At 56.5% G+C, this 230,686-nt stretch carries 190 protein-coding genes, 10 tRNA genes, 6 rRNA genes and 1 riboswitch (1 of these 207 cut by a window edge); of the genes, 67 read left to right on the top strand and 139 right to left on the bottom strand.

What is annotated here, in order from left to right; translation table 11 throughout:
• Positions 1-101, top strand: the final stretch of a protein-coding gene (gene tsgA / locus CWR52_RS14180; RefSeq protein ID WP_021242206.1) for an MFS transporter TsgA. The gene continues 1,084 nt to the left of window position 1, outside the view; 101 of the gene's 1,185 nt are visible here — the last part of the coding sequence; the start codon falls outside the window, past its left edge; the stop codon is at positions 99-101.
• Positions 102-119: 18 nt separating this feature from the next.
• Here tsgA and CWR52_RS14175 read toward each other — a convergent pair whose 3' ends face one another.
• Positions 120-1,421 (bottom strand): cytosine deaminase, encoded by a 1,302-nt coding sequence (locus CWR52_RS14175; protein ID WP_104950923.1) that lies wholly within the window; start codon positions 1,419-1,421, stop codon positions 120-122.
• 239 nt (positions 1,422-1,660) lie between these two features.
• On the opposite strand from CWR52_RS14175, the gene nirB reads away from it, so the two are divergent.
• From nirB to CWR52_RS14155, 4 genes are all read left to right on the top strand, one after another.
• Positions 1,661-4,204 (top strand): nitrite reductase large subunit NirB, encoded by a 2,544-nt coding sequence (nirB, locus tag CWR52_RS14170; RefSeq protein WP_104949967.1) that lies wholly within the window; start codon positions 1,661-1,663, stop codon positions 4,202-4,204.
• Positions 4,201-4,527, top strand: a complete 327-nt coding sequence (gene nirD, locus CWR52_RS14165) for a nitrite reductase small subunit NirD (RefSeq protein WP_045259347.1) — start codon at positions 4,201-4,203, stop codon at positions 4,525-4,527. Before nirB ends, nirD begins: the two co-directional genes overlap by 4 nt.
• A gap of 134 nt (positions 4,528-4,661) precedes the next feature.
• The gene (gene cysG, locus CWR52_RS14160) at positions 4,662-6,035 is read left to right on the top strand and encodes a siroheme synthase CysG (RefSeq protein ID WP_104949966.1); all 1,374 of its coding nucleotides are present in this window, start codon (positions 4,662-4,664) and stop codon (positions 6,033-6,035) included.
• A 137-nt stretch (positions 6,036-6,172) separates the two neighbouring features.
• Entirely contained in the window at positions 6,173-6,343 is a 171-nt protein-coding gene (locus CWR52_RS14155; protein WP_008503029.1) for a YhfL family protein, read from the top strand.
• A gap of 143 nt (positions 6,344-6,486) precedes the next feature.
• Here CWR52_RS14155 and trpS read toward each other — a convergent pair whose 3' ends face one another.
• The 12 genes from trpS to pilM form a co-directional block, all read right to left on the bottom strand.
• Entirely contained in the window at positions 6,487-7,491 is a 1,005-nt protein-coding gene (gene trpS, locus CWR52_RS14150) for a tryptophan--tRNA ligase (RefSeq protein ID WP_024907925.1), read from the bottom strand.
• Positions 7,484-8,245 (bottom strand): phosphoglycolate phosphatase, encoded by a 762-nt coding sequence (gene gph / locus CWR52_RS14145; RefSeq protein ID WP_104949965.1) that lies wholly within the window; start codon positions 8,243-8,245, stop codon positions 7,484-7,486. The genes trpS and gph overlap by 8 nt, the downstream gene beginning before the upstream one ends.
• On the bottom strand, positions 8,238-8,915 hold the full coding sequence (gene rpe, locus CWR52_RS14140; RefSeq protein WP_008503032.1) for a ribulose-phosphate 3-epimerase: 678 nt from the start codon (positions 8,913-8,915) through the stop codon (positions 8,238-8,240). The genes gph and rpe overlap by 8 nt, the downstream gene beginning before the upstream one ends.
• Before the next feature lie 41 nt (positions 8,916-8,956).
• The gene (gene dam / locus CWR52_RS14135; RefSeq protein ID WP_008503033.1) at positions 8,957-9,769 is read right to left on the bottom strand and encodes an adenine-specific DNA-methyltransferase; all 813 of its coding nucleotides are present in this window, start codon (positions 9,767-9,769) and stop codon (positions 8,957-8,959) included.
• A gap of 67 nt (positions 9,770-9,836) precedes the next feature.
• On the bottom strand, positions 9,837-11,138 hold the full coding sequence (gene damX, locus CWR52_RS14130; RefSeq protein ID WP_104949964.1) for a cell division protein DamX: 1,302 nt from the start codon (positions 11,136-11,138) through the stop codon (positions 9,837-9,839).
• A gap of 92 nt (positions 11,139-11,230) precedes the next feature.
• Positions 11,231-12,319 carry a 3-dehydroquinate synthase gene (aroB, locus tag CWR52_RS14125; protein ID WP_023326225.1) on the bottom strand — a complete coding sequence of 363 codons (1,089 nt, stop codon included), beginning with the start codon at positions 12,317-12,319 and terminating at the stop codon, positions 11,231-11,233.
• 57 nt (positions 12,320-12,376) lie between these two features.
• Positions 12,377-12,898: a shikimate kinase AroK gene (gene aroK / locus CWR52_RS14120; RefSeq protein ID WP_003861630.1), complete on the bottom strand. Its 522-nt coding sequence runs from the start codon at positions 12,896-12,898 to the stop codon at positions 12,377-12,379.
• A gap of 286 nt (positions 12,899-13,184) precedes the next feature.
• Positions 13,185-14,423 carry a DNA uptake porin HofQ gene (gene hofQ, locus CWR52_RS14110; RefSeq protein WP_104949962.1) on the bottom strand — a complete coding sequence of 413 codons (1,239 nt, stop codon included), beginning with the start codon at positions 14,421-14,423 and terminating at the stop codon, positions 13,185-13,187.
• Positions 14,335-14,739, bottom strand: coding sequence for a HofP DNA utilization family protein (locus CWR52_RS14105; RefSeq protein ID WP_104949961.1), 405 nt, complete (start codon positions 14,737-14,739; stop codon positions 14,335-14,337). Before CWR52_RS14105 ends, hofQ begins: the two co-directional genes overlap by 89 nt.
• Positions 14,729-15,184 carry a HofO gene (locus CWR52_RS14100; protein ID WP_104949960.1) on the bottom strand — a complete coding sequence of 152 codons (456 nt, stop codon included), beginning with the start codon at positions 15,182-15,184 and terminating at the stop codon, positions 14,729-14,731. The genes CWR52_RS14105 and CWR52_RS14100 overlap by 11 nt, the downstream gene beginning before the upstream one ends.
• A 3-nt stretch (positions 15,185-15,187) precedes the next feature.
• Positions 15,188-15,682: a PilN domain-containing protein gene (locus tag CWR52_RS14095; RefSeq protein ID WP_104949959.1), complete on the bottom strand. Its 495-nt coding sequence runs from the start codon at positions 15,680-15,682 to the stop codon at positions 15,188-15,190.
• Positions 15,679-16,455 (bottom strand): pilus assembly protein PilM, encoded by a 777-nt coding sequence (gene pilM / locus CWR52_RS14090; protein ID WP_104949958.1) that lies wholly within the window; start codon positions 16,453-16,455, stop codon positions 15,679-15,681. The genes CWR52_RS14095 and pilM overlap by 4 nt, the downstream gene beginning before the upstream one ends.
• A 120-nt stretch (positions 16,456-16,575) precedes the next feature.
• Here pilM and mrcA point away from each other — a divergent pair, with 120 nt between their 5' ends.
• Entirely contained in the window at positions 16,576-19,128 is a 2,553-nt protein-coding gene (gene mrcA / locus CWR52_RS14085) for a peptidoglycan glycosyltransferase/peptidoglycan DD-transpeptidase MrcA (RefSeq protein WP_104949957.1), read from the top strand.
• Between the two features lie 80 nt (positions 19,129-19,208).
• On the opposite strand, the gene nudE is transcribed toward mrcA, so the two are convergent.
• Positions 19,209-19,769, bottom strand: a complete 561-nt coding sequence (nudE, locus tag CWR52_RS14080; RefSeq protein ID WP_008503041.1) for an ADP compounds hydrolase NudE — start codon at positions 19,767-19,769, stop codon at positions 19,209-19,211.
• A gap of 324 nt (positions 19,770-20,093) precedes the next feature.
• On the opposite strand from nudE, the gene CWR52_RS14070 reads away from it, so the two are divergent.
• The 5 genes from CWR52_RS14070 (at position 20,094) to pckA (ending at position 26,260) form a co-directional block, all read left to right on the top strand.
• The gene (locus CWR52_RS14070) at positions 20,094-22,229 is read left to right on the top strand and encodes an intracellular growth attenuator family protein (protein ID WP_104949956.1); all 2,136 of its coding nucleotides are present in this window, start codon (positions 20,094-20,096) and stop codon (positions 22,227-22,229) included.
• Positions 22,230-22,295: 66 nt separating this feature from the next.
• Positions 22,296-22,979 (top strand): GMP/IMP nucleotidase, encoded by a 684-nt coding sequence (yrfG, locus tag CWR52_RS14065; protein ID WP_048027692.1) that lies wholly within the window; start codon positions 22,296-22,298, stop codon positions 22,977-22,979.
• On the top strand, positions 22,976-23,377 hold the full coding sequence (gene hslR, locus CWR52_RS14060) for a ribosome-associated heat shock protein Hsp15 (RefSeq protein WP_104949955.1): 402 nt from the start codon (positions 22,976-22,978) through the stop codon (positions 23,375-23,377). Before yrfG ends, hslR begins: the two co-directional genes overlap by 4 nt.
• Positions 23,378-23,395: 18 nt before the next feature.
• On the top strand, positions 23,396-24,280 hold the full coding sequence (gene hslO / locus CWR52_RS14055) for an Hsp33 family molecular chaperone HslO (RefSeq protein ID WP_161495995.1): 885 nt from the start codon (positions 23,396-23,398) through the stop codon (positions 24,278-24,280).
• Positions 24,281-24,640: 360 nt separating this feature from the next.
• Complete coding sequence (pckA, locus tag CWR52_RS14050; RefSeq protein ID WP_104949954.1) at positions 24,641-26,260, top strand: phosphoenolpyruvate carboxykinase (ATP); 1,620 nt, start codon at positions 24,641-24,643, stop codon at positions 26,258-26,260.
• A 66-nt stretch (positions 26,261-26,326) separates the two neighbouring features.
• Here the strand turns inward: pckA and envZ are convergent, their stop codons facing one another.
• Both envZ and ompR read right to left on the bottom strand, forming a co-directional pair.
• On the bottom strand, positions 26,327-27,673 hold the full coding sequence (envZ, locus tag CWR52_RS14045) for a two-component system sensor histidine kinase EnvZ (protein ID WP_008503047.1): 1,347 nt from the start codon (positions 27,671-27,673) through the stop codon (positions 26,327-26,329).
• A complete protein-coding gene (ompR, locus tag CWR52_RS14040; protein ID WP_001157751.1) occupies positions 27,670-28,389 on the bottom strand; it encodes a two-component system response regulator OmpR in 720 nt (239 codons plus the stop codon). The genes envZ and ompR overlap by 4 nt, the downstream gene beginning before the upstream one ends.
• Before the next feature lie 228 nt (positions 28,390-28,617).
• Between ompR and greB the strand changes: the two genes are divergently transcribed.
• The 5 genes from greB to feoC all read left to right on the top strand — a co-directional run bounded on the left by greB (position 28,618) and on the right by feoC (position 34,657).
• Positions 28,618-29,091, top strand: coding sequence for a transcription elongation factor GreB (gene greB, locus CWR52_RS14035; protein ID WP_008503048.1), 474 nt, complete (start codon positions 28,618-28,620; stop codon positions 29,089-29,091).
• An 88-nt stretch (positions 29,092-29,179) separates the two neighbouring features.
• Entirely contained in the window at positions 29,180-31,510 is a 2,331-nt protein-coding gene (locus CWR52_RS14030; protein ID WP_025910299.1) for a Tex family protein, read from the top strand.
• Positions 31,511-31,828: 318 nt separating this feature from the next.
• Positions 31,829-32,056, top strand: coding sequence for a ferrous iron transporter A (feoA, locus tag CWR52_RS14025; protein WP_008503050.1), 228 nt, complete (start codon positions 31,829-31,831; stop codon positions 32,054-32,056).
• A 30-nt stretch (positions 32,057-32,086) separates the two neighbouring features.
• Entirely contained in the window at positions 32,087-34,405 is a 2,319-nt protein-coding gene (gene feoB, locus CWR52_RS14020) for a Fe(2+) transporter permease subunit FeoB (protein WP_104949953.1), read from the top strand.
• Between the two features lie 12 nt (positions 34,406-34,417).
• Positions 34,418-34,657 (top strand): [Fe-S]-dependent transcriptional repressor FeoC, encoded by a 240-nt coding sequence (gene feoC / locus CWR52_RS14015; RefSeq protein ID WP_104949952.1) that lies wholly within the window; start codon positions 34,418-34,420, stop codon positions 34,655-34,657.
• Here feoC and bioH read toward each other — a convergent pair.
• The gene (gene bioH, locus CWR52_RS14010; RefSeq protein ID WP_104949951.1) at positions 34,629-35,411 is read right to left on the bottom strand and encodes a pimeloyl-ACP methyl ester esterase BioH; all 783 of its coding nucleotides are present in this window, start codon (positions 35,409-35,411) and stop codon (positions 34,629-34,631) included. The two genes, feoC and bioH, sit on opposite strands and share 29 nt — an antisense overlap.
• Before the next feature lie 36 nt (positions 35,412-35,447).
• Here bioH and gntX point away from each other — a divergent pair, with 36 nt between their 5' ends.
• The 3 genes from gntX (at position 35,448) to gntT (ending at position 38,401) form a co-directional block, all read left to right on the top strand.
• Positions 35,448-36,131, top strand: a complete 684-nt coding sequence (gene gntX / locus CWR52_RS14005) for a DNA utilization protein GntX (RefSeq protein WP_104949950.1) — start codon at positions 35,448-35,450, stop codon at positions 36,129-36,131.
• Positions 36,132-36,192: 61 nt separating this feature from the next.
• Positions 36,193-36,768: a Fe-S biogenesis protein NfuA gene (gene nfuA / locus CWR52_RS14000; RefSeq protein ID WP_008503055.1), complete on the top strand. Its 576-nt coding sequence runs from the start codon at positions 36,193-36,195 to the stop codon at positions 36,766-36,768.
• 316 nt (positions 36,769-37,084) lie between these two features.
• Entirely contained in the window at positions 37,085-38,401 is a 1,317-nt protein-coding gene (gntT, locus tag CWR52_RS13995) for a gluconate transporter (protein WP_024907902.1), read from the top strand.
• Positions 38,402-38,487: 86 nt separating this feature from the next.
• On the opposite strand, the gene malQ is transcribed toward gntT, so the two are convergent.
• Positions 38,488-40,569, bottom strand: a complete 2,082-nt coding sequence (gene malQ, locus CWR52_RS13990; protein ID WP_104949949.1) for a 4-alpha-glucanotransferase — start codon at positions 40,567-40,569, stop codon at positions 38,488-38,490.
• Between the two features lie 9 nt (positions 40,570-40,578).
• Positions 40,579-42,972, bottom strand: a complete 2,394-nt coding sequence (gene malP, locus CWR52_RS13985) for a maltodextrin phosphorylase (RefSeq protein WP_104949948.1) — start codon at positions 42,970-42,972, stop codon at positions 40,579-40,581.
• A 585-nt stretch (positions 42,973-43,557) separates the two neighbouring features.
• Here malP and malT point away from each other — a divergent pair.
• Positions 43,558-46,263 carry an HTH-type transcriptional regulator MalT gene (gene malT / locus CWR52_RS13980; RefSeq protein WP_104949947.1) on the top strand — a complete coding sequence of 902 codons (2,706 nt, stop codon included), beginning with the start codon at positions 43,558-43,560 and terminating at the stop codon, positions 46,261-46,263.
• Positions 46,264-46,344: 81 nt separating this feature from the next.
• Here malT and CWR52_RS13975 read toward each other — a convergent pair whose 3' ends face one another.
• Genes CWR52_RS13975 through glpE form a run of 3 tightly spaced genes read right to left on the bottom strand, consistent with a single transcriptional unit; the run spans position 46,345 to position 48,330 of the window.
• Positions 46,345-47,103 (bottom strand): DeoR/GlpR family transcriptional regulator, encoded by a 759-nt coding sequence (locus tag CWR52_RS13975; RefSeq protein ID WP_008503060.1) that lies wholly within the window; start codon positions 47,101-47,103, stop codon positions 46,345-46,347.
• 16 nt (positions 47,104-47,119) lie between these two features.
• Positions 47,120-47,950 carry a rhomboid family intramembrane serine protease GlpG gene (gene glpG / locus CWR52_RS13970; RefSeq protein ID WP_028015659.1) on the bottom strand — a complete coding sequence of 277 codons (831 nt, stop codon included), beginning with the start codon at positions 47,948-47,950 and terminating at the stop codon, positions 47,120-47,122.
• Positions 47,951-47,997: 47 nt separating this feature from the next.
• Positions 47,998-48,330 (bottom strand): thiosulfate sulfurtransferase GlpE, encoded by a 333-nt coding sequence (gene glpE, locus CWR52_RS13965; protein WP_008503062.1) that lies wholly within the window; start codon positions 48,328-48,330, stop codon positions 47,998-48,000.
• Between the two features lie 239 nt (positions 48,331-48,569).
• Here glpE and glpD point away from each other — a divergent pair, with 239 nt between their 5' ends.
• Positions 48,570-50,078, top strand: coding sequence for a glycerol-3-phosphate dehydrogenase (glpD, locus tag CWR52_RS13960; protein WP_104949946.1), 1,509 nt, complete (start codon positions 48,570-48,572; stop codon positions 50,076-50,078).
• Between the two features lie 86 nt (positions 50,079-50,164).
• On the opposite strand, the gene glgP is transcribed toward glpD, so the two are convergent.
• The 6 genes from glgP to asd all read right to left on the bottom strand — a co-directional run bounded on the left by glgP (position 50,165) and on the right by asd (position 60,876).
• Positions 50,165-52,612, bottom strand: a complete 2,448-nt coding sequence (gene glgP, locus CWR52_RS13955; RefSeq protein WP_025910282.1) for a glycogen phosphorylase — start codon at positions 52,610-52,612, stop codon at positions 50,165-50,167.
• Between the two features lie 18 nt (positions 52,613-52,630).
• Positions 52,631-54,064: a glycogen synthase GlgA gene (glgA, locus tag CWR52_RS13950; protein ID WP_008503065.1), complete on the bottom strand. Its 1,434-nt coding sequence runs from the start codon at positions 54,062-54,064 to the stop codon at positions 52,631-52,633.
• Positions 54,064-55,359 carry a glucose-1-phosphate adenylyltransferase gene (gene glgC, locus CWR52_RS13945; RefSeq protein ID WP_008503066.1) on the bottom strand — a complete coding sequence of 432 codons (1,296 nt, stop codon included), beginning with the start codon at positions 55,357-55,359 and terminating at the stop codon, positions 54,064-54,066. Before glgC ends, glgA begins: the two co-directional genes overlap by 1 nt.
• A 17-nt stretch (positions 55,360-55,376) precedes the next feature.
• Positions 55,377-57,350 (bottom strand): glycogen debranching protein GlgX, encoded by a 1,974-nt coding sequence (gene glgX / locus CWR52_RS13940; protein WP_104949945.1) that lies wholly within the window; start codon positions 57,348-57,350, stop codon positions 55,377-55,379.
• On the bottom strand, positions 57,347-59,533 hold the full coding sequence (gene glgB / locus CWR52_RS13935; protein ID WP_104949944.1) for a 1,4-alpha-glucan branching enzyme: 2,187 nt from the start codon (positions 59,531-59,533) through the stop codon (positions 57,347-57,349). The genes glgX and glgB overlap by 4 nt, the downstream gene beginning before the upstream one ends.
• Before the next feature lie 239 nt (positions 59,534-59,772).
• Positions 59,773-60,876 (bottom strand): aspartate-semialdehyde dehydrogenase, encoded by a 1,104-nt coding sequence (gene asd / locus CWR52_RS13930; RefSeq protein ID WP_104949943.1) that lies wholly within the window; start codon positions 60,874-60,876, stop codon positions 59,773-59,775.
• A gap of 177 nt (positions 60,877-61,053) precedes the next feature.
• Here asd and yhgN point away from each other — a divergent pair, with 177 nt between their 5' ends.
• Positions 61,054-61,647 carry an NAAT family transporter YhgN gene (gene yhgN / locus CWR52_RS13925; RefSeq protein WP_003861574.1) on the top strand — a complete coding sequence of 198 codons (594 nt, stop codon included), beginning with the start codon at positions 61,054-61,056 and terminating at the stop codon, positions 61,645-61,647.
• A gap of 522 nt (positions 61,648-62,169) precedes the next feature.
• Here the strand turns inward: yhgN and tusA are convergent.
• Positions 62,170-62,412 (bottom strand): sulfurtransferase TusA, encoded by a 243-nt coding sequence (gene tusA, locus CWR52_RS13920; protein ID WP_104949942.1) that lies wholly within the window; start codon positions 62,410-62,412, stop codon positions 62,170-62,172.
• Positions 62,413-62,579: 167 nt separating this feature from the next.
• Between tusA and CWR52_RS13915 the strand changes: the two genes are divergently transcribed.
• Both CWR52_RS13915 and CWR52_RS13910 read left to right on the top strand, forming a co-directional pair.
• Complete coding sequence (locus CWR52_RS13915; RefSeq protein ID WP_008503072.1) at positions 62,580-63,245, top strand: 7-cyano-7-deazaguanine/7-aminomethyl-7-deazaguanine transporter; 666 nt, start codon at positions 62,580-62,582, stop codon at positions 63,243-63,245.
• A gap of 72 nt (positions 63,246-63,317) precedes the next feature.
• A complete protein-coding gene (locus CWR52_RS13910; RefSeq protein WP_008503073.1) occupies positions 63,318-63,875 on the top strand; it encodes a DcrB family lipoprotein in 558 nt (185 codons plus the stop codon).
• 4 nt (positions 63,876-63,879) lie between these two features.
• On the opposite strand, the gene CWR52_RS13905 is transcribed toward CWR52_RS13910, so the two are convergent.
• A complete protein-coding gene (locus tag CWR52_RS13905) occupies positions 63,880-65,097 on the bottom strand; it encodes an MFS transporter (protein ID WP_063622752.1) in 1,218 nt (405 codons plus the stop codon).
• A 145-nt stretch (positions 65,098-65,242) separates the two neighbouring features.
• On the opposite strand from CWR52_RS13905, the gene CWR52_RS13900 reads away from it, so the two are divergent.
• Both CWR52_RS13900 and acpT read left to right on the top strand, forming a co-directional pair.
• On the top strand, positions 65,243-66,292 hold the full coding sequence (locus tag CWR52_RS13900; protein ID WP_045909021.1) for an AI-2E family transporter: 1,050 nt from the start codon (positions 65,243-65,245) through the stop codon (positions 66,290-66,292).
• A gap of 104 nt (positions 66,293-66,396) precedes the next feature.
• The gene (acpT, locus tag CWR52_RS13895; RefSeq protein WP_069720558.1) at positions 66,397-67,017 is read left to right on the top strand and encodes a 4'-phosphopantetheinyl transferase AcpT; all 621 of its coding nucleotides are present in this window, start codon (positions 66,397-66,399) and stop codon (positions 67,015-67,017) included.
• Here acpT and arnF read toward each other — a convergent pair.
• The 8 genes from arnF to CWR52_RS13855 form a co-directional block, all read right to left on the bottom strand.
• Positions 66,950-67,354, bottom strand: a complete 405-nt coding sequence (gene arnF, locus CWR52_RS13890) for a 4-amino-4-deoxy-L-arabinose-phosphoundecaprenol flippase subunit ArnF (protein WP_104949941.1) — start codon at positions 67,352-67,354, stop codon at positions 66,950-66,952. The genes acpT and arnF overlap by 68 nt on opposite strands.
• The gene (gene arnE, locus CWR52_RS13885; protein WP_023326251.1) at positions 67,351-67,686 is read right to left on the bottom strand and encodes a 4-amino-4-deoxy-L-arabinose-phosphoundecaprenol flippase subunit ArnE; all 336 of its coding nucleotides are present in this window, start codon (positions 67,684-67,686) and stop codon (positions 67,351-67,353) included. Before arnE ends, arnF begins: the two co-directional genes overlap by 4 nt.
• A complete protein-coding gene (gene arnT, locus CWR52_RS13880; RefSeq protein WP_104949940.1) occupies positions 67,686-69,341 on the bottom strand; it encodes a lipid IV(A) 4-amino-4-deoxy-L-arabinosyltransferase in 1,656 nt (551 codons plus the stop codon). Before arnT ends, arnE begins: the two co-directional genes overlap by 1 nt.
• Positions 69,338-70,240: a 4-deoxy-4-formamido-L-arabinose-phosphoundecaprenol deformylase gene (gene arnD, locus CWR52_RS13875; RefSeq protein WP_048226324.1), complete on the bottom strand. Its 903-nt coding sequence runs from the start codon at positions 70,238-70,240 to the stop codon at positions 69,338-69,340. Before arnD ends, arnT begins: the two co-directional genes overlap by 4 nt.
• Entirely contained in the window at positions 70,237-72,219 is a 1,983-nt protein-coding gene (arnA, locus tag CWR52_RS13870; RefSeq protein WP_104949939.1) for a bifunctional UDP-4-amino-4-deoxy-L-arabinose formyltransferase/UDP-glucuronic acid oxidase ArnA, read from the bottom strand. The genes arnD and arnA overlap by 4 nt, the downstream gene beginning before the upstream one ends.
• Entirely contained in the window at positions 72,216-73,199 is a 984-nt protein-coding gene (gene arnC / locus CWR52_RS13865) for an undecaprenyl-phosphate 4-deoxy-4-formamido-L-arabinose transferase (RefSeq protein WP_032644605.1), read from the bottom strand. Before arnC ends, arnA begins: the two co-directional genes overlap by 4 nt.
• Position 73,200: 1 nt before the next feature.
• Positions 73,201-74,340, bottom strand: coding sequence for a UDP-4-amino-4-deoxy-L-arabinose aminotransferase (gene arnB / locus CWR52_RS13860; RefSeq protein ID WP_104949938.1), 1,140 nt, complete (start codon positions 74,338-74,340; stop codon positions 73,201-73,203).
• A 326-nt stretch (positions 74,341-74,666) separates the two neighbouring features.
• On the bottom strand, positions 74,667-75,170 hold the full coding sequence (locus tag CWR52_RS13855; RefSeq protein ID WP_008503103.1) for a phenolic acid decarboxylase: 504 nt from the start codon (positions 75,168-75,170) through the stop codon (positions 74,667-74,669).
• Between the two features lie 99 nt (positions 75,171-75,269).
• Between CWR52_RS13855 and CWR52_RS13850 the strand changes: the two genes are divergently transcribed.
• Both CWR52_RS13850 and CWR52_RS13845 read left to right on the top strand, forming a co-directional pair.
• Positions 75,270-76,151: a LysR family transcriptional regulator gene (locus CWR52_RS13850; RefSeq protein WP_104949937.1), complete on the top strand. Its 882-nt coding sequence runs from the start codon at positions 75,270-75,272 to the stop codon at positions 76,149-76,151.
• Between the two features lie 32 nt (positions 76,152-76,183).
• The gene (locus CWR52_RS13845) at positions 76,184-76,978 is read left to right on the top strand and encodes an SDR family NAD(P)-dependent oxidoreductase (protein WP_104949936.1); all 795 of its coding nucleotides are present in this window, start codon (positions 76,184-76,186) and stop codon (positions 76,976-76,978) included.
• Positions 76,979-76,983: 5 nt separating this feature from the next.
• Here the strand turns inward: CWR52_RS13845 and CWR52_RS13840 are convergent, their stop codons facing one another.
• Positions 76,984-77,430, bottom strand: coding sequence for an NlpC/P60 family protein (locus CWR52_RS13840; RefSeq protein WP_175481451.1), 447 nt, complete (start codon positions 77,428-77,430; stop codon positions 76,984-76,986).
• Between the two features lie 321 nt (positions 77,431-77,751).
• Between CWR52_RS13840 and CWR52_RS13835 the strand changes: the two genes are divergently transcribed.
• Positions 77,752-78,414 carry an HAD family hydrolase gene (locus CWR52_RS13835; RefSeq protein ID WP_074180434.1) on the top strand — a complete coding sequence of 221 codons (663 nt, stop codon included), beginning with the start codon at positions 77,752-77,754 and terminating at the stop codon, positions 78,412-78,414.
• Positions 78,415-78,508: 94 nt separating this feature from the next.
• Here CWR52_RS13835 and CWR52_RS13830 read toward each other — a convergent pair whose 3' ends face one another.
• The 3 genes from CWR52_RS13830 to CWR52_RS13820 form a co-directional block, all read right to left on the bottom strand.
• Positions 78,509-79,534 carry a TerC/Alx family metal homeostasis membrane protein gene (locus tag CWR52_RS13830; protein ID WP_023616134.1) on the bottom strand — a complete coding sequence of 342 codons (1,026 nt, stop codon included), beginning with the start codon at positions 79,532-79,534 and terminating at the stop codon, positions 78,509-78,511.
• A 163-nt stretch (positions 79,535-79,697) separates the two neighbouring features.
• Positions 79,698-80,096 carry a potassium channel family protein gene (locus CWR52_RS13825; RefSeq protein ID WP_023309546.1) on the bottom strand — a complete coding sequence of 133 codons (399 nt, stop codon included), beginning with the start codon at positions 80,094-80,096 and terminating at the stop codon, positions 79,698-79,700.
• Positions 80,097-80,205: 109 nt separating this feature from the next.
• The gene (locus CWR52_RS13820; RefSeq protein WP_104950922.1) at positions 80,206-81,399 is read right to left on the bottom strand and encodes an NAD(P)/FAD-dependent oxidoreductase; all 1,194 of its coding nucleotides are present in this window, start codon (positions 81,397-81,399) and stop codon (positions 80,206-80,208) included.
• Positions 81,400-81,627: 228 nt separating this feature from the next.
• Between CWR52_RS13820 and pitA the strand changes: the two genes are divergently transcribed.
• The 3 genes from pitA to CWR52_RS13805 all read left to right on the top strand — a co-directional run bounded on the left by pitA (position 81,628) and on the right by CWR52_RS13805 (position 84,077).
• Complete coding sequence (gene pitA / locus CWR52_RS13815) at positions 81,628-83,127, top strand: inorganic phosphate transporter PitA (protein ID WP_008503116.1); 1,500 nt, start codon at positions 81,628-81,630, stop codon at positions 83,125-83,127.
• 94 nt (positions 83,128-83,221) lie between these two features.
• A complete protein-coding gene (locus CWR52_RS13810) occupies positions 83,222-83,692 on the top strand; it encodes a polymorphic toxin type 44 domain-containing protein (RefSeq protein ID WP_252152158.1) in 471 nt (156 codons plus the stop codon).
• Positions 83,670-84,077: a hypothetical protein gene (locus CWR52_RS13805; protein ID WP_104949935.1), complete on the top strand. Its 408-nt coding sequence runs from the start codon at positions 83,670-83,672 to the stop codon at positions 84,075-84,077. The genes CWR52_RS13810 and CWR52_RS13805 overlap by 23 nt, the downstream gene beginning before the upstream one ends.
• 43 nt (positions 84,078-84,120) lie before the next feature.
• On the opposite strand, the gene uspB is transcribed toward CWR52_RS13805, so the two are convergent.
• The gene (gene uspB, locus CWR52_RS13800; RefSeq protein WP_003861224.1) at positions 84,121-84,456 is read right to left on the bottom strand and encodes a universal stress protein UspB; all 336 of its coding nucleotides are present in this window, start codon (positions 84,454-84,456) and stop codon (positions 84,121-84,123) included.
• Between the two features lie 283 nt (positions 84,457-84,739).
• Between uspB and uspA the strand changes: the two genes are divergently transcribed.
• Positions 84,740-85,177: a universal stress protein UspA gene (uspA, locus tag CWR52_RS13795; protein ID WP_003861223.1), complete on the top strand. Its 438-nt coding sequence runs from the start codon at positions 84,740-84,742 to the stop codon at positions 85,175-85,177.
• Positions 85,178-85,274: 97 nt separating this feature from the next.
• Here uspA and rsmJ read toward each other — a convergent pair whose 3' ends face one another.
• Together rsmJ and prlC are read right to left on the bottom strand one after the other, a co-directional pair.
• Positions 85,275-86,027: a 16S rRNA (guanine(1516)-N(2))-methyltransferase RsmJ gene (gene rsmJ / locus CWR52_RS13790; RefSeq protein WP_104949934.1), complete on the bottom strand. Its 753-nt coding sequence runs from the start codon at positions 86,025-86,027 to the stop codon at positions 85,275-85,277.
• A 7-nt stretch (positions 86,028-86,034) separates the two neighbouring features.
• Positions 86,035-88,077: an oligopeptidase A gene (gene prlC, locus CWR52_RS13785; protein ID WP_032653923.1), complete on the bottom strand. Its 2,043-nt coding sequence runs from the start codon at positions 88,075-88,077 to the stop codon at positions 86,035-86,037.
• A 207-nt stretch (positions 88,078-88,284) separates the two neighbouring features.
• Between prlC and CWR52_RS13780 the strand changes: the two genes are divergently transcribed.
• The 3 genes from CWR52_RS13780 to CWR52_RS13770 all read left to right on the top strand — a co-directional run bounded on the left by CWR52_RS13780 (position 88,285) and on the right by CWR52_RS13770 (position 92,384).
• Positions 88,285-89,127 carry a 23S rRNA (adenine(2030)-N(6))-methyltransferase RlmJ gene (locus CWR52_RS13780; protein ID WP_021242151.1) on the top strand — a complete coding sequence of 281 codons (843 nt, stop codon included), beginning with the start codon at positions 88,285-88,287 and terminating at the stop codon, positions 89,125-89,127.
• Between the two features lie 71 nt (positions 89,128-89,198).
• On the top strand, positions 89,199-90,551 hold the full coding sequence (gene gorA, locus CWR52_RS13775) for a glutathione-disulfide reductase (protein WP_104949933.1): 1,353 nt from the start codon (positions 89,199-89,201) through the stop codon (positions 90,549-90,551).
• A 183-nt stretch (positions 90,552-90,734) separates the two neighbouring features.
• Positions 90,735-92,384, top strand: coding sequence for an alpha,alpha-trehalase (locus tag CWR52_RS13770; protein ID WP_008503121.1), 1,650 nt, complete (start codon positions 90,735-90,737; stop codon positions 92,382-92,384).
• A gap of 49 nt (positions 92,385-92,433) precedes the next feature.
• On the opposite strand, the gene CWR52_RS13765 is transcribed toward CWR52_RS13770, so the two are convergent.
• Positions 92,434-94,023: an STY4199 family HEPN domain-containing protein gene (locus tag CWR52_RS13765; protein WP_104949932.1), complete on the bottom strand. Its 1,590-nt coding sequence runs from the start codon at positions 94,021-94,023 to the stop codon at positions 92,434-92,436.
• Between the two features lie 148 nt (positions 94,024-94,171).
• Here CWR52_RS13765 and CWR52_RS13760 point away from each other — a divergent pair, with 148 nt between their 5' ends.
• A complete protein-coding gene (locus CWR52_RS13760) occupies positions 94,172-94,711 on the top strand; it encodes a GNAT family N-acetyltransferase (protein ID WP_104949931.1) in 540 nt (179 codons plus the stop codon).
• A 71-nt stretch (positions 94,712-94,782) separates the two neighbouring features.
• Positions 94,783-95,121, top strand: a complete 339-nt coding sequence (locus CWR52_RS13755; RefSeq protein ID WP_104949930.1) for a lysozyme — start codon at positions 94,783-94,785, stop codon at positions 95,119-95,121.
• Here the strand turns inward: CWR52_RS13755 and CWR52_RS13750 are convergent.
• Together CWR52_RS13750 and CWR52_RS13745 are read right to left on the bottom strand one after the other, a co-directional pair.
• Positions 95,100-95,702, bottom strand: coding sequence for a response regulator transcription factor (locus tag CWR52_RS13750; protein ID WP_104949929.1), 603 nt, complete (start codon positions 95,700-95,702; stop codon positions 95,100-95,102). The genes CWR52_RS13755 and CWR52_RS13750 overlap by 22 nt on opposite strands.
• A 154-nt stretch (positions 95,703-95,856) precedes the next feature.
• Positions 95,857-96,615 carry an SDR family NAD(P)-dependent oxidoreductase gene (locus CWR52_RS13745; RefSeq protein WP_104949928.1) on the bottom strand — a complete coding sequence of 253 codons (759 nt, stop codon included), beginning with the start codon at positions 96,613-96,615 and terminating at the stop codon, positions 95,857-95,859.
• Positions 96,616-96,734: 119 nt separating this feature from the next.
• Here CWR52_RS13745 and CWR52_RS13740 point away from each other — a divergent pair, with 119 nt between their 5' ends.
• The 3 genes from CWR52_RS13740 to CWR52_RS13730 all read left to right on the top strand — a co-directional run bounded on the left by CWR52_RS13740 (position 96,735) and on the right by CWR52_RS13730 (position 100,293).
• The gene (locus CWR52_RS13740; RefSeq protein ID WP_104949927.1) at positions 96,735-97,634 is read left to right on the top strand and encodes a LysR family transcriptional regulator; all 900 of its coding nucleotides are present in this window, start codon (positions 96,735-96,737) and stop codon (positions 97,632-97,634) included.
• A gap of 50 nt (positions 97,635-97,684) precedes the next feature.
• Positions 97,685-98,710, top strand: coding sequence for an inner membrane protein YhjD (gene yhjD, locus CWR52_RS13735; RefSeq protein WP_104949926.1), 1,026 nt, complete (start codon positions 97,685-97,687; stop codon positions 98,708-98,710).
• Positions 98,711-98,970: 260 nt separating this feature from the next.
• The gene (locus CWR52_RS13730) at positions 98,971-100,293 is read left to right on the top strand and encodes an MFS transporter (protein ID WP_104949925.1); all 1,323 of its coding nucleotides are present in this window, start codon (positions 98,971-98,973) and stop codon (positions 100,291-100,293) included.
• Between the two features lie 59 nt (positions 100,294-100,352).
• Here CWR52_RS13730 and CWR52_RS13725 read toward each other — a convergent pair whose 3' ends face one another.
• Together CWR52_RS13725 and pdeH are read right to left on the bottom strand one after the other, a co-directional pair.
• Positions 100,353-102,395, bottom strand: a complete 2,043-nt coding sequence (locus CWR52_RS13725) for an AsmA family protein (protein ID WP_104949924.1) — start codon at positions 102,393-102,395, stop codon at positions 100,353-100,355.
• Positions 102,396-102,460: 65 nt separating this feature from the next.
• Entirely contained in the window at positions 102,461-103,234 is a 774-nt protein-coding gene (pdeH, locus tag CWR52_RS13720) for a cyclic-guanylate-specific phosphodiesterase (RefSeq protein ID WP_104949923.1), read from the bottom strand.
• A 229-nt stretch (positions 103,235-103,463) separates the two neighbouring features.
• Between pdeH and CWR52_RS13715 the strand changes: the two genes are divergently transcribed.
• A complete protein-coding gene (locus tag CWR52_RS13715; protein WP_104949922.1) occupies positions 103,464-104,393 on the top strand; it encodes a sugar kinase in 930 nt (309 codons plus the stop codon).
• A 295-nt stretch (positions 104,394-104,688) separates the two neighbouring features.
• Here CWR52_RS13715 and CWR52_RS13710 read toward each other — a convergent pair whose 3' ends face one another.
• The 9 genes from CWR52_RS13710 to bcsR all read right to left on the bottom strand — a co-directional run bounded on the left by CWR52_RS13710 (position 104,689) and on the right by bcsR (position 120,554).
• Positions 104,689-106,182 (bottom strand): M16 family metallopeptidase, encoded by a 1,494-nt coding sequence (locus CWR52_RS13710; RefSeq protein ID WP_104949921.1) that lies wholly within the window; start codon positions 106,180-106,182, stop codon positions 104,689-104,691.
• A 227-nt stretch (positions 106,183-106,409) separates the two neighbouring features.
• Positions 106,410-107,696 carry a dicarboxylate/amino acid:cation symporter gene (locus CWR52_RS13705; protein ID WP_045909063.1) on the bottom strand — a complete coding sequence of 429 codons (1,287 nt, stop codon included), beginning with the start codon at positions 107,694-107,696 and terminating at the stop codon, positions 106,410-106,412.
• 159 nt (positions 107,697-107,855) lie between these two features.
• Positions 107,856-109,862: a biofilm formation regulator HmsP gene (hmsP, locus tag CWR52_RS13700; RefSeq protein WP_104949920.1), complete on the bottom strand. Its 2,007-nt coding sequence runs from the start codon at positions 109,860-109,862 to the stop codon at positions 107,856-107,858.
• A gap of 119 nt (positions 109,863-109,981) precedes the next feature.
• Positions 109,982-113,464 carry a cellulose synthase complex outer membrane protein BcsC gene (gene bcsC, locus CWR52_RS13695; protein ID WP_104949919.1) on the bottom strand — a complete coding sequence of 1,161 codons (3,483 nt, stop codon included), beginning with the start codon at positions 113,462-113,464 and terminating at the stop codon, positions 109,982-109,984.
• On the bottom strand, positions 113,446-114,552 hold the full coding sequence (gene bcsZ / locus CWR52_RS13690) for a cellulose synthase complex periplasmic endoglucanase BcsZ (RefSeq protein WP_104949918.1): 1,107 nt from the start codon (positions 114,550-114,552) through the stop codon (positions 113,446-113,448). The genes bcsC and bcsZ overlap by 19 nt, the downstream gene beginning before the upstream one ends.
• A 6-nt stretch (positions 114,553-114,558) precedes the next feature.
• Complete coding sequence (gene bcsB, locus CWR52_RS13685; RefSeq protein ID WP_104949917.1) at positions 114,559-116,979, bottom strand: cellulose biosynthesis cyclic di-GMP-binding regulatory protein BcsB; 2,421 nt, start codon at positions 116,977-116,979, stop codon at positions 114,559-114,561.
• Between the two features lie 10 nt (positions 116,980-116,989).
• Positions 116,990-119,605 (bottom strand): UDP-forming cellulose synthase catalytic subunit, encoded by a 2,616-nt coding sequence (gene bcsA / locus CWR52_RS13680; RefSeq protein WP_104949916.1) that lies wholly within the window; start codon positions 119,603-119,605, stop codon positions 116,990-116,992.
• Positions 119,602-120,354: a cellulose biosynthesis protein BcsQ gene (bcsQ, locus tag CWR52_RS13675; RefSeq protein WP_104949915.1), complete on the bottom strand. Its 753-nt coding sequence runs from the start codon at positions 120,352-120,354 to the stop codon at positions 119,602-119,604. Before bcsQ ends, bcsA begins: the two co-directional genes overlap by 4 nt.
• Before the next feature lie 11 nt (positions 120,355-120,365).
• Complete coding sequence (bcsR, locus tag CWR52_RS13670) at positions 120,366-120,554, bottom strand: cellulose biosynthesis protein BcsR (protein ID WP_008503237.1); 189 nt, start codon at positions 120,552-120,554, stop codon at positions 120,366-120,368.
• 175 nt (positions 120,555-120,729) lie between these two features.
• On the opposite strand from bcsR, the gene bcsE reads away from it, so the two are divergent.
• From bcsE to bcsG, 3 genes are read left to right on the top strand one after another with little or no spacing between them, the layout of a single operon-like run.
• A complete protein-coding gene (bcsE, locus tag CWR52_RS13665) occupies positions 120,730-122,292 on the top strand; it encodes a cellulose biosynthesis c-di-GMP-binding protein BcsE (RefSeq protein WP_104949914.1) in 1,563 nt (520 codons plus the stop codon).
• The gene (gene bcsF / locus CWR52_RS13660; protein ID WP_045909071.1) at positions 122,289-122,483 is read left to right on the top strand and encodes a cellulose biosynthesis protein BcsF; all 195 of its coding nucleotides are present in this window, start codon (positions 122,289-122,291) and stop codon (positions 122,481-122,483) included. Before bcsE ends, bcsF begins: the two co-directional genes overlap by 4 nt.
• Positions 122,476-124,155 carry a cellulose biosynthesis protein BcsG gene (gene bcsG, locus CWR52_RS13655; RefSeq protein WP_104949913.1) on the top strand — a complete coding sequence of 560 codons (1,680 nt, stop codon included), beginning with the start codon at positions 122,476-122,478 and terminating at the stop codon, positions 124,153-124,155. The genes bcsF and bcsG overlap by 8 nt, the downstream gene beginning before the upstream one ends.
• Before the next feature lie 48 nt (positions 124,156-124,203).
• On the opposite strand, the gene CWR52_RS13650 is transcribed toward bcsG, so the two are convergent.
• The 12 genes from CWR52_RS13650 to pepQ form a co-directional block, all read right to left on the bottom strand.
• On the bottom strand, positions 124,204-125,196 hold the full coding sequence (locus CWR52_RS13650) for a glycosyl hydrolase family 8 (RefSeq protein WP_104949912.1): 993 nt from the start codon (positions 125,194-125,196) through the stop codon (positions 124,204-124,206).
• A gap of 16 nt (positions 125,197-125,212) precedes the next feature.
• Positions 125,213-126,175, bottom strand: a complete 963-nt coding sequence (gene birA / locus CWR52_RS13645; RefSeq protein ID WP_104949911.1) for a bifunctional biotin--[acetyl-CoA-carboxylase] ligase/biotin operon repressor BirA — start codon at positions 126,173-126,175, stop codon at positions 125,213-125,215.
• Positions 126,172-127,200, bottom strand: a complete 1,029-nt coding sequence (murB, locus tag CWR52_RS13640) for a UDP-N-acetylmuramate dehydrogenase (protein WP_104949910.1) — start codon at positions 127,198-127,200, stop codon at positions 126,172-126,174. The genes birA and murB overlap by 4 nt, the downstream gene beginning before the upstream one ends.
• A 124-nt stretch (positions 127,201-127,324) precedes the next feature.
• A 5S ribosomal RNA gene (gene rrf / locus CWR52_RS13635) occupies positions 127,325-127,440 on the bottom strand.
• A gap of 70 nt (positions 127,441-127,510) precedes the next feature.
• A 23S ribosomal RNA gene (locus tag CWR52_RS13630) occupies positions 127,511-130,415 on the bottom strand.
• 171 nt (positions 130,416-130,586) lie between these two features.
• Positions 130,587-130,662: transfer RNA gene (locus tag CWR52_RS13625), tRNA-Ala, on the bottom strand.
• Between the two features lie 107 nt (positions 130,663-130,769).
• A tRNA-Ile gene (locus CWR52_RS13620) sits at positions 130,770-130,846 on the bottom strand.
• Positions 130,847-130,916: 70 nt separating this feature from the next.
• A 16S ribosomal RNA gene (locus CWR52_RS13615) occupies positions 130,917-132,458 on the bottom strand.
• The 16S, 23S and 5S rRNA genes sit together here with 2 tRNA genes alongside, the layout of an rRNA operon.
• 353 nt (positions 132,459-132,811) lie before the next feature.
• Positions 132,812-133,357, bottom strand: a complete 546-nt coding sequence (gene hemG / locus CWR52_RS13610) for a menaquinone-dependent protoporphyrinogen IX dehydrogenase (RefSeq protein ID WP_104949908.1) — start codon at positions 133,355-133,357, stop codon at positions 132,812-132,814.
• Between the two features lie 10 nt (positions 133,358-133,367).
• Complete coding sequence (trkH, locus tag CWR52_RS13605) at positions 133,368-134,819, bottom strand: Trk system potassium transporter TrkH (RefSeq protein ID WP_013099227.1); 1,452 nt, start codon at positions 134,817-134,819, stop codon at positions 133,368-133,370.
• A gap of 39 nt (positions 134,820-134,858) precedes the next feature.
• Entirely contained in the window at positions 134,859-135,473 is a 615-nt protein-coding gene (locus CWR52_RS13600; RefSeq protein ID WP_024908007.1) for an IMPACT family protein, read from the bottom strand.
• The gene (gene pepQ / locus CWR52_RS13595; RefSeq protein WP_104949907.1) at positions 135,473-136,804 is read right to left on the bottom strand and encodes a Xaa-Pro dipeptidase; all 1,332 of its coding nucleotides are present in this window, start codon (positions 136,802-136,804) and stop codon (positions 135,473-135,475) included. The genes CWR52_RS13600 and pepQ overlap by 1 nt, the downstream gene beginning before the upstream one ends.
• 189 nt (positions 136,805-136,993) lie before the next feature.
• Here pepQ and fadB point away from each other — a divergent pair, with 189 nt between their 5' ends.
• Together fadB and fadA are read left to right on the top strand one after the other, a co-directional pair.
• Complete coding sequence (fadB, locus tag CWR52_RS13585; RefSeq protein ID WP_104949906.1) at positions 136,994-139,183, top strand: fatty acid oxidation complex subunit alpha FadB; 2,190 nt, start codon at positions 136,994-136,996, stop codon at positions 139,181-139,183.
• A 9-nt stretch (positions 139,184-139,192) separates the two neighbouring features.
• Positions 139,193-140,356: an acetyl-CoA C-acyltransferase FadA gene (fadA, locus tag CWR52_RS13580; RefSeq protein ID WP_008501515.1), complete on the top strand. Its 1,164-nt coding sequence runs from the start codon at positions 139,193-139,195 to the stop codon at positions 140,354-140,356.
• Positions 140,357-140,538: 182 nt separating this feature from the next.
• On the opposite strand, the gene fre is transcribed toward fadA, so the two are convergent.
• Together fre and ubiD are read right to left on the bottom strand one after the other, a co-directional pair.
• A complete protein-coding gene (gene fre / locus CWR52_RS13575) occupies positions 140,539-141,240 on the bottom strand; it encodes an NAD(P)H-flavin reductase (RefSeq protein ID WP_008501516.1) in 702 nt (233 codons plus the stop codon).
• Between the two features lie 42 nt (positions 141,241-141,282).
• Positions 141,283-142,776 carry a 4-hydroxy-3-polyprenylbenzoate decarboxylase gene (ubiD, locus tag CWR52_RS13570; RefSeq protein ID WP_104949905.1) on the bottom strand — a complete coding sequence of 498 codons (1,494 nt, stop codon included), beginning with the start codon at positions 142,774-142,776 and terminating at the stop codon, positions 141,283-141,285.
• Between the two features lie 170 nt (positions 142,777-142,946).
• On the opposite strand from ubiD, the gene rfaH reads away from it, so the two are divergent.
• On the top strand, positions 142,947-143,438 hold the full coding sequence (gene rfaH, locus CWR52_RS13565) for a transcription/translation regulatory transformer protein RfaH (RefSeq protein ID WP_028015881.1): 492 nt from the start codon (positions 142,947-142,949) through the stop codon (positions 143,436-143,438).
• Here the strand turns inward: rfaH and tatD are convergent.
• The 10 genes from tatD to udp form a co-directional block, all read right to left on the bottom strand.
• On the bottom strand, positions 143,435-144,217 hold the full coding sequence (gene tatD / locus CWR52_RS13560; protein ID WP_104949904.1) for a 3'-5' ssDNA/RNA exonuclease TatD: 783 nt from the start codon (positions 144,215-144,217) through the stop codon (positions 143,435-143,437). The two genes, rfaH and tatD, sit on opposite strands and share 4 nt — an antisense overlap.
• 41 nt (positions 144,218-144,258) lie before the next feature.
• Complete coding sequence (gene tatC, locus CWR52_RS13555; protein WP_045909218.1) at positions 144,259-145,029, bottom strand: Sec-independent protein translocase subunit TatC; 771 nt, start codon at positions 145,027-145,029, stop codon at positions 144,259-144,261.
• Positions 145,030-145,031: 2 nt separating this feature from the next.
• Complete coding sequence (gene tatB, locus CWR52_RS13550; RefSeq protein WP_008501521.1) at positions 145,032-145,574, bottom strand: Sec-independent protein translocase protein TatB; 543 nt, start codon at positions 145,572-145,574, stop codon at positions 145,032-145,034.
• Positions 145,575-145,577: 3 nt separating this feature from the next.
• Positions 145,578-145,832, bottom strand: a complete 255-nt coding sequence (gene tatA / locus CWR52_RS13545) for a Sec-independent protein translocase subunit TatA (RefSeq protein ID WP_020882874.1) — start codon at positions 145,830-145,832, stop codon at positions 145,578-145,580.
• 76 nt (positions 145,833-145,908) lie between these two features.
• Entirely contained in the window at positions 145,909-147,549 is a 1,641-nt protein-coding gene (ubiB, locus tag CWR52_RS13540) for a ubiquinone biosynthesis regulatory protein kinase UbiB (protein ID WP_104949903.1), read from the bottom strand.
• Complete coding sequence (gene ubiJ / locus CWR52_RS13535; protein WP_045403845.1) at positions 147,546-148,151, bottom strand: ubiquinone biosynthesis protein UbiJ; 606 nt, start codon at positions 148,149-148,151, stop codon at positions 147,546-147,548. The genes ubiB and ubiJ overlap by 4 nt, the downstream gene beginning before the upstream one ends.
• A gap of 13 nt (positions 148,152-148,164) precedes the next feature.
• Positions 148,165-148,920, bottom strand: a complete 756-nt coding sequence (gene ubiE / locus CWR52_RS13530) for a bifunctional demethylmenaquinone methyltransferase/2-methoxy-6-polyprenyl-1,4-benzoquinol methylase UbiE (RefSeq protein WP_023309612.1) — start codon at positions 148,918-148,920, stop codon at positions 148,165-148,167.
• A 66-nt stretch (positions 148,921-148,986) separates the two neighbouring features.
• Positions 148,987-150,444, bottom strand: coding sequence for a DNA recombination protein RmuC (gene rmuC / locus CWR52_RS13525; RefSeq protein WP_104949902.1), 1,458 nt, complete (start codon positions 150,442-150,444; stop codon positions 148,987-148,989).
• A 92-nt stretch (positions 150,445-150,536) separates the two neighbouring features.
• Entirely contained in the window at positions 150,537-151,745 is a 1,209-nt protein-coding gene (locus CWR52_RS13520; protein WP_104949901.1) for an RNA-guided endonuclease InsQ/TnpB family protein, read from the bottom strand.
• Positions 151,746-152,437: 692 nt separating this feature from the next.
• On the bottom strand, positions 152,438-153,199 hold the full coding sequence (udp, locus tag CWR52_RS13515) for a uridine phosphorylase (protein ID WP_003860792.1): 762 nt from the start codon (positions 153,197-153,199) through the stop codon (positions 152,438-152,440).
• 255 nt (positions 153,200-153,454) lie between these two features.
• Here udp and CWR52_RS13510 point away from each other — a divergent pair, with 255 nt between their 5' ends.
• Positions 153,455-154,261 carry a dienelactone hydrolase family protein gene (locus CWR52_RS13510; protein WP_104949900.1) on the top strand — a complete coding sequence of 269 codons (807 nt, stop codon included), beginning with the start codon at positions 153,455-153,457 and terminating at the stop codon, positions 154,259-154,261.
• A gap of 43 nt (positions 154,262-154,304) precedes the next feature.
• On the opposite strand, the gene metE is transcribed toward CWR52_RS13510, so the two are convergent.
• Positions 154,305-156,566 (bottom strand): 5-methyltetrahydropteroyltriglutamate--homocysteine S-methyltransferase, encoded by a 2,262-nt coding sequence (gene metE, locus CWR52_RS13505; protein ID WP_104949899.1) that lies wholly within the window; start codon positions 156,564-156,566, stop codon positions 154,305-154,307.
• A 115-nt stretch (positions 156,567-156,681) separates the two neighbouring features.
• Between metE and metR the strand changes: the two genes are divergently transcribed.
• A complete protein-coding gene (gene metR, locus CWR52_RS13500; RefSeq protein ID WP_024907993.1) occupies positions 156,682-157,635 on the top strand; it encodes an HTH-type transcriptional regulator MetR in 954 nt (317 codons plus the stop codon).
• Here metR and CWR52_RS13495 read toward each other — a convergent pair.
• The 3 genes from CWR52_RS13495 to pldB form a co-directional block, all read right to left on the bottom strand.
• Positions 157,523-158,422 carry a carboxylate/amino acid/amine transporter gene (locus CWR52_RS13495; RefSeq protein WP_104949898.1) on the bottom strand — a complete coding sequence of 300 codons (900 nt, stop codon included), beginning with the start codon at positions 158,420-158,422 and terminating at the stop codon, positions 157,523-157,525. The two genes, metR and CWR52_RS13495, sit on opposite strands and share 113 nt — an antisense overlap.
• Positions 158,423-158,504: 82 nt before the next feature.
• Positions 158,505-159,305 (bottom strand): sugar/pyridoxal phosphate phosphatase YigL, encoded by an 801-nt coding sequence (gene yigL, locus CWR52_RS13490; RefSeq protein ID WP_021242854.1) that lies wholly within the window; start codon positions 159,303-159,305, stop codon positions 158,505-158,507.
• 31 nt (positions 159,306-159,336) lie between these two features.
• Positions 159,337-160,329 (bottom strand): lysophospholipase L2, encoded by a 993-nt coding sequence (pldB, locus tag CWR52_RS13485; protein WP_045417641.1) that lies wholly within the window; start codon positions 160,327-160,329, stop codon positions 159,337-159,339.
• A 110-nt stretch (positions 160,330-160,439) separates the two neighbouring features.
• Between pldB and rhtB the strand changes: the two genes are divergently transcribed.
• Positions 160,440-161,060 (top strand): homoserine/homoserine lactone efflux protein, encoded by a 621-nt coding sequence (rhtB, locus tag CWR52_RS13480; protein ID WP_104949897.1) that lies wholly within the window; start codon positions 160,440-160,442, stop codon positions 161,058-161,060.
• Here the strand turns inward: rhtB and rhtC are convergent.
• From rhtC to pldA, 3 genes are all read right to left on the bottom strand, one after another.
• On the bottom strand, positions 161,057-161,677 hold the full coding sequence (gene rhtC, locus CWR52_RS13475) for a threonine export protein RhtC (RefSeq protein WP_010426287.1): 621 nt from the start codon (positions 161,675-161,677) through the stop codon (positions 161,057-161,059). The genes rhtB and rhtC overlap by 4 nt on opposite strands.
• Before the next feature lie 61 nt (positions 161,678-161,738).
• Positions 161,739-163,568: an ATP-dependent DNA helicase RecQ gene (gene recQ, locus CWR52_RS13470; RefSeq protein WP_023326281.1), complete on the bottom strand. Its 1,830-nt coding sequence runs from the start codon at positions 163,566-163,568 to the stop codon at positions 161,739-161,741.
• A gap of 90 nt (positions 163,569-163,658) precedes the next feature.
• The gene (gene pldA, locus CWR52_RS13465; RefSeq protein ID WP_023615553.1) at positions 163,659-164,528 is read right to left on the bottom strand and encodes a phospholipase A; all 870 of its coding nucleotides are present in this window, start codon (positions 164,526-164,528) and stop codon (positions 163,659-163,661) included.
• Between the two features lie 163 nt (positions 164,529-164,691).
• Between pldA and yigI the strand changes: the two genes are divergently transcribed.
• Positions 164,692-165,159 (top strand): acyl-CoA thioesterase YigI, encoded by a 468-nt coding sequence (gene yigI / locus CWR52_RS13460; protein WP_008501538.1) that lies wholly within the window; start codon positions 164,692-164,694, stop codon positions 165,157-165,159.
• A gap of 51 nt (positions 165,160-165,210) precedes the next feature.
• Positions 165,211-166,107 (top strand): EamA family transporter RarD, encoded by an 897-nt coding sequence (gene rarD / locus CWR52_RS13455; RefSeq protein WP_023309622.1) that lies wholly within the window; start codon positions 165,211-165,213, stop codon positions 166,105-166,107.
• Between the two features lie 82 nt (positions 166,108-166,189).
• Here rarD and corA read toward each other — a convergent pair whose 3' ends face one another.
• From corA to lptM, 8 genes are all read right to left on the bottom strand, one after another.
• Entirely contained in the window at positions 166,190-167,140 is a 951-nt protein-coding gene (gene corA / locus CWR52_RS13450; protein ID WP_008501540.1) for a magnesium/cobalt transporter CorA, read from the bottom strand.
• A gap of 150 nt (positions 167,141-167,290) precedes the next feature.
• Positions 167,291-167,347 carry a YsgD/CorL family protein gene (gene ysgD, locus CWR52_RS23335; RefSeq protein WP_212743980.1) on the bottom strand — a complete coding sequence of 19 codons (57 nt, stop codon included), beginning with the start codon at positions 167,345-167,347 and terminating at the stop codon, positions 167,291-167,293.
• Between the two features lie 149 nt (positions 167,348-167,496).
• Entirely contained in the window at positions 167,497-169,659 is a 2,163-nt protein-coding gene (uvrD, locus tag CWR52_RS13440; protein WP_041911833.1) for a DNA helicase II, read from the bottom strand.
• Between the two features lie 107 nt (positions 169,660-169,766).
• Complete coding sequence (gene yigB, locus CWR52_RS13435) at positions 169,767-170,483, bottom strand: 5-amino-6-(5-phospho-D-ribitylamino)uracil phosphatase YigB (RefSeq protein WP_045909227.1); 717 nt, start codon at positions 170,481-170,483, stop codon at positions 169,767-169,769.
• Positions 170,483-171,385 (bottom strand): tyrosine recombinase XerC, encoded by a 903-nt coding sequence (xerC, locus tag CWR52_RS13430; protein ID WP_024907983.1) that lies wholly within the window; start codon positions 171,383-171,385, stop codon positions 170,483-170,485. The genes yigB and xerC overlap by 1 nt, the downstream gene beginning before the upstream one ends.
• Positions 171,382-172,089, bottom strand: coding sequence for a DUF484 domain-containing protein (locus tag CWR52_RS13425; RefSeq protein ID WP_032646075.1), 708 nt, complete (start codon positions 172,087-172,089; stop codon positions 171,382-171,384). Before CWR52_RS13425 ends, xerC begins: the two co-directional genes overlap by 4 nt.
• A complete protein-coding gene (gene dapF / locus CWR52_RS13420; RefSeq protein WP_008501545.1) occupies positions 172,086-172,910 on the bottom strand; it encodes a diaminopimelate epimerase in 825 nt (274 codons plus the stop codon). Before dapF ends, CWR52_RS13425 begins: the two co-directional genes overlap by 4 nt.
• Positions 172,911-172,945: 35 nt before the next feature.
• Positions 172,946-173,149, bottom strand: a complete 204-nt coding sequence (gene lptM, locus CWR52_RS13415; protein WP_032646076.1) for an LPS translocon maturation chaperone LptM — start codon at positions 173,147-173,149, stop codon at positions 172,946-172,948.
• A 135-nt stretch (positions 173,150-173,284) separates the two neighbouring features.
• Between lptM and cyaY the strand changes: the two genes are divergently transcribed.
• Positions 173,285-173,605 carry an iron donor protein CyaY gene (cyaY, locus tag CWR52_RS13410; protein WP_045909228.1) on the top strand — a complete coding sequence of 107 codons (321 nt, stop codon included), beginning with the start codon at positions 173,285-173,287 and terminating at the stop codon, positions 173,603-173,605.
• 91 nt (positions 173,606-173,696) lie between these two features.
• Here the strand turns inward: cyaY and cyaA are convergent, their stop codons facing one another.
• Entirely contained in the window at positions 173,697-176,240 is a 2,544-nt protein-coding gene (gene cyaA, locus CWR52_RS13405; RefSeq protein WP_104949895.1) for a class I adenylate cyclase, read from the bottom strand.
• Positions 176,241-176,589: 349 nt separating this feature from the next.
• Here cyaA and hemC point away from each other — a divergent pair, with 349 nt between their 5' ends.
• The 5 genes from hemC (at position 176,590) to CWR52_RS13380 (ending at position 182,071) form a co-directional block, all read left to right on the top strand.
• Positions 176,590-177,531, top strand: coding sequence for a hydroxymethylbilane synthase (gene hemC, locus CWR52_RS13400; protein ID WP_021242846.1), 942 nt, complete (start codon positions 176,590-176,592; stop codon positions 177,529-177,531).
• The gene (gene hemD / locus CWR52_RS13395; RefSeq protein ID WP_065102838.1) at positions 177,528-178,268 is read left to right on the top strand and encodes a uroporphyrinogen-III synthase; all 741 of its coding nucleotides are present in this window, start codon (positions 177,528-177,530) and stop codon (positions 178,266-178,268) included. The genes hemC and hemD overlap by 4 nt, the downstream gene beginning before the upstream one ends.
• Before the next feature lie 20 nt (positions 178,269-178,288).
• Positions 178,289-179,485 carry a uroporphyrinogen-III C-methyltransferase gene (hemX, locus tag CWR52_RS13390; RefSeq protein WP_104949894.1) on the top strand — a complete coding sequence of 399 codons (1,197 nt, stop codon included), beginning with the start codon at positions 178,289-178,291 and terminating at the stop codon, positions 179,483-179,485.
• 2 nt (positions 179,486-179,487) lie between these two features.
• On the top strand, positions 179,488-180,687 hold the full coding sequence (hemY, locus tag CWR52_RS13385; RefSeq protein WP_008501551.1) for a protoheme IX biogenesis protein HemY: 1,200 nt from the start codon (positions 179,488-179,490) through the stop codon (positions 180,685-180,687).
• 172 nt (positions 180,688-180,859) lie between these two features.
• Positions 180,860-182,071 (top strand): MFS transporter, encoded by a 1,212-nt coding sequence (locus CWR52_RS13380; protein WP_104949893.1) that lies wholly within the window; start codon positions 180,860-180,862, stop codon positions 182,069-182,071.
• A gap of 507 nt (positions 182,072-182,578) precedes the next feature.
• Here the strand turns inward: CWR52_RS13380 and CWR52_RS13375 are convergent.
• The 17 genes from CWR52_RS13375 to trxA form a co-directional block, all read right to left on the bottom strand.
• Positions 182,579-182,655 (bottom strand) — tRNA-Pro (locus CWR52_RS13375).
• 45 nt (positions 182,656-182,700) lie between these two features.
• Positions 182,701-182,786: transfer RNA gene (locus CWR52_RS13370), tRNA-Leu, on the bottom strand.
• 22 nt (positions 182,787-182,808) lie between these two features.
• A tRNA-His gene (locus CWR52_RS13365) sits at positions 182,809-182,884 on the bottom strand.
• A 67-nt stretch (positions 182,885-182,951) separates the two neighbouring features.
• Positions 182,952-183,028, bottom strand: a tRNA-Arg gene (locus CWR52_RS13360).
• Between the two features lie 102 nt (positions 183,029-183,130).
• Positions 183,131-184,516, bottom strand: a complete 1,386-nt coding sequence (gene thrP / locus CWR52_RS13355) for a bifunctional threonine/serine APC transporter ThrP (RefSeq protein ID WP_104949892.1) — start codon at positions 184,514-184,516, stop codon at positions 183,131-183,133.
• A 197-nt stretch (positions 184,517-184,713) separates the two neighbouring features.
• Positions 184,714-185,454 (bottom strand): lipopolysaccharide N-acetylmannosaminouronosyltransferase, encoded by a 741-nt coding sequence (wecG, locus tag CWR52_RS13350; RefSeq protein ID WP_104949891.1) that lies wholly within the window; start codon positions 185,452-185,454, stop codon positions 184,714-184,716.
• A 12-nt stretch (positions 185,455-185,466) separates the two neighbouring features.
• Entirely contained in the window at positions 185,467-186,819 is a 1,353-nt protein-coding gene (wzyE, locus tag CWR52_RS13345; RefSeq protein ID WP_104949890.1) for an ECA oligosaccharide polymerase, read from the bottom strand.
• Positions 186,816-187,895, bottom strand: coding sequence for a TDP-N-acetylfucosamine:lipid II N-acetylfucosaminyltransferase (locus CWR52_RS13340; protein ID WP_104949889.1), 1,080 nt, complete (start codon positions 187,893-187,895; stop codon positions 186,816-186,818). The genes wzyE and CWR52_RS13340 overlap by 4 nt, the downstream gene beginning before the upstream one ends.
• A complete protein-coding gene (gene wzxE / locus CWR52_RS13335; RefSeq protein ID WP_104949888.1) occupies positions 187,892-189,142 on the bottom strand; it encodes a lipid III flippase WzxE in 1,251 nt (416 codons plus the stop codon). The genes CWR52_RS13340 and wzxE overlap by 4 nt, the downstream gene beginning before the upstream one ends.
• A 1-nt stretch (position 189,143) precedes the next feature.
• On the bottom strand, positions 189,144-190,274 hold the full coding sequence (gene rffA / locus CWR52_RS13330) for a dTDP-4-amino-4,6-dideoxygalactose transaminase (protein WP_104949887.1): 1,131 nt from the start codon (positions 190,272-190,274) through the stop codon (positions 189,144-189,146).
• A gap of 4 nt (positions 190,275-190,278) precedes the next feature.
• Positions 190,279-190,956 carry a dTDP-4-amino-4,6-dideoxy-D-galactose acyltransferase gene (rffC, locus tag CWR52_RS13325; RefSeq protein ID WP_104949886.1) on the bottom strand — a complete coding sequence of 226 codons (678 nt, stop codon included), beginning with the start codon at positions 190,954-190,956 and terminating at the stop codon, positions 190,279-190,281.
• A complete protein-coding gene (wecC, locus tag CWR52_RS13320; protein WP_104949885.1) occupies positions 190,953-192,215 on the bottom strand; it encodes a UDP-N-acetyl-D-mannosamine dehydrogenase in 1,263 nt (420 codons plus the stop codon). The genes rffC and wecC overlap by 4 nt, the downstream gene beginning before the upstream one ends.
• On the bottom strand, positions 192,212-193,342 hold the full coding sequence (gene wecB / locus CWR52_RS13315) for a non-hydrolyzing UDP-N-acetylglucosamine 2-epimerase (protein ID WP_104949884.1): 1,131 nt from the start codon (positions 193,340-193,342) through the stop codon (positions 192,212-192,214). Before wecB ends, wecC begins: the two co-directional genes overlap by 4 nt.
• 56 nt (positions 193,343-193,398) lie before the next feature.
• On the bottom strand, positions 193,399-194,445 hold the full coding sequence (gene wzzE, locus CWR52_RS13310; protein ID WP_104949883.1) for an ECA polysaccharide chain length modulation protein: 1,047 nt from the start codon (positions 194,443-194,445) through the stop codon (positions 193,399-193,401).
• Positions 194,446-194,458: 13 nt separating this feature from the next.
• Positions 194,459-195,562 (bottom strand): UDP-N-acetylglucosamine--undecaprenyl-phosphate N-acetylglucosaminephosphotransferase, encoded by a 1,104-nt coding sequence (gene wecA / locus CWR52_RS13305; RefSeq protein WP_029739567.1) that lies wholly within the window; start codon positions 195,560-195,562, stop codon positions 194,459-194,461.
• Positions 195,563-195,803: 241 nt separating this feature from the next.
• Positions 195,804-197,063, bottom strand: coding sequence for a transcription termination factor Rho (gene rho, locus CWR52_RS13300; protein WP_008501566.1), 1,260 nt, complete (start codon positions 197,061-197,063; stop codon positions 195,804-195,806).
• Positions 197,064-197,408: 345 nt separating this feature from the next.
• On the bottom strand, positions 197,409-197,738 hold the full coding sequence (gene trxA, locus CWR52_RS13295; protein ID WP_006179218.1) for a thioredoxin TrxA: 330 nt from the start codon (positions 197,736-197,738) through the stop codon (positions 197,409-197,411).
• 144 nt (positions 197,739-197,882) lie between these two features.
• Here trxA and rhlB point away from each other — a divergent pair, with 144 nt between their 5' ends.
• Positions 197,883-199,151 carry an ATP-dependent RNA helicase RhlB gene (gene rhlB / locus CWR52_RS13290; protein WP_021242834.1) on the top strand — a complete coding sequence of 423 codons (1,269 nt, stop codon included), beginning with the start codon at positions 197,883-197,885 and terminating at the stop codon, positions 199,149-199,151.
• A 5-nt stretch (positions 199,152-199,156) separates the two neighbouring features.
• Positions 199,157-200,641, top strand: coding sequence for a guanosine-5'-triphosphate,3'-diphosphate diphosphatase (gppA, locus tag CWR52_RS13285; RefSeq protein WP_063622989.1), 1,485 nt, complete (start codon positions 199,157-199,159; stop codon positions 200,639-200,641).
• 51 nt (positions 200,642-200,692) lie between these two features.
• Here the strand turns inward: gppA and rep are convergent, their stop codons facing one another.
• Positions 200,693-202,717, bottom strand: coding sequence for a DNA helicase Rep (gene rep / locus CWR52_RS13280; protein ID WP_021242832.1), 2,025 nt, complete (start codon positions 202,715-202,717; stop codon positions 200,693-200,695).
• Between the two features lie 85 nt (positions 202,718-202,802).
• On the opposite strand from rep, the gene ppiC reads away from it, so the two are divergent.
• Positions 202,803-203,084 carry a peptidylprolyl isomerase PpiC gene (ppiC, locus tag CWR52_RS13275; protein WP_008501570.1) on the top strand — a complete coding sequence of 94 codons (282 nt, stop codon included), beginning with the start codon at positions 202,803-202,805 and terminating at the stop codon, positions 203,082-203,084.
• Between the two features lie 86 nt (positions 203,085-203,170).
• On the opposite strand, the gene ilvC is transcribed toward ppiC, so the two are convergent.
• Complete coding sequence (gene ilvC / locus CWR52_RS13270) at positions 203,171-204,646, bottom strand: ketol-acid reductoisomerase (RefSeq protein WP_008501571.1); 1,476 nt, start codon at positions 204,644-204,646, stop codon at positions 203,171-203,173.
• 152 nt (positions 204,647-204,798) lie between these two features.
• Between ilvC and ilvY the strand changes: the two genes are divergently transcribed.
• The gene (gene ilvY, locus CWR52_RS13265) at positions 204,799-205,689 is read left to right on the top strand and encodes an HTH-type transcriptional activator IlvY (protein ID WP_104949882.1); all 891 of its coding nucleotides are present in this window, start codon (positions 204,799-204,801) and stop codon (positions 205,687-205,689) included.
• A 45-nt stretch (positions 205,690-205,734) separates the two neighbouring features.
• Here ilvY and ilvA read toward each other — a convergent pair whose 3' ends face one another.
• The 7 genes from ilvA to ilvL form a co-directional block, all read right to left on the bottom strand.
• Complete coding sequence (gene ilvA / locus CWR52_RS13260) at positions 205,735-207,279, bottom strand: threonine ammonia-lyase, biosynthetic (protein WP_045909247.1); 1,545 nt, start codon at positions 207,277-207,279, stop codon at positions 205,735-205,737.
• Positions 207,280-207,281: 2 nt separating this feature from the next.
• The gene (gene ilvD / locus CWR52_RS13255) at positions 207,282-209,132 is read right to left on the bottom strand and encodes a dihydroxy-acid dehydratase (protein WP_104949881.1); all 1,851 of its coding nucleotides are present in this window, start codon (positions 209,130-209,132) and stop codon (positions 207,282-207,284) included.
• A 60-nt stretch (positions 209,133-209,192) separates the two neighbouring features.
• The gene (gene ilvE, locus CWR52_RS13250; protein ID WP_023309654.1) at positions 209,193-210,122 is read right to left on the bottom strand and encodes a branched-chain-amino-acid transaminase; all 930 of its coding nucleotides are present in this window, start codon (positions 210,120-210,122) and stop codon (positions 209,193-209,195) included.
• An 18-nt stretch (positions 210,123-210,140) separates the two neighbouring features.
• Complete coding sequence (gene ilvM, locus CWR52_RS13245) at positions 210,141-210,404, bottom strand: acetolactate synthase 2 small subunit (RefSeq protein WP_006179206.1); 264 nt, start codon at positions 210,402-210,404, stop codon at positions 210,141-210,143.
• Positions 210,401-212,047 carry an acetolactate synthase 2 catalytic subunit gene (ilvG, locus tag CWR52_RS13240; RefSeq protein ID WP_104949880.1) on the bottom strand — a complete coding sequence of 549 codons (1,647 nt, stop codon included), beginning with the start codon at positions 212,045-212,047 and terminating at the stop codon, positions 210,401-210,403. Before ilvG ends, ilvM begins: the two co-directional genes overlap by 4 nt.
• 2 nt (positions 212,048-212,049) lie before the next feature.
• Positions 212,050-212,100, bottom strand: a complete 51-nt coding sequence (ilvX, locus tag CWR52_RS23310; protein WP_166792073.1) for a peptide IlvX — start codon at positions 212,098-212,100, stop codon at positions 212,050-212,052.
• A gap of 86 nt (positions 212,101-212,186) precedes the next feature.
• A complete protein-coding gene (ilvL, locus tag CWR52_RS13235) occupies positions 212,187-212,285 on the bottom strand; it encodes an ilv operon leader peptide (RefSeq protein ID WP_001311244.1) in 99 nt (32 codons plus the stop codon).
• A gap of 341 nt (positions 212,286-212,626) precedes the next feature.
• Here ilvL and CWR52_RS13230 point away from each other — a divergent pair, with 341 nt between their 5' ends.
• Entirely contained in the window at positions 212,627-214,147 is a 1,521-nt protein-coding gene (locus CWR52_RS13230; RefSeq protein ID WP_104949879.1) for a YifB family Mg chelatase-like AAA ATPase, read from the top strand.
• 31 nt (positions 214,148-214,178) lie between these two features.
• Here the strand turns inward: CWR52_RS13230 and CWR52_RS13225 are convergent, their stop codons facing one another.
• Positions 214,179-214,517 carry a DUF413 domain-containing protein gene (locus tag CWR52_RS13225; protein WP_008501577.1) on the bottom strand — a complete coding sequence of 113 codons (339 nt, stop codon included), beginning with the start codon at positions 214,515-214,517 and terminating at the stop codon, positions 214,179-214,181.
• A gap of 118 nt (positions 214,518-214,635) precedes the next feature.
• Between CWR52_RS13225 and hdfR the strand changes: the two genes are divergently transcribed.
• On the top strand, positions 214,636-215,457 hold the full coding sequence (gene hdfR / locus CWR52_RS13220; protein WP_024907953.1) for an HTH-type transcriptional regulator HdfR: 822 nt from the start codon (positions 214,636-214,638) through the stop codon (positions 215,455-215,457).
• Positions 215,458-215,554: 97 nt separating this feature from the next.
• On the opposite strand, the gene CWR52_RS13215 is transcribed toward hdfR, so the two are convergent.
• The 9 genes from CWR52_RS13215 to btuB all read right to left on the bottom strand — a co-directional run bounded on the left by CWR52_RS13215 (position 215,555) and on the right by btuB (position 223,914).
• Positions 215,555-215,630, bottom strand: a tRNA-Trp gene (locus tag CWR52_RS13215).
• A gap of 53 nt (positions 215,631-215,683) precedes the next feature.
• Positions 215,684-215,760, bottom strand: a tRNA-Asp gene (locus tag CWR52_RS13210).
• A gap of 56 nt (positions 215,761-215,816) precedes the next feature.
• Positions 215,817-215,932, bottom strand: a 5S ribosomal RNA gene (gene rrf, locus CWR52_RS13205).
• Between the two features lie 73 nt (positions 215,933-216,005).
• A 23S ribosomal RNA gene (locus tag CWR52_RS13200) occupies positions 216,006-218,910 on the bottom strand.
• 171 nt (positions 218,911-219,081) lie between these two features.
• Positions 219,082-219,157, bottom strand: a tRNA-Ala gene (locus CWR52_RS13195).
• 43 nt (positions 219,158-219,200) lie between these two features.
• Positions 219,201-219,277, bottom strand: a tRNA-Ile gene (locus CWR52_RS13190).
• A gap of 70 nt (positions 219,278-219,347) precedes the next feature.
• Positions 219,348-220,889, bottom strand: a 16S ribosomal RNA gene (locus CWR52_RS13185).
• Positions 220,890-221,270: 381 nt separating this feature from the next.
• On the bottom strand, positions 221,271-222,122 hold the full coding sequence (murI, locus tag CWR52_RS13180) for a glutamate racemase (protein ID WP_104949878.1): 852 nt from the start codon (positions 222,120-222,122) through the stop codon (positions 221,271-221,273).
• Positions 222,067-223,914, bottom strand: coding sequence for a TonB-dependent vitamin B12 receptor BtuB (btuB, locus tag CWR52_RS13175; RefSeq protein WP_104949877.1), 1,848 nt, complete (start codon positions 223,912-223,914; stop codon positions 222,067-222,069). The genes murI and btuB overlap by 56 nt, the downstream gene beginning before the upstream one ends.
• Positions 223,915-223,980: 66 nt before the next feature.
• Positions 223,981-224,156, bottom strand: a riboswitch (cobalamin riboswitch).
• 104 nt (positions 224,157-224,260) lie between these two features.
• On the opposite strand from btuB, the gene trmA reads away from it, so the two are divergent.
• Positions 224,261-225,361, top strand: a complete 1,101-nt coding sequence (trmA, locus tag CWR52_RS13170; protein WP_039264231.1) for a tRNA (uridine(54)-C5)-methyltransferase TrmA — start codon at positions 224,261-224,263, stop codon at positions 225,359-225,361.
• Between the two features lie 79 nt (positions 225,362-225,440).
• On the opposite strand, the gene CWR52_RS13165 is transcribed toward trmA, so the two are convergent.
• The gene (locus tag CWR52_RS13165; RefSeq protein ID WP_104949876.1) at positions 225,441-225,800 is read right to left on the bottom strand and encodes a YijD family membrane protein; all 360 of its coding nucleotides are present in this window, start codon (positions 225,798-225,800) and stop codon (positions 225,441-225,443) included.
• A 9-nt stretch (positions 225,801-225,809) separates the two neighbouring features.
• On the bottom strand, positions 225,810-226,448 hold the full coding sequence (fabR, locus tag CWR52_RS13160) for an HTH-type transcriptional repressor FabR (protein ID WP_008501784.1): 639 nt from the start codon (positions 226,446-226,448) through the stop codon (positions 225,810-225,812).
• 196 nt (positions 226,449-226,644) lie between these two features.
• Between fabR and sthA the strand changes: the two genes are divergently transcribed.
• Entirely contained in the window at positions 226,645-228,045 is a 1,401-nt protein-coding gene (gene sthA, locus CWR52_RS13155) for a Si-specific NAD(P)(+) transhydrogenase (RefSeq protein ID WP_008501785.1), read from the top strand.
• On the opposite strand, the gene oxyR is transcribed toward sthA, so the two are convergent.
• Positions 228,028-228,945 carry a DNA-binding transcriptional regulator OxyR gene (oxyR, locus tag CWR52_RS13150; RefSeq protein ID WP_008501786.1) on the bottom strand — a complete coding sequence of 306 codons (918 nt, stop codon included), beginning with the start codon at positions 228,943-228,945 and terminating at the stop codon, positions 228,028-228,030. The genes sthA and oxyR overlap by 18 nt on opposite strands.
• 335 nt (positions 228,946-229,280) lie before the next feature.
• Positions 229,281-230,654, bottom strand: a complete 1,374-nt coding sequence (gene argH, locus CWR52_RS13145) for an argininosuccinate lyase (RefSeq protein WP_104949875.1) — start codon at positions 230,652-230,654, stop codon at positions 229,281-229,283.
• Between the last annotated feature and the right edge of the window lie 32 nt (positions 230,655-230,686).

Here is a 230,686-nt window from a genome sequence, read left to right as displayed (position 1 = left end):
ACACCGCGAACGGTCTGTACGCCGTGGTGTTCATCATGTGCTTCATCCTGGGCTTTGTGACCCGCCACCGCCAGCACAACGCGGCAGCGGCATCGCACTAAACCCTGCGCCCCTTTGCATTATGCAGAGGGGCTGTTTCTGGCGAAACTGACCTCTTCTCCTCCGGTATCCATCTGGATCCAGGTCTGCGCCAGCTGCGTGGTGGCGATAATCCGCCCCTGACGAATCGACCAGCGCACCGGCACCTGACAGCGCACCGCTTCAAACCCGCTCTCCGCAGGCAAAATAATCAGATTTGCCGGATTTCCCGTTTCAATACCGTAATCGCTCAGGCCGAAGGTACGGGCGCTGTTATGGGTGATCAGGTTCAGGCCATTATCGATTTGCGGATAGCCCATCATCTGGCAGACGTGAAGCCCCATATGCAGCACCTGCAGCATATTGCCCGTGCCGAGCGGGTACCACGGGTCGAAGACATCGTCGTGACCAAAGCAGACGTTAATGCCCGCCTCCTGCAGTTCTTTCACGCGGGTGATACCGCGACGCTTCGGATAGTCATCAAAGCGCCCCTGCAGGTGGATGTTGACCAGCGGGTTAGCAACGAAGTTAATCCCCGACATCTTCAGCAGACGGAAGAGCCGCGAGGTGTAAGCGCCATTGTAGGCGTGCATGGCGGTGGTGTGGCTGGCCGTCACGCGCGGGCCGATGCCAGCCTCATACGCCAGCGTGGCCACCGTCTCGACAAACCGCGACTGTTCATCGTCAATTTCATCGCAGTGGATATCCAGCGGTCGGTCATACTTCTTCGCCAGTTCAAAAGCGATGTGCAGCGACTGGACGCCATATTCCCGGGTAAATTCGAAGTGCGGGATCGCCCCCACCACGTCGGCCCCCAGTTTTAACGCCTCTTCCAGCAGCGCCGCGCCGTTCGGGTAAGAGAGAATACCTTCCTGCGGGAACGCGACGATTTGCAGCGTTACCCACGGCGCCACCTCCTGCTTCACCTCCAGCATCGCCTTCAGGGCGGTGAGCGTCGGGTCAGAGACATCCACATGGGTACGAACAAACTGGATGCCGTTAGCGATTTGCCACTTCAGCGTTTTCCAGGCGCGTGCTTTCACATCCTCATGGCTGAGCAGCGCCTTGCGCTCCGCCCAGCGTTCAATGCCTTCGAACAGCGTGCCGGACTGGTTCCAGTTCGGCTCCCCCGCCGTCTGGGTGGTATCAAGATGAATATGCGGCTCGATGAACGGCGGGAGAGCCAGCCCACCGCGCGCGTTCAGTACCTCATAACTTTCGGCGTGGGTATCGTCCATGGGGGTGATGTCACCAAATCGCCCGTTCTCGATGGCAAGTTGCCACAGCCCATCCCGACCCGGTAAACGCACATTCTGAACAAGCCATAACGGTGATGTAGACATACCTTTCCCCTCATAAACGCAGCTGATATTCAGGCGTATCGATTTTTGCAAAACCGCCCCTGAGTTGTACACAAATTCAACGAACACGAAAAGCCTGCGATTTCCGCCACTTATAAAAATCCTGACAAATCAGTCATATACCACCTAAGGAGTAGGCGAAGACGTATTTGATTTGCATCAATAAGCGCCCCTGCTGAATCGTTAAGGTAGGCAATAATAGAAAAGAAATCGAGGCAATAATGAGCAAAGTCAGACTCGCTATCATCGGTAACGGTATGGTCGGCCACCGCTTTATTGAGGATCTTCTCGATAAGGCCGATGCTGAGCAGTTCGATATTACCGTGTTCTGTGAAGAACCCCGCAAGGCGTACGATCGTGTGCACTTGTCTTCCTACTTCTCCCATCATACCGCCGAAGAGCTCTCTCTGGTGCGCGAAGGTTTCTACGAGAAGCATGGCGTAAAAGTGCTGGTGGGCGAACGCGCTATCACCATCAACCGTCAGGAAAAAGTGATCCACTCCAGTGCTGGCCGTACGGTTTTTTACGACAAGCTGATCATGGCGACGGGCTCGTACCCGTGGATCCCGCCAATTAAAGGCTCGGAAACACAGGATTGCTTCGTTTACCGTACCATTGAAGATCTCAACGCTATCGAATCCTGTGCGCGTCGAAGCAAACGCGGCGCGGTTGTCGGCGGCGGCCTGCTGGGTCTGGAAGCGGCAGGCGCGCTGAAAAACCTCGGCGTTGAAACCCACGTCATCGAATTTGCCCCGATGCTGATGGCCGAACAGCTGGACCACATGGGTGGTGACCAGCTGCGTCGTAAAATCGAAAGCATGGGCGTGAAGGTTCACACCAGCAAGAACACCAAAGAGATCGTTCAGGAAGGGACTGAAGCACGCAAAACCATGCGCTTTGCCGACGGCAGCGAGCTGGAGGTGGACTTCATCGTCTTCTCCACCGGTATTCGTCCGCGCGACAAGCTGGCGACCCAGTGCGGGCTGGCCGTGGCGCAGCGCGGCGGGATCATGATTAACGACACCTGCCAGACCTCCGATCCGGATATTTACGCCATCGGCGAATGCGCCAGCTGGAACAACCGCGTATACGGTCTGGTGGCGCCGGGCTACAAAATGGCGCAGGTCGCCGTGGATCATATCCTCGGTAACGAAAACGCCTTCACCGGCGCAGACATGAGCGCCAAGCTGAAGCTGCTGGGCGTGGATGTAGGCGGTATTGGCGATGCGCACGGCCGCACCCCGAATTCCCGCAGCTACGTCTATCTGGACGAAAGCAAAGAGGTCTACAAACGACTCATCGTCAGCCAGGACAACAAAACCCTGCTCGGCGCGGTGCTGGTGGGCGACACCAGCGACTTCGGTAACCTGCTCCAGCTGGTGCTCAATGCCATCGAGCTGCCGGAAAACCCGGACGCGCTGATCCTCCCGGCACACGCCTCCAGCGGCAAGCCGTCCATCGGCGTGGATAAACTGCCGGACAGCGCGCAGATTTGCTCCTGCTTCGACGTGACCAAAGGCATGCTGATCTCCGCGATCAACAAAGGGTGCCACACCGTTGCGGCGCTGAAAGCGGAAACCAAAGCCGGTACTGGCTGCGGCGGCTGTATTCCGCTGGTCACTCAGGTGCTAAACGCCGAACTGGCGAAACAGGGCATCGAAGTGAACAACAACCTGTGCGAGCACTTCGCGTATTCTCGCCAGGAGCTGTACCACCTGATCCGCGTGGAAGGCATCAAATCCTTCGACGAACTGCTGGCGAAGCACGGCCAGGGCTACGGCTGTGAAGTGTGTAAACCGACCGTCGGCTCCCTGCTGGCCTCCTGCTGGAACGAGTACGTGCTCAAGCCCGAGCATACGCCGCTGCAGGACACCAACGACAACTTCCTGGCTAACATCCAGAAAGACGGCACCTACTCCGTGATTCCACGCTCGGCGGGTGGTGAAATCACGCCGGAAGGGCTGGTCGCGGTGGGCCGTATCGCGCGTGAATTTAACCTCTACACCAAAATTACCGGCTCCCAGCGTATCGGCCTGTTTGGCGCGCAGAAGGACGACCTGCCGGAAATCTGGCGTCGGCTGATTGAAGCGGGCTTCGAAACCGGCCACGCGTATGCTAAAGCGCTGCGCATGGCGAAAACCTGTGTGGGCAGCACCTGGTGTCGCTACGGCGTCGGCGACAGCGTGGGCTTCGGCGTTGAGCTGGAAAACCGCTACAAAGGCATCCGTACCCCGCACAAAATGAAGTTCGGCGTCTCCGGCTGTACCCGCGAATGTGCGGAAGCGCAGGGTAAAGACGTGGGTATTATTGCCACCGAGAAAGGCTGGAACCTGTATGTGTGCGGCAACGGCGGGATGAAACCGCGCCATGCGGACCTGCTGGCGGCGGATCTCGATCGTGACACGCTGATTCAGTATCTCGATCGCTTCATGATGTTCTACATCCGTACCGCCGATAAGCTGACCCGTACCGCCTCCTGGCTCGATAACCTCGAGGGCGGCATCGACTACCTGAAATCGGTCATTATCGACGACAAGCTGGGCCTGAACGAACATCTGGAAGCGGAGATGGCGCGCCTGCGCGAGGCGGTGATCTGCGAGTGGACGGAAACCGTCAACACCCCGGCGGCGCAGACGCGCTTCAAACACTTTATCAACAGCACCCAGCGCGACCCGAACGTACAGGTTGTGCCGGAGCGCGAACAGCATCGTCCGGCGACGCCGTATGAACGTATTCCGGTCACGCTGGTGGAGGAAAACGCATGAGCCAGTGGGTAAACATCTGCAATATTAACGACATTCTCCCCGCCACCGGCGTCTGTGCGCTGCTGGGCAACGAGCAGGTCGCGATTTTCCGGCCTCGCCACGATGAACAGGTCTTTGCCATCAGCAATATCGACCCGTTCTTCGAGGCCAGCGTGCTCTCCCGCGGCCTGATTGCCGAGCACCAGGGTGAACTGTGGGTCGCCAGCCCGTTGAAAAAGCAGCGTTTCCGCTTAACCGACGGGCACTGCATGGAAGATGAAAGCTTCTCCGTGAAGCACTACGACGCCCGCGTAAAGGACGGCAAGGTGCAGCTCAAAGCGTAACCCTCCGCCTTTCCAATAGGAAAGGCTTATGACCCCTTATGGGTAACGGCAGGAAAAACCGTATGTTCTGTACGATTCCTGCTGTTATCCTGACGTCAATTCTTCCCCCGCCATGAATGCTGTGAGGTAACGTCGTGGATCACCTGCCGATTTTTTGTCAATTACGCAACCGCGACTGCCTGCTCGTGGGCGGCGGCGACGTGGCCGAGCGCAAAGCGCGCCTGCTGTTAGAGGCTGGCGCCCGCCTGACCGTTAACGCTCTTACCTTCGCTCCCCAGTTTGAGGTTTGGGCTCAGGAAGGGATGCTCACGCTGGAACAGGGCGCGTTTAATGAATCCCTGCTGGATACCTGCTGGCTAACCATTGCCGCGACGGATGACGATGAAGTGAACCAGCGCGTGAGTGACGCCTGCGAGGTACGTCGTATCTTCTGCAACGTGGTGGATGCGCCGAAAGAGGCCAGCTTTATCATGCCGTCGATTATCGACCGCTCGCCGCTGATGATTGCAGTCTCGTCCGGGGGACGTTCGCCGGTTCTCGCGCGTCTGCTGCGGGAAAAACTGGAAGCCCTGTTGCCCCAGCATCTTGGCCAGATTGCGCATTATGCCGGGCAGCTGCGTTCACGCGTGAAGCAAACCTTCGCGACCGTGGGCGAGCGCCGTCGCTTCTGGGAAAAATTCTTTGTGAACGACAGGCTGGCGCAGTCGCTGGCGAATCAGGACACCAAAGCCGTTGAAGAGACGACCGAACAGCTGCTGAGCGAACCGCTGGACCATCGCGGTGAAGTGGTGCTGGTGGGCGCAGGCCCCGGTGATGCGGGTTTGCTGACGCTGAAAGGGCTACAGCAGATCCAGCAGGCCGATATTGTGGTGTACGACCGTCTGGTGTCCGATGACATCATGAATCTGGTCCGTCGCGATGCCGACCGCGTCTTCGTGGGCAAACGGGCGGGCTACCACTGCGTGCCGCAGGAGGAGATCAACCAGATCCTGTTGCGCGAGGCGCAGAAAGGTAAGCGCGTGGTGCGCCTGAAGGGGGGCGATCCGTTTATCTTTGGTCGCGGCGGCGAGGAGCTGGAAACCCTGTGCGACGCGGGCATTCCGTTTTCTGTCGTGCCGGGCATTACGGCGGCATCCGGCTGTTCAGCGTACTCTGGCATTCCGCTGACCCACCGCGACTATGCTCAGAGCGTGCGTCTGGTGACGGGCCACCTGAAGACCGGCAGCGAGATGGACTGGCATAACCTGGCCGCTGAAAAGCAGACGCTGGTGTTCTACATGGGGCTCAATCAGGCCGCCACGATTCAGGCGAAGCTGCTGGAGCACGGTATGAATGCGGATATGCCCGTCGCGCTGGTCGAAAACGGCACCGCCATTACGCAGCGCGTGGTGGATGGCGTGCTGACGCAGCTCGGTGAGCTGGCGCAGCAGGTTGAAAGCCCGGCGCTGATTGTGGTGGGCCGCGTGGTTGAACTGCGCGACAGGCTGAACTGGTTCTCAAATCACTAACGCATATTCTCCCTTCCTGGAGTAGTCCTTAAGCGGACTACTCCCCTCTTACGCCTACCGATAACATACCGCCCGCATAGTGGAACTTTTCCATTTATTCCCTCGTATTACATCCATTTTTTAGACAAGGAATGCATATGTTCAAACTGGCAAAAGCCGCCGTTCTGGTTGGCCTGTTATCGACGCTGACGGCCTGCACCGGTCACGTACAGAACACCAAAAATAACTGCAGCTACGATTATCTGCTGCACCCGGCGATCTCCATTTCGAAAATCATCGGTGGTTGCGGCCCGGCAGCGCAGCAGTAAGCGTTTTACAGGCGTAAAAAAACCGGGACATCCCGGTTTTTTTGTTGGCGTAGAACGGTTTTTTGTCGGGTGGCGGCTTCGCCTTACCCGACCTACACGATCCTGTAGGCCGGGTAAGCGTAAGCGCCACCCGGCAAGCAGACTCAAGGCTTCGCAACAAACCCAATCGCTTCATACACCGCTTTCAGGGTTTCGGACGCGCGCGCGCTGGCTTTTTCCGCGCCCTCTTTCATCACTTTCTGCAGGAAAGCTTCGTCGTTTCGGTAGCGGTGATAACGCTCCTGCAGCTCGGTCAGCATGCCGGAAACGGCATCTGCTACTTCGCCTTTCAGGTGGCCGTACATCTTGCCTTCGAAGTGTTTTTCCAGCTCAGGGATGCTCTGGCCGGTGACGCCGGAGAGGATATCCAGCAGGTTGGAGACGCCCGCTTTGTTCTGCACGTCGTAGCGCACGACAGGCGGCTCATCGGAGTCCGTGACCGCGCGCTTGAGTTTTTTCACCACCGATTTCGGATCTTCCAGCAGGCCGATAACGTTGTTGCGGTTATCGTCAGACTTGGACATCTTTTTGGTCGGCTCCAGCAGCGACATCACGCGCGCGCCGGACTTCGGAATGAAAGGCTCAGGCACTTTAAACACATCGCCGTAGATCGCGTTGAAGCGCTGGGCGATATCACGGCTCAGCTCCAGGTGCTGCTTCTGGTCTTCACCCACCGGGACCTGGTTAGTCTGGTACAGCAGAATGTCTGCCGCCATCAGCACCGGATAGTCAAACAGACCGGCGTTGATGTTTTCAGAGTAGCGCGCGGATTTATCCTTGAACTGGGTCATGCGGCTCAGCTCGCCGAAATAGGTGTAGCAGTTCAGCGCCCAGCCCAGCTGCGCGTGCTCCGGCACGTGAGACTGAACGAAGATGGTGCTCTTCTCTGGATCAATACCGCAGGCCAGATACAGCGCCAGGGTGTCCAGCGTGGCTTTGCGCAGCTTCTCAGGATCCTGACGCGCGGTAATCGCATGGAGATCGACGATGCAGTAAATGCAATGGTAGTCATCCTGCATGCTGACCCACTGACGTAACGCACCCATGTAGTTACCAATGGTCAATTCACCTGAAGGCTGTGCGCCACTAAAAACGATGGGCTTAGTCATTATTCAATTCCTGATGTTCACTGTGCGAAAGCCCGAGTGCGGGCAACAAATCTTTGAAGTGGTCGAAAACGACGTCCGGCTCACTCAGCGTGATGGCTTCACCGTAGTTGTAGCCATAGGTTAACCCCACGGAAGGACACCCAGCCGCGCGGGCAGCCAGAATATCATTGCGGGAATCGCCGACAAAGAGCAGCTCCGCAGGCGTTAAGGATAATTTTCCTGCCACCAGCAGCAGCGGTTCCGGATGCGGCTTTTTATTCTGCACATCGTCGCCGCCTACAATGACGGAGAAATACTTCGCGATATCGAGCGCTTCCAGCAGAGGCGCAACGAACGGGGTTGGCTTGTTGGTCACCAGCCCCAACGGGATGCCCTTCGCGTGCAGCGCGTTCAGCGTTTCCTGAACGTCAGGGAACAGGAAACTGCCCTCCTCGACGGTCTCTTCATAGAAACGATCGAACAGTTTGCGCAGAATACGCAGTTGCTCTTCCTGCGGGATATCGGCGTGATCGACGCTTGGTTTCCCCTGCGCGAAACGCTGTGACGCACGCTCCTGACGCGCCCACGTCAACGCGCGCTCCATCAGGACATCGGCACCGTTGCCAATCCATGTAATCACACGATCTTCGCCCGCAACGGGCAGTTCCAGTGCATACAGCGCCTGATCGACGGCGCTCGTTAAGCCCGGCGCGCTGTCGACCAACGTACCGTCGAGGTCGAATGCCACACCCCGAATAGCCTGTAATTTATCCATGACTTACCTTCGCCAGCTCGCGGCGCATTTCATCGATGACTTTTTTGTAATCCGGTTGGTCGAAAATGGCTGAACCGGCAACGAACATATCCGCGCCTGCCGCCGCAATTTCACCAATGTTATTCACTTTCACGCCGCCGTCCACTTCCAGACGAATATCGTAGCCTGACTCGTCAATACGACGGCGGACTTCACGCAGCTTATCCAGCGTGTGGGGGATGAATGACTGGCCGCCAAAGCCCGGGTTAACGGACATCAGCAGGATCACGTCCAGCTTGTCCATGACATAATCGAGATAGCTCAGCGGCGTGGCCGGGTTAAACACCAGACCCGCTTTACAGCCGTTCTCTTTGATCAGCTGCAGCGTGCGATCCACATGTTCAGAGGCTTCCGGATGGAAGGTAATGATGCTGGCACCCGCCGCGGCAAAGTCAGGCACGATGCGATCAACCGGTTTCACCATCAGGTGAACGTCGATCGGGGCGGTGATGCCATAGTTACGCAGCGCCTTGAGCACCATCGGACCGATGGTCAGGTTAGGAACGTAGTGGTTATCCATCACGTCGAAATGGACGACATCCGCGCCAGCCGCCAGTGCGTTGGCAGTGTCTTCACCCAGGCGGGCAAAATCGGCCGACAGAATTGAGGGAGCAATCAAAAACTGTTTCATCCGCTTCTCCTTGAAATGTGTTTACCGGCGGGCAAAACGGCTCAGGGGCGATAAAGAGCCAGGAGTTCGTCCACCTTTTTACGTGTGCCGCCGTTGCTGCTAATGCTACGCCGCACCTTAACCTGAAAATGCTTCGCGGCTTTGTACCATTCGCGCGTATCAGGCGTGTCGTGATTCGAAATTAACACCGGAATTCTTTTGCTGACCAGCTTTTCCGCCATCTCCGCCAGGCGCGCCTGCTCGGCAGGGCTGAAGCTGTTAGTGTGATAGGCGGTGAAGTTCGCCGTCGCAGACAGCGGCGCGTATGGCGGGTCACAGTAAACCACCGAATTTACGCCAGCCAGCTCCATACACTCTTCATAGGAGAGGCAATGGAACTCCGCGTTCTGTGCTTTTTCGGCAAAGTGATACAGCTCGTCCTGTGGGAAATACGGGCGCTTATAGCGGCCAAACGGCACGTTAAATTCCCCTCGAAGATTATACCGGCACAGGCCGTTGTAACCATGCCGGTTGAGATAGAGGAACAGCAGGGCTCTGCGGAACGGATCCTGGCTCTGGTTAAACTCCGCGCGGAACTGGTAGTAAACGTCCGGGTTGTTGTTCTCGGGCGTAAACAGTTTGCGCGCCTCGGCGACATACTCATCGGTACGCAGCTTAACGATGTTATAGAGGCTGATAAGGTCGCTGTTGATATCCGCCAGGATATAACGAGAAAAATCGGTGTTGAGGAACACCGATCCCGCACCCACGAAAGGTTCGATAAGGCACTCGCCTTCAGGCAGGTGCTTTTTAATATCATCGAGCAGGGGGTATTTCCCCCCTGCCCATTTCAGAAAAGCGCGATTTTTTTTCATGCTGACTAACTGATTACACCTTCTCCGGCTGTGGAGAAAGCTCCGACAGCATCCTGCGCTTTAAACATTACTTCAGATCGGCCTGAACCTGATGAATCGGCTTCGCCCATGGGTTCTTCGCCTGAACATCAGCTGGCAGCGCCGCTACGGCACGTTTTGCTTCATCTTTGGACGAATAAACACCGCTCACCAGCACGTACCAGGGCTGACCGTTACGGGTCGTCTGATAAACAACGTAGTTTTTCAGATTTGATTTCTTCGCCCAACTGTTGAGGTTGTCATAGTTAGACGAACTGCTCAGCTGCAGCGTGTAGTTGCTGGATGGCGCAGATTTCAGCGATCCAACGTTGCCTGCCGTTTTACCTGCCGCGCTGCTGGAGGCTGTTGCCGTCGCTGCTGGCGCCGCTGTGGCAGCCGGTGCCGTGGTGGTCGCCGTGGCTTTCGGCGCAGTCTGCGTGACGGGCGCTTTAGCAGGCTCGCTCACGGCAGCCGTTTCAGTGTGTTTCGGCTGGGCCGGTACGGCTTTCACTTCAGGCGCTTTTACCACTGCCTGAGGTTTGGTTTCACGCTTAGGCTCAATCACTGCCTGCTTACGCTCAGGACGTGTTGTAGTCTGCGTCTGGTGCGGTTTGGTTTCCGTCGCGGCCGTTTGCGGCTGAGCGTTACCGCCGCGAATCGGGGCAACGGTTGCAGGTTCAGTTGGCAGCGTAGAGTTAACCACGACGTTATCCACCTGCTGCTGGTTCTGCGGCTGCGTCAGCGCATTGTTCAGGTCTCCCTGAACTTCCACACGCTGCTGACCTTCAGGCGCAACAGGTGCCTGACCCTGAGCTGGGGTTGAAGAAACGGGCGGCAGAGAAACATCCTGCGGCGCTGTGGTGTTACCGGCGGTCTGCTCTGCGGAAGTAGCACCCGGCGCTAGCTGTGCGCCATTCGCCTGATTGGACGCATCGTTACCGGAAAGGTTAATGCTCTTCTCAGCGGAAGCCGTTTGCTCGGTTGAGTTTGTTGACGGTGCTTTAAGCGCGGAGCCAATGCCGACAATCAGCAGCACAAGTACCAGAACGCCAAGGCCCATCATAATGTACTGGCGGGAAGCCGGTTTTGGCGCAGCGGCTTTTTTACGTTTACGCGGGCGACGCTCTACAGGCTGTTCGTCCATTGAATCTTCTTCGGACTCATAATCCTCTTCTGCTCGCTCTTCGTGCGCGTTGCGGCTGCGCGAAGGGCGACGATCGTCTGCATCCAGATCAACATCGTCAAAGTTGATCTGCGGCTCGTTATCACGTTCTGAAGATTGACGAGAACGACCAGTACGACGATCGCTGGGATCGGGTTTCAGCTCGTCTTCTGGTTTGAATTCATCCATTTAACACCCCACTCAAAGGCTTATGCCAACGACTTTGCATTTCACCTGAAGCTAAACGACCACCTGCGACAGTGGCCTGACCTTTCTAGTTGTTACGCCTGCTGACAGTCAGCGATAGCGCCAAGAACGACATCATGCGGCACTCCGCCGCGCACTTCACTCTTCCCTATTGCAAGCGGGAGTACAAGACGCATCTCACCTGCCAATACTTTTTTATCGCGCATCATGTGGGGTAAATACGCTTGCGCCGACATCTCCTGCGGCCCGTTCACCGGCAAACCTGCACGCTCAAGCAGCGCAATGATACGTGCCGTCTCTTCCGGTTTGAACTGCCCAAGGCGTTCAGAGGTGCGGGCAGCCATCACCATGCCGGCCGCGACGGCTTCACCGTGCAGCCAGTTGCCGTAACCCATTTCGGCTTCAATCGCGTGACCAAACGTATGCCCAAGATTCAGTAAAGCACGTAAGCCCGTTTCACGCTCGTCTGCGGCAACAACTTCTGCTTTCAGCTCACAGCAACGACGAATGCAGTATGCCAGTTTTGCCTCATCGAGGCCCAGCAGCGCATCCATATTCTCTTCAAGCCAGCTAAAGAACTCGCCGTCCAGAATAATGCCGTATTTGATCACTTCCGCCAGACCCGAAGCCAGCTCGCGCTTGGGCAGGGTTTTCAGACAGTCGAGATCCACCACCACCGATGCGGGCTGATAGAACGCGCCAATCATGTTTTTGCCGAGCGGATGGTTCACTGCCGTTTTGCCACCCACAGAGGAGTCGACCTGGGACAGCAGCGTGGTAGGGATTTGAATAAAGCGGACACCACGCTGATAGCTTGCGGCCGCAAAGCCGGTCAGATCGCCCACAACACCGCCGCCCAGGGCAAGCAGTGTTGTATCGCGACCATGCGGTTTTTGCAGCAATGCGGTAAAGACGGTATCCAGTACCGTCAGGCTTTTATACTGCTCGCCATCGGGGAGAATCACACTGTCGACTTTTACGCCCGCCTGCTCAAGCAGGTGGCGCACACGGTCGAGATAAAGCGGAGCCAGCGTCTCATTGGTGACCAGCATCGCCTGATCACCCGCTTTCAGTGGTAAAAAGGAAGCTGGGTCGTTAAACAAACCAGCCGCGATGGTGATAGGGTAACTACGTTCCCCGAGAGTAACTGTAATCCTCTCCATGACGCGACATCCACCTTTAATGCTTTTACCCGCAGGCGAGTGTATATAAAGCCAGAATCAGTTGCTTTCCAGCATATGAATAATCTGGTTTGCAACCACTTTAGCGCTCTGGTCGTCAGTACGAATGGTCACATCGGCAATCTCTTCATACAGCGGATTGCGTTCATCGGCCAACGCTTCCAGAACTTCGCGTGGTGGCGTTTCAACCTGCAGCAGCGGACGCTTTTTATCGCGCTGCGTACGTGCCAGCTGTTTCTCAATGGTCGTCTCAAGATAGACCACTACGCCACGGGCGGAGAGACGGTTGCGGGTTTCGCGAGATTTCACAGAGCCGCCGCCTGTTGCCAGAACGATGCCCTGTTTTTCCGTGAGTTCGTTGATCACTTTTTCTTCTCGGTCACGGAAACCTTCTTCGCCTTCTACGTCGAAAACCCAGCCCACATCAGCTCCGGTTCGTTTCTCAATCTCTTGATCAGAATCGTAAAATTCCATATTGAGTTGTTGAGCTAACTGACGCCCAATAGTGCTTTTGCCGGCACCCATAGGCCCAACCAGAAAGATATTGCGTTTCTCTGCCATTTTATCGGTACTACTAAGACTATTCGTTAATGGTAATCCCCGCTTCGCAGACACCCGGCGAAGCAGGACATGAACTGAAACCTCATATGCAATAGAGCGAGAGTCAGACTAAAAATTATCTCAATACTCCGGCTTGTTTGGCAACTGATTAAATCACCGCGCCGGGCGCATAAGGTAATAAGACGTAAGTCCAACTCAAATCGGTACTCCTTGTATGCTAATTCATGCCCCACGTCAAACATCTGCAACAAACTGAATGCAAAATCATTGCGGGGATCGTTACCCGTCAGCGAATACCGACCAGACGTGGTGTAATAAACACCACTAATTCACGCCGTTCGTTGTCTTTCCCGTCATGACGAAAAAACGTCCCAATCCAGGGGATGCTTCCCAGACCGGGTACGCTGTCACTGCCGGTTTTGTTCTTCTGGGAAAAAATTCCGCCCAACGCCAGCGTTTCTCCACTTTTTACCTCCACCTGGGTTTCTATCTCCTGCTTGTCGATAGCCAGCGTTTCGCCATCGGCCTGCTGCAGAACCTGCCCCGGCATATTTTCGCTGATGTGTAGTTTCAGGCGCACGCGTCCCCCCGGCAATACCACCGGTGTGACCTCCATTCCGAGTACCGCCTCTTTAAACTCAACGGAGGTGGCGCCGCTTTCCCCGCTTGAGACCTGATACGGAATTTCGCTGCCCTGTTTGATACTGGCCGGTTGCCCGTGCGAGGCCAGCAGCCGCGGGCTGGCGATGATATCGACCTGCTGTTTTTGCTCCAGCGCTGAGAGCTCCAGATCCAGCAGCCGACCATTGATCCTCCCGATATTAAAACCCACGTGGCTGGTGGCGCTGGCGACGGAAAGATCGCTGCCCAGCGTCGTGAGCTGTCCAACCTTGCCCGCGTCGGTAGCGTCGGCGAGATTCCACTTCACCCCCAGCTCACGCAGGCTTTTTTCATTAATGGTCACAATATGCGCCGCCAGTTCCACCTGCTCGACAGGAATATCCATCTGGGCGGCCCAGCGCTGCAGCGAATCCACCGCAGCCTGGTTATCGCGGATCAGCAGGCGGTTGGTACGCGTGTCGACAGACAAACTCCCCTTTGGGCTCAGGAGTTTTTCCGCGGCTTTTTGCAGCTCCCCGGCGTCGGCATAGGAAAAGGGAATGCCCTGAGTGACCAGCGGGGCATCAAGCTGTCGACGCGCCTGTTCCTGCTCTGAACGCTCCCGCTGCTCACGCTGCCAGGCCGCGGTATGCACATAAAAAATGCCGCCTTCCTCGCGCAAGACGAGTCCGGCACTGGTGACAACCGTCCGCAACGCCTGCCGCCAGGGGACGCGCGTCAGGTTAAGCGAAAGCGTGCCGCTGACATCAGGCGATACCACCAGATTACGGTTCTCCTGTGTGACCAGGGCCTGTAACACCTGAACCACAGGAACGTCATCCGCCACCAGCGTGACCGGTTTTGGCTCGGCGGCCCACAGGGGATGGCTGAACGCCAGCAGCCACAGCATTATCCGTAAATTCATTTTTATCCGTTCCTTCTCGTTGCCACGTCCATTTTCCCGGGTCACAGGTGTCACCCACATCAACTGCCAGCTCCGCTGCATTGATGGCTGTTATCCTCCAGCCTGCCGGGAAGCGCTCATGCGTTTTCAGCCGGTACCAGCGCTTTTGCCCATCCTGTAAAATGCCGATAGTCTCCTGCCCTTCCACCATGCCGCGAAAGTGCCACTGCGCCAGCTCGCCAATGGCGCAAGGATCGTCCGGGGGACGAAACGGATCGCGCATACCGGTTAATAGCAGTACCGAGCAAACCAGCATAGATCGCGCGCTATTTCGCATGTTCCAGCTCCAGCTGCAGGCGTAACGCCGAACCTTGTGGCGAAATCGTGAAAGCCGCGATCTGCACATCCTGCTGTGCCAACCGGGAAAAAAGTTCCGGAATGGCCTGCCACTCCGCATCCAGCGCCAGCTCCCCTCCATTTTGCAGCGGCTTCCAGTGAACCAGCGTCGTGTTATCGCCCTGGAAATCGAGGGGGGAGAACGGCGTCAGCACCCGGGCTTTTAAAGCGTCCGGACGAAACGGCACCTTTCTGACGGCAGGCCATAACGCCGCGTTCGTGCTCACATCTTCAATCAGCTGGCGTTGTTGTTCAGCACACTGCTTGTCTACCGGTCTGAGCAACGCCCCCCACGCGACCAGTCCTGCCAGGAAACTCCCCAGGCACCAGCAGAGTATCCGATGCCGTGAACGGCTTTCGCACCAGCGTTCTACCAGGGTATTCACGCGTTACTCCTCGCTTTTGAGATGAAGCGTAAACAGCCAGTGCCCCCGGCTATCCTGCCGAAGCTCGCCCGCCGTCCCGGACGTAAAGCCCGCGAGTTGTCCCAGTCCATCGCGCAGGGCAGAGAGGGCCGGCAGGGTGACGGCATAACCGGTCAATATCAGCGCAGACGGCTGATAGCGCAGCTCTGTCAGCCAGACCTGTGAAGGAATGGCGCTGGAAAGGGATTCCAGCACCGGTTGCCATGCGCGTCGTTGCAGGGCCTGCACGGGCATTTGCGCCTGTGCGGTCAGTCTTTGTCGGGCGACAAGCGCATGCTGCACGGACTGCATTCCCGTCAGATCCGTTTGCAGCGCGCGCAGCCTCAGGAGATGGTTCATCCGCAGACAGAAAAAGACCACGAATAGCAACAGCACTGTGCCGACACACATTGCGCCCCAGAAACGCAGGCATCGCGTACGCCGCTGCTGTCGCCAGGGCAGAAAGTTCAGGATGCTCATTCGGGCACCTCGCTCATGGCCAACGCCAGCGCGACGGTATAGTCAGCGCCGCATTCCGGCAGCGGAGCATGACAGCGCGCCAGGATTTCCCACGGGTCACGTTGGCGATCAAACAGCGCGATGTCATCCGGCTCCAGAGCCAGCAGCGCCGCCAGCGCGGCCACGTTTTCTGCTTCGGTAGTTAAGCGGCGTCCCCACTGGTGGCGCATCGCCCAGAGCCACTGCCGATCGTCCCGCCAGGCGACGCACTGCGCCGGTGCCAGCGCAGGAAGAAGATTCGTCAGTGCGCTGGCATCCGGGGTAATGGTCACCAGCCGCAAACGCAGCGTTTTCGCCAGCGCCAGAAGGGTGTCGACCTCGTTGTTTTGTGCGGCCGTCACGTGAAAGGTATTGCTGAAAGTATCCTGCGCATAATCGAAACAGAGCGTATCGGCAGACATCTCCAGTTCGCGGGCGAGCGCGGCGCCAAGCCATGAAAGCTGCTCGCTGTCGCGCAGCGCAACGGTCGGACGGGGAAGCGACCGCTGCAGGGTGCGTGCTGCCGGGAAAGAGAGGAACACCCGATGAGCGTGCGGCAGCGTTTTTCGCCAGTCGCGTAACGCATCAACCAGCTGTTCTGGCTGACAAATTTTGCCGTCACGAATGATGTCTTTGGCCAGCGGGATTGCCCACCAGCGCCGCAGACGCCAGCCGGACTTCTCCCGGGCCAGCGCCACGATCAGCACCCTATCCTGTTGAATATGAACGCCCGTTTGCCATGTTTTGAAGGCCATGCTTCACGATCTCCTTATCGCCCGTCGCCCTGACGGCTATATCAATGAATCAGGCTTGCCTTTATACTACCGCGCGATTGTTTAGAAACTGCCCAAGTGAAACCAAATGGGAAATCTCCGGTGAAGTTCGTAAAGTATTTATTCATCCTTGCAGTCTGTTGCATTCTGCTGGGAGCAGGCTCGATTTACGGTTTGTACAAATATATTGAGCCACAGCTACCTGATGTCGCCACGCTTCGCGATGTGCGTCTCCAGATCCCGATGCAGGTCTATAGCGCCGATGGCGAGCTCATGGCGCAGTATGGCGAGAAGCGTCGTATTCCGTTGACCTTAAACCAAATCCCCCCGGTGATGGTGAAAGCCTTTATCGCCACGGAGGACAGCCGTTTTTACGAGCACCACGGTGTCGATCCGGTGGGGATTTTCCGTGCCGCGAGCATTGCGCTATTCTCTGGTCACGCCTCTCAGGGGGCGAGCACCATTACGCAGCAGCTGGCACGTAACTTCTTCCTCAGCCCTGAAAAGACGCTGACCCGTAAGATCAAAGAGGTGTTCCTTGCGATCCGTATTGAGCAGCTGCTGAGCAAAGACGAGATCCTTGAGCTGTACCTCAACAAAATCTACCTGGGCTACCGTGCCTATGGCGTGGGGGCGGCCGCGCAGGTGTACTTCGGTAAGCCTGTTGAGCAGCTCACCTTAAGCGAAATGGCCACCATCGCCGGTTTGCCAAAAGCGCCGTCCACGTTTAACCCGCTCTACTCGCTCGACCGCGCCACTGCCCGTCGTAACGTCGTCCTGTCACGTATGCTGAGCGAAGGCTATATCAGCCAGAGCGAGTATGACCAGGCGCGCAACGACGTCATTGACGCTAACTACCACGCCCCGGAGATCGCCTTCTCTGCGCCTTACCTGACCGAAATGGTTCGCCAGGAGATGGTGAATCGCTATGGCGACAAGGCCTATGAAGATGGCTATCGCGTGTACACCACCGTCACCCGTAAAGTGCAGCAGGCGGCGCAGGAAGCGGTACGCAACAACGTGATGGACTACGATATGCGTCACGGCTATCGCGGCCCGTCAAACGTGCTCTGGAAGGTGGGCGAAAGCGCGTGGGACAGCAAAAAAATCACCAGTACGCTGAGAGCGCTGCCTACCTACGGTCCGCTCCTTCCTGCGGTGGTGACGCAGGCCGATCCTCAGGAAGCCGTTGCAACGCTCGCGGACGGTACGTCCGTCTCCCTGCGCATGGACGGTATCCGTTGGGCGCGTCCGTACCGTTCGGATACCCTGCAGGGCGCCACGCCGCGTAAAGTGACCGATGCGGTACAGACCGGGCAGCAAATCTGGGTGCGCAAGGTCGGCGAATCCTGGTGGCTGGCGCAGGTGCCGGACGTCAACTCGGCCCTGGTTTCTATCAATCCGCAGAACGGCGCTGTACTGGCCCTGGTCGGCGGGTTCGATTTCAACCAGAGTAAATTTAACCGCGCCACCCAGGCGCTGCGTCAGGTCGGTTCCAATATCAAACCGTTCCTCTACACGGCCGCGATGGATAAGGGGCTGACTCTCGCCAGCATCCTCAACGACGTGCCGATCTCCCGCTGGGATGCGGGTGCGGGTTCCGACTGGCAGCCGAAGAACTCCCCTGCGGAGTATGCCGGCCCGATTCGCCTTCGTCAGGGTCTGGGACAGTCGAAAAACGTGGTGATGGTGCGTGCCATGCGCGCGATGGGCGTCGACTATGCCGCAGAGTATCTGCAGCGCTTCGGTTTCCCGGCGCAGAACATCGTTCGCACCGAGTCGCTGGCGTTAGGCTCAGCCTCCTTTACGCCGCTTCAGGTCGCGCGCGGATACTCGGTGATGGCCAACGGCGGCTTCCTGATTGACCCGTACTTCATCAGCAAGATCGAGAACGATCAGGGCGGCGTGCTGTTCGAGGCGAAGCCGAAAATTGCCTGCCCTGAATGCGATATTCCGGTCATTTATGGCAATACGCCGAAATCCGAGGTGCTTGAGAATAAGGACATGGAAGACCCTGCCGTGTCGCAGGAGCAGCAGAACGGCGTGGTGCCGCAGCCGCAGCTCGAGCAGGCGAACCAGGCGCTGGTCGCACAGACCGGCGCGCAGGAGTACGCCCCGCATGTGATCAACACGCCGCTGTCGTTCCTGATCAAAAGCGCACTGAACACCAATATCTTCGGTGAGCCAGGCTGGCAGGGTACCGGCTGGCGCGCAGGGCGCGATCTGCAGCGCCATGATATCGGCGGTAAAACCGGGACAACCAACAGCTCGAAAGATGCGTGGTTCTCCGGTTACGGTCCCGGCGTGGTGACCTCGGTCTGGATAGGCTTCGACGATCACCGCCGCGATTTAGGCCGTACCACGGCATCCGGCGCGATTAAAGATCAGATTTCCGGCTACGAAGGCGGCGCCAAAAGCGCGCAGCCGGCCTGGGATGCCTACATGAAATCCGTTCTTGAAGGCGTGCCGGAGCAGCCGCTGACGCCGCCACCGGGCGTGGTGACGGTCAATATTGACCGCAGCACCGGCCAGCTCGCTAACGGCGGTAATAGCCGTGCCGAGTATTTTATCGAAGGTACGCAGCCAACCACACAGGCGGTGCATGAGGTGGGTACAGAGATTATTGATAACGGCGAAACGCACGAGCTGTTCTAAAAATAAAAATGCCCGGTAAAAACCGGGCAAAGCATCGTAGGCCGGGTAAGGCGAAGCCGCCACCCGGCTTTTTTTATGGCCTACAGTCGCCCCTGCCCCTTCAACCACTCCCGTACCAGGAACAGCGCGCTCACGTTGCGCGCCTCATTAAAGTCAGGGTCTTCCAGCAAATCCATCAGATGCGCCAGCGGCCAGCGAACCTGCGGCAGCGGCTCCGGCTCATCCCCTTCCAGCGATTCAGGATAGAGATCTTCCGCCACCACAATATTCATTTTGCTGGAAAAATAGGACGGCGCCATGCTCAGTTTTTTCAGGAATGAAAGCTCATTCGCCCCGAAGCCCACCTCTTCTTTCAGCTCGCGGTTGGCCGCTTCAAAGACGGTTTCACCCGGGTCGATGAGCCCTTTCGAGAACCCAAGCTCGTAAGATTCCGTTCCCACCGCGTATTCGCGGATCAGAATCAGATGATCGTCGACAATCGGCACAATCATCACCGCTTCGCGCGACGAGGGGCGCATACGTTCATAAACGCGACGCACACCGTTGCTGAACTCCAGATCCACACTTTCGACATTAAACAGGCGCGATTTGGCGACAGTTTCAACATTCAGAATGGTGGGTTTTTGTAGTGGTTTGCTCATCTTGATGGGTCTTAGCAGTGAGAACTGGGGTTATTGTGCGATACGCCGCACGGTTTCGGCAATGTCAATTGTTCTTTATTTACATTTATGCAACTTATTTGGGATCAATCCTCAATTCAAAACAAATGTCAAGAGGTTGAAATGTTTCCAGGAATTTGCTGATATCGCGCCATAACAGGCTTTGCTATCATCACCGGTCACTGGGATGCGCTTCAGAATGCTCAAGTTCGACTCCATACTTGCCGATAGCCAACCACAGACACTCATTCAATGTAAAGGTGCTACTGACTACACCTGTAAGAAGATAAGTAAGATGGGGAAAGCATGAGCACCATTTTGATTGTTCTCGCTGCTATGCTGGCCGGCGCATTGGTTGCAGGGTGGTTGTACAGGCGTCGCGTACAGCGACGTTATCGTCTGCCCTTTTTAAATGCATTTGCGGGCGCGACCACGCGTAAACTCACGCAAGAAGAGCGCGATGCAGTTGAAAACTATCTCGAAATCCTGAACCGTTCTCAGCTCACGCCTGGGCCAACGGGAGCCACCACTGCGCCCGTCGCGCTAAAGCTTAATGCGCAAAGTGACACCGTGCTCTGCGTGACGCGTTCCATCACGCGCTACGGCATTACCACTGATGACCCCAACAAATGGCGCTATTACCTGGATTCCGTCGAAGTGCATCTGCCTCCGTCATGGGAGCAATACATTAATGACGAAAACAGCGTTGAGCTGATTCACACCGATTCATTGCCCCTGGTTATCTCGCTTAACGGCCACACGCTGAATGACTATCTTCAGGAAGCCCCGCGTTTTGCGCTGGAACGCGCCAGTTCAACGCAGGCCTCCATTCGTGGCGAAGAGACAGAGCAGATTGAACTGCTGAACATTCGCCAGGAAACCCATGAAGAGTACGCCCTGAGCCGCCCGGACGGCATTCGTGAAGCTCTGCTGATCGTCGCCGCTTTCCTGCTCTTTTTTATCTGCCTGCTGACGCCGGATGTGTTTGTCCCCTGGCTGGCGGGCGGTGCGGTGCTGCTGCTGGCGGGCGGGCTTTGGGGGCTCTTTGCTCCACCGGCCAAAACCTCGTTGCGCGAGATCCACTGCCTGCGCGGGACGCCAAAGCGCTGGGGTCTGTTCGGTGAAAACGATCAGGAACACCTCAACAATATCTCGCTGGGAATTATTGACCTGATCTACCCGCGCCACTGGCAACCGTGGATCGCGCAGGATTTAGGCCAGAAAACCGATATTGATATCTACCTTGACCGCCATGTTGTGCGTCAGGGGCGTTTCTTATCTCTGCATGATGAAGTGAAAAATTTCCCGCTTCAGCACTGGCTTCGCAGCACGGTCATTGCCGGAGGCGCGGCGCTGGTCTTAGTCATGCTGCTGCTCTTTGTGCCGCTGGATATGCCCATCAAATTCACCCTGTCGTGGATCAAAGGGGCGCAAACCATTGAAGCGACCAGCGTCAACAAGCTGGATGAGGCCGGTGTCCGCGTGGGGGACACGCTGCGCCTGAAGGGAACCGGGATGTGTAATATTCACACGCCGGGGGCGTGGAACACGCGCCAGAACTCACCGTTCATGCCGTTCGATTGCTCGCAAATTATCTGGAACGACGCACCGCCGCTGCCGCTGCCGGAATCCGAAGTGGTGAATAAAGCCACGGCCCTTACCCAGACGGTTAACCGCCAGCTGCACCCGAAACCGGACGATGATTCGCGCGTCAGCCCTGCGCTGCGCTCGGCCATTCAAAAATCAGGCATGGTTCTGCTGGATGATTTTGGTGACATCGTTCTGAAAACGCAGGATCTCTGTTCCTCTCAGGATGAGTGCATACGTCTTAAAAATGCCCTGGTCAACCTGGGGAACAGTAAAGACTGGGACTCGCTGGTGAAACGCGCCGAGGCGGGACGACTGGATGGCGTCAACGTGCTGCTGCGTCCGGTGAGCGCTGAATCGCTGGATAACCTGGTCGCCACCTCCACGTCGCCGTTCATGATGCGTGAGACCACCCGAGCGGCTCAGGCGCTGAACAGCCCGGCACCGGGCGGGTTTGTGATTGTCAGCGATGAGGGCAGCGACCTGGTCGATCAGCCTTACCCGCAGGTTGCGCTTTACGACTACCCGGCCCAGGAGCAGTGGAGCCAATTCCAGCGCCTGGCGCAGATGCTGATGCAAACGCCGTTCAGTGCCGAAGGGATCGTCACAAGCCTCTACACCGACGCCAACGGCACTCGCCATATCGGCCTGCACCGGATGCCGGATAGCGCAGGGCTATGGCGTTACATCGGCACCTCTCTGCTGATGACCGCAATGCTGATTGCCATTTTCTGGAACGGCTTTATGGCACTGCGCCGCTACCAGCGCTCGCGCACCCGGCTTGCCGAGATCCAGCAATATTACGAAAACTGCCTTAATCCTAAGCTGATCCCCTCCTCTGAGAGCCTGATCTGATAACGTCGTTGCGCGACAAGATGTGCTACCCTGTCGCGCACGTTTCTTCTGGCTGGAGTTCCCCTTATGCATCTTGATATCGCCTGGCAGGAGGTTGATACCGTTCTGCTGGATATGGACGGCACGCTGCTCGATCTCGCCTTTGATAACTATTTCTGGCAAACGCTGGTTCCAGAAACCTATGGCGAGCAACAGGGGATCTCCCCGGCAGAAGCGCAGGCATTCATTCGTTCGCAATATAGTGCCGTGCAACATACGCTAAACTGGTACTGTCTTGATTACTGGAGCGAGCGCCTCGGTCTGGATATTTGTGCCATGACCACCGCCCAGGGTCCACGCGCCGTGCTGCGCGAGGATACGGTTCCGTTCCTGGACGCGCTGAAAGCAAGCGGCAAGCGCCGCATTCTGCTGACCAACGCGCATCCCCATAACCTGGCCGTGAAGCTGGAGCATACGGGTCTGGCATCACACCTTGATTTATTACTTTCCACCCACACATTTGGTTATCCGAAAGAGGATCAGCGGTTGTGGCATGCGGTGAAGGAAGAGACGGGTTTGCAGCCGGAACGCACGCTGTTCATTGATGACAGCGAACCCATTCTGGATTCCGCGGCTAAGTTTGGCATTCGCTATTGTCTGGGCGTCACCAATCCGGACTCTGGCCTGGCTGAAAAAAGCTATCTGCGCCATCCTGGACTGAACGACTACCGCCAGATGATCCCCTCGCTGACCGTGAAGGAGAGGCCATGAAAGAAAAACCCTCTGACGGGGTAAGACTGGACAAATGGCTGTGGGCGGCGCGTTTTTATAAAACGCGCGCCCTTGCCCGCGAGATGATTGACGGCGGAAAGGTGCATTACAACGGCCAGCGCAGCAAGCCGAGCAAGCTGGTTGAGCTGAATGCCACCTTAACGCTGCGTCAGGGCAACGATGAACGTACGGTAGTGATTAAAGCCATTACCGAACAACGACGGCCCGCCCCGGAAGCCGTCCTGCTTTATGAAGAGACGGTGGAAAGCATTGAAAAGCGCGAGAAGACCGCGCTGGCGCGCAAAATGAATGCGTTGACCATGCCCCACCCGGACCGGCGACCGGATAAAAAAGAGCGCCGCGATCTGATGAAATTTAAACACGGTGAGAGCGAGTAACCCTCACCCGCACGAGAGATGAAAATGGCCCAACACGACCAATTACACCGCTATCTGTTTGAACAATTCGCCGTGCGCGGCGAGCTGGTCACCGTATCCGAAACCTGGAAACAGATTCTGGAAAACCACAACTACCCGCTGCCGGTGAAGACCCTGTTGGGCGAACTGCTGGTTGCCACCAGCCTGCTGACGGCGACGCTGAAATTTGCCGGTGATATCACCGTGCAGCTGCAGGGTGACGGCCCGATGACGCTGGCGGTCATCAACGGCAATAACCAGCAGCAGATGCGCGGCGTGGCGCGCGTTCAGGGCGACGTGCCTGAGAATGCTGACCTCAAAACGCTGGTGGGTAATGGCTACCTGGTGATCACCATCTCCCCAGAGGAAGGTGAGCGCTATCAGGGCGTGGTGGGTCTGGAAGGCGATACCCTCGCAGCCTGCCTGGAAGATTACTTCATGCGTTCTGAACAGTTGCCGACGCGCCTGTTCATCCGTACCGGTGAAGTGGACGGCCAGCCTGCTGCGGGCGGGATGCTGCTGCAGGTTCTGCCTGCGCAGGACGCGCAGACCAATGATTTTGAGCATCTGGCGACGCTGACCGAAACCATCAAAGCGGAAGAACTTTTCAACCTGTCGGCGACCGACGTGCTGTGGCGTCTGTACCACGAAGAAGAAGTGACCGTCTACGACCCGCAGTCCGTGGAGTTTAAGTGCACCTGCTCCCGCGAGCGCTGCGCTGGCGCACTGAAAACCCTGCCGGATGAAGAGATCGACAGCATCATGGCGGAAGACGGCGAAATTGATATGCACTGTGACTACTGCGGTACGCACTATGTGTTCAATTCGATGGATATCGCTGAGATCCGCAATAACGCCTCCCCGGCGGATCCGCAGGTTCACTAAACCTCTCTTCCCCTCACCTTAACCTTCTCCCCAAAAGGGAGAGGGCTGGGCTGAGGGGCAAAAAACACCACCCAAGCTGAATCGTTTTCCCAATGTAACTCTTACGTAATTTTCTTACGTGTATGCGATTACATTCACATTCTTTCCGATAAAATCACCAGACTTTAACCTTTTCGGAACATTTTCCCCAACCAAAAAGCGATTCCTGCGATAATCCGCCTGCGCTGTGACTGGAGTTGCAGCGTTTTCCGTTAGTAAGGGTTTTGTCCAGATGCGTGAATCTATGAGCCCCGTCGCGGTAAACAACCTCAGAAAAACCCTACAATTTCAGGCAGTACATATTGGCTAAGGAGCAGTGATATGCGTGTTACTGGTTTAACCCCGCAAGATCTCAAGGCTTATGGTATTCACGACGTCCAGGAAGTCGTCTACAACCCCGACTACGATACGCTGTATCAGGAAGAGCTCAATCCAGCACTGGAAGGATACGAGCGCGGTGTGTTGACGAATCTTGGTGCTATCGCCGTCGATACCGGTATCTTTACCGGTCGTTCGCCGAAAGATAAGTATATCGTCCGAGACGAAACCACCCGCGATACCCTGTGGTGGGCTGACAAGGGGAAAGGGAAGAACGACAACAAACCGCTCTCTCCGGAAACCTGGCAGCACCTGAAAGGGCTCGTCACCCATCAACTTTCCGGCAAGCGTTTGTTTATTGTCGACGCTTTCTGCGGCGCTAACGCCGACACCCGTCTCTCCGTACGTTTTATCACCGAAGTGGCCTGGCAGGCGCATTTCGTGAAAAACATGTTTATTCGTCCAACCGACGAAGAGCTGCAGGATTTCACCCCTGATTTCATCGTGATGAACGGCGCGAAATGCACCAACCCACAGTGGAAAGAGCAGGGTCTGAACTCCGAAAACTTTGTTGCCTTCAACCTGACCGAGCGTATCCAGTTGATCGGCGGTACCTGGTACGGCGGCGAAATGAAGAAAGGGATGTTCTCGGTCATGAACTACCTGCTGCCGCTGCGGGGCATCGCCTCCATGCACTGCTCGGCTAACGTCGGTGAAAAAGGCGACGTGGCGGTCTTCTTCGGCCTTTCCGGCACCGGGAAAACCACCCTGTCTACCGATCCAAAACGTCGTCTGATTGGTGATGACGAACACGGCTGGGATGACGACGGCGTATTCAACTTTGAAGGCGGCTGCTACGCGAAGACCATTCGCCTGTCTGAAGAGGCCGAGCCGGATATCTTCCACGCAATCCGTCGCGATGCGCTGCTGGAAAACGTCACCGTGCGTGCCGACGGCTCCATCGACTTCGACGATGCGTCGAAAACGGAAAACACCCGCGTCTCTTATCCGATCTACCACATCGACAATATCGTGAAGCCGGTGTCAAAAGCGGGTCATGCCACGAAGGTTATTTTCCTGACGGCGGATGCGTTCGGCGTGCTGCCTCCGGTGTCTCGCCTGACGGCCAGCCAGACGCAGTACCACTTCCTCTCGGGCTTCACCGCCAAGCTGGCGGGTACCGAGCGCGGTGTGACGGAGCCAACCCCAACCTTCTCCGCCTGCTTCGGCGCGGCCTTCCTGTCGCTGCACCCGACGCAGTATGCTGAAGTGCTGGTGAAACGCATGCAGGCATCCGGCGCGCAGGCTTACCTGGTGAACACCGGCTGGAACGGTACCGGCAAACGTATCTCTATCAAAGATACCCGCGCGATTATCGACGCCATTCTGGATGGTTCTCTGGACGACGCCGAAACCTTCACGCTGCCGATGTTTGACCTGGCGATCCCAACGTCGCTGCCGGGTGTGGATACGCATATCCTCGACCCGCGCAATACGTACGGTTTGCCGGAGCAGTGGCGCGAGAAAGCGGAATCGCTGGCGAAGCTGTTTATCGAGAACTTCGAGAAGTATACCGATACCCCGGCGGGTGCTGCGCTGGTGAGTGCGGGTCCAAAACTGTAGTCCATGTCGGGTGGCGGCTTCGCCTTACCCGACCTACAAAAAAGGGTGGCTCGTGCCACCCTTTTTTCAACTCTCTTTCACCTGCCCCCGCGTCACCGGTACCGGCAACCAGGCGCGAATGCTCAACCCGCCCCGCTCGCTGGTACCAATCTCCAGCAACCCGTTATGGTTATCCACAATACGCTGCACAATCGCCAGGCCTAAGCCCGTACCGCTGGTGCTGCGCGCGCTGTCGCCGCGCACAAACGGCTGGAACAGATGCTTACGCTGCTCGGGCTTGATGCCCGGACCGTCGTCTTCCACCTGGAACCAGGCGCGGTTGAGTTCAGACCCGCTGCTGACTTTGATCCAGCCGTTGCCGTAGCGCGCCGCGTTAACCACCATGTTGGCCACCGCGCGCTTAATGGAGAGCGGGTGCATGCGTACCTGGATCTCGCCCGCCTGAAGGTCGGTATCAATTTCACGCTCGTAGCCGCTTTCTGCCGCCACCACTTCGCCCAGCACCGCGTTCAGATCCGCCATCTCCATCGGCATCTCCTGACCGGTGCGCAGGTAGTCGATGAACTGCTCGATGATGGCGTTGCACTCTTCGATATCCTTGTTGATGGACTCGGCGAGATAACCGTCCTCTTCTCCCATCATTTCCGTCGCCAGACGGATACGCGTCAGGGGGGTGCGCAGGTCATGGCTCACGCCCGCCATCAGCAGCGTACGGTCATCCGCCAGCTGCTTCACGCCTGCCGCCATATGGTTAAACGCACGCGTCACCGAGCGGACTTCCGAGGCGCCATACTCGCGCAGCGGAGGAGGAATAATGCCTTTACCGACCTGCAGCGCAGCGTGCTCCAGGTCGACCAGCGGTCGGTTCTGTATACGGATAAACAGCCAGGCCCCGCCTATCGCCAGCAGCATAATCGCCAGGGTATAGCGGAACAGCGGCGAGAAATCGCCCTGATGGATTTCGGTCAGCGGGACGCGCACCCAGATGTTGGGTGACAGCCAGGTTTTCAGCCAGACGACGGGCGAGCTTTTGTTGACCTCAACGCGCACTTCCGTCGGGCCACCCAGCTGTTGCGCCATCTGCTGGCTGAGGAATTCATAGTGCTGCGCCCAGCGCAGGCCCGCGTCTTCCGCCGCTTCGTTGGAGTAGAGCGAAATGCCCAGCTCACGGTAGATTTCACGGCGAAACGCCGGGGGAACGACGAGCTGCGTGCCGTCCTCCAGCTGCAGCTTATCGGTCATCAGCATACGGACTTCGTAGGCCAGGACCTTATTAAACTGCTGGAGGCTCGGCAGGATCGCAAAGTTCAGCACCACCAGATAGGTCGTCACCAGGCTGACGAACAGCAGGGTGACGATCAATAACAGGGTGCGGGCAAACGAGCTACGCGGCGAGAAGCGCATTCGCCTCATGCTTTAGAGCCGTCCGGTACGAACACGTAGCCCAGACCCCATACGGTCTGAATATAACGAGGATGCGCCGGATCTTCTTCCACCATGCGGCGCAGGCGGGAGATCTGCACGTCGATAGAGCGTTCCATTGCGGAGTATTCGCGACCGCGCGCCAGGTTCATCAGCTTGTCACGGGAAAGCGGTTCACGCGGGTGGCTGACCAGCGCTTTCAGGACCGCAAACTCGCCGCTGGTGAGCGGCATCGGCTCGTCTTCACGGAACATTTCGCGCGTGCCGAGGTTCAGCTTGAACTTGCCGAAGGCAATAACGGCTTCTTCCTGCGACGGCGCGCCCGGCAGTTCGTTCGCCTGACGACGCAGCACGGCGCGAATGCGCGCCAGCAGTTCACGCGGGTTAAACGGTTTTGGAATATAGTCGTCGGCGCCGATTTCGAGGCCCACGATACGGTCAACTTCTTCGCCCTTCGCCGTCACCATGATGATCGGCATCGGGTTGCTCTGGCTGCGCAGACGGCGGCAGATAGAAAGCCCATCTTCGCCAGGCAGCATCAGGTCGAGAACCATCAGATGGAAAGATTCACGGGTCAGCAGACGGTCCATCTGCTCAGCGTTCGCGACGCTACGAACCTGGAAGCCCTGCTCGGTCAGATAACGTTCCAGCAGCGCACGCAGGCGCATGTCGTCATCCACGACCAGAATTTTGTAGTTTTCTTGCATTGTGTGTACTCCCAAAGGTTCGGATAGTCTTTGTAACAGCGTATTCTAAAAAAGTGCACGTATTCGACCAGTTAATTCTGGTATAAATTCTAGTCGAAATTGTTACAAAGCATATTTAACAGCAGCTTATCTGTTCATTTCATCACATAAATCATTATTAATCCTGTCTGTTACACTGTGTGGTACGTATTGTGCGCAAAACAGAGAACCGGCAGCAAAGGCAGCACCATGAAAACGCCCCTGATCACCCGCGAAGGGTACGAGAAACTCAAAAAAGAGATGGATTTCCTCTGGCGCGAAGAGCGTCCTGAGGTAACCAAAAAGGTGACCTGGGCCGCGAGCCTGGGCGATCGCAGCGAAAACGCTGACTACCAGTACAACAAGAAGCGGCTGCGCGAAATTGACCGCCGGGTACGCTATCTGACGAAATGCCTCGAAAATCTAAAAATTGTCGATTACTCCCCGCAGCAGGAGGGCAAAGTGTTCTTCGGCGCGTGGGTGGAGATTGAAAACGACGACGGTGACACCCTGCGCTTTCGCATTGTCGGCTACGATGAAATTTTTGGTCGTAAGGATTACATCTCCATCGACTCCCCGATGGCCCGCGCGCTGCTGAAAAAGGAAGTGGGCGATCTGGCCGTCGTGCAGACCCCAGCCGGTGAAGCCAGCTGGTACGTTAATGAGATCGTCTACGTAAAATAGTCCGAGAGCGCCCTCCCCGGCTGGCATTTTGCCGTGTCAGCCCGTATAACTATCCCCTGATTTTTTCGACTCAACAGATGATAAAGCCATGATGAAAGATTCGCTCTGCCGCATTATTGCGGGTGAACTTCAGGCCAGAGCCGAACAGGTAGAAGCTGCCGTTCGCCTGCTTGATGAAGGGAACACCGTGCCGTTTATTGCACGCTATCGTAAGGAAGTCACCGGCGGTCTGGATGACACGCAGCTGCGTAACCTGGAAACCCGTCTGGGCTATCTGCGCGAACTGGAAGAACGTCGTCAGGCGATCCTCAAATCCATCGGCGAACAGGGCAAGCTGACCAGCGAACTGGAAAGCGCCATCAATGGCACCCTGAGCAAAACCGAACTCGAAGACCTCTATCTGCCGTACAAGCCGAAGCGCCGCACGCGCGGACAGATTGCCATTGAAGCGGGTCTTGAGCCGCTGGCCGACCTGCTGTGGAACGAACCGTCCCACGATCCGGATACCGAAGCGGCGAAATTCATCGACGCCGACAAAGGCGTAGCGGACACCAAGGCCGCCCTCGACGGCGCGCGCTATATTCTGATGGAGCGCTTCGCCGAAGACGCTGCCCTGCTCGCCAAAGTGCGTGATTACCTGTGGAAGAACGCCCACATCGTCTCTACCGTCGTCGCGGGTAAAGAGGAAGAAGGCGCGAAATTCCGCGACTACTTCGATCACCACGAACCGATTTCCACCACCCCTTCCCACCGCGCGCTGGCAATGTTCCGCGGCCGCAACGAAGGCGTGCTGCAACTCTCCCTGAACGCCGACCCGCAGTTTGACGAGCCGCCGAAAGAGAGCCACTGCGAGCAGATCATCATCGACCATCTCGGTCTGCGCCTGAACAACGCCCCGGCTGATAGCTGGCGTAAAGGCGTGGTGAGCTGGACCTGGCGCATCAAGGTGCTGATGCACCTCGAAACCGAGCTGATGGGCACCGTGCGCGAACGTGCCGAAGATGAAGCGATTAACGTCTTCGCCCGCAACCTGCACGACCTGCTGATGGCCGCCCCTGCTGGCCTGCGCGCGACCATGGGCCTCGATCCGGGTCTGCGTACCGGTGTAAAAGTCGCTGTCGTTGACGGCACCGGCAAGCTGGTCGCCACCGACACCATCTATCCGCACACCGGCCAGGCAGCGAAAGCAGCCGTCGTGGTGGCGGCGCTGTGCGAAAAATACAACGTCGAGCTGGTCGCCATCGGCAACGGTACGGCATCCCGCGAAACCGAGCGTTTCTATCTCGACGTGCAGAAGCAGTTCCCGAAAGTGACGGCACAGAAAGTGATCGTCAGCGAAGCGGGGGCATCCGTCTATTCCGCCTCCGAGCTGGCGGCACAGGAGTTCCCGGACCTGGACGTTTCCCTGCGCGGCGCGGTCTCGATCGCTCGCCGTCTGCAGGATCCGCTGGCGGAACTGGTGAAGATCGATCCGAAATCGATCGGCGTGGGCCAGTATCAGCACGACGTGAGCCAGACTCAGCTGGCGCGCAAGCTGGATGCGGTCGTGGAAGACTGCGTAAACGCCGTTGGCGTTGACCTGAACACCGCCTCCGTTCCTCTGCTGACCCGCGTGGCGGGCTTAACCCGCATGATGGCGCAGAACATCGTCGCCTGGCGCGACGAGAACGGCCAGTTCCAGAACCGTCAGCAGTTGCTGAAGGTAAGCCGTCTGGGGCCAAAAGCGTTTGAGCAGTGCGCGGGCTTCCTGCGCATCAACCACGGCGATAACCCGCTCGATGCCTCCACCGTTCACCCGGAAGCGTATCCGGTGGTGGAACGCATCCTGGCCGCTACTCAGCAGGCGCTGAAAGATCTCATGGGCGACAGCAGCGCCCTGCGCAACCTGAAAGCCGTCGATTTCACCGACGACAAATTTGGTGTGCCAACCGTTACCGACATTATCAAAGAGCTGGAAAAACCGGGCCGCGATCCGCGTCCTGAGTTCAAAACCGCGACCTTTGCTGACGGTATCGAGACCATGAACGACCTGCTGCCGGGCATGGTGCTGGAAGGCGCGGTGACTAACGTCACCAACTTTGGCGCGTTCGTGGATATCGGCGTGCATCAGGATGGCCTGGTCCATATCTCATCCCTTGCCGACAAGTTCGTTGAAGACCCGCACACCGTGGTCAAAGCGGGCGACATCGTGAAGGTCAAAGTGCTGGAAGTGGACCTGCAGCGCAAGCGTATCGCGCTCACAATGCGTCTGGACGAGCAACCGGGTGACACCAACGCGCGCCGCGGCGGCAACGGTGGGGGCCGCGAGCAGCAGCGTCCGGCCGCGAAAGCGGCAAAACCGCGTGGACGTGACGCCCAGCCTGCAGGCAACAGCGCGATGATGGATGCGCTGGCGGCCGCGATGGGTAAAAAACGCTAAGGTCATAAATGCCCGGTGGCGCTGCGCTTACCGGGCCTACGGTTTTGTAAGCCAGGCAAACGCAGTGCCGCCCGGCAAGCAGGCCGCAGGGAATTAAAAAAATAGTGTGTAGCCATATTTAAACCGCGAATTATCACCCCGTTAACAAATACTCCGCTTTTCGTTTTCCCGGCATTTCAGTAAATATTGAGCAAGGTCAAAAAGGCCGTAAATTAATATCGCAAACAACATTCCGTCACAGTTTTAATATTGCTGATAAAAACTATTCTCATTATCATCGCATAGTAGATAATTTAACCTTTCGTGGAATCAGGCGTTATGCAATTCACTCCAGACAGTGCATGGAAGATTACCGGTTTTACCCGCGAAATTAGCCCGGCCTATCGGCAGAAGCTGCTGTCGCTGGGCATGCTGCCCGGCTCGTCATTCCAGGTCGTACGCGTGGCGCCGTTAGGCGATCCGGTTCATATCGAAACCCGACGCGTGAATCTGGTCCTGCGTAAAAAAGACCTCGCATTAATAGAAGTCGAAGCCTTATCCCGATAACAAGCCAGCGGTTTCAGTGAGTCTAAAAAAATGAAAAAGTTAACTATTGGCTTAATTGGCAATCCTAATTCCGGCAAGACCACGCTTTTTAACCAGCTCACCGGGGCTCGCCAGCGCGTGGGCAACTGGGCGGGCGTGACGGTTGAACGTAAAGAGGGCCAGTTCACGACGACAGACAACCAGGTGACGCTGGTTGACCTTCCCGGCACCTACTCCTTAACCACCATTTCGTCGCAAACTTCGCTCGATGAGCAAATCGCCTGTCACTACATTCTTGGCGGCGACGCGGATCTGCTGATCAACGTGGTCGACGCCTCAAACCTCGAGCGTAACCTTTATCTGACGCTGCAGTTGCTGGAGCTGGGTATCCCCTGCATCGTGGCGCTCAACATGCTCGATATCGCAGAGAAACAAAAGCTGCGCATCGACGTCGATGCCCTTTCCGCGCGCCTGGGGTGCCCGGTCGTTCCGCTGGTCTCGACGCGCGCGCGCGGTATTGATGCGCTGAAGCTGGCCATTGAACGTCACGCGGGAAATCGCGACGTTGAGCTGGTGCATTACGCGCAGCCTCTCCTGCGTGAAGCCAACGTGCTGGCGCAGGAGATGGATAACAGCATGCCGGCGAAACAGCGCCTGTGGCTTGGACTGCAGATGCTGGAAGGGGATATCTACAGTCGCGCTTATGCCGGTCATGCGGCCGATAAGCTGGACGTGACGGTGGCCCGGCTTAGCGACGAGCTGGACGACCCGGCGCTGCACATCGCCGATGCGCGTTACCAGGCTATCGCCTCGATTTGCGACGTGGTCAGTAACGCGCTGACGGCGGAACCCAGCCGCTTTACGGCGGCGGTGGATAAGATTGTGCTTAACCGCTTCCTCGGTTTGCCCATCTTCCTGCTGGTGATGTACGTGATGTTCCTGCTCGCCATTAACATCGGTGGCGCACTGCAGCCGATTTTTGACGCCGGTTCCGTCGCGGTCTTCGTGCACGGCATTCAGTGGGTGGGCTACACCCTGCACTTCCCGGAATGGCTCACCATCTTCCTCGCGCAGGGGATCGGCGGCGGTATCAATACCGTTCTGCCGCTGGTGCCGCAGATCGGCATGATGTACCTGTTCCTCTCGTTCCTGGAAGATTCCGGCTACATGGCGCGCGCCGCGTTCGTGATGGATCGTCTGATGCAGGCCCTGGGCCTGCCGGGTAAATCCTTCGTCCCGCTGATTGTCGGCTTCGGCTGTAACGTGCCGTCGGTGATGGGCGCACGCACCCTGGATGCACCGCGTGAACGTCTGATGACCATTATGATGGCGCCGTTTATGTCCTGCGGTGCCCGACTGGCGATCTTTGCGGTCTTTGCGGCAGCCTTCTTTGGTCAGCAGGGCGCGCTGGCGGTCTTCTCGCTGTATGTGCTGGGCATCGTGATGGCGATCCTCACCGGTCTGATGCTGAAGCACACCATCATGCGCGGTGAGGCGTCACCGTTCGTGATGGAGCTGCCGGTGTATCACGTGCCCCATCTGAAAAGCCTGGCGATCCAGACCTGGCAGCGCCTGAAAGGCTTTGTGCTGCGCGCCGGTAAGGTCATTGTCATCGTCAGCATTTTCCTGAGCGCGCTGAACAGCTTCACCCTCAGCGGGCAGGCGGCAGATAACATCAACGACTCTGCCCTCGCTTCCGTCAGTCGCGTCATCACGCCGGTCTTCAAACCGATTGGCGTGCATGAGGATAACTGGCAGGCAACCGTCGGGCTGTTCACCGGTGCGATGGCGAAAGAGGTGGTTGTCGGCACCCTGAACACGCTTTACACCGCCGAGAACATTCAGGAGCAGGAATTTAATCCGGCTGAGTTTCATCTCGGTCATGAGCTGCTGGGTGCCGTAGAGGAAACCTGGCAGAGCCTGAAGGACACCTTCAGCCTGAGCGTGCTGGCGAACCCGATTGAGGCCAGCAAAGGCGACGGCGAAATGGCGACGGGTGCCATGGGCGTGATGGGCGAGAAATTTGGCAGCGCGTCCGCGGCCTACAGCTATCTCATCTTCGTTCTGCTCTATATTCCGTGCATCTCCGTGATGGGGGCGATTGCCCGCGAGTCCAGCCGCGGCTGGATGGGTTTCTCCATCCTGTGGGGGTTAAACATTGCCTACTCGCTGGCGACGCTGTTTTATCAAACCGTTAACTTCAGCCAGCATCCGCGCTACAGCCTGGTCTGCATTCTTGCGGTTGTGCTGTTCAACGTGATCGTTCTCGGTCTGCTGCGGCGGGCACGCAGCCGCGTCGACATCGACCTGCTGGCAAACCGCAAAACCGCCGCAACCTGCTGCGACAGCCCGGCGGGCGACTGTCACTAAGGAGCACACATCATGGCATCGTTGATTCAGGTTCGTGATCTGCTGGCGCTGCAGGGGCGAATGGAGGCGAAACAGCTGAGCCTCAGCCTGCATACGCCGCAGCCGATGATCGATGCCATGCTGGAAAGACTGGAAGCCATGGGGAAAGCGGTGCGGATTCAGGAAGAGCCGGACGGTTGTCTGTCCGGCAGCTGTAAAGATTGCCCGGAAGGAAAAGCCTGCCTCAGGGAGTGGTGGTCACTTCGCGAATAAAGACGGTCAGCGCCGAACAAAACTCGTCAGGATGTGAGATAAACGGCGCGTGTGCCGCTTTAGCGACCACCATTGATTGGCTTTTCGGCCACAGGTTATCCAGCAGTGGAACCACCTTACGCGGAACCAGTCCGTCCAGATAGCCATACATACGCAGGTGCGGAAGCGCCAGCGACGCCAGCGGTTCACGCAGATCGATCGTCTTGAGTATCTCAAGCCCCCCGTTAAGCACCTCAACGTCAGGCATCGGCAGCGACAGCACGGTCTGCTTCAGCGTGCGCGCATCCTGACGCGCGGTTTCTGTCCCCATCGTCTGCAGCGCGAGAAAACGCTCCACCGTCCGCTGGAAATCGTCGCTTAGCTGCTGCTGGAACCCTGCCAGCACTTCAGGCTTGATCCCCGGCCACGCGTCCTGTGCGCTAAAGCAGGGTGACGAGGCAACGGTGACCAGCGCGCTCACACGCCCGGGGTTATCCAGCGCAATCTTGCTTGCCACCAGCCCGCCCAGGCTCCAGCCCAGCCAGACAGCGTTTTGCGGCGCGGCGTCCAGAACCTGCTGCGCCATCTCATCAAGCGACATCGCGCCAAAGCCGCGGCTGCGGCCATAACCCGGCAAATCCACCAGATGCAGCGTAAATTGCGAGGCAAGTTCCTCGCTTACGCAACGCCACACTTCAGCATTCAGTCCCCATCCGTGCAGCAGCACAAGATGGCAATTTCCTGTCCCTACGGTCTGCCACCACAGCGTCTTCATCAGTTACTGTTCTCTTTTTTCACATGGAGGTTGCACATGCTAACAGTACCTGGGTTGTGCTGGCTATGCAGAATGCCGCTGGCACTCAGCGGATGGGGCATCTGCTCCGTCTGCACGCGATCGCTGCAATGGCGTATGGGGATCTGTCCACAATGTGGTTTACCGGCCACAAATCCCTCTTTGCCCTGTGGCCGGTGCCTGAAAAAATCCCCGCCGTGGAGCGCACTGGTGGCGGTGGATGATTATGTTCCGCCGCTGAGCAGGCTGATTCACGCGCTGAAGTTTTCCGGTCAAAGTTCCCTGGCACAGCCCCTTGCGCGACTACTCCTGCTGGCGGTTTTGCAGGCGCGGCGCCACCGTGCACTGCCGAAAATCGACAGGGTGGTGAATGTCCCCCTCTACCGACGCCGCCACTGGCGACGCGGTTACAATCAGAGCGACCTGATCTGCCGTCCCCTCGCCCGGTGGCTTGGCTGTCAGTATGATGCCCGCGCGCTGACGCGCGTTCATGCCACCGCCATCCAGCATCAGCTCAGCGCCCGGCTTCGCAAAAGAAACCTCAAAAATGCCTTTCGCCTTGAATTGCCGGTCGACGGTCTCCATATCGCGATTGTGGATGATATCGTTACCACAGGCAGTACCGTTGCTGAACTTTCCCGACTGCTTTTGCAAAGCGGCGCCGCGTCGGTTCAGGTATGGTGTCTGTGCCGTACCTTGTAGCCCTTCTTCAATGGGCGTATGATTATACCCAGGTAATTTAGTCAACTATTAGGCCAAAGCTATGATCCGTATTTCCGATTCTGCACAAGCGCACTTTGCCAAACTGCTGGCAAATCAGGAAGAAGGGACGCAGATCCGTGTGTTTGTGATCAATCCAGGCACGCCGAATGCAGAATGTGGTGTTTCTTATTGTCCTCCGGACGCTGTGGAAGCCACCGACACTGCCCTTAAATTTGAACAGCTCACCGCCTATGTTGATGAGCTGAGCGCACCGTATCTTGAAGATGCGGAGATCGACTTCGTCACCGATCAGCTGGGTTCTCAGCTGACCCTGAAAGCGCCGAACGCGAAAATGCGTAAAGTGTCTGACGATGCCCCGCTGATGGAGCGCGTTGAGTATCTGCTGCAATCCCAGATCAACCCACAGCTGGCGGGCCATGGCGGTCGTGTTTCCCTGATGGAAATCACCGACGAAGGTTTTGCCATTCTGCAGTTTGGCGGCGGCTGTAACGGTTGTTCAATGGTCGATGTCACCCTGAAAGAAGGGATCGAGAAGCAGCTGCTGAACGAGTTCCCGGAACTGAAAGGCGTGCGTGACCTGACCGAACACCAGCGCGGCGAGCACTCTTACTACTGATTCATTGCCCGTCTGTATTGCCCGGTGGCGCTGCGCTTACCGGGCCTACAAAACCCTGTCCCCCTCTTCGTTCCCCCTCTATATGTTGACCTGCATCTCATAATTCACATTTTGCCTTCCAGGGTGATTCTCAATCACGTCATGTTACCCGTATCATTCTCATGGGCACTAAACACACTCATAACAGCCGACTAAACTTAATCGTTTAAAAGGCATCAGTATTAGTGCCGTTACTTCTCTGTTCCCAGTTGGGACAATCGGAATTTGTCGTTGAAACAATGACGTTACCCATAACAATTCAAAGGCCAGGTAAATCATGCCATTAGTCATCGTTGCTATCGGTGTTGTGTTATTACTGCTCTTGATGATCCGCTTCAAAATGAACGGATTTATCGCTCTGGTTCTGGTGGCGCTTGCAGTCGGTCTGATGCAGGGGATGCCGCTGGTGAAAGTTATCAGCTCGATTAAAGCCGGTGTCGGCGGCACGCTCGGCAGCCTGGCGCTGATCATGGGCTTCGGCGCCATGCTCGGTAAAATGCTGGCGGACTGCGGTGGCGCGCAGCGTATTGCCACCACGCTTATCGACAAATTTGGTAAGAAGAATATTCAGTGGGCAGTGGTGTTAACCGGTTTTACCGTCGGTTTCGCGCTGTTCTATGAAGTGGGCTTCGTATTGATGCTGCCGCTGGTGTTCACCATCGCGGCTGCCGCGAGCATCCCGCTGCTGTATGTCGGTGTGCCTATGGCCGCGGCGCTGTCCGTGACCCACGGCTTCCTGCCGCCGCACCCGGGCCCAACCGCTATCGCGACCATCTTCCACGCGGATATGGGTAAAACCCTGCTGTTCGGTACGATTCTGGCGATCCCGACGGTGATTCTGGCAGGTCCGGTTTATGCCCGCTTCCTGAAAGGCATTGATAAGCCTATCCCGGAAGGTCTGTACAGCGCCAAAACCTTCACCGAAGAAGAGATGCCTGGCTTTGGCGTCAGCGTCTGGACCTCTCTGGTACCGGTGATCCTGATGGCGATGCGCGCCGTGGCAGAGATGATCCTGCCGAAAGGTCATGCGTTTCTGTCCGTTGCGGAATTCCTGGGTGACCCGGTGATGGCAACGCTGATTGCCGTGCTGATCGCGATGTTCACCTTTGGCCTTAACCGCGGCCGTTCAATGGATCAGATCAACGACACGCTGACCTCTTCCATCAAAATCATTGCCATGATGCTCCTGATCATCGGCGGTGGCGGTGCATTCAAGCAGGTTCTGGTCGACAGCGGCGTGGACAAATACATCGCCGCGATGATGCATGAAACCAACGTGTCGCCGCTTCTGATGGCCTGGTCTATTGCCGCCGTTCTGCGTATTGCGCTGGGCTCTGCGACCGTTGCGGCGATCACCGCCGGCGGCATCGTTGCGCCGTTGATTGCCACCACGGGCGTGAGCCCTGAGCTGATGGTTATCGCCGTCGGTTCCGGTAGCGTGATTTTCTCTCACGTTAACGACCCGGGCTTCTGGCTGTTCAAGGAGTACTTCAACCTGACGATCGGTGAAACCATCAAGTCCTGGTCCGCGCTGGAAACCATTATTTCGGTGTGCGGTCTGGTCGGGGTGCTGCTGCTCAATATGGTGGTCTGATGTAAAAAAGCCGGGTGGCGCTGACGCTTACCCGGCCTACATTCTATTCCCTCTCCCCCTGGGAGAGGGTTAGGGTGAGGGTGAAATTACCGCTTCTTACTCACCGCCCTTCTGCGCTTATCCAAATCCTTAATCAGCCTGTTCACCCCGTCATCGGCAAACATCGCCTCAAGCGTGGTGGACAGCTTGCGACGCCAGTTCTTGTACTGATAGCTGGTGCCCGGTATGTTCACCGGCTCCGCCATATCAATCCAGTCTTCCGGCTGCAGGCCCAGCAGGGCGCTATTGCTGTCGGCAATGTAACGCTGCAAACCACGGTTGAGCGTGGAGGTCATGGACATCAGCGACGCCTTATGCCCGGCACGCTTTGGCAGACAGCCCTGCTTGTGCAGCGCATCCAGCAGCCCCTGTTTCGAGAGCTCGCGATCCTGATACAGGCCGCGTAACACCTCTTCATCAGGATACAGGCCCAGCGTTTTGCCAAGGGTCAGATCGCCGCTTTCCCAATAGCCACGAAGCGTAGGAAGGTCATGCGTCGTCGCGACTGCCATTGACTGTTCAGGGTACGCTTGCGGCGCGCGGAAGGTTTTCTCATGGTCGTTTTCAAAATAGAGCACTTTATAGGAGTAAACGCCGCTATCGCGGAGCTTGCTGACGATTTCCACCGGCACGGTACCGAGATCTTCGCCGATCACCATGCACTGATGACGCTTGCTTTCCAGCGCCAGGATCGACAGCAGATCGTCAACCGGATACTGCACGTACGCCCCGTGATCCGCCGTTTCACCGTACGGGATCCACCACAGGCGCAGCACGGACATCACGTGGTCGATACGCAGCGCGCCGCAGTTCTGCATGTTCGCGCGCAGCAGGTCGATAAACGGTTCGTAGGCGCGCGCCGCCATGACGTGCGGATCCATCGGCGGTAATCCCCAGTTCTGGCCCAGCGGACCCAGGATATCCGGTGGCGCCCCCACGGAGGCCTTCAGGCAGTACAGCTCACGGTCGCACCAGGTTTCCGCGCCGCCTTCCGCCACGCCCACGGCCAGGTCACGGTACAGGCCAATCGGCATTTTATAGCCCTGGCTCACCTGCCAGCAGGCGGCAAACTGGCTGTATGCCAGCCACTGCAGCCACAGGTAGAAGTCCACTTCATCGGCATATTTTTTACAGAACGCTTTCACTTCCGGCGTGTCGACGGATTGATACGCTTCAGGCCAGACCGGCCAGCCCCAGCGCATTTCGTCCTCTTTCACCTGATACGCATGCAGCGCATCGAACGCCGCCTGCCAGTACAGGCTCTCGCCCTCCTGCGTCACAAACTGGCGGAACGCCGCCATCTGCTCGTCATCGCGCTGCGAAAAGCCTTTCCACGCCAGGCGCAGCGCGGCCATTTTCAGCGCCGTGACGGTGGAGTAATCCACCCAGTCGGCTTCGCGCGCCTGCTTCAGCGCCTGCTGCGTGGTGCTGAGTTTCCACCAGGCCTGCGCCTCCTGGCTGTTTTTGAAATCATCTAAAGCGTTAACGTCGATATAAATCACGTTCAGCCAGCGACGGGACGACGGGCTGTACGGGCTGGCGCTCTCCGGGTTGGCCGGGTAGAGGGCGTGGATCGGGTTGAGGCCGATAAACGCGCCGCCGCGCTCGCCCACGGATGCCAGCATGTTCTTCAGATCGCCAAAATCACCGATCCCCCAGTTGCTGTCGGAACGCAGCGTATAGAGCTGCACGCAGGCGCCCCACAGCTTTTTCCCTTCAAGCAGAGCCTGCGGCTCGTAGCAGCGTTTTGGCGCGACGATCACCCGGCAGTGGAAACGCCGATCGTCCTGGGTGAGCGTCAGGGTGTGATAGCCCTCCGGCAGCTTCGCCGGAAGGTTTAGCGTTTTGCCGCCGGTGGCGTGGCCTTTGTGCTGATGCCCCTCTTCGGTCGTGAGCAGCCAGCTAAACTCGCCGCGCCCCTCCACCGCGAGCGGCATCTTTTTGCCTGCAGTGAATACCTTCACGTTCGGCACCGGCGCAGCCGACGCTTTCGCGTCGGTTTTGTGCATAGCGTCCAGCAAACGTCTTTTGGTGTCGGCGCCAATAGACTGTGGTTTGCCGTGAGCATTAATGTAACTGAGGCTAATTCCCGCCGCCTGCGCGGCACTGTCCAGACGTTTACTCTCCATCGCGCTTCCTTAGCGTTTCGCCTGCCAGATACGGGCCTGATAATCACGGATTGAGCGGTCAGAGCTGAACATACCGCAGCGCGCGGTGTTCAGGATGCACGCGCGGGTCCACGCTTCCTGGTCGCGATACAGCACATCGACCTGTTTTTGCGCTTCAACGTAGGCCGTGAAGTCCGCCATCACCAGATACGGGTCACCGCCGTGTTTGTCCATGCTGTGCAGCATCTGGTCAAACGCGTGCTTGTCGCCGTCGCTGTATTTACCGCTTTCCAGCTCCTTCAGCACCGCATCAAGCACTTTGTCTTTCTTACGCCATTTCACCGGGTCATAGCCTTTGGCCTTGATGGCTTTCACCTCTTCCACGGTATGGCCGAAGATAAAGATATTCTCTTCCCCTACCTTCTCGGCGATTTCGACGTTGGCCCCGTCGAGCGTGCCGACGGTAAGCGCGCCGTTCAGCGCCAGCTTCATGTTGCCGGTACCGGACGCTTCTTTCCCTGCGGTAGAGATCTGCTCGGAGATGTCCGCCGCCGGGATCAGCATTTCAGCCGCCGAGACGCAGTAATCTGGCAGGAACACCACCTTCAGCTTGTCGCCCACTTTCGGATCGCTGTTGATCGACGCCGCCACTTTGTTGATGGCGAGGATGATGTTTTTCGCCAGGTAGTAGCCCGGTGCCGCTTTCGCACCGAACAGGAACACGCGCGGCACGCGGTCAGCCTGCGGGTTCTCGCGGATCTCTTTGTACAGCGCCAGAATGTGCAGCAGGTTCAGGTGCTGACGCTTGTACTCGTGCAGGCGTTTGATCTGGATATCGAAAATCGCATTTGGGTTGATCTCAATCCCGGTACGCATTTTCACAAACTCCGCCAGGCGAACCTTGTTCTCCAGCTTGATCGCGCGGTACTGCTCGCGGAATGTCGCGTCGTCGGCGTATTTTTCCAGGTTAATCAGCTGGTCCAGATCGTTGGCCCACTCTTTCTTCAGGGTCTTGTCCAGCAGGCCCGCCAGCAGCGGGTTGCACTGCTTGATCCAGCGACGCGGCGTGATGCCGTTGGTCACGTTGTGGAATTTGGTTGGCCACAGCTGGTGGTATTCCGGGAACAGATCTTTGACCACCAGATCCGAGTGCAGCGCCGCCACGCCGTTGACCGCAAAGCCGCTCACCACGCACATGTTCGCCATGCGTACCTGCTTATCATGAACCACCGCCAGCTTCGCCCAGACCGCCTTGTTGCCCGGCCAGGTCTTGTCCACGAGCTTTTTAAACTGGTCGTTAATCTTGTTGATGATCTGCATGTGGCGCGGCAGCAGCGTTTTCACCAGCTTCTCATCCCAGCACTCCAGCGCTTCTGGCATCAGGGTGTGGTTGGTGTAGGCAAAGGTACGGCTGGTAATGGCCCAGGCGTCGTCCCAGCTCAGCTGATGCTCGTCGATCAGCACGCGCAGCAGTTCCGGGATGGCAATGGTCGGGTGCGTGTCGTTGAGCTGAATCACTTCGAAGTCCGGCAGCTGCGCCAGCTTGCGGCCCGCCAGGTGATGGCGACGCAGAATGTCCGCCACGGAGCAGGCGCACTGGAAGTACTGCTGCATCAGGCGCAGCTTTTTACCGGCCAGGTGGTTGTCGTTCGGATAGAGGACTTTGGTCAGCTTCTCGGCGTCGATGCCCTGCTGCTCGGCACGCAGGAAATCGCCGTCGTTGAATTTAGTCAGGTTAAACGGGTGGGCGTGCTTCGCCTGCCACAGACGTAGCGGCTGCGCCACGCCGTTACGGTAGCCAAGCACCGGCAGATCCCAGGCTTCGCCGGTGATGGTGAACGCCGGTTCCCAGAGACCTTGTTTCGTCACTTTCCCGCCGATGCCAACCTGCACGTCAAGCTGCGCGTTGTGGCGGAACCACGGATAGGTATTGCGATGCCAGTCGTCCGGCGCTTCCATCTGGTGGCCGTCAGCAAACGACTGACGGAACAGGCCGTACTGGTAGTTCAGACCGTAGCCAATCGCCGACTGGCCGACGGTCGCCATGGAGTCAAGGAAGCAGGCCGCCAGGCGTCCCAGGCCGCCGTTGCCCAGCGCCGGGTCAATCTCTTCTTCCAGCAGGTCGGTCAGGTTAATGTCGTGTTCTTTAAGGACGTCACCGACCTCCTGATACCAGCCCAGGTTCAACAAGTTGTTGCCCGTCAGACGGCCAATCAGGAATTCCATTGAAATGTAGTTTACATGGCGCTGGCCTTTTACCGGTTTTGCCAGGGGTTGAGCATCCAGCTGCTCTGCGAGCGCACCGCTCACTGCCTGCCACCACTGGTGAGGCGTCATCTCGTTTGCAGCATGAAGGCCAAAACGCTGCCACTGACGCGTCAGGGCAGCCTGGAATTGAGCTTTGTTGAAGGTAGGCTGTGACATAGGGGATCGGCATCCTTTAGAAAGAAAACACAAGTTGGCGCTAGTGTGCCTGGCTCATTTCCCCTCTTCCTCCTCCCGAGGGGGATTAGACAGGGAGGAGTAGCGGGGATGAGCAGAAAAGTGTGATCAAGGCCACTCTCAGAGCATAGTTCGAGTGTGCCCGGAAGATAAAAAAGTAACCGAGGAGAATGTCAAAGAAATGAAATGCGGTTTCGGATGAAATTAAACCCCGCCGAAATAATTACTTACGTAGAATAATATTTCGGCAATCGGGAAATCGCTAAGGAGATTATTAATCTCCCTTAACTTTACCATAAGTATATTAAATTCGACGTCACTATCCCTTTCTGAAACCAGTTTCAGCGCAGCCGCAGCACAGCCATACAAGCCAGCACTGACGGGGCATCAAAGACCTTTTCAGAAAGTTCCCTCCTCAGCCTGAATGTTTTGTGACAGAGTGCAAATTCACAGCCACCAAATCCAGACATAACTTGCAATAGTTAACTTATTGGCCGACCTTATAACCATTAATTACGAAGCGCAAAAAAAATAAAATCTCTCGTTCCCCACAGTGAAGTGAAACCTATGTTGATTCCGTCTAAATTAAGTCGCCCGGTTCGTCTTGACCATACAGTGGTCCGCGAGCGTCTGTTGGCTAAACTTTCCGGCGCGCATAATTTCCGACTGGCGCTGGTTACGAGCCCTGCAGGTTATGGAAAAACAACGCTCATTTCGCAATGGGCCGCAGGTAAGAGCGATCTTGGCTGGTACTCTCTTGATGAGGGCGATAACCAGCAGGAGCGCTTTGCCAGCTATCTGATTGCCGCGATACAGCAAGCCACCCATGGACACTGCGTTGCCAGTGAGGTGATGGTGCAAAAGCGCCAGTATGCCAGCCTGTCCTCCCTTTTCTCTCAGCTGTTTATCGAACTGGCTGAATGGCATCGCCCGCTTTACGTGGTGATTGATGATTACCATCTCATCACTAACCCGGTGATTCATGAGTCGATGCGTTTCTTCCTGCGCCATCAGCCGGAAAACCTGACCTTAGTCGTGCTGTCACGCAACCTGCCGCAGCTGGGTATTGCCAACCTGCGCGTGCGCGATCAGCTGCTGGAAGTGGGCAGCCAGCAACTGGCCTTTACCCACCAGGAAGCAAAACAGTTCTTTGACTGCCGCCTGACCTCACCCATTGAGGCCGCTGAAAGCAGCCGCCTGTGTGATGACGTCGCGGGCTGGGCCACGGCGCTGCAGCTCATCGCCCTCTCTGCCCGGCAAAACAACAGTCCGGCGCATCAGTCTGCACGGCGTCTGGCGGGCATCAACGCCAGCCACCTTTCTGACTACCTCGTGGATGAGGTGCTGAACAGCGTCGATCCCTCGACGCGTAATTTCCTGCTGAAAAGCTCCCTGCTGCGTTCCATGAACGATGCGCTCATCGTGCGCGTGACGGGCTGTGAAAACGGTCAGCTGCAGCTCGAAGAGATTGAACGTCAGGGCCTCTTCCTGACGCGCATGGACGATCCCGGCGAGTGGTTTAGCTATCATCCGCTGTTTGGTAGCTTCCTGCGCCAGCGCTGTCAGTGGGAGCTGGCGGTTGAACTGCCGGAGATCCACCGCGCCGCTGCCGAAAGCTGGATGGCACAGGGCTTCCCGAGCGAGGCCATACACCACGCGCTCGCCGCCGGGGATGCCAGCATGCTGCGCGATATCCTCCTTAATCATGCGTGGGGCCTGTTTAACCACAGCGAGCTGACGCTGCTGGAAGAGTCCCTCAAAGCCCTGCCGTGGGAAAGCCTGCTGGAGAATCCGCGTCTGGTGCTGCTGCAGGCCTGGCTGATGCAGAGCCAGCATCGCTACAGCGAAGTGAACACCCTGCTGGCGCGTGCTGAGCAGGAGATGGAAAGCGAGATGGATACCACCCTGCACGGCGAGTTCAACGCGCTGCGCGCTCAGGTGGCGATTAACGACGGTGACCCGGAGGAAGCCGAACGTCTGGCGATGGTCGCACTGGATGAGCTGCCGCTGGCTAACTTCTACAGCCGCATCGTGGCGACCTCCGTACACGGCGAAGTGCTGCACTGCAAGGGCGACCTCACGCGTTCGCTTTCACTGATGCAGCAAACCGAACAGATGGCGCGTCGTCATGATGTCTGGCACTACGCGCTGTGGAGCCTGATCCAGCAGAGCGAGATTTTATTCGCGCAGGGGTTTCTGCAGGCCGCCTGGGAAAACCAGGAAAAAGCGTTCCAGCTGATTCGCGAGCAGCACCTGGAACAGCTGCCGATGCACGAGTTCCTGTTGCGTATTCGCGCTCAGCTGCTGTGGGCATGGTCGCGTCTGGATGAAGCAGAAAGCTGCGCCCGCCAGGGTGTGGATGTCCTTTCCAGCTTCCAGCCTCAGCAGCAATTGCAGTGTCTGGCGCTGCTGGTGCAGTGCTCGCTGGCGCGCGGCGATCTCGATAACGCCCGCAACCATCTTAACCGCCTGGAAAACCTGCTCGGTAACGGTCAGTATCATAGCGACTGGGTGTCAAACGCCGACAAGGTCCGGGTGATTTACTGGCAGATGACCGGCGATAAAAAGTCCGCCGCCAACTGGCTGCGTCAGACGCCAAAACCGGAATTTGCCAACAACCATTTCCTGCAGAGCCAGTGGCGCAACATTGCCCGTGCGCAGATCCTGCTTGGTGAATTAGAGCCCGCTGAGATTGTGCTGGAAGAGCTGAATGAGAACGCGCGCAGCCTGCGCCTGATGAGCGATCTGAACCGCAACCTGCTGCTGCAGAACCAGCTCTACTGGCAGGCGGGTCGTAAAAACGATGCCCAGCGCGTGCTGCTGGAGGCGCTACAGCTGGCAAACCGCACCGGGTTTATCAGCCACTTTGTGATTGAAGGTGAAGTGATGGCCCAGCAGCTGCGTCAGCTTATTCAGCTCAACACGCTGCAGGAGCTGGATCAGCATCGCGCCCAGCGCATTCTGCGCGAGATTAACCAGCACCATCGGCATAAGTTCGCGCATTTTGATGAGAACTTTGTAGAACGTCTGCTGAACCACCCGGAAGTGCCGGAACTTATCCGCACCAGCCCGCTCACCCAGCGCGAATGGCAGGTTCTGGGGCTGATCTATTCAGGCTACAGCAACGAGCAGATTGCCGGCGAGCTGGCGGTGGCGGCGACCACCATCAAAACGCACATCCGTAATCTGTATCAGAAGCTGGGCGTGGCGCACCGTCAGGACGCGGTGCAGCATGCGCAGCAGCTGTTGAAGATGATGGGGTACGGAGTGTAATTCATTGCCCGGCGGCGCTACGCTTGCACGGGCCTACGGGTTTTGTAGGCCGGGTAAGCGCAGCGCCACCCGGCACAACCGTTAGCACAATTCCAGCTGCAAATTATTATCTTTAATTACCTGCATCACGCCCGCTGGCGGCATCACGTCGGTGTAGACCGCATCCACCATGCTGATGCTGCCCATGTTCACCATCGCGTTACGGCCAAACTTCGAATGATCCACCACCAGCATCACGTGGCGTGAGTTTTCAATGATCGCGCGCTTGGTGCGCACCTCGTGGTAATCAAATTCCAGCAGCGAGCCGTCGCTGTCGATGCCGCTGATCCCCAGAATGCCGAAGTCGAGGCGGAACTGGGAGATAAAATCGAGTGTGGCTTCGCCGATAATTCCGCCGTCGCGGCTGCGCAGCTCCCCACCCGCGAGGATGATGCGGAAGTCGTCTTTCTGCATCAGGGTGTTAGCCACGTTCAGGTTGTTGGTGACCACGCGCAGGTTCTCGTGATCCAGCAGCGCATGGGCGACCGCTTCCGGCGTGGTGCCGATATCAATAAACAGCGTCGCCCCGTTCGGGATCTGGCTGGCGACCTTGCGGGCAATGCGCTCTTTCTCCGCCGTCTGCGTGGCTTTACGGTCGTGCCAGGAGGTGTTAACCGAGCTGGACGGCAACGCCGCGCCGCCGTGGTGGCGAAGAATACGGTTCTGATCGGCCAGGTCGTTCAGGTCACGACGGATGGTTTGTGGGCTGACGGCAAACTGCTCCACCAGCTCTTCGGTGCTGACGTATCCCTGTTTTTTTACCAGTTCGATAATGGCGTCATGACGTTGTGTTTGTTTCATCAATTATCCCTGAGAATTATGTTCGTTTTCGCGCATGGAGCGTGTCGGCAAAGGCCATCGCCAGCCCCACGGCCAGCCCGGCGACGTGCGCACCGTTGGCGATAGACATACCAAACAGATCAAACCATCCGGCAATTAGCCATATTAACGCAAAGGTTATTAATCCGCGTTGCAGATAGATGCCACTTTCCGGGTCGCGCTCCCCGCGAAGCCAGACGTAACCCATCAGGGCATACACGACACCCGACAGCCCGCCGAACCACGGCCCGCTGAACTTGTGCTGCACGTAGCCGCTTAACAGGGCGCTGATGATGGTGATAACGATCAGCTTGCCACTGCCCAGACGCTTTTCAACGGCACCGCCGAGATACCACCACCAGAGCAGGTTAAAGAGGATATGCATCACCGAGAAGTGCATCAGCGCGTGGCTAAAGTAGCGCCAGACGTCAAACTCAAGAGACGGGTCATAGGGCCACGCCAGGGCAATCATTACGCTCTGGTCGCCGACCACGTTCATGATAATGAAAACAATGATGCAGGCCGCCATCAGCAGCAGCGTAAACGGGCCCGCGCGCTCGCGAATGGTGGCGAGGAAGGGAAAACGGCTGTAGTGCAATCCGCTGCCGGTCTGGCCGGATTGCCAGCTGGCCGCGAGATAGCGCGGGTCGCCAGGGTTCTCAAGAAAACGCGCCAGCTCCTCGTTTACCCGCCCGGCCTGGCTCTCATCGGCCAGCCAGACGTCGGTCTGCGTATGTTGCTGAATAGTCAGAATAACGCCCTGCGTCGCCATATAGTCGACAAACGCCTGGGCGACGCGCGGGTTAGTAAAAGAGGTGATCATCAACATGGGCAGCGGTCGCTTATTTCCACACAAAAGGGGACAGTATAGCGGGATCAGCGCTCAAACGCGTATTCCACTTCCGCCGGGAAATGACGATGCCAGGCATCGAAACCGCCGTCGACGCTGTAAACCGCGTCGTAACCCTGCTGCAGCAGGTACTGCGCCGCGCCTTTGCTGCTGTTGCCGTGATAGCACATGACCATCACCGGCGTGTCGAAGTCGTTATCGCGCATAAACGCGCCCAGCGTGTCGTTGGTGAGATGGAACGCGCCCGGCGTATGACCCATCGCAAAACTCTGCGGATCGCGGATGTCCACCAGCACCGCTTTTCCCTGGTGCATCTTCTGGTGGGCTTCTTCTACGTTAATACATTCAAACTGATCCATGGTGTTCTCTTTACAGTGTTCAGATTAGGTGCGGTCTGGTGCCCTCACCCCGGCCCTCTCCCACGGGAGAGGGAGAATGCGATTTTACCCCGTAGTGTACGTCCTGGCGGCGGGTAAACGCCATTATGTTATCCATATCACTCTAAATTGTTTTTTTGATGTTACCAAAAGCGCGTTCCTTTGCTATTATGAGCGATATCGAACATTTCTGAGCTTTAACGAAAGTGCATGAGGGTGTTATGGAAACCAAAGATCTGATTGTGATAGGCGGTGGCATCAACGGTGCCGGTATTGCGGTCGATGCCGCAGGACGCGGTTTATCCGTACTGATGCTGGAAGCTAACGATCTCGCCTGCGCGACGTCGTCCGCCAGCTCCAAACTGATTCACGGTGGCCTGCGCTACCTGGAACACTACGAATTCCGCCTGGTCAGTGAAGCGCTGGCCGAACGTGAAGTGCTGCTGAAAATGGCCCCGCATCTGGCGATTCCGATGCGCTTCCGCCTGCCCCATCGCCCGCATCTGCGTCCGGCGTGGATGATCCGAATTGGTCTGTTTATGTACGATCATCTGGGTAAACGCACCAGCCTCCCGGGTTCGAAAGGTTTGCGTTTTGGCTCAGAATCGGTCCTTAAGCCTGAAATCGTGCGCGGATTCGAATATTCCGACTGCTGGGTGGACGATGCCCGCCTGGTGCTGGCGAATGCCCAGATGGTCGAGAAGAAAGGCGGCGAGGTGAAAACCCGCACCCGCGCAACCTCTGCCCGCCGTGAAAACGGCCTGTGGATTGTCGAAGCGGAAGATATCGATACCGGCGAGAAATTCAGCTGGAAAGCGCGCGGCCTGGTGAACGCCACCGGCCCGTGGGTGAAACAGTTCTTTGATGAGGGCATGCACCTGCCTTCCCCGTACGGCATCCGCCTGATCAAAGGCAGCCACATTGTGGTGCCGCGCGTGCATACCCAGAAGCAAGCCTACATTCTGCAGAACGAAGACAAGCGCATCGTGTTTGTGATCCCGTGGATGGACGAATTCTCAATCATCGGCACCACCGACGTGGAGTACAAAGGCGATCCGAAGAACGTCGAGATCGACGAGAGCGAAGTGAACTACCTGCTCAAAGTGTATAACGCGCACTTTAAGAAACAGCTGTCGCGCGACGACGTGGTCTGGACCTACTCCGGCGTGCGTCCGCTGTGCGATGACGAATCTGACTCACCGCAGGCCATCACCCGCGACTATACGCTCGATATTCACGATGTAAACGGTCAGGCGCCGCTGCTGTCCGTGTTTGGCGGCAAGCTCACCACCTACCGCAAGCTGGCCGAGCATGCGCTGGAAAAACTGGCGCCGTACTACAAAGGCATTGGCCCGGCATGGACCAAAGGCGCGGTCCTGCCTGGCGGTGATATCGGCGATAACCGCGATGATTACGCCGCGAAGCTGCGCCGTCGTTTCCCGTTCATCACCGAAGGGATGGCGCGCCACTATGCCCGCACCTACGGCAGCAATACCGAGCTGATCCTGAGTGATGCAAAAGAGATTGCCGATCTGGGCGAGCATTTCGGCCACGAGCTGTACGAAGCCGAGCTGCGTTATCTGGTTGAGCACGAGTGGGTGCGTCGTCTGGATGATGCTATCTGGCGCCGTACCAAAGAAGGGATGTGGCTCAACGCCGAACAGCAGTCTCGCGTGGCGCAGTGGTTACTGCAACATGCGGCGAAACGTGAGCTGTCGCTGGCGTCTTAATTGAAAAAAGCCGGGTGGCGGCTCCGCCTTACCCGGCCTACTCGATCCCGTAGGCCCGGTAAGCGCAGCGCCACCGGGCTTTGTTTTTACAACCTCACCGGATCAATATGCCAGATCGTCTCGGCATACTCCTTGATGGTTCTGTCTGACGAGAAATAGCCCATATTGGCGATGTTGTACATCGCGGCGCTGGTCCACTTCTCAGGTTGGCGATACAGTTCGTCCACCTTATCCTGACAGTCGACGTAGCTGCGGTAATCCGCCAGCACCTGGTAGTGATCGCCAAAGTTAATCAGCGAATCCACCAGATCGCGGTAGCGGCTCGGTTCATCAGGGCTAAACACGCCGGTCGCGATCTGCGTCAGCACCTGACGCAACTCTTCATCCTCTTCGTAATATTGACGTGGCGAGTAGCCTTTCCTGCGCAGCGCCTCCACCTCTTCCGTCGTATTACCGAAGATAAAGATATTGTCTTCGCCCACGTGCTCCAGCATCTCGACGTTCGCCCCGTCCAGCGTGCCGATGGTCAGCGCGCCGTTGAGGGCAAACTTCATGTTACTGGTGCCGGATGCCTCCGTCCCCGCCGTGGAAATCTGTTCAGAGAGATCCGCCGCCGGGATGATCAGCTGCGCCAGGCTGACGCTGTAGTTCGGAATGAATACCACCTTCAGCTTGTCACCAATGTCCGGATCCTGGTTAACCACCTTCGCCACGTCGTTGATGAGATGAATAATGTGCTTCGCCATGTAATAGGCCGACGCCGCCTTACCGGCGAAGATCTTCACGCGCGGCACCCATTCGGCCGTCGGATCGGCCTTGATGCGGTTGTAATGGGTGATCACGTGCAGCACGTTCATCAGCTGACGCTTGTATTCATGGATGCGTTTGATCTGAACGTCGAACAGCGCTTTCGGGTTTGCCACCACGTTGAGGTGCATCGCCAGCCAGACCGCCAGACGTTTTTTGTTCAGCAGCTTGGCTTCGCGCACGGCTTTGTTCACCGTCGGGAAATCAATATGCTGTTCCAGCTCGCTCAGCTGGCTCAAATCGGTACGCCAGGTGCGGCCAATATTCTCGTCCAGTACCTCAGAGAGCGGCTGGTTGGCCAGCGCCAGCCAGCGGCGCGGGGTGACGCCGTTGGTCACGTTGCAGAACCGCGTCGGGAAGATCTTCGCGAAGTCCGCAAACAGCGACTGCACCATCAGGTTCGAGTGGAGCTCGGACACGCCGTTGACCTTGTGGCTGATGACAACCGCCAGCCAGGCCATGCGCACGCGGCGACCGTTCGACTCATCAATGATGGACGCGCGGCTCAGCAGGCCGGTATCGTTTGGATACTGCTCCTGCAGCGTCTTAAGGAAGTAGTCGTTAATCTCAAAGATAATCTGCAGATGGCGCGGCAGGATTTTGCCGAGCATGTCCACCGGCCACGTCTCCAGCGCTTCGCTCATCAGCGTGTGGTTGGTGTATGAGAACACCTGACAGGTCACCTCAAAGGCGTCGTCCCAGCTGAACTTATGCTCGTCGATCAGCAGGCGCATCAGCTCCGGAATAGAGAGCACCGGGTGGGTGTCATTAAGGTGGATCGCGGTTTTCTCCGCCAGGTTGGCGTAGGTTTTGTGCAGTTGATGGTGACGGCTAAGGATGTCCTGAATGGTCGCCGAAACGAGGAAATACTCCTGGCGCAGGCGCAGCTCGCGGCCTGAGTAGGTCGAGTCATCCGGGTACAGCACGCGGGACACGTTCTCGGAGTGGTTTTTATCCTCCACCGCCGCGAAGTAGTCACCCTGGTTAAATTTACCGAGGTTAATTTCACTACTGGCCTGGGCACTCCACAGGCGCAGCGTGTTGGTGGCGTCGGTGTCGTAGCCGGGGATAATCTGGTCGTAGGCCACGGCCAGGATCTCTTCCGTTTCCACCCAGCGGGATTTTTTCCCTTCCTGCTGAATACGTCCGCCAAAGCGCACCTTGTAGCGCGTGTTGTGGCGCTTAAACTCCCACGGGTTGCCGTACTCCAGCCAGTAGTCCGGGGACTCTTTTTGACGCCCGTCGACGATATTCTGCTTGAACATACCGTAATCGTAGCGAATACCGTAGCCACGGCCCGGCAGCGCCAGCGTCGCCAGCGAGTCGAGGAAGCAGGCGGCGAGACGTCCCAGACCGCCGTTACCGAGGCCCGGGTCGTTCTCTTCGTCGATCAGTTCTTCTAAATCTAACCCCATCTCTTCCAGTGCGGTTTTGACGTCGTCATAAATACCGAGCGACAACAGCGCATTGGACAGCGTGCGGCCAATCAAAAATTCCATCGACAGGTAGTAAACCTGACGCGTCTCCTGCGAGAGCTGGGCGCGGTTTGAGCGCAGCCAGCGTTCAACCAGGCGGTCACGCACCGCAAACAGGGTGGCGTTCAGCCACTCGTGCTTGTTGGCAATAACCGGATCTTTCCCGATGGTGAACATCAGCTTGTAGGCGATGGAGTGCTTTAACGCCTCAACGCTGAGCGTGGGTGAAGAGTAGCTAAATGGAGCGTTCATATCAGTAACTTCGCCTCGTTACATCAAGCGTTGATAGAGATCGCGGTATGACTGCGCCGCGACATGCCAGCTAAAGTCCATGGACATCGCCTGGCGTTGGACGTAGCGCCACAGCGATGGACGGGACCACAAGACGAAAGCACGCCGAATCGCCCGAAGCAGCGACCAGGCATTACTGTCCTCAAAGACAAATCCGCTGGCGATACCGTCCGCCAGGTTTTCCAGAGAGCTATCCGATACCGTATCCGCCAGCCCGCCCGTGCGGCGCACCAGCGGCAGGGTGCCGTATTTCAGGCCGTACAGCTGCGTCAGTCCACAGGGTTCGAAACGGCTTGGCACCAGAATGACGTCCGCGCCGCCCATAATGCGGTGCGAGAACGCTTCGTGGTAGCCAATCTGCACGCCTACCTGCCCCGGGTGTTCCGCGGCGGCGGCAAGGAAACCTTCCTGCAGCACCGGGTCGCCCGCGCCGAGCAGCGCCAGCTGTCCCCCCTGCTCCAGTAAACCGGGCAACGCCTCCAGCACCAGATCCAGCCCTTTCTGGCTGGTCAGGCGGCTCACGACGGCGAACAGCGGCACTTTGTCGTTCACCTTCAGGCCCATCGCAATCTGCAGCTGGCGTTTGTTCTCCGCTTTGTCTTCCACGGAATCACGACCGTAGCGCGCCGCCAGAAGGAGATCGGTTTCCGGGCTCCAGATCTGTTCATCCACGCCGTTCAGGATGCCCGACAGGCGGCCTTCGCGATGGCGCTGCTGCAGCAACCCTTCCATGCCGTAGCCAAACGCCGGCTGGGTGATCTCACGCGCGTAGGTTGGGCTCACCGCCGTGATGTGATCGGCGTAGTACAGCCCCGCCTTCAGGAACGAGATCTGCCCGTTAAACTCCAGACCGTGCATGTTAAAGAACGACCATGGCAGATCGATGTCATTCATGTGATGGGCGTAGTACATCCCCTGATAGGCAAGGTTATGCACGGTAAAGACCGATTTCGCCGGGTGGCCGCGCGCGGCGAGATACGCCGGGGCAAGCCCGGCGTGCCAGTCGTGCGCGTGCACCACATCCGGACGCCAGAATGGATCCAGCCCCGTCGCCATTTCGGCGCCGACCCAGCCGAGCAGCGCAAAGCGCAGCACGTTGTCGGTGTAGGCGAACAGGTTCGTATCGTGATACGGGCTGCCCGGGCGATCGTATAAGTGCGGCGCGTCGATCAGGTAAATCCCTACGCCATTATAATGTCCAAACAGCAGGGTAATGCGTCCGGCAAACGTTTCACGGCGGGTCACCACTTTCGCATCAGGTATACCGCGCCGGATATCCGGAAAGGCGGGCAGCAGGACTCGGGTATCCACGCCTCCGGCGATTTGCGCCGCCGGTAATGCGCCAAGCACATCTGCCAGTCCGCCCGTTTTTAATAACGGGAACATCTCAGAACATACGTGTAAAACCTGCATCATCGCTCCTGTTTGATCTGCAGCTTCCGCAACATTTCCCGTGTGACTAACACGATCCCCTCTTCCGAACGGTAGAAACGACGCGCGTCTTCTTCCGCATTCTCCCCAATAACCATCCCTTCAGGGATGACGCAGGCACGGTCGATCACGCAACGACGCAGACGACACGAGCGCCCTACCCAGACATCCGGCAACAAGACTGCCGAATCGATATTACAGAATGAATTTATCCGCACGCGCGGGAACAGCACCGACTGCACCACGACCGAACCGGAGATAATGCACCCGCCGGACACCAGCGAGTTCAGCGTCATACCGTGACTGCCGGAGCGGTCCTGGACGAACTTGGCCGGCGGCAGCGACTCCATATGGGTACGAATCGGCCAGTTCTGGTCGTACATATCCAGTTCAGGCGTGACCGATGCCAGATCGAGGTTCGCTTTCCAGTACGCTTCCAGGGTGCCCACATCGCGCCAGTAGGGTTCCGCATTCGGGTCGGACTGCACGCAGGACAGCGGGAAAGGATGTGCATACGCCATGCCAGCTTTCGTGATTTTCGGAATGATGTCTTTACCGAAGTCGTGGCTGGAGTTTTCGTCTTTGTCGTCTTCTTCCAGCAGCTCATAAAGATAATCTGCGTCAAAGACATAGATCCCCATGCTGGCGAGTGATTTGGTGTCATCGCCAGGCATGGTTGGCGGGTTCGCCGGTTTTTCAACGAAGTCGATAATTTTGTCGTCCGCATCCACGTGCATCACGCCAAACGCCGTCGCTTCAGCAACGGGCACCGGCAGACACGCCACGGTGCAGCGCGCCCCTTTTTCGACGTGGTCGATCAGCATGTGGGAGTAATCTTGCTTGTAGATGTGGTCCCCGGCGAGGATCACGATGTATTCCGCGTTGTAGCGACGAATGATGTCGAGGTTCTGGGTCACCGCATCCGCTGTCCCGCGATACCAGTTTTCGCCGTGGACGCGTTGCTGCGCAGGAAGGAGATCGACAAACTCGTTCATCTCTTCGCTGAAGAAAGACCAGCCGCGCTGAATATGCTGAACCAGCGTGTGCGACTGATACTGCGTAATGACGCCGATGCGGCGAATGCCCGAGTTCAGGCAGTTGGAGAGCGCAAAGTCGATAATACGGAACTTGCCACCAAAGTGAACGGCCGGCTTGGCGCGCTTGATGGTCAAATCTTTAAGACGGGTACCACGCCCGCCCGCAAGTATCAGGGCAACCGTTTTTAATGGTAGCTGGCGTGCCAACATTAAGGGATCGTTCTTCTCTAATCTAACCATGACTAACTCCTTTTTTATCATCTTTGGAATACGCACACTCCGTGCGCAGGCCCGTGCCAGACAGCCATTACTACCGGATTATCCGCTCCGGCAAAGGGAGGAACGGCGCGCCATTCCCCTTCAGGTAAAACAATCTCTGCGACGTCGTCCGTCGCGTTCAGCGTCACCAGCCATTTATCCGACAGCAGGATTTGCAGGCGTGGTACGCCGTGTTGCCACTCTTGCGCGCTTAACGGTTGCGCGTCTTTATTCAGCCAGCGAACGTTGCCGTCACCCTCTTCCCACCAGCTGTTGGCGGTCAGCGCGGGGATCTGCTGGCGAAGATGGATCAGCGCAGCGGTAAAATGAATCAGCCCGCTGTTGGCTTCACCCCAGTCGAGCCAGGTTAAGGTGTTGTCCTGGCAATAGGCGTTGTTGTTACCGTGCTGGCTGTGGCCGTGCTCGTCGCCCGCCAGCAGCATCGGCGTGCCCTGAGACAGCAAAAGCGTCGTCAGCAGCGCATGAACGCTGGCGCGTCGCCGCTCTATCACATCCAGACTTCCGCCTAACCCTTCTATACCATGATTGAAGCTATGGTTATTGTTAGTGCCATCGCGATTCTCTTCGCCGTTCGCCTCATTGTGTTTCTGATTGAAACAAACGCAGTCCCTGAGCGTAAAACCGTCGTGCGCCGTCAACAGATTGACGGTGGCCGAGGGGCGTTTGCCGTCGCGCTTAAAGAGATCGCTCGACGCGGCAAAGCGCCCGGCAAATTCCCCCAGCGACAGGTTCCGCTCCAGCCAGAAGCGGCGCACGGCGTCGCGATAGTGGTCGTTCCACTCGGCAAACAGCGGCGGGAAATTCCCGACCTGATAACCGCCTTCACCGATGTCCCACGGCTCGGCAATGAGCTTCACCTGCGAGAGCACCGGGCAGTTTTTTATCGCCTCAAACAGCGGCGCCTGCTGGCTGAACGCCGGCGTGCGCCCCATCACCGGCGCCAGGTCGAAACGAAAACCGTCGACGTGGAATGTCTCTACCCAGTATTTCAGGCATTCATACGCAAAATGCGTGACCGCCGGATGGCTGAGATTGAGCGTGTTGCCGCAGCCGGTCCAGTTCTCGTAATCGCCATCCTGCCTGATCCAATAATAGCTACGGTTATCAATTCCGCGCATGGAGAGCGTCGGGCCGTCGAGATCGCTTTCGGCGCTGTGGTTCAGCACTACGTCCAGAATGACCTCAATGCCCGCCGCGTGGAGCGCCTTCACCGCATCGCGGAACTCGTCCCGCGCCTTTTCCGGATGGACGGCATAGCGCGGTTCGAGCGCGAACATCGCCAGCGGGTTATAGCCCCAGTAGTTGCTTAGCCCCAGCCGCTGCAGACGCGGCTCGCTGGCAAAATGGGCGACGGGAAGCAGTTCCAGGGCGGTGATGCCGAGGTTTTTCAGGTAGGCGATCATGGTGGGATGTCCGAGCGCCTTATAGGTGCCGCGCATCTCTTTCGGGATCGACGGATGCAGGTAGGTCAGCCCTTTGACGTGGGCTTCATAAATAACGGTCTTGCCCCACGGCGTCTGCGGCGGGGCATCATCTTCCCAGTCATAAAGATCGTTCACCACCACGCTTTTTGGCGCGACGGGCGCGCTGTCGCGGTGGTCAGGCTCGCCGTAGCCCACGTGGAAGAGCGGGTCATCTTTAAATTCGCCGTCCACGCGGTGCGCGCAGGGGTCAATTAGCAGCTTCGCCGGGTTAAACCAGTGCCCCTGAGAAGGCTCCCAGGGGCCGTGAACGCGAAAACCGTAGTGCATGCCTGGCCGTCCTCCGGCCAGGTAGCCGTGCCAGGTATCCCCCGTGCGCGCCGGTAAATCGTAACGGTGCTCGTTACCTTCCCCGTCAAATACACAGAGTTCTACCCGCTCCGCGTGAGCGGAAAAGAGGGTGAAATTGACCCCCTTTCCGTCAAATCTCGCCCCGAGCGGTTCGGGTTTACCTGCCGTAAGCTGCGTCATTCGCCCTCCCGCATCAGCCAGATGGTGCCAAGCGGCGGCAGCGTCAGGCTCAGGGAGTTGGGTCGCCTGTGGCTTTCAATGGCGTCGCTCTGTACCAGCCCGCCGTTACCGGCGTTGCTGCCGTGGTAGTGCATCGAGTTGGTATTCAGAATTTCACGCCATTTGCCCGGCTGGTTAATGCCGAAGCGGTAGTGTTCACGCGGCACCGGAGTGAAGTTGCTGGCGACGATGATCTCGTTACCCGCCTTGTCACGACGCACAAAGACAAACACCGAACGCTCATGGTCGTCCACCACCAGCCATTCAAAGCCGTACGGATCGAAGTCGAGCTCGTGCAGCGCTTTGTGGTGGCGATAGGTCAGGTTCAGATCGCGCACCAGACGCTGCACCCCGTGGTGCCAGTTGTCGCCGCCTTCCAGCAGATGCCAGTCGAGGCTGGCGTCGTGGTTCCACTCGCGCCCTTGGGCGAACTCATTGCCCATGAACAGCAGTTTCTTGCCCGGGAAGGCAAACATCCAGCCGTAATAGGCGCGCAGGTTGGCAAACTTCTGCCACGCGTCGCCCGGCATGCGGTCGAGAATCGATTTTTTACCGTGTACCACCTCATCGTGCGACAGCGGCAGCATGAAGTTTTCGGTGTAGTTGTAGAGCATCCCGAACGTCAGCTTATCGTGATGATACTTACGGTGAACCGGATCCAGCTTCATGTAGTCGAGCGTGTCGTGCATCCAGCCCAGGTTCCACTTATACCAGAACCCCAGGCCGCCCAATGACGGCGGACGGGAGACGCCCGCAAAGTCGGTCGACTCTTCCGCCATGGTCACGGCACCGTCCACCTGCTCGCCGATAATGCGGTTGGTATTACGCAGGAATTCAATCGCTTCCAGGTTTTCGCGGCCGCCAAACTCGTTCGGGATCCACTCCCCCTCTTTGCGGCTGTAGTCGCGGTAGATCATCGACGCCACCGCATCCACGCGCAGGGCATCGATGCCAAACCGCTCGATCCAGTACAGGGCATTCCCGACCAGGTAGTTTGAGACCTCACGGCGACCGTAGTTGTAGATCAGCGTGTTCCAGTCCTGGTGATAGCCTTCGCGAGGATCGCTGTGCTCGTACAGCTTCGTACCGTCAAACTCTGCCAGCGCGAAATCATCCGCCGGGAAATGGCCCGGCACCCAGTCGAGGATTACGTTCAGCCCGGCGGCGTGCGCGGCATCAATGAAATAGCGGAAGTCATCACGCGTGCCGAAGCGCCGCGTTGGCGCATACAGCCCGGTGGGCTGATAGCCCCAGCTGCCATCGAACGGGTGCTCGTTAACCGGCAGCAGTTCGAGGTGGGTAAAGCCCATCCATTTGGCGTACGGCACCAGCTGGTCGGCGAGCTCCCGGTAGCTGAGCCAGAAGTTGTTATCGGTGTGGCGACGCCAGGAGCCGAGATGCACTTCGTAAACGGAGATTGGCGCATCAAAGCGGTTGGCCTGCTTGCGCTCCTCGGTCTGAACGACCTTCTCCGGCAGGCCGCAGATCAGCGATGCGGTATCCGGGCGCATCTGCGCCTCGAAGGCGTACGGGTCGGCTTTAATGCGCAGCTTGCCGTGCGCGTCGATCATCTCAAATTTGTAGAGCTGGCCGTTATGCGCCCCGGGGATAAACAGCTCCCAGATGCCGGTTTCGCGGCGCAGACGCATGGGATGACGACGACCGTCCCAGTAGTTGAACTGCCCAACGACGGAGACGCGCTGGGCGTTTGGCGCCCATACGGCAAAGCGCGTGCCGGTGATACCGTCCATGGTATCCGCATGGGCACCCAACGTTTCGTAGGGGCGCAAATGGGTCCCTTCGGACAGCAACCAGGCGTCCATCTCTTTTAAGAGGGGGCCAAAGCTATAAGGATCGTCAATCAGGTTTTGCTGACCGTGCCAGATGACGGCAAGCTGATAGCGGAAAGGGTTTTTACGGCGGGGCATTACGCCCGAGAAGAAGCCACGGGAATCGAGGCATTCCAGATTACCCACCTTGCGGCCGGTTTTGGGTTCGATAACCCAGACTTCTGTGGCATCCGGTAACAGTGCCCTGACTTCCAGCCCGGCCTCGGTGCGGTGCATCCCTAGCACAGAAAAGGGGTCGGCAAAGTGACCCGCAATAAGCGCATTTATCACGTCTCTCGAAATACGATCGGACATGGTATTCATCCTGTTTTTTTATGTCGCCCTTTTTATTCGCTCCGGGACGACTTTTAATGTGACCTAAACGGTGCAGCTAATCCTCTCTGCTCCGTCCTACCCTCAGGTGAGAAATAAATCTTCCTTAAAGCATAGCCAACGTCGTGGTTCCTCCTGATAAAAAATAAGACATCTGCGTTTTACTCCATGTAGTACGCAAAAAAAGGGGGTGACAATCACCCCCTGTGTTTAACAAATTATTACGCCAGCTGGCGCAGCATGCGGCGCAGCGGTTCGGCGGCGCCCCACAGGAGCTGGTCACCGACGGTGAACGCGGAGAGATACTCCGGCCCCATGTTCAGCTTGCGCAGGCGGCCAACCGGGGTGGTCAGCGTGCCGGTCACTGCTGCTGGGGTCAGTTCACGCATAGTGATATCACGATCGTTTGGTACTACTTTCGCCCACGGGTTGTGCGCGGCCAGCAGCTCTTCCACGGTCGGAATAGACACATCTTTTTTCAGTTTAATGGTGAAAGCCTGGCTGTGGCAGCGCAGCGCGCCGATACGTACGCACAGGCCGTCTACCGGAATGGTGTTCGCGGTCGCGAGAATTTTGTTGGTCTCAGCCTGGCCTTTCCACTCTTCGCGGGTCTGGCCATTATCCAGCTGTTTGTCGATCCACGGGATCAGGCCACCGGCCAGCGGTACACCAAAGTTATCCACCGGCAGCTCGCCGCTGCGGGTCAGTTGAGTGACTTTACGCTCGATGTCGAGGATCGCGGAAGCCGGGTCTGCCAGCTCGGTCGCGACGCTCTGGTGCAGTTGGCCCATCTGGGTCAGCAGCTCACGCATATGACGCGCACCGCCGCCGGACGCCGCCTGGTAGGTCGCCACGGAGACCCACTCTACCAGGTCCTGCGCGAACAGGCCGCCGAGGGACATCAGCATCAGGCTGACGGTGCAGTTACCGCCAACAAACGTTTTCACGCCGTTGTTCAGGCCATCGGTGATCACGCCCTGGTTAACCGGGTCGAGAATGATGATGGCATCGTCTTTCATGCGCAGCGACGAGGCCGCGTCAATCCAGTAGCCCTGCCAGCCGCTTTCACGCAGCTTTGGATAGATTTCGTTGGTATAATCGCCGCCCTGGCAGGTCACAATAATGTCGAGCGCCTTCAGCGCTTCCAGATCGTAAGCATCCTGCAACGTGCCTGTGGTACCACCAAAGGACGGAGCAGCCTGGCCGAGCTGAGAAGTGGAGAAGAAGACCGGGCGGATAGCGTCGAAATCGCGCTCTTCAACCATGCGTTGCATGAGTACAGAGCCGACCATACCGCGCCAGCCGATGAAACCAACGTTTTTCATAGCATTTTTTTCCTGCTGAGGGTGTGTGCTGATTGTGCAAGCCAGTATTGAACTGGGATATGCTTCACATTACAAAATGCTGCCAAAGTCGCAAGCGAAATTAATCGATGATTGCCCGGCAATCAGAAATACAGCTAATTATCATAATAACCATAGAGAGTTTCAGGGATAATTTACATGAGTGAAATCATTTCAGCAGCGGTTTTATTGATCCTGATTATGGATCCCCTGGGCAACCTGCCCATCTTCATGTCGGTGCTGAAGCACACCGAGCCGAAGCGCCGCCGGGCGATCATGATCCGCGAGCTGCTTATTGCCCTGCTGGTGATGTTTATCTTCCTGTTTGCCGGTGAAAAAATCCTCGCGTTCCTGAACCTGCGCGCCGAAACGGTCTCCATTTCCGGCGGGATTATTCTGTTCCTGATTGCCATTAAGATGATCTTCCCGAGCGCCGAAGGCAGCAGCAGCGGCCTGCCTGCGGGTGAAGAGCCGTTTATTGTGCCGCTGGCGATCCCGCTCGTCGCGGGGCCAACCATTCTGGCGACGCTGATGCTGCTGTCGCATCAGTATCCGAACCAGATGAGCCATCTGGTCATTGCCCTGCTGATTGCCTGGGGCGGGACGTTTATCATCCTGCTGCAGTCGTCCCTGTTCCTGCGCCTGCTGGGCGAAAAAGGGGTAAACGCGCTGGAACGCCTGATGGGGCTGATTCTGGTCATGATGGCAACGCAGATGTTCCTGGATGGGATCAGGGCGTGGATGAAAGGCTAGGTAAAAGCAAAATGGCCACTACGTGGCCATTTTTAGTGTTTGCTCCCTCTCCCCGTGGGCTAAGGGATCCCCAGTAATTTTTTCCTGAAGCGATGAACATTGCTTCAGAGAAATGAATAACTTACAGCGATGTCCTGGTCCGGCTGTAAATCGCTGAGGCGTTTCCTGTAGGCCGGGGCGAGGCGCATGGATGCGCCGAGAGGGCGGGCTTTACAGGGACGTTACCTCCGCCCGCCCCCGACAAGCCGGAAGGAATAAGCCGAAGGCACCGCGAAGCGGCGATTTACCGCCGGGAGCCCGGGTCGCTAGGGCGGCGGCGATTGAGCCGCCCTGGCACGTTCACTTTATGTTCCTTACAGAGTAGCAAGGAACATAAAGTGAACGGAATGACCACCAGAGCCGTATGTTCCCCCTCACCCCAGCCCTCTCCCTCAAGGGAGAGGGGGTCGTCCGTGCAGGCATTATTTTGTGGGGAACCCTCGGCCCACAGGGTGAGGGCATCAGGCCGCAGAAGCCGCCCACCTACCCCTTACGAATCAAATACCGGTACGGCAGCGCCTCGGTCTGCTGTGCCATCAGCTCATGTTCCATAAAGGTACAAAAACCGGGAATATCGCGGGTCGTGGCCGGGTCATCGGCAATAATCAGCAGCGTTTCACCGGTCTGCATATTGCGCACGGTCTTACGTACCATCATTACCGGTTCCGGGCAGCGAAGGCCCTGGGCATCAAGGGTGTGGTCTGGGCTGGAAAACAGGTCGGTCATGATCTTCTCGGTCAGGTAAAAACGGCTGTAGTTTACGCCCGGTTGCGATCAATGCAAACCAGGTTAACGATTGCGTAAAAACTAACCATTGCAATGTCCTGTCAAAGCAGTATCATGCTGCGGTTTTTATTGGGTTCCCTCACCCCAACGTATAAAAAGGTCACAATATGACGCAGTTTTCTGAATCTCAGCGCGTAAAAGCGTTGTTCTGGCTTTCGCTTTTCCATTTGCTGGTGATCACCTCCAGCAACTATCTGGTGCAGCTCCCTATCTCCATCTTTGGTTTTCATACCACCTGGGGCGCGTTCAGTTTTCCGTTTATTTTCCTCGCCACCGATCTGACCGTGCGTATCTTTGGCGCACCGCTGGCTCGCCGCATTATTTTTGCGGTCATGCTCCCGGCGCTGTTCATCTCGTACGGGGTTTCGTCTCTGTTTTATATGGGAAGCTGGCAGGGTTTTGAGGCGTTAACCCACTTCAACCTGTTTGTCGCCCGTATCGCCGCAGCAAGCTTTATGGCCTACGCGCTGGGGCAGATCCTCGACGTGCACGTGTTTAACCGCCTGCGTCAGAATCATCGCTGGTGGATGGCGCCCACCGCCTCCACGCTGTTCGGTAACGTGAGCGATACGCTGGCCTTCTTCTTCATCGCCTTCTGGCGTAGCCCGGATGCGTTTATGGCCGAACACTGGATGGAAATCGCGCTGGTGGACTACTGCTTTAAGGTGCTCATCAGCATTGTCTTCTTCCTGCCCATGTACGGCGTGCTGCTGAATATGCTGCTGAAAAGGCTGGCAGATAAATCTGAAATCACGGCATTGCAGGCAGGTTAAGGGTTCGCTTTATCAGTTGTGATAAGATGAACGAATGAGCCGTTATGGCCGTTTATCGAAAGGAAGAAGTCAATGCGCAATCTGGTTAAATATGTCGGGATTGGCCTGCTGGTTGTGGGTCTTGCAGCCTGTGATAACAGCGACACGAAAACGCCTGCTCAGGGCGCATCCGCAGAAAGCAATGCGACCGGCCAGCCGGTAAATCTGATGGATGGCAAACTCAGCTTCTCTCTGCCAGCCGATATGACTGACCAGAGCGGCAAGCTGGGCACTCAGGCGAACAACATGCACGTTTACTCCGACGCAACCGGGCAGAAAGCGGTCATTGTGATTGTGGGCGACGACACCAGCGAAGATCTGGCCGTCCTGTCCAAACGTCTTGAAGATCAGCAGCGCGGCCGCGACCCGCAGCTGCAGGTCGTGACCAATAAATCCATCGAGCTGAAAGGCCATAAGCTGCAGCAGCTGGACAGCATCATCTCTGCGAAAGGCCAGACCGCGTACTCCTCTGTCGTGCTGGGCAAGGTCGATAACAAACTCCTGACCCTGCAGATCACCCTTCCAGCGGAAGATCAGCAGAAAGCGCAGACGGCTGCTGAAAACATCATTAACACCATCGTGATCCAGTAACGTTTCACGATGATGACGTGGCCTCCGGTGCCTGCACCGGGGGCCATTTTTTTAGCCGCCACGTCAGCAGCAAGGCCACGATCACCAGACCCGCTGCGGCAAGATAGATCACCGGCACGCCTGCCCAGGCCATCACCAGCCCCGCCAGCGGGCCGGTAATGCCTAACGACATATCCATAAACACCGTATAGGTCGCCAGCGCGGCGCCCTGATTCTGCGGCGGCACGGCTTTAACCGCCACCACGCCCAGCGCCGGGAAGACCAGTGAGAAACCGGCCCCCGCGAGGAAGACGCCCACTTTCGCGACCCAGGGCACCATCGCTATTCCGGTCAGCAGCAACCCGACAATCTCTATCGCAAAGCAGATCATCGCCACGTTCAGCCCACCCAGACGGTTGATGCCGTTAGGGAAAAGCAGGCGCGCGCCAACAAACGCACAGCTGAACAGGGTTAACGCAAAGGCCGCGCCGTCCCAGCCTTTGGCGTCATAGAACAGGGTAATGAAGGTGGCGATCACACCGAAGCCGGTGGTCGCCAGCGCCAACGCCATGCCATACGGCCAGACGCGCCCCAGCACCGCCCGAAACGGCAGCGGCTTGCCCTTGCTGGCCTTCACTTTCGGGCGCGGCAGCGCAAACAGAATCGCCAGCAGCGCGACCGCCATGATGGTGACGGCCAGCCCATACAGCCCGCCAAACGCATAGCAGGCCACGCCGAGCGGCGCACCGAGCGCCATCGCACCGTAGGTGACAATTCCGTTCCAGGAGATCACCCGGCCAATGTGCGGCGCGCCGACAACCCCCACGCCCCACAGCGTCGAGCCGGTTCCCGCCAGGCTTTGCCCGATGCCGAGGATGACGCGGCCCAGGCAGAGGAGCGCCAGGCTGACCAGCGGCCAGTGGCTGGCTGAGGCAGCCAGGAGGTAGCTCAGGCCACTGAGGAAGCAGCCGCACAATCCCACCACCACGATGCTTTTTGGACCGAACGTGTCCGCGTAGCGACCGGCATGCGGCCGGCTCAGGAGCGTGGCGAAATACTGCAGGCTAATCACCAGCCCAGCCCAAAAGGCACTGAAGCCCATCACGTCATGGACATAGCCCGGCAGGACCGCCAGCGGCAGGCCGATGGTGAGATAGCTGGCAAAGTTGAAAATCACAACGGAAACGATGCGCAGATTGAGGCGCAGTCCGCTCAGTGCCGTTTCAGCGGCAGGTTCGGGCATGGGGTTCTACCTGGATTTTTTACAACAGTGTTTCACTATTACCACGGCGCAATAAGAAAATCAGCCCCGACTTTCAGATTAACGGCTCCAGACGAAGCGAAGCCCGGGCACTACACTTACCGGGTCATCACATTAAGGAACACGCATGATCGCTAACCCGTCCGACAAAGCTGGACTCCACATCTTATTAAAGCTCGCCTGTCTGGTGGTTATCCTTGCGGGTATCCATGCTGCCGCTGACATTATTGTCCAGCTCCTGCTGGCGCTCTTTTTTGCCATTGTGCTTAATCCTCTGGTCACCTGGTTTCTGCGCCGGGGCGTCAGCCGTCCGGTCGCCATCACCATTGTCGTCATCGTGATGCTGATTGCCCTGACGGCGCTCTTCGGCGTGCTGGCGGCATCGCTGAGCGAATTCTCCACCATGCTGCCGCAGTACAACAAAGAGCTGACACGTAAGATTGTGGCGCTGCAGGAGATGGTGCCCTTTCTCAATCTGCATATCTCACCTGAACGGATGCTGCGCAGAATGGATTCCGAGAAGGTTATGACCTACGCCACCACGCTGATGACGGGGCTTTCCGGCGCAATGGCCAGCATTCTGCTGCTGGTCATGACGGTGGTGTTTATGCTGTTTGAAGTCCGCCACGTCCCCTATAAGCTGCGCTTTGCGTTGAATAATCCCCAAATTCATATCGCCGGGTTACACCGGGCCCTGAAGGGGGTCTCAAAATATCTGGCGCTGAAAACGCTGCTGAGCGTCTGGACCGGGGTGATTGTCTGGCTGGGGCTGATGCTGATGGACGTGCAGTTCGCGCTGATGTGGGGCGTACTGGCCTTTCTGCTCAACTACGTGCCCAATATTGGCGCGGTGCTTTCCGCCGTGCCGCCGATGATTCAGGCGTTTCTGTTTAACGGTTTTTACGAATGCATGCTGGTTGGCGCGCTGTTCCTCGTGGTGCATATGGTGCTGGGCAATATTCTCGAGCCGCGCATGATGGGGCACCGGCTGGGCATGTCGACGCTGGTCGTGTTTTTATCCTTACTGATTTGGGGATGGCTGCTGGGCCCGGTCGGCATGCTGCTGTCGGTCCCCCTGACCAGCGTGTGTAAGATCTGGATGGAAACCACTAAAGGCGGCAGCAAGCTGGCGATCCTGCTCGGGCCGGGGAGGCCAAAAAGCCGGTTGCCTGGGTAAGCACTCTCGTCTGGTTAGCCATTACCGGGGACAATAGATTATAGTAATGGTTTCGCCGCGAAACTTTGCGACTCTCTCTGTTTTGACTGAAGGCCAGACGTTATATGTACCAGGTTTTTCTGGGAAAAATCTCCTCGCTGAGCACCAATCGCTGGGCTGAAGCCCTCTCCCGACACGCGCCCGAAGGCGCCCAGCGTGCGCGCTGGCTGGCGGGTCGCGGGTTGCTTTCGCGTCTGCTGGCCCCGAAGTCACTGCCGGAGATTATCCACAACGAACAGGGGAAACCCCTTTTTGCCGGCGACTATCCGCTGTGGTTCAGCCTTAGCCACGCGGATGATGACATTGCGTTAATTATCAGTGACGAAGGTAACGTGGGTTGTTCACTGGAACGCATTCGCCCGCAGGATAACTGGCACACGCTCGCCAATGCCGTCTTCAGCGGCGCCGAGCATGAAGAGCTGGAAAAGGAAACGCCAGAGAGCCAGCTTACGGCGTTCTGGCGCATCTGGACGCGGAAGGAAGCGATCGTTAAACAGAGCGGCGGTCACGCCTGGCAAATGGTTAGCATTGACAGTACCGCCCGCGCATTTCACTCAGTCAGCCACTGCCGGATAGACTCGCTGAGTCTTGCAGTATGTACCGCGACGCCCTTTGAGCTCAGGGCCGGGCTGATTTATTCTGCTGACGACGTGCTGGCCGAAAAATCGTCAACACACCCAGAATAATAAACCCGACCCCCACCAGCCCGTGCCAGGAGAAACGTTCTTCCCAGCCCGGCAGCAGGATCGCAGCGCCCCACACCAGGATATAGCTAAGACTCAGCAAGGCATACGCTTTGCTGAGCGCCATGCGATGCAGCGCCAGATACCAGCAGCCCATCGAGGCCACATACCCCATCAACCCCAGCAGCAGCGCCCCCGTGCCGGATGAGAAGTGCCACAGCGCGGAAATAAGCGCCAGAACATCGCTGACCGGCGGCAGTGCCTGCATCGCATTGCGCAGCAACAGCTGCGCGGCGCTGACTAACAGCACGCTGCATAAGGCCCAGAACGCCCCTTTCACAGGCTTCCTCCCAGGATAACAATCCCAATGATGATCAACCCTACCCCCAGCCAGTGATGCGACGCGACGTTTTCACGCCAGAATACCTTCGCCGCCAGCGTCACCCAGACAAAATTGAGGCTCAGCATAGGGTAGGCAATGCCGACAGGCAGGCGCTGCAGCACCACCAGCCAGACCAGCATCCCGCTGCCCAGCGCCAGCAGAGCCAGGCCAAGCCATAGCGCGATATGCACGCCACGCCGCCCGGCTTTCGCCGGACGGGTAGCCTGTTTCTGGCACAGCTGTCCTGCACAGCTGAGCAGGCTTGCCAGTATCAGCCAGATCCAGGTCATCACTTCGGCAGATACTGCAGGTAGGCCAGACGGCCCTGGATATACAGGCTGTCCGGTTCTGGCAGATTAGCCCGCGAAAGGTCATCGCGTTTTGACAGCAGAATCACCAGCGATACGCGTCCCTGCTGACGGTGCTCCGCCAGCCACTGCGCGAAGTCATCTTTACCGACAAAACGATCTTTCACATCAGGATAATCCAGCCCGTAGCGCAGTTCGCCACTCTGACCATACAGCGTGATGTCATTGCGCTTCAGCTCCCACGCCAGGCCAGCGGCCACGCCAACGTTATTGGCCAGCACGTAACGGCTGTCCTGAAGCGGCTCGCGCACGGTGTCGACCAGCGACTGCGGCTGTTTGGAATCCACCACCAGGTTAGGAATGGCAAAACCAATCAGCAGCGTCAGGCCCGCAGGGCAGAACGCCGCCAGCCACCAGCGCTGCTGACTCTGCCTGAACGTAAACCAGCCTACCGCGGCCCAGATGAGGAACGCGACCACCGCGCAGAACACTTTATACAGTTCGACCGAGGTCCAGACCGGATGCTTAGACAGTCCCCACGGGGAGACCACCAGTGCAGCCACCACACCGATAACGCCAAACGCCAGGTTAATCCCGCCGTTAATGCGTAACGCTCTGGCGCCCTTCTCCGCCGCGAGGCAGGCATAGCGTGCCATCAGGATCGCCAGCGGGGCAAAGCACGGCAGGATGTAGGTCGGCAACTTGCCTTTGGCGATGCTGAAGAACAGCAGCGGCATCACCACCCATCCCAGCAGATAGAACCCGCCACCCGCGTTTTGTCGGTCATTCCAGCCGAGACGAAACGCACCGGGCAGCAGTGCCAGCCACGGCAGGCTACCCGCAATCAGGAACGGTATGTAGTACCAGAACGGGGCTTTGTGCTGCGCGTCGCTCTGGGCGAAACGCTGAATATGCTCCACCCAGAAGAAGTAACGCCAGAAGTCAGGCTCACGCTGCGCAATGGCCAGCCCCCATGGCAGAACAATCAGCACGCAGCTCAGGATCGCGAGCCAGCCAAAAATCAACACCTCTTTCCAGCGCTTCTGGGCGATCACCCACGGCAGCACGCCAATCACCGGTACCGCCAGTGCCAGGAAGCCTTTGGTCATCACCCCCATCCCGCAGGCCAGCCCAAGCAGCACATAGCCGCCCGCTTTTCCGGCAACGGTTTGGGCCTGTGACGCCAGCCAGAAGCTGCACATCGCTGCCACCAGCCACAGGGTGATGATGGGATCCAGCACCGCATACGTGCCGATGCCATACACCAGGAACAGGGTCAGGAAGATCAGGCCGGAGAAAATGGCTGTCCGCTTATCCCGCCAGAGACGCCAGGCCATCCAGATGACCAGCAGCGCGGCTAAGCCGGTGGAGAAGATGGACCCGGCGCGCACGGCGAGGTTGGTGTGCCCGAACAGCATCTGCCCGATACTGTTGATCCAGTAGCCAGCAATTGGCTTTTCAAAGTAACGCAGCCCCAGAAAATGCGGGACAACCCAGTCTCCGGAGGCCAGCATTTCGCGGCTGATTTCCGCATAGCGCGTTTCATCAGGCTGCCAAAGCAGACGGATATCGACCGGAATGAGGTAGTAAACGATAAACAGTGCGAGAAGCGCTAAGCCATAACGGGCTGTTTTCATGGGACCGGACTCACGGTTTGTTGATAACCAAGCCAGCCTTCCCGGCCAGCCAGTTCATTACGGACCACTTTTCCCACGGGCAGGGTGCTGAGGTCGTCTGGCAGCAGCTCGCTCAACGGGCAGAATTCGATGCCCTCCTGAGCGGCCATCGTCAGCAGTTCATCGAAATCATGCTGATACGCAATCCCTTCCACTTCGGCATGGATGGTATACACCGGCGTACCGGCGTCACGATGAATGCGGTCCAGAATGTAGCGATTGAACTCATCGGCCTTTACCTCGCGTCCGACCACTTCATCCCAGGTGGGAAGCGTGACTGGAATTTGCACCGTACCGTAGCGATTTTCGCCTAACAGCGGCAAAAAGGGCCCGGTTCCGCGGCAATCGCTGTTGTAGCGAAACGCGAAGGCCTCTTTGGCCTTCACCACGCGCTGATCCGCACGCCATCCCGCCACGGCGGAGCAGCGCACGGGCTGACCGATAATGGCCTCCAGCTCCAGCATCCCACGCTCGACCTCACGGGACAGGCGCGGGATATCCCAGACGCCCGCCCAGGCTTGCCAGGCATGGTGATCCCAGGCGTGCAGACCCACCTCATGATGCTGCGCCGCCTCGCGGATAACCGCTTCATTACCCGCGCCGATGCGTCTGCCGGGCCAGGCGGTGCCGGCCAGCAAAATATCCCAGCCGTAGAGGGATGCTGCGCGCGAGCGCAGCATTTTGTACAGAAATGCCGGTTTAACCAGACGCCATAAATGACGTCCCATGTTGTCAGGCCCCACGCTGAAGAAAATGCTGGAGCGCACACCGTGCTTACTCAGCAGTTCCAGCAGTTTGGGTACGCCGTCACGCGTTCCCCTGAAGGTGTCGACATCAATGCGTAAACCGACTTTTTTCATGAGACCTGTTCCGACAGCTCCACGGTGCGCAGGAAGAAATCAAGCGTTTCATCAATGGTCTGTTCCATCTTCACGGTCGGCGTCCAGTTCAGGCAGCGCTTCGCATTGCGAATGCTTGGCTTACGGTGCTCAACGTCCTGATACCCTTTACCGTAGTAGCTGCTGCTTTCCACTTCGCGGAAACCGGCAAACGGCGGGAATTTATCGCGCAGCGGATGACGCTCAAAGCTGGCCAGCAGCATCTCGGCCAGCTCGCGAATGCTCGCTTCGTTGTCCGGGTTGCCGATGTTGATGATTTCACCGTTGCAGCGGTTATCTTTGTTTTCGATGATGCGGAACAGCGCTTCGATACCGTCGCTGATATCCGTAAAGCAGCGTTTCTGTTTCCCGCCTTCGATAAGCTTAATTGGGGAGCCTTCCACCAGGTTCAGGATCAGCTGGGTGATCGCACGGGAGCTACCGATACGCGCCGCGTTCAGGTTGTCCAGACGTGGCCCCATCCAGTTGAACGGACGGAACAGGGTAAAGCGCAGACCCTCTTTCTCGCCGTAGGCCCAAATCACGCGGTCCAGCAGCTGTTTGGAGACGGAGTAAATCCAGCGCTGTTTGTTGATCGGCCCGACCACCAGGTTGGAGGTGTCTTCATCAAAGTTCTTATCGGTACACATGCCGTACACTTCAGAGGTGGACGGGAAGATGATGCGCTTGTCGTATTTCACGCAGTCGCGGATGATCTTCAGGTTCTCTTCGAAGTCCAGCTCGAACACGCGCAGCGGGTTACGGGTGTACTCGATTGGCGTGGCAATAGCGACCAGCGGCAGCACCACGTCGCATTTCTTAATGTGGTATTCAATCCACTCGGAATGGATGCTGATGTCCCCTTCCACGAAGTGGAAGCGCGGGTTGTCGAGGAAGCGGCTGATGGCATCAGAGCCGATATCCAGACCGTAAATCTCGTAGTTATCGTCCTTAAGCAGACGTTCGGTCAGGTGGTTACCGATAAAGCCGTTCACGCCGAGGATCAGCACGCGGGTGCGGCGTTTGATGGCAACAACCGGTGCGCTGGTGATGAGCGCCCCGGCCACCAGGCCCAGAGACTGCGCCAGCTGCGTGCCCTGAACGTACAGGCCGTTGTCGGTTTGTCCGGTGACGATCTCCAGCGCCTGCTCGCCGCAGGTCACAATCAGCGGGGAGACGGAGACGACGGTGCCCGGTTTTGCCGCCGGAATGTCGTCACGCACGCGGGATTTCCAGACGATGAATTTGCTTACGCCCGCAAAGCTGTAGGCGCCCGGCCATGGATCGGTTACGGCGCGCACCAGGTTGTGCAGCTGGCGAGCCGGTTTGTTCCAGTCCAGACGACCATCTTCCGGCGCACGGCGGCCAAAGCAGCTTGCCTTGCTCTCGTCCTGTGCGGTTTCGCTGAAGGTGCCGTTAAGGATGGCAGGAAGGGCATCACGCAGCAGCGTCTGTGCCGTCGTGTTCAGCTTCTGATGCAGCTGCAGCGCGGTGTCGTCCGCATCAATAGCGACCTTCTGCTGTGCCACGATAGCGCCCGCATCCGCACGGCGTACCATGCGGTGCAGCGTCACGCCCGTTTCCGTTTCACCGTTCACCAGCACCCAGTTCAGCGGGGCGCGGCCACGGTAGGCCGGCAGCAGAGAACCGTGAAGATTAAAGGCGCCTTTTGCGGCCAGGCCTAAGATCTCGTCAGAGAGCAGGTTGCGATAGTAGAACGAGAAGATCACATCAGGCGCAAGGGCGCGGATGCGCTCCACCCACAGCGGGTGGTTAACGTCGTCCGGCGCATAAACCGGGATACCGCGCTCGGCGGCGATACGCGCCACGGAGCCGAAAAAGTTGTTTTCTCCAGCCGCGTCCGGATGGGTAAAGATTGCCGCAATGTCATAGCCCGCTTCCAGCAGGGCCTGCGTGCCCGTGCACCCCATATCGTGATAGGCAAATACAACAGCTTTCATGGGTGAATTTCCTCTTGAGATGCTTTGTGTTCCTGACGGACAACACGTTGAATAAAGTAGCGCGGACGCGCGCGAACGTCGTTATAGATACGGCCAATGTATTCACCGAGGAGACCCATCCCGACAAACTGGGCGCCGATGAACATAAACAGCACGGCAAAGAGCATAAAGACCCCTTCCGCCGCCCACTGCGGGCCAAAGACCAGGCGCAGTACCACCAGCAGGACAGAAATCGCAAAGCCCGCCAGCGCAATAATGCTGCCGAACACGCTCAGCAGACGCAGCGGCGTGGTGGTCAGGCAGGTGATGAGGTCATACATCAGGTTGATGAGACGCATAAAGCTGTACTTCGATTCCCCGTGCTCGCGCTCGGCGTGCAGAACCGGGATTTCCGTTGCCTTACGGGCAAAGGTATTCGCCAGAATCGGAATGAAGGTGCTGCGCTCGTGGCAATGCAGCATGGCGTCGACAATATGGCGGCGGTAGGCGCGCAGCATGCAGCCGTAATCGCCCATCGCTTTACCGGTCGTGCGCTGGATCAGACGGTTGATGGTACGCGAGGCCAGCTTACGGAACAGGCTGTCCTGGCGGTTCTGACGGACCGTGCCGACCACGTCATAGCCTTCGTCGGCTTTGGCAACCAGACGCGGGATCTCTTCCGGCGGGTTTTGCAGGTCCGCGTCCAGGGTGATGATCAGATCGCCCGTGACGTGGCTAAACCCCGCCATAATCGCCGAGTGCTGGCCGTAGTTACGGTTGAGCAGCACGGCTACGATGTGGCTGCCTTCGGCCTGCGCGGCCTCGGTCAGCATCAGCGCGGAATTATCGCTACTGCCATCATCCACCAGCAGAATTTCGTAGGCCTTGCCCATCGTGTCACAGGCGGCCGTTGTACGGCGGATCAGTTCGGGCAGGCTCTCCTGCTCGTTATAAACCGGGATTACCACGGATACTTTTTGTACAGGCGGTGCACTGAACATATCAATGTCCTGCAAGCTGATGGAGTGCGGTAATGACGCGGGTTGTGTCGTCATGAGTCATGTCCGGGAAAAGAGGGAGAGAACAAATACGCGCGCTATTCCATTCAGAATTCGGGAGCGATACATCAGGAAAACGCTCGCGGTAGTATTTTTGCGTGTGGGCCGCGCGGAAATGGAGGCCGGTACCTATGCCTTTCTCTTTCAGCGCCGCCATCAGGTTGTCGCGTGAGATCCCGCAGCGCGCTTCATCAACGCGAATAATAAACAGGTGCCAGGCGTGCACGTGCGGCCATGACGGAATAGTGAGCGGCTGGAACGGCGTATCGGCAAGCTCCCGCAGGTAGCGTTCAGCGATTTCCTGGCGGCGTTTGTTGGCCTCTTTCAGTTTGCCTAACTGCACCAGCGCCAGCGCGGCGTTGATGTCCGCCAGGTTGTATTTATAGCCCGGCGCGATCACTTCCGCCTGCGGCGCGCGGCCGTGCGTCTGGCGGTCATAGGCATCTACGCCCAGGCCATGGAATTTCAGGCTGCGGATCCGCTGTGCCAGCTGGGCATTATCCGTGACGACTAAGCCGCCTTCCGCGCAGGTCATGTTTTTAATGGCGTGGAAGGAGAAAATTGCCGTTCCTTTCCAGCCCACGTGACGGTTTTTGTAATACGTTCCGGCGGCATGGGCCGCATCTTCAATCACCGGAATACCGTGACGTTCACCGATGGCATGGATAGCGTCGATGTCACACGGCGCGCCGGCATAGTGAACGGGAATAATGGCTTTAGTGCGCGGGGTAATGGCGGCTTCAACGGCTTCTGGCGTCACCATTAATGTGTCTTTATCCACATCAATCATGACTGGCGTGGCGCCCAGCAATACGATCATATTCAGCGTGGACACCCAGGTCTGGGAAGGGGTAATGACTTCATCGCCCGGGCCAATATCCAGCGCCATCAGCGTAACGTGCATGCCCGCGGTGGCGGAACAGACGGCAATCGCATGCTGATTCCCGGTAAGTTGGCAGAATGCCTCTTCAAGTTCCTGATTCCTTGGCCCCGTGGTGATCCAGCCCGACATCAAAACGTCCTGAAGCGCCGCAATTTCCTCAGCGCCCATCGACGGTCGCGAAAAAGGCAGAAAATCACTCATTATTAATTTCCTTGCAATCAAAATGGCACGTTTTTGATATTAACCAAATGCTGGCCCGTTTATTTCAACGAACCATAAACTTATATCAAAGTATCTCTCTTTCCTTAGGGAAAAATTAAGACAGCGTTTACAACGCTATAAGACAACTAGCAGCCAATTGAAAAACAACAAGTTAATTTAATATTAAATATTTTTGATGTGATCTTCCGCAACATTTTGAAATGGGATCATTTAAACCATACATCAACAAACAAAAAAAATCCCGGCCATTTCAAAATAATATGAAATAGCCGGGAACTTTTCTTTTTAGTTAATTGTCGCGCTTATTACAGGTTATCTGGAAAGTTTTTCGGTAATTCACTGGCCGCACAGGCGATCACGCTTTCGTTATTGGCGCCGCAGTCACGTACAAAGGTGATAGTGGCAAATTCATCAATCACTTCCGTTGGATACGCCGGGCCCGCATCACGGTAGCTGTTCATCAGCGGAATATGATCGTTCTGGAAGCAGACGGTTTTTTCCGGGTTATTCATGACCCAGCGCGGGAAGAAGATGGTGCCGTGGAACAGTTTGTCGCCCAGGTTCACAATCAGGCTGACGTCGGTGCCGGTTGGCTCGGTCCAGGAAATTTTATAGATGCTCTCCCCTACCCGCACGATGTAAGCCTGCTGATCTTTCACCCAACGGTTGGCCACCAGACCGCTGTGAATACGGTAATCCAGGGTCGTCTCATTTTTGACGTAAATCTCGTAGTTCCAGCCGTTGTCGTAGGTATAAACAAGGTGTTTGCCAACGAAGCCGCTTAAGTCGTGTTTGTCGAAGGTGTTCATAAGATGTCTCCTTTGTTTTGATGAGACGATCGTACCCCTTCAAAAAATAAATGAATAACGCTATGTTTTAATCAAATTCATCCAAATTTTAGATAAGTTATGCATAAGACGACGCTAGAACAATGGTCCTTACTGGAACGAGTGGTGGAAGCGGGCAGCTTTGCCAAAGCCGCAGAAGAAACCCACCGCAGCCAGTCTTCGGTGAGCTATAACCTGTCGCTGCTGCAGGAGCGGCTCGGCGTGGCGCTGCTGGTGCCGGAGGGGCGACGGGCGGTGTTAACGCCGGCAGGAGAACTGCTGCTCAACCAGGTTAAACCGCTGCTGAAAGCCTTTTCGTACGTTGAGACGCGAGCAGCGACCCTTCGCAACGGAATGCGCACGCGGCTGGATCTGGTGGTGGACTCCATTTTCCCCCGCCGCCGCCTGTTCGCCATTCTGCGTCAGTTCCAGCAGCAGTATCCGCAGACCCAGGTCCGTCTCACCGAAGTGCTGGAAAATACCCGCGCCGACGCCATTAACGACGAAGCTGATGTGATGATCTTAACCCGCCGCCAGGATATAACCGGGCTCGGCGAATGGCTGATGAATATCGACTTTGTTGCCGTGGCCCATCACCAGCATCCCCTCTTTCACCTCGACGCGCCGCTAAATGATGAGATGCTGCGCCCATGGCCGCTTATCCAGATTGCGGACAGCCAGCCCGCCGCGCGTGCGGCCGGTGAGTCGTGGACCTTCTCCACCATCGATGCCGCCATAGAGGCCGTCGTCTCTCAGGTCGGCTACGGCTGGCTGCCAGAGGAACGCATCCAGACCCAGCTGGATCAAGGCGTACTGAAACGCCTGCCGCTGAGCCACGGTGCGCGCAGGGCAACGCCGCTTCACCTGATCGTTAAGCGCTCCCTCGCCCCGCTTGATGAGCAGGTTGAGACGCTGTTGCGCCTTTTTAGCCAGGAGCCGTCATCCTCACCTGCTACGCTTTAAGGTCCGAACGTTAAAACGATAAGGAGCGGATGATGAAAATCGACTTTACGGGGAAAGTGGCGCTGGTGACCGCCTCAACCGGCGGGATCGGGTTCGCCATCGCCAGAGGGCTGGCAGAAAGCGGTGCCGAGGTGATCGTCAATGGCCGCAGCACGGAATCGGTGAATAAAGGCATTCAGCAGCTGCAGCAGGTGGTGCCGGGCGTCCAGGTGCGCGCCGCGATTGCCGATCTCAGCACGGCGGAAGGGGTCGAGTCGCTGCTGAAGGTGGCGAATGACGTCGATATTCTGGTTAACAATGCCGGGATTTACGGCCCGCAGGATTTCTATGCCACCGACGATGAGACCTGGGAGCGTTACTGGCAGACCAACGTGATGTCCGGCGTGCGTCTTTCCCGCGCCCTGCTGCCGGGCATGGTGCAAAAAGGCTGGGGACGGGTGGTGTTTATCTCCTCCGAGTCGGCCTGCAATATCCCGGCGGATATGATCCACTACGGCGTGACCAAAACGGCGCAGCTCTCGCTGGCGCGCGGGCTGGCGAAGTTCGTGGCAGGGAGCGGCGTGACGGTCAACAGCGTACTGCCAGGGCCAACGATGTCTGACGGTTTCGCCGAGATGATGAAGGATGAAATCGAAAAAACCGGCAAATCGCTGGAGCAGCTGGCGAAAGAGTTTGTGATGGCCAACCGCCCCAGCTCGGTGATCCAGCGCGCGGCCACGGTTGAAGAGGTGGCCAATATGGTGATTTATGTCTGTTCGCCACAGGCCTCCGCCACCTCGGGCGCGGCGCTGCGCGTCGATGGCGGCGTCGTGGATGACATCATCTGAGGCTGTCAGGCTGCACTGCCTGCAACCCGACGGGCAGTAATGTAGTGCGCCTGCCAGTAAGCATCCGTCAGGGTTGAGACCGTCACGCCCTGGCTGCTTGAGGCATGAATGAACTGGCTATTGCCAATGTAAACGCCGACATGCCTGCGGTTCGGCCCCGTCTGGAAGAACACCAGATCTCCGGGCCTCAGGCGGTATTGCGTCACCTGCACCCCGCGGTGGATCTGCTCGCCGGTCGTGCGCGGTAAATTAAGATGCGCCGCATCGCTGAACAGGTGCTGCATGAGCGCGGAGCAATCCACCCCGCGGCGCGTGGTACCGCCCCACTGATACTGGGTTCCCTTCCACTTTTGGTATTGATCGAGCATGCGCGAGCGCAGCGGGCCCGTATCCTGTTGCATCAGCGCAGATTTCGCTGGCGAGACTGCCAGTTCATGGTTCATCGATAACATCGACGCGGGAAGTTGAAAACTGAATGCAGAAAACGACGCAAAACTTAACGTAAGGATTGAAATAAACGATCTAAGAGTCATATCAAAAAAGAGGTAGTGAGTGAGTTTTTCCTTACCTGTGGGGGCCAAAGGGTTCCCCTAAATATCGTGCGATGTGGCGATAATATAGACAGATCGTTTTTTCGCCAATTCTTATCGAGGCCAAAATTGGACTCACGTTGAGATCGCAAGATCGAGAAAAAAATGGTGGTGATGTAAGGACTGTCCAGGTAAAGCAGGTAAACTGATCCACAGAATGTGTATTTCAGCTAAGACGTATTTATGACCAATATGATTGCCGACGAGACGGTGGCGAAATCCAGCGTGCTCTCTGTCTTTGACTTTGATGGAACATTAACGCACCACGACAGCTTTATCCCTTTCCTGCGCTTTGCCTTCGGGAAACGTTACTTCGCGGGCCGTCTGGTGCGCATGGCGCTGCCCACGCTCCACTGCGTGCGTCGCAAGCTGACGCGCGACGAGCTAAAGGAAGTGCTGATCAAAACGTTCCTGACGGGCGTGGATGAACACTGGTTGCGCCAGCAGGCGGAAGCGTTTTGCGAAAAATACTGGAACAAGCTGATGCGCCCCGAAGGGGTTCTGGCCGTGGCGGCCGAGGTGAATTCCGGTGCGGAGGTGACCATCTGTTCCGCGTCTCCGGCACTGGTGCTTCAGCCGTGGGCTGACAAACTGGGCATTAAGCTGATTGGCACGCAGCTGGAAGTGAAAAACGGCAAGCTGACGGGGCGGATCACGGGCCACAACTGCCGCTGCGCCCAGAAGGTGGCCAGGCTGGAAAAAGTGTATGGCGATCTGAACGCCTATCACCTGCGCGCCTGGGGCGACACCCGCGGCGACCACGAGCTGCTGGCGGCGGCGCAGGATCCGCACTGGCGGCACTTCCACCCGCCGCGCAAGCGCCGCAATTCACCGATTAAGGGTTAGGTGCGGTCTGGTGCCCTCACCCCGCCCTCTCCCACAGGGAGAGGGAGAAAACCAAACCGTAGGCCCGGTAAGCGAAGCGCCACCGGGCGGTACATCAGGCCTCACGTTTCCCCGGGAACATCACGCTCGCAATAATTCCCAGCGCCAGCACGCCCAATACCACAAACAGGCTGGCCGTCGCGCCAATGCTGTAACCGTGGTGCCAGAAGTGGTCGGTGGCATTTAACCCCAGCTTGAACGCCACGAAAAACAGCAGCAGCACCACGGCTTTCTCGAGGTGCACCAGATACTGCTTCAGCGCTTCGAGTACGAAGTAGAGCGTGCGCAGGCCGAGAATAGCGAACATCATGGCGCTATAGATAATCAGCGGCTCGCGGCTCACGGCAATAATGGCCGGCACGGAGTCAAACGCGAACATCACGTCTGAGAGTTCCACCACCGCCACGCAGAGCAGCAGCGGGGTCGCATAGCGCTTCGCCTTCTTCACGCGTCCGACCATCACGTCCTGGTTTTCGGGCTTTTCAAGCTCCGCATCCACCTCTTTCTGCGTCAGAATAAAGGCATTGCTGCTGATTTTCGGCCAGACCGGATAGAAGCGTTTTACCAGGCGATAGGCGAGATGACCCGAGTAATCTTCCACTTCGTCACTCTCTTCATTACGTCTGAGCATCATCACCGCCGTCCAGCCGACGACCAGCGCGAAAATCACTTCGACGTAGGGCCCCAGACTTAACAGGCTGGTGCCGATAGCCACGAAAATACCGCGGAAGACAATCGCTCCCAGCACGCCCCAGTAGAGCACGCGGTGACGGTACTTATCCGGCACGCCGAACCAGGCGAAGATCGCCATCATCACAAACAGATTATCGACGGAGAGCACCTCTTCCAGCGCATAGCCGGTGAGGAACAGGCTCGCCATCTCGGCGCCGTGGTGAACGTACAGGAACCCGGCGAAGGCCATCGCCATCATGACCCAGAAGATGGACCACATTGCGGCGCTTTTCAGCGAGATCGGTTTGTCGTGACGGTGCATAAAGAGGTCGATAAACATCGCCCCAACGGCCATCACCACAAAGACAACAACGGTTTCCGTCGGGAAACCGAGATGAGCAGCAGACATACATAACCCTTTTATAGAGGCAAAGCACAGCACCATGCAGGCTGGCGTAAACCAGCAGAGAAAAAGGGTGGGCTGTTTATCACATCCCCCCTCAAAACCGCGGCACTACGGCCACGTAAGGGGTGTACTTTACCTTACCAGATGGGGATTGCGCATCTGCCGTTTAGGCGCTCATGCCACGCAAACGCTGCAGCACCGCGACCAGAACCGCCACAGACCAGCCTACCATCAACGCGCCCACCAGCCCTTCCACCCCGCCGATGAGCCGCCAGTGCTGGGGTAACGTGACGTCGCCATACCCTACCGTCGCATAGCTCACCAGCGAAAAGTAGAAGCTGGTGTTCCAGTCATTAAACGCGTCGATGACAAAATAAAACGCCGCAAACAGCCCGGCTTCCAGGAGATGGGCGAAAATCATAGAGATCACGATACCGACATTGCGTAAAACAATGCGTACCGCCGAATCGACTTCTAATTTGATGAATTTTAAAACGCCAAACATCCACAGCGAATGGATCACCACGGTGAGGGTAAGCAAAATAATAATGCTGAGTAGCTGCATGGTAAGTGCTCTGACCAAAAGGAGTATGGCCCCGCGAACGCGGCGGGGCATCTGGTCGAAGCTTAGTCGAAGGGAGAGGAAAAGTTGGTGCAATAATTGCGTTACGTGATTATTTCTCTGCCAGCGCCTGAGCACACGCCCAGGCACTTGCCCATGCCCACTGGAAGTTATATCCGCCGAGCCAGCCGGTCACATCCATCACTTCGCCAATAAAATAGAGCCCCGGCACGTTGCGTGCTTCCATAGTGCGGGACGAGAGCTCATTCGTGTCGACCCCGCCCAGCGTCACTTCCGCGGTGCGGTAGCCTTCCGTGCCGTTTGGCTGCACGCGCCAGTTTGTTAGCGTAACCACCAACGTCTCCTGCTCGCGGCTGTTAAGCTGCTTGAGCGACACATCCGGGATCTGCCCCAGCCCCTGCAAACACTCCACCAGACGCTTCGGCAGCTGCATTGCCAGCGTGTTTTTCAGGCTTTGATTCGGGTGTGCGGTACGCTGCTCGTTGAGGAACGCATCGAGATCGCAGTCCGGGAGCAGGTTAACCGTGACAAACTCTCCTGGCTGCCAGTAGCTGGAGATTTGCAGGACCGCCGGGCCGGAGAGGCCGCGATGGGTAAAGAGCAGGTTTTCGCGAAACACCGTGCCGTCTTTGGCGGTGATAACTGAGGGAACAGACACGCCAGACAGCGTCTGAAGCTGTTCCAGAAGCGGTTTATGCAGCGTGAACGGCACCAGCCCGGCGCGCGTAGGCAAAACGTTCAGGCCAAACTGTTCGGCAATCTTATAGCCGAACGGGGAAGCGCCCAGTCCCGGCATAGAGAGGCCGCCGCTGGCGATCACCAGATTATCGGCACGGACGGTTTCGCCGTTGAGCTGCAGCGTGTAGCCCTGGTCGTCACGGGAAACCTCCAGCACCTCGGTGCGCAGGCGCATGACCACGCCACCCTTCTCGCACTCGGCCACCAGCATATCGACAATCTGCTGCGCGGAGTCGTCGCAGAACAGCTGGCCCAGCGTCTTCTCATGCCATGCGATACCGTGCTTACCCACCAGGTCGATAAAATCCCACTGGGTATAACGCGCCAGCGCAGATTTACAAAAATGACGGTTTTGGCTCAAATAGGCCGCGGGTTCAACATACAGGTTAGTAAAGTTGCAGCGCCCGCCGCCGGACATCAGGATCTTACGGCCTGGCTTTTTACCGTTATCCAGCAGCAGCACGCGACGACCCGCCTGTCCGGCCATTGCCGCACAAAACATACCCGCCGCACCGGCGCCAATTACCACGGCATCAAACCTTTCCACGTCAAAACCCTCTTTGTTAACTGCCGCGGATTGTAAAGTTTCCTCTGTGGTCACACCAGCGTAAAAAGATATTACAAAGCCATTCCATTGAAATTTAAAGAATATCCTTTCAGGCACTTTTCTCAATTCAGGTGGTATGTCAAAAAAAGTCTATATTTCACTTTGCCCGTTGCGCATTTGTCCTGGATAATGCGCCGCGTTCATGTCCTCAAAATGGCGTAACGTCCTATGCTACATTTGTTTGCCGGCCTGGATTTACATACCGGGCTTTTACTCTTGCTTGCTCTGGTTTTTGTACTGTTTTACGAAGCGATCAACGGCTTCCACGACACTGCAAACGCAGTAGCGACGGTTATCTACACTCGCGCAATGCGATCGCAGCTTGCGGTTGTTATGGCGGCGGTATTTAACTTTTTTGGTGTCCTCCTGGGCGGACTGAGCGTTGCGTATGCCATTGTGCATATGCTGCCAACAGATCTGCTGCTTAACGTAAGTTCTGGCCATGGCCTCGCTATGGTGTTCTCAATGCTGCTTGCTGCAATTATCTGGAACCTCGGTACCTGGTATTTCGGCCTGCCTGCATCCAGTTCTCACACCCTCATCGGCGCGATTATCGGTATCGGGTTAACCAACGCCCTCATGACCGGTACATCGGTTGTTGATGCGTTAAATATCCCGAAAGTACTGGGGATCTTTGCCTCTCTCATCGTCTCCCCTATCGTGGGTCTGGTGGTGGCAGGCGGGCTGATCTTCATCCTGCGTCGTTACTGGAGCAATACCAAAAAACGCTCCCGTATTCACCTGACGCCAGCAGAGCGTGAAAAGAAAGACGGCAAGAAAAAGCCGCCGTTCTGGACGCGTATCGCCCTGATCATTTCCGCTATCGGTGTGGCTTTCTCACACGGCGCGAACGATGGTCAGAAAGGCATTGGTCTGGTGATGCTGGTACTGATCGGCGTCGCACCGGCGGGCTTCGTGGTTAACATGAACGCCTCCGGCTACGAAATCACCCGGACCCGTGATGCGGTCAACAACGTTGAAACTTATTTCCAGCAGCATCCTGAGCTGCTGAAAAAAGCGACCGGCGTTGACCAGCTGATCCCGTCTCCGGAAGCCGGTGCAACCACCGCGCCTGGCGAATTCCACTGCCATCCGGCTAACGCGATTAACGCGCTGGAACGTGCCAAAGGCATGCTGGGCAATATTGAAAGTTATGACAAACTGACCGTTGAGCAGCGTGGTCAGCTGCGTCGCATTATGCTGTGCATCTCTGATGTGACGGATAAAGTGGCGAAGCTGCCTGACGTGAATGCTGACGACCAGCGTCTCCTGAAGAAACTGAAAGGCGATATGCTCAACACCATCGAGTACGCGCCAATCTGGATCATCATGGCCGTCGCACTGGCGCTCGGTATCGGTACGATGATTGGCTGGCGTCGTGTGGCGACCACCATCGGCGAGAAGATCGGTAAGAAAGGCATGACCTATGCGCAGGGTATGTCCGCGCAGATGACGGCGGCAGTGTCTATCGGTCTGGCGAGCTACACCGGTATGCCGGTATCCACCACCCACGTACTCTCCTCGTCCGTGGCAGGTACCATGATTGTTGACGGTGGCGGTCTGCAGCGCAAAACCGTGACCAACATTCTGATGGCCTGGGTGTTCACCCTTCCGGCATCCATCCTGCTGTCTGGCGGGCTGTACTGGATTTCGCTGAAGCTGATTTAATCGGTTGAAGGCGACAAAAAAGCGGGTCAGGAAACTGACCCGCTTTTTTTATGGCTGCAATTTGCCATGAAGTGTTTGATAAAATGAGGATTTTATGAACATTTTTTGTTCAATTTTAAAACACAGAAAAAACTATCATGGCGGCCAAAAGAAAAATCCAGGCAAAGGAGAATGTATGGCTTCTGTCCCTATTTCAGGACCGGGTTCAATCGTTATAGCGAACAATATGCGCGAGGCACGCCTTAACGGAATGTCACGCAATATGGCTACGCCCTCAACGTATTATTGGTTCTACCAAAAAGTCCGAAATGGTGGACCATGGGATTACAAAAAATTCGACCCTTATTTTGCTGCATTTGGTAATTTCAACTTCGGAGCTGCCGGAACTGCAGCAGGCATTCCTGCAAACATCCTTCTTATGGGTGCAGGTTGGGCTCAAAGCCGTGCTGGCACGTCAAAACCTGAATGGGGAAAATGGTACGAAAAGCCGCCTTACGGGGACGATCCAACGGACCAACGCAATATCAGAGAAGGAATAGAGTATGCCATTCAAAACGGCTACTAAATGGATTCATCGCCTTGTTACGGTTTCGCTTCTGGCTCTGGGCATTGGATTTGTGTGGCTAAACCACCAGCCCAATCAGCGAAATAACGATGCACTTCAACACGTTTATAAATTATCTGACAGCGTCTGGCTCTATATGACCGTGAACAATCAGGGTGGCGCCACCGTACCCACAATCTACCGTTACTATCTCTCGGAAAAGATAACAGGGAAAGACAGCGACATTATCCATCAGTTGGCTATGAAGCATCCTGTCATTGAAGGTACGGGTACAATTACTGCGGCCAGCATTGATACAAACGGAGACGTTAACATCGCCTATAGCGGGAAGGTTACTTCGATTGAGACCAATATCTCCAATCTTCGGTTCACGGTTAAGCCCTGAGCCAGAGGAAAGAAGGCGGGGCTGACCCCGCCTGCTGTGATGCTCAGTGCCAAATCATCAATGCAATCATGCTGACCACGACCAGGCCACACAGGGCGCTGGTTAAAATGAACTGACGACGCAGGCGCTCGCAGCGACGGATAAATTCTTCATCGTGATGATCGCGGTAGCGCTGGTAGTAGATATATCCCACCAGACGCATCTGTTTGCTGGGCTGTCCATGCGAGGTGAAGAACCCTCCACCGTCCACATACTGATAAAGCAACGGATCGCAACCACGAAGTACCACTAACAGCGCACGTAACGATGAGAAGTAGCGCGCCATATTCACTATGCAAACCACGCATAACGCCCAAAACAATGCGACGGTGCTAATCATACATCCTCCCCGGCGTCCGCCCACGAAGCAAGGCTTCTGAGCTACCGCACCCCAATGCCCTGACAGACAGTTCAGTGAAAGAATGACCAAAAGTCGATCCGGTTCGCGTTTTAATATCCGAACGGCTCATTTAATAGTGTAGGAGATCCGTTAATTTTTTTGCCACAAGGTTAATCGTTATCAACACCAAAGCTTGAAAAATATGTTTAACTGGGCCGTAATGAAAGTATCAGACGACAGCATTCTCACTTAGTCATCGATAACTTAAGGAAGGAGTAACACTATGGCTTACAAACACATTCTCATCGCGGTAGACCTCTCCCCGGAGAGCAAAGTGCTGGTTGATAAAGCGGTATCCATGGCACGTCCCTACAACGCGAAAGTTTCGCTGATTCACGTTGATGTGAATTACTCCGACCTCTACACCGGTCTGATCGACGTCAATCTGGGCGATATGCAGAAGCGTATCTCCGAAGAGACGCACCACGCCCTGAGCGAACTGTCCACTAACGCAGGCTACCCGATTACCGAAACCCTGAGCGGCAGCGGCGACCTGGGCCAGGTACTGGTTGATGCGATCAAGAAATATGACATGGACCTGGTGGTGTGCGGTCACCATCAGGACTTCTGGAGCAAGCTGATGTCTTCCGCGCGCCAGCTGATTAACACCGTTCACGTGGATATGCTGATTGTTCCACTGCGTGACGAAGAAGACGAGTAAGTGCGTTAAATTCCCCTCACCCTAACCCTCTCCCACAGGGAGAGGGGATAGATCGAGGACGTAGGCCGGGTAAGGCGAAGCCACCACCCGGCTTTTTTTATTCCGGCGTGCCTGAGTAGATATCAAACCGGTGCCCTTTGGTGGTCACCGCATTGGTCGTGGAAACGTCCGCCAGCGGCGGCGCATAGTCAGGGCGTTTCACCACCACCCGCTTCCTCGCCAGCTGGCGAGCCGGCGCCAGCAGGCCATCCGCGTCCAAATCAGGCCCCACCAGAGACTGAAACACCCGCATCTCTTTCTTCACCAGCGCGCTTTTCTGCTTGTGCGGAAACATCGGGTCGAGATAGACCACCTGCGGGCGCGGGGTGATATCGGTCAGCGCCGTCAGGCTCGAGGCATGAATCAGCTGCAAACGCTCCTGCAACCACGGGCCGATTTCCGGGTCCGCGTAGCCACGGCTCAGACCGTCGTCGAGCAGGGCCGCCACCACCGGGTTACGTTCCAGCATCCGCACGTGACAGCCAACAGACGCCAGCACAAAAGCATCGCGCCCCAGCCCCGCGGTGGCATCCACCACGTCCGGCAGATAGCTTCCTTTAATCCCAACCGCTTTAGCCACCGCTTCGCCGCGACCTCCGCCGAATTTGCGCCGGTGCGCCATGGCCCCGCCGACAAAATCGACGAAAATCCCGCCGAGCTTCGGTTCGTCGCGCTTGCGTAACTCCAGATGCGCTGTGGTCATCACCAGCGCCATCGGGTTTTCATCATCGTGCTCCAGCCCCCAGCGGGCGGCCAGAACAGATAAGGCGCCGTCTCCGGCGCCCGTTTCATCCACTAAGCAGATCTTCACGTAACAATCAGCCTTTGATCCCGTAATGCTCAAGCATCGCATCCAGCTGCGGCTCGCGTCCGCGGAAGCGTTTGAACAGCACCATTGGCTCTTCGGAACCGCCGCGGGTCAGGATGTTGTCGAGGAACGACTGGCCGGTTTCGCGGTTGAAGATCCCCTCTTCTTCGAAACGAGAGAAGGCATCCGCCGCCAGCACGTCGGCCCACAGGTAGCTGTAGTAGCCCGCTGCGTAGCCGCCTGCAAAGATGTGGCTGAAGGCATGCGGGAAGCGGCCCCAGGTCGGCCCTGGAATAACGGCAACCTGCTTTTTAATCTCGGCCAGGGTTTCAAGAATTTTCGCCCCCTGCTCCGGGCTGAACTCGGCGTGCAGGCGGAAATCGAACAGGCCGAACTCCAGCTGACGCAGGATAAACATCGCCGCCTGGTAGTTCTTCGCTGCCAGCATTTTATCCAGCAATTCTTTCGGCAGCGGTTCGCCGGTCTCATAGTGACCGGAGATAAACGCCAGCGCGTCCGGCTCCCAGCACCAGTTTTCCATAAACTGGCTCGGCAGCTCGACCGCATCCCACGGCACACCGCTGATGCCTGCCACGCCTGCGGTTTCGATGCGGGTCAGCATATGGTGCAGACCGTGTCCGAACTCGTGGAACAGGGTGATCACTTCATCGTGGGTGAACAGCGCAGGTTTGCCGTTCACCGGGCGGTTGAAGTTACAGGTCAGGTAGGCGACCGGTTTCTGCAGAGAACCGTCGGCTTTACGCATCTGGCCCACGCAGTCGTCCATCCACGCCCCACCGCGCTTGTTCTCACGCGCATAGAGATCGAGGTAGAAGCTGCCGCGCAGTTCGTTTTTCTCGTCATACAGCTCGAAGAAGCGCACGTCCGGATGCCAGACGTCGATATCGGTACGCTCTTTGGCGGTGATGCCATAGATGCGCTTCACCACTTCAAACAGGCCGTTAACGGCTTTGTTTTCCGGGAAGTACGGGCGCAGCTGCTCGTCGCTGATGCTGTAGAGGTGCTGCTTCTGTTTTTCGCTGTAGTAAGCGATGTCCCACGGCTGCAGCTCGTCCACGCCGAACTCCGCTTTCGCGAAGGCGCGCAGCTGGGCCAGCTCTTTTTCACCCTGAGGACGGGCGCGTTTCGCCAGATCGGTCAGGAAGTCGAGCACCTGCTGCGGATTTTCCGCCATTTTGGTGGCGAGGGATTTATCGGCGTAGTTTTCGAAGCCCAGCAGTTGGGCCAGCTCGTGGCGCAGGGCAAGGATTTCCGCCATGACCGGACTGTTGTCCCACTTACCGGCATTCGGCCCCTGATCGGAGGCGCGGGTGCTGTAGGCGCGGTACATCTCTTCGCGAAGCGCCTGGTTGTCGCAGTAGGTCATCACCGGCAGATAGCTCGGGATATCCAGGGTTAGCAGGAAGCCGTCCTGCTCTTTCGCCTCGGCCTGCGCTTTTGCTGCCGCCAGCGCGCTTTCCGGCATACCGGAAAGCTCCGCTTCGTCGGTGATCAGCTTCGTCCAGCCCATGGTGGCGTCGAGCACGTTGTTGCTGTACTGGTTGCCCAGCTCGGACAGGCGCGCGGCAATTTCACCGTAGCGGGTCTGCTTCTCTTTTGGCAGGCCAATCCCGGACAGCTCAAAATCACGCAGGGCGTTATCGACCGATTTTTTCTGCGCCGTGTTCAGTTCGGCATAATGGTCGCCGTCGCGCAGGTCGCGGTAGGCTTTGTAGAGCCCTTCGTGCTGGCCGACCCAGGTGCTGTACTCAGAGAGCAGCGGCAGGGTTTGCTCGTAGGCTTCGCGCAGCTCCGGGCTGTTTTTTACCGAGTTCAGGTGGCTCACCGGGGAGAAGATGCGCCCCAGCACGTCGTCCACTTCGGCCAGCGGCTGACACAGATTTTCCCAGGTGTACGGCCCGCCCTGCGCGACCACGCTTTCTACCGCCGCGCGGCAGTTGTCCAGCGATTGCGTAACCGCTGGAACCACATGCTCGGGGAGGATTTTAGAAAACGGTGGCAACGAAAAAGGCGTCAGTAATGGATTGGTCATAAACGCTGTCCTGTTGAAAGAGGTGAATGAAGCGCGCATCCGGCGCTGTGCATATGCGATCTAGAATGGGGTTAAGTGTAGAGGATTTCAATGCCAGACGTGGCGGAAAAGAGCCCGGTGGCGCTGCGCTTACCGGGCCTGCGGGTAATCTGCGCCGTTCTGCTGTAAACTGTGGCAAATCGTCAATTCAGCGGAATATCATTACCCATGCTCAGTTATCGCCACAGCTTCCACGCAGGCAACCACGCCGACGTCCTTAAACACACCGTGCAGAGCCTGATCATCGAATCGCTCAAAGAGAAAGAAAAGCCGTTTCTCTATCTGGACACGCACGCGGGGGCGGGCCGTTATCAGCTGAGCGGCGAGCATGCCGAGCGTACCGGTGAATATCTGGAAGGGATCGCCCGCATCTGGCAGCAGGACGACCTGCCTGCCGAGCTGGAGCCGTACATCGGCGTGGTGAACCACTTCAACCGCAACGGCCAGCTGCGTTACTACCCGGGATCCCCGCTGATTGCCCGCCAGCTGCTGCGCGAGCAGGACAGCATCCAGCTGACCGAGCTGCATCCGAGCGACTTCCCGCTGCTGCGTTCTGAATTCCAGAAAGACAGCCGCGCCCGCGTGGAAAAAGCCGACGGCTATCAGCAGCTGAAAGCCAAGCTGCCGCCGGTTTCCCGTCGTGGCCTGATACTGATCGACCCGCCGTACGAAATCAAAACCGACTATCAGGCGGTGGTGACGGGTATTCACGAAGGCTACAAACGCTTCGCCACCGGGACATACGCCCTGTGGTATCCGGTGGTGCTGCGCGCGCAAATCAAACGCATGATCAAAGACCTGGAAGCCACCGGCATCCGCAAAATCCTGCAGATCGAGCTGGCCGTGCGTCCGGACAGCGACCAGCGCGGCATGACCGCCTCGGGTATGATCGTCATTAACCCGCCGTGGAAGCTCGAAGCGCAGATGAACAACGTGCTGCCGTGGCTGCACAAAACGCTGGTGCCAGCCGGTACGGGTCATACCTCCGTCAGCTGGATCGTGCCGGAGTAATCGCAGCCATCGGTGGAAACTATTGATTTCAGGTATACAATCGCGGCAATTCACGATTAAGGACAAAAGCTATGACTAAGCATTATGACTACATCGCCATCGGCGGCGGCAGCGGCGGCATCGCCTCCATCAACCGCGCGGCCATGTACGGCCAGAAGTGTGCGCTGATTGAAGCCAAAGCGCTGGGCGGCACCTGCGTGAACGTGGGTTGTGTACCGAAAAAGGTGATGTGGCATGCGGCGCAAATCCGTGAAGCTATCCATATGTATGGCCCGGACTACGGCTTTGACACCACCATCAACCACTTCGACTGGGACAAACTGATCGCCAGCCGTACCGCCTACATCGACCGTATTCACACCTCGTACGACAACGTGCTGGGTAAAAATAACGTCGACGTTATCCACGGTTTCGCCCGCTTTGTGGACGCGAAAACGATCGAAGTGAACGGTGAGACGATCACCGCCGATCACATCCTGATCGCCACCGGCGGCCGTCCGAGCCACCCGAACATCCCGGGCGCGGAATACGGCATCGACTCTGACGGTTTCTTCGAACTGCCTGCCCTGCCTAAGCGCGTTGCCGTGGTGGGCGCGGGTTACATCGCGGTGGAGCTGGCTGGCGTGATTAACGGTCTGGGTGCCGAAGCGCACCTGTTCGTGCGTAAACACGCGCCGCTGCGCAGCTTCGATCCGCTGATCGTTGATACGCTGGTTGAAGTGATGAACACCGAAGGTCCGACCCTGCATACCCACGCCGTGCCAAAAGCGGTCGTGAAAAATGCAGACGGCAGCCTGACTCTGGAGCTGGAGGATGGCCGCAGCCAGACCGTCGATTGCCTGATCTGGGCGATTGGTCGTGAACCGGCGAACGATAACTTCAACCTGGGCGTGACCGGCGTGAAAACCGACGAAAAAGGCTATATCGTCGTCGATAAATTCCAGAATACCAGCTTACCGGGCATTTACGCGGTCGGCGATAATACCGGTGCGGTTGAGCTGACGCCGGTGGCCGTTGCGGCGGGTCGTCGTCTTTCCGAGCGCCTGTTTAACAACAAGCCGGACGAGCATCTGGACTACAGCAACATCCCGACCGTGGTCTTCAGCCACCCGCCAATCGGCACCGTCGGCTTAACCGAGCCGCAGGCGCGCGAGCAGTATGGCGACGACCAGGTGAAAGTGTATAAATCGGCGTTCACCGCGATGTATACCGCCGTTACCTCCCACCGTCAGCCGTGCCGCATGAAGCTGGTCTGCGTCGGCCCGGAAGAGAAGATTGTCGGTATCCACGGCATTGGCTTCGGCATGGATGAGATCCTGCAGGGCTTTGCGGTAGCGCTGAAGATGGGCGCGACCAAGAAAGATTTCGACAATACCGTGGCGATCCACCCAACGGCCGCCGAAGAGTTTGTCACCATGCGTTAATGCATAAGCCCCTCTCCGGAGGGGCTTTTTTTATTCACATTCATAAATCGTTGCAAAACGAATGCTCCGAAAAGAGTGATCTACCGCACATATCCCTCCACATCTACCGAAGCGAATGTCTACGCTTATAAGACGCCCGGATAAACCTGTCTTTTGAACACACAACCGGAGGTCCCTATCACCATGTTCAACCAGAAACTACAGGCTACCGAGAACATCGAATTCGAGATTGCAGAAGAGCTGCGCTACGAGACCGATCCCTGCGAGTTGAAACTGGATGAAATGATTGAGGCGGAGCCGGAACCCGAAATGATCGAGGGGCTACCCGCCTCCGATGCACTGACGCCCGCAGACCGCTATCTTGAACTGTTTGAGCACGTGCAGTCCTCGCGCCTGTTCACGGACAGCAAAACCTTTCCCGACTGCGCGCCGAAGATGGATCCGCTGGATATCCTGATCCGCTATCGCAAGGTCAGACGCCACCGGGATTTCGACCTGCGCCAGTTTGTGGAAAACCACTTCTGGCTGCCGGAGACCTACAGTACGGAATATGTTTCCGACCCCGGTCTGTCCCTCAAAGAGCACATTGACAGCCTGTGGCCAGTGCTGACGCGCGAGCCGCAGGATCATATTCCCTGGTCTTCCCTGCTGGCGCTGCCCCAAGCCTATATCGTTCCCGGCGGACGATTCAGCGAGACCTACTACTGGGATTCCTATTTCTCCATGCTGGGGCTGGCGGAGAGCGGTCGTAACGATCTGCTGAAATGTATGGCGGATAATTTCGCCTGGCTGATTGAACGCTACGGGCATATTCCCAACGGCAACCGTACCTATTATCTCAGCCGCTCCCAGCCGCCGGTCTTTGCGCTGATGGTGGAATTGTTTGAGGAGGACGGCGTGCGCGGTGCGAAACGCTATCTGGAACACCTCAAAATGGAGTACGCCTTCTGGATGGACGGCGCGGAGTCGCTCCTGCTTAACCAGGCCTACCGCAGCGCCGTGCGTATGCCGGACGGCTCGTTGCTCAACCGCTACTGGGATGACCGTGATACCCCGCGCGATGAATCGTGGATTGAGGACGTGGAAACTGCCCGCCATTCGGGCCGTCCGCCAAACGAGGTGTATCGCGACCTGCGCGCCGGGGCGGCGTCCGGCTGGGACTATTCCTCCCGCTGGCTGCGCGATCCGTCTCGGCTCGCCAGCATCCGCACGACGCAGTTTATCCCCATCGACCTGAACGCCTTCCTGTACAAGCTGGAAAGCGCAATCGCCAACATCTCGGCATCGAAAGGGGATAAAGAGACGGCCGACCTGTTCCGCCAGAAAGCCAGCGATCGCCGCGAGGCGGTGAACCGCTATCTGTGGGACGAGGAGAGTGGCTGTTACCGCGATTACGACTGGCGACGCGAAGAGCTGGCGCTGTTTTCTGCCGCCAGCATTGTGCCGCTGTATGTCGGCATGGCGACCCATGAGCAGGCCGAGCGCCTGTCGGATGCGGTCAAGGCGCGACTGCTCACGCCGGGCGGGATTCTGGCGACCGAGTACGAAACTGGCGAGCAGTGGGATAAACCCAACGGCTGGGCGCCGCTGCAGTGGATGGCGATTCAGGGCTTCAAGCAGTATGGCAACGACTCGCTGGGGGATGAGATCGCCTGGAGCTGGCTGCATACGGTGAACCATTTTTATCAAACGCACCATAAGCTGATTGAGAAGTACCACATCGCCAGCAGCACGCCGCGCGAAGGGGGCGGCGGGGAGTATCCGCTGCAGGATGGCTTCGGCTGGACGAACGGCGTGGTGCGACGGTTGATTGGGTTGTATGGGGAGCCTTGAGTGGGGTGCGGTCTGGTGCCCTCACCCCTCTGGGGTGAGGGGAAAAATGTCAGCGAATCACCTCATAAATGGCGCTCTGAATAGATTGCCATTTTTTGGTGGTGGCATCCGGCTGTGACTGCGCGCGCCGCGTGGCCATGTCGAGATCGTGCTGCTGGCGTTTCACCACCGCAGGCACGGTGCAGAAAGCTTTGAGGTACGCTTTACGTACCGAGGTCAGAGACTCGCCGTTCGACATTGCGTGGCTGAGCGTGTTGATGAAGCGCCGACACGGCTTCTCCTCCACCATGTTTTGCCGGTAGCGTAACATCAGCTCCAGCACGTCGTCATAGCCTGCCGACATCGCCTCTTCGGTCCAGGACAGCTTCCAGTCCATACCGCCCTGCAAAAAGAGCTGGGTCACGCGGGTGTCGTTGCGGTTAATGGCCGAGCGGAAATTATTCTCGTCCCAGGTCACTCCCATGCGCGTGAGCGTTTCGCGCGAGGAAGGCGTTTCACGCATTTCCTGTGGTGGTGCCGCTTCAGCCGCGCTGACGGCCGCAGGCTGCGGTTTACTGCTGGTCACCAGCCAGAAGCCTCCCGCCACGATGGCAATCACCATAACGCCAACCGCCCCCCATAACGCACCGGAAATAAGCTGCTCGCGTTGTTCGGGGGTGCGCGGCGCGCGCTGGGTCGGCTTTTCAATGGTGTCACGGACTTCAAACAGATCCCCACCGGTGACCCGATCCATTTTCTGCGCCTTTTCCCAGAAGGTATGCAGTTCGCTGGCATCTACCGCCATGAATCCCGCGGGATTGACGCGCGTTCTCCCCTCTTCAAACGCGCGTTGAACGGGCCGCGCGATCTGTGCGTAGTAGTTATCCAGCAGCTGAATTTGCGCCGAGCTCAACGTTTTCTGAACGGTAATGTTGTTGCGAATTTGCCGGATGTCATCGAGGAAGGTTTGCAGCGTTTTACGCGGTTCAACCAGCAGCGTCAGCATGGACGGATCGCTGAACAGCGAAGCGTAATAGCGGCTGAACTCCTTTTTATCCACCAGCATCTGTGCCAGTTCGCTGAACATCATGCCGCTCAGCACATCGTTGATCTCGCCCAGCTTCAGCCAGCGCCGAACGCGATCGGCATTAAACAAAGTCTTAAGATGGTTGTTCAGCTTGACCTGATCGGGCCAGGCCTGCTGGATGAGCCCTTTTATCATCAGCTCTATCGCCCGCACCTGCTTGTGCGCCTGCTGCTGCTGGAGTTCGCTGCCCGGTGCCAGGTCCGTGCTGTAGGTCAACAGCGGCTGCTGCAGGCGAAGATGCTCCAGCGCGGTGACAAAGCGCATCGCCGCAATCAGCTGGTTTTCACTCACATCCTGTCCGCTTTCATACTGCGGCACGCGCTGCTGCAGCAGGCGCAGCTGGAGCGTAAATTCCGACATCTCGGCATCATTCAGGTTGAGTTTTTTCGCCACGGCTCCCCAGCCGCCCAGGGCTAATCGCGCGCTGTCCAGTTGTTCCAGAAACCAGCGTGGATCTTTGCCCTCAGATGCATGTACATTCAGAAGAAGCAAAATTTCCACCGACGCATGGCGAATGACCGCCAGACAGTGTTCGAACTGTTCGCGAATATGATGTGATGTGCTGAGAGTCATTGTTTTCCTTAAGCGACAACGAAGACATCCGGAATGGGCACGCAACGGCCTTTTTTCTTTTTATTTATACGCGGTTAACCATACCTGACTTTCTGTTGAAATAAAGTGACAACCCTAAAATCATTTAAAAAGTGTCAGGAGAATCTGAATGCCCGTTTTAATTACCCCTCGCCTGAACTGCTCACCTTTACAGGAAGAAGACTGGCCCTTTTTTCTGGCGTTACAGCAACATCCCGACGTCATGCGCTTTGTGGCGGAAGACCGCCCCGTCGCAGTCATTCGCGAGGCGTTCGATGCCCGTCTGACGCCCTGGACGCCAGGCAGCGCGCACTGGCTGTGCCTCGTCGTGCGTGACGCCACCTCACGTGCCCCGCTGGGCGTCACCGGGTATATTCATCGGGAGGAGGATTGCGCTGAGGTCGGTTTCCTTTTCGCTCCCGAGGCGCAGGGGAAAGGTTACGGCTTTGAATCCCTTAAAGCGCTTTGCGATTACGCTTTTCATCAGGGCGGTATACGTCGACTTACCGCCACCGTCACCGCCGGGAATGTCGCCTCACGACGTCTGCTGGAAAAAGCCCGCTTTTGCCTGGAGGGCGAATTACGCGAGAGCTATTACCTTGCGGGACGTTGGCATAATGACTGGTTATTTGGTTTATTGCGGCAGGAATATCTGAATAACAATCCCTGATCAATAGCCATTTGGCGGATATTTCTCGTACCTCATTTCCTCTACAGTGTCGCCATTAAGAGGAAATGAACATGAAAGAGCATGCGCTGAAAATATCTTCTGCCGCCATCGCGTTAATAAAGAAACATCAGGGTCTTTCTCTGGAAAAATATCGTGACGAAAAAGGATTATGGGTTATCGGCTATGGCCACGTTATCCGCGATCAGGAGCATTTTCACGGCCCTGTCACACCTCTGGAGGCTGAGACTTTGTTGCACGAAGATATCCGATTGTGTGAAGCGCTGCTGCGGGAAAATATGACACGTCCATTAACCCAACAGCAGCATGATGCGCTGGTGATGATGATATTCAGTTTCGGAGAGATAACGCCGCTCCCAAACGCGCTTTTTCAGGCCGTCGCCCGGGTATAATACATGGCTGCCTGCGTTCTGTTTTTCACGTCCAGCCGCCGGAAAAGCGCCTCAAGGTGCGCTTTTACCGTGGCCGCACTGATGTTCAGATTGCGGCCAATCTCTTTATTTGACTCCCCCGCCGCCAGCAGTTTCAACACTTCGCGCTGGCGCTCGCTTAAGGATAATAACGCCTGAGGCGACGTCGGCTCTCGGACCCACTCTCCGGGAAAACAAACCATCCCTCTGGATACCGAATCCAGTACGGCGGAAAACCGTTCGGGATTGGCGTTTCGGGGAACAATGGCCATGACATTTCGCTGCCGCAGCTGCTCCACCCATCTGGCCTCTTTTTTCGCCAAAATCAGAATCACGCGTATCGCCGGAAAGCGATGCAGGATCGCTTCCAGCAAAGTGCTCCCTTCGTCCTGAATTAAATTCCCATCAATCATGACGATAGCCGACGGTGAAGCAGAAATCTGAGTCCATAAATCTTCTGCCTGACAGGTCCCTGTTATCGTTATTTCCGGAATCAACCTCTGAAGACTGTGTATCGCTCCGTGAATAAAGAGTGACTGCCTGTCAAACATGATTACTCGCATCGTTTTTTCCCCTCTGAGAATAGCGAAGGGGGATTCTACAGAGGCGTTATTTAAGAAAAAACTCAACGAATGGCGCTGTTACAAATCCCCCGAGTTCTTTATATCTGTCAGTATCTGGACACATTCGTCTTAAGGATTTCCTTAAGCGCGTACATCACAGGAACATGCCGCCTGAGACTTCAATACGTTGCGCAGTCATCCAGCCCAGTTTGTCGCTGAGCAGTGCCGCAATGGCATCGCCAATATCGTCCGGCAGCCCCACCCGTCCCAGCGCCGTCTGGGATGCCAGCATCTGGTTCAGCTCCGCGTTGTCGCGCACGCGTCCGCCGCCAAAGTCGGTTTCGATCGCGCCAGGCGCAATGATATTGACGGAAATACCGCGCGCCCCCAGCTCTTTCGCCTGATAACGCGTCAGCACTTCCATCGCCCCCTTCATCGCCGCGTAGGTTCCCGAGCCCGGCTGGGTAAAACGCGCCAGTCCGCTGGAGACGTTAAGGATCCGTCCGCCGTCGTTAAGCAACGGCAGCAGGCGCTGGGTCAGGAAGAAAGGTCCTTTGAAATGAATGTTCAGCGCCTCATCAAACTGGGCTTCCGTCGTGTCGGTATAAGGCGCATATAAACCCGTCCCGGCATTGTTCAATAAATAGTCAAATGTTTCGCGCTGCCAGACGGTTCTGAGGGTTTCCTGAAGCTGTCGGGCAAAATGATCAAAACTCGTGACATCCCCGACGTTGAGCTGCAATGCCGCCGCATTGACGCCTGTTTCCTGAATTTCATGCACAACGTCCAGCGCTTCCTGCTGGCTGCGGTTGTAGGTCAGCACAATTCCCGTGCCGTCTGCCGCCAGCTTTAAGGCCGCGTTTTTACCCAAACCACGACTACCACCCGTCACTAATGCGATACGTTCAGTCATCATAAACCTCGTTTTGGCTGTTATGGAGATTGAGTAAGAGCTTATTAGGTGATAGAAGATCAATAAAGGTGGGTTAAAACGCTTCACTGTTTCATCGGAAACAACAATGAGCTTCATCTATGGATAAAATTCACGCAATGCAGCTGTTTGTCCGCGTCGCGGAACTGGAGAGTTTTTCCCGCGCGGCAGAAACTTTAACGCTGCCAAAAGGCAGCGTGTCACGGCAGATTCAGGCCCTCGAAAACCGGCTTGGCACCCAGCTATTGCACCGCACCACGCGTCGCGTCAGCCTGACGCAGGACGGCATGGTCTATTACGAACGGGCAAAAGATCTGCTGGCAAACCTTGATGAGCTCGACGGAATGTTTCAGCACGATCCCTCCAGCATCAGCGGACGGCTCCGCGTGGATATGCCCGTCGCCGTTGCTCGAAATTTAGTCATCCCCAAACTTCCTGCATTTCTGCAGCATTATCCGGGCATTGAGTTGGAACTCAGTAGCAGCGATCGTCTGGTGGATGTGATCCGCGAAGGGTTTGACTGCGTGGTGCGCGTCGGCACGCTGAAAGATTCAGGGCTTATCGCCCGACCGTTGGGCAAGCTGTCGGTGATTAACTGCGCCAGTCCGGACTATCTGGCGCGTTTTGGCTACCCGGATACGCTGGACGATTTAGGCTCGCACGCCGTCATTCACTACACCGCTATGCTGGGAACCCGTCCGCAGGGCTTTGAGTTTTATAACGGCAGTGCGACGCAGTGGATAAAAACGGGTGGGGTATTGACCGTTAACAGCACCGAAACCTACCAGGCTGCCTGCCTCGCCGGGCTGGGCATCATTCAGGTTCCAAGGGTTGGGGTCCGAGATTTGCTGCGCGCGAAGAAGCTGGTTGAGATCCTCCCGCAATACCGGGCCGAACCGATGTCTGTCTCCCTGATTTATCCCCATCGGCGCAACCTCTCCCGCCGGGTACATCTGTTCATGGAGTGGCTGACCGAACTCACAAAAGCTTACGTGGACTAGTCGCAAGCTATAATTCAATAACATCCAGCCAAACGAAAAGGAAAAGACGCGTGACGCCGGAAAACAACCCGCAACGACCCACCCAACATTTAGAGTATGAGCCCGTCAGAAAGATGGAAACCGGGCCTGAAGAGGCCAGGTCCCCTGGTACCGCCAGTAAAGCGCTGGGGACCGTCACCGGCATTGTCGCCAGAATTCAGCAGTTTCCCATGATTGCGCATCTGATACGCGCGACCGAGCGCTTTAATGACCGCATGGGAAACCAGTTTGGTGCCGCCATCACCTATTTTTCCTTCCTGTCGATGATCCCGATCCTGATGGTGTCGTTTGCGGCGGCCGGTTTTGTGCTCGCGTCGCACCCGACGCTGTTGCAGGATATCTTTAACAAAATCCTGAATAACGTCAGTGATCCAACCCTTGCCAGCACGCTCAAAAGCACCATCAATACTGCCGTGCAGCAGCGTACCACCGTCGGTATCGTCGGCTTACTGATTGCCCTTTACTCCGGCGTTAACTGGATGGGCAACCTGCGCGAGGCCATTCGCGCCCAGTCGCGCGACGTCTGGGAGCGTAAGCCGCAGGACCAGGAGAAAATCTGGGTTAAGTATCTCCGTGATTTTGTTTCGCTGATTGGCCTGCTCGTCGCGCTCATCGTGACGCTTTCCATTACCTCCGTGGCGGGCTCGGCGCAGCAGATGATCATCTCCGCGCTCTATCTTGATTACATCGAATGGCTGAAGCCCGCCTGGCGCAGCATTGGGCTGGCGATTTCTATCTTCGCCAACTACCTGCTGTTCTTCTGGATCTTCTGGCGCTTGCCCCGTCATCGCCCGCGCAAGAAGGCGCTGATCCGCGGCACGCTGATCGCGGCGATCGGCTTTGAGGTGATCAAAATCGTGATGACGTACACCCTGCCGTCACTGGTGAAATCCCCTTCCGGCGCGGCGTTCGGCTCAGTGCTGGGGTTAATGGCGTTCTTCTATTTCTTCGCACGTTTAACCTTGTTCTGCGCAGCGTGGATTGCCACTGCCGAGTACAAAGACGACCCGAGAATGCCGGGCAAAACGCACAGGTAACGCCACTCCCGGGCTGAAATTTCAGCCCGATTCATCATTTCAGCATATAAATCCAGTCCGTAACTTTTATTTAACCGAAAACCAGTTTTATTGACTGATATTTAAAATCTGTGAAGCATTTCATAGACGTGTTTTGGCTGGCCTGAAAATTATCCGCTTTTTGGTGCTTTTATCACCAGGTCGCGGCTTTGTTACAGATTGAAATGTCGCTTTTGCTGTGCGTAATATGGCCTTTCGTTCGACAAAAATAAGAAAATATTATGCAAGCAACCGCCACCACACTCGACTCAGAAACGGAAAACGTTCCGGTAAATTCGCGCAATAAAGTTGTCGTCGCCTCGCTGATTGGCACCGCCATCGAGTTCTTCGACTTTTATATTTACGCCACCGCGGCGGTCATCGTCTTCCCGCACATTTTCTTCCCGCAGGGCGATCCAACGGCGGCCACGCTGCAGTCCCTGGCGACCTTTGCTATCGCGTTTGTTGCGCGTCCGATTGGCTCCGCGCTGTTTGGACACTTTGGCGATCGCATTGGACGTAAAGTGACGCTGGTGGCCTCGCTGCTGACGATGGGGATCTCCACCGTGGCCATCGGCCTGCTGCCGACGTATGAAACCATCGGCATTCTGGCGCCGGTCCTGCTGGCGCTGGCGCGTTTTGGTCAGGGTCTGGGCCTGGGTGGTGAATGGGGTGGCGCGGCGCTGCTGGCCACCGAGAACGCTCCGGCGCGCAAGCGCGCGCTGTATGGTTCTTTCCCGCAGCTTGGCGCACCGATTGGCTTCTTCTTTGCCAACGGGACGTTCCTGCTGCTCTCCTGGCTGCTGACGGATGAGCAGTTCATGAGCTGGGGCTGGCGCATTCCGTTTATCTTCTCAGCCGTGCTGGTGCTGATTGGCCTGTACGTGCGTGTTTCTCTGCATGAGACCCCGGTTTTCGCGAAAGTGGCCGCGGCGAACAAGCAGGTGAAAGTACCGCTGGGCACGCTGCTGACCAAACACGTGCGCGTGACCGTGCTGGGCACGTTCATCATGCTCGCCACCTACACGCTGTTCTACATCATGACCGTTTACTCCATGACCTTCAGTACCGCCGCCGCGCCGGTTGGGCTGGGACTGCCGCGTAACGAAGTGCTGTGGATGCTGATGATGGCGGTGATCGGGTTTGGCGTGATGGTTCCGATTGCGGGGCTGCTGGCGGATAAGTTCGGCCGTCGCGCGAGCATGATTACCATCACCACGCTGATCATTCTGTTTGCTCTGTTCGTCTTCCCGCCGCTGCTGGGTTCAGGCAGCCCGGCGCTGGTGATGGCGTATCTGCTGATTGGCCTGAGCCTGATGGGCCTGACCTTCGGCCCGATGGGTGCGCTGCTGCCAGAGCTGTTCCCAACGGAAGTGCGTTATACCGGCGCGTCGTTCTCCTATAACGTCTCGTCTATTCTGGGCGCCTCCGTAGCGCCGTATATCGCCACCTGGCTGCAGGCGAACTACGGTCTGTTCTATGTGGGCGTCTATCTGGCGGCCATGGCGGCGCTGACGCTGATTGCGCTGCTGCTGACGCACGAGACGAAGCACCAGGCTCTGTAATTCATTGCGGCCTGATGCCCTCACCCCGGCCCTCTCCCACAGGGAGAGGGAGAAAGGCATTACTTCTTCATCTGCGACAAAATGGTCCGGCACTGATTCGCCTCGCCCTCTGACGGCGAAATCAATGCCAGCAGCGCTGCGGCTGGGGTAACCAGCGTCGCAAGCGCCGCAGCCACCGCACCACGCGCAATTAGCGGTCCGGGCTTCACGCCCGCCTGCGGATTTTTGAAGGTCCCGCGCACGTACAGCGGCGAGCGCAGTGTGATAATACGGATCCCCTTACTCTCCGGGTCAATCGTCAGATCAAGCTGCTCGGAGGCCATGCTGGCGGTTCCGGTCACGTTAATCACCGCGTTTTCCGTGTCGAAGGCAAAAATCTGCGGACGCGCCACGCCGTTCACCAGATCCAGATTGGCCGCCGCACAGTTCACCCGCACCTCATCATCGCCGAAGATTTGCCCGATGATGTAGTTCCCGACGTTCAGCCCGAGGATCTCCATCAGGTTGCGGCTCACCAGTCCGTCGTTCATCAGCAGCTTCAGGTTGCCATTACCGCTGCCCAGCAGCGCCGCCACGGAGTTACCCACGCCGCGAATGTCGGCATCGCCGTTCATCTCGCCGAGGGTTTTCTGCATCAGCTCGACGTTCGGCATCAGCGCTTTCAGCTTAAGCCTGCGCGCCTGAATCTCCGCCCGGCCCTGCATCGGCTTTTTATCGCCTTCCAGGTGAATGTTTGAGGAAATCGTCCCGCCAGCCATGCCAAACTTCAGTGGCTGCAGGCGCAGGTCGGCGTTTTTGAGGATGATATGCGTCGAGAGATCGCTCAACGGCAACGTGCTGCCATGCTCAATTTTACGCCCTTTGAAGCGGACGTCCGCATCCATCACGTCCCACTTATCGGTTTCAAAGCGATCGTAAGGCAGTACTTTTCCCGCAGGCTGAATGTCCTTTTTCACCTCTTTTGATTTTGTGCCTTTGCCGGAATCCACGCCGATCAGCGGGCCGAGATCGGCCAGACGCAGCTGTCGGGACTCAACGTCCCCTTCCAGCTTCGGCCTTGGTTTTCCGGTGGTGTAGGTCAGCGAGCCGTGGATATCGCTGTCGCCGATGCGGCCGTTAAAATCACGGTAGTCAAAAACAGACGCTTTTTCGCTGTCGATTTTGGCGACCAGATGCCCGTCCGTTTCGAACGGCGGGGTATCCGGCAGCAGCACGCCGGTCAGCTCATACAGCTCGCCCAGCGAATCACCGGCAAATTTAAGCTGAAGATCAACGCCGCCCATATTCATCGGGTCGTTGACCGTCCCCACAAACGCCACGCGGGTGTTACCGGAGCGGAAGTCCGCCTGCACCGGGAACGGCGTGCCTTCGCTCCGGAGCGCCAGCATACCGCCTATTTTCCCTTCACCGCTAAGCGGCTGGTCGTTGTAGCGTCCTTTTGCCGTCAGGCCGAAGACATAGTCGCCCACGCTTGCCGTGTCACCTTTGGCTTTCGTCCCCGTGACCTCGCTAAACGGCAGCGGCTTGCCCAGCGGATCGACCAGGATCTCCACGTCGGCCTTGCTGACCTTATCGTCGATGGCGATCCGCCCGCGATCGAAGAGAATATTGTCGAGACGGAATGACCAGGAGGAAGGCTGGGCATTCGAATCCTTTTCGCCATCGCTGGCAAGGTTGAACGTCCAGTTGTTGTTTTTTTCAGAGAGGCGGATCAGGCGCGCATCGGGCTGTTGAAGTTTGATCCACGGCAGATAGACCGTTTTGGTCAGCAGCGCGAGCGGGGCCAGCGTGGCTTCAACGCGCGGCAGGTGGATCATGGTGACGTCCGGGATATCCGGCGGGTTGCCGAGAATGATGTCGTCGGCGTGGACGTGCGGCCAGGGGATCCAGCTTCGCCAGCCGGGTTCCTCTTTCTGACGCTCCCACACGACCCCTAAATCACCGCGTATGGCGAAGGGGCGGTTCAGTTCGGTTGAGACTTTCTGGTTGATGGTCGGCTTAAGACGGTTCCAGTCAAACGTCGCGATAATGATGGCGACGACCACGATCAACAACAAGAAAATCCCTGCTGTCCAGGAGATTACCCTGGTTGTTCTTGTCATTTTTATCCCCTTTCCTGATGACCTGTCCTGTAAAACTATAGTCCAGACAAAGGGAAGCGGGCTTATCAGAGGGTAGTTATCACGCTATCGAGGCGATCCATGGGTACCGGACGGGAGAGGAAATAGCCTTGCGCCGCCGCGGCAGGCGAGCTTTGCACATCACGCCACTCTTCCAGCGTTTCCACACCTTCAACAATCACGCCCTGGCAATAGCGGTTCATCAGCTGCAATAGTAGCGTAAACAGGTTCCGCCCTTCCGGGGTCTGACGCAGCATAATGAACAGATCGCGGGCCACTTTGATGTAGTCATAACGCACTTCACTCAGGGCCGAAAAGTTCGCCATGCCGGTGCCAAAGTCATCCAGCCACAGCGGGCCGTATTCGCATATGGAGGCAAACGAGGAGTCCTGCGGCAGGCGGACATGCTCCACCAGCTCAAAACGCACCCACGGCAGGGTGGCAATCAGCGCCTGCAATTTCGCGTTCTGACGCAGCGCCAGCAGAGTGGGACCATCAACATTCACGGAGGCGAGGATATTGTGCTGTTCGAAAAAGGGCTGCTTCGTTGCCAGCATATGGAGCTGCTCTTCCAGCACGTCCAGACGCTGGCGAACGGCAACTTCGGCAAAATAGCGATCCGGTGCGATGCGCTGGGTAGGGTTTGAGGGATGCGTTACGACGGTCAAAATTTCAATGGCCATCAGTCGACCGTCTGTTCGGTATATCGGCTGATAAGTGTACGCACGCTCACATTGCAGCCAGTAGCGATGCTCCTGCAAGTTCTCAATACTTGCCTCAGGCGTAGTGCTCAGCCGCTGGATAACCTGCTCTGACTTCATTTCAGATGTCCTGTTGTTGGGATGGCCTTTCTGGACTCGTCACAGGATTATCGGCGCGACAATTGAGAACTTTATGTTCAATTCACCGGGAAAATGAAATTAAGATGACAGAAATGCGCAGGAACACGCGTTGGCTCAAATAAAATAATGGAACATTGTTTTAATATAGTTGACCGGTTAATTCACTCAGCGCACACTGCTGTTAATTCTTCTGTTCAGGTTCACGATTATGTCTAAAAAAATTGCCGTGATTGGCGAATGCATGATTGAGCTGTCACAAAAAGGCGCGGAAGTGAGCCGCGGATTTGGTGGCGATACGTTAAACACGTCGGTTTATATTGCCCGTCAGGTTGCGCCTGAGGCGCTCACCGTGAACTATGTTACCGCTCTGGGCACGGACAGCTTCAGCCAGCAAATGCTGGAGGCCTGGCAGAGTGAACAGGTTGAAACATCGCTGATTCAGCGTATGGAAAACCGCCTGCCGGGGCTTTATTACATCGAAACCGACAGCACCGGCGAACGCACGTTTTATTACTGGCGTAACGAAGCCGCAGCCAAATTCTGGCTGGAGAGCGAGGCCGCCGAGGCCATTTGCCAGGAGCTGGCGACCTTCGACTATCTCTATCTGAGCGGGATCAGCCTGGCTATCCTCAGCCCGGCCAGCCGTGAAAAGCTGCTCTCGCTGCTGCGCGCATGTCGTGCCAACGGCGGTAAGGTTATTTTCGATAACAACTACCGCCCGCGCCTGTGGTCCAGCCGTGAAGAGACGCAGCAGGTCTATCAGCAGATGCTGCAATGCACCGACATCGCCTTCCTGACGCTCGACGATGAAGACGCCCTGTGGGGTGAGAAACCGGTAGAAGACGTGATTGCACGCACGCAGGCGGCTGGCGTGCGTGAAGTGGTGATTAAGCGCGGTGCGGATTCGTGCCTGGTCGCAATTGCGGGTGAAGCAGTGGTTGAGGTCCCGGCGGTGAAGCTGGCCAAAGAGAAAGTGATTGATACCACGGCGGCGGGTGATTCATTCAGCGCGGGATATTTGGCGGTACGCCTGACGGGTGGAACACCGGAAGCCGCGGCACAGCGTGGGCACCTGACGGCCAGCACTGTCATTCAGTATCGCGGGGCGATTATTCCGCGCGAAGCGATGCCTGTTTAAGCCCTCACCTTAACCCTCTCCCACAGGGCTGAGGGAGCCCCACAAAATAATACCTGCACGGACAACCCCCTCTCCCTTGAGGGAGAGGGCTGGGGTGAGGGGGAACATACGGCTGAAGTGGTCATTCCGTTCACTTTATGTTCCTTGCTACTCTGTAAGGACATGGCCGGTGAACGTGCCAGGGCGGCTCAATCGCCACCGCCCTGGCGACCCGGGCTCCCGGCGGTAAATCGCCGCTTCGCGGTGCCTTCGGCTTATTCCTTCCGGCTTGTCGGGGAGAGGGAATGCCTACCCATTACTGCCCTTGCGGGATATCCGTCGCGTCCTGATGTAAATCATCAGCCGTCGCGGACTGCGTCGGCTGCGGCGCGGTGGCCATGATGGAATCCCAGGTCGTCTGAAGTTCCTTCATGTCATATTCCGGCTCGCCCTTCGGTTGCAGGAGAACCAACGCCATCTCCTGCGACAGCTGCTGGCGGAGCTCCTGGTTGAGCATATCGACGGTCAGACCGCTCAGGAAGTCCTGACGAAGCTTCTGGTACTGTTCCGGCGCAATGTCCACCACCTGGTTCTGCAGGGAGCGAATTCGCTGGCTGATCAGAATGTCGGTATCGGCGCGCGCGTAGGTCGCGAACAGCTTCTGCAGCTCCAGTTTTTTCTGGGCCACAAGCGCGTTGAACTCCTCTTCAGAGAGCCCCTCTTTACGCACTTTTGCCAGCTCTTTCGCCACGACGCCCAGATTGGCATTCAGCTTATCGCCCGGTGATTCAACGTTAATGGCGCATTGCGCACGCTGGAACAGCACGCGGCAGTCAAAGCCAAGGGCGATATTCTTCACGTTGTTCTTACTGAGCGTCTGCTGAACGTGCCAGAACAGCGCTTCACGTGCCAGGTCGGCACGCCAGTAGCGCAACAGCGCTGCGGACTCACGGATGGGCTGCCAGGCGTTATCCCACATCACGGAGAGTCGGTCCTGACGCACGGTGTCCGTCATAATGCTGACAGGCTCTGCCCGCAGCGGGGAGAGTGTTGGAACAGGGGCTGGCGATTCACGCTTGCCTTTCAGATCGCCAAACGCTTTGTTGATCTGCTCTACCACCGCGCGGCTGTCCACGTTACCCACCACGATCAGCGTCATCGCGTCCGGGGTGTACCATTTCTGATAGAACGTTTTCACCTGCTCAGCATCCACCGGCTGTTTCAGCGGTTCGGCCGGGTCATGTCCCAGTAACGTCGAGCCTTTCAGGCGGTAACGCCACCAGCCCTCTTTGGTATCTCCAGGCCAGGTCGCCACCATGTCGCTGTTGCTCAACGCATAGTTGACGGTATCCAGCGTAATCGCCAGATTACCAGAGGCATCGGAGAGATACGTCAGGGCTTCTTTAAGCAGATCGTTGCGGTTATTAGGCAGGCTCAGGTTAAACATGGTGTAGTCATACGAGACCACCGCCGGCGGGAGTGGGCGTTTTGGATCGATGGCCTGTTGCCAGAGCGAACGCACCTGAACCGCTTGCAGGCTGCCGCTCTGAGTGAGCGCCAGCCGGGGAATAAAGTGGCTGAAACCGGTTTGCTGGGTGCTTTCCGTGAGGGAACCGGTATTAACAGACAGACGGATTTCAATACGGTCACTGGGACGTTGCGGCGTGGCTAACACCTGCCACTGAAAACCGTTCGCTAATGTCCCTTGTTGCCAGGCCGGGTCTGGCTGGAGCGCATCTGCCTGCACATAACTGGCTGCTGCCATCATCAGCAAACCGCCGGTTAAGAGTCGAATTTTTGTGCCCTGCATGTGAACCCCTGATCAACATTCCTGGTTAAAAAAGAGTGCCTCGCGACGCGCTTCACTCTTAAAGATGACGATGAAAACACGTCGATTAGACCGCGCGTTCGGCAAAACGTCACGGTCCGAAGTGAAATATACCCAAAAAAAATCTTGTCGAATTATGACAGGTATGAACAGTTATTATGCGCAGGAGCCCGCATCCCCACAAGGGAATACGGGCATTTGTGACAAGATTAAGAGGATAAGCCAGGATTTTTGCTGTCAGTTGAACGATTATTCAGAGTATCGTCGAGCTTCTTGTGATCCAGCTCTTTCACCCATTTCGCCACCACCACCGTTGCCACGCCGTTACCCACCAGGTTGGTTAGCGCACGGGCCTCAGACATGAAGCGGTCAATCCCCAGAATCAACGCCAGACCCGCCACCGGCAGGTGACCCACAGCAGAAATGGTGGCGGCCAGCACGATAAAGCCGCTGCCCGTCACACCTGCCGCGCCTTTAGAGGAGAGCAGGAGCACCACCAGCAGGGTAATCTGATGGAAAATATCCATATGGCTGTTGGTCGCCTGCGCGATAAACACCGCCGCCATCGTCAGGTAGATCGACGTGCCGTCCAGGTTGAACGAGTAGCCCGTCGGGATCACCAGCCCGACCACCGATTTACGGCATCCGAGCTTCTCCATCTTGTCGAGCATGCGCGGCAGCGCCGATTCTGACGAGGAGGTGCCCAGAACAATCAGCAGCTCTTCACGGATGTAACGGATAAATTTGAAGATGCTGAAACCGGTCGCACGGGCGATGGAGCCCAGCACCACCACCACGAAAAGAATACAGGTGATATAGAAGCAGATAATCAGCTGACCCAGCTGGACCAGCGTACCGACGCCATACTTACCGATGGTGAAGGCCATCGCACCGAAGGCACCGATGGGCGCCAGGCGCATGATCATATTGATGATGCCGAAGATGACCTGCGAGAAGCTTTCGATCACGTTAAAGATAAGCTGGCCTTTGCTGCCCAGACGGTGCAGGGCAAAGCCAAACATCACGGCGAACAGCAGCACCTGGAGGATGTTTCCGCTGGCGAACGCGCCTATGACGCTGCCAGGAATGACGTCCAGCAGGAAGGCGACCACGCCCTGATCCTTCGCCTGCTCAGCATAAACCGCAACCGCTTTGGCATCCAGCGTCGCCGGATCGACGTTCATCCCCGCGCCTGGCTGCACCACGTTGACGATGATCAGACCGATAATCAGCGCAAGGGTACTGACCACTTCAAAATAGAGAAGCGCCACTGCACCGGTACGACCGACCGCCTTCATGCTTTCCATGCCAGCGATGCCCGTGACGACCGTACAGAAGATCACCGGCGCAATGACCATTTTAATGAGCTTAACGAACGCGTCGCCAAGCGGTTTCATTTGCGCGCCCAGTTCAGGGTAATAGTGACCCAGCAGAATACCGATGGCGATGGCTGTCAGGACCTGGAAATAAAGACTTTTGAAGAGTGAGGTTTTCATAAGGTGTCCTTGGGAAGAAAAACCACAGGTTTTGTAAGGTTATGGTTAACCTGCGGCTTTAAAATAACACCCACATAACAGGACAGAAATAAACTCAGTTCAAATTTGAAACACAAATGTTAAGAAATTTGAGCTGGCTCGCACAAGCCAGCAACAAAATTACACTTTTGCGTTATTGTCAGCACCAGAAAGGTATCGTTCTTCAAAGACATCCGAAGGGACTGCAGGGGCAAACAGGAAGCCTTGCCCGCTCTCCACGCCCGCCTCTGCCAGCCAGGCGCGTTGCGCGTCGGTTTCAATCCCCTCGGCAATAAGGTGCAGGTTGAGGCTACGCGCCATCTGGATAATCGCCTGCACCATGCTGCTGTCGCCCGGCAGTCCGTCGACAAACGCTTTGTCAATTTTGAGCACATCCACCGGAAGGGTCTTCATGTGCTGAAGCTGACGCAGCCCGGCGTACCCCATGCCGAAATCGTCCAGGGCAATGCGAATGCCGGCATTACGCAGCGGCTTAAGAATCGCGACCGCCTCATTGGGGTCGTCAATGCGTCGACTCTCCGTCACTTCCAGGGTCAAGGTATCCGGTTTGATGCGGTAACGATGGATCAGCTCCAGCATCTCAGAAACCATGGTCGGGTGCATAAGCTGCATGGCAGACAAATTGACCGACAGCGGCAGCGTTACGCCGCGCTCCTGCCAGGCGGCAAGCTGACGACAGGACTCTTCGAGCACCCAGTAGCCGACGGTGACCATCAGGCCGCAGGACTCGATGCGCTCAATCAGCCCTTCCGGCAGCTCCCATGAGCCATCCGGCTGCTGCAGACGCAGCAGGGCCTCGGCGCTTTTTACCTCTCCCGTCCGCAGATCCACCTGCGGCTGCAGCCAGAGGGCAAACTGGCGGTTATCCAGCGCGGTCAGGATGTCGCTCTCTTCCGTCAGGCGCTGCTGCGCCTTTTCCATCTGCGCCGGGTCGAAGAACTGGATTTGGTTTTTCCCTTTGCGCCGGGCGGTAAAGGCCGCCGAGAAGGCGCGGCGATAAAGCTGTTCCGCGGTCAGATCGCCATAGAACATGGCAATCCCGATACTGGCACTCGGGCGAAGCTGGATACCCTGAATAGGCAGCCGCTCATTAATGACAGTGAGTACTTGCTGACCTAACGTGATCGCATGCCAGGGTTCTTTTACGCCGTTGGCAATCACCACCAGGTCGTAACCGCTGACCTGGGTCAGCACCATGCGCGGGGCAAGGACAGATTTGATCTTTTCCACCAGGGTGAGCAGCAGCATTTCGCGCTGGCTCTCCTGAAGCACGCCAGCCGTGTCCTGCAGGGTTTCACAGGCAATGACCATCAGCGCGGTGGTTTGCTGTCGCTCAACGGTTTGCTCCAGCATCGCCATCAGGAACGCTTTATTGGGAAGCTCCGATACCGGAAAACGGGTGGCGCTACTGTTCATCTCATCCTGCTGACGCTGGATGCGCTGCTGGTTGAGGTTGTAGCTGCGCACCAGCATGCCGATCTCATCGTCATGATGCAGACGCGGCAGCTCAAGCTGGTGTCCCATTTGATCCTGCGGCGCAAGCGTGTTCAGCTCGCGGGCGATACGGCGCAGGGGATGGACAATCAGCCGGTTAATGCACCAGGTCAGCGCCACGCTGAGAATAAGCGTCATAAGTAAGCAAGTGGTCACTAACGTAACCACCCAACTCATGACGAATTTATATATGCGGTAGGAGTCTGCCTGTAACACCAGGTAGGCCAGCGGCTGTGGATTGGCAGGGCGTTCGAGTGAATAAACGGGCAGCGAAATTTGCACCGGCAGTTCAAACAGGCGCATCACCATCATCGGGACGGGACGTTCCGGGATAAAGCTCATCCGCAGCGCCTGAAACTGGTTGGGCAGCACGACGTCCGCCCGGCTCACAACACCGGCCGGCTGAATGCGTTTCAGTATGGTTTCCGCTTCGGGGATATCCCCTTTCAGGATCGAGGCGGAGAGCGGGCCGCGCACCGAACGGGCAATACTTTCTAATTGCGAAGCCGTGTTATAGCGATTCTGCTGTACGGAATGAAACAGCAAAATGACGCAGAAGAGCAGGACAAACAGCATGGTGACGGCAGAGACCATCGCCATCTGTTTGATTGTTAAGGAACGGCTGACACGCAAAATGACTCTCCACAAAACTCGAAGCGCAGGGCGCGCCAGGGTGTAAACCTGGCGCGCCTGAGTATACCCGATTGCCGCACTATTAAGAGAGACTTACAAATGGATTAAGGAAAATCCGATTACCAGTCCGCGTAAGGGATAAGCGGCTGCGGCGGTAAGTCCATATCGCCCTGCCAGCCTGCAGCAGAGTAGCGCACATAGATCAGCGCGTGGCTTGGGGTATAGTCTTTCGCTTCCTGAATATCCACGCCCATGCCCACAAACCAGTTGGACGTAACCCGCCGCTCGATTATGGCCCGTGCGGTATAACCCGTCCCGGAAGAACTGCTGCCGGTTTCCATCGCGCCCCGGTCGGTATAGCGGTCTGGCTCATCGGTCGGGATCAGATTCTGAATCGGGTAGCGCAGCTCGTCTTTGGTTTTGGAGTGGGACCAGGAGACCGAGCCCCCCAGCTCCCAGGACCAGTTTTCCGTGCGCTTACGCCATGTCACCGGCAAGGCGAAGGAGACATACTCCTGCGGGCTGTAATAGCCGCCCTGGCCCAGGGTATAACCGCTCAGGTCTTTGTCGTAGTGCCAGAGCATGTTGGACACCCCGACCGTCAGGCGCTCGTTGTTTTTATTAATGAGCTTGTAGTAGTAACCCGTCATCCAGCGGACGCGCCAGTTATCCTCCACATTTTTACCCGTCAGCGTTTCCGCGTTCAGGCTTGACCAGACGCCGTTCGCTTCCCCTTTGTCATAGCTCATACTTACGCCGCCACCGGTGGCGCGTACGCCACCCCAGGTGGTGCCGGTATTGGTATCTTTTTGCCCGCCGAAGGCCAGCAGAGAGCTGGAGATTGGCCGACGATGGGCGTTAACGGTATAGCCGATGGGCCCCAGATCGCTGCTGTAGCTGATGCCGCCCACCACGTCGACGACGTCAAAGCCCATTGGCGTGGTACCAATATCCATCGCCCAGGTTTTATTCTGCCAGCCGACGGCAACGCTTGCGCCATTGTCGGACTGATGGGTGTTGCCGCTACACGGCGTTTCGTAGCAGGTTCCCCATTTAGGATCGTAAGTCCCGTTCCTGGTATCGAATGACCCGGCATCCATATTGACCAGATCGCTTCTGAAGAACATGCGTCCATCAGAGAGCGGCGCATCCACCTGCAGCATGGTGGTATGCGCTTTCAGATCGGAATAACCGCCCGTACCGCTGGAGCCCCAGTAATCGTGCTGCAGCGTGACGTTAACATCCTGCTGGCGGTACAAGTCACCGGCATCACTGCGCACGCCGCGCTTCAGCCAGTCGTCTTTTTCATCGTTACGCGTCAGACGGGTGAAACTGTCGTTGTCAGCCGGACGCGTCGTGGTGATACCCGTCGATACCATCGCATCTTTGTAGGTTTCCAGCGCCTGCTGAGGCTGGCCGTTCTGCGCCTGGAAACGCGCGGCATCACGCAGCACCAGCGCGTTTTCCATGGAGCCAGGCTGCGATTTAGCCTGCGGAATAATTTTATTGAAGGTCTGCTCTGCGGCAGCGGCATCGCCCAGACCCGCCTGCGCCATCGCGATGCGGCGCTGCATATTGAGCGACAGCGGCTGGCCGTTTTGCGCGGCGGGCAGCTTCGCCAGCTCCGCGCGCGCGGCATCTTTGTTACCCTGCGCGCTGTAAATCTCGGTCAGACCGAGGAGCGCGTCTTCATTCTGCGGCTCACGCTGCAGGACGGCGTTGTACGTCGTTTTCGCCGAGTCCAGATCGCCACGCTGCTGCGCCCAGTCCGCCAGCGTGAGGTCGATACGGGTGGAGGTCGGCTGCTGGCGAAGAAGATTCTCTGCATCCTGCTCTTTGCCGCTGTCGCGCAGGCGGTTGGCGGTTTCCAGCACCTGGTTGCTTTGCAGGCGGTCGGCAAGTTCCTGAATATTACCGTTCCACTGGCTGCGCGGCAGCGTCTCCAGATGCGCCAGCGCGGCGCGGTCCTGATCGTTTCCGGAAAGGTAGAGCCCGTTGGCATACACCTGATCCGGGTCGGACGGTTTCTGGTGGGCAAGCTGACGCATCAGGGTATCCGCCTGGCTGCGCTGACCCGCGCTGTAGAGATCGCGCGAGAGACGATAGGTTATCCACACGTCGCCGGGAGAGAGCGCCAGACGACGACGCTGAATGTCTGCTGCCTGCGCGTATTTCCCCTGGTTCTCAAGCTGTTCGGCCTGGGCGGAGAGCTGTTCGTTGGTCAGGCTACGTTCAATGTCGTCTATGCTACGGCGCTGGCTGGCGGAGAGAGACTGGATAAACTGCGAAGCCTTCTCCGGCGACTGCGCGCGGTAAATATTGGCCAGGCCGCGAACCGCATTGCTGTTGCCACTGTCCATCCGCAGCGCCTGGCGATAGTAACGCTCCGCCGCGTCGTTATCTTTACGTGCCGCGGCGGCGTCGCCCAGCCCCAGCACGGCATAGCTGTCGGTATTGTCGGTATTGCGTGCCTGCTGATAGTAACGCTCTGCCTGCGCCGGGTTATTCGCCTTCAGCGCCGCATCGCCCTGCTGGATCAGCAGCCAGTAGCGGTTAACTTTCAGAAGACTGTCCCATTTACCCCGGTTATCGCTCTGGGGGTCGAGGGCAATCGCCTTTTCAAACTGGGCGACCGCGCGGGCGCGGTCGCCCTTCTGGGAATACGCCTGTCCAAGAGCGCCCACCGCTTCACTGTCGGCATGGTTGGCGCTGACGGCTTTTTGCAGCTCCGCCACCGCCTTACTTCCCTGCCCGGCATCCACCGCCGCCAGCCCTTCCGCTTTCGCGCGGAACGCCGGATCGGCGAGCTGTTTTTGCTGCGCTTCAAGCTGGGCACGCGCCGCCGCGACGCTATCCCCGTCGCTGAATACGCTCAGGTATTTTTGCAGCGCACTGACGCTGGCGCTGCTGGCAGGCTGGTCTTTGATTTGGTCATACCACATATCAGACGCCTGGCTGCGGCCACTGGTGGATTTGGCCATCTCCTGCAATACCGCAAAGGCTTCATCACGACGTCCACTCTGGAACAGAAGCTGGGCCAGCGTAGCCTGCAGCTGCGTATTTCCGGGACTGCTGCTGTTTATTTTCTTGAGCTGGTTAATGGCCGCGCCGCGGCGAGCAGGATCTTTTGCCACGACGTTCCAGTATTCCGTCGCCACGTCGCCACCCGGCGGGTTGCCGTCAAACAGCTTGTCATAGGCGGCAATCGCCTCCTGCGTGTGCCCCGTCGTAGCGAGCAGTCGCGCCTGCTGGAGCTGCTGGCGGCCATCCGGAGTAGAAAGCAGCATCGTGTTGCGTGATGACTGGTACGCACTCGAACCCGGCGCAATCCCTTTCAGACGATCCAGCTCTTTTTGCGCACCGGCGTTATCGCCCTGGCGCAGCAGGTAGCGAAAGCGTGCGGCGATGACGTCAGGGTTGTTCGGGTCAATCAGCTCAAGGCGATAAAGCGACTGACGAACCAAATCCTCACGCTGTGTCGATTCGCCCAGCCTCACCTGCTCCAGCAGCTGTTTTTGCTGCGGAGAGTTAGCGGCCTGAGCCCACGGCATAAGCGCCAGGCCAAGCGATAAACTGAGTAGATTTACTGTGAACTTGCGCATTCCTGGCCCCAATCCGGTATTAATTCACCTTTTGCGGTGAAGCGAAAACGATGCTGATCCCATCCTTGCCCAAAAAGCGTCAGCACGTAGCTGTAATAGGCATTATTATCGGGAAAATGGTCCGCAACGCGCTGGCGCTGAATCGCCTGGGCATCACGTTGTTGTAAAAACGGCAGCATAGCGGCAGAGAACCCGACCGGGCCGTCGCCGGTGCGTTTCCCCATCGCCACATCCACTTTCTCCGGCGGCACACCCCGTTTCATGGTCTTTGCCGCCATCGGCTGGAAGCGCGTCAGCAACTGGGCTTTCTGAGGATCGTTGTCACTCATCATGCCCACCCAGAGATACACGCGGATGGCGTCGTAGCCGCCCACCAGCGCCTTATCCTGCTGTAACCGCCAGCCTCTGTTTTTCTGATACTGCACCCAGTCCGGCGAAAAGCCTTTCGGCGCACTCTCCAGCAGCAGGCGCAGATTGGTTTCACGAAGCTGGGTCCACGGGGAGCCAAAGCGCGTGAAATAAGCCGCTAGCTGCGGAGGAAGGTAGCTGGGGTTAAAGCGCCAGGCGTGTTCATCGGCAAAGCCGACTTTGCCGGGAAGCAGCATTGCGCCAAGCCCCGGGACTTTCACCACCTCCTCGCTGACGATGCGTTTCAGCAGCGCTTTACCCGTGCGGGTATAGTCCGGATGCTTCCACAGCCGACCCGCTTCGAGCAGTGACCAGGCGATCCAGACATCGGCATCAGAGGCGGAGTTGGTATCAATCACCGCCCACGTCTCTTTATCTTTCTGCCCCCATAGCCAGGCTGGCAGATGGTCGTTGAGATCGCCGCTGGCAAGATTATCGCGCGTCCACGTCAGCAGTTGGTCAAAGGCCTGGCGATCGTTCGCCGCCAGGGCAAAGAACAGGGCGTAGCTTTGCCCTTCCGAGGTCGTAATTTTGCGCGTGTCACTGGGGTCAATGACACGCCCGCCCTCACTGATGTAGTCCTTTTTAAACTGCTCCCAGGCAGGCCAGGTACAGGCGGCGCGAAGAGGAAGCGCCGCCAGCATCACCGCTGCTAATACACACCAGCGAAAGGCTTTCATCACATCTTACTCATCCGGGTTCAGACGACGACGGCTGATGATTCGCAGCAGACGCCACAGCACCCATGCCAGCAGGACCACACTGACCGCAGCCAGGATAGCGAGCAGAACCGGATGGTTAGCCAGCGCATACCACAGGCGTTCGAACCACGGCAGATGGCCCACGTAGTACACATCCCCCACGCGCAGGCTATTGACGCCGGACTCACGGATCACCGACACGGAACCAAACATCGCGGCACGTTTACCGCTGTCGTTCATGGCCGTATTGAGCAGTTCATACCCGCGCGGGCTGTCCGCGAGGAGAGCCACGACGCTACGCTGTTCGTTGTAAGGTGACTGGAAGCCCACCACCGCAGCCATTGCCCCCTGAGACGTTACCGTCGTCTGCGCGCTGGCCTGACGGTCGTTCATATCCGGCATAATGCTCGGGAATTCGGTCTGGCGCAGCGGCGTGTTAACCCAGGACTCGGTGGCTTTCACCAGCAGATCGATACGTTTGTCATCCTTCAGCTTATCCGGAATGGTACCGATCACCATGATGTCAGCGTCTTTGTTCTGAATCTGGCTGCCATCGTCCGTCAACGTGACGTTAATTGCCGGTAATCCCGTCTGTCCGCCAACGGTCGCCATGGTGTCCAGCAGGGTCGTGACCTGACTTTCGTTTGGCGCTTTCGGCATCACCACAATGGACTCAGAGAGATCGGCCATGCGGCTGAACGGGAAGCCCGCGTTAGCAAAGGCGCGCAGATCCGGCATCGCCAGGAAGTGATAGTACTTCGAGAAGTCGATGGTCGACTCATCGCCAATCACAACGTGGTTCTGCACCGGCTGGAAGGTGATGCAGTTTTCCACCGAGCCGCCAGGCATCGGGTTCATGTACTGGAAGTCAAAGCGCAGCTGGTTTATCGCGCCGAGCTTCAGTGCCGGGATGGAGACATCCGTTTTACCGTCCAGCAGCCCCTGCAGCACCGGCAGACGAAGCATCAGACGGTTACTATCCTGCGTGCTTTGCAGGCTGAAAGATTGCAGGAACTGGTTGTTCAGGCTGATATCCATGCGCGAGCTGTCTTTGGTCGCTGGCGCGGTATACCGGTAGTTCAGATTGATATCAATGCCGTTGGTGCGTAGCAGGTACAGATCCGGCGGTAGATTCAGCGACAGGCTAATCGGCGCTGGCTCAAGCCCCGTCGCCTGCAGCTGTTCTTCATAGGTTTTCAGTTCGCCAAAGGTGACCGCACGGTCGGTGCGCACCCAGTTTGGCGCATCATAAGGTTTACGCGCCAGCAGCGGTTTGACCTCATCCACTACAACGCTGTTGCCACGGAAAAGAACGTTGCCCTGGGCAATCGCTTTAGCTGCCTGCACCAGATCTTTATCATCACGACCAAAGACCACCAGCAGCTTCACGTACGGGTTTTCCGGGTGGCTTATCATCTCAATGGTCGGCGCGTTGACGTCCGGATGATCGCGCAGGAAAGCCGGGCGTTTCGCGTTGGTGGCAAACACAATGGCATTTCTGTCCGGCAGCTTGTCATACATCGCCGGGAAGCTCTGGCCGCGCCAGCCCGCGCGTGAACCAAACCAGGACGCCACAATGGTGGCCGCCAGCTGCTCGGTTACGTCCGGGGAAGAGGCAAACACCATCGGCAGCGTGAGCGGACGGTTATCACGCGGATCGAAGAACGGAACCGGGAAGGCTGAGAGATCGTTTTTCAGCGCCAGCGACTGGTAGGTCATCTGCAGCGAGGAGTTACGTCCGACGTCCATCCACAGCGTGTTGCTGGCCGGGTTTTCGCAGACATCGCGGTAGTGACCGACAAATTCCAGGCGAATACGGTTAAAGTCGGTGATGAACAGCGGGTTGATCGGCACCTGAGCCTGCGTTTTCTTGCCGAGCTGCTCTTTGGTGACCGGCAGAACGTCCATCAGCTCGTCATTCAGATAGACCTTCAGCTGAGACTGGGTCGGCAGCAGCGACGGCGACGGCGTGTATTCGAGATTCAGTACCGCATTAGAGACAACCTCATCGCTGCGCATGCCAAATTCAATGCCGCCGTTAGGGTTGATGCCGCGCAGCACCATGCTGCCCGGAGGCGGCGCAATTTGTGCGAAGGTCAGCTTCACGTCCCGCGACGGCGCATTGTCCGCCACGACGGGCGCATTCGCCCCCCGGACGCCCGGCATCACCTGCCCGATGACCTGGCCGTCTGCCGGCAGGGTGTTCCCCTCCGTTGGCTGGTTCGGCAGGATGTTTTCCGTTTGACCGGGTGCCGCGGTGACAACCGGATCGGTTGCTTGCGCGACGACAGGTACGGTTGGCGCAGGCGTTGCCGCTGCGTTACCCGGGGCCGCGTTAGCCATTGTTGCGGGGAGCGCATTCATCCCCATTGCCACTGCACATAACCAGGAAAGTTTTGTTTTCATCGCGTTATCATCATTGTTGAGCCATAACCGGGTCCGCCTGCTTCGCCTCATCCCGCTCAGGACGACGAGGAATGAACGACACGACCCAGGAAACCAGCGAAGTAAGTGACCGGAAAATTAATTTCACCGACGACGGGGCAAATTCTGCAAGGTGACGATAGCCACGGAACCCCAGCTTCAGAATATCCAGCAGGCTTTCCAGAGGTTTATCTTCCGGGAAGCTGTCCTGCCAGAGAGCCCACGTATCCGCGCGGGCAAACGTACACTGCACAAAATCGATATGTTGCTTTTTGGTCAACGGCATCAGTTGCAGGCCGACTTCATTGCCCACCACGCGAACAACCTGCGTGGGGAAGACATACTCCTGCTGACCGCGCTTAAGGAGCAGGTTAACTTTCTGCCCTTCCAGCACCTTCGCCTGGCCGTTGATTTTGATCCCCAGGCCGCCGTCAGAGAAGTCGTGCACGGTACAGGAGAAGAGATGGCCATCTTCACGGGCAATCGCCGCTGGCATGCAGATTTCCACGCGATGTGCGCGACGAACCTGTTTGCTCTCCACCGACACCGCCACCGCGCCACCGAGGATAATCAGGTTGTAGAAGACCCAGGCCATACTGACGAAGACGGTCAGGATTTCGTTTTCCGGACCGTAGAAGTAGCGCCAGATACCAGCGATGACGCCCACGATATTCAGCAATACCAGGAAGATATACGGCCGGGAGATCACCCAGTCGACGTACTCCTCCTCTACCAGACCGCCCTTCGCGGTGACGTTGAATTTCCCTTTATGCGGGTTAATCAGCGCCACCATCGTCGGCGGCGCGATGTACCAGGCCAGCACCGTTTCGTAGATTTCACTCCAGAAGGAGTGGCGGTATTTCCCCTGAATCTTCGAGTTCGTCAGGCTCGCGTGGATCATGTGCGGCAGAACAAACAGCGCAATCATCAGCGCCGGGGCGTAGATGATATAAGCGTGAAGGAGCAAGAACGCCAGCGGCGCGGTCAGGAAGATAAGCCGCGGGATACCGGACAAGAAGTGGAACATGGCGTTGACGTAGCAGAGACGCTGCGCCAGCTTGAGCCCTTTCCCAATCAGGGGGTTATCGAGACGGAAAATCTGCACCATGCCGCGCGCCCAGCGAATACGCTGGCCAATGTGCGCCGACAGTGACTCCGTTGCCAGACCTGCAGCTTGCGGAATGCGCATATAGGCTGAGGTATAGCCACGACGGTGCAGGCGCAGCGAGGTGTGCGCATCTTCGGTGACCGTCTCGACGGCGATACCACCAATTTCATCCAGCGGTTTACGGCGGATAACCGCGCATGAGCCGCAGAAGAAGGTGGCGTCCCACATGTCGTTTCCGTCCTGTACCAGGCCATAGAACAGCGTGCCTTCGTTCGGGGTCTTACGGAAACGGCCAAGGTTACGTTCAAACGGGTCCGGCGAGAAGAAGTGGTGCGGCGTCTGCATCATCGCCAGCTCTTTCTCCTTCAGGAACCAGCCCATGGTCATCTGCAGGAACGAGCGCGTCGGCACGTGGTCGCAGTCAAAGATCGAAACAAACTCCCCGGTGGCATACTTCAACGCGTTGTTGATGTTCCCCGCCTTAGCGTGTTCATGCGTCGGACGGGCGATGTATTCGACGCCGACCTCCTCCGCGAACTGGCGGAACGCCGGACGGTTGCCGTCATCAAGAATCCAGACCTTGAGCTTATCTTTCGGCCAGTCGATGCCCAGCGCGGCATAGATGGTGTTCTTCACCACGCTCAGGTCTTCGTTGTAGGTCGGCACGAAGAGATCGACGGTTGGCCACTGGGTCGTGTCCTTTGGCAGCGGAACCGGCTGACGGTTGAGCGGCCAAATCACCTGGAAATAGCCCAGCACCAGCACAATCCAGGCATAGGTTTCAGCAAACAGCAGCACCAGGCCGCACACCAGACTCACCGGGTCGTCCCAGTTCAGCGTCGAGGTATAACGCCACCAGATGTAGCGGCAGGAGACGGTCAGCGACAACACGATCAGCATCAGCGCCGAGAAGCGACCCGGAATTCGGCGTACCAGTAGCGCCACGCCCCACAGCAGGATCAGGAAAGTGAACTGCGCCAGAGGGTTGAAAGGCTGCGTAATACAGACCAGCGCCAGAATGAGCGAGAACACGACGATCACGCCGAGGATAAAACGCCGCAAGCCCGGGTGGAGATGCCCGAGCTCTTTGTGGTTATCCAGATGGCTGGTCTTATCGCTGACGCTGTTGGGCAGCCTGTCCAGCCACTGATGGTAGCGCTCACGTAACTGCTGCACGCGGGAGAAGCTCCGCCAGTGCGGCGTTTTTGTCTCCACGCGGGATGAGGTCGCCACCAGCCAGATGGCCTGAATGAGATAACGCGCCGGATCCAGTGGACGCGGCCGGTCAGGATTAATGTGCGGATACAGTTCACTGTGCCGGGCACGTATACGCTGCCAGCGCGGGTGTTCGAGTGGAATAAACATCCAGGCCAGAATCATCCAGAAACAGCCGAGCGCGGCGCTGAATGCCGACGCGCCGTGACGGCGAAAATGCCGGTAATGTTCGCTCAAACGCGAACTGACCGGTGGGATGAGTAACCAGCTGGCGAGACGACTCATACATCACTCCCTGCATGCTCCGCCCGGTTGGCGAAGTTCAGCAGACACCAGTTAGCCAGCGTCAGGATCTCTTCTGCCGCCAGTGAATCGCTGCGGTATTCGCCGAGCGGTTGCTTCGACGCAAGGCATTCCGCCATGCCCTCATCACGATGGATGACAATGGGAAGCAGGCGGCGCTGGCTCTGCAGCCAGACCTGATAGAGATCGTCCTGAATTTGGCTGCCAATACGTAAATCGTTAATCAGAAGATGCGCATTCTGAGGCAGCCCCTGCTGATGCAGGCGGATATGGCAGTTCGCATCGACATTAACGATCGAGAGGACATGATCGCACTGCGCGATAAGCTGTCGGGTCAGCGTGCCGGCACCGTGCGGCAGATCCAGCAGGATCCACTTGTAGTGCCCCTTTTCCTTCAGGCTCTGCAGCGCCAGCGTAAATTGCGAAAACAGGCGCTGGTACGCGGCTTCATTCTCGCGTTCCGTGGTGGTCAGTTGACCAAACGGCAGCAGGTCAAGAAGGGAGGTATAGCGCAAACCTGCATCCTGCCAGTCTTTATCGTCAAGGAGCGCGCGGGCCCAGCCCTCTTCGCGAGTAAAGTCGACGTTAAACGACATACGCAGCAAATTATCGGCGCAGGCGTCAATAACCAGCACCGATTCACCTAAAAGCTGTAATGACCACGCCAGCGCCGCGGTAACAGATGTGGTACCCACACCCCCACGGACACCCTGTAATCCGAGTATGGCCATCAATGGCTCCCTTATTGTTGATGGGCGAATTCAGCTAATAACGGCCAGCGTTTAATAGCCGCGGCCAACTGTTCCCGCTGGGAAATATCGGTGTAATCTATTTCAGGTAAAGAAAAGGCCTGCGTCAGCGCCAGAAAATCGTTTTGGAATGTGTAACCCAGGGTCGAGTCGACTGGGGTACCGGGTTCATTATTATCCATTCTTTTTCCATCCCTTTAAGGAAAATCGCACGCTAAAGAAGTTGCGGGGCTTCCTGCCCTGACAAATTTCATTTACATGCTAAATCTGATGTTCTTTAATTTCAATGTTAGGTTTATTTCTACGCTTTCGCTAGTAAACTGAGATACAGATAAATTAGACGAAAAGAGGGACACCGTGGACTCCATATTTTCTATTGGCATCCAGTCATTATGGGACGAATTGAGCCACATGCCAGTCGGAGGAGTCTGGTGGATTAATACGGACCGTAATGAAGATGCTATCAGTCTGGTAAACCAGACAATTGCTGCTCAGGATAAGGATTCCCGCGTGGCTGTCATTAGCATGGGCGAAGATCCGAAGAAAATTATCACGCTGGAAAACGATCGCGGGCCTCAGACGGTGCGATTATTTTCCATGACATCGGATGCCGATAGTCTATACTTTTTGTCCCGCGACGTTCAGTGCACTATTGATCCGGATCACTATTTAGTGATCCTTAAATGCGCAAATAACGTCCTGCAAAATATCCCTGCTGAAAAACTGCTGCCGTGGCTGGAAAAAATCAATAAATGGGCAAAATTTCAAAATTGCACGCTATTGATAGTCAATCCCGGCAGTAATAATGACAAGCTATTCTCACTTTTAATGGGTGAATATCGCTCCCTGTTCGGTCTGGCAAGCGTTCGTGACCAGGCGGGAAGCTATCTCTACGATATTGCATTCTGGTGTAATGAAAAAGGTGTGAGCGCCAGGCAACAACTTACGCTGAAACATATCGAGGGTAAGTGGCACCTGGCGCAGCAGGAAGAAACCGTGGTGCAACCGCGCAGTGATGAAAAACGCATTCTGAGCCATATCGCGGTTTTAGAGGGGGCACCCGCCCTGTCGGAAAACTGGTCGCTGTTTGAATCTAACGAAGACCTTTTCCACGAAGCTCGCACAACCCAGGCGGCAACGATTATTTTCTCGCTGATGCAGAATAACCAGATTGAGACGCTTGCAAGGCAGATCCACACCTTGCGCCGCCAGCGCGGAAGCGCGTTAAAAATCATCGTGCGCGAAAACAATACCAGCCTGCGCGCCACCGATGAGCGTCTGCTTCTGGGTTGTGGCGCCAATATGGTTATTCCATGGAATGCGCCGTTGTCACGCTGCCTGACGCTTATCGAAAGCGTTCAGGGCCAGCAGTTTAGCCGCCATGTGCCGGAAGATATTTCCACGCTGCTCTCCATGACGCAGCCGATGAAGCTGCGTGGATACCAAAAATGGGATACCTTCTGCGACGCCGTCGGCAACATGATGAGCAATACGCTTCTTCCAGCTGACGGGAAAGGGGTCATGGTTGCTCTGCGTCCTGTACCGGGTATTCGCGTTGAACAGGCTCTCACCTTATGTCGCCCGAACCGTACAGGGGACATCATGACCATTGGCGACAATCGCCTGGTGCTGTTTTTGTCCTTCTGCCGGGTAAACGACCTCGATACGGCGCTTAACCACATCTTCCCCCTGCCTACCGGGGATATTTTCTCGAACCGTATGATTTGGTTCGAAGATAATACGATCAGCGCGGAGCTGGTGCAGATGCGTGCGCTCCAGCCTGAACAATGGGCTAAACCGCTCGCGATCAAGAGCGATGCGAAACCGATCCTCAATGCCAGACATGATGGACATGTCTGGCGCCGGGTTCCGGAGCCCCTTCGCTTATTAACAGACAACGCGGAGAACGCACCATCATGAATATCAGCGATATCATTCAACTGGTTATAGTCTGTGCGCTGATCTTTTTCCCGCTTGGCTACTATGCACGCCATTCCATACGTCGTATCCGTGATACGGCCAGAGTGCTGTTTATAAAACCTCGCTATGTAAAACCAGCCGGAACACTGACACGGGCATCACACGTCAAGGCAGACCGAAAACATGACTAATTCTACCTATACCGCTTCGTCACCCTCGCCGCTCTGGCAATACTGGCGCGGCCTTTCCGGCTGGAACTTCTACTTTCTGGTGAAGTTTGGTCTGCTGTGGGCAGGCTATCTGAATTTCCATCCCCTTCTCAACCTGGTATTTATGGCCTTCCTGCTGATGCCCCTGCCGAATATCAGGCTGCATCGCTTACGTCACTGGATAGCCATCCCTCTCGGCTTTGCGCTGTTCTGGCATGATACCTGGTTACCGGGGCCGGACAGCATTATGAGCCAGGGCTCACAGGTGGCAGGCTTTAGCGCCAGCTATATCCTCGATCTGACCGAGCGGTTTGTTAACTGGCAGATGATAGGCGCGATATTTGTGCTGCTGGTTGCCTGGCTGTTCCTGTCACAGTGGATCCGCGTCACGGTGTTTGTCGTCGCGATTATGATCTGGCTTAACGTGCTGACGCTGGCTGGGCCAAACTTTTCGCTGTGGCCTGCTGGTCAACCGACCACCACGGTGACCACCACAGGGGGAAGCGCAGCAGCAACCGTTACCACGGCTGGCGATACGCCTGTAGTGGGCGATATCCCAACCCAGACCGCACCGCCGACCTCAACCAACCTGAACGCCTGGCTCTCCAGTTTCTATACCGCGGAAGACAAGCGACAGACGAAATTCCCGGATGCGCTGCCGGCGGATGCTCAGCCGTTTGAACTGCTGGTGATCAACATCTGCTCTCTCTCCTGGGCCGACGTGGACGCTGCAGGTTTGATGTCTCATCCGCTGTGGTCGCATTTCGACATTCAGTTTAAAGATTTTAACTCTGCCACCTCGTACAGCGGCCCGGCAGCAATCCGCCTGCTGCGTGCAAGCTGCGGTCAGGCATCGCATAAGAATCTGTATCAGCCTGCCGGCAATCAGTGTTATCTGTTTGATAACCTCGCCAAACTGGGCTTTACGCAGCATCTGATGCTGGGACATAACGGCCAGTTCGGTAACTTCCTGAAAGAGGTGCGTGAACAGGGTGGTATGCAGGCACCGTTGATGGATCAAACTGGTCTTCCCGTTACTCTGCTGGGCTTCGACGGCTCGCCGGTTTATGACGATACCGCCGTGCTGCAGCGCTGGCTGCAGACCATCGAGAAAGACAGTAATCCACGCAGCGCGACGTTCTTTAACACCCTGCCGCTCCACGACGGTAACCACTTCCCGGGCGTGAGCAAAACCGCGGATTATAAAGTGCGTGCGCAGAAATTCTTCGACGAGCTGGACGCGTTCTTTACGGAGCTGGAAAAATCAGGCCGTAAAGTGATGGTGGTCGTGGTGCCTGAGCACGGTGGCGCGCTGAAAGGCGACAGAATGCAGGTGTCAGGCCTGCGTGATATCCCAAGCCCGTCGATTACCAACGTGCCTGCTGGCATTAAGTTCTTTGGGATGAAGGCACCCCATCAGGGCGCCCCCATTGAAATCACCCAGCCGACCAGTTATCTGGCAATCTCAGAACTGGTTGCCCGTGCCGTTGACGGGAAGCTGTTTGTGGAAGATAGCGTGAACTGGGATCAGCTCACCAGCAAACTGCCGCAAACGGCAGAAGTCTCCGAGAACGCCAACGCGGTGGTGATTCAGTATCAGAACAAACCGTACGTTCGCCTGAACGGCGGGGATTGGGTACCGTATCCGCAGTAACACGGTATGACGTCCCTCTCCCCGTCCGGGAGAGGGACTATATCGACATTATTGCTGGGCGATCCACACCAGCATTTTCAGACTTGCCGAATAGTAGTCGTCTTTAGAGGTGATTTCGGGTTCTTCGGAAGGCTGCCCCATCGTTAAATCGCGTACAGCCAACAGGCCGCCTTCCATCATGTAAGGCGCATATTCGTTAGTGGTGACGTTAACCCAGGCGGGCGTTTGCTCCCGGGGGAATTGCCCAAACCACGCTTTCCACGGCGTCAGGAGCGGGCTTTGCTTATCAGACCAGGCAAGATATAGCGGAATACGAATCGCGTCATAGCTCATTCGCGGTGCCCAGCCTTTAGCGGGAGCCAGCTTGCCACCTGATGTCAGTGAAACCCAGTCAGTAGGTAGGTTCGCTTTACCCGAGCCCATTTTCCCCATCAGGCGTTCCCCGTCCTTAATCAAATCGCGCCAGACCGGCAAATTACTGCGTCCGGAGAAGGCCTGCCAGGCCGGAAACACAAAATAGGAAGGATTAAGGACCACTTCACCGTCAAGCGTAAATCCCTGGACGCCGGGCAGCATCACGCGGTAACCCGCATAGCGGATGACGCTATGGGCAACGAGCGCTTTTGTAATGGCATCCGATGCGGCGCCGTAGCGTTTGTCATGCCAGCGGGCATCGGCCTTAAGCAGCGCCCAGGCAATCAGCACATCGCCATCGGCAGCGTTGTTTTTGTCGGCGATCGGGTTGGACTCTGCGGGGTTAAAGCGCCAGTAAAACAGACCGTTCTCTTTGTTCTTCAGCTCACGGTTTGTCCATTGCCAGAGCTTATCGAACGTGGCCTTATCGTCGTTGGCGACTGCCATCAGCATGGCAAAGCCCTGACCTTCCGTATGCGACACGCCACCATTGCCGGTATCGACAATGCGGCCTTCCGGTTTGAAAAAGCGTGCCTTATAACTCTCCCAGGCCTGACCCGCCTGAGAGAGGGGTGAGAACAACACGCTCATCATGACGGCCAGCGTCGCGCAGACGGGTTTTCGCATCATTCACTCCATCCGGTTATTCAGCACTCCGCAGGGAAATTTCACCGCCCACCCAGGGTTTGATTACACCATCCTGCTCCAGGAGCAGCGCGCCCTGAGCGTCAATACCGCGGGAAGTGCCGTAGATCTCTTTATCACCAATCAGCAATTTCACCGGGCGGTTGATGAAGTTATCCAGTTTTTCCCAACGCGACAGGAACGGCGCCAGCCCTTCCTGCTCAAAAAGCGTGAGCGAACTGCGCAGCTCTTTAATCATACGTACGGCAAGGGTGTTACGATCGATGACGATCCCCGCCTCCTGGAGGTTAGTCCAGGCCTGATTAACCACGTCATTCTGGACATTGCGCATCACCATATTGAGGCCCGCGCCAATGACGATTTGCGCCGCATCGCCCGTTTTGCCCGTCAGTTCAACCAGAATGCCGGCAAGTTTACGATCGTTGAGGTACAGATCGTTAGGCCATTTAACACGCACTTGATCCGCCCCCAGATCGTGAAGCACCTCTGCCATGACGATACCGATGACCAGACTCAGGCCAATGGCAGCGGCCGGGCCCTGATCGAGTCGCCAGTACATGGACAGATAGAGGTTGGCGCCAAAGGGGGAAAACCACTTGCGGCCACGACGGCCGCGACCAGCCTGCTGATACTCAGCAACGCAGGCATCGCCGGATTTGAGCTCAGGCAGACGATCCAGAAGATACTGGTTCGTCGAATCAATCACCGGCAGCACCGCCACGTTGCCATGTCCAATCTGGCTGCGGATCGCGTCTTCATTCAGCAACTGAATCGGCTCCGGCAGGCTGTAGCCTTTTCCGGGAACCGTGAACACATCAACACCCCAGTCGCGAAGCGTCTGGATATGTTTATTGATAGCAGCACGGCTCATGCCAAGCTGTTCACCCAGCTGCTCGCCAGAATGAAACTCGCCGTCAGCAAGGATGCTAATCAGGGTTAAGGGAACGGTATTGTCCTTCACGCGATGGCCTCCACGGCATTGACTTCACCTTTGCGGCCAATGAAGCGGACTTCTGGCTCCAGCCAGACGTTAAACTTTTCGCCCACACGCTGACGAACATAATGAGCCAGCTGTACCACATCGTCGCTGGTTGCATCGCGTTGGTTAATCAGCACCAGAGCCTGCTGTCGGTGAACGGCTGCCCCGCCGACTGAAGCGCCTTTTAGCTGGCATTGATCGATAAGCCATCCTGCTGCCAGCTTCACGCTGCCATCCGCCTGAGGGTAATGTGGCGCGGTTGGCCACTCCTCCAGAAAGCGTCTCGCATTTTCGCCGCTGATCACCGGGTTTTTAAAGAAGCTCCCTGCATTTCCGTTAACTTTGGGATCGGGAAGCTTGGTCATCCGCATATGGCAAACCGAGTCAAAAACGTCGCGTGCGGTAACGGTAGCCGGATCGAGACGCGTTAAATCCCCGTAGGTCAATACGGGTTGCCAGTTCTTCGACAGACGCAAACCCACAGCGACAATCACGTAGCGATCCTGATATTCATGTTTGAAGATACTGTCACGATAGCCAAAACGGCACTGTTCTGCGGTTAAACGCGTCGCCGTTCCGGTCGCCAGCTCGATGCAGTCGACATATTCACAGACATGTTTCAGCTCGATGCCGTAGGCGCCGATGTTTTGAATGGGTGACGATCCGGCGCAGCCTGGAATAAGCGCAAGGTTTTCCAGACCCGCCATCCCTTTTTCGAGGGTAAACTGCACCAGGTGGTGCCAGTTTTCACCAGCCCCCACGTGCAAGTGCCAGCTATTGTCACGCTCTTCCACATCAATTCCCATGATGCGGTTAACGATCACCGTTCCCGCAAAATCGTCGAGAAACAGGACATTACTTCCTTCGCCCAGAATCAGTACGGGTTCGTTTTTTTCTGTTGCGCTTTGCCATGCATCCAGCAGCTGCTGTGCAGTATCGGCACGTACAATTTGATTAGCATTGCGTTGAATGCCAAAGGTATTCCAGGGCTTAAGGGAGTGGTTCATAGACGCTATCCTGATGCAAAAACGCAGGTAGTTTACCGTATAAGCAGGGCATTGGGGGATCAGTTTGTGCAGCGTATAAACGCAAAAAGGCCATCCTTTCGGATGGCCTCTTCACTTGTTTGATGCCTGGCAGTTCCCTACTCTCACATGGGGAGACCCCACACTACCATCGGCGCTACGGCGTTTCACTTCTGAGTTCGGCATGGGGTCAGGTGGGACCACCGCGCTAAAGCCGCCAGGCAAATTCTGTTTAATCTGTATCAGGCTGAAAATCGTGTCTGTCTCTTCGCCAAAACACCTTCGGCGTTGTAAGGTTAAGCCTCACGGTTCATTAGTATCGGTTAGCTCAACGCATCGCTGCGCTTACACACCCGACCTATCAACGTCGTCGTCTTCAACGTTCCTTCAGGAGACTTAAAGTCTCAGGGAGAACTCATCTCGGGGCAAGTTTCGTGCTTAGATGCTTTCAGCACTTATCTTTTCCGCATTTAGCTACCGGGCAGTGCCATTGGCATGACAACCCGAACACCAGTGATGCGTCCACTCCGGTCCTCTCGTACTAGGAGCAGCCCCCCTCAATTCTCCAGCGCCCACGGCAGATAGGGACCGAACTGTCTCACGACGTTCTAAACCCAGCTCGCGTACCACTTTAAATGGCGAACAGCCATACCCTTGGGACCTACTTCAGCCCCAGGATGTGATGAGCCGACATCGAGGTGCCAAACACCGCCGTCGATATGAACTCTTGGGCGGTATCAGCCTGTTATCCCCGGAGTACCTTTTATCCGTTGAGCGATGGCCCTTCCATTCAGAACCACCGGATCACTATGACCTGCTTTCGCACCTGCTCGAGCCGTCACTCTCGCAGTCAAGCTAGCTTATGCCATTGCACTAACCTCCTGATGTCCGACCAGGATTAGCTAACCTTCGTGCTCCTCCGTTACTCTTTGGGAGGAGACCGCCCCAGTCAAACTACCCACCAGACACTGTCCGCAACCCGGATCACGGGTCTACGTTAGAACACCAGCCATTAAAGGGTGGTATTTCAAGGACGGCTCCACGCAGACTGGCGTCCACGCTTCAAAGCCTCCCACCTATCCTACACATCAAGGACCAGTGTTCAGTGTCAAGCTATAGTAAAGGTTCACGGGGTCTTTCCGTCTTGCCGCGGGTACACTGCATCTTCACAGCGAGTTCAATTTCACTGAGTCTCGGGTGGAGACAGCCTGGCCATCATTACGCCATTCGTGCAGGTCGGAACTTACCCGACAAGGAATTTCGCTACCTTAGGACCGTTATAGTTACGGCCGCCGTTTACCGGGGCTTCGATCAAGAGCTTCGCGTTGCCGCTAACCCCATCAATTAACCTTCCGGCACCGGGCAGGCGTCACACCGTATACGTCCACTTTCGTGTTTGCACAGTGCTGTGTTTTTAATAAACAGTTGCAGCCAGCTGGTATCTTCGACTGATTTCAGCTCCACCCGCAGGGGCTTCACCTACATATCAGCGTGCCTTCTCCCGAAGTTACGGCACCATTTTGCCTAGTTCCTTCACCCGAGTTCTCTCAAGCGCCTTGGTATTCTCTACCTGACCACCTGTGTCGGTTTGGGGTACGATTTGATGTTACCTGATGCTTAGAGGCTTTTCCTGGAAGCAGGGCATTTGTTACTTCAGCACCGTAGTGCCTCGTCATCACACCTCAGCGTTAAAAGGTACCGGATTTACCTGGAACCTCCGCCTACATGCTTAAACCGGGACAACCGTCGCCCGGCTAACATAGCCTTCTCCGTCCCCCCTTCGCAGTAACACCAAGTACAGGAATATTAACCTGTTTCCCATCGACTACGCCTTTCGGCCTCGCCTTAGGGGTCGACTCACCCTGCCCCGATTAACGTTGGACAGGAACCCTTGGTCTTCCGGCGAGCGGGCTTTTCACCCGCTTTATCGTTACTTATGTCAGCATTCGCACTTCTGATACCTCCAGCATGCCTCACAGCACACCTTCAACGGCTTACAGAACGCTCCCCTACCCAACAACGCATAAGCGCCGCTGCCGCAGCTTCGGTGCATGGTTTAGCCCCGTTACATCTTCCGCGCAGGCCGACTCGACCAGTGAGCTATTACGCTTTCTTTAAATGATGGCTGCTTCTAAGCCAACATCCTGGCTGTCTGTGCCTTCCCACATCGTTTCCCACTTAACCATGACTTTGGGACCTTAGCTGGCGGTCTGGGTTGTTTCCCTCTTCACGACGGACGTTAGCACCCGCCGTGTGTCTCCCGTGATAACATTCTTCGGTATTCGTAGTTTGCATCGGGTTGGTAAGCCGGGATGGCCCCCTAGCCGAAACAGTGCTCTACCCCCGAAGATGAGTTCACGAGGCGCTACCTAAATAGCTTTCGGGGAGAACCAGCTATCTCCCGGTTTGATTGGCCTTTCACCCCCAGCCACAAGTCATCCGCTAATTTTTCAACATTAGTCGGTTCGGTCCTCCAGTTAGTGTTACCCAACCTTCAACCTGCCCATGGCTAGATCACCGGGTTTCGGGTCTATACCCTGCAACTTAACGCCCAGTTAAGACTCGGTTTCCCTTCGGCTCCCCTATACGGTTAACCTTGCTACAGAATATAAGTCGCTGACCCATTATACAAAAGGTACGCAGTCACACCACAAGGGTGCTCCCACTGCTTGTACGTACACGGTTTCAGGTTCTTTTTCACTCCCCTCGCCGGGGTTCTTTTCGCCTTTCCCTCACGGTACTGGTTCACTATCGGTCAGTCAGGAGTATTTAGCCTTGGAGGATGGTCCCCCCATATTCAGACAGGATATCACGTGTCCCGCCCTACTCTTCGAGTTCACAACCTGTGTGTTTTCGTGTACGGGACTGTCACCCTGTACCGTGCGACTTTCCAGACGCTTCCACTAACACACAAGCTGATTCAGACTCTGGGCTGCTCCCCGTTCGCTCGCCGCTACTGGGGGAATCTCGGTTGATTTCTTTTCCTCGGGGTACTTAGATGTTTCAGTTCCCCCGGTTCGCCTCGTTAACCTATGTATTCAGTTAACGATAGTGCAACGAATTGCACTGGGTTTCCCCATTCGGACATCGCCGGGTCAAAGGTTCATATCACCTCGCCGGCGCTTTTCGCAGATTAGCACGTCCTTCATCGCCTCTGACTGCCAGGGCATCCACCGTGTACGCTTAGTCGCTTAACCTCACAACCCGAAGATGTTTCACTTCATGATTGCGAAAATTTGAGAGACTCGAACACACCATTAAGATGTGTCGTTTCAATTTTCAGCTTGATCCAGATTTTTAAAGAGCAAAACTTCGCAGTGCACCTTTTCAGGTTCACTCTGAAGTTTTCTTGGGTTCGCAGTAAAAGATGGTGGAGCTATGCGGGATCGAACCGCAGACCTCCTGCGTGCAAAGCAGGCGCTCTCCCAGCTGAGCTATAGCCCCATCGTTTTGCAATCTCTGTACCGGTAATTTTTCCTGAGACAAGGCGTGGTAACGCGAAGCATACATCAGTATGTGAGCGTTGCCGCAACGCAGTATCAGGGAAAATTTGGTAGGCCTGAGTGGACTTGAACCACCGACCTCACCCTTATCAGGGGTGCGCTCTAACCACCTGAGCTACAAGCCTGCAGAGATTTTTACTGCTGTTTTTTCATCAGACAATCTGTGTGAGCACTGCAAAGGCAGGTTCTTTAAGGTAAGGAGGTGATCCAACCGCAGGTTCCCCTACGGTTACCTTGTTACGACTTCACCCCAGTCATGAATCACAAAGTGGTAAGCGCCCTCCCGAAGGTTAAGCTACCTACTTCTTTTGCAACCCACTCCCATGGTGTGACGGGCGGTGTGTACAAGGCCCGGGAACGTATTCACCGTAGCATTCTGATCTACGATTACTAGCGATTCCGACTTCATGGAGTCGAGTTGCAGACTCCAATCCGGACTACGACGCACTTTATGAGGTCCGCTTGCTCTCGCGAGGTCGCTTCTCTTTGTATGCGCCATTGTAGCACGTGTGTAGCCCTACTCGTAAGGGCCATGATGACTTGACGTCATCCCCACCTTCCTCCAGTTTATCACTGGCAGTCTCCTTTGAGTTCCCGGCCTAACCGCTGGCAACAAAGGATAAGGGTTGCGCTCGTTGCGGGACTTAACCCAACATTTCACAACACGAGCTGACGACAGCCATGCAGCACCTGTCTCAGAGTTCCCGAAGGCACCAATCCATCTCTGGAAAGTTCTCTGGATGTCAAGAGTAGGTAAGGTTCTTCGCGTTGCATCGAATTAAACCACATGCTCCACCGCTTGTGCGGGCCCCCGTCAATTCATTTGAGTTTTAACCTTGCGGCCGTACTCCCCAGGCGGTCGACTTAACGCGTTAGCTCCGGAAGCCACGCCTCAAGGGCACAACCTCCAAGTCGACATCGTTTACGGCGTGGACTACCAGGGTATCTAATCCTGTTTGCTCCCCACGCTTTCGCACCTGAGCGTCAGTCTTTGTCCAGGGGGCCGCCTTCGCCACCGGTATTCCTCCAGATCTCTACGCATTTCACCGCTACACCTGGAATTCTACCCCCCTCTACAAGACTCTAGCCTGCCAGTTTCGAATGCAGTTCCCAGGTTGAGCCCGGGGATTTCACATCCGACTTGACAGACCGCCTGCGTGCGCTTTACGCCCAGTAATTCCGATTAACGCTTGCACCCTCCGTATTACCGCGGCTGCTGGCACGGAGTTAGCCGGTGCTTCTTCTGCGGGTAACGTCAATCGGTGAGGTTATTAACCTCACCGCCTTCCTCCCCGCTGAAAGTACTTTACAACCCGAAGGCCTTCTTCATACACGCGGCATGGCTGCATCAGGCTTGCGCCCATTGTGCAATATTCCCCACTGCTGCCTCCCGTAGGAGTCTGGACCGTGTCTCAGTTCCAGTGTGGCTGGTCATCCTCTCAGACCAGCTAGGGATCGTCGCCTAGGTGAGCCGTTACCCCACCTACTAGCTAATCCCATCTGGGCACATCTGATGGCAAGAGGCCCGAAGGTCCCCCTCTTTGGTCTTGCGACGTTATGCGGTATTAGCTACCGTTTCCAGTAGTTATCCCCCTCCATCAGGCAGTTTCCCAGACATTACTCACCCGTCCGCCGCTCGCCGGCAAAGTAGCAAGCTACTTTCCGCTGCCGCTCGACTTGCATGTGTTAGGCCTGCCGCCAGCGTTCAATCTGAGCCATGATCAAACTCTTCAATTTAAGTTTGATGCTCGTGAATTAAACTTCGTAATGAATTACGCATGTTCACTCAGAGACTTGGTATTCATTTATTGTCCGAAGACATTAAGAATCCATGTCACTTTGAGTGCCCACACAGATTGTCTGATAAATTGTTAAAGAGCAGTGCCGCTTCGTTTTCGCTGCGGCGCGGGGTGTGCATATTACGCTTTCCCGCTTCAGAGTCAAGCGTTTATTTTCGCTTTTCTCTGCTGACCCGGCGGCGTGTGTGCCGTTGTTCCGTGTCAGTGGAGGCGCATTATAGGGAGTTATTCTGAAGTGACAAGCACAAAATACAAAAAACTTTTCGTTCGCTCACTTTTCAAACTTAACGCTTATTTATGTCGCGAATCGCCCGTTAAATGTTCGATTTCTCGCGCAAAACTGGCTACCTGCGACCAGTCGGTATAAACCACTTCTTTACGCGTGTCGGTTTCGCCCCCCGTCATCTTCATAATAAGACGGATCATAAAGCGGTCATACCAACGGTAGCGAGGGTAGCGCAGCGCGCCGGCAAAGACGGCGCACAGTTCTGGCTGCCACGGCGAGTTGAGTAAAAACTTGCGCGTGTAGCTGTTGGTCTGCGGCGTGCGCTTCTCGGGTTTACGCGCGACCAAATTGACCGAGTAAAACGCACCGGGCAATTTGTTGAGCACCGCCGTGTGCTTTTTCACAAAGCGATCCAGCGCCGGATGGAAATGCCCGTAACGAATAGATGCACCAATCACCACGCGATCGTAATCCTGCCAGGTAATCTGATCCGCACGGTTCAGGTTTACCACATCCGAGTAAATCCCCAGCTCTTTGAGTTCAGATGCCAGATAGGCGGCAATCTCACGCGTTTGCCCGTCTCGCGTAGAGAAAAGAATCAGTGTTTTCATCAACGGCTCCTTACTCGCGCCAGAATGTAGGGGTGAACAGCACCAGCAGCGTAAAGACCTCAAGACGACCAAACAGCATATTGGCGATGAGGATCCATTTCGCGACAGGGTTCATACTGGCAAAGTTATCCGCCACCACGCCCAGGCCAGGCCCGAGGTTATTCAATGTTGCGACGACGGACGCAAAGGCGGAGAAATCATCCACTCCCGTCGCGATAATCGCCAGCATGCTGACGATAAAGACCAGCGCATACGCCGAGAAGAATCCCCACACCGCTTCGAGGATACGTTCCGGCAGCGCGCGGTTCCCCAGCTTGATGCTGTAGACCGCGTTCGGGTGGACCAGACGCTTCAGCTCACGGTTGCCCTGCTTAAACAGCAGCAGAATACGGATCACCTTCAGGCCACCACCCGTCGACCCCGCACAGCCGCCGATAAACGCGGAGCAGAGCAGAAGCACCGGCAGGAACAGCGGCCAACGGGCGATGCTGTCCGTGGTAAACCCGGCGGTTGTCGCCATCGATACCACCTGGAAGAAAGCCTGGTTTAGCGTGGTCAATGCGGAGTTATAGACATCATGGAACCAGAGCACCAGGGTACAGATGACAACCAGCGTCAGCTGGACGCCAATAAACATGCGGAACTCAGGGTCACGCCAGTACACCTTCAGGCTGCGCCCGCTCAGTAAAGAGAAGTGCAGACCGTAGTTACAGCCTGAAATCAGCAGGAAAATGGCAATAATCGTGTTAATCGTTGGGCTGTCGAAATAGCCCACGCTGGCATCGTGGGTAGAGAACCCGCCAATCGCAATCGTTGCAAAACTGTGCCCGATAGCATCAAACGCGGGCATCCCGGCAAACCATAGCGCCAGCGCACAGGCGACAGTCAGCAAGACATAAATCAGCCACAGGGTTTTCGCCGTCTCGGCAATACGCGGCCGCATCTTATTGTCTTTCAGCGGCCCGGGCATTTCGGCGCGATAAAGCTGCATCCCCCCAACGCCCAGTATAGGCAGGATAGCTACCGCCAGGACGATGATCCCCATACCGCCAAACCACTGCAGCATCTGACGATAAAAGAGAATCGCGTGCGGCAGCGAATCCAGTCCTACCAGCGTCGTCGCCCCGGTCGTCGTTAAGCCGGAGAAGGATTCAAAGAAGGCATCCGTGATGCTCAGGTTAGGCTGTTCAGAGAAGATAAAGGGCAGCGAACCGACGCTCCCCAGCACCGTCCAGAACAGCACGACGATCAGAAACCCTTCGCGAGATTTCAGTTCACCTTTCTGACGACGGTTCGGCCACCACAGCAGAGAGCCGATCGCCAGCGCGACAAAGAAGGTCTGGGTAAATGCCCGCCCCGCGCCGTCCCGGTAGATAAGCGCCACCAGTCCAGGGAGAATCATCGTCCCGGAAAAGAGTATGACCAGCAGTCCAACGATTCGGGTTATGGCACGAAAATGCATCTCTGCCGCTTCCTTTGGTATTCAAAAGTGAGGTGGGGATTATTCTTCAATCGGCAGCAATTGCAACGAACCACGACTAAAATCAGCCAGTTTTGCTGAAAAAGCAGCCAGTTCCGCCTGAGGAAGCGCCACGCGTAATTGCACCATCGCCTGATATTCACTGTGTGCGATGACACCGTTAAACTGCCTCAGCAGCGCTTCAATACCCGAGAGCTGGGCGTAATCGCATAATAAAGTATATTCGGTAAGCGGCGTTTTGCGGGTAGTGACCAGCATATTAAGCGCCTGCTGCACGCCCCCGCCATAGGCTTTAACCAGCCCACCGGTGCCTAACAAAATGCCGCCGTAGTAACGCACCACCACGGCGGTTATTTCGCCCACGCCGCTGCCCATTAGCTGGGAGAGCATGGGTTTACCGGCCGTGCCCGCCGGTTCACCGTCATCGGAAAACCCCAGCTGCTGCGAATCGTCCGGCGGCCCTGCTACCCACGCCACGCAGTGGTGACGGGCGTCAGGATGCTCAGCCCGGACGGACTCGACAAACGCTTTTGCCGCCTCTACGCCGTCGGTATGCGCCAGCAGGGTAATAAAGCGGCTTTTCTTGATTTCCTCAACAAAGGTGACCGGTTCAGCCGGTATCAGCCAGCTTTCCATCAGGCCAGCTTCAGGTCTCGCGTCATATTCTCGATACCGTTTTCGTGAATCACCACGTTATCTTCGATACGAATACCGCCAAACGGCTTCAGCGCGTCAATTTTTTCCCAGTTGAAGTGCTTGCTGAACTGGCCTTCACGCCACGGCGCCAGCAGGGATTCGATAAAGTAGATCCCCGGTTCAATCGTCAGCACCATGCGCGGTTCCAGAATACGGGTGCAGCGCAGGTAAGGATATTTAGACGGTGCCGCCAGGTGTGTACCGGTATCATCCTGCATAAAGCCCGCAACGTCGTGCACCTGCAGGCCCAGCGGGTGACCAATGCCGTGCGGCATGAAGGGCCCGGTCAGATCGTTCTCGACCATCGCCTCTTCGCTCATGTCTTTCACAATCTGGTGCTTACGCAGCAGTTTGGCGATGCGCTGATGGAACTGGATGTGGTAATCCACATAGCTGGTGCCCGCCTTCATGGTGGCAATCAGCGCCAGCTGTTCATCGTTCACGTCTTTGATCAGCTGCGCGAACTCGGTATCCGCATTCGCCGCCCAGGTGCGGGTCAGGTCGGCCGCGTAGCCGTTGTACTCTGCCCCTGCGTCCAGCAGGAAGCTGCGCATTTCCGACGGAACCTGGTGATCCAGCTTGGTGTAGTGCAGGACGGACGCGTGCTCGTTGAGCGCGACAATGTTGCTGTACGGCACGTCGGTATCACGGTGGCCTGTCGCGGTCAGATAGGCCTGATTGATGTCGAACTCGCTCATGCCGGACTGGAAGGCTTCATGCGCGGCACGGTGGCCGTTCACCGCCGTTTTTTGCGCTTCACGCATACAGTAAAGTTCGTAGTCGGTTTTATACGCGCGGTAATAGTGGAGGTAATCCAGCACCCCTTTCGGGTTGAGTTTGTCTGCCGCAATATCCAGGCCCAATGCACGCTCCGGAACAGGGCCGATATAGGCGATGTTGCCACGCGCGGCAGGCAGCTGGCCGCCAATACCGTCCGCTTTTGGCAGCGCAATGACCTCAATCTCTTCCGTCCAGAATGAGGTCGGCAGCGGCTCAACGTTGTGCCAGTAATCGACCGGCAGGTAGAACCACAGTTTCGGCTTGTTCACGCCATCCACCAGCAGCCAGCAGTTGGGCACCTGCGTCACCGGCACCCACGCCTTAAATTGTGGGTTCACCTTGAACGGATAAGCGTGGTCATCCAGAAAGGTATTCATCAGCTCGCCGGAGTGGATCAGCAGCGCATCCAGCTTAAAGCGGGCCAGTACATCGCGGGTACGTTCCTGTAGGGTAACGATATGATTTTTATAAAGCGAAGCCAGTGAGTCCATCATTATTCCTTTCGTTTTTTGACCTCAAGTCATCGCATCTTAGCACACCTCACTCCGCCTGCGTGATTTCCACCGACCGTGATCAATGCAGCAATTTCTTAATGAGTAATTTGCATTTTATTAACATAAATCCCACACTCCGATTCATCTGGTATGACCAGATCCAATTGCTGGATTCAGGAGACTGACATGCTCTACAAAGGCGACACCCTGTACCTCAACTGGCTGGAAGATGGCATTGCAGAACTGGTGTTCGATGCCCCCGGCTCAGTGAACAAGCTTGATACCGCGACGGTGGCCAGTCTTGGCCAGGCGCTGGATGTTCTTGAAAAACAACCTGAATTAAAAGGGCTGCTGCTGCGTTCGAACAAAGCGGCCTTTATCGTCGGTGCTGATATCACCGAGTTCCTTTCGCTGTTCCTGGTCCCGGAAGAACAGCTGAGCCAGTGGCTGCACTTTGCCAACAGCGTCTTTAATCGTCTGGAAGATCTGCCTGTCCCGACTATTTCCGCCGTTAACGGCTATGCGCTGGGCGGTGGCTGCGAGTGCGTGCTGGCGACCGACTATCGCCTGGCGACGCCGGACCTGCGCATCGGCCTGCCGGAAACCAAGCTGGGCATTATGCCGGGCTTTGGCGGCTCCGTCCGTATGCCGCGCATGCTCGGTGCCGACAGCGCGCTGGAGATCATTGCCGCGGGTAAAGATGTCGGCGCAGAACAGGCGCAGAAAATTGGCCTGGTCGACGGCGTTGTAAAACCTGAGAAGCTTGTTGAAGGCGCACTCGCCATTCTGCGTCAGGCGATAAAAGGCGAACTCGACTGGAAAGCCAAACGCCAGCCGAAGCTGGAACCGTTAAAACTCAGCAAGATTGAAGCCACCATGAGCTTCACCATCGCCAAAGGCATGGTGATGCAGACGGCGGGTAAACACTACCCGGCACCAATCACGGCGGTGAAAACCATTGAAGCGGCTGCCCGTCTCGGACGCGATGAAGCGCTGAAGCTCGAAAACCAGAGCTTTGTCCCGCTGGCGCACACCAATGAAGCGCGCGCGCTGGTCGGTATCTTCCTGAACGATCAGTTCGTGAAAGGCAAAGCCAAACAGCTGACCAAAAACGTTGAGACGCCAAAACATGCGGCGGTACTCGGCGCGGGCATTATGGGTGGCGGCATCGCTTACCAGTCAGCCTGGAAAGGCGTGCCGGTGGTGATGAAAGACATCAACGAGAAATCCCTGACGTTGGGCATGACCGAAGCGGCCAAGCTGCTGAATAAACAGCTGGAACGCGGCAAAATTGACGGGCTGAAGCTCGCAGGCGTGATCTCCACCATTCAGCCCGTGCTGGAATACAGCGGTTTTGATCGTGTCGACGTGGTGGTCGAAGCCGTCGTCGAGAACCCGAAGGTTAAAAAAGCGGTGCTGGCGGAAACGGAAGACAAGGTTCGCCCGGATACCGTGCTGGCCTCTAACACCTCCACCATTCCAATCAGCGAACTGGCGAGCGTGCTGAAGCGTCCGGAAAACTTCTGCGGTATGCACTTCTTCAACCCGGTACACCGTATGCCGCTGGTCGAAGTGATCCGTGGGGAAAAAACCTCTGACGACACCATCGCCAAAGTGGTGGCCTGGGCCAGCAAGATGGGCAAAACGCCGATCGTCGTTAACGATTGTCCGGGCTTCTTCGTCAACCGCGTGCTGTTCCCTTATTTCGCCGGTTTTAGCCAGCTGCTGCGCGACGGCGCGGACTTCCGCAAAATCGACAAAGTGATGGAAAAACAGTTCGGCTGGCCGATGGGACCGGCGTATCTGCTGGACGTTGTGGGCATTGATACCGCCCACCACGCCCAGGCGGTAATGGCGGCAGGCTTCCCGCAGCGCATGCAGAAAGACTATCGCGACGCCATTGACGCGCTGTTCGACGCTAACCGCTTCGGCCAGAAAAACGGCCTGGGCTTCTGGCGCTATAAAGAAGACAGCAAGGGCAAACCGAAGAAAGAAGAAGACGCGGCGGTGGATAGCCTGCTGGCCGATGTCAGTCAGCCGAAACGCGACTTCACCGACGATGAGATCATCGCCCGTATGATGATTCCGATGATCAACGAAGTGGTGCGTTGCCTCGAAGAAGGCATTATCGCCAGCCCGGCAGAAGCCGACATGGCGCTGGTGTATGGCCTCGGCTTCCCTCCGTTCCACGGCGGCGCGTTCCGCTGGCTGGACACACTCGGCAGCGCCCGCTATCTCGATATGGCTCAGCAGTATCAGCACCTCGGCCCGCTGTATGAAGTGCCGGAAGGGCTGCGTAACAAAGCGCGCCATAACGAACCCTACTATCCCGCAGTTGAGCCAGCCCGTCCGGTTGGCGAGCTGAAAACGGCTTAAGGAGTCACAATGGAAAAGGTTGTCATTGTTGATGCGATTCGCACCCCGATGGGCCGTTCAAAAGGCGGCGCGTTCCGTAACGTGCGTGCGGAAGACCTCTCCGCGCACCTGATGCGTAGCCTGCTGGCGCGTAACCCGGCGCTGGATCCGGCTGCGCTCGACGATATCTACTGGGGCTGCGTGCAGCAGACTCTGGAGCAGGGCTTCAACATCGCCCGCAACGCGTCGCTGCTGGCGGAGATCCCGCATTCGGTTCCGGCCGTCACCGTTAACCGCCTGTGCGGTTCATCAATGCAGGCGCTGCACGACGCGGCCCGCATGATCATGACCGGCGATGCGCAGGCTTGCCTGGTCGGTGGCGTCGAGCACATGGGCCACGTGCCGATGAGCCACGGGGTCGATTTCCATCCAGGCATGAGCCGCAACGTGGCGAAAGCTGCGGGAATGATGGGTCTGACCGCGGAGATGCTCTCCCGCCTGCACGGCATCAGCCGCGAAATGCAGGATGCCTTTGCCGCGCGCTCTCACGCTCGCGCCTGGGCCGCCACGCAGTCTGGTGCCTTTAAGAACGAGATCATCCCTACCGGCGGCCACGATGCAGACGGCGTTCTGAAGCAGTTCAGCTACGACGAAGTCATCCGCCCGGAAACCACCGTCGAAGCGCTTTCCACGCTGCGTCCGGCGTTTGACCCCGTCACCGGTACAGTCACGGCAGGAACCTCGTCGGCGTTGTCCGACGGTGCCGCCGCGATGCTGGTGATGAGCGAAAGCCGCGCCCGCGAGCTGGGCTTAACCCCTCGCGCTCGGGTACGTTCGATGGCGGTCGTGGGCTGCGATCCGTCGATCATGGGCTACGGCCCGGTTCCGGCCTCGAAGCTGGCGCTGAAAAAAGCGGGCTTAACCGCCAGCGACATCGATCTCTTTGAGATGAACGAAGCGTTCGCCGCGCAGATCCTGCCGTGCATTAAAGATCTGGGGCTGATGGAGCAGATCGACGAGAAGATTAACCTCAACGGCGGCGCGATCGCCCTCGGTCACCCGCTGGGCTGTTCCGGGGCGCGTATCAGCACGACGCTGATCAACCTGATGGAACGCAAAGATGCCCAGTTTGGTCTGGCAACGATGTGTATCGGTCTGGGTCAGGGTATCGCGACGGTGTTTGAGAGAGTGTAAGTAAGGAAAAGTATCTCAAAGCCAATGGCGTCAGAACAAGGCGGCAAGCGAGCGAATCCCGATGAGCTTACATTAGTAAGTGATTCGGGTGAACGAGCGCAGCCAACGCAGTTATGGCGCCATTGGCGAAGAGAGACAGTTTAGTTGCCGTTCTTCCCGCCTGTCAGGGGCGGGTTTTTTATTTAAATGAAGGCAAACGCATCGCCAAACAGGCGGTCTTCACGCGCATCACGTTCGTTACAGAACAGATCGCGGGCGATTTTCGCCATCTCGAAACGCCCTGCAATGTAAATATCGTGCCCCGCCAGCGTACCGTGATCCTGCAGCACTGCCGTCAGCACCGTCCCGCTACGCCCGCGCCAGCCCTCTTCCGGCTGCTCAACCACCGGCTCAATACGCAGGTTAGGATGGGTGACGCTCAGCGCTTCCAGTTCAGACAGGTCATACAGGTGTTTCTCTTCACGGCCACCCCAGTAGATCGTGATATCACGGTCAGGGTTACGCGCCAGGGCGGTCAACAGAATGGAGCGCACGTAGGAGAAGCCTGTACCACCAGCAATCAGGATCAGCGGACGGTCTTCGTCATCGCGCAGCCACGCATCACCGTGCGGAATATCCACTACGATCTCGCGCTCTTTCAGAATGCGGTCCATGACGGCCATCGCATACAGGTTAAGCTCTGACGCACCGATATGAAGCTCAATAAATTCCTGCTCCGCTGGCGTGGAGGCCATGGAGAAAGGACGCTTATCACGCTCATCCATCACGACCATCAGGTACTGACCCGCGCGGAAAGAGAATGGCGCTTCTGGCACTAAACGGACGCGATATACGGTGTCGGTGATGGCATCTACCGAGGTCACTTTACAGCTTAAGGTTGTCATTCGCTCTCTCTGTCGGGAAGTCTATAGGGCTTAACGGTCAGCTCAGGGTTTACCGTTATTCATTATGGCCAGCTCGTCCCAGATCGCGTCAATGCGCGCGGTCACAGCAGGATCTTTTTTGATCGGGCGACCCCATTCACGGTCGGTTTCGCCAGGCCATTTATTTGTGGCATCCAGTCCCATCTTTGAGCCAAGACCGGAAACCGGCGAGGCAAAATCCAGATAATCAATCGGCGTGTTTTCGACTAACACCGTATCGCGCGCCGGGTCCATTCGCGTGGTAATGGCCCAGATTACGTCATTCCAGTCGCGGGCGTTAACGTCATCATCGCAGACAATAACAAATTTGGTATACATAAACTGGCGCAGGAAAGACCACACGCCCATCATCACGCGTTTAGCATGGCCTGGATACTGCTTCTTCATCGTGACCACCGCCATGCGATACGAGCATCCTTCAGGCGGCAGATAAAAATCAACAATTTCCGGGAACTGCTTTTGCAGGATCGGCACAAACACTTCGTTCAGCGCCACGCCCAGTACCGCCGGTTCATCCGGTGGACGCCCGGTATACGTGGAGTGATAAATCGCATCTTCACGCTGCGTAATGTGCGTCACGGTAAACACCGGGAAGTTATCCACTTCGTTGTAATAGCCGGTGTGGTCGCCGTAAGGGCCTTCCGGCGCCATTTCACCCGGTTCAATGTAACCTTCCAGCACAATTTCTGCACTGGCCGGGACTTCAAGATCGTTAGAGATACACTTCACGACTTCGGTTTTCGTTCCGCGCAGCAGGCCTGCAAACGCATATTCAGAAAGGGTATCCGGCACGGGGGTGACGGCTCCCAGAATGGTGGCCGGATCGGCGCCTAAAGCGACAGACACCGGGAAACGCTCCCCCGGACGCGCAGCACACCACTCCTGGAAATCCAGCGCGCCGCCGCGATGCGACAGCCAGCGCATAATGAGCTTATTCTTGCCAATCAACTGCTGGCGATAAATACCGAGGTTTTGCCGCTCTTTGTGCGGGCCGCGCGTAACGGTGAGCCCCCAGGTGATCAGCGGCGCAGCATCTTCCGGCCAGCACTGCATGATAGGGATTTTAGTCAAATCAACCGCATCGCCTTCCAGCACCTTCTGCTGGCACGGCGCGCCGCGCAGGCGTTTAGTGGGCATGTTCAGCACCTGCTTAAACTGCGGCAGCTTGTCGAACAGATCGCGGAAGCCTTTCGGCGGCTCCGGCTCTTTCAGGAAGGCCAGCAGCTTACCGACTTCGCGCAGGGCCGTGACGTCTTCCTGCCCCATCCCCAGTGCGACGCGACGCGGTGTACCAAACAGGTTGCACAGCACCGGCATGGCGTACCCTTTAGGATTTTCAAACAGTAACGCGGGGCCACCGGCACGCAGGGTGCGGTCAGCAATTTCTGTCATCTCCAGATAAGGATCAACAGGAAGTGTAATACGTTTGAGTTCACCCTGCTTTTCCAGCAGCGTCAGGAAGTCGCGGAGATCGTGGTATTTCATGCAGTTAATCATGGCCTCTCTGTAAGCGCTTCATTATACGGCGTAAGCCTGCTTGATGCTGTAATTTTGTTAAATTAGCGTGAAGTTATGCGTTCTGTCCCATTTTCGCCCATTATAATCAACTTAGCGATCCCGCCAGGGTTTTGATATGCTTGCGCCCCGAACTAAGGGAAAGAGTGATTATGCAGGCCTGGTATTTACTGTATTGCAAACGCGGGCAACTTCAGCGCGCGCAGGAACATCTTGAACGTCAGTCTGTCAATTGCCTGACGCCCGTGATCACGCTTGAAAAAATGCAGCGCGGGAAGCGTACAACCGTGAGCGAGCCGTTGTTCCCGAACTACCTGTTCGTGGAGTTCGACCCGGAGGTGATCCACACCACCACCATCAGCGCCACGCGCGGCGTCAGCCATTTTGTTCGCTTTGGCGCTCACCCCGCGACGGTTCCCTCATCGGTGATCCACCAGCTGTCGATTTATCAGCAGCCCGAAGGCCTTACCGACCCGGAAACACCCTACACGGGCGATAGCGTCGTGATTACCGAAGGGGCTTTCGAAGGCCTGCAGGCGATTTTTGCCGAGCCGGACGGGGAAGCGCGCTCCATGCTGTTGCTTAATCTGCTGAACAAGCAGGTGCTGCAGAGCGTTAAAAACACCGACTTCCGTAAACTTTAAACGTTTATCCCGAACAGCTTACGCACGTTGTCATCCGTCTGCGCGGAAAGCCAGTGCGGATCTTCTCCGCGCCACGTCGCGACGCGCTCAACAATGTGCCCCAGATAAGCGGGTTCATTGCGTCGCGATGCCGGTTTGGGTTTCATATCGCGTGGCAGCAGATAAGGCGCATCCGTTTCAAGGAGCAACCGGTTAGCCGGGATCGCCGGTAGCAGTTCCCGAAGCTCAAGCCCGCGGCGCTCATCGCAAACCCAGCCGGTAATCCCCAGATAAAGCCCGCGCTCCAGACACTCCAGGGCCTCCTGCCGTGAGCCGGTAAAACAGTGCAGCACCGCGCCGGGGAGTTTCTCGAGCCACGGATCCAGCAGAGTCAGGAAACGTTCATGCGCGTCGCGGCAGTGCATAAATACGGGCATTTCAAGCTCTGCCGCCAGCGCAAGCTGGGCAGTGAACGCCTTTTCCTGCTCTTCAGGCGTGGAAAAGTTACGGTTGAAATCGAGGCCGCATTCGCCAATCGCCACCACTTCCGGTGTCTTCGCCAGCCTGCGCAGCATTTCACCGCTTTCCGGGGTCCACTGGCTGCTGTCGTGAGGATGCACGCCCGCGGTAGACCAACAGCGTTCGTAGCGTTGCGCCAACTGCTGCGCCTGCTCGCTCTCATGCAGGTTGGTGCCCGTCAGCAGCAGTCCTTTCACCCCGGCGGCAAACGCGCGCGCAACCACCTCATCGCGATCTTTCGCAAACTGCGAACTGGTCAGATTGAGTCCGATATCAAACATGCGAATCCCCATATAACAACCGCCCTGACGGGCGGCTGGTTTTACTCTTCAGTGGTCTTGTCGGACGTCGCGTCTTCGTCATCCGACCGACGCCCTTTACCCACGTAGAACCGTGAGAAGAAGACACCGACCTCAAACAGGCAGTACATCGGTATGGCCAGCAGCGTCTGGGAGAATACATCCGGCGGGGTCAACAGCATGCCGACAACGAAGGCGCCGACCAGGATATACGGACGCTTCTTACGCAGGTCATCGGGTGTGGTTACCCCTACCCAGCAGAGCAGCACAATGGCCACCGGCACTTCGAATGCCACGCCAAACGCCATAAACAGCGCCATCACAAAGCTAAGATAGCTGGCGATATCCGTCGACACCTGGACCCCTTCCGGCGCGGTATGCGTCAGGAAGCCGAAGGCCAGCGGGAAGACAACGAAATAGGCAAACGCCATGCCGATATAGAACAGCAGCGAACTGGATACCAGCAGCGGAATGACCAGCTTGCGTTCGTGCTTATACAGTGCCGGCGCCACAAAGGCCCACACCTGGTACAGAATCACGGGCGCAGAGGCAATCAACGACACCCAAAAGGTCAACTTGATGGGAGTAAAGAACGGAGAAGCAACGTCTGTTGCAATCATCGTTGCGCCCAGCGGCATCTGCTTGATCAGCGGCGCAGAAACCACCTGGTAGATATCGTTGGCGAAATAGACCAGGCATAGAAAAATAACGAGAACCGCAATAATGCAGTTTAACAGACGCTTACGCAGCTCTATGAGGTGCGTAATTAGCGGTTGAGTATCATCTACAGCCATGTTTACGCTTTATCACTCGACGAGGGGGATGATTCGGAAACGGGCGCGGCGGGTTTTGCCTCGGCAGCGTTAACCACGGGCTTTTCCGGCTGCACCTGCTTTTTCACTTCGGTTTCCTGCGGCGTCTGTTCAGGCGCAGCAGCCTGATGTTCAGCGCTGGCAGGCGTTACGCCTTCACGCTGCTCTTCGCTGCCCTTCACCACCGGGTTATGGATGGTGTTTGCTTCATCGCTCGCTTTTTCAGGATCGTTAATGCTGTAGGAGCGCTTCATGGATTCCGCCGCTTCGCGCAGCTCATCCATTGACGCTTTCAGTTCCGGCGTCAGGTTATCCATGCTCGCCTTCTCAACCTTTTTCAGGCTTTCCTGAAATTCCTGCAGCTTAAGCTCCTGAGCCAGTTCATTCTGAACAGTCGATGCCAGCGATCTCAGCGCACGAACCCAGCCCGCAACGGTTTTAACCGCCACCGGCAGACGCTGAGGTCCCAACACGATCAGGCCAATCACAAAGACCAGCAGGAGCTCACTAAAACCAATGTCGAACACGACTTACACCTGCTCTTTATCGTGGCGTTTAGCGTCTTCCTTTTTGGCTTCTTCTTGCTTGTCGGAGATGGATTTAGCAGTAAAGTCAGCGTCCTGGCTGGTTTTATCCTGCTTGCTCTCATCATCGCTCATCGCTTTCTTGAAGCCTTTGATAGACGCGCCCAGATCGGAACCAATAGAACCGAGCTTTTTGGTGCCAAACAACAGCACGACGATGACGGCAATGATCAACAATTGCCAGATACTGATACCACCCATACACGTTCCTCAGGGATAGATGATTAATGAGTCAGGTCGCATTATACGTATGCGACCCGTCGATAGCGACGCAAACTCAGCGCGTTTTTCGCCATCCGGCAAGCCAGACAACCACCCCGGCGGCCATCAGCCAGGCGGGCATCATCTGCCACTCCGGGCGGTTGATCAGCAGCAACGTACCGCTCAGCAGCAGCGTTGCGCCAATCCCAAAGAGATAGCGTGACTGGCCCTGACGAACACGGCTGGACTGAAGTTCGCGAGCGATTTTATCCATGCTGTGCTGAAGGTTCTTGCTCTGACGCAAACTGTCATAAACCAGTTCAGGAATTTCAGGCATTTTTTCTATCCAGAACGGGCCTTTCTCTTTCAGCGAGCGCACCAGCGCCGGAATACCAACCTGATCCTTAATCCAGGATTCAAGGAAAGGTTTCGCGGTCTTCCACAAGTCTAACTGAGGATAGAGCTGTCGGCCTACACCCTCAACGTAAAGTAATGTTTTCTGGAGTAAAACTAGCTGTGGCTGAACTTCCATATTAAAGCGGCGAGCCGTGTTGAACAGGTTCAACAGCACATGTCCGAAGGAGATTTCCGCCAGCGGTTTTTCAAAAATCGGTTCGCAAACGGTCCGGATCGCAAACTCGAACTCTTCGACGTTGGTGTCCGGCGGCACCCAGCCGGAATCGACGTGGAGCTCGGCCACCTTACGGTAGTCGCGGTTGAAGAACGCGATGAAGTTCTCGGCCAGATAGCGTTTATCTTCTTTATTCAGCGACCCCACAATCCCGCAGTCGATACCAATATACTTCGGATCCTCAGGGTGCTCGTAGCTCACGAAGATATTGCCCGGGTGCATGTCCGCATGGAAAAAGCTGTCGCGGAACACCTGGGTGAAGAAGACCTGAACGCCACGCTCGGCCAACAGCTTCATGTTCGTTCCCTGCTTCTCCAGGGCCACCACATCCGAAACCGGAATACCGTAGATACGCTCCATCACCATCATGTTCTGGCTGCAGTAGTCAGAATAGACTTCAGGGACATAGAGCATCGGGCTGTTTTCAAAGTTGCGACGCAGCTGAATGGCGTTTGCCGATTCACGCAGCAGGTTAAGCTCATCAATGAGCGTTTTTTCATATTCCCGCACCACTTCCATTGGACGCAAACGACGTCCGTCCGGAAGCAGACGCGGCACCCAGCGCGCCAGACGATAAATCAGCTTCATGTCTGCTTTGATGATGGGCAGGATGTCCGGACGAATGACCTTAATAACCACTTCCTTGCCATTTTCTCTCAGGCGCGCGGTGTGCACCTGAGCGATAGAGGCCGATGCCAGTGGCTGAATATCGAAATCGTCAAACCAGGTCTCAATGGGAATGTTGCCCATCGCCTCTTCAATTTGCTTTTTCGCGCGCGCACCGTCAAACGGTGCGACGCGGTCCTGCAGCATCGCGAGTTCATCAGCAATCAGCGGCGGGAAGAGATCGCGGCGGGTCGAGAGCATCTGCCCGAACTTAATCCATACCGGACCGAGCTCCTGCAATGCGAGGCGCAGGCGCTCACCCAGCGGCTGACCTTTATGGCGATTAGGCATCCAGAACAGCATCCGCCGCCAGATGCGAAGCGGCAGCGTGATACGCATTTTAGGGATAAGCTCGTCGAGCCCGTAGCTCAAAAAGGTGCGAATAATGAAATAGAGGCGCCGAATTTCACCAGGCGTCATTTGCCCTCCAGTTTTTCCAGCCGTTTGGTTAAGGCATCAACCGCACGTTCAACAGCCGCGGTCTCTTCCGCAAACCATGCCACTTCCAGTGGACCAGGCGCCATTCGCCACTCCTCTGTCAGCACTTCCGCCGCATAGCGTTGCTGACGTTGCAGGCTTTTACGCGCAAAGGAGGCACCACCGTGAAGGACTTTCCCGATACCTTCAGCGGCAATGTCGCCGATAAAGGGCGCGAGCAGTTCTGCCGGGTCGAACTCCGCCAGATCGGTGAGCGCAACGAAGTTCTGCACGACCTGAATGTCACCTTCCACTTCCAGCTCACCGCTGCGGATAAGCGCCGTTAATTGCTGGCGATCGCGCAGTTTTGGCAGCACGCTCATGTGCGTGATGACCGAGCAGTCGGCGTCACCTTCCCACGCCCCCAGAACGTCAAGCTGGCGTTCGCTGAAGACCAGCACAAGCGGCGTCGAGAACTCTTTTAAAACAATACGTAATACCTTACCGTTTAGCCGCTGACGCGCTGCTTTCAGCGCCGGAGCACGATAGAGAAAAGCATTCAGTACGTTTTCGATACCTGCGGTGACTAAGGGTTTAAAGGGCACGGGACACCTCCACTCAGAACTTGTAACCGCGATGCAGCGCGACGACACCCGCCGTCAGGTTGAAATATTCAACGTTCTCAAATTCCGCATCCTGCATCATGGCTTTTAATGTGTCCTGATCCGGGTGCATACGGATAGATTCCGCCAGATAGCGGTAGCTTTCCGCGTCGTTGGCCACCAGCTCACCGATGCGCGGCAGAACGTGGAAAGAATAGGCGTCGTAAGCTTTGCTCAGCGGCTCAATAATCGGTTTGGAGAATTCGAGCACCAGCAGGCGTCCACCCGGCTTCAGCACGCGGTACATGGAGCGCAGCGCTTTTTCTTTATCGGTCACGTTACGCAGACCGAAGGAGATCGTGATGCAGTCAAAGGTATTGTCCGGGAACGGCAGCGCTTCGGCGTTTGCCTGCACATATTCCACATTCCCCACCACGCCGATGTTACGCAGCTTTTCGCGTCCCATTTTCAGCATGGAGTCATTAATATCGGCGAGGACAACGCGCCCGGTTTCGCCCACCAGACGAGAGAATTTCGCGGTTAAATCGCCCGTACCGCCGGCTAAATCCAGCACCGTTTGTCCGCGACGTACGCCGCTACAGTCAATGGTGAAGCGCTTCCACAAGCGATGAATGCCGAACGACATCAGGTCATTCATCACATCGTACTTCGCCGCCACGGAATGAAATACGTGGGCCACCATGTCAGCTTTCTGCGCTTTGGCGACAGTCTGAAAGCCAAAGTGCGTTGTGTCTTGTGAATCGTCAGCCATCTTAGAGCCTGCTTATCAGTAAAATGTTCGTGAAGTGTAACAGATTGGGCGCGTTTGCCCTACGTTTCAACCACCGCGAAAGAAACGCGCCGGAGTCTCGTCTGGTGATAAATCCACCGCTAAAGTGTTGTCTTCACTGTTTGTCTTTTGTTCGTCCGCCCCTTCACGCAGGCGAAACTCGTCGTCCTGGGCGGTGGCCTGTTCCACCAATTCCGGATTAATCTCGCGTTTAACCTCTACCCCCAGGCTGCGGAATGATTCGGCCTGCGCCAGAAGATTGCCACGTCCTGAGGCGAGTTTTTTCATCGCCTGACGGTAGTTATCCTGCGCACGGTCCAGGCTCTGCCCGACGGAGGACATGTCATCCACGAAGAGGCGCATTTTGTCGTACAGCTTGCTGGCACGATCGGCAATCTGCTGCGCGTTGCGGCTCTGGTGCTCATAGCGCCACAGGTTCGCAATGGTGCGTAAGGCCACCAGCAGCGTGGTGGGGCTGACCAGCATAATGTTATTTTTGAGCGCTTCGGTGATGAGTTCAGGCTGCCTGTCGAGTGCCAGCAGAAACGCGGGCTCTACTGGGATAAACATCAGCACGTAGTCCAGCGAGCGCAGCCCCGGTAGCTGCTGATAGTCTTTTCTGCCGAGCAGGCGAATATGATTGCGCACGGAGGCAATGTGCTCCTGCAGCGCCGATTCGCGGGTGTAATCGTCCTCCGCATTGAAGTAACGCTCATACGCCACCAAAGTCATCTTGGCGTCAATCACCACATCTTTGCCCTGGGGCAGCCGCACGATCACATCCGGCTGCATTCGCGAGCGGGCATCGTTCTCAATGCTGACCTGCGTTTCGTATTCGTACCCTTCCCGAAGGCCTGAAGCTTCCAGGACGCGGGTCAGCACCACTTCTCCCCAGTTGCCTTGGGTTTTGTTATCCCCTTTAAGCGCGCGGGTCAGGTTGACCGCTTCCTGCGCCATCTGGGCATTCAGCTGCTGGAGATTGCGAATTTCATGCGCCAGGGTATGCCGCTCGCGGGCTTCCTGACCAAAGCTGTCCTGCACCTGACGACGAAAACCGTCCAGCTGCTCGCGCAGCGGCGTCAGCAGGCTGTTCAGGCTCTGGCGGTTCTGTTCGTCAACGCGGCGGTTGCTGTGCTCAAAAATGCGGTTTGCGAGATTTTCAAACTGTTCGCTGAGGCGCTGCTCGCTGTTGATCATCTGGCGGATTTTATCTTCCGCATGCAGCTGAGTGGATTCCAGGCGGGTGGTCACTTCACGGAGATCGGCCTCCAGCGAGGTGTTGATATCACGGAGGTTGCGCAGCTCGTTGTTGAGCAGTTCACACTCGTCGCGCCAGTGCTCACTCAGGGCAAGCTGCTGCTTTGCCGCGCTTAAATCAGCGACGATCTCTTCGCGTTCAGCCAGCTGATCGGCCTTCTGCTGCGCATGCTGATAGCTGGACATGAGCCAGCCTATCGCCACGCCTGCCAGCGCAATCACCGCATAAATCAGGATTGAGATATCCACAATGCCCCCTGCATCAACGTATTACCCGCACAAAATAGAATTGTGCTGTTTGGCATCCTCCCTGTCCTAAAGGACCGAGACCCCTACAGCGTTCAGATCGAAATCTGACTCGCCTCGGTGGGTTCCTGCTTCAATGGAAGGCCTGACTGCACCATCCCTCCACAGGCAAGCACGGCATGCCCTGCCGCTAAAATATTGCGCGCACCGTTGATATCGGCGTTCGCCCTGTATCCGCATATCTGACAAACAAATTTACTCTGAGACAGGCGATTTTCCTTCGAAGTATGACCACAATTGGCGCATCGCTGGCTGGTATATGCCGGAGGAACTGCAATCACCTGACCGCCTCGCCATCGCTGCTTGTACTCAAGCTGGCGACGCATTTCATACCACCCCTGATCCAGTATCGCGCGATTTAAGCTTGATTTGGCTCTGACGTTTCGCCCGTGCAACTCTACCTTGCCTTTCGCCGACTTCGACATGTTGCTGACCTTAAGATCCTCAATGACAATGATCGCGTGGCTTTTGCTGATTTCACTGGTGATTTTATGCAGATAGTCGCGCCGAATATTAGCAATGTGCGAATGTAAACTTTGCAGTTTCCGTTTCTGTTTTTTCCAATTAGCACTGAATTTTACTTTACGGCTTAACTGGCGGTGGAGCGTTGCCAGCTTAAGCTGACGGTTTTTTAAGCTGTTGACGGGCTTGTATACTGTGCCATCTGAAAGCGTTGCGAGTTTCATAACTCCAGCATCCAAGCCAACAATTGACGCTGCCTTATGAACGGGTTCGGCAACGTCGCACTCTGTCTGGATGCTAACAAACCATTTGCCACATGACTGATTAACTGTAACATTTTTCACTTCACCAGTGATTTTGCGGCTATTGCGGTAGCGTATCCATCCCAACTTTGGCAACGATATACGGCTGTTGGCTTGATCAAGCTTCACCCCCTGAGGGTAACGAAAAGCATCATTCTTCCCGCGTTTTTTTAAACGGGGGAATGCCGCGCGTTTCTGAAAAAAGTTCCTGTAACCACGTTCCAGATCTTTTAGCGACTGCTGTAACGTCTGCGATGGAGATGCTTTAAGCCACTCTGTTTCCGGATCGGCTTTCCAGGCTGTGAGCCAAAAAGCCATTTTTGTATAGGGAATGTACTTATTCCCTGTCTCATAGTTCTCATTCTGAAGCGCCAACGCGCGGTTAAAAACGAAGCGACAAGCTCCAGCGAAGCGCCACATATCTCGCTCCTGCTGACCATCGGGTCTCAACTGAAATTTGAAGGCTTGAAGTCGTTTCATTGACACTATTCTACTTTGGTCTATGGCAAATGAAACCGCATTCGCCGTGACTACTGAGAGATTGCTCAGCACGATTACTACAAAGGCGTTCTGTGGACTCAAGGTTATTTTACAAGTAGTTGTAGCAGTGCTGCCGACACGGATTTGACAATACGTTGAGCGACAACGAATACCAGGTTAACCCAAAATCACACCCTATGCTCCTGCTCTGAAGGACGTGTTTTATAACGAACCTGTATAAACGTCCAGTTCGACTGGGTGTTCCTGCGAGGCGCTACGCAAAAAATATTCATTTAATAGCAAGGGTCGTGACAATAACAGAGGTGGATATAAGGGATTAGAAGGAAGCTTCCAAATTAAAATTTGTATCCTTAAACCAATATCTGCTCAAGGTAAGGTTTTCAGTAGTTTCCTTATTTTGTCTTGTCAGAAACCATTAACGCAAAGCGGTGCATTTTCTTGAACATGATATGCAAACCAACAGAATACTTAAGGGAATATCTTGTTTATGAATCTGGTACAAAATGCTAACGAAATCATGGAGTTCGTAACTTCAGTTTTTACAATTGTTATATTTATTCACTCCATATGGCGCTGATTAAGTGAGCTGATTTTCATGTGATTATGGGGTAAGTGACTTTCTGAAAAAAATAAAGGCCGAACGTGTCGGCCTTTGATTTCAGAGGAGGGGACTAGATCAGGCGACGCGCCGCTTCCACCACGATTTTCACCGCATGACTTTCGGTCTGCTTCATGGTTTCGGCGTTCGGGATCTCCTGCTGGGTACGGTTGACGATGACGCCCGCCACCATACCGGCACGCAGACCCTGGCTTGCGCACATGGTCAGCAGCGTGGCGGATTCCATTTCGTAGTTCATCACGCCCATCGACTGCCATTCTTCCATGGAGCCTTTGAAGCGGCTTACCACGCGGCCAGAGAAGGTGTCGTAACGCTCCTGGCCCGGGTAGAAGGTATCGGAAGATGCGGTTACGCCCACGTGGGTGGTTGCGCCCACGGATTTCGCAGCTTCAACCAGCGCGGTGGTGCACTCGAAATCTGCCACCGCCGGGAACTCCATCGGTGCAAAGTGGAGGCTTGCGCCATCCAGACGCACGGACGCGGTCGTCACCAGCACGTCGCCGACGTTGATATGCGGCTGAATAGCGCCGGTGGTACCGATACGCAGGAAAGTACGAATGCCCAGCTGTGCCAGCTCTTCAACAGCAATCGAAGTAGACGGGCCACCGATACCGGTAGAACACACGATCACGGCTTTACCATCCAGCTCTGCACGCCAGGTGGTGAATTCACGATGGGCTGCCAGCTTAACCGGCTTATCCATCAGCGCGGCGATCTTTTCCACACGCTCCGGATCGCCAGGGACGATAGCGAGCGTAGCCCCTTGTAAATCGTTTTTAGTGAGGCCGAGATGAAAAACATCAGACTTAGACATAGGTGACTCCTCTGTGGGTCGGTTAGTCAGAAGAAGTAAAACGGTACTTTACAGAAGCAGTAAGCATATTTACGTGACGCACCTCACCATGAATGAAAATGATTACATTGAATTTCCATAAAAAAGTGATTTACATCACATTAACAAGTTATATCGTCAGGTGCTGCACAAAAGATAGACCGTTTAAGGCACTGTGAGTTGTTAACCTGGTGTCTATATTTACCTTTGCGCTAACTGATTGGTACGGAGAATGCCATGACTGAAAAAACCGGTTTTGCACCTGCTGCGGCCCCGCATACCTCAACCATCGTCTCAACATCTGAAGACGCCATCACGGCGGGTGAGACCTCTATTCCATCGCAGGGGGAGAATATGCCTGCTTACCACGCACGACCAAAATCGGCAGACGGTCCGCTGCCCATCGTGATCGTGGTTCAGGAAATTTTCGGTGTTCACGAACACATTCGCGACCTCTGCCGCCGGCTGGCGCTGGAAGGCTATCTGGCCGTTGCGCCAGAGCTCTACTTCCGTCAGGGCGATCCGAACGACTACAGCGATATTCCCACCTTGCTCAGCAACCTGGTCAGCAAAGTCCCGGACGCGCAGGTGCTGGCCGACCTCGATCACGTCGCCAGCTGGGCGGCGCGCAACGGGGGCGATCCCCATCGTCTGCTGGTCACCGGTTTCTGCTGGGGCGGACGCATTAGCTGGCTGTATGCCGCGCATAACCCGCAGCTCAAAGCCGCTGTCGCCTGGTACGGCAAACTGGTGGGTGAAAAAACGCTGAATTCACCGAAACATCCGGTTGATATCGCCACCGAGTTAAATGCCCCCGTGTTAGGGCTTTACGGCGGTCAGGACACCGGTATTTCGCTGGATTCGGTAGAAACCATGCGCCATGCGCTCCGCGCGGCAAATGCGAAGGCGGAGATCGTGGTATACCCGGATGCCGGGCATGCGTTTAACGCCGACTATCGTCCGAGCTATCACGCTGAATCGGCCAAAGACGGCTGGCAGCGGATGCTGGCGTGGTTTAGCCAGTACGGCGGGAAGAAAGCATAAAAAAAGCCCGGTGGCGGCTGCGCCTTACCGGGCCTGCGCGTCATCAAGCCTGACGTAAGTTCTGCGCCGCCTTCACCATGTTGGCGAGCGCGGCGCGCGTCTCCGGCCAGCCGCGGGTTTTCAGGCCGCAGTCCGGGTTCACCCACAGGCGCTCAGCGGGAATGCGCTGGGCCGCTTTTTTCAGCAGGGCTTCAATCCACTCCACGCTCGGCACGTTCGGAGAGTGGATGTCGTACACCCCCGGCCCGATTTCGTTCGGGTAGTCGAACTCTTCAAACGACTCCAGCAGCTCCATGTCTGAACGCGAGGTCTCGATGGTGATCACGTCGGCATCCAGCGCGGCAATGGAGTCCATGATGTCGTTAAATTCGCAGTAACACATGTGGGTGTGGATCTGCGTGTCGTCCTTCGCCACCGCGGCGTTGATGCGGAATGCCTCCACGCCCCACTTCAGGTAGGCATCCCAGTCGCTACGGCGCAGCGGCAGACCTTCGCGCAGGGCCGGTTCGTCAATCTGGATGATGCCAATGCCTGCCGCTTCCAGATCTGCCACTTCATCACGCAGCGCCAGCGCGATTTGCTTCGCGATAGTTTCACGGGTTACGTCTTCGCGCGGGAAGGACCAGCAAAGAATGGTCACCGGACCGGTGAGCATGCCTTTCACCGGCTTGTCGGTAAGGGACTGCGCGTATTTTGCCCACTCCACGGTGATCGCCTCCGGACGGCTGACGTCGCCGATCACCACCGGCGGCTTCACGCAGCGGGAGCCGTAGCTCTGCACCCAGCCATTCTGGGTAAACACAAAGCCGTCCAGGTGCTCACCAAAGTATTCCACCATGTCGTTACGCTCGGCCTCACCGTGCACCAGCACGTCCAGCCCCAGCCGCTCCTGCTCAATAATCGCCTGCTTGATGTGTTCGGCGATACCGGTGCGGTAGTGATTCGCATCCAGGTTACCCTTTTTGAAGTCCAGACGCAGGCCACGAATTTCGGTGGTTTGTGGGAAGGAACCGATGGTGGTGGTCGGCCACGCAGGCAGGTTGAAGCGGGCACGCTGCGCTTCAGCACGCACCTCGTACGGACTTTGACGCTGGCTGTCCCGGGCGGTGATGGCCGCCAGGCGTTTTTCCACCGCCGGGTTATGCACGCGCGCCGAGTGACGACGTGCCTGGATCGGCCCACTCCATGCGCTGATCGCCGCCGTGTCGCCGCTGTTCAGCGCATCGCGCAGCAGCGTCAGCTCTTCACATTTTTGCAGGGCGAAGGCAAACCAGCTTTTTACCTCAGCATCAAGACGGGTTTCCACGCTCAAATCGATCGGGCTGTGCAGCAGGGAGCAGGACGAGGCAACCCACAGCTCACGTTTGCCGACGATGTCCTTAATCTGCGCATATTTCTCGGTCAGATCGGCGCGCCAGACGTTACGACCGTTAACCAGACCGGCGGAGAGCAGCCAGTCTGCGGGCAGTCGCTTGTGCAGTTCCGCGACATCGTCTTTGCCGTGAACCAGGTCAACGTGCAGGCCCTGAACCGGCAGCGCGGTAATGGTGTTCAGGTTCGGCGTGACGCCCTCAAAATAGGTCGTCAGCAGGAGCTTTACCTGCCCGGCGAGCGCGTCATACGCCGGTTTGAAGGCATCGAGCCACGCCTGCGGCAGCTCAAGCACCAGCGCCGGCTCGTCGATTTGCACCCACTGAATGCCGCGCTTGCCCAACTCAATCAGCACCTGTTTATAGACCGGCAGAATATCCTTCAGCAGGCTGAGCCGGTCAAACGGCTCGCCTTTAACTTTGCCCAGCCACAGGTACGTTACCGGCCCAAGCAGCACAGGTTTCACCTGGTGGCCCAGCGCCAGCGCTTCGTCCACTTCATCCAGAAGCTGCGTCCAGGTCAGCCTGAACTGCTGACCTTTTACGAACTCCGGCACCATATAGTGATAGTTAGTGTTAAACCATTTAGTCATTTCCGCCGCTGCCGCTGGCTCACCCGTTGGCGCACGGCCACGGCCGATGCGGAACAGAGTATCGATATCTACCGATCCATCTTTGTTCTGATGACGAGCCGGCACGTTGCCAAGCAGCAGGCTGGTCGTCAGAACATGGTCGTACCAGGCGAAATCGCCCACCGGCAGCAGGTCAATCCCCGCCTGTTTTTGCTGCTCCCAGTGACGGGCGCGCAGCTCGCGTCCCACCGCCAGCAGTTCTTCACGGGTGGCGTTACCCGCCCAGTAGCTTTCTTGTGCTTTTTTCAGCTCGCGACGCAGGCCAACGCGAGGGAAACCGAGTGTGTGATTGCGGATTGTCATGGTGTGCCCCTTATGAAATTCGTTATTTAGACGTCCAGATGTTTACACATCTATAATTGGCAGGTACTGTATATTCCTCAAGCGCAATATGTTCATGGCGAAGTGAAGGACTTTCATGATCGAGATAAAACACCTGAAAACGCTACAAGCGTTGCGGAACTGCGGCTCGCTCGCGGCGGCTGCGGCCACGCTGCACCAGACCCAGTCCGCCCTTTCTCACCAGTTCAGCGATCTGGAACAACGCCTCGGCTTCCGTCTTTTTGTGCGTAAGAGCCAGCCGCTGCGCTTTACGCCGCAGGGTGAAATTCTTCTTCAGCTGGCGAATCAGGTCCTGCCACAAATCGCCAGCGCGCTCCAGGCGTGCAACGAACCGCAGCAGACCACGCTGCGTATCGCCATTGAGTGCCATAGCTGTATTCAGTGGCTGACCCCCGCGCTTGAGAACTTCCGCCAGAAGTGGCCGCAGGTGGAGATGGACTTTAAATCCGGCGTGACGTTCGACCCGCAACCCTCGCTGCAGCAGGGCGAGCTGGATCTGGTGATGACGTCCGATATTCTGCCGCGCAGCGGCCTGCACTATTCGCCGATGTTTGATTATGAAGTACGCCTGGTACTGGCGCCGGATCATCCGCTGGCGGCCAAAACGCGCATCACGCCAGAAGACCTGGCGACGGAAACGCTGCTGATTTACCCGGTTCAGCGCAGTCGTCTGGATATCTGGCGACACTTCCTGCAGCCCGCGGGCATCAGTCCGCAGCTGAAAAGCGTGGATAACACCCTGCTGTTGATTCAGATGGTGGCGGCCAGAATGGGTATCGCGGCGCTGCCGCACTGGGTGGTAGAGAGCTTTGAACGCCAGGGTCTGGTGGTGACCAAAACCCTGGGTGAAGGACTGTGGAGCCGACTGTACGCCGCCGTGCGCGATGGCGAGCAGCGTCAGCCAATTACGGAGGCGTTTATTCGCTCAGCGCGGAACCACGCGTGCGACCATCTTCCGTTTGTGCGGAGCGCGGAGCGACCCAGCGGCGATGGACCCACAGCGAAGCCAGGATCACCGCTCCCCCAATAAGGAAGCTCGGCCAGTGCGGCTGTTGCTGCCAGATGGCAAGGTTGACCAACAACCCAGCCGGAACATGCACGTTGTTCATGATCCCCAGCGTACCGGCGTCTACCTGCGTAGCGCCGTAGTTCCACATAAAGTACCCCAGCCCCGACGCCACCACGCCCAGCCAGACCAGAACGCTCCACTGCACGGTGGTGGTCGGCAGCTTTTGCGGGTTGCCGAGCGTAAACCACGCCGCCACCGCGACGATCGCCGCGCCCATATAGAACCACGCAAACGCGTTGTGCTGCGGCATCGGGCGGGTTTCCATCAGGCGTTTGTAGCCCACCATACCAATGGCAAAGCTGATGTTAGCAAGCTGGACGAACATCAGCCCGGTCCAGAAGTGATCGCTCACTTTGTCGTAGCGAATAATCGCCGCGCCGATCACCGCCAGCGCCGCGCTCAGCAGGTATCCCCAGCGCAGACGGCGTTTACTCAGCAGATCGTATATCAGCGTGATGTAGAGCGGCGTCAGCACGGTAAAGAGCAGGAATTCCGAGACGGACAGATAGACGTAAGCCCGGAAGCTGAACAGGTACATGATGCCGAGCTGCATCGCTCCCACCAGCATGTACAGCACAATCGTTTTCAGCGACTGTCCGCGCGTGCGCAGAAACGGCAGGAACACCAGCGCCGCCAGCCCCACGCGCATCAGCACCGAGAAGTAGCTGTCGACTGCACCGGCAAGGTATTCGCCAATCAGGCTAAAGGAGAAGGCCCACAGGATAGTGGTGATAATGAGTAGCGCCACAATGCTTGTCTCTCAGAAAGAAGGACAGGCATTGTAGCGAACTCTTTAGTTGACATCTGAGCAATAAACAATCAAATGAAGATTATTCAAGGAACAGCTTGCGCAGGTATTTCGGTACCGCGTTGTCAGCGTTAGAACCAATCACCTCCAGCTCCGGGTGCAGATCTTTCAGACGCTGATGCGCGTTCTGCATGATGCAGCCCTTGCCCGCCATCGACAGCATTTCGGCATCGTTCATGCCGTCACCAAAGGCGATACAGTCTTTCAGCTCGAAGCCCAGACGTTTCGCGACCGCTTCCAGGGCGTGGCCTTTGGAGACACCTCCCGCCATCACTTCCAGACAGGTGAGCGTTGAGAAGCTGACGTTAACGCGATCGCCCCAGCGGGCGTTGATCGCCTGTTCCAGCGGGAGCAGTTCTTCGTGGCTGTCGCAGGTGAAGAACACCTTACTGATCCCCTCCGGCTCAAGAAGGCCCGGCTCGTACAGGGAGTAGTTAAATACCGCTTCTTTGAAGAAACGCATTTCATCCGGGCGATGGCGGTTCATGAACCAGTCGTCGTCACGGTAAACGTTCGTGACGATAGCCGGATTATTGTGCACCACGCCAAACAGATCGGCGGCAATATCGCGATCCAGGTTGTGGGTGAAGATCAGGTTGCCGTCGGTATCATGCACGCGCGCACCGTTGGAGGTGATCATGTACGACTTGATCTCCAGATTATCGCGGATCTGCCCCACGTCCACGTGGTGGCGGCCGGTGGCAAACACAAAGTTCACGCCCCGTGCCGTCAGCAGCTTTAGGGTCTCTTTCGCGTAAGGCGACAGGGTGTGGTCAGGGGAAAGCAGCGTGCCATCTAAATCAGATGCAACAACCTGGTACATAGGGATTTCAACCTCTGGTGGAAAACGATAATCAATTATGCCTGTTGAAAAATTCAACAATGGCGTTGAGCGCGACTGAGCGCATAGCGTCCTTTTCAAAAAGGATCTCATGGTACGCGCCGTTGATGACCAGCGGTTTACCCCCTTCACAAGGGTGACCGGCGGCCGCGCGCAGTTCACAATAGCGGTCATGCATGCGGTTATCCACCACACGCTCTTCTTCCGCCTGGATCAGAAGCGTCGGCGTGTCATCATCGCCCACGCCTGCCAGCACCTGCTCACCGGCCAGAATACCTTCCCGCACCCAGTGCCAGGTCGGGCCGCCGACACGTAAGCGTGGTTCATCGGCATAAAAGCGCAGGTTGCGGCGATAACGCTGCCGACTGTGGGTTAAGACGTTGATGGCGAACGGCAGCGCGCGCCAGCGTCCGGTTCCGATGGCATAGCCTTCACGAATGCGCTGATGGCCCTCAGCCCAGTCGAGAAGATGGCGCACCATCCAGTCCGGGAAACGTATGACGATACCGTACATCGGCGCGGTCAGCGCAATGGCATCGCACTGGTGTTCATAACGCTGCAAAAACAGCGTCGATATCGCGCCCCCCATGGAGTGCGCAAGAATGTATCGCTTACGCCAGGGACCGGGCTGAACTTCCTGCTGCCAGAACGCGGCAAAATCGTCGACGTAATCACTGAAGCGATCGACGTGCCCACGATGCGTGTCCGGAAGCATGCGCCCGGACAGCCCCTGTCCACGGTGGTCGATGATCAGCACATCGAACCCCATATGGACCAGGTCGTAGGCCAGTTCGGCGTATTTAACGTAGCTTTCGATACGTCCGGGACAGACGACGATCACCCGGTCATTTTTTTCATTTCGGAAACGAACGAAGCGCACCGGGATGCCCCCGACGCCCGTAAACGCATCTTCCTCACGCTGCCGCCAGAAATCGGTCAGCGGCCCCATAGAGAAAGCAGCAAAAGCGTTTTCTCGTGTTTCCCAGTCCTTTTTCTGCTGAAACATTGGGTTTCCACTCACGTAATCCAGGGAATATCGTTTTTTTCGTCACCGGTCACAAAATGACTCAATAATAGCGTATTGTGGCATAAAAATAGACGGTTCGGGAGTTTCAAATGACCTTCGAGTGGTGGTTCGCCTACCTGCTGACATCCATTATCCTCAGCCTTTCGCCGGGCTCGGGCGCCATTAACACCATGACTACCTCCATCAACCACGGCTATCGCGGTGCGGCGGCATCGATTGCCGGTTTGCAGACCGGGCTGGGCATTCATATCGTGCTGGTCGGGATTGGTCTGGGAACCCTGTTCTCCCGCTCCGTGCTGGCCTTTGAAATGCTGAAATGGGCCGGGGCGGCGTATCTGATTTGGCTCGGCATCCAGCAGTGGCGCGCGGCAGGCTCCATCAACCTGAACACGCTCGCGCAGACGCAAAACCGCGGTCATCTGTTTAAGCGTGCGGTGTTCGTCAACCTGACCAACCCGAAGAGCATTGTGTTCCTCGCCGCGCTGTTCCCGCAGTTTATCGTGCCGCATCAGCCCCAGGTGATGCAGTACGTGGTGCTGGGCGCGACCACCATTATTGTCGATATCATTGTGATGATTGGTTACGCGACGCTGGCGCAGCGGATTGCGGCGTGGATTAAAGGGCCTAAGCAGATGAAGGCCCTGAATAAAGTCTTTGGTTCGCTGTTTATGCTGGTTGGCGCGCTGCTTGCGTCAGCGCGTCATGCTTAGCGAGAAATAATAAGATGAATGCCGAAGCCGGCGAACAGCGCGCCGGCGAAGCCGTCAATCCACTTCGCGATACGCTGGTAGCCACGGCGCATCGCCGGTAAGGCAAACAGGCTGGCCACGATGGTAAACCAGGCAAAGGTTTCCACAACGATCAGCAGGAAGATGCCCCAGCGTGCGCCCGCACCGACGCTATCACCCACAAACAGCGAGAACACGGAGCCGAAATAGATAATCGCTTTCGGGTTCGCCAGGTTGGTCAGCAGACCTTTTACAAAGCTGCGGCCGCCCGTTGCCAGCTCTACCTTTGGCTCTTCCGGTTTTTTCTCTTCTTTCTTCAGCGCCCCGCGCAGCATCTGGTAGCCCATCCAGCACAGGTACAGCCCGCCGCCAACCATAATGATGTTATGCAGCCAGGCCATCTTTGCCAGGATCAGGTTCAGACCGAGCAGCGCAACGGCCGCCCAGACCATAACGCCCATGGTGATACCGAGCACGCCCATCATCGCCTCTTTGCGGGAGCGGCTGACGGCCGTTTGTGACACGAAGAAAAAGTCAGGTCCCGGGCTCATTAGCGCAACAATGTGCACTAACGCCACGGTGAGAAATAGCATCAACATAATTAACTCGCGGGGAAATAATTCAGTGAGTCATCATCCTGGCACTTTTTCGCCCGGCTGACTACTCCTCATCATCACCGTCGGCGTGAGAACGGATGAGCGCCATAAACTCTTTACCGAAGCGCTCCAGCTTGCGCGTGCCGACGCCGTTGACGCTGAGCATTTCGCTGGCGCTGAGCGGCATCTGCTCGGCCATCTCAATCAGGGTCGCGTCGTTGAACACCACGTAAGGCGGGATATTCTCTTCATCGGCGATGGCTTTACGCAGCTTGCGCAGTTTGGCAAACAGCTTGCGGTCGTAGTTGCCGCCGTACGATTTTTGCATCACCCGCGGCTTGAGGGCGACCACGCGCGGCACGGCGAGCTTCAGTTCAACGTCACCGCGCAGGACCGGACGCGCCGCTTCGGTCAGCTGAAGCGCGGAGTGCTGAGCAATGTTCTGTGTGGCAAAGCCGAGGTGGATCAGCTGACGAATAATACTGACCCAGTGCTCGTGGCTCTGATCCTTGCCAATGCCGTAGACAGGCAGCTTGTCGTGGCCCATGTCGCGGATACGCTGGTTGTTGGCACCCCGCAGCACCTCCACCACGTAGCCCATCCCGAAGCGCTGGTTCACGCGGTAAATGGTCGAGAGCGCCTTACGTGCGTCCATCAGGCCATCGTACTGCTTTGGCGGATCGAGGCAGATATCGCAGTTGCCGCAGGGCTCCTGTCGCCCTTCACCAAAGTAGTTGAGCAGCACCAGACGGCGGCAGGTTTGCGCTTCAGCGAAGGCACCCATCGCGTTGAGCTTGTGGCGTTCAATATCCTGCAGCTGCCCCTGCGGTTTTTCCTCCAGACAGCGGCGCAGCCACGCCATATCGGCCGGATCGTAAAACAGCATCGCTTCCGCAGGCAGACCGTCACGTCCGGCGCGGCCGGTTTCCTGATAGTAGGATTCGATATTGCGCGGAATGTCGAAGTGCACCACAAAGCGCACGTTCGGCTTATTGATCCCCATCCCGAACGCCACCGTCGCAACCACGATCTGCAGATCATCGCGCTGGAATTTCTCCTGCACGTCAGCGCGGATGTGGTTCTCTAACCCGGCGTGATAGGCGGCGGCGCTAAAGCCGCGGTTTTGCAGCCGCGCGGCGGTGTCTTCCACCTTCGCCCGACTGTTGCAGTAGATGATGCCGGACTTGCCGCGCTGCTCCTGGACGTAGCGCAGGAGCTGATCCAGCGGCTTGAATTTTTCCATCAGCATGTAGCGGATATTCGGGCGGTCGAAGCTGCTGACCTGAATATACGGGTCGTTCAGCCCGAGTAGACGAACGATATCCAGCCGCGTGGTGTCATCCGCCGTGGCGGTGAGCGCCATAAACGGCAGCTCGGGGAAGCGCTGACGCAGCTGGCCGAGGGCAGCGTATTCCGGGCGGAAATCGTGTCCCCACTGCGAGATACAGTGCGCTTCATCTACCGCCAGCAGCACCGGGTTCCAGTGCGCCAGATGATCGAGGAAGTTATCCAGCATCAGGCGTTCCGGGGCGATATACAGCAGACGGATCTGCCCGGTGCGGCACCCGGCCATCACCTCTTGCTGCTGCTCCCGGGTTTGCGTGGAGTTAAGACAGGCGGCCGCGACGCCGTTGGCGAGCAGCTGGTCAACCTGGTCTTTCATTAGCGAAATGAGTGGGGATACCACGACCGTCAGGCCGTTAAGCACCAGCGCGGGCACCTGATAACAGAGGGATTTACCGCCGCCGGTCGGCATCACCACCAGGCAGTCACGGCCTTGCAGCACCGTTTCAATGATGGTTTCCTGGCCAGGGCGGAACTGCTGGTAGCCAAAGGTTTCATGCAAAACCTGTTTAGCCAGCGACTCCTGATTCAATACTTCCGCCTGCGCCACATTAACCCCATATGCGAAAAATAAAACAGGCGCTATTTTCAGCGCCTGAGAGAGAAACTTCAACGTTTAACGCAAAAACATTCGAGCAACCTAGAGAATATCGTTCAGCATCACGCCCACGCCGACGCGGGTCTGGTTGAAGTTATAATCGATAAGCGACTCGCCGTAGCCGCTGTAGACTTGCGTATAAAGGCGAACATGCTTGCTTACCGGATAGCTTAAACCCACTTCCGCGCCGCCGTAGCCGGTGTTCCAGTTGTACTGGCCTTTCGCACTCAGCACGGCATCACCCAGCTGATAGCCGACTTTGAGCTGGTAGTAGCCCATGTATTTGGTGATGTCCGGGTTGTCATCCGTGCTGCCGACCACATACCACGGCTTCACTTCCACCATCCAGTTACCGTTCTGCGCCATCAGGCGCGTATAGGCGCGGTTCCAGCTACGGGAAGTCGGATCGGAACGGCCGTTAGAATCATGGTTAAAGCCCACTTCGACGTCACGCAGCGTCCAGCCGGCAAATTCATAGTCCGTTGCGAAGCCGAGGAACAGCTGCGGCTCGTAGTTGGTTTCGCGGAACGGCGAGGATTCCCCGCTGTTAGAGAGCTGCCACCAGGACTTCTGCGTATAAGAGGCACCAAACACCGAGTTCGGCCCCAGAATGCCGCGCCAGAACGGGAACGCGAGGCTGAGCTGGAACTTCACCTCATCTTTACGCGCATTATCAGACCAGTTATAGGAGCTTATCGCCTCTTTGTTGAGATCGCTGGTCTGGGTATAAATCACGTAGTTGGTGTCATACGGATAGAGCGTGAACGGATTGTCATGCTCCTGAAGAAGGTTCGCGATAATGCTACCGTGAACGGCAGGCTTATCGTGCACCTCTTTGATTGTCGCTTCCTGCGCATAGGCTGTGAGGGGCAGCGAAACCGCCGCCAGTAACCAGGCCAGATACGTCCGCATCGGTGGTGTTCTCCTGCAAAAGAGTAAAATTGATTGAATAGTTATGTGGCGAACATTCTACAGACTTCTGCGACAACTGCTGCATCCTCGTTTCTGAAAGTGGCATTCCTCGTTACTGAGGCATAAAATCAACATTTCGTTAACAATAAGGATGTGATGCCTCATGTCAGCCATGCTTACCGCCGAAGAAGTGTTAAAACTCGTGGGCGAGATTTTTGTTTACCATATGCCGTTTAACCGCGCGCTGGGACTGGAGCTGGAGCGTTACGAGAAAGACTTTGCCCAGTTGAGCTTCAACAACCAGCCGATGATGGTAGGGAACTGGGCGCAAAGTATTTTGCACGGCGGGGTGATTGCCTCCGCGCTTGACGTGGCGGCAGGTCTGGTCTGCGTGGGCAGTACGCTGACCCGCCATGACACCATCAACGAAGACGAACTCCGCCAGCGTCTGGCGCGCATGGGCACCATTGATTTGCGCGTCGACTATCTTCGTCCGGGGCGCGGAAATCGCTTTACCTGTACCAGCAGCCTGCTGCGCGCGGGGAATAAAGTTGCCGTGGCGCGCGTTGAATTACACAACGAAGAACAGGTTTATATCGCCAGCGCAACCGCCACTTATATGGTGGGTTGAGGCGGCAAAATCGGGTAAAATTGATTCACTTTTTTGTAACGGATTTTCCCGATGGATGCTAAACAGACGCGGCAGGGCGTTTTACTCGCCCTTGCCGCTTATTTTATTTGGGGTATCGCCCCGGCGTACTTCAAGCTTATCGCCTACGTTCCGGCTGACGAGATCCTGACACACCGCGTCATCTGGTCGTTCTTCTTTATGATTGCGCTGATGAGCCTCAGCCGTCAGTGGTCGGGCGTCAAAACGCTACTGCAGACCCCGAAGAAGATCTTCCTGCTGGCACTTTCTGCCGTGCTGATTGGCGGTAACTGGCTGCTGTTTATCTGGGCAGTGAATAACCATCACATGCTCGAGGCGAGCCTGGGGTACTTTATTAACCCGCTGGTGAATATCGTGCTGGGGATGATTTTCCTCGGCGAACGCTTCCGCCGGATGCAGTGGGTGGCGGTGATTCTCGCCTTCTGCGGCGTGCTGGTGCAGCTGTGGACATTCGGCTCGCTGCCGATTATCGCCCTCGGTCTGGCGTTCAGCTTTGCTTTTTACGGCCTGGTACGTAAGAAAATTGCGGTGGAAGCGCAAACCGGGATGCTGTTTGAAACCCTGTGGCTGCTGCCGGTGGCGGCGATCTATCTGTTCGGTATCGCCGACAGCGCCACCAGCCATATGGGCAGCAACCCGTGGTCGCTGAACCTGATGCTGATGGCGGCGGGCGTAGTGACCACCATTCCGCTGCTGTGCTTCACCGGTGCGGCAACGCGCCTGCGCCTCTCCACGCTGGGCTTCTTCCAGTACATTGGCCCGACGCTGATGTTCCTGCTGGCGGTGGTGTTTTACGGCGAAGTGCCGGGTGCGGATAAGATGGTGACCTTTGCCTTTATCTGGGTGGCGCTGGCGATTTTCGTCGCCGATGCGATTTATACCCAGCGCAGGGTACGAAAAGGGTTGTGATGTTGCCCTCACCCCAACCCTCTCCCACAGGAGAGGGAGTTCGATCGTAGGGCGGGTAAGCGTAGCGCCACCCGCCAGATTTTTACAGCCAGTTCCGGCGCTTGAAATAGAGATACGGCGCCAGCCCGGCGAGGATCATGAAGATAATCGCCCCCGGGTAACCAAAGCTCCACTTCAGCTCCGGCATAAACTCGAAGTTCATCCCGTAGCTGGAGGCTACCAGCGTCGGCGGCAGGAACACCACGGACACCACCGAGAAGATCTTGATGATGCGGTTCTGCTCGATGTTGATAAAGCCCATCGCCGCCTGCATCAGGAAGTTCACCTTCTGGAACAGGGATTCGTTGTGCGGCAGCAGGGATTCGATATCGCGCAGGATCTCACGCGCCTGCTCCAGCTGACCGCCCGGCAGACGCGCCTTGCGCACCAGGAAGTTCAGCGCGCGCTGGGTATCCATCAGACACAAGCGCACCTTCCAGCCGATATCTTCCAGCTCCGCCAGCGTCGAAAGCGCTTCGTCGTACTCATCGCCCTGATGGCCTTCCATGATCACGCGGCTCAGCTTTTCCAGATCGCTGTAGATGTTTTCAATTTCGTCCGCCAGCTGTTCAATTTTGGTCTCGAACAGATCGAGCAGCAGCTCGTACGCGTTGCCGTCTACCATCGCCTGGCTGCGGGCGCGCATGCGGTAGAGGCGGAATGCCGGTAGCTCACGCTCGCGCAGGGTAAACAGACGACCGTCGCGAATGGTAAACGCCACGGTGGAGTTGCCCGCGTGGTCTTCGGCATCTTCAAAGAAGAAGAAGGAGTGAATGTGCAGGCCGTCTTCGTCTTCAAAAAAACGGGCGGATGCTTCGATGTCTTCCAGTTCCGGGCGCGTTGCCAGGCTTTGCCCCAGCTCAGATTGTACGCGAAGGCGCTCATCGTCGTCCGGCTCGACCAGATCCACCCATACGGCATCAATGAGGGGCTGTGACTCTTCGGCTTCAAGCCGAGTCAGTCGGTTATTTTCGAGTTGAAATGCGCTCAACATGACCGGGACTCCCAATGCAAAAAATATCGGACAGTTCGGTGGGCACACAGAAACAAATTGGGTTTCAGACCATTAAACAGCCTGACTCAGCGCGACGGGAATAGAGCAGTCGCTGACAACCACTAAGGCCATCAGCAAGAGGAGATAGCCTTAGGAGTTGTTCCTGGATGACAGGGAATTGAGCCAGTATCTACTGGGTGTGTCCAAGGCGAATGTCCTCTTAGCGTAATCGTGCGCGCATGTTACGCCAGCTATAACTGTGGCGTCAACACGCAACGAAACGCTGAAGGGCATTAATTGACCTTCAACGTATAAGGCTAGCAGATTATTACAAAATAATGATATTTTTCTGAAAGTTAGACTGTTTCCAGCTTCGCGTAGGCCGCCACCAGCCATTTGATCCCCTGCCCCTGGAACGCCACCTGCAGGCGGCTGTGCTCGCCGCTGCCTTCCAGATTCACAATGGTACCTTCGCCAAACTTCGAATGGCGCACGCGCTGGCCCAGCTTGTAGCCGGTGTCGGTTTCAGAGATCGGCGAGCCCATGCGCGGATGGCTAACCGGACGGCTGATGCTGGCGCGCAGACGCACCTCTTCCACGCACTCTTCCGGCAGTTCACCGATAAAGCGCGACGGACGGTGATAGACCTCTTTACCGTACAGGCGGCGGGTTTCAGCGTAGGTTAGCGTCAGCTTCTGCATCGCTCGCGTCACGCCCACGTAAGCCAGACGACGTTCTTCTTCCAGACGCCCGCCTTCATCGAGCGACATCTGGCTTGGGAACATCCCCTCTTCCATGCCGACGATAAACACCTGCGGGAACTCCAGACCTTTGGCGGAGTGCAGGGTCATGAGCTGAACCGCATCCTGCCAGGTGTCCGCCTGCCCTTCGCCCGCTTCCAGCGCGGCGTGTGAGAGGAACGCCTGCAGCGGCATCAGGTCTTCGTCTTCTTCGTTGTAGCTGAACTGGCGCGTTGCCGTGACCAGTTCCTCTAAGTTCTCAATACGGGTCTGGCCCTTCTCGCCTTTTTCCTGCTCGTACATGGTGCGCAGGCCGGAGTCTTTAATCACCCGGTCGGTCTGCACGTGCAGCGGCATGTCGGCGGTTTCCTGCGCCAGGGCGTCAATCAGCTCAAGGAAGCGCTGCAGGGCGCTGGCTGCGCGTCCGGCAAGGGCCTTTTCCTGCAGCAGCTCGCGGCACGCCTGCCACAGCGTCAGCTGGCGGTCGCGCGAGGCCTGACGCACCACGTCCAGCGTACGGTCGCCAATCCCGCGGGTTGGGGTGTTCACCACGCGTTCGAACGCCGCGTCGTCGTTACGGTTGGCAATCAGACGCAGATACGAGAGCGCATCTTTGATTTCCTGACGTTCGAAGAAGCGCATGCCGCCGTAAATGCGGTACGGCATGCTCACCTGCAGCAGCGCCTCTTCCAGCACGCGCGACTGGGCGTTGCTGCGATAGAGAATGGCGCACTGCTCCAGCGCGCCGCCGTTGTCCTGCCAGGTTTTGATGCGGTTGACCACGAAGCGCGCTTCGTCGAGTTCGTTAAACGCGCAGTAAATCGAAATCGGTTCGCCGTCGACGCCGTCGGTCCACAGCTTTTTACCCAGACGCCCGTTGTTGTTCTCAATCAGGGCGTTGGCCGCGCTCAGAATGTTGCTGGTTGAGCGGTAGTTCTGCTCCAGACGGATGGTCTGTGCACCCGGGAAATCGTTGAGGAAGCGCTGGATGTTCTCCACCTGCGCCCCGCGCCAACCGTAGATCGACTGGTCGTCATCGCCCACGATCATCACCTTGCCGGTATCACCGGCCAGCAGACGGATCCATGCGTACTGGATATTGTTGGTATCCTGGAATTCGTCCACCAGGATATTGGTAAAGCGTTCACGGTAGTGCTGCAGGATGTGCGGCTTGTTGAGCCACAGCTCGTGGGCGCGCAGCAGCAGCTCGGCGAAATCCACCAGACCGGCGCGATCGCACGCTTCCTGATAGGCCTTGTAGACGTTCTGCCAGGTCTGCTCGACCGGGTTGCCGAAACTCTGAATGTGGTGCGGGCGCAGCCCCTCGTCTTTCTGACCGTTGATGTACCACATCGCCTGACGCGGCGGCCACTGCTTCTCATCGAGGTTCATCGCCTTGATCAGGCGCTTCAGCAGACGGAGCTGGTCTTCGCTGTCGAGGATCTGGAAATCCTGCGGCAGGTTGGCGTCCATGTGGTGCGCACGCAGCAGGCGGTGCGCCAGACCGTGGAAGGTACCGACCCACATGCCGCCCTGGCTGGTGCCCATCAGCTGCGCGATGCGGTGGCGCATCTCCGCCGCCGCCTTGTTGGTGAACGTGACCGCCATGATGGAGTACGGCGAGCAGTTTTCCACGCTCTGCAGCCAGGCGATACGGTGAACCAGCACGCGCGTCTTACCACTGCCCGCTCCAGCCAGCACCAGCAGGTTGGTGCGCGAGGCGGCAACCGCGTCACGCTGTTTGTCATTAAGGCTGTCGAGCAGGTAAGAAACGTCCATTGGCACCGTCACATAGTATTCAGGAACAGAGCAAAACGCCCGGTGGCGCTTCGCTTACCGGGCCTACAACAGCAAAACCCTGGTAATTTATACAATATTACTGGTGATTATATCAGCGTCGTGAGGGATGCCAACCGCGAAATTTCCACGTGCGGCAGAAGACGGCTATCGGAGGCGATCATCAGGTCAGCGTTTTCCGGCTTGATCCAGCAGGCCTGCATGCCGCAGCGGATAGCGCCCGCCACGTCTGTGGTCAGGTCATCCCCCACGTGCAGGATCTCACCCAGCGGCAGGTTAAGCTTATCTGCCGCCAGATGGTACATGTCACTGAACGGCTTCGCGCGCCCGTGAGGACCCGCACGCAGCACGAATTCAAAGTAATCGCTCAGGCCAAACAGCTCTGGCTGAGCATTGCCGTTGGTGATGGCCACCAGCGGCCACTTTTCGGCAAGCTTCGCCAGCGTGTCGTGGGTTTCTTGCGGCACGTCGATACGGCTGCGCCATTTGGCGAAGTTTTCCATGGCCGCTTCCGCGCCAATGGCGGCATCCTGCGCGCTCAGGCCTACATTCAGCATCGCCTGCTCAACCGCGCGACGACGCCATTCGGTCACGTCGTGGTAAATGTCCGGTTCGGTCTCCCGCAGGGACTGGCGCAGCTTCTGGAAATCCTTGTTCTGTATCGCCTTCAGCGCGGGATGGTAGTTCTGCACAAACGCCAGGGACTCCTGCTCGGTACGCAGGATCACCTCGCGGTTGTCATAAAGAGTGTCATCAAGGTCAAACGTCAGGGCTGAGATCTGACCGAGTGGGCGGTAAAAACGCATTATTTCCCCCGTTTGGCGCGTGGATGCGCCGCGTCATACACCGAGGCAAGGTGTTGGAAGTCTAAGTGGGTATAAATTTGTGTTGTCGACAGGTTCGCGTGGCCAAGCAATTCCTGCACGCCGCGCAGATCGCCGCTCGACTCAAGCATATGTGTTGCAAAGGAGTGGCGCAGCTTGTGCGGATGCACGTGGCTGTTCAGCCCCTGCTTAATGCCCCACTCCGCAAAGCGCTTCTGCACGTTACGCGCCGAGATCCGCTTGCCGAGTTTCGACAGGAACAGCGCGTCTTCGTCGGAGCCAAACAGCCCGCGCAGGTCAAGCCAGTGCTCAATCCAGGAGACCGCATTGCGGCCAATCGGCAGGCGGCGCTCTTTGCTGCCCTTACCCATTACCCACACTTCGCCCGATTCCAGATCGAGATGCTTGAGGTCAAGGTTGACGAGTTCAGACAGACGCAGCCCGGCACCGTACATCACCTCCAGCATCGCGCGATCGCGCACGGCCAGCGGATCGTTCAGATCGATATCCAGCAGGCGGTTTACATCGTCAACGTCAATATTTTTAGGCAGATGGCGCGGCGCCTTCGGCGTGGCGATCCCTTTTGCCGGGTTGGCTTTTAAGCCCCCCTGGCTGACCAGCCAGTCGAAGAAGCTGCGCAGCGCTGAGAGCCTGAGCGCCAGGCTCGCCGGGCTGAGGTTTTTTTTACGGCTACGCACAACAAACCCGCGTACCGTCGCAGCATCACATTGTTGCCAGCTTTTCAGGCCGATTTCGTCGGCGATCTGCATGATGGCATCAAGCTGACGCTGATAGTTAAGCAGCGTAATGGGGCTAAGCTGACGCTCCACGCCGAGATAGCGCAGAAAGCGCGAAACGTCAGTGGCGAGCAGTCCGTCCGTCATACGCGCTCAATCCAGCGCTCCAGCAGCTCAGGCAGCATCAGGGCGATCTCCTGCAGCAGGTGCGTGGCTTGCCCCTGCTCATAGTGATGCGCGTCGCGGCTGGTAAATAAGATGACACCCAGATCGCCATCGCGCCCCATCAGCGACATCGCCACCGAGCCAATCGCTTTGGCCTCCGGCAACACCACCAGCAGCTCAGGCCCGTTAAGCGGCCCCAGATAGTGGTGTTCATGGCCCAGACGCTGGATGCGCAGCGGTTCAAACGCCTGACGGCTCAGTGCCAGATGGGTAAATCCCGACGGCGCGCCGATGCGCCAGCGGTCAGGGAAAAGACGAATCGTTGCGCCCGCCAGCCCCAGCTCGCGCGCCCAGCGGTGGAAGCGGCTGAGGAACTCGTCAAGGCTGTGCGCCGACGCCAGACGCGCCTGCAGATGCAGCAGACGATAGAACAGGCTTTCGTTGGTGCTGGCCTGCTCCATCAGCAGCGTCATGTTCTCTTCGAGCTGGTTGATATGGTTGCGCGCGCGCGCCATATGCCATTCCACCAGCGACACGGTCCCGCGAACCGGATGCGGCACGCGCATCTCTTCGACGACGCGTGCATTGCGAATAAAAAACTCAGGATTGCGCAGCAGATAATCAACAACAGCTCTGTCGTCCAGTTCCGTCACTGTTTCCTGCAGTTCTTCCCCTGGTTGTTTCATAGATGGATAAACCCGTCATAGACATGTGCCGCCGGGCCAGTCATATACAGTGGATGACCCGGTCCTTTCCAGGCGATATCAAGCCGACCGCCCGGTAATTCCACGCGAACCTCTTCTGCCAGTAACCCCTGGGAGATGCCCACGGCCACTGCCGCACAGGCTCCGCTTCCGCAGGCCTGCGTCTCGCCCGCGCCGCGCTCATAAACCCGCAGACGAATGTGCTCGCGCTTCACCACCTGCATAAAACCGATGTTCGCGCGCTCCGGGAAACGTTCGTGGCTTTCCAGCACCGGGCCGAGCGTTTCGACCGCCGCGGTTTCCACATCATCAACCTGAATCACGCAGTGTGGGTTACCCATTGAGACGACGCCGCACAATACTGTCTGCTCGGCCGCCCGCATAATATAGGTCTTTTCCGCTTTGTTTGCGCGAAACGGCACGACGGAGGGCTCGAAGTTAGGTTCGCCCATGTTCACGCGCACCAGCTCATCATCGGTGACGCTGAGCACCATGCGACCATTCGCCGTGCTGACGCGAATATCACGCTTGTTGGTCAGCCCTTTCAGGCGCACAAAGCGGGCGAAACAGCGCGCGCCGTTGCCGCACTGGTTAACTTCGCTGCCGTCTGCGTTAAAAATACGGTAGTGGAAATCGAGGTCGGGATCGTACGGCGGCTCAACCACCAGCAGCTGATCGAACCCCACGCCCAGATGCCGATCCGCCAGACGACGGATCAGTTCCGGTGAGAAAAACACATTCTGCGTTACCGCGTCGACGACCATAAAATCGTTGCCAAGGCCATGCATTTTAGAGAACTGCATCATTTGCTCCATTGCGCGGGTACAGAACGTTGTCGTCAGAGATTAACCTGAGTCGGGCCGCCGTTGTCGCCACGGTCGTTAGTGTTTGGCGTGGAAGACTCAATGCCGCTGTTAACCGGTTTCGTCGGCGGCGGTGCGGTTTTATCCGCAGGCGGAAAGTACAGTGGTCCCTTCAGTCCGCAGCCAGTCAGGCTAAACAGCGTGATGAGAACGGCAAGCGTTCGGAAAGCGTTTTTCATTATAAAGTTGCCCGTAAGTTCAAATCTGTTTCTATCATCGCAGGAGAAGACACAAAAGCAAGAGTTTGCCGCTTTCCTGCAACGGGAATTATTTAGGGTTATACTGCCGGCATCACGAAAAACAGGAACAAAACCATGAACGACAGTGAATTCCATCGCCTTGCCGACAACCTGTGGATGACCATCGAAGAGCGTATTGACGACTGGGACGGCGACAGCGATATCGATTGTGAAATCAACGGCGGTATTCTGACCCTGAGCTTCGAAAATGGCAGCAAAATTATTATTAACCGCCAGGAGCCGCTTCACCAGGTCTGGCTGGCCGCGAAACAGGGCGGCTATCATTTCGATCTGAAAGACGGGGAATGGGTTTGCGACCGCAGCGGCGTGCCGTTCTGGGATCTGCTGGAACAGGCCGCGACTGCACAGGCGGGTGAGGCAGTGAGTTTCAGGTAGTTTTGTTGCCCGGTGGCGGCTACGCCTTGCCGTGCCTGCAACGGCTCGAACCGTAGGCCGGGTAAGCGTCAGCGCCACCCGGCGAAAAGGCTCAGGAGAAATACTGCTGCAACAGCGGCGCGGTGTCCTGATTGGCAGGCGCGGCAGGCGTGACGGCCTGGGTGCGGAACGGAATCACCTGCGTACGACCGTCGACGTTCACAATCTGGTAGAACTGCGGCAGGTTAAAGTTGATAAAGCTTGAGCCGTAGGTGAAGCGGTCGTGAGACGACGAGTAGAAGCGGCTGACGTCGCGCACCAGCTCTTCTTTACTGCCTTCACAGTGGTGATACACCTCGGCGCGGTTGGTCTCATCCAGAATGTAGATGTTAAACCCGGCGTTATCACCCGACTCTTCAAAGAAGAACTGAATAATCCCTTCACTGGCAAAGCCGTCCACCACCTGCGGGAGCTTGACGTGGTTGGTTTCCACCTGCACCGACAGGCCGTGCAGCTTGTTATGCGAAATCGCGCCGTAGAACTCGATAGCGTTTTCCAGCTTCTGCACCGACACGTTCAGACGCTCGAAGAATAGCCCCCAGGTCTGGCCGGAGACGCGCAGCGCTTTAAAGCGCCCGGTTTCGTGACGGGTGCTGGAGAGACGCAGTTCGATACATTCCGAGACCAGCTGCTGCACGCGGGTACGAATCAATCCACGCAGGTGCTGGCTGTAGCAGAACACTTCCACGCTGTCCGGCGGCGCGGCATCCTGGTGCATCTTGCCGAGAATGGTTTTCAGCGCCTCGATCATCGCCTGCTCACCGTTGAAGTGCAGGGTACGCACTTCGTTCCACGAGTTGCGGTACAGCAGGTCAACGCTGCCCACCAGGCAGTTTTGCTGCTCGCCAAAGCTAAAGACGTCCAGCTTGCGGAAGTCAAAATGGACCACCTGATTGCGGAAGGCCGCCGTCGGGTCATATTCCAGGTTGACGATGATCGCCAGATGACGAATCTCACACGGGCTGTAGAGCGCTTTTGGCGTCGGCGCAGGCAGACGCAGCGGGAAGTGGTGCGACACATCCGCGACCATCTCCTGCAGCTTAGCGAGATCGACCACCTCGTTGCCTTTGATAAACAGGCGCGTGCGCGAGGTCAGCAGACCGTTAAACCAGGCCCAGGCCACCAGCTTGTTCAGGTAGCGGTTATACTCCAGCGGCTGATGGCTGATGATGGAATCCATGCTTGGCGCACGGTTGTACAGATACCACCCGGTGCGGTTCGCGCGGCCCGGCGGCACGTAGATAAAGGTCAGGTTCGGTTCTGACAGGTCGGGCGAAATCTGCGGGTTAACCAGCGTGACTTTACCCGGCAGCGCTTCAAACGCGGCGTACAGCTTACGGGTCAACACCCCAATGTCCTGCGGACTGGCGGAAACGCTGAGGTTGTTACGGCGCGCAAAGCGGATCAGGTTACGGTAGCTTTGCATCATCGCATCGAGCAGTTCGTTGTGTGCTTCACGCACCTGATCGATTTTCCAGTTGGCCCGGTTGTCGAGCATGGACAGACGCGCTTCGTCCCATCCCCACTCTTTGACTAACTGACTGACCACTTCACGACGCCAGCCCACGCAGGCGCGCTCGCGGCTCAACTTCTCACAGACTTTGAGATAGAAACATCGACGCACCAGGTCAAGACGCGTGGTGTCATCAATGGCTTTCAGGTATTCGGTCACGCGCTCCAGCATCATGCAGTAGGCGTCGAGCCCGAAGGAGACGATTTCCCCGTCGTGCAGTCGCTGCTTGATGTCTTTCGCCAGCAGGCGCGGCGTCGGGTATTCCCAGGAATAGGCTTCAAGCAGCAGCGTTTTGAGCACCGCTTTGTACGGCGAGTCGATACTCTTATAGAGCTGCCAGAGGCTTGCGCCGAAGTACTCTTCCGCAGACAGAGAGCTGAGACCGCCGAGGTCCAGCCATTCGTTTGGCGTCAGTACGCCCTGCGCATAAAGCGACATGACGTAATCGTCGTAATGCTCTTCTTCTTCGCACGGCACCATATTCCACAGAATACGCTTCCCGGCCAGTCGCACAGCAGTACGGTAAAATTCATCCAGCAATAAGATGTGCTGGGTCGAGCCGCAATCCTCACCACCCAGACTGCCGCTTTCGTTATGGCGGAAACGGTTTTCATCAATCAGGAAGAAGCTCACTTCCACACCGAGCGATGCTGCCCAACTCTCCAGCAGGCTGCATTTACGCTGCAGCAGCTGACGCTCTTCGTTATCGAGCCAGGACTGATGGCAGACCCAGATGTCCAGGTCCGAAGAACAGCTTTGCCCTACCGATGAGGTGCTCCCCATTGAGTAAACGCCGGTAATCGGCAGTTCACCTTTTGGGGACTCCTGCGGCGGCATGCCGCGGTAGAGTTCCAGCTCGTTCAAATAATGCTGTTGGGTTTCATCAGGCGTGAAAAGGCAAATGCCCTGGGGAACGTTACCATCAAGGTAGCCAGGCATCAGCGGGTGGTGATAGTGCAATAATGTCGGCAGCAGACTGTATACCTGCTGGAAAGCAGGGCCCATAGCAGCAAGCGCGCGATCCACACGCAGTTGATTTATGGCATCCAGTCTCTGTTTCAGAGTCTCAATATAGAGGTACAAGACGTATCGCCTGATGTTTCCGGGTGTCGCAGCTATTCAAAACACGAGTAACAGCGGACCCGCAGTATTTCAAAAAGATAACCGTTACCCTTTTTCGCCCTTATCATTTTTGGTGGTACCGACGAAAAAATGGTCTAAAACGTGATCAATTTAACACCTTGCCGATTGACCGTAAAGAAAGATGCGCTACATACAAGTGTAGCACCGTTCTGTACGTGTAAATTCCTGAATACGGCTATGGCTGACGAATACGCCGCCTTGTCCCTCTCACGCTTCATCAACCGTAAAACTGCCATCCCAGAGTCAACAATGTTAGGATGGTTAGCGATTGATAATGACGGTAACAAGCATGTTAGACAATGTTTTGAGAATTGCCACACGCCAAAGCCCTCTCGCGCTCTGGCAGGCACATTATGTGAAGCAGCGCCTGGAAGCCTGCCACAGCGGATTGCGCGTCGAGCTGGTGCCGATGGTCACGCGCGGTGACGTGATCCTCGATACGCCGCTGGCGAAAGTGGGCGGCAAGGGCCTGTTTGTCAAAGAACTGGAACTGGCATTGCTTGAGAACCGCGCCGATATCGCCGTACATTCGATGAAAGATGTGCCCGTCGAGTTCCCGGAAGGGCTGGGGCTGGTGACCATCTGCGAGCGTGAAGATCCGCGCGATGCGTTTGTCTCTAACCGCTATGACTCGCTCGACGCGCTGCCAGCGGGTAGCGTGGTTGGCACGTCCAGTTTACGCCGTCAGTGTCAACTGGCGGAGCGTCGTCCCGATCTGATCATTCGCTCGCTGCGCGGTAACGTCGGCACGCGTCTGGGCAAGCTGGATAACGGCGATTACGATGCCATTATCCTCGCCGTTGCCGGCCTGAAGCGTCTGGGGCTGGAAGAACGTATTCGCGTAGCGCTGCCGCCAGAGCTCTCACTGCCCGCTGTTGGCCAGGGTGCCGTCGGCATCGAGTGCCGTCTGGACGATGCGCGTACCCGCGAGCTGCTTGCCCCACTGAATCATGACGAAACCGCTACGCGCGTAAAAGCGGAGCGGGCGATGAATACCCGCCTCGAAGGCGGGTGCCAGGTGCCAATTGGCAGCTATGCTGAATTGACGAATGGCGAACTGTGGCTGCGCGCGCTGGTAGGCGCCCCGGACGGTTCGCAGATGGTGCGCGGCGAACGTCGCGGTAACGCGCAAGATGCCGAGCAGCTTGGCGTGTCGCTGGCGGAAGAGTTACTGGATAACGGCGCGCGCGAGATCCTGGCTGACGTATATAATGGAGAGCCCCCTGCATGAGTATTCTCGTCACCCGCCCTTCTCCCGCAGGAGAGCAGTTAGTGAGCCGTCTGCGCACACTGGGGCAGGTGGCCTGGAGTTTTCCGCTCATTGAATTCTCCCCCGGTCGCGAGCTCTCTGCGCTCGCCGACCAGATGAATACCCTTCAGGACGGTGACCTGCTGTTTGCGCTGTCGCAGCATGCCGTGGAATTTGCCCACGCACAGCTGCAGCAGCAGGACATGGCCTGGCCAACCGCCCCCGGCTATTTCGCGATTGGCCGCACTACGGCACTGGCGCTGCATACCGTAAGCGGCGCGGACGTTCGTTACCCGTTAGATCGGGAAATCACTGAAGTCTTGCTACAATTACCTGAATTACAAACTGTTGCCGGAAAGCGTGCGCTCATTTTGCGCGGCAATGGGGGGCGCGAGCTGCTGGGCGAAACGCTGCGTGAACGTGGTGCGAACGTGACGTTCGTTGAGTGCTATCAGCGCTGTGCAAAACACTACGACGGTGCGGAAGAGGCGATGCGCTGGCATGCGCGAGGCATCAATACGCTGGTGGTCACCAGCGGTGAAATGTTACAACAGCTTTGGACGCTGATACCGCTTTGGTATCGCGAAAACTGGTTACTCCGCTGTCGGCTTCTGGTCGTCAGTGAGCGTCTGGCGAACCAGGCCCGGGAACTGGGCTGGCAGGATATTCGGATCGCTGATAACGCCGACAACGATGCGCTGCTGCGCGCATTACAATAACTCTCAAATGGGAAGCCATAATGACGGAACACGACAAATCCTCCGCCGTGGTTGAAGAGACCAGGGAGACTGTGGAGACGACGCCACAGCCAGAGACGACTGAGAAAACCGCTGAGAAGAAAAACGGCAGCAACAAAACAAGCCTCACGCTGAGCGCGATTGCCATCGCCATTGCGCTGGCAGCGGGGGTTGGCCTGTACGGGCTGGTGAAGCAACAGAGCGCTAACCAGACGTCTACCAGCGACGCGCTGGTGAATCAGCTCACTGCCCTGCAAAAAGCGCAGGAAACGCAGAAAACCGAGCTGGAAGCCGTGATTAAGCAGCAGGCCGCCGCGCTTGCCGAAGCGAACAGCAAACAGGAAGAGCTGACCAAACAGCTGGGTGAAGTACAGCAGAAAGTCGCCACCATTTCCGGCACCGATGCCAAAACCTGGCTGCTCTCGCAGGCTGACTTCCTGGTGAAGCTCGCCGGACGTAAGCTCTGGAGCGATCAGGACGTCACCACCGCTGCCGCGCTGCTGAAAAGCGCCGATGCAAGCCTGGCGGACATGAACGACCCAAGCCTTATCACCGCTCGCCGCGCGATTACCGAAGATATCGCCAGCCTCTCCGCCGTCTCGCAGGTGGATTACGACGGCATTATCCTTAAAGTGAATCAGCTGTCGAATCAGATTGATAACCTTCAGCTGGCGGATAATAACGACGACGACTCCCCGATGGATTCCGACGGTACCGAGCTTTCCAGCTCCCTGAGCGAATGGCGCATAAACCTGCAGAAAAGCTGGCAGAACTTTATGGACAGCTTTATCACTGTCCGCCGTCGCGACGAAACTGCCGTACCGCTGCTCGCACCGAACCAGGACATCTATCTGCGCGAGAACATTCGTTCCCGCCTGCTGGTCGCTGCTCAGGCCGTGCCGCGTCATCAGGAAGAGACCTACAAACAGGCGCTGGATAACGTCTCAACGTGGGTACGCGCCTACTACAACACCGACGATGCGACGACCACCGCCTTCCTCGAAGACATTGATAAGCTGAGCCAGCAGAACATCACCATGAACGTGCCGGATAAGCTGGCCAGCCAGCCGATTCTGGAGAAATTGATGCAGACGCGCGTACGAAATCTTCTGGCGCAGCCGGGCGTACCGGCAGAGCAGACGAGCGGAGCGGCACCTGCTCCGGCTCCTGCGCCTGAAAGCGCACCGCAGGGAGAGTAATGATGCTAAAAGTCCTCTTACTCTTCATCCTGCTGATCGCCGGGATCGTGCTGGGACCCATGCTTGCGGGTCATCAGGGTTACGTCCTGATCCAGACCGATAACTACAACATTGAAACCAGCGTAACGGGCCTGACGATCATTCTGATCCTCGGCGTGGTGGTGCTGTTTGCGATCGAGTGGATCCTGCGCCGTATTTTCCGTACCGGTGCCCATACCCGCGGCTGGTTCGTTGGCCGTAAGCGCCGCCGCGCCCGTAAACAGACCGAGCAGGCGCTGCTTAAGCTCGCAGAGGGTGATTATCAGCAGGTTGAAAAGCTGATGTCGAAAAACGCCGACCACGCCGAACAGCCGGTGGTGAACTATCTGCTGGCGGCCGAAGCAGCGCAGCAGCGCGGTGACGAAGCCCGCGCTAATCAGCACCTGGAGCGAGCGGCTGAGCTGGCACACGGCGACCCGATTCCGGTGGAAATCACGCGCGTTCGTCTGCAGCTGGCACGCAATGAGAATCACGCGGCTCGCCACGGTATCGACCGTCTGCTGGAAGTCGCGCCGCGTCATCCGGAAGTGCTGCGTCTTGCCGAGCAGGCCTATATTCGTACCGGCGCCTGGGGCTCACTGCTGGACATCATTCCATCGATGGCGAAGGCCGAGGTGGGCGACGATGAACATCGTGACGAGCTTCAGCGTCTGGCGTGGATTGGCCTGATGGATCAGGCACGCGCTGACCTGGGCAGCGACGGTCTGAAAACGTGGTGGAAGAATCAGAGCCGGAAAACGCGTCAGCAGGTTCCTCTGCAGGTGGCGATGGCGGAACATCTCATCGAGTGTGACGATCACGACACGGCTCAGGAGATCCTCCTCGACGGTCTGAAGCGCCAGTACGACGATCGCCTGGTGATGGTGATCCCGCGCCTGAAAACCAATAATCCTGAGCAAATCGAAAAAGTGCTGCGTCAGCAGATTAAAACCGTCGGTGACCGCCCGCTGCTGTGGAGCACGCTCGGTCAATCGCTGATGAAGCACGGCGAATGGCAGGAAGCGAGCCTCGCCTTCCGCGCCGCGCTGAAGCAGCGTCCGGACGCGTTTGACTACGCATGGCTTGCCGATACGCTGGACAAGCAGCATAAGCCGGAAGAGGCAGCCGCCATGCGGCGTGATGGGCTGTTGCTGACGCTGCAAAATAACGGTACGCAGCAGTAATTCATCAGGAGGCCAGATGGCCTCCTTTTTTTATCGCCTTTCTCCTGCTACATTCTTTACACCCGCATCTGCAAACGAACCCGCCAATGTAACGATGTCTTTTCATTAACTTTTTTTCACACACGCGCACTTGCTGCAGCGTGGACTAAATCGTTTTTGAAAGGAAATCGTCATGAATTCGCTTTTATATGCGCTAATTGAAGCGCTGCGCTGCCACCGCTGGCTGCGCCTGCTTGCCTGTGCTTTTATCTTTTCTTCGCTGGGGAATGGCTTAACCCAGGTTGTGGTCTTCGGCTTGCTGTTAGCGTGGTCAGCTCCGCCCGCTCTGCTCACCCTTGCTTTTCTTTTTGCGACGGTACCGGGATTTATCGGCAGTACGATCGGCGAAAAGCTGTGCTCACGCTGTTCTCCAATATCCCTGCTGATACTAACCGAAGGGCTGGGCCTGCTCGCCCTGCTCTTTCCCCTGCTTGGCGTGGGTTATCACAGCGTTGCCGCGTTACTCGCCGTACAATCCACCGAGGCGCTGCTCAGCGGGATGAGCTGGCCCGCGCTGACGTTGCTCTTTAAGCGCGGACTTAGCGAAGCAGAGCTGCCTGCTGCGACCTGTCTGGAAAATGTGATTTTTGCTTCGCAGGTATTGTTAGGGACTGGCCTGGGCGTGGTGCTGTTCCAGAAGACGTCCGTGTTTACCCTGCTGGCCATTGATGCCGCCAGCTTTCTCGGGTCACTGCTCATGCTATGGCTGGCTGGACGCCGGTTTTCTGCGCCATCACTCACGCCCCCCGAGGTAGAGGAAGCCCCTGTGGCATTACGCTGGCGGACGTTGACCGTTCGGCAAAAACGCAGTCTGCTCGTCCTGCCGTCGCTGGCGGCCGTCGGCTCACCGGCCATGGCGCTGCTTCCGGCACTGGCACAGCAAATCCATCCTCAGGATGCGGCGGGCCTTGCTCTGCCGCTGCTTTTCGCAAGGAGTATGGGACAACTTTGCGGCCCCATGCTGCTAAAAAAAGAGAGCCTGACGCGCTTTGCCGCTCACACGCCGTGCATCATCGTTTGTCTCGGTATCTTTCTGACCGCTTATGGAACGCTACCGTTGTTATCCGGATGGATGGCATGTGCACTGGGGGCGATCTTTATCGCGCATCTGGCCTCGAATATTCTCTTCGCGGCTGGGACGTTTGGCGTACTCAGTAGCTTTCATCTCACGCAAACCGCTTCAGCCAGCGGGAAAGCCTGGCGCTGGCAAACGCTCAGCGCCTCGCTTTTCACCGGTATTGCAGCGATGGTGGCTGTTGGGCTTGGCTCAGTGCTGGCGCTCTATACGGTCTCGTCGGTTGCCCTGCTGTTGGTCGCCCTGATCATGCGCAGGTATCGGGAATAAGGCATAAAAAAACGCCTGCTATAAAAGCAGGCGTTAAAACAGGTCTGTAAGACAACATATTTGGTGCTTCACTCAACGTTATGTCCATGGTGTCTGATGAGGCCGAAGCGACATCTGTCAGTGGACGATAAGCACCGTAAATGGCTCTGCGTCATTCCTGAGTTTATGAGGCACGAAGGCGAACATAAGAGATGGAATGAGCATCTACACACATATTATTGCACGTAACGTGCCAGGTTCGCACCCAAAAAGTTTACATGACGCAACATTTTAAGATAAAAGGAAATTATGCTGTTAAGTAACGTCTTAAGCTCTACAACGTAGCGGGAAAAGGTGGGAATATGTCGCCAGAAGGAGACAGCAAAACCCATAAATAGTTATTCATCTAACTTTCAATGCGTTACATGTCGCTGAATTGCGACAATGAAAAAGGACGTTGTTGGGGAATGACTACAGGGATGAAGAATTGCAGATAACAAAAAACCCCGCCGAAGCGGGGTTCAAAATTGGTCGGCGAGAGAGGATTCGAACCTCCGACCCACTGGTCCCAAACCAGTTGCGCTACCAAGCTGCGCTACTCGCCGATGTACTGCTTTTTGAATTTTTAGTTCAATTCATTTAAAAAGTCGTGGTGCGAGGGGGGGGACTCGAACCCCCACATCCAAAGGACACTAACACCTGAAGCTAGCGCGTCTACCAATTCCGCCACCTTCGCAATTCACAACTCTTTCAAATAATGGGGTGGCTAATGGGATTCGAACCCACGACAACTGGAATCACAATCCAGGGCTCTACCAACTGAGCTATAGCCACCACTGTATTCTTTCACGCGGTACTGACTACTTCTCAGACCACCGCAGCTCTAGCGCCGGGACTAAAATGGCGCGCCCGACAGGATTCGAACCTGAGACCTCTGCCTCCGGAGGGCAGCGCTCTATCCAGCTGAGCTACGGGCGCTTAGCGCCGTTGCGGGGCTGGATATTACGTACCTCCGTCCCCGCTGTCTAGTGCTTTTTTGAAAAAAATGCGCGTTTGGTTATGGTTTGCACATTTTGCCGCTTATTCCTCCACTTTCTGCGTGGTGGCACGGCGACCGAGACCAAAAAGCTTATAGGCAGCCGTTACAGCGGCCAGGAAGATCATCCCGACAAACAGCGACATGCGGGTATCTTCATTAAAGTACATCCCGATTAATACGCAAATCAGGAACGCCATCGTCAAATAGTTCGCATACGGGAACAGAATTGAGCGGAACGGATGGCTTTCAATCGCCTTTTTGTGCGCATGACGGAAGCGCAGCTGGCTGATGAGGATAACAAACCACGGCACCATGCCCGGCAGTACGCTGGCGCTGTAGACGTAAACGAACACGCGCTGCGGATTGGGAATGATGTAATTCAGGCAAGAACCAATCAGCAGGATCGCAATCGAAACCGCCACCCCCGCCACCGGCACCCCGGCACGTGAGACTTTACTCATCGCCGCAGGCAGCTGGTTGTTCTTCGAGAGCGCATAGAGCATACGTCCGCAGCTGTACATCCCACTGTTACAACCTGACAACGCTGCCGTCAGGACCACAAAGTTGATGATACCCGCCGCCGCCGTGATACCAATTTTGGCGAAGGTTAAAACAAACGGGCTGCCGGTCGAGCCTATTTCGTTCCACGGGAAGATGGTTACGATAACGAAGATTGCACCCACATAGAAAATCAGGATGCGCCACAGCACTTTGCCTACCGCGCTACGCAGCGTGACCTGCGGGTTTTTCGCTTCACCAGCGGTAATGCCGATCAGCTCCACGCCCTGATACGAGGCCACAACGATACACAGCGCCGTCAGGAAGCCCTTCCAGCCGCCGGCAAAGAAGCCGCCGTTTTCGGTTAAGTTGCCAAAGCCGATAGCATGTCCACCGTTGCCAAAGCCGAAGAAAATCACACCCAGGCCGACGACAATCATCACGATAATCGTGGTGACTTTGATCATCGCGAACCAGAACTCAATTTCACCGTAAAGGCGCACGGCGGCCAGGTTTGCCAGCGCCACCAGCCCCACAGCAATGAGTGCCGGTATCCACTGGACCATGTCCGGGAACCAGAACTGGACGTAAACCCCTATGGCGGTGATTTCAGAGATGCCCACCGCCATCCACATAAACCAGTATGACCAGGCCGTCAGGTAGCCGAAGAACGGGCTCATATAACGGTGTGCGTAAACGGCGAAGGAACCGGTCACCGGCTCCAGAAAGAGCATTTCGCCCATGGAACGCATGATGAAGAAAACAAACAGCCCGGCGATGATATACGCCAGTAATACGGAAGGGCCTGCCCACTTGAGCGTGCTTGCGGAGCCCATAAACAGGCCCACGCCGATAGTGCCGCCCAGCGCTATCAGTTCAATATGACGAGCTTCCAGCCCACGCTGTAGCTCCGGTTTTTTCTCTGCCATAGATCCTCGATTGTGTTTGCTGTTTCCCGGCTTAAGACCGGGTATTGTTTTTTAGGGGTACTAAAATACGGAGCGAATGGTTTCTTAAAATCGGCCAAATGGCAAACGATGCATTAAAAAAATAAATGCATTGCACAGATTGTCAGCAGTTTTGCAGGCGAGTTGCAGCGCGAACAGCATATCGCGCTACATTTTGATTACATTTTCCCGGTGTAATGCCAGGCGAGGTAGCGAAGCAGACGGATCTGTCGTTTAATGCGCGTCGGTTGCGATAGCAGGCGGTACAGCCACTCCAGCCCCAGATTTTGCCAGACCCTGGGCGCACGCTTAACGTGGCAGGTAAAGACGTCGTACGTGCCGCCGACGCCCATGTAGAGGGCATCCGGACAGACCAGACGGCAGTCGCGCATCAGGATCTCCTGGCGCGGGGACCCCATCGCCACGGTGACAATCTTCGCCCCGCTGTCACGAACGCGCTCAAACAGCGCCTGCCGATCTTCCGGTTTAAAGTAACCGTCCTGGCTGCCGACGATATTAACATTCCATTGACGACGCAGTTTCTCCTCCGTCTGGGCCAGTATCTCTGGCTTCCCGCCAATCAGGAACACGGGCGTGCCCTGCGCACCGGCGCGGGCCATAAGCTGCTCCCAGAGATCGGCACCCGCCACGCGGGAAACATTAGCGTCAGGATACTTTTTACGGATAGAGCGGACCACGCTGATCCCGTCCGCGTATTTAAATTCAGCCGCTTCAATCAGGCTTTTGACTTCCGCATTGTCCTGAACCGCCAGCATTTTTTCAGCGTTGATGGCCACCAGCGTACCGGATTTCATCTGGCCGTCGGCGAACAGAAAGTCCAGCGCGTGCTGCATGTCGCGCCAGCCAATAAGCTGCAGGCCACGTAGCGCATAGCGCGGTGCAGAAATTTTATCAGTCATTACTATCCTTACTCAGACTTGCGACAGCGTTGTGCTGCCCTGCCGCTCGCGCTTGTGCACAAGCCCTGCGCTGTCAAACAGCCAGTACAGCAGTTTGGCCAGTAACAGGCAGAGGCCGAAAACAACCATGAAGAACACTACGCGCGACACGAACGAATCCAGCCCTTCGCGCGCCAGCACGATCATATTGAAAATGGCACCAAAGCAGAAACTGTGCAAAATGGCGGCTTTATAGCGGTTGGTCTCTTCATTGCCGCGCAGGTAAAGCCAGTCGAACCACTTGATAATCAGCCCCACGGCAACCGCACCGGGCAAAATGAACCACGCCCCCCCCATCACCACCAGGGAACCGATCAGCGTTGGGGAGATTGCCAGGCCTGAATGATTGTTCAGCACTTCCCAGGTAAAGTAATTCGCCGTGTTAAGCACCACACCGGGCCGGTCCGGCCATAGCCAGGAAGGGATAAAGACGTAGAAATCGCGAACAATCGGCGCCAGCCCCTGGAAATCAATCTTGTCGTAGTTTTGCAGCAGTAACGCCAGGTTTTCCCACGGCGAGAACGTATCGCGCGTCAGATAGAGGAACGTGTAAAACGCCTCATCACCCGCCACGTTCATCCCGTAGCGCTTCAGCGCCAGCCAGAACATCCCCACGATGCCAAACACGCCTGCTGCAACCAGCATCCACAGCGAGATCCAGCCGCGGATGATGCCGATAAACAGGAAGATGGCGAAGGCGATGATAATGTTCGCGCGCGTGCCGCCCACAATCATGTAGGTCAGGATGCCAAACGCGACGGTACTGACCAGGAAGAACAGCCACGCTTTGCTGTCCTGGCGCAGGAAGAAGATCACCAGCATTGCCGGAATGAAGAAGTAGAAGAAACGCTTAAGCGCCACGCCCGAGACTTCGGCCGAAAAAATCTGGCTGTAGGAGTGGAGTTTAAACAGCAGGAAGCCGTTATGCATGAAGAAGGTGCCGACGCTGACCAGGGCGATGGTCATCAGCATCACCCATGTCAGGTGGGTTTCCACCCGATTCATGGTAAAGAGCGCCCGACGCGGGGCAGCTGTCTGCGCTGAACGCAGACGCGTTTTATAGGTGACGTAGTAGACCGCATAGAAGCAGGTCGCCGCCAGAAGCGCCTGGAGCAGAATATCCGGCGGCGCGACGCTCACGTCAAAACGAAACACCAGAATGCTGGTGAGCGGGAAGCCGAAAAAGAACGTCAGCAGGAACAGTAACGAGAAGAAGACGTTAAAGTTGAAGCGCACGCGGCGGAATTCAAACCAGGTGAGCGTGGCGATAAACAGGGCGCTCAGAAGCCAGACAACCAGTAAGCCGCTGAATTGCAACTGACTCATGCTTTGTCTCCTGAAGCGATACGCAGCGCGCGGTGCCACGGCGTGAGATAATTCGGGCTGAAAAAATCGATGCTGTTTTTATCCACCAGCGTGAGCTGGCGCTGAGCTTCACGTACCACCTCGACGTTCAGGGTGTCTGAGGTAAACAGCACCGGAATATTCTGTTCGGCCATGTCCTGCCAGAACGGGTTGTCGCGGTTGAGCACGCACGGTACCCCCGCCTGAATCAGCAGACACAGCGTGCCAATTCCCTGTTGTCGGGCAAAAATGAAATAACCGAGATCGCATTTTCTCAGCAGCGCAAGATATTCATCAAATTCGAGCTTATCGCTGAGGATGTGCAGATTTTCTGCGCTAAACAGCGCAAGTCCCTGTTGGCGAACCTCAGCAATATAGGCGTCGTTGTTGGCAGGATAGCCCATCGGCACCACCACGTTCACCGTGTTGCCAAACTGCTGATGCACCGCCCTGAGCGCTGCAACGTGTTCGTTACTGCGATCGCCGGAATTCCCCACCAGGATCGTCAGCTTGCCTTCACGCACCGTATCATTCGCCATGGCGTTCAGCGCCGGATCCATGCGGGTGGGGAAATAGAGGAGTTCTCCGCGCACGTTCGGGTGCTGTTTAGCAAAATAGTTGAGATCGCCGCGGGTGGCAAACACACAGCCCACGCGCCCCTGCGCCATGCGGCGCAGCGGATAGAAAAGACGGAATTTCCAGCCGCGGGAGACTTCATAGAGATCGGCTCCCCAGATATGCCAGCTGCACTGGGAGGGTTTAATCCCCCCGCTGAGAAGCGCCAGCCACAGGCCGGTATTGAACTGTCCGTGGAAAAAGAAACGTTGCTTACGATCCGCTTTGGCTTTGGCAATAACCGCCTTCGCCAGGGTAGCTTTATCCGGCCAGAAGCGAATCGTCAGCGCCGGAAATGCTGCGCTCAGGCCCTTATCCTGACCTGCAACCATAAACTCACGCGCATCGGGATTACCCGATGCCAGCTCGTCGTTGAAGAACCGCAAAACGGTCTGGTTATGGTGTGGGATATCCGATCCCAGGATGTGAATCAGTGCAGTCATGCGCGTTTACGCCACAATAAAAATACGCCGCAACAGGCGGCGAAATAAACGATATAGGTTGCCATGTAGGCCTGAGCCGCCCCCAGCGCGCCGTGCGCGGGTATCAGCCAGTGCGAGAACGAGGTCAGTAATGCAAACTGGCTAATTTCCGCCAGGATATACAGCCGCAGGGAGGCTTTTGCTATCACCAGATAGCCGAAAACGTAAGCACCCACTTTCAGCACATCACCCACCAGCTGCCAGGCAAACAGATCGCGCATGGCGATGAACTTCGCCGAAAACAGCAGCCAGATGGCGACATCGCGCAATAACCAGACGGTAAAGCTGGCCGCCGCGACGGCTGGCAACACAAAGCGAAGCGATCGGAAAATCTCGCGGGTAATATCCTGCCTGGACGTCAGACGCGATAATGTTGGCAGCAAATAAACGCTAAAGGAAGCCGTAATAAACTGGAGGTAGGCGTCGGAAATGCTGCTTACGCCCTGCCAGATCCCGACTTCATCCCAGCTATAATGCGCTGCCAGCAGGTTTCGCATCATCACGTAGGCCACCGGCAGCGTGACGGAGGTGATGAGCGCCATCAGGGTAAATTTACCCAACTGACTGGCAAGCACTTTATCCCATTGCGGTTTCAGGTAGCTCAGCGGGATGACGCCCCGACGCATCAGCATAAGCGCCGCAGGCACAACAACCAGCGCCGGGACCAGCGCCAGCCCCAGCAGTGCGCCTTCATAGCCACCCAGGCGATAGCAGAAATAATAGGCAATCACGCCGATAACGCTGCCCAGGATTAAGGCAAGCGCGTTCCCGGCAGCATCACGAAACCCTTTCATCAGCGCCAGCAGCAGGTTAGCCCAGGCAATCCCCATCTGCACCAATGCGACCAGACGCACCAGCCCCTGATAGTGGGTGTGGCCGAATAATCCCTGGCTGATGGGCGCCGCCGCCAGCAGAAAGATAATCGCCATTAGGGTCGAAAAACCCGTGACCATCGCTGAGGAGGTGCCCACGACCCTGCGAAGCTGAGCCGCATCATCATGGTACTGCGCAACGTATTTGGTCACGCCGTTAAAAATACCGGCACCGGCCAGCACCCCAAGGACGGTAATAAGCTGGCGGAAATTACCCGCCAGCCCCACGCCAGAGGGGCCAAATGAGACCGCCAGCAGCTTGACGACCAGCAGCCCGGCGCCAATTTTTACAAGCGTGGACGCGGCGGTCCACACCGATGCTTTTGCCAGAGACATATCAGCCGAAATAACTCAGGAGGGTATTAATCACCGTACGCTGGTTAACTGGCGCGAGGTTGTAGAAAAGAGGCAGACGAAGCAACCGCTCACTTTCTTTGGTGGTGTAACGGTCTTCACCCGCGAAGGTTCCAAACGCTTCGCCCGCCGGGCTGGAGTGCAGCGGAATATAGTGGAACACCGCCATAATTTCGGCTTCTTTCAACCAGGCAATGAGCTGGCTGCGGTCGTCGTTATCGCGCAGCTTGATGTAGAACATGTGCGCGTTGTGGACGCAATCTGCCGGAATGGTTGGCAGCTCAATACGCCCGGCTTTGGCCAGAGGCTCAAGGGCATCGTAATAGGTTTGCCACAGGGAGAGACGCTGCAGGTTGATGCGATCCGCGGCTTCCAGTTGCGCCCACAGGTACGCGGCCTGCAGATCCGCCATCAGATAGCTTGAACCAATATCGCGCCAGGTATATTTGTCCACCTGGCCGCGGAAGAACTGGCTGCGGTTGGTGCCTTTTTCGCGGATCACTTCCGCACGCTCCACGAGCGCCCGGTCGTTAATCAGCGTCGCGCCACCTTCTCCGCCTGCCGTGTAGTTTTTGGTTTCGTGGAAGCTAAAGCAGCCGATGTGGCCGATGGTGCCCAGCGCGCGCCCCTTGTAGGTAGACATCACGCCCTGCGCGGCATCTTCCACCACAAACAGATCATGTTTTTTGGCGATGGCCATGATGGTGTCCATTTCACAGGCCACGCCCGCGTAGTGAACCGGCACGATCGCGCGCGTTTTGTCGGTGATCGCCGCTTCAATCAGCGTCTCATCAATGTTCATGGTATCCGGGCGGATATCCACAAAGACGATTTTCGCCCCGCGCAGGACAAACGCGTTCGCGGTGGAAACGAAGGTGTAGCTCGGCATGATCACTTCATCACCGGGCTGGATATCCAGCAGCAGCGCGGCCATTTCCAGCGATGCCGTACAGGACGGGGTCAGCAGCACTTTGGCGCTGCGAAAACGCTGTTCCATCCACTGCTGACAGCGACGGGTAAAACCGCCGTCACCGCAGAGTTTGCCGCTGCCCATGGCAGACTGCATATAGTCGAGTTCAGTTCCGACGACGGGTGGTGCGTTAAATGGAATCATCTTGTCACCTGTATAACCAGTAGGCGGTGGCGTCGATGTTGGCACCACTCGCAATATAACGTTTAAGCGCGGCGGTGTTGCCCAGTTGGGTCGCGACCCGCAGCGTCACAAGCTGTTGCTCCTGCGCCCAGTGCAGCGCCGCCTGCATGAGTTTCTCACCCATGCCGCGCCCGGCTAATAAGCCAATACGCGCCTCGCGCGCGTTGAGCTTGCGAAGCGAAACGAACCCCTGGAGTTGACCGTCCCCTGCACGGAAAACCAGGCAGACGTGGTCAAAGGTGCCTTTGACGGCATTCTCTATCCACTGGGCATAGAAACGCCCGCTATCGTCAGGTGCATACCAGGGCGCACGAAAGCGACTCTGCGCAAACGCCTGAGCCGCCATCTGACGCAGCACGGGAATATCCTGCTCGGTTGCCATTTCCGCGCCGGACGCATCGTGCCGGGTGAGGGTAATGGAAAGATCGACCTCACCTTCAACCAGCTGAAAGCCGTGCTGCTGGAGCGCGTCAAGCAGATCGACGCGCTCCGCCGGAATCTTCGCCTGCACCCGTTGCCAGGCGGTAAAATCCGGTTCAGCCAGTACCGGCGCGTCATCGCGCAGACGCACGATGGCCGATGGCAGGCCGAAAAAGGCACTCTCCCACTGCAGGGGCTCGAGTACCCCGTTCAGGTTGCTCAACGCCAGACGCCTTTGGTATCAACCACATACTGCTGACGCACTGCATCACCAGGCGTCGCTTTAAACGCTTTATGATCCACCAGCAGCACCAGCACGTCCGCCGTCGCCAGCGCGTCGTCCAGCGCCGTCAGCGTGCAGTGTCCCGCCAGTTTTGCCGGTAATTCATGGATATTCGGCTCAACCACCAGCGTTTCACCCTTGTGCCATTCGGCAATCATCTCGGCAATTTCCATCGCCGGGCTTTCACGCAGGTCGTCAATATTCGGTTTAAATGCCAGACCAAAGCAGGCAATTTTCAGCTCGCTGGCGCGCTTGCCGCTCTCTGCCAGACAATCCGCTACCGTCGCTTTAACCTGATTGAGCACCCAGTGAGGTTTGCTGTCGTTGACTTCACGCGCGGTGCGAATCAGGCGCGCCTGCGCTGGGTTCTGCGCCACAATAAACCACGGATCGACGGCGATACAGTGTCCGCCCACGCCCGGGCCTGGCTGGAGAATATTTACACGCGGATGGCGATTCGCCAGGCTAATCAGCTCCCAGACGTTAATCCCCTGATCGGCGCAGATCAGCGACAGTTCGTTCGCAAAAGCGATATTGACGTCGCGGAAGCTATTTTCCGTCAGCTTGCACATCTCGGCGGTGCGGGAGTTGGTCACCACGCATTCGCCTTCCAGGAAAATCTTGTACAGCGCGCTGGCGCGTTCGGAACAGACGGGCGTCATACCGCCAATGACGCGGTCGTTTTTAATCAGTTCGACCATGACCTGGCCCGGGAGTACGCGCTCCGGGCAGTAGGCGATGTTGATATCCGCCTGCTCCCCCACTTGCTGCGGGAAACGTAAATCAGGGCGCGCGTCGGCCAGCCACTGCGCCATCTGCTCGGTAGCACCAACCGGAGAGGTCGATTCCAGGATCACCAGCGCCCCTTTCTTCAGCACAGGTGCGATGGATTTTGCCGCCGCCTCGACGTAGACCATGTCGGGCTCATGGTCGCCTTTAAAGGGCGTTGGAACGGCAATCAGGTAGGCATCCGCTTCCACAGGGGTCGTGCTGGCACGCAGGAAGCCTCCGTCCACAGCCTCTTTCACCACGCGGTCAAGATCGGGCTCGACAATATGAATTTCGCCACGGTTAATGGTTTCCACCGCGCGGGCGTTGATATCCACACCGACAACCTGTTTTTGACGAGAGGCAAACGCCGCCGCGGTGGGCAAGCCAATGTAGCCAAGACCAATGACAGAGATGGTAGTAAAACTCATAGCGATACCCGATTGTGTTTAAGTGCATGCAAAATACGACCACAAGCCTGCCCGTCGCCATACGGATTATGGGCCCGGCTCATTGCCTGATACGCTTCATCGTCATGCAGCAGGCGCGTGACCTCTTCGACGATGAGCTGTGCGTTGGTGCCGACCAGACGCACCGTACCGGCTTTGACGGCTTCCGGACGTTCGGTCGTTTCACGCATAACCAGCACCGGTTTGCCAAGGGAAGGTGCTTCCTCCTGGATGCCGCCGGAATCGGTAAGGATCAGCCAGGCATGATTCATCAGCCAGACAAACGGCAGGTAGTCCTGAGGTTCGATCAGCAGAACGTTTTCGACGTGGCCCAGAATACGATTGACCGGCTCGCTGACGTTAGGGTTAAGGTGTACTGGATAGACAATTTGCACATCGTCGTTCTGCGCGGCGATTTCAGCCAGCGCGTGACAGATTTGCTCAAAACCCCGGCCAAAGCTTTCGCGTCGATGACCAGTGACCAGAATGGTTTTTTTGCCGTTGTGAAGGAACGGATAGCGGGCTGCGAGCGCTTTCTGAAGATCGCTGTTTGCCAGGACGCGGTCACGTACCCAAATTAACGCGTCAATGACCGTATTGCCGGTTACAAAGATTTTATTATCGGCGATATTTTCACGCAGCAGGTTCTGACGAGAGTTTTCCGTTGGCGCAAAGTGGTACATCGCCAGATGGCCCGTTAACGTGCGGTTGGCCTCTTCCGGCCACGGCGAATAAAGATTGCCGGTACGCAGCCCCGCCTCAACATGTCCAACAGGAATTCGCTGGTAGAACGCGGCCAGACTTGTCGCCACGGTAGTGGTGGTATCACCGTGTACCAGCACCACGTCAGGCTTAAATGACTCCAGGATCGGCTTAAGTTCTTGCAGAATGCGACAGGTTATCTCCGTTAACCCTTGCCCCGGTTTCATAATATTGAGGTCGTAATCCGGGACGATGGAGAAGAGGGTTAAAACCTGATCGAGCATCTCCCGGTGCTGGGCCGTGACGCACACTTTCGCTTCAATATCAGGATCGCAGGCCAGCGCATGAACCAGAGGTGCCATCTTAATGGCCTCCGGCCTGGTGCCAAATACGGTTAGTACTTTCACATCGATTCTCTTCGATTAGGCGATGAAGGCCGCAGCCTTCATCGTAAAAGGCATTCTTAGTTTGTACGACGACGCGTTAACGCCACGCCAGCACCAACGAGTGCGCCCACAATCCCCCACATGATCATCAGGAATGCGCGGCGCGGACTGTCGCGTTTTACAGGTTCTTCAGGCGTTCGCAAATAACGATAGGTCTGAAAACGCGGATCCAGGGATGGGCCAACATTAAGCGTATTAAGCATCGCGCGATTTTGATCGTAATCGAGGTCAAAATCAGGCCCAACGGCCTTCAGGTTTTCCAGGCGCGCCTGCAGCATCGGGCGGCCAAGAAGGAACATCTCTGAATCAGGCAGCTCATCGGCCGGCACGTCCGTCTCAGTACGGGAAATATTGTGCTGCTCCGCAATTTTCAGCGCCTGCTCAATGTTATGCACGCGGCGACCGAAAATGGTATTCGCCACCTCTTCCTGACGTTTCACCTGTGCTTTCATCTGGATGGTACGAGCCGCCCAGGCACCTTTAAGCTCTTCGTTAAGATGGCTTGCAGCACGCTGGCTGGCAAACGCGACATACTGGCGCAACAGGTTGTTAGCATCCGGCGCGGTTTCTGCAATTAGCTTGACGCTGTCATTCACGTTACGCAGCGCGTCGCCCGGCATAAACTGGATATTGTTAATCAGATCGTCCAGCAGGGCGGCATCGGCTTTGGTGTTATCAACCCGACGCTGCTTGTAGTAATCCGTCTGGGACCAGAAGTCGCGGCGGGTATCCCACGAAGCCAGTTGCATCACAAACTCTTTATAGGCTTCATCCATAACGGAGGCCTGGTCTGGCGTTGCAAGACTGGCTTTGATATCCAGATTTCGCAGGAATTGCTGCTGGGAATAGTATCCCCCGAGCATGTTAACCGTTGGTTTGTCCGTGATTGCCGTGGCGCTCCACTCTTGTTTTGCAAAGAATGTATAGGCCAGCGCTAACAGTGCAAATCCCAGCGCGATCCCCGCAATCCAAAGTTTGCCTGTCCATAACACACGAAACAAACCCCGAATATCCAGCTCATTCTCTGTTAACACTGATTTCGCTCCCGCCAACGGTTGAGTCATCATAGTCCCGGTTTTACTTAGTTAATGTTGTATGTTTGCCACTGTTACGACGCATCCTGCGTTTAATACGTTTAATGAAGCGTGCTACCTTCCATGCGCGCTTGATGCAGTAGCCGTAGAGAGAAAAAGCTAGCAAGAACAATACCAACATAGCCCATTCAGGCACAAAATGTGTATATTCTGCCGTTACGCCAATCCCCGCCAGAATAGCAGCCGCAAGCGTAATAAGCACAAATGCCTGCCGGGAAGTGAATCCTGCTCGCATGATCAAATGATGAATGTGCTGACGGTCAGCAGAGAAAGGACTCATCCCTTTACGCAGGCGGCGATACATGATCGCAACCATATCCATTAACGGGATAGCGATAATCCATAATGCCGTTACCGGGCTAATGGGGTGTACATCACCCTGAGTGGTTTCCAGCAAGATCCAAATGATAGTAAAGCCGATAAGCGTGCTACCCGCATCACCCATGAAAACTTTATAGCGCCGGCCCAATGCGCCGAGATTTAACAGGATATAAGGCAGAATGGCCGCAATCATGGCAAAACACCACATAGCAAGGCTATATTGCCCATCGAACCATAAAATGAAACCAATTGCGGCAAATGAGACGCAGGACAGGCCTCCCAGCAAACCATCAATACCGTCAACCATGTTGAATGCGTTAATCGCCACCCACACGGCAAAAAGCGTCAGGAAATAACCGAACGGACCGAGTTCCATCTCCCAGGAGCCAAAAATATAGCCCAGGCTACTCAAATGCAGCTTAGCGAACACCATCATAGCGATAGCCACAGCAGCCTGAACGAAGGCGCGAATTTTCACGCTAATATCATAACGGTCGTCGAGGGCACCAACCACGACAAGCACGGTCGCGCAGGTCAGATACAGCCTGGCATGCGGGATATAGTAATCCGCGATAGCAAAAGTGAAGCAGATCCCCGCAAAAACAGAGATGCCACCGACCAGAGGGATCATGCCTTGATGACGCTTACGGAAGTTGGGTTTATCCACTAACCCCAGATATTTCGCCACCTTACGTGCCAGAAACAAAAAGCAGGTGGTAAACAAGAAAATACTGGTTAGTTCAGTAAACGTATCAAGTAGGTTCACAATGGATGTTCTCAACAAATGTTAGTCAAGGAAGTATAACCATCAAGGCGCTGAGCCTGAAGTTATAAAGCAAACCTCTTACAGTTCCATTTGTTTATTATTCAAGCTATTAATGTTTTTACTGTGCGAATTATCTTATTGTCGCACTGACCGGTCAAAATTGGGAGTAGGTGGTACTAGCGTATAGTCCATAAAAGAAAAACGCCACGTAAAAACGTGGCGTTCACTGGCTTTATTTACGTTACGAGCGCTTCATCATGTCGAAGAAGTCATCGTTGGTTTTGGTCATCGCCAGTTTGTTAATGAGGAACTCCATCGCGTCAATTTCACCCATTGGATGGATGATTTTGCGCAGGATCCACATTTTCTGCAGCTCTTCCTGGGTGGTGAGCAGCTCTTCTTTACGGGTACCGGAACGGTTGTAGTCGATAGCCGGGAAGACGCGTTTTTCAGCGATCTTACGAGAGAGGTGCAGTTCCATGTTGCCTGTACCTTTGAACTCTTCGTAGATAACCTCGTCCATTTTGGAACCGGTATCGATCAGCGCCGTCGCGATGATAGTCAGGCTGCCGCCCTCTTCCACGTTACGTGCAGCACCGAAGAAGCGTTTCGGACGATGCAGGGCGTTAGCATCCACACCACCGGTCAATACTTTACCGGACGCTGGCACCACGGTGTTGTAGGCACGCGCCAGACGGGTGATGGAGTCGAGCAGGATGATAACGTCTTTCTTGTGCTCAACCAGGCGTTTCGCCTTCTCGATAACCATTTCCGCAACCTGAACGTGGCGAGATGCTGGCTCGTCGAAGGTTGAAGCAACCACTTCACCTTTAACCAGACGCTGCATCTCGGTCACTTCTTCCGGACGTTCGTCAATCAGCAGCACCATCAGCACACAGTCTGGGTGGTTATAGGCGATGCTCTGTGCGATGTTCTGCAGCAGCATGGTTTTACCCGCTTTTGGCGGCGCCACAATCAGACCACGCTGGCCGCGACCAATAGGTGATGCCAGATCCAGAACACGCGCGGTTAAGTCTTCGGTCGAACCGTTACCACGTTCCATACGCAGGCGAGAGTTCGCGTGCAGCGGCGTTAAGTTCTCAAAGAGGATCTTATTACGCGAATTTTCCGGTTTGTCGAAGTTAACTTCATTGACTTTCAACAGCGCAAAGTAGCGTTCACCCTCTTTAGGAGGACGAATCTTACCTGAAATGGTGTCACCAGTGCGGAGGTTGAAACGGCGGATTTGGCTGGGGGATACGTAGATGTCGTCAGGGCCGGCGAGGTAGGAGCTGTCTGCAGAGCGGAGGAAACCAAATCCGTCTTGCAATATCTCCAGCACACCGTCGCCAAAGATATCTTCGCCACTCTTAGCGTGCTGCTTCAGGATGGCGAAAATGATGTCCTGCTTGCGCATACGAGCCTGGTTTTCCAGCCCCATATTTTCGCCGAGAGTGATCAGCTCAGAAACCGGCGTATTCTTTAATTCGGTAAGATTCATAATGGTGTGGGTTCTTAAACTCGGGGTGATTCTCGAACTTAATGTTGTGAATGGTATGGCAGGGTCATCCATGCCTGTTTAGCGGCCATCAACTCATGTCTGTTCGCTGTCTGGTCACAGGGAAAGAACGCAGAACTGAAACGACAAGACGGATTGAGTGACAAGCCCGGAATTTAGCCACTTCACGCACTGGATATGTCAACAGCGGGAAGTATCGGGTAAAACAAGATTCAAACAACAAGATATGTTTAAAACGAAGTCATAGCTAACTTAGCACGACTTCAGCCGGGCGTCCAGAGTTCCAGATCATTTAGCCGGGAGCTCTGAACGCGCAGCGGAGAAACCTTACGCCAGGTTAGCGTCCAGGAACTCTTTCAGTTGACCTTTGGACAGCGCGCCCACTTTGGTCGCCGCCACTTCGCCGTTTTTGAACAGCAGCAGGGTCGGAATGCCACGGATACCGTATTTTGGTGCGGTGCCCGGGTTCTGGTCGATGTTCAGCTTGGCAACGGTCAGTTTGCCCTGATATTCGTCGGCGATCTCATCCAGAATCGGGGCGATCATTTTGCAAGGACCACACCATTCAGCCCAGAAATCGACGAGGATCAGCCCGTCAGCCTTAAGTACGTCCGTGTCAAAACTGTCGTCAGTCAGGTGAATAATTTTATCGCTCATATATAACTCCACAGGAATAAGCCTGGTACGTTGGTTTTGTCTCCACCAACGACGTGTTGATGTCGCATTAACCAACTAAAGGTTGACTTTATTTCACCGGATACGCTTTCGTAAAGCAATAGTAAGCTGATATTCTACCACACTATGAGCAAAACACATTTAACAGAACAGAAGTTTTCCGACTTCGCGCTGCACCCGAAGGTGATTGAAGCCCTTGAAAATAAAGGGTTTCATAACTGCACGCCCATTCAGGCCCTCGCGCTGCCGCTGACGCTGGCCGGTCGCGATGTTGCCGGGCAGGCGCAAACCGGTACCGGCAAAACGATGGCGTTTTTAACGTCAACGTTTCATTATTTACTTTCTCACCCAGCGATTGCAGACCGCAAAGTTAACCAGCCGCGCGCGCTAATTATGGCCCCGACGCGAGAACTGGCGGTACAGATCCACGCAGACGCTGAACCCCTGGCGCAGGCTACCGGCCTGAAGCTTGGCCTGGCCTATGGCGGCGACGGCTACGATAAACAGCTGAAAGTGCTGGAAAGCGGTGTGGATATCCTGATCGGTACCACTGGTCGTCTTATCGATTACGCCAAACAGAACCACATTAACCTCGGTGCAATCCAGGTTGTGGTGCTCGATGAAGCTGACCGCATGTACGATCTGGGCTTCATTAAAGACATCCGCTGGCTGTTCCGCCGTATGCCTCCGGCCAATCAGCGCCTGAATATGCTGTTCTCAGCAACCCTCTCCTACCGTGTGCGCGAACTGGCGTTCGAACAGATGAACAACGCCGAGTACGTGGAAGTGGAACCGGAGCAGAAAACGGGTCACCGCATTAAAGAAGAGCTCTTCTATCCTTCGAATGAAGAGAAGATGCGCCTGCTGCAAACGCTGATTGAAGAAGAGTGGCCAGATCGCGCCATTATCTTCGCAAACACCAAACACCGCTGTGAAGACATCTGGGGCCATCTGGCTGCAGACGGCCACCGTGTTGGCCTGTTAACCGGCGATGTCGCGCAGAAAAAACGCCTGCGCATTCTTGAAGAATTTACCCGTGGCGATCTCGATATTCTGGTGGCCACCGACGTGGCGGCACGTGGTTTACACATTCCGGCCGTGACGCACGTCTTTAACTACGATCTGCCAGACGACTGTGAAGACTATGTACACCGTATCGGTCGTACCGGTCGTGCGGGCGCAAGCGGTCACTCAATTAGCCTTGCGTGTGAAGAGTATGCGCTGAATCTTCCGGCCATTGAGACCTACATCGGTCACTCTATTCCGCAGAGCAAATACAATCCGGAAGCGCTGTTAAGCGAACTGCCGCCGCCTAAGCGTCTAACCCGCCCACGCTCCGGCAATGGTCCGCGTCGTTCAGGCGGCGCACCGCGTAATCGTCGTCGTTCAGGTTAAACAATATGCTCAGCTCCACCTCGCTTTATGCGGCAATTGATCTCGGTTCGAATAGTTTTCATATGCTGGTTGTGCGCGAGGTGGCGGGAAGCATACAAACGCTGACGCGCATTAAGCGCAAGGTCCGCCTCGCGGCGGGCCTGAGCAGCGACAATCACCTCTCACCTGAAGCCATGGAACGTGGCTGGCAGTGTCTGCGACTCTTTGCCGAGCGTCTGCAGGATATCCCGCATGCCCAAATCACCGTGGTCGCCACTGCGACACTCCGTCTGGCGGTTAACGCCGTGGATTTTATTGCCAGAGCGCAGGAAATTCTCGGTTGTCCGGTTCAGGTTATCAGCGGTGAAGAAGAAGCTCGCCTGATTTATCAGGGGGTTGCACATACCACGGGGGGTGACGATCGCCGCCTGGTGGTAGATATCGGCGGTGCCAGTACCGAGCTGGTGACCGGCACCGGCGCGCAGGCAACCTCGCTGTTCAGCCTGTCGATGGGCTGCGTGACCTGGCTTGAGCGCTACTTTACCGATCGTAATCTGGGTAAAGAGAACTTCGACGAGGCAGAAAATGCGGCGCGCGAGGTGCTACGTCCCGTCATGGACGAGCTGCGCTATCACGGCTGGAAAGTGTGCGTGGGTGCGTCGGGCACCGTGCAGGCCCTGCAGGAAATCATGATGGCGCAGGGAATGGACGAGCGGATTACGCTTGCCAAGCTTCAGCAGCTAAAACAGCGCGCCATTCAGTGTGGACGCCTTGAAGAGCTGGAAATTGAAGGCCTGACGCTCGAACGCGCGCTGGTTTTCCCGAGCGGGCTGGCTATTCTGATCGCTATTTTCACCGAACTGAACATCCAGTGTATGACCCTGGCCGGCGGCGCGCTGCGTGAAGGTCTGGTCTACGGGATGCTGCATCTGTCGGTCGATCAGGACATCCGCAGCCGTACCCTGCGCAACGTGCAGCGTCGTTTTCTGGTTGATATCGATCAGGCAGGGCGCGTATCGCAGCTGGCGTCACGCTTCGCCGATCAGGTCGCTAACGTCTGGGATCTTGAACCACTGAGCCGCGATTTACTGCTGAGCGCCTGTGCGCTCCATGAAGTGGGGCTGAGCATTGATTTTAAGCAGGCACCGGCTCATGCAGCGTATCTGGTGCGCAACCTGGATTTACCGGGCTATACACCTGCGCAGAAAAAATTGCTGGCAACGCTGCTGCTGAACCAGACCAATGCCGTTGATCTCTCGTCTTTGCATCAGCAAAACGCCGTACCGCCGCGCGTGGCCGAACATCTGTGCCGCCTGCTGCGTCTGGCGATTCTGTTTGCCAGCCGCCGTCGCGATGATTTGCTGCCTGCGATCGGCCTGGTGGCTGATGACGAAAAACTGTCGCTGACGCTGCCGGAAAACTGGATTGAACGTCACCCGCTTGGGGCAGAGATGATCGAGCAGGAGTGCCAGTGGCAGAGCTATGTGCACTGGGTGCTGGAAGTGAAGTAATACGCTGAACATTGCCGGGTGGCGGCTTCGCCTTACCCGGCCTACTCATCATTATCCTTTCTCTTTGGCTTTTGCCAGCATGGCGCGAATGTTCGCGACGTTAGCCTGCCCCTTGTGCATCCGCTCTTCCGCAGTAATTACTTTGCGTTCCTGCTCCCAGATCAGGTCATCCTGCGGCAGTTCCAGCAGGAAACGGCTCGGCTCCGGGCGGACAAGTTCGCCATACTGACGGCGCTCTTTACACAGTGTGAACGTCAGCTCTTTCTGCGCGCGGGTGATCCCCACGTAGGCCAGGCGGCGCTCCTCGTCGACGTTGTCTTCATCAATGCTGCTCTGATGCGGTAACAACCCCTCTTCCATACCGACCAGATAGACATACGGGAACTCCAGCCCTTTTGACGCATGCAGCGTCATCAGCTGAACCTGATCGGCCTCTTCTTCGCTCTCGCCGCGCTCCATCATGTCGCGCAGGGTAAAGCGGGTGACCACCTGCGTTAACGTCATCGGCTCATCTATCTCAGAGCCTTCCAGCATTTCGGTCATCCAGCTAAAAAGCTGGTTAACGTTTTTCATACGCATTTCTGCCGCTTTCGGGCTGGCAGAGGTTTCGTACAGCCAGGATTCGTAGTCAATGCCGTGGATCAGATCGCGTACCGCCGCCACCGGCTCGCGCTCCGCGAGACGCTGCACTTCGCCGAGCCAGTGGGTGAATCGCGTTAACGAATCATAGCCGCGACCGGTTAACGTCTGGCTTAGCCCCATGTCGAAGCTGGCGGTAAACAGGCTTTTGTTACGCGTCATCGCCCACTCGCCGAGTTTTTGCAGCGTCGCCGGGCCAATCTCGCGTTTTGGCGTATTCACAATGCGCAGAAACGCGCTGTCGTCATCCGGGTTAGTGAGTACGCGCAGATAGGCCAGCAGGTCTTTGATCTCTGGCCGTGAGAAGAACGAGGTTCCGCCCGAGATTTTGTACGGAATGCGGTTCTGCATCAGCATCTTTTCAAAGACGCGCGACTGGTGATTCCCGCGATAGAGGATCGCGTAATCCTTATATTCGGTTTTATTGACGAAGTGATGGGCGATCAGTTCACCGGTGACGCGCTCCGCTTCATGCTCTTCGTTATTGGCGCTGAGCACTTTCAGCTCCGTCCCGTAGCCCAGCTCGGAGAAGAGACGCTTCTCAAACACGTGCGGGTTATTGGCAATCAGGATGTTTGCGGCCTTCAGGATACGCCCGGAGGAGCGGTAGTTCTGCTCCAGCTTAATCACCTGCAGCGCCGGAAAATCTTTGCTCAGCAGCACCAGGTTTTGCGGACGCGCGCCGCGCCAGGAGTAAATTGACTGGTCATCATCGCCGACCACGGTGAAACGCGCGCGCTGCCCCACCAGCAGCTTCACCAGCTCGTACTGGCTGGTGTTGGTGTCCTGATACTCATCCACCAGCAGGTAACGGATTTTGTTCTGCCAGCGCTCGCGAACCTCTTCATTACGCTGCAGCAGCAGCGTCGGCAGCAGGATCAGGTCGTCGAAGTCCAGCACGTTGCACGCTTTCATGTGCGCATCGTACAGACCATAGCAGTGGGCAAAGATGCGATCCCGTTCGCCTTTGGCGATCGCCGCGGCCTGGGCCGGGGTCATCAGATCATTTTTCCAGTTTGAGATCGTCGAGATCAGCTGCTGCAACAGCACCTTGTCATCTTCGATCAATCCCTCGGTGAGCTCTTTGAGCAACGCCACCTGGTCGGTGTCATCAAAGAGGGAGAAGTTGGACTTCATGCCCAGCGCCGCATACTCGCGCTTGATGATATCCAGCCCCAGCGTGTGGAAGGTGGAGATCATCAGGCCCCGGGCCTCTTTGCGCCCCAGCGTCTGACCAACACGCTCTTTCATTTCACGCGCCGCTTTATTGGTAAACGTCACCGCCGCAATGTGCCGGGCCTGATAGCCACAGCTGCGGATCAGGTGCGCAATTTTGTTGGTGATCACGCGGGTTTTACCGGATCCAGCCCCCGCCAGCACCAGACACGGTCCGGTGACAAATTCGACGGCTTGTTGTTGTCCGGGGTTTAAACGCATAAATGATCACTCAATGAAAGTCAGGAGGGGAGAATAACAGCGTGGTAGTATAGCGAGCCTAATCCATACCACTCAAGGCACGATCATGGCAAAAACAGCAGCAGCACTGCATATTCTTGTTAAAGAAGAGAAACTGGCTCTGGATCTTCTGGAGCAGATTAAAAACGGCGCCGACTTCGGCAAACTGGCGAAGAAGCACTCCATCTGTCCGTCAGGCAAACGCGGCGGCGATCTGGGTGAATTCCGCCAGGGTCAGATGGTACCGGCGTTCGATAAAGTGGTCTTCTCCTGCCCGGTGCTGGAGCCAACTGGCCCGCTGCACACGCAGTTCGGCTACCACGTGATTAAAGTGCTGTATCGCAAATAAAAAAGCCGGGTGGCGGCTACGCCTTACCCGGCCTACATCTTACGGTTTTGTAGGTCGGGTAAGCGAAGCGCCACCCGACAAAGTTATTAACCCGCTACCGCGATACGCTTCATGTCGGTCATGTAGCCACGCAGTTTGTGGCCCACTTTCTCGATCTGGTGGCTGCGAATCGCTTCGTTCACATCGCGCAGCTGTGCGTTGTCCACGGCACCTTCTGCAATCGCTTTACCCAGATCGCCCGGCTGCAGCGTGGTCATAAACTCTTTCAGCAGCGGTACGCAGGCGTAAGAGAACAGGTAGTTACCGTATTCTGCGGTATCAGAGATCACCACGTTCATTTCGTACAGACGCTTACGAGCGATGGTGTTCGCAATCAGCGGCAGCTCGTGCAGTGATTCGTAGTACGCAGACTCTTCGATGATACCGGAATCCACCATGGTTTCGAACGCCAGCTCAACGCCCGCTTTCACCATCGCGATCATCAGGACGCCTTTATCGAAGTACTCCTGCTCGCCGATTTTACCTTCATACTGTGGCGCGGTTTCGAACGCGGTTTTACCGGTCTCTTCACGCCAGGTCAGCAGTTTCTTATCGTCGTTGGCCCAGTCCGCCATCATGCCGGAAGAGAATTCGCCGGAGATGATGTCGTCCATATGTTTCTGGAACAGCGGCGCCATAATGGTTTTCAGCTGTTCAGACAGCGCGTAAGCACGCAGTTTTGCCGGGTTGGACAGACGGTCCATCATCAGCGTAATACCGCCCTGCTTCAGCGCTTCGGTGATGGTTTCCCAGCCGAACTGAATCAGTTTTTCCGCGTATGCCGGGTCGGTACCCTCTTCCACCAGCTTATCGAAGCACAGCAGAGAACCGGCCTGCAGCATGCCGCACAGAATGGTCTGCTCACCCATCAGGTCGGATTTCACTTCGGCAACGAAGGAAGATTCCAGCACGCCCGCACGGTGGCCGCCGGTCGCCGCTGCCCATGCTTTGGCAATCGCCATACCTTCGCCTTTCGGATCGTTTTCCGGGTGAACTGCGATAAGCGTCGGCACGCCGAAACCACGCTTGTACTCTTCACGTACTTCGGTACCCGGGCACTTCGGTGCCACCATCACCACGGTGATGTCTTTACGGATCTGCTCGCCCACTTCAACGATGTTAAAGCCGTGGGAGTAACCCAGCGCGGCACCGTCTTTCATCAGCGGCTGTACGGAACGCACTACGTCAGAGTGCTGCTTGTCCGGCGTCAGGTTAACCACCAGATCCGCCTGCGGGATCAGCTCTTCGTAGGTACCCACTTTGAAGCCGTTTTCGGTCGCTTTACGCCATGAAGCGCGCTTCTCGGCAATCGCTTCTTTGCGCAGGGCGTAGGAGATATCCAGACCGGAGTCACGCATGTTCAGGCCCTGGTTCAGACCCTGTGCGCCACAGCCGACGATGACCACTTTTTTACCCTGAAGGTAGCTTGCGCCATCGGCAAATTCATCGCGCGCCATGAAGCGGCATTTGCCCAGCTGCGCCAGCTGCTGGCGCAAATTCAGTGTATTAAAGTAGTTAGCCATGGGTGATACCTCGTGATGTTGTGTGTCTTATTGTTCGGTTCGCGTTTCAGCGAGAATGTACCCACATTACAACAGGAAATTTATTGCGGAAATTGATATATTCACAACGTCACATTGCAATTTTTGCAATGTAAAAAGAGGGAGTGGAATCGGTGGATTTACGCGATCTAAAAATGTTCCTGCACCTGGCGGAAAGCCGTCACTTTGGCCGCAGCGCCCGGGCGATGCACGTCAGCCCGTCCACGCTTTCGCGCCAGATCCAGCGCCTTGAGGAAGACCTCGGCCAGCCGCTTTTCGTGCGCGATAACCGCACCGTCACCCTCACGGAAGCGGGCGAAGAGCTACGCATTTTTGCCCAGCAGACGCTGTTGCAGTACCAGCAGCTGCGGCACTCTATCGATCAGCAGGGGCCGTCACTCTCCGGTGAACTGCATATTTTTTGCTCCGTGACCGCCGCCTACAGCCATCTGCCGCCCATCCTTGACCGCTTCCGCGCAGCGCATCCGTCAGTTGAAATTAAGCTCACTACCGGCGACGCCGCCGACGCAATGGAAAAAGTGGTGACCGGCGAAGCGGATCTCGCCATTGCCGGGAAGCCGGAAACCCTGCCGGGCGCGGTAGCGTTCTCGATGCTGGAGAATCTGGCGGTGGTGCTGATTGCCCCGGCGCTGCCCTGCCCGGTGCGTAATCAGGTGTCGGTGGAAAAACCGGACTGGTCGACGGTGCCGTTTATCATGGCCGATCAGGGGCCGGTGCGCCGTCGTATTGAGCTGTGGTTCCGCCGCCAGAAGATCAGCAACCCGTCGATTTACGCTACCGTCAGCGGCCATGAGGCGATGGTGTCGATGGTGGCGCTCGGCTGCGGCGTGGCGCTGCTGCCGGAAGTGGTGCTGGAAAACAGCCCGGAACCGGTGCGCAATCGCGTGATGATTCTGGAACGCAGCGATGAGAAAACGCCGTTTGAGCTTGGCGTATGCGCACAAAAAAAGCGGCTGTATGAGCCGCTTATTGATGCGTTCTGGACGATATTGCCGAACCACTGAAGCCGGGTGGTGCGACGCTTACCCGGCCTACGCACAGCTCTACCACTAGCCTGCCAGGAAGAACCGGAACGCCGGGTTATGGGTTTCGTCGTGACACTCATAGCCCAGTTCGTTCAGCCGCGTTTCGAAATCGGGCTCGTGCTCGCCCAACTCGAACGCCGCCAGCACGCGGCCGTAGTCGGTGCCGTGGCTGCGGTAGTGGAAAAGAGAGATATTCCAGTGCGTGCCCAGCGTGTGCAGGAACTTGAGCAGCGCGCCCGGCGATTCCGGGAACTCAAAGCTGAACAGGCGTTCCTTGAGCGGCTTCGACGGACGGCCACCGACCATGTAACGCACGTGCAGCTTCGCCATCTCATCGTCAGAGAGATCGACCACACTATAGCCGCCTTCATGCAGCAGGTTGAGGATCTCTTTGCGCTCCTCCACGCCACGGCTCAGACGCACGCCGACAAAAATGCAGGCATCTTTGGCATCGGCAAAACGGTAGTTAAATTCCGTCACCGAACGACCGCCCAGCAGCTGACAGAACTTCAGGAAGCTGCCCTTCTCTTCCGGAATAGTCACCGCCAGCAGCGCTTCACGCTGTTCGCCCAGCTCGCAGCGCTCGGACACGTAGCGAAGACCGTGGAAGTTCACGTTGGCACCGGAAAGCACGTGCGCCAGACGCTCGCCGCGAATGTTGTGCTGGGCGATGTATTTTTTCATGCCCGCCAGCGCCAGCGCGCCGGACGGTTCCGCCACCGCACGCACGTCCTCGAACAGATCTTTCATCGCCGCGCAGATGGCATCGCTGTCCACCGTGACGATATCGTCGAGATATTCCCGGCACAGGCGGAACGTTTCGTCGCCAATACGCTTCACCGCCACGCCCTCGGCAAACAGCCCGACGCGCGGCAGGTCGACCGGATGCCCGGCCTCCAGCGCCGCTTTCAGGCAGGCGGAGTCTTCCGCTTCCACGGCAATGACTTTGATCTGCGGCATTAGCTGTTTGATCAGCACCGCCACGCCTGCGGCTAAACCGCCGCCGCCCACCGGGACAAAAACGCGGTCGAGATGGGCATCCTGCTGCAGCAGTTCAAGCGCCAGCGTCCCCTGCCCGGCAATCACCATCGGGTGGTCGAACGGCGGCACCCAGGTGAACCCCTGCTGCTGCGCCAGCTCAATCGCTTTGGCTTTGGCTTCGTCAAAGTTGGCCCCGTGGAGTAAGACTTCGCCGCCGAAACCGCGCACCGCGTCGACCTTGATGTCTGCGGTAGCAACCGGCATCACGATCAGCGCTTTCAGACCCAGGCGAGCAGACGAGAACGCTACGCCTTGCGCATGGTTACCTGCCGAGGCGGTAATCACGCCGCGCGCTTTTTGCTCGTCGGTCAGCCCGGCCATCATCGCGTAGGCGCCGCGCAGCTTGAAGCTGTGCACCGGCTGACGATCTTCGCGCTTCACCAGAATGACGTTGTCGAGGCGAGAAGAGAGTTTTTCCATTTTCTGCAGGGGAGTGACCTGCACGGCTTCATAGACCGGCGCGCGCAGCACCGCTCTCAGGTATTCCGCCCCCTCAGGGGCGGCGGATAAGGGTTGCGACTCGGCCATCGTTAGCCCCCAAGTTTCGATTTATCGCGCACCGCGCCTTTATCTGCACTGGTGGCAAGGCTCGCGTAGGCGCGCAGGGCGAAGGAGACGTCACGCTGACGGTCTTTCGGCGTCCAGGCTTTGTCGCCGCGGGCCTCCTGGGCTTCACGACGAGCCGCGATCTCCTGGTCGCTCAGCTTGAGCTGAATGCCGCGATTCGGAATGTCGATTTCGATCAGGTCGCCGTCTTCGATGATGGCAATGTTGCCGCCGCTTGCCGCTTCCGGTGAAACGTGGCCGATGGAGAGACCAGAGGTGCCGCCGGAGAAACGCCCGTCGGTGATCAGCGCGCAGGCTTTACCGAGGCCCATCGATTTCAGGAAGGTGGTTGGGTAGAGCATCTCCTGCATACCCGGGCCGCCTTTTGGCCCTTCATAACGGATGACCACCACGTCGCCTTCCACCACTTTACCGCCGAGGATGGCGTCTACCGCTTCATCCTGGCTTTCGTACACTTTCGCCGGACCGGTGAATTTCAGGATGCTGTCGTCCACGCCAGCGGTCTTCACGATGCAGCCATTTTCTGCAAAGTTACCGTACAGCACGGCCAGACCGCCGTCTTTGCTGTAGGCGTGTTCCAGCGAGCGGATGCAGCCTTCGGCGCGGTCATCGTCCAGGGTGTCCCAGCGGCAATCCTGCGAGAATGCCTGGGTGGTACGAATACCGGCAGGACCGGCGCGGAACATTTTTTTCACCGCGTCGTCTTTGGTCAGCATCACGTCGTACTGATCCAGCGATTCCGGCAGCGTCAGACCGAGCACGTTTTTCACGTCACGGTTCAGCAGCCCGGCGCGATCCAGCTCCCCGAGAATACCGATGACGCCACCGGCACGGTGCACGTCTTCCATGTGGTACTTCTGCGTACTCGGCGCGACCTTACACAGCTGCGGCACTTTACGGGACAGCTTGTCGATGTCGCTCATGGTGAAGTCGATTTCGGCTTCCTGCGCGGCGGCCAGCAGGTGCAGAACGGTGTTGGTGGAACCTCCCATGGCGATATCCAGGGTCATGGCGTTCTCGAATGCCGCTTTACTGGCGATGCTGCGCGGCAGCGCGCTGGCGTCGTCCTGTTCGTAGTAGCGCTTAGTCAGCTCAACGATACGTTTACCGGCATTGAGGAACAGCTGCTTACGGTCGGCATGGGTCGCCAGCAGCGAGCCGTTGCCCGGCTGAGAAAGACCCAGCGCTTCGGTCAGGCAGTTCATGGAGTTCGCCGTGAACATACCGGAACAGGAGCCGCAGGTCGGACACGCGGAGCGTTCCACCTGATCGCTCTGCTCGTCAGAAACCTTCGGATCCGCACCCTGAATCATCGCATCGACCAGGTCGAGCTTGATGATTTTGTCGGAGAGCTTGGTTTTCCCCGCTTCCATTGGGCCACCGGAGACGAAGATCACCGGAATATTCAGGCGCAGGGAGGCCATCAGCATCCCCGGGGTGATTTTGTCGCAGTTGGAGATACAGACCATTGCATCGGCGCAGTGGGCGTTAACCATGTACTCCACCGAGTCGGCGATCAGCTCGCGCGACGGGAGTGAATAGAGCATGCCCCCGTGGCCCATCGCGATACCGTCATCCACCGCAATGGTGTTGAACTCTTTCGCCACACCGCCGGAGGCCTCGATTTGCTCGGCAACCAGCTTACCCAGATCGCGCAGGTGCACATGGCCCGGGACGAACTGGGTGAAGGAGTTCACCACGGCGATAATTGGCTTGCCGAAATCGGCGTCGGTCATTCCGGTGGCGCGCCATAGTGCGCGGGCACCCGCCATGTTACGGCCGTGGGTGGTGGTGGCTGAACGATACTTAGGCATGCTTTATTTACTCCCGTCTGACTATGTAATGGGACGGTGCGTGCCGTCCCAAATTTATATTTAGTGATTAACCTGATCCAACCAGCCGTATTTATCTTCTGTTTCGCCGGTGAAGAGGCCAAAGAACGCTTGCTGAATGCGTTTGGTGACCGGGCCACAGCGGCCTTCGCCCACCTGGATACCGTCTACGCTACGTACCGGCGTGATTTCAGCCGCAGTACCGGACATAAATACTTCATCGGCCAGATAGAGGGATTCGCGGGACAGCACCTGCTCGCGCACTTCGATACCCAGGTCTTTCGCCAGCTTAATGATGGCGTCACGGGTGATGCCCGGCAGCGCGGACGAGGTGAATGGCGGCGTAAACAGAATGCCGTCTTTCACTTCAAACAGGTTTTCACCTGCGCCTTCGGAGATGTAGCCATTTACATCGAGCGCGATACCTTCCTGGTAGCCGTGACGGCGCGCTTCGCTGCCGACCAGCAGGGAAGAAAGGTAGTTACCGCCTGCTTTCGCGGCGGTCGGGATGGTGTTTGGCGCAACGCGATTCCAGGAAGAAACCATTGCGTCGATCCCCTGCTCCAGGGCTTCTGCGCCCAGGTAGGCACCCCACGGGAACGCGGCAATGATCACATCCGTGGTATAGCCCGCTGGCGGGTTCACGCCCATACCGACGTCGCCCACGAAGACCAGCGGACGAATATAGGCGCTGGTCAGGTTGTTCTTACGGATCACGTCGCGACAGGCTTCCATCAGCTCATCCACGCTCTGAGATACCGGGAAACGATAAATTTTGGCTGAGTCATGCAGACGCTGCATGTGTTCGCGATGGCGGAACACCACTGGCCCTTTGTGAGAATCGTAGCAGCGGATGCCTTCAAACACGGAGGTACCGTAATGCAGCGCGTGGGACATCACGTGGACCTTCGCGTCCTCCCAGCGAACCATCTCACCGTTGAACCAAATGTAATCAGCTTTTTTTGTCGTCATTTTTTCGTCCTGTCACGCTTAAGCGCGGATTTGTTGTGATGTGGTTGTGCTCTGGCAGATGGCAACATGGGCAACGTCTACCAGCTTTGATAACTGACTAAACAGTAAGTCGACCGACCGCGGGCTGGCAACGGTTAATTCGATACTGATGTTTTGGGCGTCAGTGGCCGTCTCCATATTCATAGAGCAAATCTGAAAACCACGATGACGCACCACGCGCAAAACGCGTTCTAAGGTTTCCGGGTTGAAGCGAGCCTGTACGGCGACCTGATGCTGCATCATGATAATTTCTCCATCATTTGTGAGTTACTGGCACCAGGCGGTACCAGCGGCCAGACGTTCTCGAGTTCATCGATTGAGACATGAAGCAGGTAAGGCCCCTCGCTGTTCAGCATGGTGTCGAGCGCCGCTTCAACCTGATCTTTACGGGTGATGTGCTGACCAGGGATGCCAAAGGCGCTGGCCAGCGTGAGGAAATCGGGGTTATCGGTGAGCGTCGTTTCGCTGTAACGCTCCTGGAAGAACAGCTGTTGCCACTGGCGAACCATCCCTAAACGCTGGTTGTCGAGCAAGACGATTTTCAGCGGCAACTGCTTACGCTTAACGGTGCCGAGCTCCTGAACGTTCATCATGAAGGAGCCGTCACCGGAGATACAGATAACAGTATCGTTCGGGCGGGCAACCTGCGCACCAACGGCGGCTGGCAGGCCGAAGCCCATCGTCCCTAACCCGCTGGACGTGATGAAGTTTTCCGGACGAGTGTAGGTCATGTGCTGGGCTGACCACATCTGATGCTGGCCGACATCGGTCGTCACCACGCTGTTTGTCGGTTTACGGTCGGACAACTGCTTCAACAGCAGCGGCGCGTAGATGGCCTCGCCCGGGTGATCGTAACGCCAGGCGTGTTCAGCGCACATATCGGCGGTGTGCTGACGCCATGCATTGATATCCAGCGGCTGCTGCAATGCCGGTAACAGCGCGTTGAGATCGCCCTGCAGGGCAACGTGCGCCTGACGCAGCTTGTTCATCTCCGCCGGGTCGATATCCATATGGATCACTTTGGCGCTCGGCGCAAAGGTATTCAGCTTGCCGGTAACGCGGTCGTCAAAACGGGCACCTACGGCGATGAGCAGATCGCACTCCTGCACCGCCAGGTTTGCCGCTTTGGTGCCGTGCATCCCCAGCATGCCCAGATAGTACGGATAGTCTGCATCTACCGCACCCAACCCTTTCAGCGTGCAGGTGGCAGGTATTTGCGTTACCGCGATAAATTCACGCAGGGCGGGAACGGCCTGCGCCATCCCGACGCCACCGCCGATGTACAGCATCGGCTGTTTCGCCTGCGCCATCATCTGACGGGCCTCTTCAACTTCCGCATGCGGAAACGCGTCGTCGCTTTCAACGGTGGAGAAGTGGGGTTCCAGATCGCCAGGTGCCACCTGGATATCTTTCGGGATATCGACCAGAACCGGACCAGGACGGCCTGAGCTGGCCACTTCGAACGCTTCTGCCATTACGCGCGGCAGCTCTTCCAGAGACTGAACGAGGAAACTGTGTTTGGTGCAGGCCAGCGATAAACCCAGTACATCGACTTCCTGAAAAGCGTCGGTACCGATGAACGGAGACGCCACCTGCCCGGTGATGGCAACAACGGGAACAGAGTCCAGCAGCGCGTCAGCCAGGCCGGTGATGAGGTTAGTTGCGCCCGGGCCTGACGTCGCCATACACACGCCGGTTTTGCCGGTCGCGCGGGCGTAGCCAATGGCCGCCATCACTGCGCCCTGCTCGTGTCGGCACAAGAGATGTTCCACGCCGCCGTCATACAGTGCATCGTAAATCGGCATAATTGCGCCACCTGGATAACCGAATACTGTCTCGACTCCCTGCGCGCGCAACGCATGTACTACCCACTGTGCCCCATTCATAGTTAGTTCCCCGTCATAAATCGGGAGAAACAGAATTTTGTGCTAGTCGTCATTCTCTGCTCCTCATTTACGTTTTTTAGTCATAAAAAAACCCCCGGACCTTTCGGTGCGGGGGTCTTAGTTCGTTAAGGCTTGATTTCTAAGCCTTTCCTCGTCCAAGTGCAGCCCCGCACGGTGGGATAATAATCACCACCACGCTAATCACGACCAGGCTAATCACTCGTAGAAGGGCTGTCATTTTCAGTTCTTTTTGCATCTTGTTCGAAGGAATACCTAAAGAGTTATCACAGTTTTTAAATCAAACACAAGATTTATTTATGACGGATTTGATTAGGCAGCGAATCATATTTCTTAAAATCTTTGTTTTATATAAAGAAATTAGAAAATGAATATTTTTCATTTTTTTACTGCAGTTCTTAACGTCAAAACGGGGCTTTTTACATTCTGCGAGGAAGCTTCCACGGTTATGCAATTGTTTCAGCGTGCGCTTAAAATCTCTGAACAGGCGGCGTAAATCAGCAAAATGACGCTAAACAGACAAAAAAGGCGCTGGCATAGTCACACCAGGAGGTAGTGCAAATGTCACTGTCAGTTGTTTATACGCGTGCGGCTCTCGGGGTAAAGGCACCGCTTGTTTCCGTTGAGGTTCATTTGAGTAATGGGCTACCCGGACTCACGCTTGTCGGTTTACCTGAAACGACGGTTAAAGAGGCCAGGGATCGCGTTCGCAGCGCAATAATAAATAGCGGTTATACCTTCCCTGCGAAGAAGATCACCATCAACCTTGCTCCCGCCGACCTGCCTAAAGAAGGGGGCCGATACGATTTACCTATCGCAATTGCCCTTCTCGCGGCTTCTGAGCAGCTTAATACGACAAGGCTAGGCTCGTATGAGTTCGTGGGTGAACTCGCGCTCACAGGCGCGCTGAGAGGCGTTCCCGGCGCGATATCGGGAGCGCTGGAGGCCATACGATCAGGCCGGCAAATCATTGTGGCGAATGAAAACGCATCAGAAGTGAGTCTTATCGCGGAAAAAGGATGCCTCATCGCGGGGCATTTACAGGAAGTTTGTGCCTGGCTGGAAGGACGACATGAATTGTCCGAACCGGAGGAGTGTGACGAGGTTATAGCCGACGTCCCGGAGGATCTCAGCGAGATTATGGGACAGGAGCAAGGGAAGCGGGGACTGGAGATTACGGCCGCAGGTGGACACAATCTTCTGTTGATTGGCCCGCCAGGTACGGGGAAAACGATGCTGGCGAGCAGGCTGAGTGGGTTACTTCCACCTCTCAATAACCATGAAGCGCTGGAAAGCGCTGCCATATATAGCCTCATCAGTTCTGCATCGTTGCAAAAACAGTGGCGCCGTCGTCCTTTTCGTTCCCCACATCATAGCGCTTCACTGACGGCAATGGTCGGCGGCGGGTCTATCCCCGGGCCGGGTGAGATCTCACTGGCGCACAATGGCATTTTGTTTCTCGATGAGCTGCCCGAGTTTGAGCGCCGCGTGCTGGATGCGCTGAGAGAACCTATTGAATCTGGCGAAATACATATCTCGCGCACGCGGGCCAAAATAAGCTATCCCGCGCAGTTTCAACTGGTCGCTGCGATGAATCCCAGCCCGACGGGACACTACCAGGGCAATCATAACCGCTGTACGCCAGAGCAGACGCTGCGCTATCTGGGAAAGTTATCCGGTCCGTTCCTCGACCGTTTCGATTTATCTCTCGAAATCCCGCTTCCTCCTCCGGGCCTGCTCAGGCAGACGGGCATCACGGGTGAAAGCTCTGCGAAGGTACGCGAGCGGGTGATCGCCGCCCAGGCACGACAGTACACTCGCCAGAACAGGCTAAATGCGCGGCTGGATAATGCCGGGATCCGGCAGTTTTGTGCCCTTAACAGTGAGGATGCGGTATGGCTGGAGGAGACGTTGACGCGCTTTGGGCTATCTATACGTGCGTGGCAGCGTTTGCTAAAAGTGGCCAGAACCATTGCTGACGTGGAGGGATGTACTGACATTGAGAGGAAACACTTGCAGGAGGCGCTGAGCTATCGCGCTATCGATCGTTTGCTGCTGCATCTGCAGAAGTTGCTGGCATAAAAAAAAGGGGCCGTAGCCCCTTCTTATCATCTTAGTCATCAGACTCGGTGTAGTCTTCAGCACCTTCCATCTGCGGCTTACCGCCAGACAGCGTATGGAAGCGCTTTGGACGCTTAATGCGTGCCATATACTTGATCCACACACGTTCCGCTTCAGACTGCGGCTCACGCTCACCACGGCAAACAGAAACAAACTGTTTTTCGTCTTCGGTTGCAGGTTCACGCTTACCCAGATCCAGCTCGTTAAAGGCATAACCATGGCGCTCAAGCAGTTGAGCTTCTTTGATGGTGAAATCGCCGTGACGAGAGAACCCGCGCGGATAATGTTTATTGTCGAAAAAACGATTAGTCGTCGTAAAGCTTTCCGCCATCCTACACGCTCCTAATTCTTTGGCCGAGCTATTTATGGCGCGGAGTATTAGTTACGCTTGACAGAGTGTAAAACAAAACATTTAAATCATAACGACAAATAATTTTGCGGAGAAAGATGTGGATACGGAATTGCTTAAAACTTTCCTTGAAGTGAGCAGAACACGCCACTTTGGGCGAGCAGCGGAAGCCCTTTACCTGACGCAGTCAGCGGTCAGTTTTCGTATTCGACAGCTGGAAAATCAACTGGGTGTGAATCTTTTTACCCGCCATCGCAACAATATTCGCCTCACGCCCGCCGGTGAAAAACTGCTGCCGTACGCAGAAACGCTGATGAATACCTGGCAAGCGGCACGCAAAGAGGTTGCACATACTTCGAGGCATAATGAGTTCTCGATAGGGGCCAGCGCTTCCCTGTGGGAATGTATGCTAAGTCAGTGGCTTACCCGGCTTTATCACTCTCATAGCCACCTGCAATTTGAAGCCAGGATTGCGCAACGGCAGTCGCTGGTTAAGCAACTTCATGAGCGTCAGCTTGATCTTCTGATCACAACCGAAGCCCCCAAGATGGACGAATTTAGCAGCCAGATCGTCGGTCAGTTTGGCCTGGCACTGTATGCCTCTGAACCGTCGATGATGAAGGCAGACCTGACCTATTTGCGTCTCGAATGGGGGCCAGATTTTCAGCAGCATGAGACGGGGTTGATTGCACCTGATGATGTTCCACAGTTAACGACCAGTTCTGCGGAGATCGCCTGTCAGCAACTGCCCTTGCTGAGAGGTTGTACCTGGTTACCTGTTCGCTGGGCAGACACTAAAGCGGGGCTGCATACGGTGTTGGATTCCACCACGCTTACCAGGCCGCTGTATGCGATTTGGCTGCAAAACAGTGATAAGCAGTCACAGATAAAAGATCTTTTAAAAATCAATGTAATGGATTGATACATCAGCCAGCAGGAATGCTGGCTGAATAGTAAGAAGAGGCATTTTACAGGATTACAGGCAAAAAAAATCCTTTGCCGAAGCAAAGGATTATATATGGCAGGGGCGGAGAGACTCGAACTCGCGACACCCGGTTTTGGAGACCGGTGCTCTACCAACTGAGCTACGCCCCTAAAGTTTTTTGCCATTAAGCCTGCCAGTAAGGCAGGCTTAATGTCTTAATAAGTGGCGGAACGGACGGGACTCGAACCCGCGACCCCCTGCGTGACAGGCAGGTATTCTAACCGACTGAACTACCGCTCCACCGAAGACTGCTTGTAACCACCGGATTAATGCACCGGCTTACTACTTAATTTGATGCCTGGCAGTTCCCTACTCTCACATGGGGAGACCCCACACTACCATCGGCGCTACGGCGTTTCACTTCTGAGTTCGGCATGGGGTCAGGTGGGACCACCGCGCTAAAGCCGCCAGGCAAATTCTGTTTAATCTGTATCAAGGCTGAATTTTGATTGTTCGTCTCGTCGCCAAAACATCTTCGGCGTTGTAAGGTTAAGCCTCACGGTTCATTAGTATCGGTTAGCTCAACGCATCGCTGCGCTTACACACCCGACCTATCAACGTCATAGTCTTTAACGTTCCTTCAGGAGACTTAAAGTCTCAGGGAGAACTCATCTCGGGGCAAGTTTCGTGCTTAGATGCTTTCAGCACTTATCTTTTCCGCATTTAGCTACCGGGCAGTGCCATTGGCATGACAACCCGAACACCAGTGATGCGTCCACTCCGGTCCTCTCGTACTAGGAGCAGCCCCCCTCAATTCTCCAGCGCCCACGGCAGATAGGGACCGAACTGTCTCACGACGTTCTAAACCCAGCTCGCGTACCACTTTAAATGGCGAACAGCCATACCCTTGGGACCTACTTCAGCCCCAGGATGTGATGAGCCGACATCGAGGTGCCAAACACCGCCGTCGATATGAACTCTTGGGCGGTATCAGCCTGTTATCCCCGGAGTACCTTTTATCCGTTGAGCGATGGCCCTTCCATTCAGAACCACCGGATCACTATGACCTGCTTTCGCACCTGCTCGAGCCGTCACTCTCGCAGTCAAGCTAGCTTATGCCATTGCACTAACCTCCTGATGTCCGACCAGGATTAGCTAACCTTCGTGCTCCTCCGTTACTCTTTGGGAGGAGACCGCCCCAGTCAAACTACCCACCAGACACTGTCCGCAACCCGGATCACGGGTCTACGTTAGAACACCAGCCATTAAAGGGTGGTATTTCAAGGACGGCTCCACGCAGACTGGCGTCCACGCTTCAAAGCCTCCCACCTATCCTACACATCAAGGACCAGTGTTCAGTGTCAAGCTATAGTAAAGGTTCACGGGGTCTTTCCGTCTTGCCGCGGGTACACTGCATCTTCACAGCGAGTTCAATTTCACTGAGTCTCGGGTGGAGACAGCCTGGCCATCATTACGCCATTCGTGCAGGTCGGAACTTACCCGACAAGGAATTTCGCTACCTTAGGACCGTTATAGTTACGGCCGCCGTTTACCGGGGCTTCGATCAAGAGCTTCGCGTTGCCGCTAACCCCATCAATTAACCTTCCGGCACCGGGCAGGCGTCACACCGTATACGTCCACTTTCGTGTTTGCACAGTGCTGTGTTTTTAATAAACAGTTGCAGCCAGCTGGTATCTTCGACTGATTTCAGCTCCACCCGCAGGGGCTTCACCTACATATCAGCGTGCCTTCTCCCGAAGTTACGGCACCATTTTGCCTAGTTCCTTCACCCGAGTTCTCTCAAGCGCCTTGGTATTCTCTACCTGACCACCTGTGTCGGTTTGGGGTACGATTTAATGTTACCTGATGCTTAGAGGCTTTTCCTGGAAGCAGGGCATTTGTTACTTCAGCACCGTAGTGCCTCGTCATCACACCTCAGCGTTAAAAGGTACCGGATTTACCTGGAACCTCCGCCTACATGCTTAAACCGGGACAACCGTCGCCCGGCTAACATAGCCTTCTCCGTCCCCCCTTCGCAGTAACACCAAGTACAGGAATATTAACCTGTTTCCCATCGACTACGCCTTTCGGCCTCGCCTTAGGGGTCGACTCACCCTGCCCCGATTAACGTTGGACAGGAACCCTTGGTCTTCCGGCGAGCGGGCTTTTCACCCGCTTTATCGTTACTTATGTCAGCATTCGCACTTCTGATACCTCCAGCATGCCTCACAGCACACCTTCAACGGCTTACAGAACGCTCCCCTACCCAACAACGCATAAGCGTCGCTGCCGCAGCTTCGGTGCATGGTTTAGCCCCGTTACATCTTCCGCGCAGGCCGACTCGACCAGTGAGCTATTACGCTTTCTTTAAATGATGGCTGCTTCTAAGCCAACATCCTGGCTGTCTGTGCCTTCCCACATCGTTTCCCACTTAACCATGACTTTGGGACCTTAGCTGGCGGTCTGGGTTGTTTCCCTCTTCACGACGGACGTTAGCACCCGCCGTGTGTCTCCCGTGATAACATTCTTCGGTATTCGTAGTTTGCATCGGGTTGGTAAGCCGGGATGGCCCCCTAGCCGAAACAGTGCTCTACCCCCGAAGATGAGTTCACGAGGCGCTACCTAAATAGCTTTCGGGGAGAACCAGCTATCTCCCGGTTTGATTGGCCTTTCACCCCCAGCCACAAGTCATCCGCTAATTTTTCAACATTAGTCGGTTCGGTCCTCCAGTTAGTGTTACCCAACCTTCAACCTGCCCATGGCTAGATCACCGGGTTTCGGGTCTATACCCTGCAACTTAACGCCCAGTTAAGACTCGGTTTCCCTTCGGCTCCCCTATACGGTTAACCTTGCTACAGAATATAAGTCGCTGACCCATTATACAAAAGGTACGCAGTCACACCACGAAGGTGCTCCCACTGCTTGTACGTACACGGTTTCAGGTTCTTTTTCACTCCCCTCGCCGGGGTTCTTTTCGCCTTTCCCTCACGGTACTGGTTCACTATCGGTCAGTCAGGAGTATTTAGCCTTGGAGGATGGTCCCCCCATATTCAGACAGGATACCACGTGTCCCGCCCTACTCTTCGAGTTCACAACCTGTGTGTTTTCGTGTACGGGACTGTCACCCTGTACCGTGCGACTTTCCAGACGCTTCCACTAACACACAAGCTGATTCAGACTCTGGGCTGCTCCCCGTTCGCTCGCCGCTACTGGGGGAATCTCGGTTGATTTCTTTTCCTCGGGGTACTTAGATGTTTCAGTTCCCCCGGTTCGCCTCGTTAACCTATGTATTCAGTTAACGATAGTGTGACGAATCACACTGGGTTTCCCCATTCGGACATCGCCGGGTCAAAGGTTCATATCACCTCGCCGGCGCTTTTCGCAGATTAGCACGTCCTTCATCGCCTCTGACTGCCAGGGCATCCACCGTGTACGCTTAGTCGCTTAACCTCACAACCCGAAGATGTTTCACTTCATGATTGCGAAAATTTGAGAGACTCGAACACACCATTAAGATGTGTCGTTTCAATTTTCAGCTTGATCCAGATTTTTAAAGAGCAAAACTTCGCAGTGCACCTTTTCAGGTTCACTCTGAAGTTTTCTTGGGTTCGCAGTAAAAGATGGTGGAGCTATGCGGGATCGAACCGCAGACCTCCTGCGTGCAAAGCAGGCGCTCTCCCAGCTGAGCTATAGCCCCATCGTTTTGCAATCTCTGTACCGCTCATCCTTTAAAAGGAGTTTGGTAGGCCTGAGTGGACTTGAACCACCGACCTCACCCTTATCAGGGGTGCGCTCTAACCACCTGAGCTACAAGCCTGCAGAGATTTTTACTGCTGTTTTTTCATCAGACAATCTGTGTGAGCACTGCAAAGGCAGGTTCTTTAAGGTAAGGAGGTGATCCAACCGCAGGTTCCCCTACGGTTACCTTGTTACGACTTCACCCCAGTCATGAATCACAAAGTGGTAAGCGCCCTCCCGAAGGTTAAGCTACCTACTTCTTTTGCAACCCACTCCCATGGTGTGACGGGCGGTGTGTACAAGGCCCGGGAACGTATTCACCGTAGCATTCTGATCTACGATTACTAGCGATTCCGACTTCATGGAGTCGAGTTGCAGACTCCAATCCGGACTACGACGCACTTTATGAGGTCCGCTTGCTCTCGCGAGGTCGCTTCTCTTTGTATGCGCCATTGTAGCACGTGTGTAGCCCTACTCGTAAGGGCCATGATGACTTGACGTCATCCCCACCTTCCTCCAGTTTATCACTGGCAGTCTCCTTTGAGTTCCCGGCCGGACCGCTGGCAACAAAGGATAAGGGTTGCGCTCGTTGCGGGACTTAACCCAACATTTCACAACACGAGCTGACGACAGCCATGCAGCACCTGTCTCAGAGTTCCCGAAGGCACCAATCCATCTCTGGAAAGTTCTCTGGATGTCAAGAGTAGGTAAGGTTCTTCGCGTTGCATCGAATTAAACCACATGCTCCACCGCTTGTGCGGGCCCCCGTCAATTCATTTGAGTTTTAACCTTGCGGCCGTACTCCCCAGGCGGTCGACTTAACGCGTTAGCTCCGGAAGCCACGCCTCAAGGGCACAACCTCCAAGTCGACATCGTTTACGGCGTGGACTACCAGGGTATCTAATCCTGTTTGCTCCCCACGCTTTCGCACCTGAGCGTCAGTCTTTGTCCAGGGGGCCGCCTTCGCCACCGGTATTCCTCCAGATCTCTACGCATTTCACCGCTACACCTGGAATTCTACCCCCCTCTACAAGACTCTAGCCTGCCAGTTTCGAATGCAGTTCCCAGGTTGAGCCCGGGGATTTCACATCCGACTTGACAGACCGCCTGCGTGCGCTTTACGCCCAGTAATTCCGATTAACGCTTGCACCCTCCGTATTACCGCGGCTGCTGGCACGGAGTTAGCCGGTGCTTCTTCTGCGGGTAACGTCAATTGCTGAGGTTATTAACCTCAACACCTTCCTCCCCGCTGAAAGTACTTTACAACCCGAAGGCCTTCTTCATACACGCGGCATGGCTGCATCAGGCTTGCGCCCATTGTGCAATATTCCCCACTGCTGCCTCCCGTAGGAGTCTGGACCGTGTCTCAGTTCCAGTGTGGCTGGTCATCCTCTCAGACCAGCTAGGGATCGTCGCCTAGGTGAGCCGTTACCCCACCTACTAGCTAATCCCATCTGGGCACATCTGATGGCAAGAGGCCCGAAGGTCCCCCTCTTTGGTCTTGCGACGTTATGCGGTATTAGCTACCGTTTCCAGTAGTTATCCCCCTCCATCAGGCAGTTTCCCAGACATTACTCACCCGTCCGCCGCTCGCCGGCAAAGTAGCAAGCTACTTTCCGCTGCCGCTCGACTTGCATGTGTTAGGCCTGCCGCCAGCGTTCAATCTGAGCCATGATCAAACTCTTCAATTTAAGTTTGATGCTCGTGAATTAAACTTCGTAATGAATTACGCATGTTCACTCAGAGACTTGGTATTCATTTATTGTCCGAAGACATTAAGAATCCATGTCACTTTGAGTGCCCACACAGATTGTCTGATAAATTGTTAAAGAGCAGTGCAACGCGGCTTTCGCTCACCGTTGCGAGGTCCCGTATATTACGTTTTCCTCATTCAGAGTCAAGTGATTATTTTCGCTTTTCTCTGTTGGCGTTCATCTCTGAACCCCGCTAACCCGGCGGCCTGTAAGCCGTTGTTCCGTGTCAGTGGAGGCGCATTATAGGGAGTTCTCAGACGTTGACAACCCCTCTTTAAAAAAAAACTTTCAACCGTCTCTTTTTTGCTCAAAACCGTGCTATAGCGCCAGTTTTTCGAGCGTTTCAAAGCCATAACGGCGTAAAACGGGTAAAAGTTGCTCAGTCTCTTTCGTGATAGCCATGCAAAATGCGATATTTGCATCGGTAGATTTCGCATCCGGCGCTTCGTGCTCCAGCAGCCAGGCCGTACGACGGGCGATCGCCGCACCAGAATCCACCAGCCGCGTCCCCTCCGGAAGCACTTCTAATAGCTCTTCATGCAAGAGAGGGAAGTGGGTGCAGCCCAGCACAACCGTATCCGGTGGTTCGGGCATCCGCAGCCACGGACGAAGAATACGACGCAGCTCTTCGAGCGATACCGTCTCGCCGTGCAGTTTCGCTTCCGCCATCTCCACCAGCTCTGCGGAGCCAAGCATTGCAATCTGGCATTCATTAGCGAAACGGTCGATCAGCTCTCGGGTATAAGGACGCTTTACCGTGCCTCGCGTAGCCAGCAAGCCCACAATGCCGTTCGCTGTCAGACGCGCGGCAGGCTTTATTGCAGGGACGACGCCCACAACCGGGAACTGGAATTTTTCGCGCAGGGCGGGAAGAGAAACGGTGCTCGCCGTGTTACAGGCGATGACGGCCAGCGCAAGGGGATAGCGCTTTTGTACCGCAGTGACGATTTCCACCACGCGCTCGACAATAAAATCTTCGCTCTTTTCCCCGTACGGGAAAGCGACGTTATCGAAGGCGTAGATGTAATGGAGATCCGGCAGGAGATGCCGAATCTCATCATAGACCGAAAGCCCACCGACGCCGGAATCAAACACCAGCACGGTGGGACGCGGATTAGAAGGTGTAGCTGCCAGACAAGGTGTATTCCCGTCCTGCAGTTTGGTAGCCATAAACTGTCTCGTAATCTTTATCGAACAGGTTGGCTATTTTACCACGAACTGTAAGGTGTGAGGTGACAGGATACGAAACTGCGACATCCCACAGGCTTACACCGCCCATTTTTACTTTCTCAGACGGGTAAGTACCAAAGTCAGTGTCGTAACGCGTACCGAGATAGTGATAAGTCAGGCTCCAGTCGAAATCATAGATCTGCGTGTCGAGCTGATATTTCACCTGTTGCTTAGCACGACGGTCCAGAAGTTCGTTGGTTTCGGCATTGCGGGCATCCACGTAGTCGTAGCCTACAGTATGCGTCAACGGCCCCGTGTCAAACGATGCTGTCGCTTCCACACCTTTAATGCGTGCTTTACCGACGTTGTAATATTGCTGGAGGTTATTATTGAAGTCGATGAGATTATCAACGTCATTACGGTAGCCGGATACGCGCCAGCTCACGCCTGCCGTCAGGCCTTCAAACGCACCTTCCCACTGTTTGCTCTCTTCTGGATCAAGATGGTCATTGCCATAGAAACCATAGAGTTGTCCCAGATTCGGTGCTTTATAGGCCGTACCATAAGAAGCAACGAAACGGTAACCCTGCACGAACTCCCAGGCCGCACTGCTTTGCCAGGTGCCATGACGACCGAACTGAGAGTTGTCATCGCTGCGAACCGCTCCTTCCAGGGTGAAGTCACCAAACTGCTGCAGCCCGGTCATGTAAACACCGGTGTTACGCAGGTCGTAGCCGTTGGTCACGTAGTTTGTACCCGGCTCGGTGCTCTGCTTCTGCCAGTCAACGCCCGCGCCAATGTTCCCATGGCCAACATCAACGGAGTTGAGCCACTGGACATTGTACTGCTTGATTTCATCCAGCGTGGCTGTCGAATCGTAGCGGCCTAAATTCGGGTCGTAGTTATAGTCCTTGCTGTGGCTATAGCTGGTGAGCAGTTGTGAATGGAAGATGTCATCGTTGAAGCGCAATCCTGCATCCCAGGTCTGACTATAGAGCTGGCGGGTATCGACCAGTACGTCAGGGGTAAAGGAGCTGTAGTAACCGTCGTAGGCCGTACGGTTGCTGTAGCCAAAGCCGCGAACAAAACCGCTCCACTGATCTGAGAATGCGTGATCCAGTGCGCCGTAGAGCGTTTTATTCATAAAGCCGTCGCGATCGGTCTGGGCAAGGCCACCATTGTTGCCGTCCGCAACCACATCAAATCCTTTGGTATAGGTATAATCACCCGCAAGCGTGACGCGCGTGCTGTCGCCCAGTGTTTGCTGAGTACTGCCACCATAATTCTGGTAGCCGTGCGAGCCTACGCCAGCATTCAGCGTGGTACCGTCCTTCGCACGAGTAGTAATAATGTTTACGACGCCACCGATCGCGTCTGAGCCGTATACCGCCGAACGCGGTCCACGAACATATTCGATTCGCTGTACCAGGGAGATTGGGAACTGGCTGAGATCGGACGACCCCGTGACGCCCGCCTGGTTAAGGCGGATCCCATCAACAAGGATCAGGACGTGGCTGGAGTTGGTGCCACGGATAAAGAGAGAAGAGAGTTGCCCCATCCCACCACTTTGCGCCGTATCCACGCCGGGCAGGCGGCGCATAACATCCAGGAGCGAGGTTGACTGCCAACGGTCAATATCGGCACGCGTAACAACCGTGTTTGCAGCCAGAATAGTTTTTTCAGGTTGTTCAAAACGATTTGCCGTCACCACCAACGAGTCTGCGCTATCCTGCGCCCAGCCCGAAAATGCCGTGACGGACAACGCCGTCAACAGCGATACTTTTTTAATCATTGTTAAAGCATCCACAATATAAGAAGGATGCCGCAGGCCTCATCGATAGCACGCGATGATGAAACCAAATGCGACGTGATCCCGGCAGGTCTTCGGGCTAGGTGGCTATATAAGGATGAAGACTTCCCATTTTCACAGTGTCTACAACGCTCATCCCGCCAGTCTTTACCGCTGCGCGTCAGCTCCAGATTTACACTGGATTCCCTTTTCACTCTCAGGAGACCGGAAACAGAATGCTACAATTAGACACGTATGGATGTCCAGACAGCTATTGGCCATTAAATCTGGACATCCCCTGAACAATCCCTACAATCGCCGCGTAATTCTTTATCACTCAGGACGCATCATGACCCCAGAACACCTCCCGACAGAACAGTACGACGCGCAGCTGGCAGAGAAAGTTGTCCGCCTGCAAAGTATGATGACGCCTTTCAACGCGCCCGTTCCCGAGGTGTTCCGCTCTCCTGTCAGCCACTACCGCATGCGCGCCGAGTTCCGCATCTGGCACGACGGTGACGACCTGTACCACATCATTTTCGATCAGCAGACGAAATCCCGTATACGCGTGGACAGCTTCCCGGCGGCGAGTGAGCTTATCAACCAGCTGATGACGCTGATGATGGACGGCGTGCGTAACAACCCGGTACTGCGTAACAAGCTTTTCCAGATTGACTACCTGACCACGCAAAGCAATCAGGCGATTGTCTCCCTGCTGTACCACAAAGCCCTGAACGACGAGTGGCGCGAGCAGGCAGAAGCGCTGCGCGATGCGCTGCGTGCGCAGAACATCAACGTTCACCTGATTGGCCGCGCGACAAAAACCAAAATCATGCTGGATCAGGACTACATCGACGAGCGTCTGCCGGTGGCGGGTAAAGAGATGGTCTATCGTCAGGTCGAGAACAGCTTCACCCAGCCGAACGCTGCAATGAACGTGCAGATGCTGGAGTGGGCACTGAAGGCGACGGAAGGATCAACGGGCGATCTGCTTGAGCTCTACTGCGGTAACGGCAACTTCTCGCTGGCGCTGGCGCGTAACTTCGATCGCGTCCTGGCAACGGAAATCGCCAAACCGTCGGTTGCCGCCGCGCAGTACAACATTGCCGCCAACCATATCGACAACGTGCAGATCATTCGTATGGCCGCAGAAGAGTTCACGCAGGCGATGAACGGCGTACGCCAGTTTAACCGTCTGGAAGGCATCGATCTGAAGAGCTACCAGTGTGAGACGATTTTTGTCGACCCGCCGCGCAGTGGCCTGGACAGCGAAACCGAGAAGATGGTGCAGGCGTACCCGCGTATTTTGTACATCTCCTGTAATCCGGAGACCCTGTGCAAGAACCTGGAAACGTTAGGCCAGACGCACAAGGTTGAACGTCTGGCGCTGTTCGATCAGTTCCCGTATACGCACCATATGGAGTGCGGTGTTTTACTTACCGCACGGTGATCTGTAGGCCGGATAAGCGTAGCGCCATCCGGCGTTTTTGGCAGGTGGCGCTTCGCTTACCTGCCCTACAAATCATTCATTACTCTGGTAACTGGCCCTTGCGGCTACGCATGCGCGAACCAATCCAGAACACCAGCGCCACAGACAGGACCGCCGGCAGGAAGTTAGAGCCGATATCCGGATACTCCGCGCGCACCACCGTGCTGTACAGCAATACGCCCAGAATAAAGCAGGCGGCGGCCAGCCCCGGTAACCCCACCGGCATGGTGCGGTTCAGGTAACGTTGATGCAGGCAGTAAACCGTCAGCACCAGCGCAATAAGCGGGAAAATCGAAAACGGCACGATGGAGCTAAAAATAGCGGCGAACGTACCATTAATGGATAAGCCAGCGATCAATGCCAGCAACAGCGTCCCTTTATCCTGACCTGACTGTTTCATTACTCACCTTCACTCTTCGGTTTGATGTGCCAACTTCTCTTGTTCACGGCGATACCAGTAGTACGCGCCTTTGGAGATCATCCTGAGCTGCAATACCAGTCGCTCTTCAAGCTGCTTGCGTTGTTCAATGCTGACATCCAGCGCTTCGGCACCCGCGCTGAATACAATTGTCACCATCGCCTCGGCCTGTGCTTCAGTAAACGCACGCGGCATATGGTTTTCGAGTTCAAGATAGTCGGCAAGTTCCGCGATGAAGTGCTGAATTTCGCGCGCGACGGCGGCACGAAACGCCGCAGACGTGCCCGAACGCTCGCGCAGAAGCAGACGAAACGCGTTGGGGTTATTGCCGATAAATTCCATAAAGGTCGACACAGAGGTACGGATCACGCTGCCCCCTTTGGCGATACGCTGACGCGCCTGGCGCATCAGTTGACGCAGCATCAAACCACTCTCGTCGACCATAGTCAGGCCCAGTTCATCCACATCACGGAAGTGACGATAGAAGGACGTTGGCGCAATCCCGGCCTCGCGTGCGACTTCGCGCAGGCTCAAACTGGCAAAACTTCGCTCAGCACTCAGTTGACTGAATGCGGCTTCCACCAGCGAACGCCGGGTTTTCTCTTTTTGTTGTGCTCTTACGCCCATCACGATAGTTGAATCCTTCCAAAGGCCTGATGGCACTATACCAGAGAATAAAATTAATCTGTTTGCCTGGCTTTGTGAATGATTGTTTACGTGCGGTTTGTGCTCCACTGCCGGAAAAAAGCACAACGATAATTGGGTTACCCTGCCAATGATGTTATGATTCTGTTGCTTTTATGTATAAGAACAGGTAAGCCTTGCCATGCCACATTCCTACGATTACGACGCAATAGTTATTGGTTCCGGCCCCGGCGGCGAAGGCGCTGCTATGGGTCTGGTGAAACAGGGAGCCAGAGTAGCGGTCATTGAGCGCTACCATAATGTCGGCGGCGGTTGCACCCACTGGGGCACCATCCCTTCGAAAGCCCTCCGCCACGCCGTTAGCCGCATTATCGAATTTAACCAGAACCCTCTTTACAGCGACCACTCCCGACTTCTTCGTTCCTCCTTTGCCGACATCCTGAACCACGCGGATACCGTCATTAACCAGCAGACGCGCATGCGTCAGGGGTTTTATGAGCGTAACCACTGTGAAATTTTGCAGGGCAACGCGCATTTTGTGGATGAACACACCCTGGCACTCGAATGCCACGACGGGTCGGTTGAAACCATCACCGCTGAAAAATTTGTGATTGCCTGCGGTTCACGCCCGTACCATCCGGCCGATGTGGATTTCTCGCACCCGCGCGTCTACGACAGCGACTCGATTCTCAGCCTGCACCATGAACCCCGCCACGTCATTATCTATGGCGCAGGGGTCATTGGTTGCGAATATGCGTCGATCTTCCGCGGAATGGACGTCAAAGTTGACCTGATCAACACTCGAGACCGCCTGCTGGCCTTCCTCGATCAGGAGATGTCGGATTCCCTCTCCTACCACTTCTGGAACAGCGGCGTGGTCATTCGCCACAACGAAGAGTACGAGAAGATCGAAGGCTGCGACGACGGGGTGATCATGCATCTCAAGTCCGGCAAGAAACTGAAAGCGGACTGCCTCCTGTACGCCAACGGCCGTACCGGCAATACCGATTCACTGCAGCTGGAAAATATCGGGCTTGAGACCGACAGCCGCGGTCAGCTGAAGGTCAACAGCATGTATCAGACCGCCCTGCCGCACGTTTACGCGGTCGGCGACGTGATTGGCTACCCAAGCCTGGCCTCAGCCGCTTACGACCAGGGACGCATTGCGGCTCAGGCGCTGGTGAAAGGCGAAGCGACGGCACATCTGATTGAAGATATCCCGACGGGCATCTATACCATCCCGGAAATCAGTTCCGTAGGGAAAACCGAGCAGCAGCTGACGTCAATGAAGGTGCCTTACGAGGTGGGTCGTGCGCAGTTTAAACATCTGGCGCGGGCGCAAATCGTGGGGATGAGCGTGGGTACGCTGAAAATTCTGTTCCATCGCGAGACGAAAGAGATCCTCGGCATTCACTGCTTTGGTGAACGCGCCGCGGAAATCATTCATATCGGACAGGCCATCATGGAGCAGAAAGGTGGTGGTAACACCATTGAGTACTTCGTTAACACCACCTTTAACTACCCGACCATGGCAGAAGCCTATCGGGTAGCCGCGCTGAACGGCTTAAACCGCCTGTTTTAACGCGCTGTCGAAATGGCCATCCATCGCACCACGGATGGCCTCTGCCAGCTGCTCATAGCGGCTGCGCAGCGGTGACCCAGGGCGATAGACCAGGCCAATCGTACGACGCGGCTCTGGTTTAATGCACGGCAAATAAACCACGCCATCACGTTTACGCTCGTGCGGTACCGCCAGCGCAGGCAGCAGCGTAATACCGCTTCCCGCCGCCACCATATTACGCAGCGTTTCCAGGCTGGTTGCGCGGAAATGGGTATCCTCATCCGCACCCGCTTCGAAGCAGAAGCCCATCGCCTGATCGCGCAGGCAGTGGCCATCTTCCAGCATCAGCAGCTTTTCACCCGCCAGATCGGCCATCGGCACGCGATCGCGGTTCGCCCACGGGTGATCTTCATAGATCGCCAGCATCATTGGCTCATCGAACAGCGGTACTTCAATAAACGCTTCGCTCTCTTTGACCAGTGCCAGAATGGCGCAGTCGAGCTTGCCGCTGTCCAGCTGTGCCAGCAGCTGATGGGTTTGCGCTTCGTGCAGGTACATTTCGAGTTTCGGGAACGTCTGGTGCAGCATCGGAATGATGTGCGGTAACAGGTACGGGCCAACGGTTGGGATCAGGCCAATATGCAGCGGGCCGGACATGGCCTCCCCCTGCTGGCTTGCCATTTCCTTGAGCACTTTGACCTCGCGCAGCACGGTGCGCGCCTGATCCACCAGCAGAAGACCTGCCTGTGTGAACAGAACCTTACGACTGGTGCGCTCCAGCAGCATCACGCCCAGCTCGTCTTCCAGCTTACGGATCTGGCCGCTCAGCGTGGGCTGGCTGACGTGGCAGGAGTCCGCCGCGCGGCGAAAATGGCGATGCTCAGCTAACGCTACCAGGTATTCAAGATCACGAATATTCATTATTCATCCTCCGTCGCCACGATAGTTCATGGCGATAGATAGAATAGCAACGAACGATTATCCCTATCAAGCATTCTGTTGAATAATACACCACATAGACGAGGCGGCACGTGTTTGACCCTTGACGTCCCCTCACCGTCAGCGAGTTTCTCTCAAAACTCGAACAACTAAAGCCAACGTGAACTTTTGCGGACCCCGTGGTCCGCTTTTTTTTGCGTAAAAAAGCCCGAGGTAAAAGCAAAATGGCAACCGAAGTTGCCATTTTTAATGTTTGCTCCCTCTCCCAGTGGGAGAGGGCCGGGGTGAGGGCACCAGCCCGCACTATTTAAACCCAATCAAATCAGTCGGCTTTTCGCATCCGCAATCGCCTGCGCCACCTGCTTAGGCGACACACCGCCTTTCGCCGCACGCTTGTCCAGGCAGGACTGCAGCGAAAGAATCGGATACACATCATCCCCGATAACCGCGCTGAATTTCTGTAGATCGGCCAGCGCCAGATCTTCCAGCGGTTTACCCTGACGAATGGCTTCCACTACCGCTTCACCGACAATATGGTGCGCTTCACGGAACGGTACGCCTTTCGCCACCAGGTAATCTGCCAGCTCGGTCGCGTTCGCATAGCCCTGCTGCGCCGCTTCCTGACAGCGAGGACGCTTCACCTGAATGCCGTCCAGCACCAGCGCGCCCATATGCAGACAGTCCAGCCAGGTGTCGAGCGCGTCGAACAGCCCTTCTTTGTCTTCCTGCATATCTTTGTTATACGCCAGCGGCAGCCCTTTCAGTGTCATCATCATGCCGGTCAGCGCGCCCTGCACGCGGCCACATTTGCCGCGGATCAGCTCCAGCGCGTCCGGATTTTTCTTCTGCGGCATCAGGGATGAACCTGAGGTCACGCGGTCGGACAGCTCAACAAAGCCCGCTTCGCCAGAGTTAAAGAAGATCAGGTCTTCAGCAAAGCGCGACAGGTGCACCATACCGATAGAGGCATTGGAGAGCAGCTCCAGCACGTGGTCACGGTCAGAGACGCTGTCCAGGCTGTTACGGGTAGCGGAGGCAAAGCCCAGCCAGCCTGCCAGCTGTTCACGGTCGATTTCGTAAGCGGTACCCGCCAGCGCGCCGCTGCCCAGCGGGCTGACGTCCAGACGCTTCAGGGTATCCTGCAGACGACTTTCATCACGCGCCAGCATCTCTACATAGGCCAGACACCAGTGCGCAAAGGTCACCGGCTGCGCGCGCTGCAGGTGGGTATAACCCGGCATCACCGCGTCCTGATTATTTTGTGCGGTCTCCACCAGCGCGGTCTGCAGCTGACGGTTAGCCGCCAGCAGTTCGCCAACGGTATCCTTACACCACAGCTTCAGATCGGTGGCGACCTGGTCGTTACGGCTCCGGCCGGTATGCAGCTTTTTACCCAGCTGGCCGACCTTGTCGATCAGTTTACCTTCCACCCAGCTGTGAATATCTTCGGCATCGCTCTGCAGAATTTGCTGCGGATCCAGACGCACTTCTTCCAGCAGATTGTTGAGCGCCTCTTCCAGCTGCAGCTGTTCCTCTGGGGTCAGCACGCCCACCGTCACCAGCGCTTTGGACCAGGCCACAGAGCCGACAATATCCTGTTCGGCCAGGCGGTAGTCGAAGCGCAAAGAGTCGTTGAACTGTTTGAACCGCTGATCCGCTGCCTGTGTAAAACGCCCACCCCAAAGTGCCATAACATGCTTCCTTAATATCTTTGAATTTCATT

The organism is Enterobacter sp. SGAir0187, from assembly GCF_002952735.2.
Lineage (GTDB): Bacteria > Pseudomonadota > Gammaproteobacteria > Enterobacterales > Enterobacteriaceae > Enterobacter > Enterobacter quasiroggenkampii.
The sequence above is the reverse complement of the archived record's forward strand: the minus strand, read 5'-3'. Positions and strand labels throughout refer to the sequence as shown.

Excerpts from the sequence above, each read along its gene's own strand:
- dam (WP_008503033.1), bottom strand. The coding sequence starts at position 9,769 with ATGAAAAAAAATCGCGCTTTTCTGAAATGGGCAGGGGGGAAATACCCC.
- ilvE (WP_023309654.1), bottom strand. The coding sequence starts at position 210,122 with ATGACGACAAAAAAAGCTGATTACATTTGGTTCAACGGTGAGATGGTT.
- hemY (WP_008501551.1), top strand. The coding sequence starts at position 179,488 with ATGCTAAAAGTCCTCTTACTCTTCATCCTGCTGATCGCCGGGATCGTG.
- arnD (WP_048226324.1), bottom strand. The coding sequence starts at position 70,240 with ATGAAAAAAGTCGGTTTACGCATTGATGTCGACACCTTCAGGGGAACG.
- nfuA (WP_008503055.1), top strand. The coding sequence starts at position 36,193 with ATGATCCGTATTTCCGATTCTGCACAAGCGCACTTTGCCAAACTGCTG.
- arnC (WP_032644605.1), bottom strand. The coding sequence starts at position 73,199 with ATGTTCAGTGCACCGCCTGTACAAAAAGTATCCGTGGTAATCCCGGTT.
- murB (WP_104949910.1), bottom strand. The coding sequence starts at position 127,200 with ATGAACCACTCCCTTAAGCCCTGGAATACCTTTGGCATTCAACGCAAT.
- CWR52_RS14095 (WP_104949959.1), bottom strand. The coding sequence starts at position 15,682 with ATGAGCATCCTGAACTTTCTGCCCTGGCGACAGCAGCGGCGTACGCGA.
- CWR52_RS13730 (WP_104949925.1), top strand. The coding sequence starts at position 98,971 with ATGCAAGCAACCGCCACCACACTCGACTCAGAAACGGAAAACGTTCCG.
- rhtB (WP_104949897.1), top strand. The coding sequence starts at position 160,440 with ATGACCTTCGAGTGGTGGTTCGCCTACCTGCTGACATCCATTATCCTC.
- CWR52_RS13905 (WP_063622752.1), bottom strand. The coding sequence starts at position 65,097 with ATGCCCGAACCTGCCGCTGAAACGGCACTGAGCGGACTGCGCCTCAAT.
- ilvD (WP_104949881.1), bottom strand. The coding sequence starts at position 209,132 with ATGCCTAAGTATCGTTCAGCCACCACCACCCACGGCCGTAACATGGCG.
- CWR52_RS13910 (WP_008503073.1), top strand. The coding sequence starts at position 63,318 with ATGCGCAATCTGGTTAAATATGTCGGGATTGGCCTGCTGGTTGTGGGT.
- arnE (WP_023326251.1), bottom strand. The coding sequence starts at position 67,686 with ATGACCTGGATCTGGCTGATACTGGCAAGCCTGCTCAGCTGTGCAGGA.
- glgA (WP_008503065.1), bottom strand. The coding sequence starts at position 54,064 with ATGCAGGTTTTACACGTATGTTCTGAGATGTTCCCGTTATTAAAAACG.
- CWR52_RS13900 (WP_045909021.1), top strand. The coding sequence starts at position 65,243 with ATGATCGCTAACCCGTCCGACAAAGCTGGACTCCACATCTTATTAAAG.
- tatD (WP_104949904.1), bottom strand. The coding sequence starts at position 144,217 with ATGTTTGATATCGGACTCAATCTGACCAGTTCGCAGTTTGCGAAAGAT.
- gntT (WP_024907902.1), top strand. The coding sequence starts at position 37,085 with ATGCCATTAGTCATCGTTGCTATCGGTGTTGTGTTATTACTGCTCTTG.
- bcsR (WP_008503237.1), bottom strand. The coding sequence starts at position 120,554 with ATGGATAATAATGAACCCGGTACCCCAGTCGACTCGACCCTGGGTTAC.
- trmA (WP_039264231.1), top strand. The coding sequence starts at position 224,261 with ATGACCCCAGAACACCTCCCGACAGAACAGTACGACGCGCAGCTGGCA.
- feoA (WP_008503050.1), top strand. The coding sequence starts at position 31,829 with ATGCAATTCACTCCAGACAGTGCATGGAAGATTACCGGTTTTACCCGC.
- CWR52_RS14030 (WP_025910299.1), top strand. The coding sequence starts at position 29,180 with ATGATGAAAGATTCGCTCTGCCGCATTATTGCGGGTGAACTTCAGGCC.
- xerC (WP_024907983.1), bottom strand. The coding sequence starts at position 171,385 with ATGACGGACGGACTGCTCGCCACTGACGTTTCGCGCTTTCTGCGCTAT.
- yrfG (WP_048027692.1), top strand. The coding sequence starts at position 22,296 with ATGCATCTTGATATCGCCTGGCAGGAGGTTGATACCGTTCTGCTGGAT.
- ubiD (WP_104949905.1), bottom strand. The coding sequence starts at position 142,776 with ATGATTAACTGCATGAAATACCACGATCTCCGCGACTTCCTGACGCTG.
- CWR52_RS14105 (WP_104949961.1), bottom strand. The coding sequence starts at position 14,739 with ATGCGAAATAGCGCGCGATCTATGCTGGTTTGCTCGGTACTGCTATTA.
- bcsC (WP_104949919.1), bottom strand. The coding sequence starts at position 113,464 with ATGCGCAAGTTCACAGTAAATCTACTCAGTTTATCGCTTGGCCTGGCG.
- asd (WP_104949943.1), bottom strand. The coding sequence starts at position 60,876 with ATGAAAAACGTTGGTTTCATCGGCTGGCGCGGTATGGTCGGCTCTGTA.
- trxA (WP_006179218.1), bottom strand. The coding sequence starts at position 197,738 with ATGAGCGATAAAATTATTCACCTGACTGACGACAGTTTTGACACGGAC.
- hemX (WP_104949894.1), top strand. The coding sequence starts at position 178,289 with ATGACGGAACACGACAAATCCTCCGCCGTGGTTGAAGAGACCAGGGAG.
- rho (WP_008501566.1), bottom strand. The coding sequence starts at position 197,063 with ATGAATCTTACCGAATTAAAGAATACGCCGGTTTCTGAGCTGATCACT.
- bcsB (WP_104949917.1), bottom strand. The coding sequence starts at position 116,979 with ATGAAAACAAAACTTTCCTGGTTATGTGCAGTGGCAATGGGGATGAAT.
- hemG (WP_104949908.1), bottom strand. The coding sequence starts at position 133,357 with ATGAAAACACTGATTCTTTTCTCTACGCGAGACGGGCAAACGCGTGAG.
- pldB (WP_045417641.1), bottom strand. The coding sequence starts at position 160,329 with ATGTTTCAGCAGAAAAAGGACTGGGAAACACGAGAAAACGCTTTTGCT.
- tatC (WP_045909218.1), bottom strand. The coding sequence starts at position 145,029 with ATGGCTGTAGATGATACTCAACCGCTAATTACGCACCTCATAGAGCTG.
- CWR52_RS13825 (WP_023309546.1), bottom strand. The coding sequence starts at position 80,096 with ATGCAGCTACTCAGCATTATTATTTTGCTTACCCTCACCGTGGTGATC.
- CWR52_RS13750 (WP_104949929.1), bottom strand. The coding sequence starts at position 95,702 with ATGCGAGTAATCATGTTTGACAGGCAGTCACTCTTTATTCACGGAGCG.
- sthA (WP_008501785.1), top strand. The coding sequence starts at position 226,645 with ATGCCACATTCCTACGATTACGACGCAATAGTTATTGGTTCCGGCCCC.
- wecG (WP_104949891.1), bottom strand. The coding sequence starts at position 185,454 with ATGACTGATAAAATTTCTGCACCGCGCTATGCGCTACGTGGCCTGCAG.
- udp (WP_003860792.1), bottom strand. The coding sequence starts at position 153,199 with ATGTCTAAGTCTGATGTTTTTCATCTCGGCCTCACTAAAAACGATTTA.
- bcsZ (WP_104949918.1), bottom strand. The coding sequence starts at position 114,552 with ATGAAAGCCTTTCGCTGGTGTGTATTAGCAGCGGTGATGCTGGCGGCG.
- ilvG (WP_104949880.1), bottom strand. The coding sequence starts at position 212,047 with ATGAATGGGGCACAGTGGGTAGTACATGCGTTGCGCGCGCAGGGAGTC.
- glgC (WP_008503066.1), bottom strand. The coding sequence starts at position 55,359 with ATGGTTAGATTAGAGAAGAACGATCCCTTAATGTTGGCACGCCAGCTA.
- arnA (WP_104949939.1), bottom strand. The coding sequence starts at position 72,219 with ATGAAAGCTGTTGTATTTGCCTATCACGATATGGGGTGCACGGGCACG.
- pitA (WP_008503116.1), top strand. The coding sequence starts at position 81,628 with ATGCTACATTTGTTTGCCGGCCTGGATTTACATACCGGGCTTTTACTC.
- aroK (WP_003861630.1), bottom strand. The coding sequence starts at position 12,898 with ATGGCAGAGAAACGCAATATCTTTCTGGTTGGGCCTATGGGTGCCGGC.
- bcsG (WP_104949913.1), top strand. The coding sequence starts at position 122,476 with ATGACTAATTCTACCTATACCGCTTCGTCACCCTCGCCGCTCTGGCAA.
- CWR52_RS13760 (WP_104949931.1), top strand. The coding sequence starts at position 94,172 with ATGCCCGTTTTAATTACCCCTCGCCTGAACTGCTCACCTTTACAGGAA.
- yigI (WP_008501538.1), top strand. The coding sequence starts at position 164,692 with ATGTCAGCCATGCTTACCGCCGAAGAAGTGTTAAAACTCGTGGGCGAG.
- pldA (WP_023615553.1), bottom strand. The coding sequence starts at position 164,528 with ATGCGGACGTATCTGGCCTGGTTACTGGCGGCGGTTTCGCTGCCCCTC.
- ubiB (WP_104949903.1), bottom strand. The coding sequence starts at position 147,549 with ATGACGCCTGGTGAAATTCGGCGCCTCTATTTCATTATTCGCACCTTT.
- CWR52_RS13510 (WP_104949900.1), top strand. The coding sequence starts at position 153,455 with ATGACTGAAAAAACCGGTTTTGCACCTGCTGCGGCCCCGCATACCTCA.
- thrP (WP_104949892.1), bottom strand. The coding sequence starts at position 184,516 with ATGGCAGAGAAAAAACCGGAGCTACAGCGTGGGCTGGAAGCTCGTCAT.
- CWR52_RS13805 (WP_104949935.1), top strand. The coding sequence starts at position 83,670 with ATGCCATTCAAAACGGCTACTAAATGGATTCATCGCCTTGTTACGGTT.
- feoB (WP_104949953.1), top strand. The coding sequence starts at position 32,087 with ATGAAAAAGTTAACTATTGGCTTAATTGGCAATCCTAATTCCGGCAAG.
- CWR52_RS13745 (WP_104949928.1), bottom strand. The coding sequence starts at position 96,615 with ATGACTGAACGTATCGCATTAGTGACGGGTGGTAGTCGTGGTTTGGGT.
- CWR52_RS13165 (WP_104949876.1), bottom strand. The coding sequence starts at position 225,800 with ATGAAACAGTCAGGTCAGGATAAAGGGACGCTGTTGCTGGCATTGATC.
- pepQ (WP_104949907.1), bottom strand. The coding sequence starts at position 136,804 with ATGGACTCACTGGCTTCGCTTTATAAAAATCATATCGTTACCCTACAG.
- pdeH (WP_104949923.1), bottom strand. The coding sequence starts at position 103,234 with ATGAAGTCAGAGCAGGTTATCCAGCGGCTGAGCACTACGCCTGAGGCA.
- CWR52_RS13650 (WP_104949912.1), bottom strand. The coding sequence starts at position 125,196 with ATGCGAAAACCCGTCTGCGCGACGCTGGCCGTCATGATGAGCGTGTTG.
- CWR52_RS13230 (WP_104949879.1), top strand. The coding sequence starts at position 212,627 with ATGTCACTGTCAGTTGTTTATACGCGTGCGGCTCTCGGGGTAAAGGCA.
- CWR52_RS14155 (WP_008503029.1), top strand. The coding sequence starts at position 6,173 with ATGTTCAAACTGGCAAAAGCCGCCGTTCTGGTTGGCCTGTTATCGACG.
- ilvC (WP_008501571.1), bottom strand. The coding sequence starts at position 204,646 with ATGGCTAACTACTTTAATACACTGAATTTGCGCCAGCAGCTGGCGCAG.
- ubiE (WP_023309612.1), bottom strand. The coding sequence starts at position 148,920 with ATGGCTGACGATTCACAAGACACAACGCACTTTGGCTTTCAGACTGTC.
- ppiC (WP_008501570.1), top strand. The coding sequence starts at position 202,803 with ATGGCAAAAACAGCAGCAGCACTGCATATTCTTGTTAAAGAAGAGAAA.
- damX (WP_104949964.1), bottom strand. The coding sequence starts at position 11,138 with ATGGATGAATTCAAACCAGAAGACGAGCTGAAACCCGATCCCAGCGAT.
- bcsA (WP_104949916.1), bottom strand. The coding sequence starts at position 119,605 with ATGAGTCGTCTCGCCAGCTGGTTACTCATCCCACCGGTCAGTTCGCGT.
- malQ (WP_104949949.1), bottom strand. The coding sequence starts at position 40,569 with ATGGAGAGTAAACGTCTGGACAGTGCCGCGCAGGCGGCGGGAATTAGC.
- CWR52_RS13770 (WP_008503121.1), top strand. The coding sequence starts at position 90,735 with ATGTTCAACCAGAAACTACAGGCTACCGAGAACATCGAATTCGAGATT.
- ilvA (WP_045909247.1), bottom strand. The coding sequence starts at position 207,279 with ATGGCCGAGTCGCAACCCTTATCCGCCGCCCCTGAGGGGGCGGAATAC.
- glpD (WP_104949946.1), top strand. The coding sequence starts at position 48,570 with ATGGAAACCAAAGATCTGATTGTGATAGGCGGTGGCATCAACGGTGCC.
- CWR52_RS13855 (WP_008503103.1), bottom strand. The coding sequence starts at position 75,170 with ATGAACACCTTCGACAAACACGACTTAAGCGGCTTCGTTGGCAAACAC.
- rhtC (WP_010426287.1), bottom strand. The coding sequence starts at position 161,677 with ATGTTGATGCTATTTCTCACCGTGGCGTTAGTGCACATTGTTGCGCTA.
- CWR52_RS13810 (WP_252152158.1), top strand. The coding sequence starts at position 83,222 with ATGAACATTTTTTGTTCAATTTTAAAACACAGAAAAAACTATCATGGC.
- glgB (WP_104949944.1), bottom strand. The coding sequence starts at position 59,533 with ATGTCCGATCGTATTTCGAGAGACGTGATAAATGCGCTTATTGCGGGT.
- murI (WP_104949878.1), bottom strand. The coding sequence starts at position 222,122 with ATGGCTACCAAACTGCAGGACGGGAATACACCTTGTCTGGCAGCTACA.
- arnT (WP_104949940.1), bottom strand. The coding sequence starts at position 69,341 with ATGAAAACAGCCCGTTATGGCTTAGCGCTTCTCGCACTGTTTATCGTT.
- glgP (WP_025910282.1), bottom strand. The coding sequence starts at position 52,612 with ATGAACGCTCCATTTAGCTACTCTTCACCCACGCTCAGCGTTGAGGCG.
- wzzE (WP_104949883.1), bottom strand. The coding sequence starts at position 194,445 with ATGACTCAACCGTTGGCGGGAGCGAAATCAGTGTTAACAGAGAATGAG.
- bioH (WP_104949951.1), bottom strand. The coding sequence starts at position 35,411 with ATGAAGACGCTGTGGTGGCAGACCGTAGGGACAGGAAATTGCCATCTT.
- fadB (WP_104949906.1), top strand. The coding sequence starts at position 136,994 with ATGCTCTACAAAGGCGACACCCTGTACCTCAACTGGCTGGAAGATGGC.
- lptM (WP_032646076.1), bottom strand. The coding sequence starts at position 173,149 with ATGAAAAACGCTTTCCGAACGCTTGCCGTTCTCATCACGCTGTTTAGC.
- dapF (WP_008501545.1), bottom strand. The coding sequence starts at position 172,910 with ATGCAGTTCTCTAAAATGCATGGCCTTGGCAACGATTTTATGGTCGTC.
- metE (WP_104949899.1), bottom strand. The coding sequence starts at position 156,566 with ATGACAATCCGCAATCACACACTCGGTTTCCCTCGCGTTGGCCTGCGT.
- nirD (WP_045259347.1), top strand. The coding sequence starts at position 4,201 with ATGAGCCAGTGGGTAAACATCTGCAATATTAACGACATTCTCCCCGCC.
- trpS (WP_024907925.1), bottom strand. The coding sequence starts at position 7,491 with ATGACTAAGCCCATCGTTTTTAGTGGCGCACAGCCTTCAGGTGAATTG.
- cyaY (WP_045909228.1), top strand. The coding sequence starts at position 173,285 with ATGAACGACAGTGAATTCCATCGCCTTGCCGACAACCTGTGGATGACC.
- CWR52_RS13850 (WP_104949937.1), top strand. The coding sequence starts at position 75,270 with ATGCATAAGACGACGCTAGAACAATGGTCCTTACTGGAACGAGTGGTG.
- ilvL (WP_001311244.1), bottom strand. The coding sequence starts at position 212,285 with ATGACAGCCCTTCTACGAGTGATTAGCCTGGTCGTGATTAGCGTGGTG.
- greB (WP_008503048.1), top strand. The coding sequence starts at position 28,618 with ATGAAAACGCCCCTGATCACCCGCGAAGGGTACGAGAAACTCAAAAAA.
- CWR52_RS13725 (WP_104949924.1), bottom strand. The coding sequence starts at position 102,395 with ATGACAAGAACAACCAGGGTAATCTCCTGGACAGCAGGGATTTTCTTG.
- pckA (WP_104949954.1), top strand. The coding sequence starts at position 24,641 with ATGCGTGTTACTGGTTTAACCCCGCAAGATCTCAAGGCTTATGGTATT.
- CWR52_RS13710 (WP_104949921.1), bottom strand. The coding sequence starts at position 106,182 with ATGCAGGGCACAAAAATTCGACTCTTAACCGGCGGTTTGCTGATGATG.
- CWR52_RS13765 (WP_104949932.1), bottom strand. The coding sequence starts at position 94,023 with ATGACTCTCAGCACATCACATCATATTCGCGAACAGTTCGAACACTGT.
- oxyR (WP_008501786.1), bottom strand. The coding sequence starts at position 228,945 with ATGAATATTCGTGATCTTGAATACCTGGTAGCGTTAGCTGAGCATCGC.
- CWR52_RS13915 (WP_008503072.1), top strand. The coding sequence starts at position 62,580 with ATGACGCAGTTTTCTGAATCTCAGCGCGTAAAAGCGTTGTTCTGGCTT.
- CWR52_RS13340 (WP_104949889.1), bottom strand. The coding sequence starts at position 187,895 with ATGACTGCACTGATTCACATCCTGGGATCGGATATCCCACACCATAAC.
- yigB (WP_045909227.1), bottom strand. The coding sequence starts at position 170,483 with ATGCGTTTTTACCGCCCACTCGGTCAGATCTCAGCCCTGACGTTTGAC.
- tusA (WP_104949942.1), bottom strand. The coding sequence starts at position 62,412 with ATGACCGACCTGTTTTCCAGCCCAGACCACACCCTTGATGCCCAGGGC.
- CWR52_RS13225 (WP_008501577.1), bottom strand. The coding sequence starts at position 214,517 with ATGGCGGAAAGCTTTACGACGACTAATCGTTTTTTCGACAATAAACAT.
- hslR (WP_104949955.1), top strand. The coding sequence starts at position 22,976 with ATGAAAGAAAAACCCTCTGACGGGGTAAGACTGGACAAATGGCTGTGG.
- hslO (WP_161495995.1), top strand. The coding sequence starts at position 23,396 with ATGAAAATGGCCCAACACGACCAATTACACCGCTATCTGTTTGAACAA.
- CWR52_RS13755 (WP_104949930.1), top strand. The coding sequence starts at position 94,783 with ATGAAAGAGCATGCGCTGAAAATATCTTCTGCCGCCATCGCGTTAATA.
- rffA (WP_104949887.1), bottom strand. The coding sequence starts at position 190,274 with ATGATTCCATTTAACGCACCACCCGTCGTCGGAACTGAACTCGACTAT.
- CWR52_RS14070 (WP_104949956.1), top strand. The coding sequence starts at position 20,094 with ATGAGCACCATTTTGATTGTTCTCGCTGCTATGCTGGCCGGCGCATTG.
- wzyE (WP_104949890.1), bottom strand. The coding sequence starts at position 186,819 with ATGAGTCAGTTGCAATTCAGCGGCTTACTGGTTGTCTGGCTTCTGAGC.
- uspB (WP_003861224.1), bottom strand. The coding sequence starts at position 84,456 with ATGATTAGCACCGTCGCATTGTTTTGGGCGTTATGCGTGGTTTGCATA.
- CWR52_RS13520 (WP_104949901.1), bottom strand. The coding sequence starts at position 151,745 with ATGAAACGACTTCAAGCCTTCAAATTTCAGTTGAGACCCGATGGTCAG.
- corA (WP_008501540.1), bottom strand. The coding sequence starts at position 167,140 with ATGTTGAGCGCATTTCAACTCGAAAATAACCGACTGACTCGGCTTGAA.
- rfaH (WP_028015881.1), top strand. The coding sequence starts at position 142,947 with ATGCAGGCCTGGTATTTACTGTATTGCAAACGCGGGCAACTTCAGCGC.
- prlC (WP_032653923.1), bottom strand. The coding sequence starts at position 88,077 with ATGACCAATCCATTACTGACGCCTTTTTCGTTGCCACCGTTTTCTAAA.
- CWR52_RS13425 (WP_032646075.1), bottom strand. The coding sequence starts at position 172,089 with ATGAAACAACCAGGGGAAGAACTGCAGGAAACAGTGACGGAACTGGAC.
- CWR52_RS13840 (WP_175481451.1), bottom strand. The coding sequence starts at position 77,430 with ATGTTATCGATGAACCATGAACTGGCAGTCTCGCCAGCGAAATCTGCG.
- acpT (WP_069720558.1), top strand. The coding sequence starts at position 66,397 with ATGTACCAGGTTTTTCTGGGAAAAATCTCCTCGCTGAGCACCAATCGC.
- bcsF (WP_045909071.1), top strand. The coding sequence starts at position 122,289 with ATGAATATCAGCGATATCATTCAACTGGTTATAGTCTGTGCGCTGATC.
- feoC (WP_104949952.1), top strand. The coding sequence starts at position 34,418 with ATGGCATCGTTGATTCAGGTTCGTGATCTGCTGGCGCTGCAGGGGCGA.
- CWR52_RS13705 (WP_045909063.1), bottom strand. The coding sequence starts at position 107,696 with ATGAAAACCTCACTCTTCAAAAGTCTTTATTTCCAGGTCCTGACAGCC.
- fre (WP_008501516.1), bottom strand. The coding sequence starts at position 141,240 with ATGACAACCTTAAGCTGTAAAGTGACCTCGGTAGATGCCATCACCGAC.
- CWR52_RS13740 (WP_104949927.1), top strand. The coding sequence starts at position 96,735 with ATGGATAAAATTCACGCAATGCAGCTGTTTGTCCGCGTCGCGGAACTG.
- glgX (WP_104949945.1), bottom strand. The coding sequence starts at position 57,350 with ATGACGCAGCTTACGGCAGGTAAACCCGAACCGCTCGGGGCGAGATTT.
- yhgN (WP_003861574.1), top strand. The coding sequence starts at position 61,054 with ATGAGTGAAATCATTTCAGCAGCGGTTTTATTGATCCTGATTATGGAT.
- gph (WP_104949965.1), bottom strand. The coding sequence starts at position 8,245 with ATGGATAAATTACAGGCTATTCGGGGTGTGGCATTCGACCTCGACGGT.
- ompR (WP_001157751.1), bottom strand. The coding sequence starts at position 28,389 with ATGCAAGAAAACTACAAAATTCTGGTCGTGGATGACGACATGCGCCTG.
- hemC (WP_021242846.1), top strand. The coding sequence starts at position 176,590 with ATGTTAGACAATGTTTTGAGAATTGCCACACGCCAAAGCCCTCTCGCG.
- uvrD (WP_041911833.1), bottom strand. The coding sequence starts at position 169,659 with ATGGACGTTTCTTACCTGCTCGACAGCCTTAATGACAAACAGCGTGAC.
- rep (WP_021242832.1), bottom strand. The coding sequence starts at position 202,717 with ATGCGTTTAAACCCCGGACAACAACAAGCCGTCGAATTTGTCACCGGA.
- arnB (WP_104949938.1), bottom strand. The coding sequence starts at position 74,340 with ATGAGTGATTTTCTGCCTTTTTCGCGACCGTCGATGGGCGCTGAGGAA.
- yigL (WP_021242854.1), bottom strand. The coding sequence starts at position 159,305 with ATGTACCAGGTTGTTGCATCTGATTTAGATGGCACGCTGCTTTCCCCT.
- CWR52_RS14175 (WP_104950923.1), bottom strand. The coding sequence starts at position 1,421 with ATGTCTACATCACCGTTATGGCTTGTTCAGAATGTGCGTTTACCGGGT.
- rhlB (WP_021242834.1), top strand. The coding sequence starts at position 197,883 with ATGAGCAAAACACATTTAACAGAACAGAAGTTTTCCGACTTCGCGCTG.
- glpE (WP_008503062.1), bottom strand. The coding sequence starts at position 48,330 with ATGGATCAGTTTGAATGTATTAACGTAGAAGAAGCCCACCAGAAGATG.
- tatA (WP_020882874.1), bottom strand. The coding sequence starts at position 145,832 with ATGGGTGGTATCAGTATCTGGCAATTGTTGATCATTGCCGTCATCGTC.
- gntX (WP_104949950.1), top strand. The coding sequence starts at position 35,448 with ATGCTAACAGTACCTGGGTTGTGCTGGCTATGCAGAATGCCGCTGGCA.
- CWR52_RS13715 (WP_104949922.1), top strand. The coding sequence starts at position 103,464 with ATGTCTAAAAAAATTGCCGTGATTGGCGAATGCATGATTGAGCTGTCA.
- pilM (WP_104949958.1), bottom strand. The coding sequence starts at position 16,455 with ATGGCCTTCAAAACATGGCAAACGGGCGTTCATATTCAACAGGATAGG.
- hofQ (WP_104949962.1), bottom strand. The coding sequence starts at position 14,423 with ATGAATTTACGGATAATGCTGTGGCTGCTGGCGTTCAGCCATCCCCTG.
- aroB (WP_023326225.1), bottom strand. The coding sequence starts at position 12,319 with ATGGAGAGGATTACAGTTACTCTCGGGGAACGTAGTTACCCTATCACC.
- uspA (WP_003861223.1), top strand. The coding sequence starts at position 84,740 with ATGGCTTACAAACACATTCTCATCGCGGTAGACCTCTCCCCGGAGAGC.
- malP (WP_104949948.1), bottom strand. The coding sequence starts at position 42,972 with ATGTCACAGCCTACCTTCAACAAAGCTCAATTCCAGGCTGCCCTGACG.
- CWR52_RS13380 (WP_104949893.1), top strand. The coding sequence starts at position 180,860 with ATGAATTCGCTTTTATATGCGCTAATTGAAGCGCTGCGCTGCCACCGC.
- CWR52_RS13975 (WP_008503060.1), bottom strand. The coding sequence starts at position 47,103 with ATGAAACAAACACAACGTCATGACGCCATTATCGAACTGGTAAAAAAA.
- btuB (WP_104949877.1), bottom strand. The coding sequence starts at position 223,914 with ATGATTAAAAAAGTATCGCTGTTGACGGCGTTGTCCGTCACGGCATTT.
- CWR52_RS13835 (WP_074180434.1), top strand. The coding sequence starts at position 77,752 with ATGACCAATATGATTGCCGACGAGACGGTGGCGAAATCCAGCGTGCTC.
- CWR52_RS13830 (WP_023616134.1), bottom strand. The coding sequence starts at position 79,534 with ATGTCTGCTGCTCATCTCGGTTTCCCGACGGAAACCGTTGTTGTCTTT.
- bcsQ (WP_104949915.1), bottom strand. The coding sequence starts at position 120,354 with ATGGCCATACTCGGATTACAGGGTGTCCGTGGGGGTGTGGGTACCACA.
- argH (WP_104949875.1), bottom strand. The coding sequence starts at position 230,654 with ATGGCACTTTGGGGTGGGCGTTTTACACAGGCAGCGGATCAGCGGTTC.
- gppA (WP_063622989.1), top strand. The coding sequence starts at position 199,157 with ATGCTCAGCTCCACCTCGCTTTATGCGGCAATTGATCTCGGTTCGAAT.
- rpe (WP_008503032.1), bottom strand. The coding sequence starts at position 8,915 with ATGAAACAGTTTTTGATTGCTCCCTCAATTCTGTCGGCCGATTTTGCC.
- wzxE (WP_104949888.1), bottom strand. The coding sequence starts at position 189,142 with ATGTCTCTGGCAAAAGCATCGGTGTGGACCGCCGCGTCCACGCTTGTA.
- ilvM (WP_006179206.1), bottom strand. The coding sequence starts at position 210,404 with ATGATGCAGCATCAGGTCGCCGTACAGGCTCGCTTCAACCCGGAAACC.
- CWR52_RS13600 (WP_024908007.1), bottom strand. The coding sequence starts at position 135,473 with ATGGAAAGCTGGCTGATACCGGCTGAACCGGTCACCTTTGTTGAGGAA.
- nudE (WP_008503041.1), bottom strand. The coding sequence starts at position 19,769 with ATGAGCAAACCACTACAAAAACCCACCATTCTGAATGTTGAAACTGTC.
- gorA (WP_104949933.1), top strand. The coding sequence starts at position 89,199 with ATGACTAAGCATTATGACTACATCGCCATCGGCGGCGGCAGCGGCGGC.
- CWR52_RS13845 (WP_104949936.1), top strand. The coding sequence starts at position 76,184 with ATGAAAATCGACTTTACGGGGAAAGTGGCGCTGGTGACCGCCTCAACC.
- metR (WP_024907993.1), top strand. The coding sequence starts at position 156,682 with ATGATCGAGATAAAACACCTGAAAACGCTACAAGCGTTGCGGAACTGC.
- CWR52_RS13780 (WP_021242151.1), top strand. The coding sequence starts at position 88,285 with ATGCTCAGTTATCGCCACAGCTTCCACGCAGGCAACCACGCCGACGTC.
- hemD (WP_065102838.1), top strand. The coding sequence starts at position 177,528 with ATGAGTATTCTCGTCACCCGCCCTTCTCCCGCAGGAGAGCAGTTAGTG.
- rarD (WP_023309622.1), top strand. The coding sequence starts at position 165,211 with ATGGATGCTAAACAGACGCGGCAGGGCGTTTTACTCGCCCTTGCCGCT.
- nirB (WP_104949967.1), top strand. The coding sequence starts at position 1,661 with ATGAGCAAAGTCAGACTCGCTATCATCGGTAACGGTATGGTCGGCCAC.
- malT (WP_104949947.1), top strand. The coding sequence starts at position 43,558 with ATGTTGATTCCGTCTAAATTAAGTCGCCCGGTTCGTCTTGACCATACA.
- wecC (WP_104949885.1), bottom strand. The coding sequence starts at position 192,215 with ATGAGTTTTACTACCATCTCTGTCATTGGTCTTGGCTACATTGGCTTG.
- trkH (WP_013099227.1), bottom strand. The coding sequence starts at position 134,819 with ATGCATTTTCGTGCCATAACCCGAATCGTTGGACTGCTGGTCATACTC.
- fadA (WP_008501515.1), top strand. The coding sequence starts at position 139,193 with ATGGAAAAGGTTGTCATTGTTGATGCGATTCGCACCCCGATGGGCCGT.
- glpG (WP_028015659.1), bottom strand. The coding sequence starts at position 47,950 with ATGTTGATGATCACCTCTTTTACTAACCCGCGCGTCGCCCAGGCGTTT.
- envZ (WP_008503047.1), bottom strand. The coding sequence starts at position 27,673 with ATGAGGCGAATGCGCTTCTCGCCGCGTAGCTCGTTTGCCCGCACCCTG.